This is a genomic window from Alteromonas lipotrueae (assembly GCF_019249215.1).
Lineage (GTDB): Bacteria > Pseudomonadota > Gammaproteobacteria > Enterobacterales > Alteromonadaceae > Alteromonas > Alteromonas lipotrueae.
The window spans coordinates 115,343-340,360 of the sequence record NZ_JAESDI010000005.1 but is presented as its reverse complement, the minus strand read 5'-3'; the positions used below and the strand labels follow the sequence as shown (position 1 = coordinate 340,360).

The 225,018-nt window shown below is 43.7% G+C and carries 184 protein-coding genes and 1 other RNA gene (1 of these 185 running past the window's edge); 86 read left to right on the top strand and 99 right to left on the bottom strand.

From position 1 onward, the window contains the following. Window positions 1–71 precede the first annotated feature (71 nt). The 4 genes from JKP82_RS07845 to JKP82_RS07830 form a co-directional block, all read right to left on the bottom strand. Window positions 72–947, bottom strand: a complete 876-nt coding sequence (locus JKP82_RS07845) for a 23S rRNA (adenine(2030)-N(6))-methyltransferase RlmJ (protein WP_220099875.1) — start codon at window positions 945–947, stop codon at window positions 72–74. A gap of 254 nt (window positions 948–1,201) precedes the next feature. Further along, window positions 1,202–2,575, bottom strand: coding sequence for a 2-oxo acid dehydrogenase subunit E2 (locus JKP82_RS07840; protein ID WP_218396528.1), 1,374 nt, complete (start codon window positions 2,573–2,575; stop codon window positions 1,202–1,204). A 15-nt stretch (window positions 2,576–2,590) separates the two neighbouring features. Beyond that, window positions 2,591–3,568 (bottom strand): alpha-ketoacid dehydrogenase subunit beta, encoded by a 978-nt coding sequence (locus tag JKP82_RS07835; protein WP_159530253.1) that lies wholly within the window; start codon window positions 3,566–3,568, stop codon window positions 2,591–2,593. Beyond that, window positions 3,568–4,755, bottom strand: coding sequence for a thiamine pyrophosphate-dependent dehydrogenase E1 component subunit alpha (locus tag JKP82_RS07830; protein WP_159530251.1), 1,188 nt, complete (start codon window positions 4,753–4,755; stop codon window positions 3,568–3,570). Before JKP82_RS07830 ends, JKP82_RS07835 begins: the two co-directional genes overlap by 1 nt. A gap of 514 nt (window positions 4,756–5,269) precedes the next feature. On the opposite strand from JKP82_RS07830, the gene JKP82_RS21010 reads away from it, so the two are divergent. After that, window positions 5,270–10,153 (top strand): S8 family serine peptidase, encoded by a 4,884-nt coding sequence (locus tag JKP82_RS21010; protein ID WP_218396526.1) that lies wholly within the window; start codon window positions 5,270–5,272, stop codon window positions 10,151–10,153. 120 nt (window positions 10,154–10,273) lie between these two features. Here JKP82_RS21010 and rmuC read toward each other — a convergent pair whose 3' ends face one another. Then, window positions 10,274–11,665: a DNA recombination protein RmuC gene (gene rmuC, locus JKP82_RS07820; RefSeq protein ID WP_218396524.1), complete on the bottom strand. Its 1,392-nt coding sequence runs from the start codon at window positions 11,663–11,665 to the stop codon at window positions 10,274–10,276. An 84-nt stretch (window positions 11,666–11,749) separates the two neighbouring features. After that, window positions 11,750–13,279, bottom strand: coding sequence for a fumarate hydratase (locus JKP82_RS07815; RefSeq protein WP_218396523.1), 1,530 nt, complete (start codon window positions 13,277–13,279; stop codon window positions 11,750–11,752). 263 nt (window positions 13,280–13,542) lie between these two features. Between JKP82_RS07815 and pabB the strand changes: the two genes are divergently transcribed. From pabB to JKP82_RS07800, 3 genes are all read left to right on the top strand, one after another. Further along, window positions 13,543–15,069, top strand: a complete 1,527-nt coding sequence (gene pabB, locus JKP82_RS07810; RefSeq protein WP_218396521.1) for an aminodeoxychorismate synthase component I — start codon at window positions 13,543–13,545, stop codon at window positions 15,067–15,069. Continuing rightward, window positions 15,056–15,628 carry a CoA pyrophosphatase gene (locus JKP82_RS07805; protein ID WP_159530241.1) on the top strand — a complete coding sequence of 191 codons (573 nt, stop codon included), beginning with the start codon at window positions 15,056–15,058 and terminating at the stop codon, window positions 15,626–15,628. Before pabB ends, JKP82_RS07805 begins: the two co-directional genes overlap by 14 nt. Before the next feature lie 172 nt (window positions 15,629–15,800). Then, window positions 15,801–17,174: an L-serine ammonia-lyase gene (locus JKP82_RS07800; protein WP_159530239.1), complete on the top strand. Its 1,374-nt coding sequence runs from the start codon at window positions 15,801–15,803 to the stop codon at window positions 17,172–17,174. A gap of 189 nt (window positions 17,175–17,363) precedes the next feature. On the opposite strand, the gene cysB is transcribed toward JKP82_RS07800, so the two are convergent. Then, window positions 17,364–18,338 carry an HTH-type transcriptional regulator CysB gene (gene cysB, locus JKP82_RS07795; RefSeq protein ID WP_013784052.1) on the bottom strand — a complete coding sequence of 325 codons (975 nt, stop codon included), beginning with the start codon at window positions 18,336–18,338 and terminating at the stop codon, window positions 17,364–17,366. A gap of 245 nt (window positions 18,339–18,583) precedes the next feature. Between cysB and JKP82_RS07790 the strand changes: the two genes are divergently transcribed. Together JKP82_RS07790 and JKP82_RS07785 are read left to right on the top strand one after the other, a co-directional pair. After that, window positions 18,584–19,285 carry a sensor histidine kinase gene (locus tag JKP82_RS07790; RefSeq protein ID WP_159530237.1) on the top strand — a complete coding sequence of 234 codons (702 nt, stop codon included), beginning with the start codon at window positions 18,584–18,586 and terminating at the stop codon, window positions 19,283–19,285. A 72-nt stretch (window positions 19,286–19,357) separates the two neighbouring features. Continuing rightward, window positions 19,358–20,113, top strand: a complete 756-nt coding sequence (locus tag JKP82_RS07785; protein WP_159530235.1) for a hypothetical protein — start codon at window positions 19,358–19,360, stop codon at window positions 20,111–20,113. Between the two features lie 27 nt (window positions 20,114–20,140). On the opposite strand, the gene JKP82_RS07780 is transcribed toward JKP82_RS07785, so the two are convergent. Next, complete coding sequence (locus tag JKP82_RS07780; RefSeq protein WP_159530233.1) at window positions 20,141–21,028, bottom strand: LysR family transcriptional regulator; 888 nt, start codon at window positions 21,026–21,028, stop codon at window positions 20,141–20,143. Window positions 21,029–21,218: 190 nt separating this feature from the next. On the opposite strand from JKP82_RS07780, the gene JKP82_RS07775 reads away from it, so the two are divergent. From JKP82_RS07775 to JKP82_RS07760, 4 genes are all read left to right on the top strand, one after another. Continuing rightward, window positions 21,219–21,950, top strand: coding sequence for a CoA transferase subunit A (locus JKP82_RS07775; protein WP_159530231.1), 732 nt, complete (start codon window positions 21,219–21,221; stop codon window positions 21,948–21,950). Next, a complete protein-coding gene (locus JKP82_RS07770; protein ID WP_159530229.1) occupies window positions 21,950–22,606 on the top strand; it encodes a CoA transferase subunit B in 657 nt (218 codons plus the stop codon). The genes JKP82_RS07775 and JKP82_RS07770 overlap by 1 nt, the downstream gene beginning before the upstream one ends. A 92-nt stretch (window positions 22,607–22,698) precedes the next feature. Continuing rightward, window positions 22,699–24,096, top strand: a complete 1,398-nt coding sequence (locus JKP82_RS07765) for a DEAD/DEAH box helicase (RefSeq protein ID WP_218396519.1) — start codon at window positions 22,699–22,701, stop codon at window positions 24,094–24,096. Window positions 24,097–24,901: 805 nt separating this feature from the next. After that, on the top strand, window positions 24,902–25,069 hold the full coding sequence (locus JKP82_RS07760; RefSeq protein WP_445079968.1) for a hypothetical protein: 168 nt from the start codon (window positions 24,902–24,904) through the stop codon (window positions 25,067–25,069). A gap of 34 nt (window positions 25,070–25,103) precedes the next feature. On the opposite strand, the gene JKP82_RS07755 is transcribed toward JKP82_RS07760, so the two are convergent. Continuing rightward, window positions 25,104–26,108, bottom strand: a complete 1,005-nt coding sequence (locus JKP82_RS07755; RefSeq protein ID WP_159530225.1) for an AraC family transcriptional regulator — start codon at window positions 26,106–26,108, stop codon at window positions 25,104–25,106. A 189-nt stretch (window positions 26,109–26,297) separates the two neighbouring features. Here JKP82_RS07755 and JKP82_RS07750 point away from each other — a divergent pair, with 189 nt between their 5' ends. From JKP82_RS07750 to JKP82_RS07690, 13 genes are all read left to right on the top strand, one after another. Next, window positions 26,298–27,749 (top strand): FAD-binding oxidoreductase, encoded by a 1,452-nt coding sequence (locus JKP82_RS07750; RefSeq protein WP_159530224.1) that lies wholly within the window; start codon window positions 26,298–26,300, stop codon window positions 27,747–27,749. A 44-nt stretch (window positions 27,750–27,793) separates the two neighbouring features. Continuing rightward, on the top strand, window positions 27,794–29,080 hold the full coding sequence (locus JKP82_RS07745) for a (Fe-S)-binding protein (protein WP_013796881.1): 1,287 nt from the start codon (window positions 27,794–27,796) through the stop codon (window positions 29,078–29,080). After that, the gene (locus JKP82_RS07740) at window positions 29,080–30,756 is read left to right on the top strand and encodes an FAD-binding oxidoreductase (RefSeq protein WP_159530223.1); all 1,677 of its coding nucleotides are present in this window, start codon (window positions 29,080–29,082) and stop codon (window positions 30,754–30,756) included. The genes JKP82_RS07745 and JKP82_RS07740 overlap by 1 nt, the downstream gene beginning before the upstream one ends. A 62-nt stretch (window positions 30,757–30,818) precedes the next feature. Further along, window positions 30,819–32,339, top strand: a complete 1,521-nt coding sequence (locus JKP82_RS07735) for a class I adenylate-forming enzyme family protein (RefSeq protein WP_159530222.1) — start codon at window positions 30,819–30,821, stop codon at window positions 32,337–32,339. 35 nt (window positions 32,340–32,374) lie between these two features. Continuing rightward, the gene (locus JKP82_RS07730; protein ID WP_159530221.1) at window positions 32,375–33,805 is read left to right on the top strand and encodes an aldehyde dehydrogenase family protein; all 1,431 of its coding nucleotides are present in this window, start codon (window positions 32,375–32,377) and stop codon (window positions 33,803–33,805) included. Between the two features lie 138 nt (window positions 33,806–33,943). After that, a complete protein-coding gene (locus JKP82_RS07725; RefSeq protein ID WP_159530220.1) occupies window positions 33,944–34,876 on the top strand; it encodes an NmrA family NAD(P)-binding protein in 933 nt (310 codons plus the stop codon). 366 nt (window positions 34,877–35,242) lie between these two features. Next, window positions 35,243–36,214, top strand: coding sequence for a fumarylacetoacetate hydrolase family protein (locus JKP82_RS07720; RefSeq protein WP_159530219.1), 972 nt, complete (start codon window positions 35,243–35,245; stop codon window positions 36,212–36,214). Between the two features lie 2 nt (window positions 36,215–36,216). Further along, window positions 36,217–36,729 carry a cupin domain-containing protein gene (locus JKP82_RS07715; RefSeq protein ID WP_218396517.1) on the top strand — a complete coding sequence of 171 codons (513 nt, stop codon included), beginning with the start codon at window positions 36,217–36,219 and terminating at the stop codon, window positions 36,727–36,729. 113 nt (window positions 36,730–36,842) lie between these two features. Continuing rightward, on the top strand, window positions 36,843–37,778 hold the full coding sequence (locus tag JKP82_RS07710) for an NAD-dependent epimerase/dehydratase family protein (protein WP_218396515.1): 936 nt from the start codon (window positions 36,843–36,845) through the stop codon (window positions 37,776–37,778). Between the two features lie 22 nt (window positions 37,779–37,800). Next, window positions 37,801–39,408: a carboxyl transferase domain-containing protein gene (locus tag JKP82_RS07705; RefSeq protein WP_218396513.1), complete on the top strand. Its 1,608-nt coding sequence runs from the start codon at window positions 37,801–37,803 to the stop codon at window positions 39,406–39,408. A gap of 95 nt (window positions 39,409–39,503) precedes the next feature. Beyond that, window positions 39,504–40,295 carry an enoyl-CoA hydratase/isomerase family protein gene (locus JKP82_RS07700; protein ID WP_218396511.1) on the top strand — a complete coding sequence of 264 codons (792 nt, stop codon included), beginning with the start codon at window positions 39,504–39,506 and terminating at the stop codon, window positions 40,293–40,295. Window positions 40,296–40,300: 5 nt separating this feature from the next. After that, window positions 40,301–42,322 (top strand): acetyl-CoA carboxylase biotin carboxylase subunit, encoded by a 2,022-nt coding sequence (locus tag JKP82_RS07695; protein ID WP_218396509.1) that lies wholly within the window; start codon window positions 40,301–40,303, stop codon window positions 42,320–42,322. Beyond that, a complete protein-coding gene (locus JKP82_RS07690; protein ID WP_218396507.1) occupies window positions 42,319–43,218 on the top strand; it encodes a hydroxymethylglutaryl-CoA lyase in 900 nt (299 codons plus the stop codon). Before JKP82_RS07695 ends, JKP82_RS07690 begins: the two co-directional genes overlap by 4 nt. Before the next feature lie 29 nt (window positions 43,219–43,247). Here the strand turns inward: JKP82_RS07690 and JKP82_RS07685 are convergent, their stop codons facing one another. After that, window positions 43,248–44,159 (bottom strand): LysR family transcriptional regulator, encoded by a 912-nt coding sequence (locus JKP82_RS07685; protein WP_159530212.1) that lies wholly within the window; start codon window positions 44,157–44,159, stop codon window positions 43,248–43,250. A gap of 147 nt (window positions 44,160–44,306) precedes the next feature. Here JKP82_RS07685 and JKP82_RS07680 point away from each other — a divergent pair, with 147 nt between their 5' ends. From JKP82_RS07680 to JKP82_RS07635, 10 genes are all read left to right on the top strand, one after another. Next, window positions 44,307–45,902 (top strand): DUF1302 domain-containing protein, encoded by a 1,596-nt coding sequence (locus JKP82_RS07680; RefSeq protein WP_159530211.1) that lies wholly within the window; start codon window positions 44,307–44,309, stop codon window positions 45,900–45,902. Between the two features lie 15 nt (window positions 45,903–45,917). Next, entirely contained in the window at window positions 45,918–47,279 is a 1,362-nt protein-coding gene (locus JKP82_RS07675) for a DUF1329 domain-containing protein (protein WP_159530210.1), read from the top strand. 327 nt (window positions 47,280–47,606) lie between these two features. Further along, window positions 47,607–48,764 carry an alpha/beta hydrolase family protein gene (locus tag JKP82_RS07670; RefSeq protein ID WP_159530209.1) on the top strand — a complete coding sequence of 386 codons (1,158 nt, stop codon included), beginning with the start codon at window positions 47,607–47,609 and terminating at the stop codon, window positions 48,762–48,764. 22 nt (window positions 48,765–48,786) lie between these two features. Beyond that, on the top strand, window positions 48,787–49,740 hold the full coding sequence (locus tag JKP82_RS07665; protein ID WP_159530207.1) for a VOC family protein: 954 nt from the start codon (window positions 48,787–48,789) through the stop codon (window positions 49,738–49,740). A gap of 241 nt (window positions 49,741–49,981) precedes the next feature. Further along, window positions 49,982–51,148 carry an MFS transporter gene (locus JKP82_RS07660; protein ID WP_159530205.1) on the top strand — a complete coding sequence of 389 codons (1,167 nt, stop codon included), beginning with the start codon at window positions 49,982–49,984 and terminating at the stop codon, window positions 51,146–51,148. Further along, on the top strand, window positions 51,145–52,206 hold the full coding sequence (locus JKP82_RS07655; protein ID WP_159530203.1) for a WD40/YVTN/BNR-like repeat-containing protein: 1,062 nt from the start codon (window positions 51,145–51,147) through the stop codon (window positions 52,204–52,206). The genes JKP82_RS07660 and JKP82_RS07655 overlap by 4 nt, the downstream gene beginning before the upstream one ends. Next, window positions 52,203–54,713, top strand: a complete 2,511-nt coding sequence (locus JKP82_RS07650; RefSeq protein ID WP_218396505.1) for an efflux RND transporter permease subunit — start codon at window positions 52,203–52,205, stop codon at window positions 54,711–54,713. The genes JKP82_RS07655 and JKP82_RS07650 overlap by 4 nt, the downstream gene beginning before the upstream one ends. Continuing rightward, complete coding sequence (locus JKP82_RS07645) at window positions 54,710–55,069, top strand: Rieske (2Fe-2S) protein (protein ID WP_159530199.1); 360 nt, start codon at window positions 54,710–54,712, stop codon at window positions 55,067–55,069. Before JKP82_RS07650 ends, JKP82_RS07645 begins: the two co-directional genes overlap by 4 nt. 1 nt (window position 55,070) lies before the next feature. Beyond that, window positions 55,071–56,201 carry an FAD-dependent oxidoreductase gene (locus JKP82_RS07640; RefSeq protein WP_159530197.1) on the top strand — a complete coding sequence of 377 codons (1,131 nt, stop codon included), beginning with the start codon at window positions 55,071–55,073 and terminating at the stop codon, window positions 56,199–56,201. A gap of 45 nt (window positions 56,202–56,246) precedes the next feature. Then, window positions 56,247–56,831 carry a cupin domain-containing protein gene (locus JKP82_RS07635; protein ID WP_159530195.1) on the top strand — a complete coding sequence of 195 codons (585 nt, stop codon included), beginning with the start codon at window positions 56,247–56,249 and terminating at the stop codon, window positions 56,829–56,831. Window positions 56,832–57,031: 200 nt separating this feature from the next. Here the strand turns inward: JKP82_RS07635 and JKP82_RS07630 are convergent, their stop codons facing one another. Then, the gene (locus tag JKP82_RS07630; protein WP_013661371.1) at window positions 57,032–57,271 is read right to left on the bottom strand and encodes a hypothetical protein; all 240 of its coding nucleotides are present in this window, start codon (window positions 57,269–57,271) and stop codon (window positions 57,032–57,034) included. Then, complete coding sequence (locus JKP82_RS07625; RefSeq protein ID WP_218396503.1) at window positions 57,268–58,854, bottom strand: phytoene desaturase family protein; 1,587 nt, start codon at window positions 58,852–58,854, stop codon at window positions 57,268–57,270. Before JKP82_RS07625 ends, JKP82_RS07630 begins: the two co-directional genes overlap by 4 nt. A 116-nt stretch (window positions 58,855–58,970) precedes the next feature. On the opposite strand from JKP82_RS07625, the gene JKP82_RS07620 reads away from it, so the two are divergent. Further along, window positions 58,971–59,918, top strand: coding sequence for an AraC family transcriptional regulator (locus JKP82_RS07620; RefSeq protein WP_159530191.1), 948 nt, complete (start codon window positions 58,971–58,973; stop codon window positions 59,916–59,918). Window positions 59,919–59,981: 63 nt separating this feature from the next. On the opposite strand, the gene JKP82_RS07615 is transcribed toward JKP82_RS07620, so the two are convergent. Further along, window positions 59,982–60,320 carry a hypothetical protein gene (locus tag JKP82_RS07615; protein ID WP_159530189.1) on the bottom strand — a complete coding sequence of 113 codons (339 nt, stop codon included), beginning with the start codon at window positions 60,318–60,320 and terminating at the stop codon, window positions 59,982–59,984. Between the two features lie 124 nt (window positions 60,321–60,444). Here JKP82_RS07615 and JKP82_RS07610 point away from each other — a divergent pair, with 124 nt between their 5' ends. After that, complete coding sequence (locus JKP82_RS07610) at window positions 60,445–60,801, top strand: hypothetical protein (protein ID WP_159530187.1); 357 nt, start codon at window positions 60,445–60,447, stop codon at window positions 60,799–60,801. Between the two features lie 184 nt (window positions 60,802–60,985). Here the strand turns inward: JKP82_RS07610 and rluF are convergent, their stop codons facing one another. The 4 genes from rluF to JKP82_RS07590 all read right to left on the bottom strand — a co-directional run bounded on the left by rluF (window position 60,986) and on the right by JKP82_RS07590 (window position 63,731). Beyond that, window positions 60,986–61,726 carry a 23S rRNA pseudouridine(2604) synthase RluF gene (gene rluF / locus JKP82_RS07605; RefSeq protein ID WP_159530185.1) on the bottom strand — a complete coding sequence of 247 codons (741 nt, stop codon included), beginning with the start codon at window positions 61,724–61,726 and terminating at the stop codon, window positions 60,986–60,988. A 134-nt stretch (window positions 61,727–61,860) separates the two neighbouring features. Beyond that, complete coding sequence (locus JKP82_RS07600; protein ID WP_013784036.1) at window positions 61,861–62,103, bottom strand: EF-hand domain-containing protein; 243 nt, start codon at window positions 62,101–62,103, stop codon at window positions 61,861–61,863. A 62-nt stretch (window positions 62,104–62,165) separates the two neighbouring features. After that, the gene (gene trhO / locus JKP82_RS07595; protein ID WP_126872299.1) at window positions 62,166–63,161 is read right to left on the bottom strand and encodes an oxygen-dependent tRNA uridine(34) hydroxylase TrhO; all 996 of its coding nucleotides are present in this window, start codon (window positions 63,159–63,161) and stop codon (window positions 62,166–62,168) included. Window positions 63,162–63,245: 84 nt separating this feature from the next. Further along, entirely contained in the window at window positions 63,246–63,731 is a 486-nt protein-coding gene (locus JKP82_RS07590) for a VC2046/SO_2500 family protein (protein WP_159530183.1), read from the bottom strand. 192 nt (window positions 63,732–63,923) lie between these two features. On the opposite strand from JKP82_RS07590, the gene JKP82_RS07585 reads away from it, so the two are divergent. The 3 genes from JKP82_RS07585 (at window position 63,924) to JKP82_RS07575 (ending at window position 67,077) form a co-directional block, all read left to right on the top strand. Next, complete coding sequence (locus JKP82_RS07585; protein WP_218396501.1) at window positions 63,924–65,567, top strand: response regulator; 1,644 nt, start codon at window positions 63,924–63,926, stop codon at window positions 65,565–65,567. Then, window positions 65,567–65,896 (top strand): hypothetical protein, encoded by a 330-nt coding sequence (locus tag JKP82_RS07580; RefSeq protein WP_159530179.1) that lies wholly within the window; start codon window positions 65,567–65,569, stop codon window positions 65,894–65,896. The genes JKP82_RS07585 and JKP82_RS07580 overlap by 1 nt, the downstream gene beginning before the upstream one ends. A gap of 185 nt (window positions 65,897–66,081) precedes the next feature. Continuing rightward, a complete protein-coding gene (locus JKP82_RS07575) occupies window positions 66,082–67,077 on the top strand; it encodes an ATP-dependent 6-phosphofructokinase (protein WP_159530177.1) in 996 nt (331 codons plus the stop codon). A 178-nt stretch (window positions 67,078–67,255) separates the two neighbouring features. On the opposite strand, the gene JKP82_RS07570 is transcribed toward JKP82_RS07575, so the two are convergent. The 4 genes from JKP82_RS07570 to JKP82_RS07555 all read right to left on the bottom strand — a co-directional run bounded on the left by JKP82_RS07570 (window position 67,256) and on the right by JKP82_RS07555 (window position 70,562). Then, on the bottom strand, window positions 67,256–68,083 hold the full coding sequence (locus JKP82_RS07570) for a LytR/AlgR family response regulator transcription factor (RefSeq protein WP_013784030.1): 828 nt from the start codon (window positions 68,081–68,083) through the stop codon (window positions 67,256–67,258). Continuing rightward, window positions 68,080–69,159, bottom strand: coding sequence for a sensor histidine kinase (locus JKP82_RS07565; RefSeq protein ID WP_159534487.1), 1,080 nt, complete (start codon window positions 69,157–69,159; stop codon window positions 68,080–68,082). Before JKP82_RS07565 ends, JKP82_RS07570 begins: the two co-directional genes overlap by 4 nt. A 119-nt stretch (window positions 69,160–69,278) precedes the next feature. Further along, window positions 69,279–69,740: an Mpo1 family 2-hydroxy fatty acid dioxygenase gene (locus JKP82_RS07560; RefSeq protein ID WP_013784028.1), complete on the bottom strand. Its 462-nt coding sequence runs from the start codon at window positions 69,738–69,740 to the stop codon at window positions 69,279–69,281. A 57-nt stretch (window positions 69,741–69,797) separates the two neighbouring features. Further along, window positions 69,798–70,562 carry a PilZ domain-containing protein gene (locus JKP82_RS07555; RefSeq protein ID WP_258544358.1) on the bottom strand — a complete coding sequence of 255 codons (765 nt, stop codon included), beginning with the start codon at window positions 70,560–70,562 and terminating at the stop codon, window positions 69,798–69,800. 49 nt (window positions 70,563–70,611) lie between these two features. Between JKP82_RS07555 and JKP82_RS07550 the strand changes: the two genes are divergently transcribed. Further along, on the top strand, window positions 70,612–72,396 hold the full coding sequence (locus JKP82_RS07550; RefSeq protein ID WP_218396500.1) for a M61 family metallopeptidase: 1,785 nt from the start codon (window positions 70,612–70,614) through the stop codon (window positions 72,394–72,396). 174 nt (window positions 72,397–72,570) lie between these two features. On the opposite strand, the gene JKP82_RS07545 is transcribed toward JKP82_RS07550, so the two are convergent. The 3 genes from JKP82_RS07545 to yejK all read right to left on the bottom strand — a co-directional run bounded on the left by JKP82_RS07545 (window position 72,571) and on the right by yejK (window position 75,584). Next, window positions 72,571–73,458, bottom strand: coding sequence for a M23 family metallopeptidase (locus tag JKP82_RS07545; RefSeq protein WP_218396498.1), 888 nt, complete (start codon window positions 73,456–73,458; stop codon window positions 72,571–72,573). A gap of 120 nt (window positions 73,459–73,578) precedes the next feature. Next, a complete protein-coding gene (locus JKP82_RS07540) occupies window positions 73,579–74,454 on the bottom strand; it encodes a 6-pyruvoyl trahydropterin synthase family protein (RefSeq protein WP_159530173.1) in 876 nt (291 codons plus the stop codon). A 65-nt stretch (window positions 74,455–74,519) separates the two neighbouring features. Beyond that, window positions 74,520–75,584, bottom strand: coding sequence for a nucleoid-associated protein YejK (gene yejK, locus JKP82_RS07535; protein WP_218396496.1), 1,065 nt, complete (start codon window positions 75,582–75,584; stop codon window positions 74,520–74,522). Window positions 75,585–75,743: 159 nt separating this feature from the next. Here yejK and JKP82_RS07530 point away from each other — a divergent pair, with 159 nt between their 5' ends. Both JKP82_RS07530 and JKP82_RS07525 read left to right on the top strand, forming a co-directional pair. After that, entirely contained in the window at window positions 75,744–75,959 is a 216-nt protein-coding gene (locus JKP82_RS07530) for a YejL family protein (protein WP_218396494.1), read from the top strand. A gap of 12 nt (window positions 75,960–75,971) precedes the next feature. Further along, window positions 75,972–77,489, top strand: coding sequence for a DUF3413 domain-containing protein (locus JKP82_RS07525; protein WP_218396493.1), 1,518 nt, complete (start codon window positions 75,972–75,974; stop codon window positions 77,487–77,489). A gap of 172 nt (window positions 77,490–77,661) precedes the next feature. Here JKP82_RS07525 and JKP82_RS07520 read toward each other — a convergent pair whose 3' ends face one another. The 4 genes from JKP82_RS07520 to JKP82_RS07505 form a co-directional block, all read right to left on the bottom strand. Beyond that, window positions 77,662–78,219, bottom strand: coding sequence for a D-glycero-alpha-D-manno-heptose-1,7-bisphosphate 7-phosphatase (locus tag JKP82_RS07520; RefSeq protein WP_218396491.1), 558 nt, complete (start codon window positions 78,217–78,219; stop codon window positions 77,662–77,664). 14 nt (window positions 78,220–78,233) lie between these two features. Beyond that, complete coding sequence (locus JKP82_RS07515; protein ID WP_159530165.1) at window positions 78,234–79,097, bottom strand: putative RNA methyltransferase; 864 nt, start codon at window positions 79,095–79,097, stop codon at window positions 78,234–78,236. Window positions 79,098–79,236: 139 nt separating this feature from the next. Further along, a complete protein-coding gene (locus JKP82_RS07510) occupies window positions 79,237–80,367 on the bottom strand; it encodes an enoyl-CoA hydratase/isomerase family protein (RefSeq protein ID WP_159530163.1) in 1,131 nt (376 codons plus the stop codon). 46 nt (window positions 80,368–80,413) lie between these two features. Further along, a complete protein-coding gene (locus JKP82_RS07505; protein WP_159530161.1) occupies window positions 80,414–81,568 on the bottom strand; it encodes an acyl-CoA dehydrogenase family protein in 1,155 nt (384 codons plus the stop codon). Between the two features lie 314 nt (window positions 81,569–81,882). Here JKP82_RS07505 and JKP82_RS07500 point away from each other — a divergent pair, with 314 nt between their 5' ends. After that, a complete protein-coding gene (locus tag JKP82_RS07500; protein ID WP_220099873.1) occupies window positions 81,883–83,526 on the top strand; it encodes a response regulator in 1,644 nt (547 codons plus the stop codon). A 44-nt stretch (window positions 83,527–83,570) separates the two neighbouring features. Here JKP82_RS07500 and JKP82_RS07495 read toward each other — a convergent pair whose 3' ends face one another. After that, the gene (locus tag JKP82_RS07495) at window positions 83,571–84,482 is read right to left on the bottom strand and encodes an NAD(P)-dependent oxidoreductase (RefSeq protein ID WP_218396489.1); all 912 of its coding nucleotides are present in this window, start codon (window positions 84,480–84,482) and stop codon (window positions 83,571–83,573) included. Between the two features lie 96 nt (window positions 84,483–84,578). Between JKP82_RS07495 and JKP82_RS07490 the strand changes: the two genes are divergently transcribed. Both JKP82_RS07490 and JKP82_RS07485 read left to right on the top strand, forming a co-directional pair. Beyond that, window positions 84,579–85,061, top strand: coding sequence for a glutathione peroxidase (locus JKP82_RS07490; RefSeq protein WP_218396487.1), 483 nt, complete (start codon window positions 84,579–84,581; stop codon window positions 85,059–85,061). Window positions 85,062–85,096: 35 nt separating this feature from the next. Then, the gene (locus tag JKP82_RS07485) at window positions 85,097–86,164 is read left to right on the top strand and encodes a 2-hydroxyacid dehydrogenase (protein ID WP_218396485.1); all 1,068 of its coding nucleotides are present in this window, start codon (window positions 85,097–85,099) and stop codon (window positions 86,162–86,164) included. Between the two features lie 56 nt (window positions 86,165–86,220). On the opposite strand, the gene JKP82_RS07480 is transcribed toward JKP82_RS07485, so the two are convergent. From JKP82_RS07480 to JKP82_RS07440, 9 genes are all read right to left on the bottom strand, one after another. Continuing rightward, window positions 86,221–86,982, bottom strand: coding sequence for a methyltransferase (locus tag JKP82_RS07480; protein ID WP_159530153.1), 762 nt, complete (start codon window positions 86,980–86,982; stop codon window positions 86,221–86,223). Further along, on the bottom strand, window positions 86,979–87,740 hold the full coding sequence (locus JKP82_RS07475; protein WP_218396483.1) for a Nif3-like dinuclear metal center hexameric protein: 762 nt from the start codon (window positions 87,738–87,740) through the stop codon (window positions 86,979–86,981). The genes JKP82_RS07480 and JKP82_RS07475 overlap by 4 nt, the downstream gene beginning before the upstream one ends. A 118-nt stretch (window positions 87,741–87,858) precedes the next feature. After that, window positions 87,859–88,950 (bottom strand): serine hydrolase domain-containing protein, encoded by a 1,092-nt coding sequence (locus tag JKP82_RS07470; RefSeq protein ID WP_218396481.1) that lies wholly within the window; start codon window positions 88,948–88,950, stop codon window positions 87,859–87,861. 100 nt (window positions 88,951–89,050) lie between these two features. Then, the gene (locus tag JKP82_RS07465; RefSeq protein ID WP_013784008.1) at window positions 89,051–89,434 is read right to left on the bottom strand and encodes a hypothetical protein; all 384 of its coding nucleotides are present in this window, start codon (window positions 89,432–89,434) and stop codon (window positions 89,051–89,053) included. A 110-nt stretch (window positions 89,435–89,544) separates the two neighbouring features. Continuing rightward, complete coding sequence (locus tag JKP82_RS07460; protein WP_218396479.1) at window positions 89,545–89,958, bottom strand: GFA family protein; 414 nt, start codon at window positions 89,956–89,958, stop codon at window positions 89,545–89,547. Window positions 89,959–90,036: 78 nt separating this feature from the next. Beyond that, window positions 90,037–90,675 (bottom strand): TetR/AcrR family transcriptional regulator, encoded by a 639-nt coding sequence (locus JKP82_RS07455; RefSeq protein WP_208804776.1) that lies wholly within the window; start codon window positions 90,673–90,675, stop codon window positions 90,037–90,039. 129 nt (window positions 90,676–90,804) lie between these two features. Then, the gene (sohB, locus tag JKP82_RS07450) at window positions 90,805–91,833 is read right to left on the bottom strand and encodes a protease SohB (RefSeq protein ID WP_159530137.1); all 1,029 of its coding nucleotides are present in this window, start codon (window positions 91,831–91,833) and stop codon (window positions 90,805–90,807) included. A gap of 117 nt (window positions 91,834–91,950) precedes the next feature. Then, window positions 91,951–94,539 carry an acylase gene (locus tag JKP82_RS07445; RefSeq protein ID WP_218396477.1) on the bottom strand — a complete coding sequence of 863 codons (2,589 nt, stop codon included), beginning with the start codon at window positions 94,537–94,539 and terminating at the stop codon, window positions 91,951–91,953. 194 nt (window positions 94,540–94,733) lie between these two features. After that, entirely contained in the window at window positions 94,734–97,337 is a 2,604-nt protein-coding gene (locus JKP82_RS07440) for a VolA/Pla-1 family phospholipase (protein ID WP_159530133.1), read from the bottom strand. Window positions 97,338–97,653: 316 nt separating this feature from the next. Here JKP82_RS07440 and JKP82_RS07435 point away from each other — a divergent pair, with 316 nt between their 5' ends. Beyond that, window positions 97,654–98,400 (top strand): YciK family oxidoreductase, encoded by a 747-nt coding sequence (locus JKP82_RS07435; protein ID WP_218396475.1) that lies wholly within the window; start codon window positions 97,654–97,656, stop codon window positions 98,398–98,400. An 87-nt stretch (window positions 98,401–98,487) separates the two neighbouring features. On the opposite strand, the gene glnS is transcribed toward JKP82_RS07435, so the two are convergent. Then, window positions 98,488–100,155 (bottom strand): glutamine--tRNA ligase, encoded by a 1,668-nt coding sequence (gene glnS / locus JKP82_RS07430; RefSeq protein WP_218396473.1) that lies wholly within the window; start codon window positions 100,153–100,155, stop codon window positions 98,488–98,490. Between the two features lie 279 nt (window positions 100,156–100,434). On the opposite strand from glnS, the gene JKP82_RS07425 reads away from it, so the two are divergent. Continuing rightward, window positions 100,435–101,475, top strand: a complete 1,041-nt coding sequence (locus JKP82_RS07425) for a LacI family DNA-binding transcriptional regulator (protein WP_218396471.1) — start codon at window positions 100,435–100,437, stop codon at window positions 101,473–101,475. Between the two features lie 237 nt (window positions 101,476–101,712). Here JKP82_RS07425 and JKP82_RS07420 read toward each other — a convergent pair whose 3' ends face one another. The 19 genes from JKP82_RS07420 to sdhC form a co-directional block, all read right to left on the bottom strand. After that, window positions 101,713–103,350, bottom strand: coding sequence for an alpha-amylase family glycosyl hydrolase (locus JKP82_RS07420; protein ID WP_232370723.1), 1,638 nt, complete (start codon window positions 103,348–103,350; stop codon window positions 101,713–101,715). A 134-nt stretch (window positions 103,351–103,484) separates the two neighbouring features. Beyond that, window positions 103,485–104,975: an MFS transporter gene (locus JKP82_RS07415; protein ID WP_218396469.1), complete on the bottom strand. Its 1,491-nt coding sequence runs from the start codon at window positions 104,973–104,975 to the stop codon at window positions 103,485–103,487. A 38-nt stretch (window positions 104,976–105,013) separates the two neighbouring features. Then, window positions 105,014–106,909 (bottom strand): glycoside hydrolase family 13 protein, encoded by a 1,896-nt coding sequence (locus JKP82_RS07410; protein ID WP_218396467.1) that lies wholly within the window; start codon window positions 106,907–106,909, stop codon window positions 105,014–105,016. A 245-nt stretch (window positions 106,910–107,154) separates the two neighbouring features. Continuing rightward, entirely contained in the window at window positions 107,155–108,969 is a 1,815-nt protein-coding gene (locus tag JKP82_RS07405; protein WP_258544357.1) for an alpha-amylase family protein, read from the bottom strand. Window positions 108,970–109,340: 371 nt separating this feature from the next. Next, window positions 109,341–110,129, bottom strand: a complete 789-nt coding sequence (locus JKP82_RS07400; protein ID WP_218396465.1) for a PEP-CTERM/exosortase system-associated acyltransferase — start codon at window positions 110,127–110,129, stop codon at window positions 109,341–109,343. Between the two features lie 208 nt (window positions 110,130–110,337). Next, a complete protein-coding gene (locus tag JKP82_RS07395; protein WP_057791637.1) occupies window positions 110,338–110,853 on the bottom strand; it encodes an RNA methyltransferase in 516 nt (171 codons plus the stop codon). Between the two features lie 136 nt (window positions 110,854–110,989). Further along, the gene (locus tag JKP82_RS07390) at window positions 110,990–111,856 is read right to left on the bottom strand and encodes a patatin-like phospholipase family protein (protein WP_218396463.1); all 867 of its coding nucleotides are present in this window, start codon (window positions 111,854–111,856) and stop codon (window positions 110,990–110,992) included. Between the two features lie 370 nt (window positions 111,857–112,226). Then, window positions 112,227–116,579, bottom strand: coding sequence for an alpha-1,6-glucosidase domain-containing protein (locus JKP82_RS07385; protein ID WP_373996589.1), 4,353 nt, complete (start codon window positions 116,577–116,579; stop codon window positions 112,227–112,229). Between the two features lie 86 nt (window positions 116,580–116,665). After that, on the bottom strand, window positions 116,666–119,782 hold the full coding sequence (locus JKP82_RS07380) for a TonB-dependent receptor (RefSeq protein WP_218396461.1): 3,117 nt from the start codon (window positions 119,780–119,782) through the stop codon (window positions 116,666–116,668). Window positions 119,783–120,124: 342 nt separating this feature from the next. Next, complete coding sequence (locus tag JKP82_RS07375; RefSeq protein WP_159530117.1) at window positions 120,125–121,711, bottom strand: tryptophan halogenase family protein; 1,587 nt, start codon at window positions 121,709–121,711, stop codon at window positions 120,125–120,127. Between the two features lie 156 nt (window positions 121,712–121,867). Further along, on the bottom strand, window positions 121,868–124,672 hold the full coding sequence (locus JKP82_RS07370) for a TonB-dependent receptor (RefSeq protein WP_218396459.1): 2,805 nt from the start codon (window positions 124,670–124,672) through the stop codon (window positions 121,868–121,870). Between the two features lie 411 nt (window positions 124,673–125,083). Beyond that, entirely contained in the window at window positions 125,084–125,956 is an 873-nt protein-coding gene (gene sucD, locus JKP82_RS07365; protein WP_013783986.1) for a succinate--CoA ligase subunit alpha, read from the bottom strand. Continuing rightward, window positions 125,956–127,122, bottom strand: a complete 1,167-nt coding sequence (sucC, locus tag JKP82_RS07360; protein ID WP_159530111.1) for an ADP-forming succinate--CoA ligase subunit beta — start codon at window positions 127,120–127,122, stop codon at window positions 125,956–125,958. Before sucC ends, sucD begins: the two co-directional genes overlap by 1 nt. Before the next feature lie 152 nt (window positions 127,123–127,274). Continuing rightward, window positions 127,275–128,771 (bottom strand): 2-oxoglutarate dehydrogenase complex dihydrolipoyllysine-residue succinyltransferase, encoded by a 1,497-nt coding sequence (gene odhB, locus JKP82_RS07355; protein ID WP_159530109.1) that lies wholly within the window; start codon window positions 128,769–128,771, stop codon window positions 127,275–127,277. A 9-nt stretch (window positions 128,772–128,780) separates the two neighbouring features. Next, window positions 128,781–131,600 carry a 2-oxoglutarate dehydrogenase E1 component gene (gene sucA, locus JKP82_RS07350; RefSeq protein ID WP_159530107.1) on the bottom strand — a complete coding sequence of 940 codons (2,820 nt, stop codon included), beginning with the start codon at window positions 131,598–131,600 and terminating at the stop codon, window positions 128,781–128,783. 174 nt (window positions 131,601–131,774) lie between these two features. Beyond that, the gene (locus tag JKP82_RS07345; protein WP_057791623.1) at window positions 131,775–132,485 is read right to left on the bottom strand and encodes a succinate dehydrogenase iron-sulfur subunit; all 711 of its coding nucleotides are present in this window, start codon (window positions 132,483–132,485) and stop codon (window positions 131,775–131,777) included. Between the two features lie 14 nt (window positions 132,486–132,499). Beyond that, window positions 132,500–134,272 (bottom strand): succinate dehydrogenase flavoprotein subunit, encoded by a 1,773-nt coding sequence (sdhA, locus tag JKP82_RS07340; RefSeq protein ID WP_159530105.1) that lies wholly within the window; start codon window positions 134,270–134,272, stop codon window positions 132,500–132,502. A gap of 1 nt (window position 134,273) precedes the next feature. Beyond that, complete coding sequence (gene sdhD / locus JKP82_RS07335) at window positions 134,274–134,621, bottom strand: succinate dehydrogenase, hydrophobic membrane anchor protein (protein ID WP_126872334.1); 348 nt, start codon at window positions 134,619–134,621, stop codon at window positions 134,274–134,276. Beyond that, complete coding sequence (sdhC, locus tag JKP82_RS07330; protein WP_013783979.1) at window positions 134,615–134,989, bottom strand: succinate dehydrogenase, cytochrome b556 subunit; 375 nt, start codon at window positions 134,987–134,989, stop codon at window positions 134,615–134,617. Before sdhC ends, sdhD begins: the two co-directional genes overlap by 7 nt. Before the next feature lie 701 nt (window positions 134,990–135,690). Between sdhC and JKP82_RS07325 the strand changes: the two genes are divergently transcribed. Both JKP82_RS07325 and JKP82_RS07320 read left to right on the top strand, forming a co-directional pair. Next, on the top strand, window positions 135,691–136,968 hold the full coding sequence (locus JKP82_RS07325; RefSeq protein ID WP_057791619.1) for a citrate synthase: 1,278 nt from the start codon (window positions 135,691–135,693) through the stop codon (window positions 136,966–136,968). Window positions 136,969–137,093: 125 nt separating this feature from the next. Beyond that, window positions 137,094–137,516, top strand: coding sequence for a DUF3429 domain-containing protein (locus JKP82_RS07320; RefSeq protein WP_159530103.1), 423 nt, complete (start codon window positions 137,094–137,096; stop codon window positions 137,514–137,516). Between the two features lie 192 nt (window positions 137,517–137,708). On the opposite strand, the gene JKP82_RS07315 is transcribed toward JKP82_RS07320, so the two are convergent. The 3 genes from JKP82_RS07315 to lhgD all read right to left on the bottom strand — a co-directional run bounded on the left by JKP82_RS07315 (window position 137,709) and on the right by lhgD (window position 141,599). Continuing rightward, window positions 137,709–139,169, bottom strand: coding sequence for a phosphohexomutase domain-containing protein (locus JKP82_RS07315; protein WP_218396457.1), 1,461 nt, complete (start codon window positions 139,167–139,169; stop codon window positions 137,709–137,711). Window positions 139,170–139,310: 141 nt separating this feature from the next. Further along, window positions 139,311–140,273 (bottom strand): glutathione S-transferase family protein, encoded by a 963-nt coding sequence (locus JKP82_RS07310; protein WP_159530099.1) that lies wholly within the window; start codon window positions 140,271–140,273, stop codon window positions 139,311–139,313. 117 nt (window positions 140,274–140,390) lie between these two features. After that, complete coding sequence (gene lhgD, locus JKP82_RS07305) at window positions 140,391–141,599, bottom strand: L-2-hydroxyglutarate dehydrogenase (protein WP_218396455.1); 1,209 nt, start codon at window positions 141,597–141,599, stop codon at window positions 140,391–140,393. 192 nt (window positions 141,600–141,791) lie between these two features. On the opposite strand from lhgD, the gene tcdA reads away from it, so the two are divergent. Next, complete coding sequence (tcdA, locus tag JKP82_RS07300; protein ID WP_373996588.1) at window positions 141,792–142,574, top strand: tRNA cyclic N6-threonylcarbamoyladenosine(37) synthase TcdA; 783 nt, start codon at window positions 141,792–141,794, stop codon at window positions 142,572–142,574. Between the two features lie 101 nt (window positions 142,575–142,675). Further along, complete coding sequence (locus JKP82_RS07295) at window positions 142,676–143,083, top strand: hypothetical protein (RefSeq protein ID WP_218396453.1); 408 nt, start codon at window positions 142,676–142,678, stop codon at window positions 143,081–143,083. A 149-nt stretch (window positions 143,084–143,232) separates the two neighbouring features. On the opposite strand, the gene JKP82_RS07290 is transcribed toward JKP82_RS07295, so the two are convergent. Continuing rightward, a complete protein-coding gene (locus JKP82_RS07290; RefSeq protein WP_218396451.1) occupies window positions 143,233–143,706 on the bottom strand; it encodes a DUF2919 family protein in 474 nt (157 codons plus the stop codon). A gap of 107 nt (window positions 143,707–143,813) precedes the next feature. Next, window positions 143,814–145,448 (bottom strand): esterase/lipase family protein, encoded by a 1,635-nt coding sequence (locus tag JKP82_RS07285; RefSeq protein ID WP_218396449.1) that lies wholly within the window; start codon window positions 145,446–145,448, stop codon window positions 143,814–143,816. Window positions 145,449–145,641: 193 nt separating this feature from the next. Between JKP82_RS07285 and rimO the strand changes: the two genes are divergently transcribed. Further along, the gene (gene rimO, locus JKP82_RS07280; protein WP_218396447.1) at window positions 145,642–147,072 is read left to right on the top strand and encodes a 30S ribosomal protein S12 methylthiotransferase RimO; all 1,431 of its coding nucleotides are present in this window, start codon (window positions 145,642–145,644) and stop codon (window positions 147,070–147,072) included. 158 nt (window positions 147,073–147,230) lie between these two features. Here the strand turns inward: rimO and JKP82_RS07275 are convergent, their stop codons facing one another. The 6 genes from JKP82_RS07275 to JKP82_RS07250 all read right to left on the bottom strand — a co-directional run bounded on the left by JKP82_RS07275 (window position 147,231) and on the right by JKP82_RS07250 (window position 154,525). After that, the gene (locus JKP82_RS07275) at window positions 147,231–147,890 is read right to left on the bottom strand and encodes an SDR family oxidoreductase (protein ID WP_218396446.1); all 660 of its coding nucleotides are present in this window, start codon (window positions 147,888–147,890) and stop codon (window positions 147,231–147,233) included. Between the two features lie 235 nt (window positions 147,891–148,125). Continuing rightward, on the bottom strand, window positions 148,126–148,875 hold the full coding sequence (gene kdsB, locus JKP82_RS07270) for a 3-deoxy-manno-octulosonate cytidylyltransferase (RefSeq protein WP_218396444.1): 750 nt from the start codon (window positions 148,873–148,875) through the stop codon (window positions 148,126–148,128). Window positions 148,876–148,882: 7 nt separating this feature from the next. Beyond that, window positions 148,883–149,077, bottom strand: coding sequence for a Trm112 family protein (locus JKP82_RS07265; protein ID WP_218396441.1), 195 nt, complete (start codon window positions 149,075–149,077; stop codon window positions 148,883–148,885). Window positions 149,078–149,093: 16 nt separating this feature from the next. After that, window positions 149,094–150,095: a tetraacyldisaccharide 4'-kinase gene (gene lpxK, locus JKP82_RS07260; protein WP_218396439.1), complete on the bottom strand. Its 1,002-nt coding sequence runs from the start codon at window positions 150,093–150,095 to the stop codon at window positions 149,094–149,096. A 9-nt stretch (window positions 150,096–150,104) separates the two neighbouring features. After that, complete coding sequence (msbA, locus tag JKP82_RS07255) at window positions 150,105–151,850, bottom strand: lipid A export permease/ATP-binding protein MsbA (protein ID WP_218396437.1); 1,746 nt, start codon at window positions 151,848–151,850, stop codon at window positions 150,105–150,107. 92 nt (window positions 151,851–151,942) lie between these two features. Beyond that, the gene (locus tag JKP82_RS07250) at window positions 151,943–154,525 is read right to left on the bottom strand and encodes a DNA internalization-related competence protein ComEC/Rec2 (protein WP_218396435.1); all 2,583 of its coding nucleotides are present in this window, start codon (window positions 154,523–154,525) and stop codon (window positions 151,943–151,945) included. Window positions 154,526–154,594: 69 nt separating this feature from the next. On the opposite strand from JKP82_RS07250, the gene JKP82_RS07245 reads away from it, so the two are divergent. Further along, window positions 154,595–155,131 carry a DUF2062 domain-containing protein gene (locus JKP82_RS07245; protein WP_159530079.1) on the top strand — a complete coding sequence of 179 codons (537 nt, stop codon included), beginning with the start codon at window positions 154,595–154,597 and terminating at the stop codon, window positions 155,129–155,131. 136 nt (window positions 155,132–155,267) lie between these two features. Here JKP82_RS07245 and ligA read toward each other — a convergent pair whose 3' ends face one another. The 3 genes from ligA to smc form a co-directional block, all read right to left on the bottom strand. Beyond that, window positions 155,268–157,301 (bottom strand): NAD-dependent DNA ligase LigA, encoded by a 2,034-nt coding sequence (ligA, locus tag JKP82_RS07240; RefSeq protein ID WP_218396433.1) that lies wholly within the window; start codon window positions 157,299–157,301, stop codon window positions 155,268–155,270. 193 nt (window positions 157,302–157,494) lie between these two features. Continuing rightward, window positions 157,495–159,066 (bottom strand): cell division protein ZipA, encoded by a 1,572-nt coding sequence (gene zipA / locus JKP82_RS07235; protein WP_218396431.1) that lies wholly within the window; start codon window positions 159,064–159,066, stop codon window positions 157,495–157,497. Window positions 159,067–159,085: 19 nt separating this feature from the next. Continuing rightward, a complete protein-coding gene (gene smc / locus JKP82_RS07230; RefSeq protein WP_218396429.1) occupies window positions 159,086–162,553 on the bottom strand; it encodes a chromosome segregation protein SMC in 3,468 nt (1,155 codons plus the stop codon). 269 nt (window positions 162,554–162,822) lie between these two features. Between smc and cysZ the strand changes: the two genes are divergently transcribed. Next, the gene (gene cysZ, locus JKP82_RS07225; RefSeq protein ID WP_126872387.1) at window positions 162,823–163,572 is read left to right on the top strand and encodes a sulfate transporter CysZ; all 750 of its coding nucleotides are present in this window, start codon (window positions 162,823–162,825) and stop codon (window positions 163,570–163,572) included. Window positions 163,573–163,576: 4 nt separating this feature from the next. Here cysZ and JKP82_RS07220 read toward each other — a convergent pair whose 3' ends face one another. Both JKP82_RS07220 and nlpI read right to left on the bottom strand, forming a co-directional pair. Further along, on the bottom strand, window positions 163,577–165,337 hold the full coding sequence (locus JKP82_RS07220; protein ID WP_246604331.1) for a tetratricopeptide repeat protein: 1,761 nt from the start codon (window positions 165,335–165,337) through the stop codon (window positions 163,577–163,579). A gap of 13 nt (window positions 165,338–165,350) precedes the next feature. Continuing rightward, window positions 165,351–166,244: a lipoprotein NlpI gene (gene nlpI / locus JKP82_RS07215; protein WP_159530071.1), complete on the bottom strand. Its 894-nt coding sequence runs from the start codon at window positions 166,242–166,244 to the stop codon at window positions 165,351–165,353. A gap of 129 nt (window positions 166,245–166,373) precedes the next feature. On the opposite strand from nlpI, the gene cdd reads away from it, so the two are divergent. After that, on the top strand, window positions 166,374–166,781 hold the full coding sequence (cdd, locus tag JKP82_RS07210) for a cytidine deaminase (protein ID WP_159530069.1): 408 nt from the start codon (window positions 166,374–166,376) through the stop codon (window positions 166,779–166,781). 178 nt (window positions 166,782–166,959) lie between these two features. Here the strand turns inward: cdd and JKP82_RS07205 are convergent, their stop codons facing one another. The 3 genes from JKP82_RS07205 to JKP82_RS07195 are packed head-to-tail and all read right to left on the bottom strand — an operon-like array spanning window position 166,960 to window position 168,840. Next, window positions 166,960–167,574: a hypothetical protein gene (locus tag JKP82_RS07205; RefSeq protein ID WP_218396428.1), complete on the bottom strand. Its 615-nt coding sequence runs from the start codon at window positions 167,572–167,574 to the stop codon at window positions 166,960–166,962. Continuing rightward, the gene (locus JKP82_RS07200) at window positions 167,571–168,137 is read right to left on the bottom strand and encodes a sigma-70 family RNA polymerase sigma factor (RefSeq protein ID WP_232370602.1); all 567 of its coding nucleotides are present in this window, start codon (window positions 168,135–168,137) and stop codon (window positions 167,571–167,573) included. The genes JKP82_RS07205 and JKP82_RS07200 overlap by 4 nt, the downstream gene beginning before the upstream one ends. 52 nt (window positions 168,138–168,189) lie before the next feature. Beyond that, window positions 168,190–168,840, bottom strand: a complete 651-nt coding sequence (locus JKP82_RS07195; protein ID WP_218396425.1) for an energy transducer TonB — start codon at window positions 168,838–168,840, stop codon at window positions 168,190–168,192. 334 nt (window positions 168,841–169,174) lie between these two features. On the opposite strand from JKP82_RS07195, the gene JKP82_RS07190 reads away from it, so the two are divergent. Together JKP82_RS07190 and JKP82_RS07185 are read left to right on the top strand one after the other, a co-directional pair. Beyond that, a complete protein-coding gene (locus JKP82_RS07190) occupies window positions 169,175–170,278 on the top strand; it encodes an NADH:flavin oxidoreductase (protein ID WP_218396424.1) in 1,104 nt (367 codons plus the stop codon). 240 nt (window positions 170,279–170,518) lie between these two features. Beyond that, a complete protein-coding gene (locus JKP82_RS07185) occupies window positions 170,519–171,712 on the top strand; it encodes an MFS transporter (protein ID WP_218396422.1) in 1,194 nt (397 codons plus the stop codon). 128 nt (window positions 171,713–171,840) lie between these two features. Here the strand turns inward: JKP82_RS07185 and JKP82_RS07180 are convergent, their stop codons facing one another. The 4 genes from JKP82_RS07180 to JKP82_RS07165 form a co-directional block, all read right to left on the bottom strand. Next, a complete protein-coding gene (locus JKP82_RS07180; RefSeq protein WP_218396420.1) occupies window positions 171,841–172,125 on the bottom strand; it encodes a hypothetical protein in 285 nt (94 codons plus the stop codon). A gap of 117 nt (window positions 172,126–172,242) precedes the next feature. Further along, window positions 172,243–172,545, bottom strand: a complete 303-nt coding sequence (locus JKP82_RS07175; protein ID WP_013783896.1) for a hypothetical protein — start codon at window positions 172,543–172,545, stop codon at window positions 172,243–172,245. A 272-nt stretch (window positions 172,546–172,817) separates the two neighbouring features. After that, entirely contained in the window at window positions 172,818–173,027 is a 210-nt protein-coding gene (locus tag JKP82_RS07170; RefSeq protein ID WP_218396418.1) for a hypothetical protein, read from the bottom strand. 135 nt (window positions 173,028–173,162) lie between these two features. Next, window positions 173,163–173,435 (bottom strand): YceK/YidQ family lipoprotein, encoded by a 273-nt coding sequence (locus tag JKP82_RS07165; protein ID WP_309475322.1) that lies wholly within the window; start codon window positions 173,433–173,435, stop codon window positions 173,163–173,165. 463 nt (window positions 173,436–173,898) lie between these two features. Here JKP82_RS07165 and atpD point away from each other — a divergent pair, with 463 nt between their 5' ends. From atpD to JKP82_RS07120, 9 genes are read left to right on the top strand one after another with little or no spacing between them, the layout of a single operon-like run. Continuing rightward, entirely contained in the window at window positions 173,899–175,308 is a 1,410-nt protein-coding gene (gene atpD / locus JKP82_RS07160) for a F0F1 ATP synthase subunit beta (protein WP_159534469.1), read from the top strand. Beyond that, a complete protein-coding gene (locus JKP82_RS07155; protein WP_159530055.1) occupies window positions 175,298–175,687 on the top strand; it encodes a F0F1 ATP synthase subunit epsilon in 390 nt (129 codons plus the stop codon). The genes atpD and JKP82_RS07155 overlap by 11 nt, the downstream gene beginning before the upstream one ends. Window positions 175,688–175,691: 4 nt before the next feature. Further along, window positions 175,692–176,102 (top strand): AtpZ/AtpI family protein, encoded by a 411-nt coding sequence (locus tag JKP82_RS07150; RefSeq protein WP_159530053.1) that lies wholly within the window; start codon window positions 175,692–175,694, stop codon window positions 176,100–176,102. 14 nt (window positions 176,103–176,116) lie between these two features. After that, window positions 176,117–176,443, top strand: coding sequence for an ATP synthase subunit I (locus JKP82_RS07145; protein ID WP_218396414.1), 327 nt, complete (start codon window positions 176,117–176,119; stop codon window positions 176,441–176,443). Beyond that, window positions 176,433–177,143, top strand: coding sequence for a F0F1 ATP synthase subunit A (locus tag JKP82_RS07140; RefSeq protein WP_218396412.1), 711 nt, complete (start codon window positions 176,433–176,435; stop codon window positions 177,141–177,143). Before JKP82_RS07145 ends, JKP82_RS07140 begins: the two co-directional genes overlap by 11 nt. After that, window positions 177,143–177,421, top strand: coding sequence for a F0F1 ATP synthase subunit C (locus tag JKP82_RS07135; protein ID WP_013783888.1), 279 nt, complete (start codon window positions 177,143–177,145; stop codon window positions 177,419–177,421). The genes JKP82_RS07140 and JKP82_RS07135 overlap by 1 nt, the downstream gene beginning before the upstream one ends. A gap of 3 nt (window positions 177,422–177,424) precedes the next feature. Beyond that, complete coding sequence (locus tag JKP82_RS07130; protein ID WP_218396409.1) at window positions 177,425–178,291, top strand: F0F1 ATP synthase subunit B family protein; 867 nt, start codon at window positions 177,425–177,427, stop codon at window positions 178,289–178,291. A gap of 9 nt (window positions 178,292–178,300) precedes the next feature. Further along, the gene (locus JKP82_RS07125) at window positions 178,301–179,869 is read left to right on the top strand and encodes an alternate F1F0 ATPase, F1 subunit alpha (protein WP_218396407.1); all 1,569 of its coding nucleotides are present in this window, start codon (window positions 178,301–178,303) and stop codon (window positions 179,867–179,869) included. Window positions 179,870–179,884: 15 nt separating this feature from the next. Then, complete coding sequence (locus JKP82_RS07120) at window positions 179,885–180,799, top strand: F0F1 ATP synthase subunit gamma (protein WP_159530043.1); 915 nt, start codon at window positions 179,885–179,887, stop codon at window positions 180,797–180,799. Between the two features lie 29 nt (window positions 180,800–180,828). Here JKP82_RS07120 and JKP82_RS07115 read toward each other — a convergent pair whose 3' ends face one another. The 3 genes from JKP82_RS07115 to JKP82_RS07105 all read right to left on the bottom strand — a co-directional run bounded on the left by JKP82_RS07115 (window position 180,829) and on the right by JKP82_RS07105 (window position 186,178). After that, window positions 180,829–181,371, bottom strand: a complete 543-nt coding sequence (locus JKP82_RS07115) for a DinB family protein (protein ID WP_159530041.1) — start codon at window positions 181,369–181,371, stop codon at window positions 180,829–180,831. An 8-nt stretch (window positions 181,372–181,379) separates the two neighbouring features. Next, window positions 181,380–183,350 (bottom strand): tetratricopeptide repeat-containing sulfotransferase family protein, encoded by a 1,971-nt coding sequence (locus tag JKP82_RS07110; protein ID WP_218396406.1) that lies wholly within the window; start codon window positions 183,348–183,350, stop codon window positions 181,380–181,382. Window positions 183,351–183,469: 119 nt separating this feature from the next. Then, window positions 183,470–186,178, bottom strand: a complete 2,709-nt coding sequence (locus tag JKP82_RS07105) for a TonB-dependent receptor (RefSeq protein ID WP_159530037.1) — start codon at window positions 186,176–186,178, stop codon at window positions 183,470–183,472. A gap of 297 nt (window positions 186,179–186,475) precedes the next feature. Here JKP82_RS07105 and JKP82_RS07100 point away from each other — a divergent pair, with 297 nt between their 5' ends. Both JKP82_RS07100 and JKP82_RS07095 read left to right on the top strand, forming a co-directional pair. Further along, on the top strand, window positions 186,476–188,446 hold the full coding sequence (locus JKP82_RS07100) for a BCCT family transporter (protein ID WP_159530035.1): 1,971 nt from the start codon (window positions 186,476–186,478) through the stop codon (window positions 188,444–188,446). Between the two features lie 34 nt (window positions 188,447–188,480). Further along, on the top strand, window positions 188,481–188,960 hold the full coding sequence (locus JKP82_RS07095) for a MarR family winged helix-turn-helix transcriptional regulator (RefSeq protein WP_159530033.1): 480 nt from the start codon (window positions 188,481–188,483) through the stop codon (window positions 188,958–188,960). 154 nt (window positions 188,961–189,114) lie between these two features. Here JKP82_RS07095 and JKP82_RS07090 read toward each other — a convergent pair whose 3' ends face one another. Then, on the bottom strand, window positions 189,115–189,486 hold the full coding sequence (locus JKP82_RS07090; RefSeq protein ID WP_218396404.1) for an RnfH family protein: 372 nt from the start codon (window positions 189,484–189,486) through the stop codon (window positions 189,115–189,117). Next, on the bottom strand, window positions 189,483–189,914 hold the full coding sequence (locus JKP82_RS07085; protein WP_013783879.1) for a type II toxin-antitoxin system RatA family toxin: 432 nt from the start codon (window positions 189,912–189,914) through the stop codon (window positions 189,483–189,485). The genes JKP82_RS07090 and JKP82_RS07085 overlap by 4 nt, the downstream gene beginning before the upstream one ends. A gap of 213 nt (window positions 189,915–190,127) precedes the next feature. On the opposite strand from JKP82_RS07085, the gene smpB reads away from it, so the two are divergent. Next, window positions 190,128–190,607: an SsrA-binding protein SmpB gene (gene smpB / locus JKP82_RS07080; protein WP_013783878.1), complete on the top strand. Its 480-nt coding sequence runs from the start codon at window positions 190,128–190,130 to the stop codon at window positions 190,605–190,607. A gap of 26 nt (window positions 190,608–190,633) precedes the next feature. On the opposite strand, the gene JKP82_RS07075 is transcribed toward smpB, so the two are convergent. Continuing rightward, window positions 190,634–191,995: an NADH:flavin oxidoreductase/NADH oxidase family protein gene (locus tag JKP82_RS07075; RefSeq protein WP_258544356.1), complete on the bottom strand. Its 1,362-nt coding sequence runs from the start codon at window positions 191,993–191,995 to the stop codon at window positions 190,634–190,636. A gap of 130 nt (window positions 191,996–192,125) precedes the next feature. Between JKP82_RS07075 and ssrA the strand changes: the two genes are divergently transcribed. Beyond that, window positions 192,126–192,483: a transfer-messenger RNA gene (ssrA, locus tag JKP82_RS07070) on the top strand. 245 nt (window positions 192,484–192,728) lie between these two features. Here ssrA and JKP82_RS07065 read toward each other — a convergent pair. After that, window positions 192,729–193,715, bottom strand: a complete 987-nt coding sequence (locus JKP82_RS07065) for an AraC family transcriptional regulator (RefSeq protein ID WP_159530005.1) — start codon at window positions 193,713–193,715, stop codon at window positions 192,729–192,731. A 143-nt stretch (window positions 193,716–193,858) separates the two neighbouring features. Here JKP82_RS07065 and JKP82_RS07060 point away from each other — a divergent pair, with 143 nt between their 5' ends. From JKP82_RS07060 to JKP82_RS07035, 6 genes are all read left to right on the top strand, one after another. Further along, a complete protein-coding gene (locus JKP82_RS07060) occupies window positions 193,859–195,154 on the top strand; it encodes a flavin-containing monooxygenase (RefSeq protein WP_159530003.1) in 1,296 nt (431 codons plus the stop codon). Next, window positions 195,155–196,069 (top strand): bile acid:sodium symporter family protein, encoded by a 915-nt coding sequence (locus tag JKP82_RS07055; RefSeq protein ID WP_218396400.1) that lies wholly within the window; start codon window positions 195,155–195,157, stop codon window positions 196,067–196,069. Next, the gene (locus JKP82_RS07050) at window positions 196,059–197,000 is read left to right on the top strand and encodes an SDR family oxidoreductase (protein ID WP_218396398.1); all 942 of its coding nucleotides are present in this window, start codon (window positions 196,059–196,061) and stop codon (window positions 196,998–197,000) included. The genes JKP82_RS07055 and JKP82_RS07050 overlap by 11 nt, the downstream gene beginning before the upstream one ends. Beyond that, entirely contained in the window at window positions 196,997–197,797 is an 801-nt protein-coding gene (locus JKP82_RS07045) for an SDR family NAD(P)-dependent oxidoreductase (protein ID WP_258544355.1), read from the top strand. The genes JKP82_RS07050 and JKP82_RS07045 overlap by 4 nt, the downstream gene beginning before the upstream one ends. Next, complete coding sequence (locus JKP82_RS07040; RefSeq protein ID WP_159529994.1) at window positions 197,794–198,522, top strand: TSUP family transporter; 729 nt, start codon at window positions 197,794–197,796, stop codon at window positions 198,520–198,522. The genes JKP82_RS07045 and JKP82_RS07040 overlap by 4 nt, the downstream gene beginning before the upstream one ends. Before the next feature lie 483 nt (window positions 198,523–199,005). Continuing rightward, the gene (locus JKP82_RS07035) at window positions 199,006–200,199 is read left to right on the top strand and encodes an MFS transporter (RefSeq protein WP_159529992.1); all 1,194 of its coding nucleotides are present in this window, start codon (window positions 199,006–199,008) and stop codon (window positions 200,197–200,199) included. Between the two features lie 500 nt (window positions 200,200–200,699). Here JKP82_RS07035 and JKP82_RS07030 read toward each other — a convergent pair whose 3' ends face one another. The 3 genes from JKP82_RS07030 to JKP82_RS07020 form a co-directional block, all read right to left on the bottom strand. Then, window positions 200,700–201,704 (bottom strand): 3-keto-disaccharide hydrolase, encoded by a 1,005-nt coding sequence (locus JKP82_RS07030; RefSeq protein ID WP_218396396.1) that lies wholly within the window; start codon window positions 201,702–201,704, stop codon window positions 200,700–200,702. A 42-nt stretch (window positions 201,705–201,746) separates the two neighbouring features. Beyond that, on the bottom strand, window positions 201,747–202,727 hold the full coding sequence (locus JKP82_RS07025) for a Gfo/Idh/MocA family protein (RefSeq protein WP_159529990.1): 981 nt from the start codon (window positions 202,725–202,727) through the stop codon (window positions 201,747–201,749). A gap of 142 nt (window positions 202,728–202,869) precedes the next feature. Next, window positions 202,870–203,292, bottom strand: coding sequence for an Rrf2 family transcriptional regulator (locus tag JKP82_RS07020; RefSeq protein ID WP_159529988.1), 423 nt, complete (start codon window positions 203,290–203,292; stop codon window positions 202,870–202,872). A gap of 113 nt (window positions 203,293–203,405) precedes the next feature. Here JKP82_RS07020 and JKP82_RS07015 point away from each other — a divergent pair, with 113 nt between their 5' ends. Both JKP82_RS07015 and JKP82_RS07010 read left to right on the top strand, forming a co-directional pair. Next, window positions 203,406–204,155: an SDR family NAD(P)-dependent oxidoreductase gene (locus JKP82_RS07015; protein ID WP_218396394.1), complete on the top strand. Its 750-nt coding sequence runs from the start codon at window positions 203,406–203,408 to the stop codon at window positions 204,153–204,155. Window positions 204,156–204,365: 210 nt separating this feature from the next. After that, a complete protein-coding gene (locus JKP82_RS07010) occupies window positions 204,366–204,986 on the top strand; it encodes an SDR family NAD(P)-dependent oxidoreductase (RefSeq protein ID WP_218396392.1) in 621 nt (206 codons plus the stop codon). A gap of 516 nt (window positions 204,987–205,502) precedes the next feature. On the opposite strand, the gene JKP82_RS07005 is transcribed toward JKP82_RS07010, so the two are convergent. After that, window positions 205,503–205,844: a winged helix-turn-helix transcriptional regulator gene (locus JKP82_RS07005; RefSeq protein ID WP_159529982.1), complete on the bottom strand. Its 342-nt coding sequence runs from the start codon at window positions 205,842–205,844 to the stop codon at window positions 205,503–205,505. Window positions 205,845–206,036: 192 nt separating this feature from the next. On the opposite strand from JKP82_RS07005, the gene JKP82_RS07000 reads away from it, so the two are divergent. From JKP82_RS07000 to JKP82_RS06990, 3 genes are all read left to right on the top strand, one after another. After that, window positions 206,037–206,666, top strand: coding sequence for an NADPH-dependent F420 reductase (locus tag JKP82_RS07000; RefSeq protein ID WP_218396390.1), 630 nt, complete (start codon window positions 206,037–206,039; stop codon window positions 206,664–206,666). A 450-nt stretch (window positions 206,667–207,116) separates the two neighbouring features. Then, window positions 207,117–208,139: an SDR family oxidoreductase gene (locus JKP82_RS06995; protein WP_218396388.1), complete on the top strand. Its 1,023-nt coding sequence runs from the start codon at window positions 207,117–207,119 to the stop codon at window positions 208,137–208,139. 221 nt (window positions 208,140–208,360) lie between these two features. Beyond that, entirely contained in the window at window positions 208,361–208,936 is a 576-nt protein-coding gene (locus JKP82_RS06990) for a TetR/AcrR family transcriptional regulator (RefSeq protein WP_218396386.1), read from the top strand. A gap of 268 nt (window positions 208,937–209,204) precedes the next feature. On the opposite strand, the gene JKP82_RS06985 is transcribed toward JKP82_RS06990, so the two are convergent. Next, the gene (locus tag JKP82_RS06985) at window positions 209,205–209,561 is read right to left on the bottom strand and encodes an SDR family NAD(P)-dependent oxidoreductase (protein ID WP_258544360.1); all 357 of its coding nucleotides are present in this window, start codon (window positions 209,559–209,561) and stop codon (window positions 209,205–209,207) included. Window positions 209,562–209,633: 72 nt separating this feature from the next. Beyond that, window positions 209,634–209,828 carry a hypothetical protein gene (locus JKP82_RS06980; protein ID WP_218396382.1) on the bottom strand — a complete coding sequence of 65 codons (195 nt, stop codon included), beginning with the start codon at window positions 209,826–209,828 and terminating at the stop codon, window positions 209,634–209,636. A gap of 246 nt (window positions 209,829–210,074) precedes the next feature. Between JKP82_RS06980 and JKP82_RS06975 the strand changes: the two genes are divergently transcribed. From JKP82_RS06975 to JKP82_RS06955, 5 genes are all read left to right on the top strand, one after another. Continuing rightward, window positions 210,075–210,824 (top strand): SDR family NAD(P)-dependent oxidoreductase, encoded by a 750-nt coding sequence (locus JKP82_RS06975; protein ID WP_159529970.1) that lies wholly within the window; start codon window positions 210,075–210,077, stop codon window positions 210,822–210,824. Between the two features lie 28 nt (window positions 210,825–210,852). Then, window positions 210,853–211,485, top strand: a complete 633-nt coding sequence (locus JKP82_RS06970) for a glutathione S-transferase family protein (RefSeq protein WP_159529968.1) — start codon at window positions 210,853–210,855, stop codon at window positions 211,483–211,485. A 33-nt stretch (window positions 211,486–211,518) separates the two neighbouring features. Next, window positions 211,519–212,118, top strand: coding sequence for an NAD(P)H:quinone oxidoreductase (wrbA, locus tag JKP82_RS06965; RefSeq protein WP_159529966.1), 600 nt, complete (start codon window positions 211,519–211,521; stop codon window positions 212,116–212,118). 203 nt (window positions 212,119–212,321) lie between these two features. After that, entirely contained in the window at window positions 212,322–212,744 is a 423-nt protein-coding gene (locus JKP82_RS06960; RefSeq protein ID WP_159529964.1) for an organic hydroperoxide resistance protein, read from the top strand. Between the two features lie 18 nt (window positions 212,745–212,762). Continuing rightward, window positions 212,763–213,779 carry an alpha/beta hydrolase fold domain-containing protein gene (locus JKP82_RS06955; protein WP_218396380.1) on the top strand — a complete coding sequence of 339 codons (1,017 nt, stop codon included), beginning with the start codon at window positions 212,763–212,765 and terminating at the stop codon, window positions 213,777–213,779. A 284-nt stretch (window positions 213,780–214,063) separates the two neighbouring features. Here JKP82_RS06955 and JKP82_RS06950 read toward each other — a convergent pair whose 3' ends face one another. Further along, complete coding sequence (locus tag JKP82_RS06950; RefSeq protein WP_218396378.1) at window positions 214,064–216,922, bottom strand: ATP-binding protein; 2,859 nt, start codon at window positions 216,920–216,922, stop codon at window positions 214,064–214,066. A 260-nt stretch (window positions 216,923–217,182) separates the two neighbouring features. Between JKP82_RS06950 and JKP82_RS21050 the strand changes: the two genes are divergently transcribed. Beyond that, on the top strand, window positions 217,183–217,359 hold the full coding sequence (locus tag JKP82_RS21050) for a MerR family DNA-binding transcriptional regulator (protein ID WP_159529960.1): 177 nt from the start codon (window positions 217,183–217,185) through the stop codon (window positions 217,357–217,359). A gap of 382 nt (window positions 217,360–217,741) precedes the next feature. Here the strand turns inward: JKP82_RS21050 and JKP82_RS06940 are convergent, their stop codons facing one another. From JKP82_RS06940 to betA, 4 genes are all read right to left on the bottom strand, one after another. Further along, entirely contained in the window at window positions 217,742–220,051 is a 2,310-nt protein-coding gene (locus tag JKP82_RS06940) for a CehA/McbA family metallohydrolase (protein WP_218396377.1), read from the bottom strand. A 184-nt stretch (window positions 220,052–220,235) separates the two neighbouring features. Further along, window positions 220,236–222,593 (bottom strand): TonB-dependent receptor, encoded by a 2,358-nt coding sequence (locus JKP82_RS06935; protein ID WP_218396375.1) that lies wholly within the window; start codon window positions 222,591–222,593, stop codon window positions 220,236–220,238. A gap of 72 nt (window positions 222,594–222,665) precedes the next feature. After that, window positions 222,666–223,883 carry a BCCT family transporter gene (locus JKP82_RS06930; protein WP_159529954.1) on the bottom strand — a complete coding sequence of 406 codons (1,218 nt, stop codon included), beginning with the start codon at window positions 223,881–223,883 and terminating at the stop codon, window positions 222,666–222,668. A 103-nt stretch (window positions 223,884–223,986) separates the two neighbouring features. After that, window positions 223,987–225,018, bottom strand: the 3' portion of a protein-coding gene (gene betA / locus JKP82_RS06925; protein ID WP_218396373.1) for a choline dehydrogenase. The gene runs 639 nt beyond the window's last position; only the last 1,032 of its 1,671 coding nucleotides appear in the window; the start codon falls outside the window, past its right edge; the stop codon is at window positions 223,987–223,989.

Sequence of the window (225,018 nt, the reverse complement as noted above, 5' to 3'; positions counted from 1 at the left end):
CTCTTCTTGTTTACACTTATGTGCTTAGAAACACTTTTTAGCTTTTTGTTTATACCTTCTAGCTAAAGGTATTAATCTTCGGTAGTTAACCATGTCAACGTATAGGCGGCATTGCTTCCTAACAGCGGCGTAATCTCATCAAGGGCTTCACGCATATTGACATCAAGTTGCCAAGGTGGATTGATGACACATAAGCCAGAACCATACATGCCCGCATCGGCGGTATTTTCTTCAACGGTAAGTTCAATAGTGAAACAAGGCTTACCCAGTGCCGATAACGACTGGCACATCTGCTGGCTAGCCCCACTTTTAGCCCCTGCTCGCGCTGATAGTAACGGATACCACACTACCATTTGTGCTTGCTGCCAACGTGCTAATACTTTTTTCACAGCGCTAATGACATCTTGATATTCAGAAACCTTCTCGTAAGGCGGATCGATTAATACCGCGCCACGATTAGGAGATGGTGGCGTGAGTGCAATTAAGCCTTCATACCCATCCCTGTGATGGACATGGCTTTGGCTATCGCCAATTTGCCACATGGCATCATCTAGTTTTTCGTGTTCAGCAGGATGTAACTCCATAAGGTGCAGCACATCGATATCACGTTTAAGTTTGGCGCTAATAGCCGGTGAACCTGGGTAACATCTATCACTTAAAAACGCGTTACATAGCGACAAATAGGATTGCAACAAAGGCGAATTTGCCGATATGTTTGCCAGTTTGTCTACACCAGACTCATACTCTTTATTTTTAGATGCTAAGGCATCATCGAGTTGATAAAGCCCAGCCCCACTATGCGTATCATAAAGGGTGAAAGGCTTATTTTTTTTCTTTAGATGGCTTATTACGCCCATCCAACAAAGGTGTTTAATAACGTCGGCGTGGTTGCCGGCATGAAATGCATGTTGATAGCTAAGCACGATATACCATAAGTTGACGCGCATACTGCGCATGAAAATGTAGTTTAGTAGCTAATAATAACGCTTGGGTTAACATCCACACAAGCCCGACAGCCCGTTCCCTGTTAAATAAATGCCCTATAAATAAGCTCTCCGTGAATAAGAACTATTAAAAGTGCCCAGTGAATAAAACACGGTAATTAGCAAAATTTCTATTTATGAACATATTTTACCGTACTTATATTTACGTACTGCCTTTCATCAGGCTGTGGGCCTGCGGCCCACATAAAAACCTATCACTATTTCAAATGCATTAGCATGGTTTCTGGCGCTTCAATGAAGCCAGACCACAGATTATTGAAGCGAACCATAGTGGCCCCATCAATAATGCGGTGGTCGCCAGACCAATTCACCATCATAATGTTATGTGCTTCAACACTTCCGTCAGCGGCGAAGCGAGGAAGCTTTTGTGTCTTACCTAGCGCGACAATAGCAGCTTCAGGCTTATTGATAACCGGTGTAGCCGTAATACCACCAATAGCGCCAATATTTGAAATGCTGATAGTGCCACCTTTAAGTGCATCCCCGCTTAATTTACCTTCGCGAGCTTGCTCGATAGTGGTATGCATTTGCTGGGCTATGTCGAACAATGACAGATGTTCTACGCCTTTAATGTTGGGCACCAAAAGGCCAATTTTAGCGTCAACGGCAAAACCGATATTATGATGATTAAAATAAGTAAGCTCAGTGCCGTCTTCGTTTAATTGGCTGTTAATGATTGGAAACTCATTTAACGCCAACGACAATGCTTTTACAAAAAATGGCATAAAGCTGAGCTTCACGCCTTTTGCTTCAAACATGGGCTTCAGAGACTGTCGCAAGGCAATTAGCTTGTCCATTCTAACTTCATCGCTCACCGTAAAATGAGGAATGGTATTTACCGATGCTACCATTTGTTTTGCCATAGCCGCACGAATGCCTCGCACTTTTTCGGTATAGCTTGATTCGCTCGCTGCGTTATTCATTTCAGAGCGCAACACATTATTTGCCTTACCTATGGCATTAGATGTTGTGGAACTTTCAATACTATTTGTGCTTAGGCTGGTCGCGCTAACGTTGCTGACATCATGTTTTAAAATACGTCCTTTTTTACCTGTGCCAGCAACGGCAAGTAAATCAATCTCGTGCTCTCTGGCAATGCGACGTACTGCAGGGCTTGCCAGAACCTTTCCAGGGATAGAAATAGGAGGCTCAAAATCCCCATCTTGCCATTTTTCATTAATGGCTGCGTTCGGTTGCCCATTTGCACTACTTTTTAAAGGCGTTGCGGTATGGTGTGAATTATCGTTTACCTTTTCTGCATTTCCTTCTTGTTCATCTGTAGCATCATCCGTTGCGTCATCGGCGCTGTTTTGATGGCCTTCACTAGCGTTTTCATCAGTATCAAGTGCAAATAGTGGGCTATGCACTTCTGCAATATCACCTTGTTTATAATAAAGCTTATGTACCGTGCCTGAATGCTTAGCAGGAATTTCTACCACAGCTTTATCTGTCATCACTTCAACCACACTTTGGTCTTCAGCAATAACATCCCCTTCTTTAACGTTCCACTTGACGATTTCACACTCAACAATACCTTCGCCAATATCAGGTAAAATAAAATCTATATTCATATTATTGGCTCCCTTTTAATAATGTAACGAGCGCTTGATCGCTTCGTAGGTTTTAGTTTCATCAGGCATATATTCAGTTTCATGGGCAAGTGGATAAGGTGTATCTAAACCACAAACACGAGTAATAGGCGCTTCTAGATACAAAAAGCATTTTTCTTGGATAGTGGCGGCAATTTCGCTCGCGAAGCCGCCAGTGAGCGGCGCTTCATGATTTATAAGAAGTCGACCGGTTTTCATCACAGAATTGATTACCGCTTCGGCATCCCACGGTAAGATTGAGCGCAAATCGATAATTTCACACGACACGCCATCATCTAGCGCCATTTCAGCTGCTTTCTGCAAAATCTCAATTTGTGCCCCCCACCCTAATAGGGTGATATCTGTGCCCTCTTGTACTAAATCGGCTTTACCGAGAGGCAGTTCATAATCTTCTTCAGGTACATCGGCAATAGACGCGCGATATAAACGTTTTGGCTCAAGAAACAGCACCGGGTTTTTATCACGAATAGACGCTAGAAGCAGACCTTTAGCCTGATATGGATCTCGTGGAATAACCACTTTTAAACCTGCGCAGTGGGCGAAAAATGCCTCTGGCGATTGGCTGTGATAATGACCACCCGATATTCCACCACCATAAGGCGTGCGAATGGTAAGTCCACCCACATCAAATTGCCCGCCTGAACGGTAACGCCACTTAGCTGTTTCGTTTACAATTTGATCAAAGGCCGGAAAGATGTAATCTCCGAACTGAATTTCAGCAACTGGGTAAGCGCCTTGTGATGCAAGGCCGTTTGCGAATCCAATAATGCCCTGTTCGGTAAGCGGCGTATTAAAACACCTGCCTTTGCCAAATTTCTCTTGCAGATGACTGGTAGCTCTAAAGACACCACCAAAATGGCCCACGTCTTCACCAAACACCATTACTTTTTCTTCGGCTGTCATGGCAGTAATCAGCGCGTTATTAATTGCCTGTAGTAAGTTCATTTTAGCCATTAGCGAACACTCCCAGACGTTTTAGGATATTTTTTAGGGTACTGTTTAATATGAGCTTTTAGCGAAGTAAGCTGATCTTGTAAATGCCAAGGCACACTGTCATAAACATCTTCAACTATTTCCTCTATGCCGCAAATAGGTATGGTCTCACTGACTTTCAATGCCGCAAGTACGTCTTGACGCGCTTGATCTACCTTGGCTTTGTTTTGCTTTTCATCAAACCAACCTTTATGAGTAAGCCAATTTGCCATTCGGGCGATTGGATCTTTTGCACGCCATTTATCTTCTTCATCTCTAGAACGATAGCCCGTAGGATCATCAGACGTGGAGTGAGCGGCAAGTCGGTAGGTCATGGCTTCAATTAATACTGGGCACATTTCAGCTAACGCTATACGGCGTGCTTCCTGCGTCGCAGCGAATACCGCTAAGGGGTCATTACCATCTACACGAATCGTTTTTACCCCATAGCCAATTCCTCGTGATGCAATGCCATCACCAGCAAACTGTTCCTCTGAAGGCGTTGAAATGGCATACCCATTGTTACGACAGAAAAAGATAACCGGGCAATTGAGTACTGCGGCCATATTTACGCCCGCATGGAAATCCCCTTCCGAGGCTGCGCCTTCGCCAAAGTAACAAATAGTGATGGCTTCGTTGCCTGCCATTTTCTGCCCATAGGCATAACCTGATGCTTGTGGTATTTGGGTACCTAAGGGAGAAGATATGGTCATAAAATTAAGCGCTTTATCACCATAATGGATAGGCATCTGCCTACCTTTATTAGGGTCGGCTTTGTTGCTGAACATTTGATTCATGAATTGATCAGTTGTATAGCCTCTAAAGGCAAGCGCCCCCTGTTCACGGTATTGACTCATGATCATGTCGTTGGGTGATAATGCTGCAGCGCTAGCAACGGCTGCGGCTTCTTCCCCAGTACTTGCTAAATAAAAACTAATTCTACCTTGGCGCTGCGCCGCCACCATTCTCTCATCAAGTATTCTGATGTATTCCATGGTGTCGTGAATTTTTAACGCCAGTGTTTTATCAAGCTCTGGAAGTTGTGCACTTTCATGCTCACTTCCATCTGGTTTTAGCAATTGCAGCATGGGAATATCAATTAACCCATTACCGATAACTTCAACCCTGTTTGTTGTTTTAATTTTTCCGAGATGATTTCTATCTTCCACAATAATCTCCCTGCAATTTGAAGGATTCGAAAGCGAGATTGCTATGTTCACTATGCTAGTAGAAGAATGTTGGTGGCGTTGTGCTATTTCAGTAGCGCTTTATCGACTAAATATGATGAAAATTCTCAATATCTAATTTTACTAGTACTAATATCCTAATAATCGCCATGCATGTTAAATCAATGCTAATAAAAGGATAAAAAGAAGGTATTTGTTTGTAAATTATGGTGTAAAGGTCTTAGATAGAAGACAGGGTTTTATTACTGAATTGGCTGCTGTATAGCCGATTTCCTCCCCTTTTTTTTAACTAATATCAAATTAAAAAGTATGACCAAATGTAACAACATGTGTAATTCACATTAATGTTTAATATTCATTACAAAGTGAAAAAAATTGTGCTAGAAATATTATTGTCATTGCTATGACAAAGAAAATTGGATCAACAAAGCCAATAAAAATAAAAAATTTCATCCATCCAGGGAAAATCCCAAAAACAGGCCGACGGAGGTTACCTGTGAATAATAAAGTGACGTTAGCTGTATCTGCTGCACTAATGTCGATGTCAATGCATTCAGCTGCAGAGCTATCATCTGCAAACGAATCGTTTTCTGTAACTGCTGATCAACTCAAAGCAGTTAAAGCGACATCGATAAATAAGTACAAGAACACTAAATCAGTTTCCACACCAAAAACACTCTACACCGCTGAGAAAGGACTCGAAAATAAAGATTACATTTACTTTGTACATCTTTCTGACGATGCAGTTGCGAGCTACGATGGTGGTGTTGAAGGTTTAGAAGCTACTAACCCCCAACTTAAGAAACAAGTTTCTGTAACACGATCTAAATCGTCTGCTAGCAAACGCTTAGACGCCTCGCTTCCAGAAGTAAAGGCATATGCTTCTTACCTAGAGAAGAAACAAGCAGAAGTTATTGCTAAAGCTGAGTCTACTGTAGGTTCTTTAGAGACAATAGCAGAATATAAATATGCACTGAATGCAATTGCGATAAAAGTATCACCCGCTGAGGCAGAAGCCATCGCTCGTTTGCCTGGCGTTAAGAATGTTGAACGTGATGAAGTGTATCAACTTGATACTGACACGGGCCCTATCTTAATTGGCGCACCTGCAGTATGGGACGGCACGGCTAACGAAAGTGGTGTAGGTCGACAGGGTGAAGGCGTAGTTGTTGCGGTACTTGATACAGGTATCAACAGTGACCACCCTTCTTTCGCTGACGTAGGTGGTGATGGTTACGATCACACAAACCCCCTTGGCGCCGATGTTTACTTAGGTGAATGTGCAGTTGAAGCTGAAGTTCGTTGTAACGATAAGCTAATTGGTATTTATAGCTACCCGTCTATCTCTGACGTATACGCAGATGACACTATCTTCCCTCAAGACGGCACTATGCGTTTTGGTGAAGATTACAACGGTCACGGTTCACATACTGCGAGTACTGCCGCCGGTAACGTTCTTGTGGATGTCGGTGAAGTTACCGCTGAATTTGATGTGAATGCCAGTGATGGTATTGCGACTGGTTTCACCTTTGGTCAAATTTCAGGTGTAGCCCCTCACTCAAACATTATTTCTTATCAAGTATGTCAACCTGGTAACACTGGTGATACCTATGCAGGTTGTACTGGTGCGGCTATGGCTGCAGCGGTAGACGATGCGGTTGAATCAGGTATTGTTGATGTAATCAACTTCTCAATTTCAGGTGGTGGCTACCCTTGGAGTGGTTCGCTTAACGCAGCATGGTTGAATGCACGCAACGCGGGCATTTTTATTGCTCAATCTGCGGGCAATAGCGGCCCTGATCCAGAAACAACTGAGAAACACGCTCCGTGGATTACCGTTGTTGGTGCTTCTACGCACGGTCGAAGTGTAGAGTATGATAAAGAAATCTCTTTCACTGGTGGTGCAACTGAGTTAGGTGCTATCGCTGGTAAGAGTAACTCTGGCGCGATATCGGGTACAATTGTTTATGCAGGTGATTACACCAATGCAAACGATCCTGATGGCGATCCAGCTCAGTGTTTAGAGCCTTTCCCTGAAGATACGTTCGCGGGTGAAATTGTTGTTTGTGACCGTGGTGCTATTGCTCGTGTAGCTAAAGCATCTAACGTTGCAAGTGGTGGCGCTGCGGGTTTTGTTCTAGCAAACCTTGCAGATGGCGCAACATCAGTTAATAACGATGCGTATGTTATCCCGGGTATCCATGTTGATGCCTCGAACGGTGATATGCTGCGTTCATGGTTGGCAGAAGGTGAAGGCCATACTGCGTCAATCACTGCATCTGAAGGCATATTAACAGTGGACGACGACGCGGCTGATGTTATGGCTGACTTCTCTTCACGTGGTCCTAATACATCAATCAGCACACTAACACCGTCGGTAACTGCGCCGGGCGTTAGCATTTACGCTGCTTATTCTGATGAACAATACGGTCAGGATTCTACAGGTTCTGCACCAGCTGATTATGCCTACCTTCAAGGTACTTCTATGTCAGGCCCTCATGTTGCTGGCGCTGCTGCACTAGTACGTCATGAGAAACCATCGTGGACACCAGATCAAGTACGTTCTGCTCTTATGATGACGGCTACCACCGATGTTCTTAAAGAAGACGGCGAAACCGCAGCAGATTGGTTTGATATGGGTGCAGGTCGTATTGAAGTAGACCTAGCGGTTCAATCTGGCTTAGTTATGGATGAAACAGACGCAAATTACGCTTCTGCTGACCCTGCACTAGGTGGTGAGCCTCGTACACTTAACTTACCTTCTGTTACCGACGACAACTGTGTAGGTTCTTGCACATGGACTCGTACCGTAACGGCAACTAAAGACGGCTCTTGGTCTGTAGACGGTGTCGGAATTTCTGATGGTATAGAAATTACTGTTACACCTGCTACCTTTGACTTAACTGCTGGACAATCTCAAGAGTTAACGATTGAGATTGACGCATTCCGCGCAGAAAGTGATGTTTGGTCATTTGGTCAAATCAACTTAGTTTCTGGCTCGTCGCCAGATTTACACCTTCCTGTTTCAATTGTTGCATCTAACGGTAACTTACCTGATGAAATCGACTTTGAAGCACATCGTAATCAAGACTCGTACTTGCTTGAAGATGTAATGGCAGTTGAGATTACTGACCTTCAAGTGACGTCTTACGGCCTAACCAAAGCAACGAAAGTTGAAGGTATGGTTGCACAAGACTCAGACAACAGCGACTACCTAGATGACTTAGAAGATGGCTTGCATATTACACAAATCGAAGTACCTGAAGGTACCCTTCGTTTAGTAGCTGCAACTATAGATACGACGTCGCCAGATCTAGATTTACGCGTTGTGTTTGATGCAAATGCCGACGGTATACCTCAAGAAGATGAAGAAGTAGGTATTAGCGCAACGGCTTCATCTGAAGAGTACGTAAGCGTTGAAATGCCTGCAGCGGGTAGCTACTGGGTTATTGTACAAAACTGGGCCGCATCGTCTGATGAAGAAGGTTTTGAAGATAGCTTTGTATTAGCACATGCCATGGTTGATAACCAGGCAGGTGAAGGGTTAACTATTGACGCTCCTTCAGCTATTCCTCAGCTAACCGAGTTCGACGTACGCTTTACATGGGATTTAACCGACGCGGTTGAAGGCGATATCTACGTTGGTGCTGTTTCAATGGGTACTGATGCTGATAACGTTGATAACCTTGGCGTTATTCCTGTTGATATTGTTCGTGCTGAAGATGATGTTTATGTCACTGCGGAATCTGAAGAGCGCGTTCTACCGGGTGAAGAAGCAACTTTCTATGTAAACGTACTTCCAAACTTTACAACGGAAGACCGCGACTATGAAATTTCACTAACGCTGCCTGATAACGTTACGTTAGTTGAAGGTTCATTGTCTCATGATGGTGTCGCTACTGAAAATACGCTTTCTTGGTCTATTACCCAAGAATCGCTGCTTGGTGCTACTCCATCTTATGAAATTACCACTAATGCCACTGACGCATTCTGTGCTAACCCTGACTTTGGCCAAGGCGGTGGATATATCGACCTAGCCGCTTTTGGTGTTGGTATGGATGATACATTGGATGGGGACACAGTAGACGGAACTTATTCACTTCCTGCTTACTTCCTTGGTTCCATGTACAGTGCCGTGACGGTAACTGATGATGGTTTTGTAACATTAGGTACTGCTATCTCGTCGCCTTGGGTTAACCAAGACCTTCCAGATGTTGCAGATCCAAATGGTGTCATTGCTCCGCTATGGCGCGATCAAGAATTTGACGTTGCTAATGGCACAGGTGTTTCTGTCGCTTCTGCAGGCGCTGCGTATACCATCATTGAATGGGATAACATGAGATTCTGGGGTCTTAGCGAAGATTTTGCTGATATTGCAGATTACCAAATTGTTTTCTTCAATGAGCCAACTGAAGGTCAGCCAAACATCGTATTCTCATACGATAACGTGACACATGACCTTGGTAGTATCTTGCCTGTGACCATTGGTTACGAAGATATTGATGGCGCTACGGGTCAAGCACCTTACTACACGCCTTACAGTCAAGACTTCTTTGACGCGAATTTTGATGCTGAAATTGTATCTGGTACGCAAATCTGTATGTATCTTGATGACGTTGATAGCAGCCCTACTCAGTTAGCTTACACCGTTATGGTAAATGCTGATGACGAAGGTGGTGCGATTCAAATGATGGCGATGTCAGAAGTGACTAACATCCCTGGTGCAGCATCTGCAGTATCTGAAACTTATGAAGGTTTACAAGTTGAAGGTCCTCCAGCTGTAACTATCGACGGCATGACAGTGGCCACACTGGAAATTGTTGAATTAATGGAGTTGAACTTACCAGGTCTAGTAGAAGAGCCTAACGGCGATGCTGTTGACATTACTTGGAAGCAAGTTGAAGGACCAGCGGCTATTATTGCAGGTGCAGGTATACAAGAAGCTATCCTAGTTGCTCCAGAAGTAACTGAAGATACGCTAATTGTACTTGAGCTTACTGCTACTGATAGTAACGGTAACACTTCAATGGCAACAGCTAATGTAACGGTGAAAGATAACTTACCACCTGTTATCAACATCTCTGCTCCGTTTACTGTTGAAGAAGGTGAGTCAATCACTGTTTCTGCTACAGCAACAGATCCAGAAGGTGATGACGTTACATTCACCATCAATGACATCCCAGGCTCAAGTCTAACGACTACAGCGCCTAAAACGAATAGCACTACTACTGTTCAGTTTGAAGTGGTTGCATTTGATGGTTTAAATACAACAACAGAAACAGTAACCGTCAGTGTTACTGATAAGAGCGGTGGTTCAATGGGTTGGTTAACATTGCTACTTGTTCCAGTTATGTATTTACGTAGACGTAAAATGAAATAAGCGATATCACCTAGATATTACTTAAACGCAAAAGGCCGCTGTTAAGCGGCCTTTTTTATACCTGAAACTTTAATAATTATTGGTAGTTAACGTTACATCTATACCAACTACACCCTTTCATTATTCTTCATCCGATAATCTCGATAATGTATTGTCTAGACGTTTGTTGGGTTGAACCCCCATCTCTCTAAATTTCTCGACTTGTCGCACTAAATTTCCACGCCCACTTGAAAGCTTATTCATTGCCGCTTCATAGCTGCCATGCGCGGTGTCTAGTGCTTTACCAATCTTTTCAATATCAGAAACAAAGCCTACAAATTTGTCGTAAAGCTTTCCTGCTTGCTCTGCAATGAGCTGTGCGTTTTGATTCTGGTACTCGTATTGCCAAATGTTATTAATGGTTCTAAGTGCCACAAGCAAATTTGTGGGGCTAACTAACATAATATTATGATTAAGCGCGAGTGAAACAAGATCAGGCTCTTCTTCGATGGCTAACAAGAACGCAGGTTCGATAGGAATGAACAGTAACACATAATCCAGCGCGCGAAGCCCTTTAAGGGACTGATATTCTTTGGCACCTAACCCTTTAATATGCCCTTTTATCGAGGCGACGTGTGCACTTAGATACTGTTTGCGGCTAGTATCATCATCACAGTTAAAGTATTGCTCATAGGCCGCTAAACTTACTTTAGAATCGATAATCACGTCTTTGTCGTTAGGTAGGTGCACGACTACATCAGGTTGCAATCGCCTACCCTGTTCAGATTGTGCCGACACTTGGGTTTCAAATTCATGGCCTTCTCGAAGCCCAGATTCTTTGAGTATGCGCTCTAGAATAACTTCGCCCCAATTGCCTTGTTTTTTGTTATCGCCTTTAAGGGCATTGGTTAACGCTGATGCCTCTTCGGTTATGCGCTGGTTTAACGCTTTTAGACTTAAAATTTCCGTTTTTAGCGACGCGCGTTCTTGCCCCTCACGAATATGTTGCTCGGAAATTTGTTGCTTAAACCCATCTAATTGTGATTTGAACGGAGCCAATACCGCTTCAATATTATGCTTACTTTGACTTTGATAGGTTGCACTTTTCTCATCAAAGATTTTGTTTGCTAAGTTTTCAAACTGGATTTGTAAGCGTTGTTCCGACGAATGCATTAACGCAAGCTTTTCTTCATGATTCTGCATAAGCGCATCAAGCCTAGCCTTTTGCGCCTCGTGTTGCGCCTGCAACTTACTGTACTCTTTTTGCAGCACGCCTGATGCTTCACTAAGTTGGTGTTTCTCAGCTAAAACCTGCTCATACTGACGTGACTTTTCAACCAGCATGCCCATACGTTCTTGGGTTTCATTGTAGCTCTGCTGCTGCGCGAGTAACGCATCACTTTTCTCTGCCACTTGTAAGCGAGCCTGACTCAACGTCCTGCGGGTCGCTAATAGCAAGATAAGAAAAATTAACGCCAGTAGTAAAAGGCCAGCATTCAAATATTGGGGGGGCAAATCAGATAAGGAATACATATTAAATACACGCACTGTTAATTTATACAGCACTATAAACAAAAACAGGTGCCATTGGCACCTGTTTTAATCACAAAGGCATGATTACTTAGATAATGCGTTATCTAAATCTTCAATTTTTGCTTTCCAAATAGCCGGTCCAGTTTCGTGGGCGTTAGCACCCGTGCTGTCTACCGCTACAGTAACTGGCATGTCTTCAACGTCAAATTCGTAAATGGCTTCCATCCCTAAATCTTCAAACGCCACTACACGTGACTTCTTGATAGCTTTAGAAACCAAATACGCCGCACCACCTACAGCCATTAAATAAACTGACTGATGCTTCGCAATAGATTTCACCGTTGCAGGGCCACGCTCTGCTTTACCTATCATACCGATAAGGCCTGTTTTCTCTAACATCATGTCAGTGAATTTATCCATACGGGTGGCAGTAGTTGGACCGGCTGGGCCTACTACTTCATCGCCAACCGCATCAACAGGGCCTACGTAATAAATAAAGCGGTTGGTTAGATCTACGCCTTCGGGCAAACCTTCACCGTTATCTAGCATGGTTTGAATACGCTTGTGCGCCGCATCACGGCCAGTCAACATTTTTCCAGAAAGTAGTACAGTTTCACCCACTTTCCAGTCTTGAATGTCTTCTTTGGTCACATCATTAAGGTTAACGCGACGGGTGTTTTCACCCACTTCCCACGTTACCTCTGGCCAATCTTCTAATTTAGGCGGCGTAAGTTCAGCAGGACCTGAGCCATCTAAATGAAAATGTGCATGCCGGGTTGCTGCACAGTTAGGGATCATCGCCACAGGCTTAGACGCCGCATGGGTAGGCAAAGACATAATTTTAACGTCTACTACGGTCGTTAAGCCACCTAGGCCCTGAGCACCAATACCCAATTGATTCACGCGTTCGAAAATTTCAACACGTAGCTTTTCATCTGTGGTTTCTGGGCCACGAGCAATCAGCTCTTGAATATCAACCGGATCCATTAAGCTTTCTTTAGCGAGTACAGCCGCTTTTTCTGCTGTACCACCAATGCCTATGCCTAACATTCCAGGTGGACACCAGCCAGCGCCCATGGTTGGCAACGTTTTCACTACCCAGTCAGCAATATTATCGCTAGGGTTTAACATTACCATTTTAGATTTGTTTTCTGAGCCACCACCTTTTGCCGCAATCATCACCTCAACTTTTTCACCTGGCACCATATCAATGTGAACAACTGACGGTGTGTTGTCTTTGGTGTTGATTCGTGCGCCCGCGGGGTCGGCAACGATAGAAGCGCGTAATGGATTATCTGGGTTTAGATAAGCACGGCGTGTACCTTCATCAACCATCTGTTGAACAGTCATGTCGGTTTTATCCCATGTCACACCCATACCTACTTTAACAAAGCAGGTAACAATACCGGTGTCTTGACATAAAGGACGCTTGCCTTCAGCTGACATTCTAGAGTTGATAAGGATTTGTGCCATCGCATCTTTAGCTGCTTGGCTTTCTTCTCTGTTATACGCTGCTTCTACGGCTTTAACGTAGTCGAGCGGGTGATAGTAAGAGATAAACTGTAGGGAATCTTCAATGCTATCAATGAAGTCCTGTTGGCGGATAACGGTCATGACATCCTCTTTTTTTATTTTGCTTTCGTGGTCTTAGCCTGCTAAAAAAGCGTATACTAGCGCATCTGTTAGCACCGTACCATGTAAAATATGGGTGAGGCTTTGCGATAAAACAAACTTGTACTGTTAAATTTAACACTCTTGACCAACGTTATCTGTTTGATGTCGTGCTAATACTGTTAAATTAACCATTCAAAGCCAATTTAACGCTGCTTTATTGCCAACAATATTCTTCTTAACCTGATGTATAGAGTTAGTTTTTCATGCCCGTAACATCGCTAGTTACCATTACGCCAATCAGTATATCCCCTTCCCTTATAGATATTTTTGAGCAGGTTGCTCATAAGGCCGGTGCCATTTTGCTTGATACCTGTGGCTCCACTAAAAGTAATGGACGCTACAATGTTATGGTGTGGGAACCCAGTGCGACCGTAACGGCCAAGCATGGCGAAACAGCGCTCGTGCAGTTAGCGGGCGATGACGCATTCACAACCGACCTTCTGCCTTTTGAAGCCGTTACGCACTATCTTCATGGTTCGGTGGCTAACCTTGAGGTAGATGTGGCTAGCGAATCGTTAGCCAAACAACTTCCTTTTATTGTAGGCGTAGCAGGTTTTGCAGGATACGATACAGGGCGTTATTACGAGAAACTTCCAGCAAATGCGGCGCAAACCTATACCACCCCCGATTTTTCCGTAGGACTTTATCTATCTTCATTGATTGAGGATACGGTAACAGGCACCTTATACTTTTGCTCGGCGAAAGGTGAGGTCACACCACCTGACTTTGTCTTTCAACCTAATTTTGCTGCTGATGTTAAAGAGAGTGCTGATGCTGTCTATTTATGCGATGAAAACGAGCATAAAGGCCGTGTCTCTTTAGCCTCCAACAATGATGAGAAAACGCAAGGTGATGATATCGCCAAAATGCCGTTTTCATTAACCAGTGATTGGGGATCTAACCTAACAAAAGAAGCCTATATTGGCTGTATTGAACGAATTCATGACTATTTAAAAGCGGGCGATTGTTATCAAGTGAACATGGCTCAGCGGTTCTCAGCCACATACACTGGCGATTGCTGGCAAGCCTATCGCGCCTTACGTGAAAGTAACCAAGCGCCCTTTTCTGCATTCATTCAATTAAAAAACAGCACTATTTTGAGTATATCTCCCGAACGCTTTATAAGTGTAAAGCAGGGCGTGGTGGAAACTAAACCCATTAAAGGTACTCGGCCACGGTTTAGTGATAAAGCTAAAGATGCACAAAGTGCCCAGTCTTTGCTAACTGCATCGAAAGATCGTGCGGAAAACCTTATGATTGTTGATTTACTGCGAAATGATCTTTCAAAACACTGTAAGCCTCATTCAGTGAAAGTGCCTGAGTTATTTGCACTAGAGAGCTATGAAGCCGTGCATCATTTGGTAAGTACCGTTGTTGGTGAACTTAGCGACGACGCTACCCCATTAGATTTGCTCGCCTCCTCATTTCCTGGTGGTTCTATTACAGGCGCACCTAAAATAAGGGCGATGGAGATTATCGACGAACTGGAAGTGCATAGACGTAATATCTATTGTGGCAGCATTTTTTATATGGGCTTTCGTGAAGATATGGATTCAAGTATTTGTATTCGAACGCTGCTTGCCGAGAATAACCAGCTGCATTGCTGGGCTGGTGGTGGTATTGTTTTAGATTCAGTGGCTAATGACGAGTACAAAGAAACCTTGGATAAAGTGTCTAAAATTCTGCCCGTGCTAACCTCTCACTTTGGAGTGGGCCGTGAACAGAGCTGATTTTCTCCGCCAATTTCATCATTTGCGCCAAACGCACAGAGAGCCTGATTTTCCACTAAAGTCTAGAGGCAGACCAGCGGCGGTATTAATTCCGCTTATGGACTATGGACATGAACTAACGGTGTTACTTACAGAGCGTGCACATCATTTACGCCATCATCCAGGGCAAATTAGTTTCCCTGGTGGCGCGGTGGATGAAGTCGATAATAGCGTTTTCGATGCCGCCCTTCGTGAAGCCCACGAAGAAATAGGCATGCCTTCTGAAAACGTTGAGATTATAGGTGTCTTGCCCAATTACAGGACAGTAAGCGGTTATCAGATAGCCCCGGTTGTGGGTTTTGTGGAGCCTAGTTTTACGCCTGTTATCGACCCTAACGAAGTAGAAAGTGCTTTTGAAGTTCCGTTAGCCCATGTACTGAACCGCAAAAATCATCTTATCCATACCGCTCGCAAAGGTAAGCGTTCATCGCCTATCTACTTTATTCCGTGGAACGAACACATGATTTGGGGCGCTACGGCTGCCATTTTGCGAAACCTGTCTCACCATATTCACCCATAAGCTTGCTTACACTTAAGCTGGCCTGCCTTTGCGAGCTGCCACTTGCTTGCCGTTAAATATTTCTTTACACCACATTAGCAATTCTAATCAATTGATTAGCTTTTCTGTATTGTAGTTAAGCCCGTCTACATGCATGATCTGTTTATTCGAAAATTAGAACGGTGTAGATTTTATGATTAGTGTTTTTGATATGTTTAGCGTGGGTATTGGCCCTTCAAGCTCGCATACCGTTGGCCCCATGCGGGCGGGTGCTGAATTTGCTAAAACACTTGCAACAGACACCGCGTTATTTTCAAAAATCACCACGGTTAGAGTGGAACTATTCGGTTCTTTGGGTCAAACCGGTATTGGCCACGGAACAGGTAAAGCTGTGATCCTTGGGTTATCTGGGGAAATGCCTGAAAGCATTGACGTGAATAAAATAGAGCCTCTACTAGAAGATGTGCGAAGCCAAGAGTCTTTGTATCTAAATGGTGAGAAGCCCATTTTATTTCCAAATAAAAACGCGATTGTCTTTCACCGCCGCAAAACGCTTCCTAAGCATGCAAATGCACTTACCTTTTACGTATACGAAAACGACACTTTACTGTGCGAACAAACGTACTACAGCATTGGTGGCGGCTTCATAGTAAAAGAAGAAGATTTCGATGCCACTAAGGCACACGCTGGAGCCGTTCAAGCGACTGTGCCTTTCCCTTTTAAGTCTGGCGCCGCGTTGTTAGAACAATGCAAGAATAACGGGTTAAGTATTAGCGCCCTTATGCTTAAAAATGAAACCACGTTTCAACCTGCTCACGCCGTAAAACAAAAGCTGTTTGAAATATGGTTAGTGATGAAAGCCTGTGTTCAACGTGGCATCGACAGTGAAGGCATATTGCCAGGTGGTCTCAAAGTGGTGCGCCGTGCACCTGCGCTTTATCGTCGCCTGCAAACGGAGCATACCACCGACCCCATGCAAACCATGGACTGGGTGAACTTATTTGCCTTAGCCGTAAATGAAGAAAATGCCGCAGGGGGAAGAGTGGTTACTGCACCTACCAATGGCGCGGCGGGTATTATTCCAGCGGTTTTACATTATGTAGACAAATTTATTCGTCCAGTGGATGAAGAGGTGGCAAGCCGCTTCTTACTGACCGCAGGAGCGATTGGTATCTTGTACAAAGAAAATGCCTCAATTTCAGGTGCTGAAGTGGGCTGTCAGGGTGAAGTGGGTGTGGCATGTTCTATGGCTGCAGGTGCGCTGGCAGAGATTATGGGCGGTACTGTACCGGCAGTAGAAAATGCCGCTGAAATTGGTATGGAACATAACTTAGGGTTAACTTGCGACCCTGTAGGCGGCTTAGTACAGGTACCTTGTATTGAACGTAATGCAATGGGTGCAATTAAAGCGATAAACGCTTCTCGGTTAGCACTGAGAGGAAGCGGCGAGCACAAGGTATCATTAGATAAAGTCATTAAAACCATGCGTGATACCGGTAACGATATGAAAACCAAGTACAAAGAAACAGCCCGTGGCGGTCTGGCGGTTAATATTATCGAATGCTAGCCGTTAAATTAAATCACTAGACGTGATAAACCTGTAGAGACAAAAAAGGCGATTGGCGGTTTAGTAAGAACCCCGCAAATCGCCTTTTTTATGCCGTTACTTAAGTGCGTACTCAAACAGGCAATTCAAATGACCCGATTGTGAATTAAGCACTAAGCTAACCTGTTTAGATGAGCTTGACTCGTTAGCTTATTTAACGGGTAAGGTAACCCCTTTAAACATCTTTTCTACTTCGTCATTATTTTTTAGCATCATGGCTTTTTCAACTTTATCTTTCGTTAAGTGCGGAGCAAAGCGCTCGATAAAGTCGTACATATAGCTTCGTAAAAAAGACCCTTTTCTAAAGCCAATTTTGGTCGTGCTGTAATCGAACAAATGACTTGCATCAATTTTCACTAAATCGGAATCGAGTTCATCACTAACGGCCATGGAAGCAATAACCCCAATACCCACACCTAATCGAACATAAGTTTTAATAACATCGGCGTCGGTGGCGGTAAAGACAATTTTAGGCGTAAGACCCGCACGCTCAAACGCTTGATCGAGTTCTGAACGGCCGGTAAAACCAAATACATAGGTTACTAAGGGGTATTTGGCGATATCGCTAATATCAATAGAGCCCTTCTTCGACAAAGGGTGGTCTTTATTTACAATCACACTTCGATTCCAGTGATAACAAGGCAACATCACTAAATCATTGTATAAATGCAGAGCTTCAGTAGCGATAGCAAAGTCGGCTTCGCCCTTAGCGGCCAAATCACTGATTTGCGATGGCGTACCTTGGTGCATGTGTAAAGACACCTTCGGATACTTGCTCATAAAACCTTGGATTACATCCGGTAGCGCGTAACGTGCTTGGGTATGCGTAGTAGCAATATTTAGCTTACCTTGGTCTGGTAACGTATGCTCTCTAGCCACCGCTTTAATACTTTCTACTTTCGCCAGAATTTCGCGGGATATATTAATGACATCGTTTCCGGCATCTGTAACATGGGTAAGATGCTTACCGCTACGCCCAAAAATCTGTACACCCAACTCATCCTCTAGCATTCTCACCTGCTTACTAATGCCCGGCTGAGAGGTATATAAACTTTCTGCCGTGGCAGATACATTCAGATTATTGTTAAGTACTTCTACTATGTAACGTAGCTGTTGTAATTTCATGTAAAACATCGCTCCTTGTAACCAGTTGTGTACTATAACCTTATCGTTATAACCAAAACTACTAATAATTACGATAAGCTATTACAAAAGTGACAGATTAACCTAGAAAATAGTAGGTAATTTTGCGCTAAATAAGTAATACTGAAAATGGGCCATCTACTGAATAATTGTTTTCCTTTATCTTTACAGATGTTTTAATCGGTTCAACACCTTCTATTTTAAGGAAAATAACGGGTTTTATTCATATGAGCGAAAAAAAGCAACTTACCTCACCTATCGACTTTTCGTCGGTGCTAGCAGCTGCAGTGCACGATATGAAAAATTCGCTGTTTCTTCTTATTCAGTCAATTGAAAATCTGTCTAATGATTTAGCCCCTGAAAACAGTAAAGCACGAGAGCAAGTGGCTAATGTGCATTATGAAGCATCGCGGCTCAATACCAACCTAGTGCAAATTTTATCACTTTATCGTGCAGAATTAGAAAGTCTGCCGATAACAGTAGATGAATGTTTTGTCAGTGACTTAATAGACGATGTAGTTGGCTCTAATAATATTTACATTGATCAAAAAGAAATTGTGGTTAATGCAAATGTCGACCTTGATTTAAGTTGGTATTTAGATAGAGAGCTCATATACCTATTAATAAACGACGTGTTGGTGAATGCCCTTCGGTATGGCACCTCTCAAATTTGTATTTCAGCACAGGTTGAAGATGAATGCTTACATATTTGTGTGGAAGATGATGGCACTGGCTATCCGACGTCTATGCTTGAAAAGAGCCACGAAGACTTAGCCGATTTTCAGCTCAGTCAAGGCAGAACAGGATTAGGGCTTTTCTTTGCTAGACTCATTGCATCAGCTCACTCACAAGGCCAACTACAAGGTGAGATTTCTTTAAGTAATGGTGGTTCTCTTGGCGGAAGTGTATTTAAGGTAAAAATACCGTAACATTAACGCATAATAGTTTGGCAGTGAAAGCCAACATATAATTCGAATTAAGTAATAAACGGAAATACGCGCATGTACATGATAATAATAATTCTGATTGTTGTATTACTTATAGCGGCAATCTTTATAAATGCTATGCAACAACATCGCGCTAAGGCTGACTCGGAGCGTCGAGCAGATCTGGCTAAACAACGTGCTGTTATTGATGAAACAGAGAATGTTATTCTAGCGTGTTCGAACATGCCTATTTCAGGCCGCATGTTACAAATCTTGGATAATCGTGTGTTAGGCGCGCTTAAAACCGTCAACGAGCTTGGTGGTACGCCAGAAACAAAACAAAAACTTGCCAATGCAGAGCAAAAATCGGCTTCAATAAACCCTGATTCGGTCAGCGCTAACGAATTCGTTTTACCCGATAATGACAAACTTATTATTCAGTACATTCAGGCTGTTAAAAAGCTCCGCATTATACTTCGTTCAGAACACAGTAAAGGCAAAGTTGAAAGCAAAGTGTTTTTTGACGAAGACAAACAGTTAGAACGCTTACAAATTAAGGTTAATGTTGAAACGCTTATTAAACGCGGCAGAGCTGCACAGCAGTCGAATATGTTAGGTTCAGCTCGTCAGTATTACGAAAAAGCAAAAACCGCGCTAGAAAATCAAAATCATCAAGATGAATACACACAGTCTCGTTTGGCCACATTGCATGAATGGTTGTCAGAAATTCAAAACAACCTTAAAAGCGTTAACGCACAAGATAGAGCGAAGAAACAAGAAGAAGAGCGTGATGAATTGGATGAGTTATTTGCGCCTAAGAAGAAATGGTAACGCGTTAGTTCACATGCACTTGATACGTTACCTATGGTAGTGGTTTAACACTTCGCTCCACAGCGCTTGGCCAGCCACAGACATATCTCGTTTGGCATTTTTCACCATGCCTACCCTTTTTACCAAGGGGTCGTCTTTCATTTTAAGCACGGTTAGCCCGATGCTTTCCATCGAGTCAATACACAGCGATGGCATAATAGCGATGCCTAACCCCTGCTTAATTAGCTGACCAAGAGTACCCAACTGCCCAGTTTCGGCAACAATCACTGCTTCACCCACGGTACTTATCTTTTGCTGAGTCCACATTCTTACTGCTGACCCTCTATTCATCATTACCATAGGGTATTCGATACACGCTTCCCAGCTAACCGTTTTCGTTTTTGCTAATTCGTGCTTGGGGTTTACCACCACCACAAAACAATCGTCGAAAAGCGGCGTAAAAATAAGCCCTTCATTTTGCTGTGGTTCGAAGGTGAAGCCCATCTCAGCCCTTCCCTCTGATACTTCGTAAATCACGTTTTCCATGACCACATCTAAAATGCGCAGGTTAATATTAGGCGCAATTTGATGATACTTTTTAAGCAAATGAGGCAGATGTGACTCAGCAAAGGATGGCATAGCCGCAATGGTTAACCGCCCCTTGGCCATGGCGAAAAGGTTCTGAATATCGCCAAAGGTATCGTCCCAGTCCCGTAATATTCTAATGGCGTTAGGTAACAAGGCTTCGCCTTCTTTGGTTAACGCCACATGCCTGGTGCTACGACTAAACAACTTCCCTCCCAGCTGCTCTTCCATTTTCTTTATGGCAGAAGAAAGTGCCGGCTGAGTAAGATGAAGCTTAATAGCGGCCTCAGCAAACGTGCTTGAACGTGCTACGTGAATAAAAGCCTGCAAGTTTCTGTATGAAATATTCATTAAAATAATAACCTCGCCCTTGATTTGAAATACTGGCAAGGAAGGCCAATAAATTCAGTTACCCATGCCACGACCAATTAATAACTAAAGTTTATTAATTGAGTGATTAATTCAATTTTACATAACTGAAAACATTGTTGATACTTTTAATTAACATAAATTCAAAGCGATTAATTTAAGGGGAAGTACCATGTCTGGATTTGACAAAGTCGTCGCCACCTATCAAGAAGCCATGGATGGGCTAGCAGATGGTATGACGGTTATTGCTGGTGGTTTTGGCTTATGCGGCATACCAGAAGGACTCATCGCACAAATTAAAACTTTGGGCATAAAAGAGCTCACTGTAGTTTCTAATAACTGTGGCGTAGATGGTTTCGGGCTAGGGATCTTGCTGGAAGACAAACAGATTAAGAGAATGGTGTCTTCTTATGTGGGTGAAAACGCATTGTTTGAAAAACAATTACTAAATGGCGAGCTTGAAGTTGAACTTACGCCGCAAGGCACACTCGCCGAGAAGATGCGTGCAGGTGGTGCCGGCATTCCTGCTTTTTATACGGCTACTGGCTATGGCACGCCTGTAGGCGAAGGTAAGGAAGTGAAAACGTTTAATGGCCGACCTTATATTTTAGAAGAAGCTATTACTGGCGAATTTTCCATTGTGAAAGCGTGGAAAGCCGACCGATATGGAAATTGTATATATCGTCATACTGCACAGAACTTCAATCCTATGGCAGCCAGCGCTGGCACAATTACCGTCGTTGAAGCAGAAGAGATTGTTGAACCAGGTGAATTAAACCCTAGTGAAATTCATACTCCCGGCATTTATGTTAATCGAGTCATAAAAGGGGAATTTGAAAAACGCATAGAGCGTAAGGTTGTTTCTAAAACTGTACATAACACCACAGCAAAGGAGTCACAATAATGGCATTATCACGAGATCAAATAGCAATGCGTGTGGCTCAAGAATTCAAAGATGGTGATTATGTCAATTTAGGAATAGGTATTCCTACCTTAGCCGCCAGTTTTGTGCCTGAGGGCATTAGCGTGATGCTTCAATCTGAAAATGGTTTATTAGGTATGGGCCCCTACCCTCATGAAGATGAGCTAGACGCAGATATGATTAACGCAGGAAAAGAAACCGTTACCGCGATAACAGGTGCTTCAATTTTTAATTCTGCGGAAAGCTTTGCCATGATCCGTGGCGGCCACGTTGATTTTACTGTACTCGGCGCGTTTGAAGTAGACGTAAGCGGAAACATTGCGTCGTGGATGATCCCTGGAAAGCTTGTTAAAGGTATGGGCGGCGCTATGGACTTAGTGGCAGGTGCTAAAAATATTATTGTAACCATGACTCATACCGATAAACATGGCAACCCAAAACTACTCCGTGAATGTACCCTGCCGCTAACCGGTGTAAATTGCATAACCCGAATTATTACCGATCTTGCGGTATTAGAAGTGGTTGATGGTGCCTTTTTACTTAAAGAACGTGCCCCTGGAGTAACGGTTGAAGATATACAAGCAAAAACCGGCGGCAAGTTAGTTGTATCGGAAAATGTGACCGAAATGCGAGTATAACCGCATTTTCGCCAAGGTAAACGCATAGCAAGCTTTCATAATATCGGCCTTTAAGGGATAATACGCGATGATATTATTCATGAGGCCGAATCTTGCTAGTTACTGACTTACCCGTTCATCACAAAATCATTACCAAACTCGAAAGTAGAAACTTTACCGAGCTCACTGAAATTCAGGAAAAAAGCATGCTTCCTGCTATTCAGGGTAAAGATATTATTGCCTCATCTAAAACGGGATCGGGTAAGACACTCGCATTTTTAATTCCAGCCATTAATCGTTTGATGTCGCAAAAGGCGTTAAGTCGACAAGACCCACGCGCCCTTATTCTTGCACCTACTCGCGAATTAGCTAAGCAAGTTTTCATAGAAGCCAAAACCATGTGTACGGGATTGAACCTATCTTGCACTTTGGTTGTGGGCGGTGAAAACTACAACGACCAGGTAAAAGCCTTACGCCGTAACCCACATATTATTGTGGGTACTGCTGGCCGGGTGGCCGACCATTTGAAAGATAAAAGCATATTTTTAAATGGCCTAGAACTGCTTATTTTTGATGAAGCCGATCGCATGCTTGATTTAGGCTTTTCAGAACAGCTAAACATGATTAATGAATTTGCGAACCACCGTAAACGCCAAACGATGCTATTTTCAGCTACGCTAGATAGCATTGAGCTTAATTACATGACTGCGCGTTTAACAAAAGCTGCGGTGCGTGTATCGGTAGGTGATTCAACGGCGCACCATGGCGATATTCAACAACAGTGTTTCTTTGCCGATAATATCGAGCATAAAGACACCCTGCTTCATCATGAAATTTCAAACCGTACCTATAATCAAGCTATTGTATTTACCGCAACTCGTGAAGATACCGACCGTTTAACCACCATGTTAAACAAAGATAAGCTTGAAGCCATCGCCCTACGAGGCGACTTACCACAAAATCAACGTGCTGCTATTATGAGTGAGTTCGCCCGAGGACAACACTCTGTATTGGTGACTACCGATGTGGCATCACGAGGTTTAGATTTGTCTAAAGTTGGTTTGGTTATTAATTTTGATTTGCCAAAAAATGCCGATGAATACATTCACCGCATTGGTAGGACGGGACGTGCTGGACAAAAAGGTGAAGCGGCTTCATTTGTTGGCCCTCGCGATTGGAAGAGCTTTATAGCGCTGAAGGCACATTTACAATATGACCTGGAGTGCGAGGCACACGAAGCACTACCTGCTAAATTTAAAGGGATTAAAGCCCCTACGCCTAAACAAGATACGCAGAAAAATAAAGCCAGTAAGCAAGATGGCGCAGAAGCAGCTGTTGCTAAGAAAGTACGCCGCGTAGACACCATGGCAGGTACAGAAATTGGTATGGCGCCAGTGAAACGCAAGCCAAGAAAAGTAGAGCTTGAACCTGAAGACGATACCGAATTTGAATCTGGCATTAACGTAGATAACAGTGTTGATGATTTAGATAATAGCGATAAGACTAACTAGGTATAGTGGAAACCGGAAAATTTTCGGGTTCCAGATTTATATTATTGCAAAGGAGCCTAAGGGCTCCTTTTTACTTTCTGATTGTAGTTAACCCATCAATATTTATTAAATCGCTTGCGCAGCATTTGAGCAAAGTCACCTTATCCCCCTTGATAATTTTAATTCATGAGCAAAAACACCACTAAGATTTGTTGTTTTATTTTCTGGTGTTTACGGTTAATCTGACAATATGAATAAAATTATAAACCCCAGTTTTTTGGGGGAAACAGGCCGCATTGGGGTCTAGTAAATTGTTATGCGCCTTTGAAGGCTTTATGTACATTTTAGGAAGTGATAAAGAAGTCATCGATCTAGAACTGGGGATGCTTCAGGAAGTTTTACAATTCCTGGATTCAAAACTCATTAGCGTAGAATCCGAAATAGAGGCATCCAATGATCCCTTTTCAGATGGGATTTTGGACCGTTGAGAGTACTTTATCGGTTTAGGTCTTGTCAGTATTTTACAATATTTAAACGATACTCTGACGTTTCAAAACTTAATAAAAGCGAAGCGTTAGCTTTAGGTAAAAAACATGAATCTGGAGTTAGCTTCATATCTGCAATAAGTGCAGCCGCTAATTGGGGTTTTGCGCCCATCCTCTCGAAATCGGCACTAGTTTAACGGCTCGAACAAAACTGCTCTTAGTCTATCCCTGTATGTTCTCGGGTGTTTAAGTAATATAACCTGAACTCGGTTTAAGAAATTGAACTGCTCTATATCCAGAAAACCAATGTAGGTACCGATTATGAAGAGTTTATCGACGGCATGGCGGTGGTCTCTGTGCCAGTTGTCGACAGTCATGGACGGCTGTTCGCTTGCCTATTCTGCAATGTTCCCGTTATTCGTAAGAACCTCGATAAGTTGCTGCATTTTATCCCTGAATTACGTGCGGCGGCAGTTGATATTGGTAACCTGGCTGAAGAAGTGGATTAGAACAGGTTACTGACGGTTTATTTTTAAACATTCATCATGACTTAGAAGCGTTGCTTTTTGAGTACTCTTTTGGACTTTGTCCGGTCATTTTCCGAAAGGCGGTCCGAAAAGCTGATTCTGACTGATACCCTAATTGCTGAGCCAATGTGGTGACGGTTGTCTCAGTGGTTTCCAATGCTAATCGGGCCAGATGCATACGCCATGCACAAACATAATCCATCGGAGACTCCCCCATGACGTCTGTAAAGCGTTTGGAAAAAACCGATCGAGACATTCCCGTTGCCTGCCCCAGCGTCTCAACACTCCATTTATAGCCCGGTTCTCGGTGAATACAGGTTAAGGCTTTGGCGATTCTGGGATCAGAAAAACCCTTTAACCAGCCTTCTCTATCACTGCCATAAGTCACAGCAAAGGTTCTAATGGCATGAATTAGAAATAATTGTGCGGTTTGTGCAACAAGTGAACCAAAACCCGATTGCTCAGGGTGCGCCTCTTTGAATAGAAAGCTCACCATAAGGTTTTGCAAGGTGGTACCTGCGTTTTCAGCATTAATCCTCATTAACTCAGGCAAGGTATCTATCAGAGGACCATAACATTGATCAAACCAATGAAAGGCAAACGAAAAAATGCGGACCATACTGCCGCCACCGCCCCAACTAATATGTTGAGGATAGGCCAAGTTAAATGGAATATGCTGGCCTTTATCAAACAGCTCATTCGCGGTGATCCAACTTTGCGGAAACTCTTCTGAAGACGAGATATAGTAAGGCTTACCACGCATGCCTTTCGGTAAAATAAAGGTATCCCCCGCTCGAAAACATTGCGTTATCCGGTTTTGATCACTCAACCACAGTTCACCTTCCACCACAGTACAGCTGATGGGAACTTCATACTCTATTTTGATGGCCCATGGCGAGGTAAATTCAAAAAATACCACAGCAGAATCGGCAACCAACAAAGAGGACAAAACGTCATCAAGAAAATCTCGCTCTGAGTTGGTTTCAATTGGTATATAAGGCGCACGTGTTGGAAGTTTCATGGGCAAATTATGTCAGGTTTAAAAAAAAAGTCATCGCTAATCTAGTTAAATTAGTCGTTATTTTCTAATTGAGACACAAAAATCAGGACGATTTAGACCATATGAGAGATTTATTCGGCGGTATAGTCTCTAATCAATCCCTATAGTAACTCTCGTAATCTAATAATAATAAATGATGAGAAGATGCTAATGATTAATGACGCGTTTCCGCTTCCAAAATTTGTCACCTTTGAAAACGCCACCATAGCGAAAGAATTTTTAGGTGTTTCTACCGAGAATTCACTCAAGGTTCAAGGTATTGCTAGGCCAGAAGACGAACAACAAGTCCAACAACTTGTTCAGTGGGCCAATGAACACGAAGTGACGCTTGTCCCTTTGAGTTCACCATCAGGAAATCGTCGACACGGACTCGCCGGCTTAAAAGATGCGCCTTTTGTCGTGCTTGATATGTCGAGAATGTCTCGGGTAATTCATGCTGATAGCGAAGATGCCATTGCCATTATCGAACCTGGGGTTACCTTTCCTGAGTTCGATGCTCAGATACAAAAACATAACCTACGATCGATCAAACCTTTCCTCCCCAGAGCAAGTAAGTCAGTACTAGCCTGTTACCTAGAACGTGAACCGACAACCTTACCCAATGAGCACTGGGATTCAACCGATCCATTAGCAAGCCTAAGCCTCACTATGGGCAGTGGAGAAAGTTTTCGAACCGGTGGTGCCGCACTGTACGAAGACCTTGATGAAGCTTTAAAAAATGGTGCTCGTCAAATGATGGCTTCCGGTCCAATCGGCACAGATTACACCCGTGTTATGTTAGGTTCTCAAGGCACATTAGGCGTTACTTCTTGGGCCTCCATTTATTGTCAGCGAATCCCCAGCATTGAACAGGGGTTCCTTTACGGTGCCGAAGACGTCACCACGCTTATCTCCATTGTACGTCATCTGGCGCTGCATCAGCTTGGCGCTCAGTATTTTATGCTTAGCCAAGTTCAGCTCGTCGCAGCATTAGCCAAGGGCAGCGCCCATTTTGCGGAGTTACACCAACTCTTTGGCAAAGATGCGATGCCCGCTTGGTACCTCTATGTCAACATTGCTTCACGTGACGTGTTACCCGAAGAAAGCATGCAGTGGCAGTTAGCAGACCTCTCTTCCTTAGTCGATACCTTGCCGGTAACCACCATATCGCAACAGTATCCCAACTACCTTGCTGAGCTGGAAGCTCGCCTAAGTACACCCTCTAAAGAATTTTATAAAGACGTGCCTTTTGGCACCCATACCGAGGTGTTCTGCATTACCCAAATGAGCAAGGTCGCCAACCTTGTATACCTTGCTCAAAACCTACTGGCGGACCTATCGGATGTCCAAGTGGGCTTCTATTTACAGCCGATGATTCAAGGCACGAATTGTCACCTCGACATTTCCCTATTCCATACAGATGAGCAAACAACACAACTGGCTGACATCGAAATGCAATTGGTAAAAGTATTAGCAGATAACGGAGGTTTCTTCAGCCGACCTTATGGCAATTGGTCCGAGGATGCGTTTGCTCGCAATGAAACCATTGTGCCTCACCTTCGCAGGGTAAAAGACATTTTTGACCCTGCTGGAATTTTAAGCCCTGGGAAACTGTGTTACTGAGTTTTTCGAGACCTATCTAATAACAATAACCTGGTAGAAAAATTATGTCCTTAGAAGATCGAATTCATAATATTGAGCAGTGTAACCGCTGCTCTCAGTGCAAATTTGTGCACATGCCTAAAAGTCAGGAATTTTCGAGTATTTGTCCCAGCAAATATCAGAGCCGCTTTCATGCCTCCTCGGCGGGAGGGCAAGTTATTTCAGCCTATGGCTATCACCACAAACTGATTGAAGCATCACCAAAGATGATCGACAGCGTTTTTGCATGCAGCATGTGTGGTGCCTGTGAAACCATGTGTAAAAGCCATATGGGTGACAATGTTGAACCCTTTGATACCATTTTAGAATTCCGTGCGCAGTTGGCTGAAGATGGCAAGGTTCCCGAAACCTTGAGCAACATGGTCAAACACCTAGAACAAGAAGGCGCACCTCATGGCAAACGTGATGAGCGTAGTCGCTGGGCGGAAGGGTTAGACATCAAAGATGCCCGTAAAGAAACCGTCGACGTACTCCTGCATATCGGCAGTGGCCAAGCTTATAGCGAAAAACAATGGGATAACCTTCGTTTTATCGTCAAATTGTTAAAAAGCGCAAAAGTCGACTTTGGTATTGCATATGATTCAGAAAGTGACAGTGGGGGTTTAGCGTACGAAATTGGCTACCGCTCTGTTGCCGACAAACTGGCTCAAGAATGGGCGGATTTAGTTCAAAAAAGTCAGGCAAAAACCCTGCTTGCCATCAGTGCTGAAGCCTATTCCGCATTTAAGAATGTCTACCCTCGTTTAAACAAAACACTCTCCTCAGTACGGGTTCTGCATACTACCGAGTATTTCGAAGAATTGCTTCAACAGGGCAAGTTATCACTGGGCATGAAAAACACCGGCAAGGTTGCCTACCATGATTCTTGTCGTCTTGGACGACGCAGTGAAGAGTACACACCTTGGAACGGCGAATACATTCGAGTTCTGAACACCATGGCGGTGACCGACACGCCTCGTAAAGTCAATTACGGTAACGATGGTAACTATGACGCGCCTCGCCAGTTGCTATCAAGAGTCGACGGATTAGACATGGTCGAGCTAGAACGCACTCGACAATATTCTTTTTGCTGCGGTGGCTGCACAGGTGTCAAAGAAACCTACCCAGAGATGGCCGACGGCGCAGCTCAAGAACTTTTACGCGAAGCTGAATCCGTGGGGGCTGAGGTATTAGTCAGTGGTTCTTCGTGCTGTCAAGCAAACATGGCGGCGGCGGCAAAACGCAGCAACTCCTCCGTCAAGGTCGCCTATCTTTTTGACTTGCTAGCTGACTCAATTCAGGAGGGCGCGTAATGAGTAATTTACCTCCACACATATTAAAAGCCTTTGAAGCCGTCGTTGGTGCAGACAATGTGTCTGACGAAGATTTTGTTGTTAACTGTCACGACTGGATGGGCTTAGGCGCAGACCCTTCTACCCGTACTTTATTAGGTAAAGCACCGGCCGCAGTGGTGATGCCGGGATCAACTGAAGAAGTGGCGGGGGTCGTCAAGGTATGTAATCAATATAAATTGAAGTTTAAAGCGCACAGTACAGGATACGGTAACTATTCTGGTGTCGGCACTAAGGGCTCCATTTCCATCGATTTATGCCGTATGAAAGGCCTAGAAATTGACCCAGAAAGTCGTATGGCGATCATCCAACCCTATACCACGGCAGGTGAATTGGTCTCTGAAGCCCATAAGCATCAATTAATGTGCCACATCATTGGTGCTGGCCCAATCCATTCCCCGCTCGCCTCTGCCACCTCATTTGTGGGGGTTGGGGTCGCAGGTAATCATACCAGTATCAACTCACGCAACATGTTGTCCTTAGAATGGGTCACACCAGAAGGTGAAATCGTACGTATTGGTAGTAGCGGTTCGGACGCAGGCTGGTTTACCGGAGAAGGCCCTGGGCCTGGATTCCGCGGCATGATACGTGGTCTTTATGGGGCCGCAGGTGGCTTAGGTGTGTTTACCAAAATAGGCATCAAACTTTATCCTTGGGCAGGTCCTAAAACCCTTGAATGGAGTGGTCCACATCCATACAGAGGCACACCACCGCCAGAAAATTTCGCCACCTACCAGCTGGATTGGGATAACTGGGAAGACGCAACGAAAGCCACCCAGATGATGAAAAACAGCAAGGCGGTAGCCTTCATCAATCGCATGCCACCCGCTGCCGTAGGACACTGTCTCACGGCGACCAATCGTGAGTATTATGATTTACAACGCACCGGCAAATTACCGGACATTGCCACGAAAGCCAATGCGATCGGCTGGTCTGTCACCACCATGGCATGGACTAAGGCGCAGTTTGACTGGAACGAAGCGGTACTGAATAAAATCCTCGCCGAAACCAATGGCCGTAAAATGGACATTTCCGAGCGCGAGCGAGATATCCTCACGGCAGCCGTACTGACCTCTCATTACGTCGCCCGTTTCAACCGTATGGGTGACTGCGCGGGAGTCAGTATGGGCGTTCTCGATTCCATCAATCTAATTCCAGAAGTTGTCAAACGAACCAACGACGATATTGGTGATAAAGAAACCAAAGCCGGTGGCAAGATGATGGAAGTCGACACCGAACAAAACTGGATGTGGTTATCAGAAGGCCGACACTTCTGGACAGAAAATAACCCTGCCAGTACCCGTAGTTTTGTGAAAAACATTGTCGCTTGTGTGGACTTTATCCTCAGTAGCTTTATTAGCAATGAGAAAAAACCACTGGGTGCCGCGCTCTTTGTTCATGGTGAAGCGAGTGATTTATTTGGCCCCAAACTTGGCCACCCCAATAAATGGATGCGCAAGGTAAAAAATACTTGGGATCCAAACAATCTCTCAGATTCAAAGCACTTTATTCAACCCGAAGCGGCAAAAGAGTCAAAAGCTTGGCCAATTGCTAAAAAGATATTTTTCCACCCTTGGGGCAAGCCTATCTTTCGGAAGATCCTGACCAAAGAGTTTGGTAAAGACGCTCCCAAGTAAAAAGCTACTGCGTTGCTGATCTCAAAATATAACCAATAAAAAGAAATTTAGAGGTGATTACAATGATAAAAAATTTAAGCGACGTCATCACCCTGTCGGCAGAAAAATTCGGTGATAAAACAGCCTTAATCTACAACCAGCAGTCTTTCACTTACCGTGAAATAAATCGTCTGGCCAACCGATTAGCCAGTGCACTTAAGAAAAAAAGCATTGGCCCTGGCGATAAAGTCACCCTTTACGGTGAAAACTCATGGCAATGGCTGGTCAGCTATTATGGCATTTTGAAAACCGGGGCTGTGGTCAACCCTGTTAACGTCATGTTAACCCCTAATGAAGTCGAATTTGTCGTCCAAGATTGTGATGCAAAAGTCATCATTGCCTCTCAATCTAAAGGCACGCCTCTTGTAGGAATTCAGCAAAAAACGGGGGTTGAATCCCTTATTTTGTATGGTGAGGATATCCCTGAAGGCGCGGAATCTTATGATCACTTTTTAGAACAAGGTCGTGATGACTTTACCAGCTTTGAAGTTAACACCAATAGCCTTTCGACAATTTGCTATACCTCCGGCACTACTGGCAATCCGAAAGGCGCCATGTTGTCCCATCGTTCGGTGATCAGCAACTTCTTGATGACGGCACAAATGCACGGTCGCTCAGAGAAAGACACGGTTGTTTCAGCCTTACCCTGTCCGCATGTTTACGGCAACATTGTCTTCAACAGTACCTTTTACAAAGGTGGCACCTTAGTTATGCATAGTCTGTTTAATGTGGAGGAGGTATTTACATCAATCAACCAATATCAAGCCACCATGTTTGAAGGAGTACCGACCATGTACCTATATATGCTGGATCACCCCAGCTTATCCAGTGTGGATTTTTCTCATATGCGGATCTGTACGGTAGGCGGACAAACCATGCCAACCAGCAAGATGGAAGCCGTTGAGGAAGCCATCGCCTGCCCACTCATCGAACTTTGGGGAATGACTGAAATCGGTGGGCTTGGCGCGACCTTCGCTCACGATGGCGAATACAAACATGGCTCTATCGGCGTGGCATTACCCTATACCGGAGCAAAAATTGTCGATGTCGACAACGCAGAAGTAGAGGTGGCACGTGGAGACGTCGGCGAACTAATGATCTCCGGTCCTTTGGTTATGCAAGGCTATTATGGCAATCCTCAAGCGACCCAAGAAGCCATCACTGCCGATGGCTGGCTGCATACCGGTGATCTAGCCAAAATGGACAAGGACAACTGCATTTTTGTCGTCGATAGAAAGAAAGACTTAATTATTACCGCAGGGTTCAACATCTACCCCGCCGAATTAGAACGGGTGATCGCCAATCACCCAGATGTCGCCATGGTGGCAGTGGGGCCTATTGCAGATGAAGCCAAAGGTGAACTCGCAAAAGCCTATATTGTTGCGAAACAAAATACCCCCCCCGACATCGACCAGATTATCGCTTATTGTCGTGAACATTTGGCCGCCTATAAGGTGCCTCGTGACATTCAATTTGTCGATGATTTACCCAAAACCTCCAGCGGTAAAGTGATGCGCCGCAAACTCCATACCTTAGATAAATAACAATAAAAACTGTCATTCAGTTAGGAGCGATACTCATGTTCGATGCACATAATCACTATCAAATGGTCATTAATGGCAAGCTCATTGCCACAGAAAAAAGCTTACCAGTGTATAACCCAGCAACCAAAGCAATCATTGCACAGGTGCCAGACTGTCCAAAAGAGTGCCTTGATACGGCGGTATACAGCGCTAAAATCGCCTTCAAAACTTGGTCAAAAACCAGTTTTGATCAGCGTAAGGCTGTACTTACTAAGCTTGCCGACGCATTAGAAGACAATGCCGAAGACTTCATGGCTCTATTAACTCGTGAACAAGGTAAACCTCGCTCCGGTACAGAATGGGAAGTATTTGGCTCGGTTGCTTGGTTACGTGCCATTGCCGAACAAAAACTGGAAGACGAAGTCGTTGATGAAAATGACGAACGCTCTGTTATCACTCGCTACACGCCACTGGGTGTGGTCGGCGCAATCGTGCCTTGGAACTTCCCTATTTTGCTATCGGTATGGAAAATCGCGCCCGCATTAATGGCTGGCTGCACTGTAGTCGTCAAACCCTCGCCCTATACGCCATTGTGTAATCTTAAATTTGCCGAAATGGCAAAAGACATTGTGCCACCAGGTGTGCTCAATTGTGTCAGTGGTGGCAATGAACAAGGTCAATGGCTAACAGAGCACCAAGACATCGCTAAGATTGCTTTTACCGGCTCAACGGCTACAGGTCGTAAGGTAATGAGTGCCTGCTCTGAAACCGTGAAACGGGTCACATTAGAACTGGGTGGCAATGATCCGGCCATCGTTCTGCCAGATGTCGATCCGAAAGAAGTTGCTCCAAAACTTTTCTGGGCTGCTTTTCAAAATAATGCACAATTTTGTAACGCCACCAAACGACTCTACATTCATGATGCTGTCTACGACCAAGTACGAGACGCCTTGGTGGATTATATTAACCATGAAGTCATTGTTGGCGATGGTGCCAAGGCCGATACCACACTCGGTCCGATTCAAAACAGCATGCAGTTTGAAAAGGTTAAAATGTACTTTCAAGACTGCATAGATCAAGGCCAAAAATTTGCAGTAGGCGGAGACATTGACGATAACGCCGACGGCTGGTTTGTGCCTGTGACACTGGTTGATAATCCATCAGACGATTCTCGTATTGTCACCGAAGAGCCGTTCGGTCCTATTCTGCCATTACTTCGCTGGTCCAATGAAGAAGACGTTATTGCCCGTGCTAATGACACGATTTATGGCCTAGGTGCCAGTATTTGGGGTAATGACGCCGCCGCAACCCAACGCATCGCGGAGCAAATCGAAGCCGGAACCGTATGGATTAATGAAGTGCATCAATACTCTCCGGTACAAGCTTTCGGGGGCCATAAACAATCCGGTCTTGGCTGTGAAAACTCGCTGCATGGCTTGATGGAATACACTAACTGGCAAACCATTACTCGTAATAAACAGGCTTAATACACGGTTTTTAAGAGGATCAAATAACTTATGAAGAGCACTGTTTGATCCTGTTCACCCATCTTATGGTCGTTAAAGGTTTACAACACATACTTAGTATTTGATTACTTAGTATTAAATAATTTTTAGGAAACATTTATGAGTTATATCAAAAAAAAAATCCCCAACAGCATTTTGATCTTTGGCGCGGGAAATCATATTGGCAAACCGATGGCCAAATTTATTGAGAAGAACGCGCCTCAAATTAAACTGCGCTTGGTTTCCAGCCGAGAAGAAGGCATTGAACCACTGCGTCAAGAATTCCCTAACGCTGAAATCGTACAAGCAAACTACCTCGACTTGCCTTCCATGGAGGCTGCCGTGGATGGCATGGAAGGGATTTATATGTCAGTCCCCAATCACCTGCCTTTCTTACCCGTTACAAACAACTTTGTCGCAGCGGTTAAAAAGAGCGGCACAGCCATTCACATTGTCCGTCAGGTGGCCATGGTACCAGGTTACAACTACCGCCTAATGCCAGAAGCGATGAAGAAAATGATGGGCGACGAATACCCTGATTTGGTCACCAAACGAATTTACGAAGAAAATGATTTACCGACGACCTTTTTGAACTTTGGTGCCAGTTTTATGGATAACTTTACCACTCGTGCAGGTAGAGCCATTAAAGAAGACAAGCTGTTGATTTGGCCACCAAGAAAAGTCCCTTACATAGATGCCAACGAGATCGCGGAAGTGGCGGCACAACTATTGCTGTCCGATAACCAAGGTCACATTGGTCAATTGCACACGTTAAACAATGGCCAAGACAACCTACGTGGTCACGAAGTCGCTGACATCATGTCAGACGTTCTAGGCACCAACATCGACTATGTCGGAAACAAAGAAGAGTTTGTTAAAGAATACACTCGTATCTTTGGCCCAGCCGCGCCGATGATTTGGGGATTTTTTGAGTTTGAAGCCACTTATGAAGAAGGTTGGGTACTGAGTGATTTTGTTGAAAGAATGATTGGCCGTAAGCCCAAATCACTCCGCACTTGGCTTGCAGAAAATCGTGATGCGTTAATGAGCTAACCTTTACAATTTAACACACTGACCTTGCCCCCAAAGCAAGGTTGGTTGATGAATTGATCATTCGATAAAGCTGAATGATCAATTCGATTTAAAGGGTTTTTCTGCAAAACCAAGGGTGCTCTATATTGATTGACATTGTTCTGAACAATAAAAATAAAACTTACTCGGTAGGAAGAACACGTGAAAAAAATCCCTATTTTCCTCTTAAAGATCGGCTTAATTTTTTCAGCTGTTATCTCTGTCAAGGCATCGACCAATATGTTTGATCAATCTGCGATTAAATCGATTTCAAATTAGACAAGCTAGTCGACTGTTAAGTTGTTTTTTCTGCCTAACCCTATCTATCTAAAATGAGAACCTATCAAGATGAAACTTGCGACATTCAATAATAATACTGCAGACGGTCAATTGGTCGTTATCTCCAACGATGGTGCACGTTTCGCGCCAGCAGGCACTAGTATGCAAGCCGCATTAGAAAATTGGGCGAGCTTTGAAGCATCATTAGAAGCCATTTCAACCGCACTGAATAACGGCACACTTGCAGGGCAAACCGTTCAAACCACAGAACTCTGTGCCCCACTCCCTCGTGCATGGCAATGGCTGGATGGCTCAGTATATAAAAGCCATGCCGACCTGATGGGCGCCGTTACGGGGATGGAAGTCAAAACACTCGAAGGCCGGCCATTAATGTACCAAGGATTGTCCGATACCTTTCTCAGTGCGACAGCGGATGTGCCGATGGCCAGCGAAGCCGATGGCATCGATTTTGAAGGCGAATTTGGCATCATTGTCGATGAGGTTCCAATGGGGGTTACCCCAGAACAAGCACGTCAACATATCAAATTAATCGTGCAAATAAACGACTGGTCATTACGGGCGTATTCCGGCCCTGAAATAAGCACAGGCTTTGGTTGGATTCACGCAAAGCCACCTTGTTCAGTAGCCCCCTTTGCCGTGACGCCTGAAGAACTTGGCGAGCACTGGGAAAATTGCCAAGTGCAACTTCGTCTTAATGTCGAGTGGAATGGCAAAAAATTTGGTCACGCGCACGGCGGTCACATGCAATACGGCTTTGATGAGCTGGTTGCCCACGCCGCTAGAACGCGCAGTTTGGTTGCTGGCACCGTCATTGGATCAGGAACCGTTTCCAATGACGAGTACCGAGAGGTGGGGTCATCATGCATTGCTGAACGCCGTGGCATTGAACTGCTTGATCAGGGCGAAGCAAAAACCGGCTTTATGCATTATGGCGATACGGTTCGCATGGAAGCAAGAACACCAGCCGACCAAGTTGTGTTTGGTGCCATTGAGCAAAAAGTGACGCAGCCTGGGAGCTAACGATGACAGTCTATAAACCCTTTCAACGTGTTGTCACCGGACATGATAAAAGCGGTCATGCCATTATCCGTTCAAATGAGAATATTGTTCCAACAGAAATGCCCGGTGCAGATGGCGCTGGCTTTGCGACAATTTGGTCCGCCCCTGAGCTCCCCGTGGATAACAACGATGAAACGGATGGCCGTGACCGCAACGCTGGCATTACGCTCCCTGGGGGCTCTGTGATACGCATGGTTGATACACCTCCAGGCTCGGAATCCCCTATGCACCGCACCAACTCCATTGATTACGGCATCGTGTTAGAAGGCGAAATCGAGCTTGAACTCGATAAAGGCGTCAAAACCATAGTCTCAACCGGAGGCGTTATTGTGCAGCGCGGAACCATACACGCATGGCGAAACGTCAGCGACACGCTGTGCCGTATTGTCTTTGTATTAACTGAAGCCAAGCCCTATTTGGTCAATGGCGTACCACTGGACGACCTTAAACCTGAGGATATGGACGGCTTTCATTGATGTAACTGAGTTTATATGGCGCCATTCGCTTAAACACCGATTCCTGTGAGTTCGATCACTTACGAATGCGGTATTCATATTATAAAAACGTTTTAAAGCACTGGAGAATACAGATGACAGTTTTAGTAACAGGCGCGGGCGGCTTCATTGGCTCCGGCGTTGTAGAAGCACTGTTAAAGGCTGGCAAGTCTGTCGTGGCGACAGATCGTGAATTAACGGCACTAACACAACATCAAGCCTTAACCCTTAAACAAGGTGACCTAGCCGATGCCAGTTTCCGTGCGTCACTATTTGATCAAACCATAGAATCAGTGGTTCACCTTGCAACCATTCCAGGCGGTGGCGCAGAAAGTGCTCCCGAGTTATCTTTCAAAATTAATGTAGAAGCGACCGTTGACCTTATTCAATTAGCCGGCGCAAGCACAGAAAAGTGTCGTTTCGTCTATGCCTCGGCCATTGCGGTATTCGGTGATGCCATTCCGCCTGAAGGTGTGAACGATGACACGCCGTTACAACCTAAACTGCATTATGCCATGCATAAGATGATGTCTGAGGTTGCGCTGGGAACCTTTACCCGTCGTGGCACAATTGATGGTGTCGGTGTTCGCTTACCCGGTATCGTGGCTCGACCACAAGGCGCTGAAGGGTTTAAATCAGCGTTTATGAACGATATTTTTCATGTCATGCTCGCTGGTAAAACGATGACGATGCCCGTCTCTAAAACGGCACAAGTTTGGTTAATGTCCCGCACTCAAACAGTCAGCAATCTCGTTCACGCGCTCGGTTTAGACAGTCAAACCATGCCAGAAGACAGAGTCGTCACCCTACCAGCTATTCACGTCGTAATGGGCGACCTTATTAATGCTCTTTCAAAGACGACAAGCACCTCAGTAGATAATATTCGTCACGACTCTGACCCTCAGTTAGAAGCCGCTTTTGGCGCTTACCCTCCCCTTACAACCTTGAATGCTGAAAAAGCCGGTTTTGTACATGATGGTAGCGTAGAACAGCTGATCAGCAACACATTAGCCGACATTCAGTCACGTTAATCAATGACGATAAGGCATATTTATGGCAATTTTAAATACCAAAGTGAATACGCGTAGTACCGAATTCACAGAAAATCAGGCCGCTATGCACACTCAAGTGGATGATCTTAAATGTAAAATAGCGGAGGTCAGTCAAGGCGGGGGGGATAAGTATCGCCAACGCCATGTTTCACAAGGCAAGTTGTTAGCCAGAGATCGAATTAATGCGTTGCTGGATAAGGGATCGCCATTTTTAGAGTTGTCTCAGTTAGCCGCCTATCAAGTGTATGATAGCCCCGTACCTTGTGCCGGGGTGGTAGCTGGCATTGGTATGGTTTCAGGCCAAGAATGCATGATTGTCGCTAATGACGCCACCGTAAAAGGCGGCAGCTACTTCCCGCTGACCGTTAAGAAGCATATTCGCGCACAAACCATTGCCGAAGAAAACAATCTACCCTGCATTTATATGGTGGATTCCGGCGGTGCAAATTTACCCAATCAAGACAACGTCTTCCCCGACCGAGAACACTTTGGTCGTATTTTTTTCAATCAAGCCAATATGTCCGCACAGGGGATCCCCCAAATTGCCGCTGTGATGGGGTCTTGTACTGCTGGTGGAGCCTATGTACCAGCAATGGCGGATGAATCCATTATCGTCAAACAACAAGGGACCATTTTTTTGGCGGGACCACCCTTGGTCAAAGCCGCGACGGGGGAAGTGGTCAGTGCTGAAGAACTCGGAGGCGCTGATACCCACTGTCGCACGTCCGGTGTCGCCGATCATTATGCTCAAAATGACCACCACGCGATTTCATTGATCCGTCAATCTGTATCTCGACTTAATCGAGTTAAGCCTAGCCAACTTGATACACAAGCCTCCCGTGAACCTTTGTATGACAGCCAAGAGATTTACGGCATAGTACCGAAAGATAAACGACAGCCATTTGATGTTCGCGAGATCATTGCTCGTATCGTCGATGCTTCAGAATTTGATGAGTTCAAAGCACTTTATGGCACCACCCTAGTCTGTGGTTTTGCTCGACTTTATGGTTACCCCATCGGCATAGTGGCCAACAATGGCATTATGTTTGGCGAGTCCGCTGAAAAAGGTGCGCACTTTATCGAGCTCTGTACTCAGCGAAAAATCCCGCTCATTTTCTTACAAAATGTCACCGGTTTCATGGTGGGTAAACAATATGAAGCGGGTGGTATCGCCAAACATGGCGCAAAAATGGTCAATGCCGTGGCGTGCGCAAAAGTGCCCAAACTGACGGTGTTAATCGGCAGCTCATACGGTGCAGGTAATTATGGTATGTGTGGCCGCAGTTACGATCCACGTTTCCTGTTTATGTGGCCAAATGCGCGCATCTCAGTCATGGGCGGTGAACAAGCCGCTGGCGTACTGGCGCAAGTTAAACAAGCGCAATATGAACGTGAGGGCAAGCGTTGGACAGACACCGAAGAAGCGGACTTTAAACAACCCATCTTAGACATGTATGAGCATCAAGGGCACCCATATTATGCCTCAGCAAGACTTTGGGATGATGGCGTTATTGACCCGGCAGACACCCGAAAAGTACTCGGTTTAAGCCTTTCTGCTGCATTGAATAAGCCTATTGAAGAAACGCGATTTGGTGTCTTCAGAATGTAACGAATGCTAATTATTGCGGATTCACTTGTTATACCTTGCGAGGTCTATTTCGTAATCCGTTGAATAAGTGAGTAAAACCATTAAAGAGAACACTTATGTCTGACTCAATTGTCCTTTATAGCCTGAATAAGTCGGGTGTCGCAACGGTGTGTTTAAACCGAGCGGAAAAGCATAACGCCTTTGATGACAAGGTCATTGTCGATTTGGAAATGGCGTTCCAACGTGCTGCTGACGACCCTAAGGTGAAGTTGGTGATATTGGCCGCAGAAGGAAAAAGCTTTTCCGCTGGCGCTGACCTGAATTGGATGAAGCGCATGGCGCAATATGATTATCAAGACAACCTTCGTGATGCTCAAGGCTTAGCAAGTATGTTGAAAACACTCAACTTTCTTGAAAAACCCACCATTGCCCGTGTTCAAGGCGCGGCCTTTGGTGGCGCGGTGGGTTTGGTATCCTGCTGTGATTTTGCGATTGCCAGTGAACAGGCTTCTTTTAGCCTCAGTGAAGTAAAACTCGGCTTAATTCCCGCCACCATCAGCCCTTATGTCATTGCCGCCATCGGTCAACGAGCCGCACGCCGTTACTTTCTGACTGGCGAGCGCTTTTCGGCCAAAGAAGCTGAACAGTTAGGACTGGTAACAAAAATAGCAAGTCACGATGAACTGGATTCAACCCTAGATCAGTTAGTTAATCAGCTACTTAACAACAGCCCTCAAGCACTCAAACAGGCCAAGCAATTGGTTTTTGATGTGGCCGACAAAAACATTGATGACGCTTTAATACAAGACACTTCTGAGCGCATTGCTGCCATACGTGTGTCGGATGAAGGACAAGAAGGATTAAGCGCCTTTTTCGACCAGCGCCCTGCCGCGTGGATAGGAGAATAACCAAGATGTTTGACAAAATACTCATTGCTAATCGAGGCGAAATCGCCTGCCGAGTGATAAAAACCGCTCGAAAAATGGGCATTCGTACTGTTGCTGTGTATTCTGATGCTGACCGTCACGCCCTCCATGTTGAGATGGCAGATGAAGCCGTACACATAGGTCATGCCCCTTCTCGCGAATCGTACCTCGTCATAGAAAAAGTCATTGCAGCGGCAAAACAAACCGGAGCTCAAGCCATTCATCCGGGTTATGGTTTCTTAAGTGAAAATGCCGATTTTTGTCGAGCTTGCCAAGACAACAACCTAGTCTTTATCGGCCCGCCTGTTGGTGCGATCGAAGCCATGGGGTCAAAATCGGCTGCCAAAGACATCATGGGAAAAGCCGATGTACCATTAGTACCGGGTTATCATGGCGCGGATCAAGACCCAGAGTTACTTAGAGCAAGTTCGGAACAAATGGGCTACCCCGTACTGCTAAAAGCCGCCGCCGGAGGTGGTGGTAAAGGCATGCGCCAAGTTTGGCAAGCCGAGGATTTTGATGAAGCTTTAGCGGCCGCTAAACGCGAGGCGATGAATGGTTTTGGTGACGACACCATGTTAGTGGAGAAATACTTGACCGAGCCTCGTCATGTGGAAATTCAAGTTTTTTGTGATCAACACCACAATGCCGTTTATTTATTTGAGCGCGATTGCTCATTACAGCGCCGTCACCAGAAAGTTATTGAAGAAGCTCCTGCTCCCGGCATGTCAGATTCTTTACGCCAACAAATGGGTGAAGCCGCAGTCAGAGCAGCCCAAGCGATTGATTATCAAGGCGCTGGTACAGTGGAATTCTTGCTTGATCATGATGGCCGCTTTTACTTTATGGAGATGAATACTCGCTTACAAGTGGAGCACCCTGTTACCGAAATGATTACGGGGCAAGATTTAGTAGAATGGCAACTGCGTGTCGCCGCGGGACAAACATTACCCTGCCGACAAGAGCAATTAACGATTCATGGGCATGCATTTGAAGCTCGGGTATACGCTGAAGACCCCGATAAGGATTTCTTACCCGTTACCGGTCAACTGCATTTGCTACGCCCCCCAGCCAGTAACGATAATGTTCGAGTGGATACCGGCGTTCGACAAGGCGATGAGGTCAGCGTTTACTATGACCCCATGATTGCCAAACTCATCGTTTGGGATGAAGACAGAGAAACGGCGTTACAACGCTTACGCCAGTCCCTACGTGACTACCAAATTGCAGGCATGAAAACCAACCTACCTTTTCTCTACAAGTTGGCCAGTGTCGATGCGTTTGCCCATGCTGATCTGGACACGCGATTCATCGAGCGCCATGAGCAGGAGATCTTCAAGCCCGATGAACATGACCAGACAAAGCATTTACTACTCGCCACATTATTTATGCTCCTGAAAGAAAGTCAGTACCATTCTGGCGACGCTCATTCTTCTGTCGATAACCGTTCACCTTGGTTGGAAACACATGACTGGCGCATGAATTTAGTTCATTGCCAACACATCACGCTATTGATCGATGACGAGCCTCATCATCTCAAAGTCCAAGCCACCACGCGAGATACACTTGATGGCTACAGGATTCAATATGACGGACAAGACTATTTTGTCGCTGGGGAACGGTTTGAACACGAGCTTATCGCTCACATTGAAGGACACCGACAAACAGCAACCGTGTCGCTCCAGGATAACAAAGGGATGCTATTTACTCAGCAAGGAAGGCTTGAATTCACCTTGCCGGAAGTCGATTTAGGCATGGAGGATGCCAGCCAGCCACAAGGCGCGCTAGCGGCACCCATGAACGGCACAGTGGTTGAACTGGCCGTCAAAGCCGGTGAGAAGGTTAGCAAAGACAGCCTATTACTCGTCATGGAAGCAATGAAAATGGAGCACAGTATTCGTGCGCCAGCCGACGGTTACGTAGAAGAATTCTATTTCACCGCTGGTGATTTGGTCGACGGTGGTGCGCAACTTATGTCCTTTAATACGGAGGCAGAGACCGCCCTATGAGCTTACCTAAAAGGGTCAAAATCGTTGAAGTCGGCCCAAGAGATGGTTTGCAAAATGAGTCGCAGATCATCTCAACTGAAACCAAGATTGCACTGGTTAAAAAGCTCGCTGAAAGTGGTTTAGGCTATATTGAAACAGGCAGCTTTGTTAACCCTAAGTGGATTCCCCAGATGGCCGACAGCGAACAAGTATTTAGCGGCATAGAACGGCTGCCCGATATTACCTATGCGGCCTTAACGCCCAATCTAAAAGGCTTCCAACGGGCAATGGACGTAAAGGCTTCTGAGGTAGCTATTTTTGCCGCTGCTTCAGAAGCTTTTTCTCAAAAAAACATTAATTGCTCGATAGCCGAAAGTTTACAGCGGTTTGAACCACTGATCGCCGCCGCCAACGAGCAAAAAGTAGCGGTGCGCGGTTATGTGTCCTGTGTTTTAGGCTGCCCCTATGAAGGCGATATTGCCCCCAGTAAGGTCGCAGACGTGACAGAACAATTACTCGCAATGGGCTGCTACGAAGTCTCCCTTGGCGACACCATAGGCGTGGGCACTCCAGCTGCCGTTGAACGCTTGTTGGATGAAGTTTTAATCAATACCCCAACAGACAAGCTGGCGATGCATATGCACGATACTTATGGGCAAGCGTTGGCCAATATCTATGCCGCCCTATTGCGTGGTATCTCCGTGGTCGATGCGTCCGTGGCTGGATTAGGCGGCTGTCCCTACGCCAAAGGTGCGTCTGGGAACGTGGCGACAGAAGACCTTCTCTATCTACTCAATGGTTTAGGTATTGAGCATAAGGTGAATCTAGGAAAACTGATCGAAGCGGGTCAATTTATCAGCTCTGCTCTTGGGCGGAACAATGCGTCTAAAGTAGCTCACGCCCTTTCTCAGCAATAACGATGCTTATAAGACTGACATAGCATCCTTTAGGATCCCATGTTTTGTGCCGCCTCTTGAAAGATATTTCGTAGCCAAATAAGCCCTTCGTCTTTGTGGCGATACTGGTGCCACTGGGCACATTGTTTTAAGACTGGAATATCAAATGGCAGAGGGTGAATTTTTATCGGCCATGCTTGGGCCATCTTATGCGCTAACCTAGCGTGGATCGTAGCAATATTGTCAGTGCCAATGACTAAAGCGGGCAAGGAGGCAAAACTGAAGGTAGTCGCCGCAATACGACGCTCTATATTGTGTTGGTTCGCAAAAGACAGTTCAAAAAAGCCTTTTTTCATACCACCTAGGCGCATCACTACATGACCTGCCTCAGCATATTTTTGCTTAGTCAATTCGCCTTTTGCCAGCTCACTATGCTGCCATACAACACAAGCAAACTCTTCTTCATACAAAACATCGTTGGGATGCTCCTTCGAAACAAAATCGGAAGGAATGATTAATAAGTCTGCTTCACCGCGTTCTAATTGCTCATGAGGGGAGTCGATTTGCGCTAAAAACTCAAAACGTGCTGTGCATTTGTGCTGCCCTACCACCTCAAGTAAGTAGGGAATAAAAACGGTTTGCGTATAGTCGGAACAAAAGATGCTAAAAATTCTATCTGTGTTCTGTGGCTCAAACGTAGGCTGAATCAGAATCGTGCTTTCTATGTTGTTCAAGGCATTGCGTACATGCACTTTTAAGTTCTCACCAAACGGTGTAATCAGCATTTTTCGACCCACTTGTGCCAGCAAGTCATCATTAAAATACTCTCTCAACCTAGATAAAGAATTGCTCAGTGCCGAGGGACTCATATTCAGTTTCTCTGCCCCTTTGGTAATGCTTTGCTCCGTCAGCAAGGTGTCTAATGCCACCAGCAAATTCAAATCAAGCTTTTTAAAACGCATGGGGATCTACCCTTCTTTATCATCTTAATCATTCGATAGTATCGAATCATCAATTCAATTTAAAGGGCTCTTGTGAATGATAGAGCTGGCTTATAGTGAACTTGTTCTTAACGATAAAAATAATGCCTTCAACAAGAGGAAGAACAAATGAGTAGATTTAACTCCGCGTCATTTCGGCTTACGTCTGTGGCTGTCGCCATTATTTCCAGTACGTCAACCGCCTATGGCTTCAAAATCGATACCGGCAGCTCTGATTTTAGGCTCAGCCTAGACAATACGGTTAAATACAGTACAGCGCTTCGCTTAGAAGACGCATCACCTGCCCTGACAAACAGCGCAAACCAAAACGACGGTAACAATAACTTTGATAAAGGGCTGGTTTCCAACCGGCTTGATTTGTTCAGTGAACTGGATGGCGCCTATAAAAACATTGGCTTTCGAGTGAGTGCTGCCGCTTGGTACGACGACGTCTATAACGGTTCTACCGACAACACCAGCAGTACCGCTAATAACACACCTGCCAGCGAATTTTCTGATAACACCCAAAAAATCATGGGTTATAATGCTGAAATACTGGATGCCTTTGTCTATGCTTATTTTCCCGTTATGAATGGGATGGAAGGAACCGTTCGTTTAGGTCGTCACTCCCTCTTATGGGGTGAGAGTTTATTCTTCGGATCTAATGGTATTGCAGGCGGACAAGCGCCTAATGACGTGGTTAAACTGCTATCTGTTCCCAACTCCACATTCAAAGAAACCGTTCGACCAACGGGCAAACTGTCGGTCGACATACCAATCAGTGATGAAGCAACCATTGGCGCCTATATCGGCTATGAATGGGAAGCGTCACGTATTCCACCTGTAGGTTCCTACTTGTCCAGTGGTGACGCCGTTGGTTCAGATGTCTTATTGGCTGGTACAAGCACCATTGAAAAAACCGAAGATGAGGAAGCCAGTGGTTCCGGGCAATATGGTCTGCAATTGCGTTGGACCGTTAATGATCTAGATGCAGATTTTGGCTTGTATGCCATTCGCTACAATGCTTATAGCGCCAGTAACCAGTATATGGTTGCACCTAGTGGTTTTCCTGAGCAATTCAAATTTGCCTACGCCGAAGGCATCGAAGCTTACGGTGCCAGTATGGCGAAAAGCGTTGGCGTTTGGGGTCTGGCAATGGAAGTATCTTATCGCCGTAATGCCCCTCTACAAAGTAAGGGGCAAATAATCACAGCAACGGGCGTGCAATACGACAACAATGATAATCCAGGTTATGCGGTCGGTGAAACAGCCCATGCTCAGTTCTCTTGGATGGCAAGTCTAGGGCCAAGTTTTATCTCTAAAGAAGCCAGTTTTATGGGCGAAATTGCTTGGAATACTCGAGTTAAAACCACCAAAAACGAAAGTATGCTAAACCCCAATGCTGAACGCTCTGCGGTCGGTTTGAGAATGGTGTATAGCCCAACTTACCGTCAAGCTTTTGATGGCCTTGATATATCTCCATCCGTTGGCTTTGGCCACACTTTGGGGAAATCATCTGCAGTAGGCGCCTTTGGGGTTGATGGGGGCGGTGATGTCAATGTCGGCATTAAAGCTGTCTATCTAGATCGGTGGAATATGTCCTTAAGCTACACCAAATTCTTAGGTGAAGAAGGCAACTTCCTCGATGACAACAATTATGCGCAATATAAGCAAACGTTGAAAGATCGAGACTTCCTTGCAGCTTCTATTAACACCACCTTTTAAGTTTTGGAGAACGAAATGTATAAAAACATAAAACATCGTTTGAACGTTCTTTTCGCCTTAGTACTGTTGGGCGGTTTTGCTTCACTAAGCTTGGCCGCGGTCAGCCCAGAAGAAGCGGCACGTTTAGGCCAGGATTTAACCCCTCTCGGCGGTGAAAAAGCAGGCAACAGTGCAGGCACGATTCCAGCTTGGACAGGAGGATTTAACAAACCTATCCCTGGGGAAATTCTAGGAGGAAAGCGATTAGATCCATTTAAAGATGAAATGCCTCTGTATTCCGTCACTGCACAAAATATGGCGCAATACAGTGAACATCTAACAGATGGCGTCAAGGCGATGCTTACTAAGTACCCGGATACCTATCGTTTAGATGTCTATCCTACGCACAGAACGGCGATAGCACCACAGTGGGTCTATGACTTTACGATGCAAAATGCACTCAAAGCAAAGTCTGAGGGGCATAAACTGATTGATGCTTATGGTGGCACCCCATTCCCTCTCGCTAAAAATGGTCTAGAAGCCATTAATAATCACAGATTATCTTGGCGTGGCGTTAGCTGGGAAGCCGCATTCAACCAATATCAAATTACGTCAAGTGGCAAGGTGGTACTGACTACCGATGGCTTTATAAAACGCCAAGTCCCCTATTATTTTAAAGATGGCTCAAGTGAAGACTTCAATGGCTACTTTGAGCAGATTTTGCTTGAAAATTATGGTCCGCCAATTCGAGCTGGGGCACTGATAGGTGGACAAACCAATCTCAATTCCTCGAAAACCAAGTCGTACGTTTACTTAGCTGGCCAACGCCGAGTAAGAAAACTCGCCAATCCTTGCTGTGATACACCAACGCCTGCTACCGCTGGCTTGATGTCCTTTGATGAAATCGGTGTATTTTCTGGACGTACCGAAACCTTTGATTGGAAGTTATTAGGTAAAAAAGAAATTTTCCTGCCTTATAACCAGAATCATTTTTTGCAATACCCAGACAAAGACATCTTTACTGGAAATCATTTAAATCCAGATGCGGTTCGCTGGGAGCTACACCGAGTATGGGTGGTTGAAGCAACTGTAGCGAAAGGTAAACGCCATCAAGCCGCACGTAGCCGATATTATCTTGATGAAGATACTTGGCAAGCCATGTTGGGCGATCGCTGGGATTCAAAAGGACAATTATGGAAAACACTTTGGGGTTTCAATTACATTATGCCGGAATTCCCAGGCACCATCCCTCAGACATTCGGCTTTTATAACCTACTGTCAGGGGAAGGTTACGCGGCTAACGTGATGAACGATAAAGCATTTCATTATCGTCCAAGAAAGCGTTTTCCTACCAGTACCTTTACAGGTCAAGGTATCGCGCGACAAGGTATGAGGTAACTAGAAGTAAATTGAGTTGAACGGTTTGCCTTGAGGAGTGAGTAGCCTTACTCCCCTTTAGGTTACCTTATTGACTTGGGGCAAACTGCATTTTATCTATCAAGTTATTAAGGAAAGTACGAACAAGTTCACTGGCTTCAGCGTGGTAATAACTCTCTTTTAGTCGAGGCAAGTTTCGCCGTCCAATATAAGTATATTGGCAACAAACTTAACAAACAATAAAGAGAGCTTAGCCTACGCCCTTCGTGTCTATCAGAAGACTTTTTCGCACCTTCCTTAAACAATTTAAACGTACTATTAAGCTGAAATAAAAAAATTGGAGAACTTATGTTTCGTTATTTTCCGAGCAATTATCCATGGGACCTTTCGATCAACCTGGCACTAGAAATGGGGGCTCGTATAGGGGAAATTGAAGAAATGTGCGCACCGCTAAAAGAAGCGGCTAAAGCTAAAGACGAAGCGGGTTCAATAGCCTTTAGAGAAAGCTGGGAACGCATGGCGGATAAGCTGTGTGATTTGGCAAAAGAAGACGAAGACAAGGGTCGATTGTTATCTGCTGGTGACAAATATGCTCGAGCAGCAACCTATTATGGCACAGCTGAACGCTTGCAAGGCCTTGGAAGCGAAAGTCGACTAACCCTTTACAAACACTTTTTAAAAGTCTTCGCTAAGGGAACGACCTTAGCGAAAGAAAACTGTGAACGCGTTGAGATTCCTTATGAGGGTAAACACATATCCGCCTTATATGTTCGCGCCGAAGGCGTCGAAGGCAAAGCGCCCATTCTCGTTCAAGTCAATGGCCTAGATTCTATTAAAGAGATGATCTATCGCGTAGGCGTGCCTCAATTATTAGCAAAACGTGGCATTTCCTCTCTCATTGTTGACCAACCAGGTACAGGCGAAGCCATACGCCTACAAGGATTTACTGCCCGCTATGACAGTGAACATTGGGCCAGTCGAATTGTCGACTGGTTAGAAACACGTGACGACATTGATGCCAAAAGAATTGGTTTACAAGGGGTTTCCCTCGGTGGTTATTACTGCCCAAGAGCCGTTGCTTTTGAACCTAGATTTGCCTGTGGCCTTGTATGGGGAGCTAACCATGATTGGCGTGATGTACAAAAACGTCGCTTAGAAAAAGAAGGTGACTTTCCCGTTCCGCACTATTGGGATCATGTACGTTGGGTGTGGGGTGCAAAAGACATGGACGAATTTATGCAAATCTCTGAAAACGTCCACCTTGATGGTGTACTCGATCAAATCAAGGTGCCATTCCTCGTCACCCATGGTGAAAAAGATTCTCAGATCCCTCTTAAATGGGCGCACCGAACCTATGAGCAGCTCGTCAATAGCCCTAAACGTGAACTTAAAATTTTCACTGTTCGAGAAGGTGGTGTACAGCACTCTAGCTTTGATAACTCAGCCAATGCAGGTGCCTACTTAGTCGACTGGGTGGCAGAAACGCTTGGTGGTCATACAGCCTAACCACTTACTAGAGGAAAGAGATATGAAAGTTGTAGGTTTAGAAACCATTATTTTTGGGGTAGACGATATCCCTTCTTGTGCCATCTTTTTAACCGATTATGGTCTCATTCCAGTCGATGTTACTGATGAGGGTGGGCGCTTTGAGGCGCTGGATGGCACGGGCGTTGTTCTGGCTAAAACAGAGGATCCGAGTCTGCCAGCCAGTGTTGGTAATGGCTGTATGATGCGAAAAACAGTCATGGGCGTCGCTGACCAACAAAGTCTTGACGACCTGTATGCTGAGCTCAGTAAAGACCGTGCAGTCGAAACTTTAGCAGATGGGTCTATCGAATCTCATGATGACTCAGGTTTCGCCATTGGCTTTCAAATCTCTAAGAAAAAGCAGATTAACCTAGTGGGCGAAATTTCAAACCTTCCAGGCTCGCCATTTCAAAGACCGGTTAACCAACTGGGCGTCGACGTCGATGCGGAACAAATTCGTCCGATAAGCCTGTCTCACATTGTGTATTTTGTGCCAGATGTTAAAAAAGCAGAAGCCTTTTATGTTGAACGACTGGGCTTTCGCTGTACCGATCGTTTTGAAGACATAGGACCGTTTTTACAACCGAGCGGCAGTTTAGAACATCATACTCATTTTTTAATTGGTGCACCGCCGTTCATGCAAGGTGTTGAGCATTTTACCTTCCATTTTAGTGGCCCGACTGAGTTGATACAAAATGGGGAGCGCTTTATCAAAAAAGGTTATCAAGCCTTTTGGGGACCAGGTCGTCATATTTTAGGTTCAAACTGGTTCTGGTATTTCAACAGCCCGTTTGCTTGCCATATTGAAATGGACGCCGACATGGATCTTCACGACAAAAATTGGACGCCTCGTGTTTCACCGATGGGAGCAGATGCTTCACAGGCTTTTTTGATGCGAAATCGAGAGAAATGGGCGCCTGGGGCAGACACACCCCACAACGGTGATTATGAATAAAGGATCGAGAGAAAAGGGTCGTTCTTCCCTAACAAAGCGTGGTACGAAGCACCATTCCCCCTTGTTTAATAACAAGGGGGTCGGCCTATAACAACGGCCTTTAGCCTTCGCGACCACAGAATAAAAATAAATAACGTGGGTGATAAAATATGTTGATACTAAGAATCACAAACCAGATACGCTTTGGCAATGTAAAAGCCAGAATTTGCCGACCTATTATTTTCCACTTAGGAGACGTGTTATGAGTCAGCGATTTGGTTTAAAAGGTAATGTCGCTATCATGGCGTCGAACTGCGCAGGCATGCTTGATTTGGTTGCGTTACCCCTCTGGATAGGCGTGTTAGTAGCGGCTTATCATTATGACGCTCAGCAAGCTGGCGCGTTAGTGACTCTCTTTCTTATCGGTGCTGTTTGCGCAAGCCTATCAATTGCACCGCGTTTCAAAAAAATGAATCACAAACTGGTGACTACGGTTGGTTATCTGTCCGCGGGGGTGTGTTTTTTTATTGCCTCACAGACTTCCGGCTTTTTGCATTTAGCCATACTGCACTTGATTGCCGGTGCTTGTGCAAGTTCAGCGCTTAGCATGACCCATGGCACCGTTGCACGGGCAGAAAACCCTCATAGATTATACGCTATGACTGGGTTCGCATCCGGCTTGTTAGGCTTGGCATTTATGGCCGTTACACCAAACATCATCCAGCTAAAAGGTGGCCATTCCTTGTTTATTATCTTTGCGGGAGTAATGGTCTTAGCCGCTTTAATCTGTGCCCTAGCCTTCCCTAGAGTCAATTTTGACAAGCAAGAGTTAGAGAAAAGCGAAACCGTAACTCATAAAAAAATCCCCACTAATGTTTGGTACGGCATGATAGGCATTAGCTTAATGGTGGTGACACAGGCCATGACCTTTAGCTTTATGGAACGTGTTGCCAATGAGAGAGGCTTCAGCGCACAAGAAATCACCTTCATTCTAGTGGCGCTTTCCCTATTTAACCTTTTTGCTACTGTCATGGCTGGTATCTCAGAAAAACGTATCTCGACTCGTTTAGTACTTTTCCTTGGCCCTGTCATACAGGTGATCTTAGCCAATATTATTATGAATTCGTCGTCATTAGTGTTATTCGGTGCCGCGTCTATCGTCTTTGTCTCACTCATCATGTTTACCCATACCTTTGTATTTGGTTTGTTAGCTAAATTGGATACTTCTGGACGTGCTTTAGCCGCCACACCTGCAGTACTAATGATAGGCGCCGCAATCGGCCCGGTTCTCGGCGGCACCATTGTCAAGCTTGCCGGCTATCATGGTATCGGTATTGCGGCACTGTGTTTTGGCAGTCTCTCTGTGTTTTGCTTTATGCGTGTTTTTCACCAAGCTCCTCTAATGGTTAAATCGGAGCCTACAGTATGAAGGGACAAGGTGGAAAATTAGGCTTCTATCCTATCGCACTACTGCTTTTACTTATTTTCTCTATCAGCAAAAGCCAAGCGGCAACAAAGGATGCAATGGAGCGCGCTGCGACCCAATCCGATTTAGGTGATCATTCTGTTCTATTAGGTGCCGCCTACGCGGGCGCTTCTCTTTTTACCGTGGGTGAAAGAGGCTTAATTCTCCGCTCTAACGATAATGGTGAAAGCTGGCAACAGGTCCCCTCTCCAGTGAGTGTGACCTTAACTGGCATAGCCTTCAGCGATAAGAATAACGGTTACGCGATTGGGCACAGCGGCATTGTCTTAGGAACAAGCAATGGTGGTGACAGTTGGCAAGTTAAGTTAGATGGCCAAGCCTTAGCAAAGCAGTTACTCACGGAAGCCATCGATGACGGCGATAAGCAAACGATTCAAGAGATGCAGCGTTTCGTGACAGATGGCCCAGACAAACCCTTTTTGGACCTTTTACAACTGGGTCCAAAACATTTGGTGGTCGTCGGTGCTTATGGCCTTGCCATTGAAACAAAAGACGCAGGAAAAACGTGGCAATCTTGGATGGGGCGCATCGAAAACTTTTTCGGTTACCACCTTTATGCCGTCAGAAAACAAGGCAATCAAGTATTAATCGCGGGGGAACAAGGCTTCATTGCATTATCCGTGGACAATGGACAAACCTTTAAGACACTAGAGTCGCCATATGAAGGCAGTTTTTTCACTGCTGAGTTACTCCCAAATAACGATTTGATTGTTGCAGGCCTTCGAGGCAATGCTTTTGTTTCTCATGACAAGGGTTCTTCTTGGGAAAAAATCAATGATCAGCTACCTGCGTCTATTACCGCCTCGCTGATCAGTAAAACTGGACAGCTGTTTATGTCAACTCAAGCCGGCATGATACTGTCATTAGCAAACGACCAGTTGCTTCCTATTAATCACAAACCACTTCCGCCACTAACTCATCTAATAGAAACCTCTAAAGGTAATCTGCTTGCTCTTAGTATCAAAGGTTCCATTCCAGTGCACATAGGAAACTCAAAATGAAGTATGAAGTCCCTGTTTCCGACACTAAAAAAGCGCCTTTCGACCCAAACTCTGGGCAACTGATTGAGAGAATACTGTTTAATCATAGATTGATTGTGTTGATGATTTTTACCGTTTTGTCGGTCATTCTTGTATGGCAATCGAGCAAACTGACCATTAATGCAAGCTTTGAAAAAACACTTCCGACAGAACAAAGCTATATCAAAAATTACCTTAATTATGAGACAGAACTGACCGGGCTAGGCAACGCGCTTAGAATTGCCGTCGCCAACCCTGGTGGCAGTATTTATGATGCCCACTATCTTCAACTCTTGCGTCAACTAAGCGATGAAGTCTTCCTTATGCCAGGCGTGGATCGTGTCCAAATGAAATCCCTTTGGACACCTTCTACTCGCTGGATCGGTATCACCGAAGAAGGCTTAGAAGGCGGCCCAGTTATTCCAGAAGGGTACGATGGTTCTCCTGAAAGCCTACAACAGCTTAAAGCGAATGTTGCTCGCTCTGGGCAAATAGGCCAACTCATCGCCTCAGACGAAGAATCGACTGTGATTTATATGCCGCTGTTAAATCAAGACGCAACAGGCAAGCCTCTTGATTATGCAAGCTACTCTGAAAAATTAGAGAAGCTACGTGCTAAGTATCAAGAAAAAGGATTAGACATTCACATAACGGGCTTCACAAAAGTGATGGGGGACCTCATTGCGGGAGTGCAAACCGTTATTTGGTTTTTCGTTGTTGCTGTGGTCATCGCAACATTAATGGTATTTTGGTACACCCGCTGCGTTCGCTCCACTGGCTTAGTGGTGTTTGCTTCTTTATTGGCTGTGGTATGGCAGTTGGGCATATTGCCAACGCTAGGTTATGACCTTAATCCCTATTCCATCCTAGTGCCTTTTTTAGTCTTTGCGATCGGTATGAGCCACGGGGCGCAGAAAATGAATGGCATTATGCAGGATGTAGGGCGAGGTTTTGACAAACTTGTCGCTGCTCGATTTACCTTTAGACGACTGTTTCTAGCGGGTCTTACCGCCTTACTTGCTGATGCGGTAGGTTTTGCAGTGCTATTAGTGATTGATATCAAAGTCATCCAAGAACTGGCCATCGCCGCTTCCATAGGTGTGGCGGTACTGATCTTCACCAATTTAATTCTACTTCCTATCCTGCTTTCCTATGTGGGTGTCAGCACTTCGGCGGCACAACGCAGTGTCGTTAACGATATAACGTCCGATGAAAGCAAAAAAGCGCCCATATTTTGGCGTCTTTTGGATAAATTTACTCAACGAAAATGGGCCACCGCGGCCTTAACTTGTGGATTTATATTAGCGGCAGGCGGCTATTATCACAGTACTTATTTAAAGATTGGGGATTTGGACCAAGGCGCACCAGAGTTACGTAAAGACAGTCGATACAATCAAGACGTTGCCTTCATGAATAAGCATTATGGCGCTTCAAGTGATGTATTAGCCATTATGGTCAAAACCCCGGATGGTCAATGTTCTCAGTATCAAACACTGAATAAAATTGATGCGCTAGAATGGCAGTTACGCCAATTACTGGGCGTAGAATCCACCAATTCACTCCCCTTATTGTCCCGCAGAGTGTTAGCTGGATTAAACGAAGGCAACCCAAAATGGTATGAATTTTTAAAAAACCAAAGAATGTTAAATTATATCACTGCTGGTGCGCCCCGAGGGCTGTACAACAACAGTTGTAATTTACTGACTATTTATACCTATCTTGAAGATCACAAGGCTGACACCTTAAGCCGGATTGTGTCCCACGTCGAACAATTCGCTGCGCAGAATAATACTGATGATGTCCAATTTCTATTAGCGGCAGGCAGTGCTGGTATTCAGGCAGCAACCAACATAACGGTTAAAGAAGCTTGGTATAACATGCTCTTCCTTGTTTATGGGGCGGTCATCATTCTCTCCTTTATTACCTTTCGCTCATGGCGCGCCGTCGTGGTGGCGGTGCTTCCGTTAATGCTGACCTCAGTGTTAGCTGAAGCGCTAATGGTTCAACTTGAGATGGGCGTAAAAGTCGCTACCTTGCCAGTTATCGCCCTTGGAGTAGGTATTGGCATCGATTACTCCTTGTATATTTTATCCATTACTCTGGTGGAGTTACGTCGAGGTTCAAGCCTATCAAAGGCTTACTTAAGAGCACTTAATTTCACTGGAAAAGTGGTCATGCTCACAGGCATAACCTTATCGATTGGTGTTATTACTTGGGTACTTAGTCCCATTAAATTCCAAGCCGATATGGGGTTATTGCTGGCCTTCATGTTCTTATGGAACATGTTAGGAGCGCTTATTTTGCTGCCTGCGTTAGCACACTTTTTATTAAAGCCCAGTTATGCCAATGCAAACCAGCAGGAGGTAAGTGAGGCTCGTGATCAAGATGTGACGCCACCTCAAACAACGAAAGCTGAATCGATAGCAGACGCGTCATCAGAAAAGACGCTGTCTGATACAAGCAACCGGCCCCTATCAACATCATTATGAATAAGTTCTCTCCTCTATGTCATGTTGATGACCTAGAGAATGACAGCACAAAAGGTTTTCTAGAAAACGAAAATGGGCAGGATGCCATTTTTATCGTGAAAAAAAACGGTGAGCTTTACGGTTGGAAAAATGCGTGTCCGCATGTACAGGGAGCGCCGATGGCATGGCGTAAGGATCAGTATCTGAATACTCAGAAAACGCACCTTACCTGCTTTGCTCACGGTGCATTGTTTGACCCTACCACAGGGCTTTGTACTCAAGGTCCCTGTCTTGCTAAGACATTAGAAAAAGTTGAACTCTTCGTCAGTTCTGAAGGCATTGTTTCATTTTTAGACCTAAACAATAAGGAGTCATGATATGTCAGCGGTAAATAAAGTTTTGGTGATCGGTGGTGGTTTCTCGGGAATGGCCGCGGCAATCAGGCTATCTTACAACGGAATCGATGTCGACTTGGTCGAGATTGACCCAGATTGGTGTGAACTGGGTGCTGGTATTACTATTAATGGTGTCTCCATGCGAGCTTTAGAGATCCTCGGTCTTTATGAGGAAGTCGTTAAGCAAGGGTGTGTAACCGATACCATCGGCATGTATTTAAGTAATGGTCAGCTGTTAACCAATCTACCAACGCCAAGCCCAGTCGGTTCGAGCGTAGGCGGTTGTGGTGGTATTTTTAGACCGACCTTGGCACGCATTATGTCCAATGCAACACTTGAAGCAGGCGTTAACGTGCGTTTGGGTTGTACCTATAACAGCATTACTCAGGCAGAAAATGGGGCGGAAGTGACGTTCACTGATGGTACGACAGGACAATATGATCTCGTCATCGGTGCGGACGGTATTCACTCAAAATTACGCCAAGAATTTTTCCCAGAGGTGCCAAATCCTGAATATGTCGGTCAAGGTGTATGGCGTGCCATTATGCCTCGCCCAGAAGAAATTGACCGTGTTCATATGTGGTTGGGTCAACACCTAAAACTGGGGGTTAATCCTGTTTCTGATTCGCTCATGTATATGTTCATCACAGAAGATCGTCCAAACAAAGAACACATTGATAAATCTACCTGGCCAACACTGTTTGCCGAGTTAATGTCGGAATTTTCCGATCCCATTGTTCAAGCCTTGATTCCTCGTGCTTATGATGAACGAGCCAGTATTGACTACCGCCCTCTGATGAATATCTTGGTCAAAATGCCTTGGAACCGTGGTCACCTTGTTTTAATCGGTGATACCGTCGCCGCCACCACTCCTCACCTAGCCTCAGGCGCTGGTATTGGCATTGAAAGTGCCATCGTTTTAGCAGATGAGTTAGCCGGAAATGAGGATCTAGACAGCGCGTTTGTAAGATTCCACGAACGTCGTTGGGAACGCTGCAGAATGGTTGTTGAAAACTCGGCTCGCCTCTGTGACATCGAGATTCATGGTGGTGATAAAGAAGAACATTCCGCCATTATGCGTGAATCTTTAATCGCTCTGTCTCAACCTATTTAATGAACCTTCTTTTTTTAACCTGCTGTACTATAGGAGTGAAGCCGTATGACTCTTCCAACAACTCATCGTGTTATAACGGGTCATGATGAAGAGGGTAATGCCATTATTGTCGAAAATGGCCCAATACCCACTACGATGGATTTCGACGCCATTCCAGGGACAAAATTTCATGAGATATGGAACACTACGGAAACACCAAGCGTCATTAATTTTGATGAGCAAGACCCAACTTTAGGGCCAGTTGTTTTATCGCCGCCAAAGAATGGGACACGTATTCGTTTTGTCGATATCCCGCCAGATACAGAAGAGTTTTTAACTCAGGGTAAAGACAAAATGGAGGGGGTCTTTTCGAGCATTGGTAGTAGTGAATTTTCAACGGTAAAAGAAAATTCACCACACCCCCTAATGCACAGGACAGAATCCATCGATTACGGCATCGTCATAGAAGGAGAGCTGACCCTCATTGTGGACGATGGAGAGGCACAGCTAAAGCCTGGCAGTGTGGTCATACAACGAGGGACAAATCATGCTTGGGCGAATAAATCCAACAAGATGTGCCGAATTGTCTTTATCTTGGTTGATGCTTGTTATGAGGCGGAATTAGACAAGGCTTTAACCGCTAACAATTAGCGAATAATCAAAGTCTAAAAAGCCATTCCGTTGGAATGGCTTTTTTGTTATTAAACAGGATAAGTATTTGCAGTGACATTCCTGAAAATAACGGATTCTCAGGAAAATTGAATAGATGGCGAGCATCCAAATTGAAACGTCCAACATTGAGAGTAGCAACATAAAACCATCGTTACTCTCACGACAGGACGTTTAATTGGTTACGATTTCGAACGACGAAATAAAATGGTCAGTACGAATAATATCGTTTTGAAATTAAGCAACTTAAGAGCAGCTCTGGCTTCTTCAGGCTTAAGTCGCGCTTTCATTGGCATCGATCCAAATATCTTTCCCGTTATGACCAGATCGTCACCATCTTGCTCCAGCGCTCGGATGGTCATCAGCTCCTTACCTTGACCATCGTATACCATCATCTGTTTTTTCTTGTCGGAACGGCTCATCGCACTTCCTCATTGAATACTTTATCGTAGTCAATACCAAGGTCGTCCATCATTTGAATGGCAGTTGCACGGCCTCCGCCTGTCACGCCACCACCTGGGTGCATAGCGGGGCCCACTAGATACAAGCTTTCTACTTCAGGGACTCGGAAATCGCCAAGGTCAGGGGTCGGTCTATGGCCCATACTTTGATAAAAGGGATTTGCCGCACCATGAATATCGCCATTCAGAAAGCTGTTCGGGCTATAACGTTGATGGTCCATTGGCGAACCAATATGACGCGCTATAATATTATCATCGTCAATGCCGTCATAAAACTTACGATATTGTGCTAAAGCTTCATCAGCAATGGCTTCTTTGCTCTCATCCCACCCTTCTAACCCGCCTTCATGCAGTTTGGCAGGCACTAGATGTACACCGTAAAACACACCGCTGCCCGCCGGCGCTCTGGATGGATCTGTGTGAGTAACATCAAACCCACCAATCAAACGAGATGACGGTACTCCGCGTCGAATTTTATCAAACTCCATGCACATGTCGCGAACCGTATAAAAGTCCATCAGTTCTACCGCATGTGAGTGATACTCTTTGCCGACCTTCAGGCTCGCTTGCTTTTTCAAATTTAGGTGAATCATATTGACCGATATTTCAGTGGTCGTAACGCGCTTTGCACGCTTAACAACAGGCTCTGGAACCCCCTCAACGAACTTATCCAAAACGTGCGGATGGATTGCGCCAATCACGCCGTCTTTCGCCATAAAGGTTTCTCCGTTTATTAGTTCAAGTCCTGTCGCTTTTCCAGAAGAGACGATGACGCGTGCCACTTCAGCATCACACCGCACTTCCCCACCATAATGCTCAATACATTTAACTAAGGATTCAGAAAGTTTTCCAGATCCACCTTTTGGGACACCACCACCATAGGTATGAAGCATGGCGTTAGACATGAAAGCCGCAATGCCTGTACCTAAATCGTCAGGATTAATCAAGGCTTCAGCGACGGCACGAAGCAAATGCAATTTAACCAGCTCATTTTCAAATGTTTCTTCGATTATGTCGCGAGCGCTACGCTGCATCATATCAAACATAAAACGTCCCTGATCGGATTGATCCATCATGGCGACAAACGCACCTAATGGCGTTGGCGGAATAGCAAGTCCTGTCATCATCATGGGCAAAACTTTCTGCCCCGCTTGAACAAACTGTCGATACATTTCGGCATCACGAGGAGAAACTTTCGCTAACTCTTCACAGGTCCGATCAAGATCTTTCCATGAAACGAGAACAGTGCCATCATCCCACACACTCACGACACTGCGATCCATGTAGTCATAACTCAAACCAAACTTAGACTGCAAACCCAGTTCGTCATTTTGTATTAAAGGGTTCGCTAAAATCATAACGTGCGTTGCAGAATGCTCGTCATTAAAATAACCAGGGGTCATCAACTCTCTTGTTGTGACACCACCACCGTAAAAAGGCTGCCGCTCCAAGACAATTACTTTTTTGCCGGCTTTCGCCATGTAGGCAGCAGCAACCAAACCATTGTGGCCGGCGCCCATTACAACAACGTCATAATGACTCATCTCACTCACTCCTATTATTTTTTTTTATAGATTGGGTTATAGTCTATCCTTTCTGAAAAACACCAATAAGTGCGAAATACACCTTTTTTAGATCAAATCGTACATAAGGAAGGACTATGGACCTCTTAAGCGAAACGTTACTTTCCCTAAAAATAAAAAATATGTTGATCGGAACCTATCACTTAAGCGCCCCTTGGGGGTTTAGCTCACAGGGTTTTGACTACGGCTTCAGCTTTAATGTGATTGAAAACAGTTGCTGGATAACACCAGAGGGAGAAGATCCAATTGAACTTCACGCAGGCGATTCTTTTATCTTTCCCCGTGGTGGGCCTATGTCACTCAGTTCTGATCACCAAGTAGAGATTCATCCTGTGGCTGACGTCTGGAACTCAGATGAGGAACGCTTTATTGGGTTTGAGCAACATCCACCTGGTGCCTATTACGAAACTCATTGGGGAGGCAGTGGTGAAAAAACTCGCTTGCTGAGTTTAGTGTTTGAAATCGAGGAACAAAGCCGAAGTAGTTTATTCAATGCCTTGCCACATTTTTTAGTATTACGTAAACATGAATGCCAAGAGTTTCATTTGATTCGTTCTGCCCTCTACGCCATTGCTCAAGAAAAAACCAATATGCAACCGGGAGAATATGCGATTAGAAACCATATCAGTGAAGCGCTTTTAGTCAGCCAGTTACGCGCCCATGTCGCTCAAACACACTATTCATCGGGATTACTGGCCGCCATTAAAGACCCCTATTTGCAACCGCTATTAATTGCGTTACATAAAACGCCACAAAAAAAGTGGAGTGTGGAATTGATGGCCAAAGAAGCAGGATTGTCGCGGACAGCGTTCGCCAAACGATTTAACAACATACTAGATAACACGCCGATGAATTACTTACATCAACATCGAATGGAGCTGGCCGCAACCAAACTAAAAGAGACTCAAGCTAATGTTGAAACCATTGCTCAGGATTTGGGGTATGCGAATAGTCAGCACTTTAGAAAACACTTTTTACGCACTTATCAACAATCACCAAGTGCATACAGAAACTCATCGTCTTAAGGTGTTTCGTTCTTTTTAGCTGAACCCTTTTGTGCGAGGCGAAATAACGATACATAATCGTATTTACAAGACACTTTGCTCTTTTTTAAAAGTAGTGTTTTGGGTGTTAACTAGGCCCCATGCTAGGCAAGAAGTTTTACAGGAAGATATAATTTTAGGCTTGATTTGCGCACTGTTTGCTTTAGCTATTTCATATTGGCCGATGTTTATCATAACCCCCGCATCAACTGAACCTGCCGCAAGTTCGGTAGGCTTAGTGTTTATTAATGTTCCTTTATTTGGGTATTCTGCCACTCTATTAATCCCATCGTCCTTAGCTTTAGTAAACGCTAATTCTAGGAGGGCAACCTTCTTCTTTGGTAAGTTTGGTACTGTGTATGGGGTATTAATAGCTTTTTTCATTAGCCTATTTACCTTTCGGATTATACTTTTATTACTTTAATAATGCTGTTGGTTATCGAAGTTAATCTCACGAAAAAATAGTAAAAGCCATTTACTCAAATAATGGCTAATAGGGAAAAAACCAATGAGACAGTTTCTTTTTAGTTTGTCTATATCAACCTTGTTAGGTGCTGCTATTTTGTTTTTTTCACCCTATATTACCGGTGAGATTGAACCTTGGGACACAGAGACTTTTTATTACACTGGCGCACTACTATTAGCAGGATTTTTAGTGCTATTAGATAGGCATGTTTCTTATGAAAGCATTTTTATAGGCATTATGCTTGGGCAAGCTATTTATATGTTTACTTTTATGCCTGTAGATTCATTGGTTGGTATTGCTTTGGTTATTATGGCCTTCAAGAGCTTGTTGTCTTGTGTAGGTCTATTGTTAAAGTCAGCAATTATTGACATTCTGTATTTGATTAAAGGGAATACCTAACATCCTGTTATATATGATTTCCCCTTACCTACTCGCTGTTTTAAAGATAAACGTAATCGCCTGTCGAAGTTTGTATTTCCAAGGATTACTAGGCACTTCACACGGCGGACAATTTGCTATCACAAAGCTAAGAAGGTGCCAGTAACTATTGTGTTTCTATACTGGCTCCCTCTATTAGCATCGCCTACCCTGCTGTTTTAGACGATTGTTGTACGGCGTTATTTAGCTGATTAAGCTCTTTTTCAGTAAGGTTTCGCCATTGGCCTGGCTTTAAGTTACCTAGCTCTAGATGCATAATGCGCGTGCGTTTCAACTTGGTAACTTCATAACCGAGGAACTCGCACATGCGACGGATTTGTCGGTTTAAGCCCTGGGTTAGAATTATTGAAAACTGAAACTTACCACGAGCATTTACCTTACACGGTTTAGTTAACGTTCCTAAAATGGGAACGCCTCTTGCCATTTTTTGTACAAAACGCTCACTGATGGGTTGGTTAACCGTAACTTCGTATTCTTTATCATGGGCATTTTCAGCGCGCAGAATTTTATTCACAATATCGCCATCACTGGTCAGAATAATCAGTCCTTCTGATGGCTTATCGAGTCTGCCTACTGGAAAGATTCTCTGTTTGTGCTTGATTGCATCGATGATATTGCCTTTCACATGACGCTCGGTAGTACAGGTAATGCCAATAGGCTTGTTGTATACCAAATAAATGCGGTCTGATTTATCTTCGGCTACCGCTTTAACAAGCTTTCCATCAACCTTCACTTTATCGCCTTGCGCAACTTTGGTGCCCAGCTCAGGCAGCTTATCGTTAATGGTAACTCGATTTTGCTCAATTAATTTATCAGCTTCACGTCGTGAGCACAGCCCTGTATCACTGATATATTTATTAAGACGTTTTGTTACCTCAGAGCTCATGCTAAAAGTCCTTACCCTTTTTTCTAAACGACAACGTGAGTAAACCGTGCCGGTTGTATTCTCAACTTTATTACCGTTAATTTTACTATAAAAAAAGCGAGCTAAAAGCTCGCTTTTTTAACATTCAGTTAGTATTAATATTCCCACCAACACTCTTGCCACCACTCAAGGAATTCCTCAAAGTCGATATAGCCGTCGTTATTGCTGTCTATTAATTTAAAACCTTCCTGCACATGGCTGGCTTTTGTTTTTGGCGAAATAACGGTTAATAACTCGATAAACTCCGTTAAATCAATTTGACCATTACCATCTTGGTCGAAGAAGGTAAAATCTTTCTTTATTTCTTCAATTTTTTCGTCTGAAAGTTGAGCGGTCACGCGCTTTCCCTTTTTTTAGCAACTACATAGAGGGTGAGTGTAACGCCGTTATTGAGTAGTGTCTATGCCTGATTTTCTCTTGCTTTTAACGCGCGTTCACGTTGCAAACGGGCTTTTTCTTCACGCTTTTGTTCCATGGTGATTCGCGCCTCTGTACCCACGTGTTCTTGCTGTCTCATCTTCGCAAGATTAACTTGTTTTTCACGTTCACGAAAACGAGAAAGTTGATCTTCTGTATGGGTACCAAAACAATGCGGGCAGCTTACGCCAGACTCATACTTCTCACTTTGCATGTCTTCATCTGTAATCGGTAAGCGACAGGCATAACATTGATGATAATCACTTTTTTCAAGGTCGTGATTCACAGCCACACGATTATCAAATACAAAACAATCGCCTTCCCACAATGATTCTTCTTTTGGTACATCTTCTAAATATTGAAGAATACCGCCTTCCAGATGGTATACCTCGTCAAACCCCTGCTCTTTTAAATAGGCCGTAGATTTTTCACAGCGAATACCGCCGGTGCAAAACATGGCTACTTTTTTGTTTTTCTCTGGGCTTAATGTTTTAGCGACATATTCTGGAAACTCGCGAAAAGTCTCCGTTTTTGGATCGATAGCGTGCTTGAAGGTGCCGATTTCGATTTCATAGCCGTTACGGGTATCTATCACGGTGACGTCGGGATCGCTAATTAACGCGTTCCAGTCACTAGGTTTCACGTACGTACCTACGGTTTTACGCGGGTCGATACCTTCAACACCCATGGTGACGATTTCTTTTTTAAGCTTGACCTTGGTGCGATAAAAAGGCTGTTCTTCGTGAAGTGACTCTTTACAAGAGATAGGATTAATTCTCTCGTCGGCGTTAAGATATTGGAGTAACCCATCAATACCTTCTCGCGTGCCTGAAACGGTGCCATTAATGCCTTCGCTGGCAAGTAAAAGCGTACCTTTAATGCCATTAGATTCCATGGCAGTTAATAGTGGTTGACGCATGGCCTCAAAGTTTTCAAGCGCAACGAATTTGTACATCGCGCAAACGATATATTTAGACATAGTAATTTACCTTTGCTAGTTGGAACGTAAAACCAGTGCAAAAATGCGGCGCGCACTATATCAAACCAGTTTTAAAATTTCCAGTTAAGCAGCAAGAAAGGATTCAGACTGCTCAATAATGTCACTAAGCATTGTGTTGTCTTCATCAATAGAGGTGGAATAAGTAGCGGCAATGCGCTTTTGAGTGGCTAACGAACAGTTCGTAATAATATCTTGGCTAATTTTCTTTGCGTCATTGGTTTGTGCAAGAGGTACTGGGTGCATTTCATTGTGAAGACGTACTTCGTCAAACTGCAGTGATGTGGGCTCTTGTAGTGCTACTTGATGCGCTATTGTTTGAGACAATCGATTCATGTGCAACCAGTCTGAGTCACTCGCAAAAAGTGGGGTTTTGCGATAGAAATTAAGTGCTTCTAGCCGTTGCGTAATGTCATTAGTGGCTTCGTTTTCGCTAAGACTTTCTATCGATATCGTGTCGGCAAGCGCACTTTGTTGCATTGCCAAATACAAAGCAAAAAGCGTGGCATTACCCGCTGCTTTTGACAGGGTGCCGTTCCATTCCCATGCCATGCTGGGGTCTATGGATTTTAATTGATTTATATCGTTATCAGACACAAAAATAGGAAGATTTAAAATTCATACCTATGGTGTCGGCAAGATAATGTTTTTCTTAAGCTTATTCTTGCTCTAATCGTTATTTTAAACAATCATGTATAGAACCTCTCAAGTAGTTAAAGTGTCATGGTTATCATTGGATGAAAAATGAACTTTTCGAATAAGCAGGTGCTTATTGTTGAAGATCAACGCCCTTTTCTCTTACTGCTACGTGGATTATTGCACTCCATGGGCGCAAGTGACGTTGTCACCAAATCTTCTGCGGAAAAGGCTTTGTCTCTTTGTAAAAAACAAAAATTTGATATTGTTGTTTGCGATCTTCATTTAGGGGTAGACAAAAAAAACGGTTTCGAGCTTATTGAAGAGCTTAGAATAAAGCGTTTAATTAAGCCCACCACCGTATTTATATTAATTAGCGCTGATAGTGCGCGTCCTATAGTACTTGGCTCTATTGAACGACGCCCTGATGATTATCTTATTAAGCCTTTTTCGCAGGTACAACTTAAAACACGTATTACCCGCGCCTGGCAAAAACGACAATTTTTAGGGACAGTCTTGCAAGAGGTGGCCAATGAAAATATCAACAATGCCATCGATTTGTGTGAAGATCTTATTAGTGCGCCATCGCCCTATAAAGGCACGTGTGAGCAGTTGTTAGTTGAACTGTATTTGCGCCTGGAACAAAACGACAAAGCGTTGGACGTCCTTACGCCCTATTTAGAAGGAAAACCAATAATTTGGGCCAAAGTTGCATTGGCAAAAACCTATCTCGCCTTAGGTAATTACGATAAAGCCATTGGTATTGCCGAGGATATCGTTAAACGCAATCGTTTCAATGCAGAAGCACATGATGTATTGGCTAAAGCCAATGATGCAAAGAACCAAGGTGAAACTGCAATTACTGCGATTAAGCAGGCTATAAAGCTTTCGCCCTTTTCACTTCCTAGGCATTTTAGTGCATGTTCAATTGCCCGTAACCATAACGATTACATTTTAGCCTCTACTTCTAGTTTAGCCATTTGGGATCTATCTAAAAGAACCGTGCATCAAAACAGCCTGCATTGGTGTGGTTTTATTCGAAGCTTGCTTGATGTCGCTGAATATACCGACGACAAACGCACACGAAACCGCTATCAACAAGAGGCTTTACTTGCCCTACAACGAGGTAAGTTTGATGAAAATATATTACGTATAGACGAGGATTTTGATGTCAGTATTTTTGGCAGCATCATTAACGCACGTGTTAATGCTATTGATGGGAAAATGCTGGATGCCAAAAAGAACTTGGCGCAATCACAAGCTGCTATAGACGAAAAGTACACCACGCCACCAATCGCATTTATACCCGATAGCCTTAAAGTCATGTACGACCTTGGTGAATTTGAAGATGCACTGCAACTTCAAGACATTATTAAACAGCAGAATTTAGAATTCGATTCCAACAGTAACTTTTTATTACATTCAGAGTCTGCTAAAGCCCAACAAAATCTTACAAACTATCAGCAGTTTAACCGTGAAGGCATTCAGCTTTACCAACAAGGGCAATATGAAAAAGCAAAAGACTCCTTTGCCCTTGCACAAGGTTTTTCGCCAGTAAATACCGGTGTAGCCCTTAATCTATTGCAATGCTTATTACAGATATTGAGTAAAAACCAAAAGCCAGACCCTGATTTATTCAGAGAATGCCGACGACTTTATAAACTTATTGATGACATGCCACTAAAGGCCCAACACGAAGAAAAATACACCACGCTTCGCAACGACTTAGACACCTTTATGGGGACAACATAATGACAATAACCCAATCAAAAAACATCTGTGCTCTTGCTAGCCTACTTTCAGCTTTAGCACTCAACGGATGCAGCCAAACACCACCTTGTGAAGACATTGTAGAAGTAAATCGCCAATTGCATGTATGCAAAAGTTTGTCGAAAATTATGAATGACAACCGCTACCCGCAGCAAGCTATGTCAGCGAAAAAACGTTATGAAAGTGAATGCGAGAACTTCAGATACTATCGCGATGATTACGACACTATTTGTAAAGGAGACCAACAAGCCATTGGAAAAAATACGAAAGCGGTGGTTAACAAGGAAAGTTTGCCCCCTAAAGATCACTAAGTAGATGGGTCTTTTTTAATACCCAGCTTTATTATGGAATGCCGTGCCTGCACCTTACAAACACGACTAGGTTTTATTGGCGGTGTGGTTTTGATTTAGCCATGTTACGGTATGGTGTAGCGCTTTGTTCGTAGTATCATCTATTTAATGAGGCGTTATCAAGTAGACGAGAAAAGGATATAAACATGTCGAAACGCGTTGCAGTGCTAACTTCAGGTGGTGATGCACCAGGAATGAATGCTTGTATTCGAGCTATTGTTATAGCCTGTGAGAGACAAGGGTTCACTCTGTTTGGTTATCAGCATGGATATAATGGCTTACTTGAGCAAGAGTACGAAATACTTGCGCCTCAAGCAACGCACAACCTCATACAACAAGGAGGTACCGTGCTGCACAGCGCCCGCTGTGAACCGTTCAAAACCGACGAAGGTGCAAAAACTGCGGCGACTAACCTTACTAAACTAGAGATTGATACCCTAATTGTGATTGGCGGCGACGGGTCTTTTAGAGGCGCTGATCACTTAGCAGATTTTTGGCACGGTCAAATTATTGGTATTCCCGGCACAATAGATAATGATGTTGCTGGCACTGATGCCACCATTGGTTATTACACCGCTATCGATACCGTTGTCTCATCAGTCGATAAAGTGAGAGACACCGCAGACGCTTTTGAACGCATTTTCATTGTAGAAGTGATGGGCAGACACGCCGGCTTTCTTGCATTAAATTCAGCCCTCGCCTCGGCAGCCGACTATGTTATTTTACCAGAAACGTTTAATCAATGTGACTTAGAACTAGACAAAATTACTGAGCAAATTGAGAAGAGAAGACAACGCAAAGGCGCAATTAGTTTTATCATAGTGGTAGCTGAAAATGTCTGGCCTGGTGGACTTAACGATTTGGCCGACAAACTGGTATATAAAACCCAGTCTGAAGTTCGCCCTGTTACGCTAGGCCATGTACAGCGAGGGGGGTCACCGGTAAGTCAAGACAGGTTACTTGCCACTAAGTTAGGCACTTATGCGGTGAGTTTAGTGGGCAGTGACACCAATGGTATTATGGTAGGTGAACTCAATGGTACGCCTAGTGAAATTGCCTTAACGGAAACATGGGAGAAGGATAAACCCTTAAATCCTTCGAGCATGGAAACTATGCTTTCTATCATGAATGAACGATATTAAAAACGTTCATTACATGATAATAGGCGGCAAAAAAGTTACGCATAACCAAATTTAATTCGTTAAATTAGTAAGTTAGCTATATTCCTTTACGCACATAAAAATGCCCGATTTCTCGGGCATTTTTAATCAGCTTTTTTTCACTACCAGCTGAAAGCTAACGCGCTCACGGCTTTTAGCTCTACATTTTCATAGCGGCTTTTACTTTGTCTCTATGACTTCGACTTACTTTTAGTTCGGTGTCATTTTGCAAAATAAGGTGATATTCACCACTAATATGACTTACCAACTTTTTCACGAAACGAATATTGGCGATAGCTGAACGGTGCACTCTAACAAACCATTGAGGGTTAAGCTCTTGCTCAAGCTCCTTCATGGTTTTACGCATAATGTGCATACCATCTAATGCGTGAACACACATATAATCACCCGCGGCATCTATCCACTGTATGTCTTGTACATTCACTCTGGTGACTTCAGAACCATCTTTGATGGCTAAAACATCTGGGTAAGGGTTGGTTTCTACCGGTTCACCATTAGCAAGCTTACGTAAAATTTCTTCACAATCGTCGCCAGTAAGTTCAGCCACTAAATTCACTAAGCGTTTAGACTGCTCATCTTGATGCTGTGTGGCGAAGTATTCTCTCACTTTCACTAAGGCATCTTTAAGGCGTTCGTCATCAGCTGGCTTTAATAAATAATCTAATGCATGTACATCGAATGCTTTAATCGCATAACTGTCATAAGCGGTGACAAACACGACCATTGGAATAGGCTGATTGAGCTCTCGCAGCTTATGAATAACCTGAAAACCATTTAGCCCAGGCATTTGAATATCAAGAAATACTAAATCAGGCCGAAGTTGTGAAATGCTACTTACCGCTTCTAGCCCATTTTGACACTCAGCAAGTACCTGAATGTCGTCATGACGTTCTAGCCTAGCGCGAAGTCCACGGCGGGCGAGTGGTTCATCGTCTACCACTAAGGTTTTAATTACTTGCTTTGTCATGCGCATACATCCTTTACTTCATAGGGAATACGAATTCGAACCCGTACGCCCGACGGCTGATTATCTTCAATAGAAAATGCGAAATTGCGTTGATACAGTGAATGCAATCTCTCTTTAATATTTGCCAGTCCAACACCATTTTCACGGCTTAACTGACCATCTATAATGTCGGCACCGGGCCCATTATCAGCCACATCCATTAGCAAATCGTTTCCAAACGCTCGGGCTGTTATAGCAATTTGACCGCCGTTCTCCATTTTAGAGATGGCGTGCTTAACCGAATTTTCAATAATAGGCTGTAATATCATGCTAGGAACAAGTGCGTTTTCACATTCTTCATCGATATTCCAAACCACTTCTAGTCTGTCATCAAATCGCACTTTTTCAATCTCAAGATATAATCGCAAGGCTTTTATTTCTTGGCCTAAAGGTACTCGCTTAATGGGGTCGTTATCCAAAGAATAGCGTAAAAAGTCGCTCAAGCGAGAGACCATCGCTTCTGCAGTATCGTTTTCTTTTAGTAACACCAAGGTAGAAATAGCGTTTAACGTGTTGAACAAAAAGTGAGGATTGAGCTGATAGCGCAGCATCTTAATATGTGCCTGATGAGCCATGGTGCTGGCTTTAAGCGCATTTTGCTTTTCTTTTTGTAACATCTGGAAGTTTTTAATGCCGAAGTAAACGCCACTCCAACAGCCCACCATGATGAGCGAATTAATAGTATTGGTAAAATACATATACCACGCATCGGGCCGATATCCGTGCTTGTAAATTTCCCAATAGTTTATGTTTTTAACCACAGCCCACAATAACGCTATCAAGTAACAGGACGCTATCACTGTCAACAGCATGTTTAACGGCGACTGTTTTCTTGCCCAGCGATAAACGTATCGCAATGGAATAGTTAGCAACCAGCCAGCGTACGCATTGAGTAATATTATAAATACCCAAATTGGTCGTACATCGTGAAGAAACGAGCCAATATAATAAATGATGGCAAAACCTGCCCAGCCTGCGCTGTGCAAAGTCCAAAATAACCTTTCGTTACTTTCAATAACGCGCTGAAAGCGGCTCACATGTTTACCAGTGGTTGAATTGATTGATAGATTATACGCAAGGTAAGCCCCTTGCGGAGCATCTTGGTCGTACTTCATATGCGACTTGTCGCACGCTTTGCTAAGATTAGTGACTGCAACTAATAACTAATATTCAATCTCTTAAGCCAATGCATCCACCACCATGCAGGACCCACAAGTAAAAATTGAAGATCTTCTAAAAATGAGGGCTTTTTACCTTCAATTTTATGACCTATAAATTGCAGTATCCACATTACAATAAACAGTGATAGACAGAACAGCCAAACACTTACGCCATAGTAGGCAATCAAATTAATACCACCGAAACAAGCTATGGTAAGCAGTGTCATGGCAGCGCCAATTGGCCCAGACAATTTGAAATAATAAAATAGGATTGGAATGGCGATAATATGCGCCCACGTCACATTGAAATCGGCAATGAAATCGGGCACCGGTACGGCCCAAATAAGTCCTAAAGTGACAAAATAGATGCTGGGCACCGCAATGGCATGAATAAGCACATTGGTTTTATTTTGATGGCTTTCGTTATATTGCAGTAATAGCTTTTCAATCGTTCTCATAGCAAATTCCACTTATTGTTATAATAATTGTTTTATTTTTTTGTTGTGAACATCGTATTAACTAATTAGCGTATGGCCTGCTAACAGCGCATTGACGGCATCGTCGTCGCTATCGAATTTCAAGCCATAATAAACAAAGTCTGATTCTAGCTGGTTATTTTTAACAGTGGCATTCAACGTGGCCTCTTTACCATCAGTTGAATAAACTAATGCAATTTTAGTTTCATCAATCATGATTGGCCATTCAGGCTTAAGAGGTAAGGCTATGCGGCAGCCATCGTTAGAAATATCCACTATAATACCGGTCACATGTTCAGACTCAGGAAAAGCTTCACAGGAGACTTTAACCGCAATACCAGGCTGCGCTCGCTTATTGGCACGAAGGCCTATCGATTCGATTCGACGAGGAAAGCTGGTAATCAACAACCCTGAGGGCTTAGCCAGTAATTTGAGTACTTTTACTCTAAACGCTATGACCTGCCCGGCGTCACCTTCCAGTACAAAGCGTACAACAACGTCATTGCCCACCGTCAGTAAGTCTCTAACAACCATCCATTTTGCAGCAGTGGGGATCTGGAATATCATGCAAGTAGCCAGTTCCATTCCTACATAGGCGGTTTTTACCCGCTTGGGCGCCGTTGGCGTCGTAATTTGTAAATCTACCACTGTACCAGGCGGCAACGCACACAAATTATCGACGTCTTCTCGGTTAAGTTGGCTACTTACTGCATTATCTGTCATGTATTTAAGAACGTTCTTATTATACTTAATGTAAATGTAACCAATTTTGTGTCGGCTGACAAAACCTTCTCTATCAGGCATGATGTCGCCATATTCTTAAGATACAAATAATTTCTCTATAAAGGCCACTATGAATAGTCCTTCACTTCACTACCAACTGTCAATTTACTCATGGCAACAACATTTGTTTGATGTAACGCTAACTGTGCCACCTCACGATTCACAAACTTTATCATTAACGTTACCGTCTTGGATCCCAGGTAGCTACATGGTGAGAGACTTTGCCAAAAATATAGTGTCGTTAACAGCTATAAATACTGCCTCGGGAGAACCGATTGCATGCACTAAGTTAGATAAACAAACCTGGCAAGCCGATACCCGTGGTGACGAAGTCACTATTACTTATCGAGTACATGCCAACGACTTGTCAGTACGTTCGGCGTTTATTAACGACGAATATGCGTTTATTAATGGCACCAGTGCATTCCTAAGCGTTGAAGGCTTTGAACAACAACCATGTAAACTACAAATCATTAAACCTGCTGTGGCTAATTGGCGTGCCTATACCAGCATGCCAATGACTGAAGATATGCCTGATAGCTGGGAATATGAAGTTAAAGACTATGCTGAATTTATCGACCACCCTCTTTATATTGGGGTATGTAACTTCCATAGTTTTGAAGTGCAAGGCGTTACCTTCGAGTTGTTATTCTCCGGCAGAAATAACCTAGACATCGAGCGGATCGCAAATGATTTGACCCCAATCTGTAAGCACCATATGCAGTTATTTGGCGACCCGCAACCTATTAAACGTTATTTGTTTATGACCTTGTTGGCAGATACTGGCTTTGGTGGTTTAGAGCACCGTGATTCCACCGCCCTACTCTTTCCTCGTTTCGACCTTCCCATGGTGGGCGAAAGCGATACCAAAACCGACGGTTACATTACGTTTTTAAGTTTGTGCAGCCATGAACTTTTCCATACATGGCATGTTAAGCGAATTAAACCAGAGGTAATGGTTAAACCTGATTTGCAAAAAGAAACTTACACCAATCAACTTTGGATTTATGAAGGCTTTACCAGCTTTTATGACGACGTAACCTTAGCTCGCGCAGGCACTATCGGGCCACAAAAATATTTAGATATTGTGTCACAGAACATAACTCGTCTGCTTCAAAATACGGGTAGGTTTAAACAATCGGTAGCAGAAAGTAGCTTTGATGCATGGACAAAATTTTATAAGCAAGATGCCAGTGCTACCAACGCTATTGTCAGTTACTACACCAAGGGTGGCATTATTGCGTTCGGACTAGATTTGTTACTACGTGAAAAATCAAATAATGAAATTAACTTAGATTTGCTAATGCGTCATTTATGGGATCAGTACGGCCGAGACGAAAAAGGTACTCCCGACAATGTTATTGCCACGCTGTGTAAGCAAGATTTTAACATTGATATTTCTGACTATCTAGCCGATGTAGTATACGGTACGCAAGATGTGCCGTTAGAGAATTGGCTGTCGAACATTGGCGTTGAATTACTCACCCGTAGCAAAGTATCTGCTGACGATAAAGGTGGAAAAACAAGCGCCGAAGGCATGAAAAGACAATTAGGTGCTAACTGTAAGCCAGCCCCGCTAGGGTTAACGGTTACTCAAGTCTTTGAAGGTTTAGCTGCTGCCGACGCAGGTATCATGGTTAACGATATCATTATTGCCGTAAATGGTTTTGTAGTTAACCAAGCGAAATTACAGCGTATATTAGATGCGACAAATACTGGCCAAGTTAGCCTTTCGCTTATTCGAGATGGCCGATTGATTACAGGCCATCTTGATATAAGAAACGCACGAGAAGATGTGTGCAACCTTTCAATTGTGGATGAGAGCAAATTTTCTGCATGGTTGGGGCTTAACTAACCATTTTTGATTATTCTTTGCTTATGTAGATTTACGCCCTTGTAGATTGGCACCTTTGCAGAATTGCATATACGTTGGGTATACTAGTAGATATAAAAAAGGGCTACCGTATGGGTAGCCCTTTTAATTTTTAGGAGATGGCGGGAGCCGTTAGCCTTTTCAGGCGTTCTCGCTCTATTCTGGCGTTCCCGACACTACCGTCTGTGGATCGAGGCGCATTTTGCCCAAGTTGATTCGCCAATCTAGGTGTGGACCCGTTGCTCTACCCGTAGCGCCAATGGTGCCAATCTGCTCGCCTTGCGCAACCGTATCGCCAACTTTCACAGTGATAGAGTCTAAGTGAAGGAAAGTAGAAAAAACACCCATTCCATGATCAAGAATTAACGTGTTACCTGAATAATATAAATCTTCTGCCAAGGTTACTGTGCCTTCAACGGGCGCGGTAACCGGCGCGCCTGTTGGCCCACCTACATCAACGCCAAAGTGTGGCCACTTTGGCACACCATTCAATACACGCTGGCTTCCGTATACGCCGGTTATCGGCCCTTTTGCGGGCCACTCAAACCGCGTAAACAATGCGTCGGCATCGGTCACTTTACTTCGTGCAATAGATACATTGATGTTGTCTTGCCTAATTCTTTCAAGCACTGCTTTTGGCGGTGTCACCATCTTAGAATCAAGCCCGTCTATACGTTGAATGTTGTATTCACGTTTAGTAAGGGTAATATCCCGTGCTAATGTGGTGCCATCGGTAAGTTCAACTTTAAGCGTGTGAGAAAGGCTTGCATCACGGGGGAAACCAAACACGAATTTGCCTTCGCTATTTAGCGCTAATGTTTCTCCATCAAGGGTAACGTTAGCATCAGGGGCAACTTGCCCTCTTATCAAACTCCCTTGTGTTAGGGTGCCATTTAGCGTAATCCCGTCTTGCTGCGCGTGAATAGCAGTCAAGCTACTACCAATTAAGAGTAAGGCTGACAAGCCAGCGGAACGCGCTGCTATTTTAAGTGAGTTAAATACACTAGATTGGATAGGCTTTACACCCATAACCCTAGAACTCATTACCACTCCTTTTCGCACTTTCATCGCATTTATTTCGTATTTATACCGTTCTTGTATCGTGTGTCAGCCAATAGCCTATACCCGATTTTGCTTACCATACTGAAACAAAAAACGAGGTAATTAGTCAGACACCATAGCGCCTTTACCCACACCTTCATAAGCCACTACTTGGCAATGATTGTTGGGAGTACGTTTCTTTTGTTCAACTAACAGATACTGGGCTAAACATTCCACCGTCGAATCTGTGGTAATCACTTCACAATCGGCCTTAGGAATAAGTAACTCAAAGTAGCCTTGTGATGATTCGTAAGCGAATGAGAAGTAGTCGCTAGGTGAAGCGACTGATCCGGTTATTTTGCGGTCTTCGTAGGCTATTTCATCTTCGGTAGTCGCGATGTAGATATCGTCCCAGCGGTTTGCCCAATAAGCTTGTTCTTGTTCGCTAATTTTACCATCAAGGTAAATATCGATGCGTGAACGATGGCCATGCGCTATGCGCTGACAGTTTCCATCATGCTTTTTTAACCCGTGGGTATAATGATAATACGGCGACGCTATCACTTCGGTGCGAAGCTTTAATGTAATATTATCAACGTTTTCTGGTAAGTGGGTGGCAAGCACCTCTTTTAGGTAAACGCTCACCGATTCCATGGTCACCACATCTGAATACAAAAAGGCATAGGCTTCTGCTGGGCAGCGAAGCATGATTTCTCGGCCGTCTTCACAGGTAAAGCGCACTTCAACCTGTTCATTCACGTCATCATGGATAACTGTCGCGCCCGCATATTCTGCAGGCACAAGCAATTTATGATCGACATATTCATCAATCAGTCGTTTCAGGTCTTTCTTAACAATACCAAAATCCTGAACCATACTCTCTTCGTTGAGTTCACCGGTTAGGATTACATCGACAATCCAGCTTTCACCTACCATGCCGCGTTTGGGGCAAAGGTAAGAAAAGTCCATTACTGTCAAATCGTTTACAAATAGTTGCATGACACCCTTGTATCGTGTTCGTTTTCTGTTGTTAGTATACGTTTTTTACGTGTTAAACGCAGTGATTAGTCCATAGAAGATTGGCGATTAAGCTGATCTTTTAAATTGGGTGGTATACCACGAATAGTTAAGGTATCGGTGGCAGGGTCGTAAAATACCCGATCGCCCATCAGTTTGCGCTCAAAGCTTACCGATACGCCGCCGCCCTGCCCCGTAAATTTCGCAAGTTGTTTTAGTGCAGCGGGATCGGGCTGAATTTCTTTTTCAAGCGGTACTTCCATAGACTGGGTAAATGAAGAAAAGTTGCTGCTGGTTTCTTCGTTTGACGGCAGCCTGTTTGCTAACTCCTCTACCGATAAGCTTTCGCCTGCGTCTATTTTTTCTTTGAAATACGTTTTCACTTCTTCACGGTGCTGGTGTTGCTCTTGCGGATCTAACGACTCACTGGCCAAATAGGCATCTACAGAAGAAATCAGCTGCTTATTTTGCTGCTTCACATCAACCAGTTCTTCACAGCCAACAAATTGCATAAAGAAGTCAGACACTTTACGGCCCATACGGCCTTTAATAAAGCTAACATAACGCTGCTGTTCAGGTTGGATATCCCATTGGGTTAAGTCGATGCGAACCGCAAGTTGCATACGCGCCAAATCTAGATGCTCTCGTGCAGACAAATCCAGTGAATTGGTTACTTCAACGTGAGAACGTGTATTTAGCAATGCAATCATCAAATATTGGGTAGCCAAAAACTCATACTGGCAAAAAATAAGAAAACCTGTTTCTACTGTGCCCGTATCTATTAACGTTTTCACTAATCGCTTAGTGGCTGATAACGAAAAGCTATGAAATTCTTCTTCTAAATTGTCGCCGCCCGCTTTTTTCTGGGCTAGGTAGTTTTTTAGACCTTCTGAAAATTCTGCTACGTCATCAGTGTTTTCTTCATTGCTTTGCGAAACAAAGTGACCAACCCCTTTGCCTGGCTTGGCATTAAAGCTGTGGTTAATCTGATGTGCGAGAAGCTCAATTTCTGGCGTTACGGCCAAACAATTGTCACGAGGGATAGCTTCTATTTTATCCTCGTTATTAACGACTAAACGGTGTACAACAAAGTGATGAATCAGTGCACTCATAGCGATTAGGGTGTCCTGTTGCTTAAAAAATGTCAGAAAAACTAACGGAATTGCGGGATTTTAGAATGAATGATTGTTATCACTCAAACAACGATTATAATCATTTTACGAGTAAAACCATTCTTTTTATCAAAGAAATCATGAAAAAGAGGCGTAACAGTGCCCCAGAACAGTCGTTATACCAATGCTGAATTTGAAACCTTAATGAATAAAGTCATTCTAACCCTCGAAGAAAACGATGCGGGAAGAGACTTATCGCTAATGGTATTAGGTAATGTGATTACCCATATTTTACAGACTCAGGTTAATCCTGACAAACGCGAAGCCATGGCAGATCAGTTTGCTAATGTGCTCAAGAAGAGTGTTCAAGGTTAAATAGGCTTTTTTATGATTTTAGCCGAATCTCCTCGCCGCCAGCGAGTGACGAAATTAGTTAATTGGGGCCATTGGTTCGCGCTAGCGAATATCATAATAGCCATTGTTATAGCTTCTATTTTTGTGTTTTCTTCACCTATGCCAGGCACGGGTGTGGGTACACTCTATTTGCTTACCAATTGGTTAGGCCATATTGGCTTTATGACCTTTTTTGGTTTTGTTATTTTTATTCTACCGCTTTGTTATTTGGCAACGAACCCAAGGGCCATTAAAGCCAGTGCATCTATTATAGCTGCGGTTGGACTTGCGCTATTGGCATTTGATGCTTTGTTATTTAACCGCACCGGCTTTCATATCAGTTTTCACGCTGCCGATTTACTTAAAACAGAAGCTCAAACGCAAATAAGTGAATTCTACTGGCAACAGTGGGCTTATTTATTCATGCTTTTTTTAGTGTGGTTGGGTTTCCAGCTTATGCTAGCCAATGCTATTTGGAAAAGAGTCGAGCGTTTTTCACAGCATAAAATCGGTGTGCCGGTAGCTAGCTTTTTCGTGGTCTGTTTTGTCACCAGCCATGCAGTGCATGTTTGGGCCGATGCCGAACTGTATCAACCCATCATCAAGCAAGATAATATGTTCCCGCTGTCGTACCCTGCTACCGCTAAAACAACCATGTCTCGTTATGGGTTGCTCGATTTAGCCGCTTATGAAGAGCGAAAGCAACTGCAATTTAATACCGACATTCACAATATTAGCTACCCTGCAGAGCCTGTTTATTGTTCTATCGATTCCGGTAAAAACATGACAGTGATAGTGCAGATTGATGATGCCTCAATTTCTGGTATCGACACGCTAGGGCTCAATGCGTTAGAAAACTATCATTCTACCGCCAGTAGTTTACAGGGATTAATAACCACCACCTTGTTTGGTGTGCCAGAGATTTATCAAGACTCACTGAGTAGAAAGCGCCCTGTGCTGCTAGCCTTACCGGTAGGCCTAGGAATGCCTGTATCCATTCATTTTGATGAAAGTTTACCTGACGATTTGTTCGAAAGTTATCGCCAGCCTCTTTCAAACAATCATAATGGCTTACACTTAGCGTTTTTACCTGCATCTGCGATTGAGGGATACGTAACGCAAGGTATGCTGCAAACCAATAAGGTGATGATTGCTACCGGCTACGGCAATGAAAGTTCACAAGGCATGCTTTACAGTAACATGTCGCTAAGTGCCGATATTGCCAGCACTGAAGATCTTGCGCCAACGATTATGAACGCCCTTGGATGTGCGGCACCAACAACCTTCTACTCTACCGGTCAAGACTTATTGAACCCAAGCCGTAAGTGGTTAGTAAGTACCTCTGGTGAGCGTATCGTGGTGTTCCATAATGGTAAACGAACTGATGTGTTGAGTAATGGTAGTTACGAAATTACTGAGGTTGCAACGGGCAAGCGCAGCAATGCCCCGCTGAATGTCGATTTATTAAGCCAAGCTATCAAGCACTTATCTCGGTTTTCTAACCAAAACTAAAACGTAAAAGGCGCCAAATTAGGCGCCTTTTTTGTATCTATTCAATTTCATTTTATTACACATCCAGCGAAAATGCTTTGAGCGAACGGCTTTGTTTTCTCTTCATACTGGCTACCCGTCACTATGGACGCTTCATGCGTTAGCCATTAGCGAGCATGTATCAAAAAGTGGGTTATACGCTATTGGGAACAGGTATATCGTTCAAAGAGGTGACTTGAGTAACATTTTCTAACGCCGCAGTGGTCGGCGGGGCTTTGCGGGAAACATAATAACAGTGAGATAAACTAACGTCTTGCCCTGCTTGTATATCTCGCCAACTATCGCCAACCATGATGCTTAAAGGTAGTGAAATAGAATGGTCTTCTGCAGCCTGTTTTAGCATACCTGGACTAGGTTTTCGGCACGCACACTGTTTTTTGTACGCGCCAATACCATGCTCTGGATGATGAGGGCAAAAATACACAGAAACCTCACCAATACCAGCTCGGTGAAAGTCTTGCTGAACTTCGCTCATCAAAGCATTAAAATCGTCTTCAGAATACAAACCTCGTGCAATACCCGACTGATTAGTCACGATGATAATTTTATAGCCCGCATCCTCAAAGCGCTTTATTAGCGGGAAAATGCCGTCTACATAGTCAAAATCTTCGTACCGTCCCACATAACCATGGTCGACATTAACAATGCCATCACGGTCTAAAAATAAGGCTTTAACAGTGTGTGAACCCATTTTATGTTATCTCTTCAAATACATTCAGACGGTTTCAGCCAAGCTTGAACACGAAAATCAACAGTAACTTGGCTTAGTTTTTCAACAATGTCGGCCAATCTATCCGGTGGTAAACGCCAGTAATACGGCGTCATTTTTATCAACGCGATTTTTTGTTCATTGTTGTCGAAATGCAAAGGATAATTTACTGTTTCATCCATAGATTGTACGAAACCCACCCGTTCTTCTTTTTCTACAGCATGTTTTGCAGGGTTGTCATATACCAGCGACTTTAATTCGAACAAATGCATGGGTGCAGGATCCACGGTAAGCAAGAGCCCACCTGCTTTCAACACCCGTGCATACTCTTCACTGCTTCCGGGGGCAAAAACCTGAATAACTACATCTTGAGTATTCGATTCAATGGGCAAATCAAAGCTACTGGCGACAACAAACTGCTGTGATTTATAAGCCTTAGCCGCTAATTCCACAGCAATTTTCGCGATATCACTACCACTGCCAGTAGTGTGAATATCTTTAGCTTCTAAACCTGTTACTAGGGCGTTTAGGTAACTCCCTTCCCCACACCCTGCATCGTAGATCGCAAGCTCTGGGTTTGTATTCACACTGGTATTTTCACTATTGCGGTTATCGTTATGATATTGCGCCACTATATCGGTCATGCGTTGCTTCAACGGTCCATAACCATTGAGATCGTGGAACTCTCTTCGAGCGCGAACCATACTTTTGTCGTCACCAGGTGACTTCGAGTTTTTAAACTGTACAGGAAGAAGGTTAACGTAGCCGGCTTTCGCTTTGTCAAAACTATGGTTATTGCTGCATTGAATGACCGAGGCACTAATATCGATTGGGCTTCGGCAAAGTGGGCATTGCCACATAAAAAGAGTCCACTGTAAAACTGTCTAATACTGGCGGCGAGTTTACCAAACTTCACCGCCGGTGTCGTGACTGCTTCAGCGTTGCTACTAAGTTGTGAAAGAGCTTAACGCGAAGTTCCCCTCACACTATGAAACATGGCTACAAATCAGCCAATGGGTGAGCTTCATTGGTCCAGGGTGAGTCAAAGAAAGATGCAACCACCTCTTCTGGTACATCTTCTACTTTTTTGTACTTCCATTTTGGCGATAAGTCTTTTTCTATCAGTAGTGCGCGTACGCCTTCCTGAAACTCCCCGTATTGACCACAGCGACAAGACATAATTGCTTCCATACGAAAGCAGTCAGCTAAAGATAATTGTGCACCACGCTTGCACTCTTCAAACACTAAATGCGCGGTTATGGCCGACCCTTTAGCCAATGTAGATTGCGCACGGCTTAACCACTTATCTCCGCTAACATCTGCTGATAATAGGTTATTAACCACATCAGTAACGTTGTCTGGTTCACACCACTTCTCAATAATCGCTCGGTGAGATTCTACATTTGCAGGAAGCTGACTTTCTGGTGTGTTAAGGCCGTTTAAAATGGCGGTGACTTGCCCATTGAGTGGGGTTGATTCGTCATTGAGTTTCCACGAGTAATTCTGAAGCGCGTCAAACATAGCGGGTTGTTGGTCGGACGCTACCAACACGTCAGCTAATTCTACGTAACACGCGTCTGCTCCATTCATTTGAACACCGGTAAGCCCCAAGAAAAGACCAGTGTTTCCTGGTAAGCGTGGCAGAAAATAGCTGCCTCCTACGTCAGGGTACAATCCAATGGTAATTTCGGGCATTGCTAGGCGGGACGTTTCGGTAACCACACGGTGACTCGCACCACAGATTAACCCCATTCCACCGCCCATGACGATTCCAGAACCCCACACAATAATGGGTTTGGCGTAATGATGAATGTTATAATCTAGGGTATACTCTGTACGGAAAAAAGAGGCAAGAAAATCAGGGATTTCGCCATTTGATTCCAGCATTGCGTTGTACATGGATACAATATCACCACCGGCACAAAATGCTTTTTCTCCTGCGGCTTTTAACACTACGCAGACAAGATCGTTTCTATTTTCCCACGCTTGTAATGCGTTTAATAACAAACTCGCCATTTCTAAATCAAGCGCATTTAGGGCTTTGGGCTTATTCAGTGTAAGCACGCCAATAATATGTCCTGAGTGCGTTGCGATTTCTTCAACAACCACCACTGATTCTGTATGTTCCACTTTGTACTCCTTGTTGCATCACCGATTTTTGCCACCGCGCCTTATATCACAGAACGCTGGTTTCATCGCTTAGCAAGCGCCTACCAATGATGACTCGCATGATTTCGTTTGTGCCTTCCAATATTTGATGTACCCGCACATCTCTTACGTGGCGTTCTAACGGATACTCTTTGATATAGCCGTATCCACCATGTAACTGTAACGCGTCGTTACACACCTTAAAACCCACATCTGTCGCAAATCTTTTCGCCATTGCGCAATAAGTACTGCTATCGGCATGTTTGCTATCAAGCTTACTGGCTGCCATTCTCACCATTTGACGGGCAGCGACCAATTCAGTTGCCATGTCAGCTAGTTTGAATTGCAACGCTTGGAAAGTAGCAATGGGTTTTCCAAACTGCTCACGCTCAGTGAGATACTGTCTGGCGACATTAAGCGCTTGTTGCGCAGTTCCTATTGAGCATGTTGCTATATTAATTCGCCCACCGTCTAACCCTTGCATGGCCATTTTAAAGCCTTGCCCTTCATCACCTAAACGACACGACGCATCAATTTTTACGTTGTCGAAAGTGATCATTCTGGTTGGCTGTGCATTCCAGCCCATTTTCTCTTCCGCTTTACCGTAAATAATACCTTCGGCATCAGCGGGAACGGCAAAGGCGCTTATACCTTTTGCCCCGTCTCCCCCCGTACGAGCCATTACCACAAGTACATCGGTACTTCCTGCACCAGAAATAAACACTTTTGCGCCGCTAAGCACATAGCCATTTCCTACTGGCGTAGCTTTGGTTTTTAATGACGCAGCGTCTGAGCCAGCACCAGGTTCGGTTAAGCAGTAAGAAGCAAGTTTCTCCCCCGACACAAGTACCTCACACCATTGCTTTTTAACGGCTTCTTGGCCCCAAGTCGCAATCATCCACGTGGCCATGTTGTGAATTGTCAGCATGGCGGTAGTGGTGGTGCAACCCATGGAAAGCTGCTCAAAAATGATTGAAGCATCAAGGCGTGACAAGCCCAGCCCGCCTTCTGATTCAGGGGTATATAACCCACAAAAACCGAGTTCCCCCGCCTTTTTAAGTGCCTCAACGGGAAAGTGATGGTCTCGGTCCCATTGTGCAGCATTCGGTGCAAACTCCTGCATCGCGAACTGGCGAGCAGTTTCTTCAAAGGCGAGTTGATCATCTGAAAGGTCGAAATTCATGTTACTTGCCCTTCTGGGTAATAAAATTGGTAATTATTCACGGTTGATTTAAGTAAAATTCAACCATTGAGTATTTAGTCGTAATAACAGTATCTAACAACTTACCTTCACGTAAACGTAAACATCAAAAATAATTAAAGTTAATGTAAAATATTTGTGACAAATATGCAGGGGTTTTACCCTATTTTCTAACTTCACTAACGCAAAAATAATAAATAAAGACATACAGTTAGAAAGTTAAACTTACGGCTAATGCACTTTACGCCCAGCGCTGATAAGCTATGTTTATTAAAACACTACTAAACTGACATCTCTTGGATTATCGGATTGCTATCGTTGAAGATAACGCAACTGCGCGCACTACGTTGCGAGGTCATCTACTACCCATTGCAAAATTAAACGTTAGCAGTTTTGGATCAGGTGTTGAGCTTAAATCGGTGCTACGTAAGCAGCATTTCGAACTCATTATTATGGACTACCACCTAGGTCAAGGAAGAACTGGGGTTGAGTGGATACAGGGCCTTAAAGAGTCGGGATTTATTCGTCCTGGAACAGGCCTCATTTTTCTTACCTCAGATCGTTCGCCCCAAACCATTGGCCGTATAATGGATTTGCAACCTGATGCGCTAATTATAAAACCTTACACCATTGCGTCATTGTCCCGACAAATTAAGCACTATTTAAGCTATCGCCAATATATTGAGCCCGTGTTACGAGAAGTGGATAATAAACAGCGACCTTCTGCCATTACATTATTGCGTAAGAAATTGCGGGAGGGCGTTCCTCTCAGGCTTGTTTCAGATGTGGGTAAACTTTACGCCAAGCTCTTATTTGAAAACGAAGATATTTTGCCTGCAATGCGTGTGTATGAAGATGTACTCACTCGCTCAGATAAAGTGCTTTGGGCTCAATGGGGCAAAATTAAGTGCCAGTATGCGGCGGGTCTTTGGCCCGACTGCCAAGACGAACTCAGTGGCATGGTAACGTCAAGTCTAGCGCGTGACAGCGCATTTGAATGGCTGGCTTCTTTATCTTTTGAGCAAAAATCTTACGAACAAGTAGAAACCTATTTAGGTCAGATAAAATTCAGTGAACTTAGCTTACCTGCTACTAGGTTAAAAACTATCGCGTATCAAAAACAGGACAAAGTGGTAGAAGCCATTGACCTGTTACAAAAAAAGCGCGCTATGCATCGCAGTGCCAAAGACAGGTTTAACGATTTCACTTTCGAATTAGCGGAATTTTATTTACTACTTGCAGAAGAAGCGCCTAGTACGAATAGAGAAGAAAGCTTAAGCCAAGCTCGTAAGTTAGTTGGCTTGGCAGGTCGCAGTCAGAGTGATCGCCAACTATTACAAAAAAGAGATTATCTACTGGCCTTTTCAGCCATTTTAGACGGCGAAGATCATAAAGCTACTCACTTACTAGAAAGTGACTACATGGATGATTACCTTCGTACCGAGCCTTCAATGCTGGTTATTGCCGCTAAAGTACATCATGGCTTAGGCGAAGAAGGAAAAGCGAGCCAATTGCTTGCCCTTGCAAAGCAGAAGAATTCTGAGCTGCAGATCATATCGGAGCAGGTTGCTAACGACGACCTTATTTTTAGTGGTGGGGAGCGTCTGAGCCTTAATCATGACCAAGCAGTCATGCTAAATGAAACCGGTACCCAGCTGTTTATGGATAAACACTACTTACCCGCTATGAAGCATTTCTATGATGCATTGAATTTATCGCCAGAAACGGCAGCATTCGGGCTTAATTTACTGCAGTGTATGATTGAATCAGACACCGCCGTTTATCGTAAATACGGAATTCCTAAACTACTTCGCATTATTGCTGATATGGCACTTTCAGATAGTAATCATCATAGGCTCACCCAATTAAACCTAACGGCCCAAGCTAATGCAGAAAAGCTTATGGCCCCTGCTATCAACGAAGACAACAAGCACCATTAGACGTTAGGTATAAACTGACCGAGTGTGCTCATACTAATGGTATGTTATTTCAACCGCATTAGTAGGCTGGATGTATCCCAGCGATGGCCACCCATTTTTTGAACGTCACCATAATATTGGTCGACCAGGGCCGTTAGCGCTAATGTCGAGCCATTTCGACGCGCCTCATCAAGGGCAATAGATAAATCTTTTCGCATCCAATCAACCGCAAAACCATAGTCATAATGGTTTTCGAGCATAGTAGCCGCACGATTTTCCATTTGCCAAGATTGCGCAGCCCCCTTACTGATAACATCGATGACTGCATTACAGTCTAACCCTGCTTTTTGACCAAAATGAAGCGCCTCTGCTAGCCCTTGAACAATGCCGGCAATGCAAATTTGATTCATCATTTTTGCTAACTGACCACTTCCACTTTCACCTAACAATTGACTGTGTTTAGCATAGGCAGAAAATACAGCTTCAGCACGGTCATAAGCCTTTTGTTCCCCCCCCACCATGACTGTGAGTAAACCATTTTCAGCACCGGCCTGGCCACCTGACACTGGCGCATCTAAAAATGCGATGGACTGCTTTTGACATAGCGAAAACATTTCACGCGCTACTTCTGCCGACGCGGTAGTGTGATCTATCAGCAATGTACCCGGCCCCATCGTACCTAGGGCTTGGCTTGCAACGTCTTTAACATCATTGTCGTTACCTACGCACATCAACACTATATCAGCATCTTTTGCGGCTTCTGCTGGGGTTAGGGCAAGGGTGCCTTGACACTCTTTTACCCACTTTTCGGATTTCGCTTTTGTACGATTATACACAGTAACATTGAAGCCTGATTTTGCCAGATGCCCCGCCATGGGATAGCCCATCACACCGAGCCCTAGAAAACTGACGTTAATCGAAGCGTTATCGATAAGTGAACCTGCAGTTGAAGACGTTGTAATTGTATTATTTGGCATGGTGTAACTCTCTTCATAACTGATTATACTGAAGCGAAGTGTAACAAACTTTCTGATTACTAAAACACATCAATAACTAAAATAAAGAGAAGCGCTATGAGCATATACAGTCACCAAGTGATTAAAAATAACGGCGAAGCTATTGCCATGTCAGACTTCAAAGGCAAAGTGTTACTTATCGTCAATACCGCCAGTAAATGTGGCTTTACTAATCAATATGAAGGATTGGAAAAACTTTATAATGAATATAGCGCGAAAGGCTTCGAAATATTGGCGTTCCCATGCGATCAATTTGGCCACCAAGAGCCGGGGTCTGATGATGACATTGCGCAATTTTGTAGCCTGAACTTTGGCGTTTCTTTCCCATTATTTAAAAAAACGGAAGTTAACGGCTCTCAAACCCATCCGCTCTACGTTGAATTAAAATCACAAGCACCTGGCTTACTAGGGTCAAAACGCATAAAGTGGAATTTCACTAAATTTCTAGTCGATGGGAATGGAAACGTGGTTAAGCGGTATGCCCCAACCACGAAGCCGAGTGAAATAAGTAGCGATATTAGTGGACTGTTAAAAGCCTAAATTTTTATCGTTTTTTGGATAGGGAGTGCATTGTAATGAAAGTCGCCTTTTTTAGCGCCAAACCTTATGAAGAAATTGTTTTTAAGGCAGCAGCCACAAGCTTAGAAAAAGCCTTGAGCCTAGAAGGGACTGAACGAGAAGACGGCCTTCCCCCTACTTTCTCCCCTATTTCTTTTACTTATTTCCCTCATCAACTCACCGCTGAGACTGCCTTGCTGTGTCAAGGCTACGATGGTGTCTGTGTTTTCGTCAATGATGAACTTAATGCGAAAACTTTATATATCTTGCATGAGGCTGGTATTAAACATATTGCGTTACGCTGTGCTGGCTTTAACAATGTCGACATCGCCACCGCAAATGAATTGAGCATCAGTGTGTCGAGAGTGCCCGCCTACAGCCCTGAAACGGTGGCAGAGCACACGCTAGCACTCATTCTTACGTTAAATCGCAAAACACACAAAGCCTATAACAGAGTAAAAGAAGGCAACTTTGAATTGGGCGGTTTACTGGGTTTTACTCTACACAATAAAACAGTAGGTGTGATAGGTACAGGACGCATTGGCCAAGCGGTTATTCGGATTTTAAAAGGTTTTGGTTGCAATATCTTATGCTACGATCCCTACCCCAATAAGCAACTCAAACAAGAAGGCGTAGTTTATACGTCACTAGAATCGCTTTTTAGCCAAAGCCACATTGTTACCCTTCACTGCCCACTTACCGAGCAAAGCTATCACCTTATCAATGAAGCGAGTATTGCCCTAATGCCCAAAGGCGCCATGCTTATAAACACATCACGGGGAGGATTAATTGATGATAAGTCGGTAATCAATGCGCTAAAAAATGGGCATTTGGGTTATGTAGGTTTGGATGTGTATGAGCGAGAGTCAGAGCTATTTTTTAGCGACCATTCTCAAGACATTATTCAAGATGACGTGTTTCAGCGTTTACTAACGTTTCCCAATGTATTGGTAACCGGGCATCAAGGCTTTTTCACTAAAGAAGCTTTGAGTGAGATTGCCGCCATAACCCTAGATAACTTGTGTTTTATCGCCGGTGACACACGACGAAACGTTCAAGACAATATGGTTAAGCACATAAGTTAACGGGCTTAAGGTAATGAGAATAGCTTAAAGGAAATAGTAGGAAAGTAGCCATTTCGCTACTTTTCCAAGACAAGATGAAAATACTTACCTAGCCACATAAACGGCTCTGTTTGGTTGTAGGTTCGTTCTAAGCTTAACAACCCTTCAAACTGGGTGGTTTGATGTTCTGGGTTCTTCAAGTAATCATGAAAACATCGTATGCCGGTTTTCGCTTTTACCTTAAAACCAATAGACTCACAAAAATCGCTGGCTTGTTTAGCCGGTAACGGATTTTTAGGGTTAAGGCGAACTTGGTTCCTGACTTTCATACCTTGCGCAATGTAATCAAAATTACCATAAATAGCGTTGGTCATTAAGTTTGCATCACGGTTAAAAAAGCTCAGGCTTAATATTGCTCCTTCACGCATGTTGTCGTATAAAAACTGAATAGCTTGGTAGGGCTCATTCAACCATTCCAAAACAGCGTGGCAAACTACAAGGTCATAGTGTTCCATATTTTGAATATCTAACAAATATTGATGTTGAATATTCACGTTTGGAAACGTTTTTAAATTGTCTTTGGCATGAACCAATACATCTTCTGACCCATCAGTTAGGAACACACTATGCCCAAACGATGCCAAGTGAGCGGCCATCACACCTGTGCCGCCGCCCACTTCTAGCACCTTTTTAGGCAGTGCACTTTCTGTTACTTCAACGAAAGGGGCTAAGGCTTCACAAAGCATAATTTGCCTAAGTTTGCCTTTTGTAGTGCCATAGATGTTATCGGCAAACTTTGCGGCTATACCGTCAAAAATATGATCTAATTTTTGTGTCATGCTGGATTTGGAATATCGATAAAAGATACGTCGAGGTTAAACTCGATTTGAATGTGCTCACCTAATGCCTTCACGCCGTAGCGTTCAGTGGCATGATGACCCGCCGCAAAAAAGCTAATACCCATTTCACGCGCCGTATGAATAGTTTGTTCAGACACTTCACCGGTAATAAACGCATCTACCCCTGCCGCAACAGCTTGTTCGATAAAGCCTTGACCGCCGCCTGTACACCAGGCAACGGTTTTAATAGCTTTATTATCATCACCTTCCGCTAATACAGCTCGTCCTAACTTATCAGCTAATAGCTGCTGTAGGTCATGCTGAGACATTGGGCTTTCGAACTCCCCTTGCATAACCACACCCGTAGGTTTTACGCCGCTTAGGGCTTGCACATTGTCAATATTAAGCAGTGTCGCAAGCTGTCGGTTATTCCCAAACTCGGGGTGAACATCTAACGGTAGATGGTATGCGTATAAATTAATATCGTGTTCAAGTAATGCCTGAATGCGCTTTTTCTTCATGCCGGTAATTGCTTGCGACTCGCCTTTCCAAAAATAGCCATGATGCACCACGATGGCATCGGCATTTTCTGCAATGGCGGCATCAATCAAGGCTTGTGAGGCCGTAACCCCTGTTACTACACGTTGAATTTCTGGCTTGCCTTCAACTTGCAGACCATTAGGGCAATAGTCGCTAATCTCATGGGCTCTAAGTGTGCCATCTAGATAGCGTTTAAGTTCAAGGTTACTTACTGACACAAACACTCCGGTTAACTGTTATACAATCAGTTCAACAATCATGTTGAACCTATAGAATTGTTAAGCATTATACTAATTTTGAACGACTACTGCCGTCCTTTCTTTTTACACACGCCAGCTACCACTCACCGTTCTTATTTAAAATATCCGTAATGGACTTTGCAATTTCCCAGCGCGGTGTATCACTTGAGTTACTCAGTATAATTATTGCGTTTTTACTGTCTGGATATGTAAGCACTAGCGATTTGTACCCACGAATACTACCTGGATGCCTAGCGACTTTCCCATATTCATTCTCATAAACCTGCCAACCTAGTGCCATGTATATTTCACCCCACGTGGTTTTTACTTGTGGCACTAACATCGCATCGAAGGAATGATTATCTAAAATGACAGGATTGTTGTTAAGCGTGAGCGTAAGCCATTGGCTTAAATCGTATACGTTAGCAATGAGGCCTTCACTGGGGTTAAAAGCTAAGTCATAGGGTCGCTGCTCAAGCTTGTCTATTAACTTTCCCCTGTAGGTTGGATGCGTTTCAGCTAAATTTTCATCTGAGCCATCATAAAAATGACTTTTTCTGATTTTTGCTGGCTTAAAAATATTGTCATAGATGAAAGCGTCATAGCGCTGACCACTAACTGAGAGAATGATCTCACCCAACAGATTATAATTAGTGTCACTATACACAAAGCTGTGACTTTCAGACTCTTCGGGGACAGCGCCTCCCACCAATTCTAAATAACGCTTCAGCGATCTACCTTGTTTAGCACTCGCAGGCCTAATAACGTCCGTTAAGCCTGAAGAATGGGTGAGTAATTGCTTTATAGTGATTTGAGACTTTTCAAGCTGTGGTATGTATAAACCCACTTCGTCATCGAGGCTTAATTTTCTTCGCTCTACTAATTTCATTATGGCTTGCGCAGTGAAAAGTTTAGAAATTGACGCAGCCCTGAATAGCGTTTTATCCGTTGTGGGCTTGGTTAACTTCTCATCTAGGTAGCCGAAACCTTCAATATAACTGACTTTGCCGGCAGTAATGATAGCTACTGCCATTGCGGGAATAGTAAACTCACCTCGAACTTCATCCAAGTACTGAGTCAGTTCCTTATGACCGCCTTGTTCGGCGGAAATAGCATTTACTGAAAAAATGAATAGTGTTGAAATAGTAAATTTACGGCATATATACCCAAACGCGTATTCAGTATTCACAAAGGGTTTCCCTTCTCATAGCCAAAATTAAAAATAACTTCGGCTATGCCGTTTTAAAATGAAAGTAGCGGTTGATTCACGATGAAGGTAAAGGACGTAGTTACCAGAATTTTAATACGTTTGCTGCCAGATAACCTACACCTATACCAAAGCACATCATAGAAATTGTTCTAATGAACTTCAAAACCTTTGAAGCATCGTATATTTGTTTACCTTTGAGTAATGAATCAATTATATGATCCTGCCCCGTAATCGACAAAATAATGGAAGCCACGAAAAAACCGAGGGATACATAAAGATCTTTATCTGCTTCTATGGCTTTCAATTGAACAAGAACGACGATTGCACCAATAGCAGCGGAAGATAACCACGCATATTGTTTTAGTAATTCAAAATGTAATTCTGTGGTAAGGGTCTCATTTTTGATTTTATTCTGTTGGGCTGAATCTAGTTCCGGTTTTTCTTCTAATTCCAATGAATCCATTATAAACATCCAATTTTAATGTAGATCTACACTCATTGATGAGGCTAATAATACTTTTGCAATTTTCTTACAGGAGATGAACCAACAGCGTCTCATTAGTTGAGTTCAATTTACCGACTTTGTCTAGCAGGTTCAAACGTATCATATCTTGGCAGCGCAGCATCTAAGTTGTCCCAGTTTGCTTTTGACGTAACAAAGTTGTGAGAGATGGGTCTTTCTGAAATATCTGAATCTACAATACCAAGCCGAATTCTCAGTTTTTCAGGATTAGCTGCATTTGAACTATAAATGGGCGATGCACAGGTAGAGCAAAAATGTCTATTTTTACCTGGTTTAAATTCGTAAGTAGCAAGTTTCTTCTGTGGGTCTATTAGGCGGAATTCGTTAGCATTGATAAAGCCATTGGTGGCATAGGCAGTACCACTATTCTTTCTACAAAGTGAGCAATGACAATGAATGATGCCATCTATCGAGCCTAAAATCTCGACGCTTATTTCGCCGCACAGACAGGTTCCGTAATACATATATACTTCCTTTTACTTAATCCCCATCTAGAATGCATGTTATCCAACCTCGGTAACTTGACACTCTGACCCCATTTTTTAGTTATTTTGTGAGATGTTACCAGCAACACCTTGTGCTACAAACGGTACTAGGTGACTGATCACCTCTTCAATATTCACATGCTTGTGAAAATCTGACTCAGCGATTTCTGTCAACGCTCGACTTGAAGCCATTGAGAAGACAAAACTACCCATTGCAAAGTGCAAGCGCCAGAAAAGCGCTTCTTCAGGTAGGTCGGGTAAGCACTGTTGAATAGCGTCAACTAAGGCTCTAATTGTTTCGCCATAATCGTTCATAATGAAACGGCGCAAATGACCTTGGGTTTCGTTATACCCTCGACCCAATAGCTGAACAAAAATGGCTGTGCCCGACGGTCTTAGCACATTGAGTTTCAACATAGGAGGAATAAGTGCATACAATAAGGTAGCAACACCTTCGCTACCGGAAGATACTTTATTGTTGGCAAGGCAGGTATTCACTTCAGGCATCAAAACATCGAAATACCTTTTTAGCACTGCCTGAATAAGGTTCTTCTTACTACCAAAGTGATAATTGACTGACGCTAGATTAACCTCGGCTCGAGTCGTAATCTCGCGCATCGATGTCTGCGTGAACCCTTGCTCTGAAAAGAGCAGTTCAGCAGCATCTAAAATATCAGCTTTAGTTTGCTTCGCCATTTTTTATTTTTCTTTAACCTAAGTCTCATCACGCCCGTTCCTTCATGTAAAAACGACTCGGAACGGGGCAAAAAGGTTACACATAACCACAAGAGAATGCTGTAACCTATTATTTTATATTAATTATTATTAAAACCAGTGCCTTGCTTTGTTCCAAGTCTGCATGACTACCCGTTCTGCAACAGCTGCAACCGACAGCCCTAGTTTTTCTGCCACATTCTTTTTCAACGAGTACTTAACCTTAAATATTTCGCGCTCTGGGAAGTGCGATAAAATGTAATCGTCTGAGGTTGAAAGCGCATCTACCAAACCTAGTTCTTTTGCTTTAACACCAGGCCAATATTCACCCGTTGCCACTTTCTCAATGTTCATTTCAGGGCGCTGACTATGAACGAAGTCTTTAAACAACGTGTGAATTTCTTCAATTTCTTCTTTAAATTTTGCACGTCCTTCGTCATTATTTTCGCCAAACACGGTAAGCGTTCGCTTGTATTCACCTGCCGTATGTTGCTCAAATTCCACATCGTTCTTCTTCAATAATTTATTGAAGTTTGGCAATTGCGCTAACACACCAATTGAACCAATGTACGCAAATTGAGACGCTAACAATTTATCTGCCACACAAGCCATCATGTAACCGCCACTTGCCGCTACTTTGTCTACCGCGATGGTTAATGTAAGGCCTTTTTCTTTGATGCGTTGTAACTGGGAAGCCGCTAATCCGTAACCATGTACCACGCCACCGCCACTTTCTAAGCGAACAAGTACTTCATCTTTTTTGTTGGCTACACATAAAATAGCGGTAATCTCTTCACGTAAGTGCTCAACCTCATTAGCATCCATAGAGCCTTTAAAATCAATCACAAATAACCGAGATTTTTCTTCTTCATCGCTAGCTTTTTTACTTTTGCTTTTGGCCTTATCTTCTTTCTTCTGCTTTTTAGCTAGTTGCTTCAATGCTGCTTTGTCGAGCAACACTTGCTTCGCATAATGGGTAATGTCCTTTAGTTGCTCTGACAGTGAGATTATTTCTAACTGACCTTTACCTTGTTTCTGCTTACTTGCAACGCCAACGATGGTCGATACCACGATAATAAACGCGATAACCAAGGTAACGGCCTTAGCCACAAATAAACCGTATTCGTACAAAAACTCCAAACCTATCTCCTAGTACAAAATAAAAGGGTCTGTTCTCAGACCCTTCATAACGACCTTATTGTCCGAATTAGAACTAACATTAAGGCGACTTTATATAATGGCGCCTATAATAGCAGTCTAATTTTCCTCTGACGATAGGGTTAATGTACTGATTGTATTTGCAGATATTTCTTCGTCGGTAAAATACAAATCACGTAACGTGGGTTGAGACGAATAAAGTTCAGTTTGATCAGTTGAATGTTCACTGCCATAAGCCCTAGATTGAGAGTATGAAAGAAGTCCCCTTCCTTTTGGCCCGTCTTCAGTAAAGTTAATGACCATCATCCAACTGCTACCATAATTTATATGATAGCCCTCTGCTTCTGCGCTCATAATGGTATTGCTGTTAAGCGGTGCATAGGTATGTCTTGGCAGTAAAGTTCCATTGTTGTTAGGCACAATACTAAAGACATTAAAACCACCTTCGATGTTATGTGCACCAGCCCATGGAAGTTTTACACCCGATGCCGTGCCATTTGGCAGGCTTCGCTCTACAAATTGTACTTCACCTAAGGTTGCATCAAGCGCTACACCGGCTTGGTTAACAACCTGAACTGCTGCAGCAAATTGATTAATTGTGGTGTCATTCTGCAATAAACCACTTGGCGTGGTAACAGGGTTATCAACAGAAAACGGTGTTTCCCACTGGGGATCCCTGTCAAATTGAAACGCAAACTCTCTAAATACGTGCGCCCCAACACTGTCTTTGTTCATGGTGCCATCCCACGAGGCCAATGCTGCACAGCCAGCGGAGATATCCACGTTTTCACCATTTACCGTAACAGGATCACTACCTTGGGCTGTACAAGCTTGAAGTAAGCTAGGCAACACCATATCGGCCAGCATGCTTCGGTTGTTAAGTAGCAAGGTTTCCACTTCGTCAGGCGTAAATGTGTTGTCACTACCTGCTTCAGATTCTATAAATTGCTGAGCTAAGCGTGATCGCAGACTTTGTTGATTTTCCACATTGCCATAAAGTGGCGAAACTCCCGTGATAGGTGACGATAAATTTGTTAACCAAAAGCTGTTGTTTGAGTTTTGAACTGAATCTGTTCCCTCATATTTTGGTGCTTCCTCGTAAGGTACAGGTCCATCGAAATCAAACGCAGAGGCAAAACCGGGTAGAACAGTAAAACCCGCTGCTATTTTAGTTTGTACTAAAACAGGATTAGTGGTTAATTCTGAAATGGCGGTTTCAGTTAAGTTAGGGACGGTAGAATCGTCAATATAAAATACCTGACCGTCCGCTGAAGCAGACATGGTATTGTTAAAAATAACACCATCATAGTCTTTGAAGGCTTGTTTGAACTCCTCCATAGAGCCCGCCATATTCATCGCTAGCCAGTGATCAACAACATCCAAATTCGGCAAATTTGCATCTTTAATGGCAAACGCATTAGTGTCCGTCCACTCAAAATTACCCGGCACTTCAATCATAGGCCCGTAATTTGTGTAATAGGCTGTTTTGTTGAGCATGATGGTTTGGCCTGGTGCCACCGCTACCTCAATCTGCATTGGCTTCTCGTAAATGGTCCGTTTACTACCATCAACCCTATGAGTAAGGCCCGTATCATCATCTTCATCTAACGTTAATTGATAAACGACAAAGTGCTCAGCTGTAGAAAAGGTGTGTGTCCACGCAACGTTTTCGTTGAAGCCTATATTCACCGCACCTGGTAACCCCGTCAAAGAGCCACCTATTACGTTTAAATAACCTGGTATTTGCGTATGGAACTGCCAAAAACGTAAATTCCCTGTGTGAGGAAAATGGGGGTTCCCTAAAACCATTCCCATACCGTTAGTGGTTTTATCGCTCCCTAGTCCCCAGCCATTTGACCCCATGTCTTGTGGATTTTTTTCCGGCAGTACTACGGTAGGGTTAATGTTAAACGGCACAGCGTTTACTTGCGTATTGGCCGCCATGGCAGTAGGTGATGCCGCTGCCTTTTGTGAAACGGTGCTCGTGCTTGCCGCAGGTGTAGGTAAGTAACTTTCCCCTTCAGGCGCAGCTAAAAACATTGGGCCTAAAAAGTTAGCAGCACCTGGTAATAACGCAACACCCAGTGAGTACGTTAATAAATCAGTACTGTCGATATCATTTACCCAAGGCTGCCCAGCACACGACTGATCTTGGTCAGCCACAGGCGTGTCCGCTAAGTAACGATTGTAACCTGCAGTATAACCTTGAAACATGGCTCTTGAGTTTGCTGACATGCGCGCCAAATTCTCTTCAGCCAACGCACGAATACCCAATGTTAAAAAGCCGAAATCATTAATAAGGTGCTCTGAATCACCACTGCCCGGTTGGTTGTCAGGACCGAAGTATTTCGAGCGCTCAGAATTATATTTAATAATTTGATCTGCCAAAATACATAAATTATCTTTAGCAAACGCATAACCCACCCCGTAGGCCATACTTTCTAGATTATCCGCTTTAACGTGAGGCACACCGTAAGTTGTCCACGTTATGTCAGCCGTTAATACACCATCTGTATCAAAAGCGGGTACCGGTGCTGGTGTAGGTTCAACGGGAGTTGGCTCAGGAGTGGTTGGCGTTTGCACGTTATCAAAATTATTATCGTTCCCTCCACAACCTATTAGTGTGGCAGCAATAGAGGCTGCGAGAAGTGTACGATATGGCAATATACGTTTCTTTGGTATGTTCACAAACTGTCCCTTATTGTTGTAATACTCGAAATCAAGATCCTGTATCCTTCTTTCTTCAACAGATCCGACCAATTAACACTACATTAACAATAAGAAACATTCAAACAACATTTTGATTTTTAGCTTAAATAAGCAAAAAAAAGACCGACATAAGTCGGCCTTTTCATGTTTATGAATCAACTAGTTACATATCACTAATTTGATACAACAGTCTCATCAGTAATGGGTAAAACCGTAGCGTCAGAAGAGATATAACCTGCTACTTCTCGTTGCATTTCAGCCGTAACTGCCGTGCTCGCTGCTGGGCTTAAACTTGATGCATGCGCACCACTGTTAAATAAAACCAAGCCGCTTAATGCATCGGTACCCGATTGGGTAGTCGTCACCTGATTTAAACCAATGGTATTGGCAAGCGCTAACTGACCAGACAATGGCAAAGATGTACTTACTGGTATGACTTGGTCTGGTAAGTTTTCTTCCCCGCCGTCACCTACCACTGTCATCATGTGTACTGGTGTAGTTTCACCAAGCGTAGTGGCATAGTTAGTTGGGTCACCAGCGTCCATAACCGTTTGTGCAGCAAATGCGAATTCAGCAAATACCGCATTAACTTCTGCAGCTTGTTCATCGCTTAAGGCATCCATAAATGCGCTTACCGCACCCACTAACTGTGCTTCTGAAACATCAGTTGTGCCATAAAGCTGAGTTAACAAGGCAACAAAATCTTCAGACGACTGAGATAACAGCAATCCTTTGATAAGCGGACCAAAGGTAGCAGACTCAAGTAAGAACTGAGCTGCACCGCCTCCAGGAGACTCTAACGAGGCTTGTTTAACAGCATACATGCCGTCTAACGCGCCTAATGTCTCTCCCATGCTGGTGTTAGCCACTGCGGCAAAGTTACCGCCCGTAATAGCGCCTAATGATACACCCATGATAGATACACGAGACATATCAAATGACACGTTTTGGGTTGCAGTAGCATCAACTACCGCGTTCAAACCTAAACGTAGGCCCAATAAATCAGACACGCTTTGACGCAGGTTATCACGCGCAGTTGGCAAGCTTGCCAAGTTCATGTAATGAGTAGCGCTTACGGTTGTAGCATTGATGTCATCAGTGCCGTCGCCGTCTAAATCATAACCACGAGTACCGTGAAGTGGTTGGTCGATAGCCACTGAAGCAATACCTGCCAACGACAAAGTCCCCGTAATGGCTAGCATATCTTCTTTCTTACTCGTAATACCATGCGCTAAAATCACTACAGGCCAACCCGCTTCTGGCATACTGACAGAGAAGCCAAGTGCACCAGCAATCGCTGGGTCTGGAATTGTCACCTGCACATCTAACGTCTCTTCACCCATGTTTCCGCCAGTCATCTGAGGAAATGGGTTAAACTTAGTGATATTACGGGCGTTATCTAGCATTTCGCCATTAACACGTAAATCAGATAAGCCTAAACTTGAACACGTTTCGAAGTTTGGACCAGGTGTGGCACTAGCGAGTACTTCATCAGAAGCCGTTGCTAACACAATACCGCTGTCGCAGGCTGCTTGCCAAAATTCATTAACTGGCGCTGTTGGGTTTTCTGCGCTTGGAACACCTAGGAAATAAGGAAGCGACACGCTACCCTCATAGCGTTGTGCTGCACAAAACGGACCCGCTTCGGCAAGTATGCCAGTAGACACAGCCACAGCGAAATCGTTAACCGCACCCCATTGGGCAGATAACTGACCAGACACGGTACCCGCTAACCCAGCACACGTTTCAAGGGCACTGAAGTCAGTGGCTTCAATAACAGGTACTAAGGCTGCTGCCTCTGCTGGTAAGTTATCTATTCCGACTGAGACCGCACCAGCGACTACTTCTTCGGTGACTAAATTTAATGCTTCCATAGCCGTAGGTGCACTATCAACGTCTCCTACTACAATAACAGGAAGTGCTTCACCCGCGGTTGGGTCTCCAGCAGCAGCGCGTGCTGCAAACTCACCTACCATTACTTTTTTGATGGTATCGAGTGAATTCGCAATTGATTGTGTGGTGAATGCAGAAACATAGGTGATATCTTCACGCTCATAACCTGCACCAATCACTGGGTTTACCAGTGAGTTCACAATGCCTTGAAGCAATAATTGATCATCACTTGATAATGGCAGTGTATTGATATCTTGTCGTGTTGAATCCCACGATGTAGAGCCTTGTACAGACTTACCAGACGAATCTTTCAACGCGGTGGTCATTACCAACATGTGACCTTGAGCCGGCTTCAGTGGCTTTAATGGCACAAAGGTAATTGTTGATTCATCAGCAAGAGAAAGCACATAATCTTCGCCGTAAACCAACTGATCGCCAAGCTTACAACCCGCAGAAGGCGTCGTGATTTGCGCGCAATCTGGATCGTTTAAATCCAACCCTAGGGTTGCTTCAAACATCAACACGCCAGCCGCCAAGGTAGACGCGTCAAGTGAAACACCTGCCGGCGTCTCTACCGATATAGCAAATGGATGCTGTGTTGACCATCCGTCTAGTACATTAAGTGCGTTTTGTGGGTCAGCAAAGTTAGTTGGATCGTCTACCGGAATGTTAAGGGTATAATCGAAAAAGCCGTCATCCCCTGGTAGCATTAGAAGATCATTAGGTATATTTAAATCGCCACTAGCGGGATCAAACACGATACGTGAAAATGGTGTTTGGACCTCTGTCTCGGCCTGAATATCGGACAGGGTATCATCGGAGCCGCCACAGCCTGTTAGACCCAGCGCAAGGGCCACACTGGAACTTAATATGAGTTTTCTCATTCTTACTCCCTACAAGCATTGTTGTTATTCTGTGTATCTAAAACTCGCATTGCTTGTAAGCTGGCACCTTTAACGCCTTGTTCTTACTGCAAACTCACCGAGCTTCAAACATGTTAGACCAGTTGTATCTCCCTCAATCTTATTAACTTTGTTGCAACTTTGCAAAGTTTTGTTAACGCTAAACGTTATTTTTTTTTACGTTTGGTGTTTTTATACTTCGAAAGTTTTACTTATTGCGTAGTGTGAGTATCATCTGCACCTATATAATTTGAACCTATTGCGCAGATAACTATATGCGAATTTATTAAGGATACTGATGAACGATTATCAAGCCCCTGCCGATTTATTAAAGGGTAAAGTCATTCTTATCACAGGTGCTGGCGATGGCATCGGTGCTCAAGCAGCGCGGACTTACGCAAAACATGGTGCCACCTGTATTTTATTAGGCAGAACCGTCTCTAAGCTAGAAGCCGTTTACGACGAAATCGTAAATGCTGGGAGTGCTGAACCTGCAATAGTACCGCTAGATATAAAAGGCGCAACACCGTCACACTATCAACAAATGACGCAAACCATTATAGACCAATTCGGTAAGTTAGATGGTGTGTTACACAACGCTTCTGTGCTTGGGCATTTAAGTTCTTTTAAAGATATTGAGCAACAAGAATGGCTTGATGTGATGCAAACCAACGTAAATGGTACGGTTTTCTTAACGCAGGCGCTAATCCCTGCCCTAGAAAAAGCTGACAATGCATCGGTTATTTTTACTACCTCTAGCGTTGGGCGAAAAGGTCGCGCGTTTTGGGGGACTTATGCGGTATCGAAGTTCGCTACAGAAGGTGTCATGCAGACGTTATCTGACGAGTATCAAAATAAGTCGCTACGCTTTAACTGTATTAACCCAGGTGGCACACGCACCAATATGCGCGCGCAGGCTTTTCCTGCTGAAAACCCTGATACATTGAAAACACCTGCTGACATCATGCCTATGTATCTTTACCTCATGGGTAACGACAGTATTGATGTGAATGGTCAATCTCTTGATTGCCAACCTAAGCGCTAAAAGTGACTACCAACACATAGCCATAGAAAAAGCCGCGTAAACGCGGCTTTATAATAGTGATACTTTATGTTTTCTTGATGGCGTGGCTTAGTCGCCTATTTTAGCCCACGTATCACGTAACCCTACCGTGCGGTTAAATACAGGCTTATCGTCTGTACTGTCTGCATCTAAACAAAAATAACCAGTACGCTCAAACTGCCATGCACCTGCTTCAGGCGCACGACTGGCAAGCCCAGCTTCAGCCCAGCCAGTCAGAACCGTTAATGACTCTGGGTTTATCACATCAGTAAAGTTCTCTTCAGCGGCGGGGTTAGGCACGTTGAACAAACGATCGTACAACCTAAACTCAGCTTGCTGCGCTGTTCCTGCGTCAACCCAATGGATAACGCCTTTAACCTTGCGGCCATCAGCCGGGTCTTTACCTAGCGTGTCAGCATCATAGGTACAGTAAACCGTGGTTACGTTACCTTCTGCGTCTTTTTCAACACGGTTAGCTTTAACCACATACGCATTACGTAAGCGCACTTCTTTATCTAGCACTAAACGCTTGAACTTTTTGTTTGCTGACTCGCGAAAATCTTCTGCTTCAATCCAAATTTCACGACCGAAACTAATTTCGCGTGTGCCCATAGCCTCATCACTAGGATGATTTGGCGCTATTAAAATTTCACTGTCGTTTTCTGGGTAATTTTCAATCACTAATTTAATAGGATCGAGAACTGCCATCGCACGAGGTGCGTTCACGTTTAAGTCTTCACGAACACACGCTTCTAGCATGGACATTTCTACCATGTTGTCCATTTTAGTCACGCCAATACGCTTGCAAAATTCACGTACTGAACCCGCGGTATAACCACGACGACGTAAGCCTGCCACAGTCGGCATGCGAGGGTCGTCCCACCCGCTCACGTGATTTTCTTCAACCAGCTGAATTAATCGACGTTTGCTCAATACGGTGTATTCAAGGTTAAGACGTGAAAACTCATACTGACGTGGTGTGCTGTCAATAGTAATATTTTCAATCACCCAATCATACAAACGGCGGTTGTCTTGGAACTCCAAAGTACACAAGGAATGGGTAATACCTTCAATCGCATCCGAAATACAGTGCGTAAAGTCGTACATGGGGTACACACACCATTTGTCACCCGTTTGATGATGGTGGGCGTGTTTAACACGGTAAATTACCGGGTCACGCATGCACATAAAAGGTGAAGCCATATCTATTTTGGCGCGAAGGCTACACTCACCCTCTTTATATTCGCCCGCTGTCATCTTAGCGAATTCACGCTGATTGGTTTCAACGTCGGTATCACGGTATGGGCTGTTCTTACCTGGCGCAGTCAATGTGCCACGTAGTTCGCGCATCACGTCTTGAGTAGAAAAGTCGACATAAGCTAGGCCTTTGTCGATTAATTCATTCGCAAAACCATGAAGCTGATCGAAATAATTTGAAGAGTAACGCTCTTCACCATCCCACTCAAAACCCAACCATTTAACGTCTTCTTTGATAGAGTTAACGAAAGTAATGTCTTCTTTTGCTGGATTTGTGTCGTCGAAGCGCAGATTACAAGAACCTGAGTAATCTTGAGCAACACCAAAATTTAGGCAAATAGACTTTGCATGACCAATATGCAAAAAGCCATTTGGCTCCGGCGGGAACCGAGTTTTAATACTCTCGTGCACACCATTGGCAAGGTCTTTGTCGATGATCTGACGGATAAAGTTGGTCGGACGGTGCTCAGTCTCGGCCATTCGCGTGTTCCCCTTAGCGTTTGAATTAACGTTTAAAAATAATCTTAACGTTTAAAATTAATTAATATTGTGGATTAGTATAACACTGACCTAAAACTGACAACCACGTTTTATTACACCTAGCCTTACAAGTGATTAGTTTTAACGCGATGAAACGTTTTTTTACTGTTTCTTGTATTAAAAAAAGGCGTGTGACTAGCAAATAAAGCGTGGTTAGAGGAAAGTATGGTATCTTTCTTCTTGTCGACAACTCGGTCGTAGCAGACAAACATGGTGCCCATGAAAGAAAAAGCAACCTCTTTTGATATTGCACATTTGGCAGGCGTTTCTCAATCAACAGTATCAAGAGCACTGAATAACAGCCCCTTGGTAAATCAAGAAACCCGTGATCGGGTTCAGCGCATTGCTCGCGAACTTAATTATAAAGTTGATAAGAATGCCAGTAATCTACGCAAGCAAAAAAGTAGCACCATTGCACTTTTGTTGTTTGAAGATCCCACCTCAGATGATTCAATGATTAACCCTTTCTTCCTCGCCATGTTAGGAAGTATTACCCGTGCCTGTGCGGCTGCGGGTTACGACTTGCTGGTGTCGTTCCAAAACTTGGAAGATGACTGGCATGCAGAATATGAAGACTCAAATAAAGCAGATGGCATAATTTTATTGGGTTACGGTGATTACACCGATTATCGCAGTAAAGTGGCACAACTTGAGTCACAAGGCACACATTTCGTTCGTTGGGGCGCACCCGATGCCGCTCATCCAGGTGTGAGTGTTGGCTGTGATAATTTTCAAGGTGGTTACAGCATTACCGAACACTTAATCGCCCTGGGTAGAACTCGGTTTGCGTTTATCGGCGATTCAGGCAATGAAGCCCCTGAGTTTATGGCTCGTTTTCAAGGTTATACAGAGGCGCTAACAAGCCATAATTTATACGAAAGTTCGTTGCAAAGTGATGCGGTTTCTACCGAAGAAGCTGGCTTTGATGCTATTCAAGGTATGTTGAACGATGCTAAAACTAACGAAGCAGGCTTACCTGACGCTATTGTTTGCGCATCTGATCTTATTGCTATGGGCGTTTTGAGAGCGTTAAGGCAAACAGCGCTTAAAGTGCCTGACGATATTGCAGTGGTAGGTTACGATAATATTGCTGTATCGGCCTTCACGACCCCTGCGTTAACTACCGTTCAGCAAAACACAAAGCTAGCCGGTGAATTATTGGTCAGTACGTTAATTAAAGCTATTTCAAATGAAAAGGTGGAAGATTTTCTCATGCCAGCGGAAGTCATAATTAGGCATTCATGTGGGGCAAAAACCTAGGCAGCCTAAGTCTTGGCAGCCTAAGTCTTGGCAGCCTAAGTCTTGGCTGCCTAAGTCTTGGTTGCCTAATTTAATAAGCCTGGCTAACTCGCTAGGCTAACTATCTTAGGTTAGCTATCTTGAGCTGCTTAGTTATAGAATATGCCCCGCTAAAACATGATTTACAAATAATGAAAAGGCGCTTGTTGTTATTAGTATTAAACGAGCAACAAGCGCTTTTTTATTGCGAGGTAAAATTTACTGCGCCGACATTTCCTTAATAAGCGCCGCTTCTAGGGCATCTGAATCTAACGCCCCTTCCCTAACCCATACTTGAACGCCGTTGGCGGGCACTGAGGTTGTTAACGCGTCACCGGTAACCAATTCACGTGTTTCGCCAGACAACTGCTCAGTCCATGTGCCAGCTTGCATATATTCATCAACACTGAAATCGGCAGGTTTATCGGCCTTATTGAGCAGTACCAATGCGGTTTGTTGTGCACTATCACTTTGTAAAACACGGTAAAATGTGGCTTCATGCCCGGCTAATTCAAGATTGAACTGCAAACCTCGTTGAAGTGCTGGTGTGTTTTTACGCACATTTGCAATTTTAGCCAATTCGGTGGCAATAGGATGAGACTTTGCGTTGTCTATATTATCTTGGCCAAAGTAATTGCGGTTACCTTGGTGTTCAGACGTACCACGCATAAAGCCAATTTCTGACCCTTGATACACCACAGGAATACCACGAACCGTAAACAACCAGTTATGGGCATTAATAAAACCATTGTCGGTAGCGTTAATACGCGCCATGTCATGGTTGTCATAAAAGGTAGTTAAATCATAAGGGTTATTATAAGGCCCATGGGTTAAATACAAGGTGTCGGCTAAGGTAGCGAAGTCACTTTCAAGTGGCTTTTCGAACACCTTTACCATGGCTTCTTGCATCGGGAAGTCGAGCACACTTACCGCTCCATTTTTTGGAAGTGTGTGCTGCGCAATAAAGTTCGCATCATATTGGAAGCTTTCGCCGAACATAAAGAAGTCGGGATGCTCTGCCCTCACCCGGTCAGACATTTCTCGCCAAAAGTCATGAGGTACGTGTCGAATGGTGTCGATACGAAACGCATCCGCGCCTTGTGAAATCCAGTAAAGGTAACTATTGATAAGATAATCTCTTACCTTGGGGTTTTGATCATCAAGGTTAGAGAGTTTTACCAAATCTGGGTAATCATGAAAAAATTCATGCAAGGGATTATTTTTGGGGTCTAAGTCTTCAGGGGCTAGATTCTGGTGATCAGCAACTAATTCGCCTTCTGCATTATAAATTTCACCGTATCCAGGTTGGTCAGAGGGCATGGTAAAGCTTGGCGTACCGTGGTTTGCCACAATATCAAATACCGATTTTAAACCAAAGTTTTCACGCATTTGTGTGGTGTATTGCTTCACACTTAAGTCGCTACTTATCAAATGCTCATCAGCTTTATAAAAATTAGTCGCCCAATAACCGTGGTAGCCCGTTTTGCCGCCGTCTTTAAAAGCGCCGCCATAGGTGATTTGTTCATCTCCACTAAATGATTGGTTTGGATTTTCTAGCACGGGTGTCATCCATACCGCCGTAAAACCCATATCACGAATATAGTCGCCATTGTTTAGCACCCCTTTGAGGTCGCCGCCCATATAGCCGACATAGGCTTTTTCACCGTCAGAACTTTCCATAGGTAGCTGCCAAGTCGGAAACTCCCCGCCTTGTTCTTCATGGTTATTACTGGGGTCGCCATCAACGAATCTGTCAGTCATTACAAAATAAATTGCTTCGCTGGCAAACGGTGTGGTGGTGCCTAAAACTGTGACTTGTGTATTAGCTTTATTAGTAGAAGCTGCTGAAGCTGACATGGCAGATTTAGCTTCTGCCTTGAGCTGTGGCGAATCCGTAGAAATAGACGCAGACGAATTAGCACAACCTGTTATCGTGCCTACTCCCAAAGCAAGTGTAACGGCAACGGTAAGGTTTTTTACTTTATGAATCATTATGCTAGTTCCTTATCAGCGACTTCAGCTTCTACTACGTCGTGTTCTTTTACGAAAAATACAGCGATGGCCCCCAATAACATGGACGCTCCGGCGACAACAATAATGTATTTAGCTTCGTTATCGAACACACTACTTAAAATCCAGCCTGCGGTTAAGCCAGACACTATCTGTGGTGCGGCTACCGTGAAGTTAAATATGCCCATATAAACGCCGGTTTTGTTGGCCGGTAACGCGCCCGCTAGCATGGCATAAGGCATCGCTAAAATAGCGGCCCATGCAATCCCTACCCCAATCATTGGGATAAGAAGCTTCACTGCCCCAAGGGGCACGGTAACTTCAGTAATCAATAAGTTTACATTCACCATGGTGAGGTCTTGGAAGAACAGAAAACTAACGTAGCTTAAGCCACCTAAAATTAACGCCCCAGCGTAAATAGTTTTTCTGCCAAACTTGTCGGCGAGTCGAGCGAGAAATACTGAGAAGACGGCTGCGAATACCGAATAAGCAGCAAACAATATACCCACCCAGTCACCGGCTGCGCCTTTAGCGGCTACAATAGCGTCGGGTACTTGAGCAACTGAGGCAATGTGCGCTGGATCCCACCATATTTTGTCCACTCCCCAAATGTGCTGGGTAATTGCAGGTGTGGTGTATACCCACATAATAAATAGCGCAAACCATGAGAAAAATTGCACTACGGCAAGTTGCTTCATGGTTTTAGGCATATGAACAACCAAGGAAAAAAATGCTTTCATACGCTCGATAAATGGTGCTTTTGGCGTAATTTCTGGCTTAACGTCATTTTCAGTGCTTAGGCCTTTGTATCTATTGTACTCTTCGGGCGAGTATTCCTTGGTGCGAAAAACAGTCCAGATAACCGTACCAAGCAATACCGTAGCCCCAATATAGAAAGCCCAAATAACAGACGGTGCGACTTCTCCCATTTGCGCAGTATTTTCAAGGCCAACCACGTTAGTTAACACAAAGGGCAAAATTGAACCTATTACTGCACCAATATTGATTAGCAACGATTGTATGGAATAACCAATGTTACGCTGCGACGGTGGCACCATATCCGACACTAAAGAGCGGAAAGGCTGAAAGCACACATTAAACGATGCATCCATTAGCGCGACCATCAGCGCCCCCATTAGCATCGGCGCTAGAAAGGCCACAAATAAAGGCGCATTAGGTAATAAAATCATACCTAGTACTGCAGCTACAGCACCTGCAAGAATAAAAGGTCGTCTTCGACCTAAACGGTTCCAGGTTCTGTCAGACGCTGAGCCAACAATAGGTTGTACAATTAACCCCATAATTGGCGCTACTAGCCAGAAAAGTGATAATGAATGTAGGTCTGCCCCTAGGTCGGAAAGGATTCGGCTCACATTGGCATTTTGCAGCGCAAAGCCAAATTGTACGCCAAGAAAGCCAAAACTGACGTTCCATATTTGCCAGAAAGAAAGGCGTGGTTGAGTTGCTTGCATATTTTGCTCTATTTATTGTTTTACTTAGATAATTCGCATTAATGCGCAATAAAAACGGTTGCGGACATAGCAGGTAAAGATATGGTATCAGTGGTTTTGTATGACTTACCATCGCTTACACGCGTTAACGTTTTGTGTGAAGACAGCATTTCGTCATAGGTAGTCATCGGTAAATCCACAGTCTCTTTATTTAAGATAACCATAATTTTGTCACCTTGCGTTTCATTTGGCGTTAGTGCGCTAATCTTACTATTTTTCTTGCCCTCGGGTGTTGAAATAGGTTCACGGAAAAACGTATAAACACCATCAGTTGGGGCGTAATGTTTAAGAGAGCCTTCAAATTGTAAAGGGTGTGTTTTTCGCAGTTGAAGAAGTTGTTTGATCCGTTGCTGAGCCCAACGTTCATCGGTAGTTAATCCTTTGCCAGTAAATGCATTTTTCTTACTATCAGAAGGCCAACCGCCTGGAAAGTCAGAACGAATAATGCCGTGGTCCTCACTGCCCTCGTTTTGCATGAGTATTTCGGTGCCGTAAAACACCTGAGGTATCCCACGAGTCGTAAGCAGTAACGACATCGCCATATTCCACTTTTCTACATCATGACCAAGTTGTGTATAAATTCGACTCATGTCATGGTTGTCAGGAAATATAACCAAGTTGTTCGGATCGCCGTAAAGAAAATCAGTGGCGAGTGTCTCATATATACTGATAAACCCCGAATTCCAACTTTCTTCGTTAGTCAGCGCCTTAATGACTGCTGCTTGTAGTGGAAAATCCATGACGGAAGGCAACGCGCTATCGTAGTCATCATGTCTCTTACTCCCTGCTTGCCAATAAGCTGTTATAGCAGGGTTAACTGACCATTCTTCTCCTACTATATTGAGCTTCGGGTACTCGCTGATTAGACGGTTCGTCCAATCGCTTAAAAAAGCTTTATCGGGGTACGAATACGTATCTACTCGAATCCCACTTAAATTAGCACTTTCAACCCACCAAATGGCATTTTGGATAAGATAGTTTGCAAGATGAGGATTGCGTTGATTTAAATCTGGCATGGTAGGTACAAACCAACCATCGCTAAACCCTTTGATATCACTTTTTATCGCATGAGGGTCGTGAAGTGACTCACGTTTATGCGTAGTACCAATAAACTTACTATCATTGTTTATCCAGTCACTTGAAGGGGTATCTTCCATCCATTTGTGATTGCTACCTATATGGTTGAGAACCATATCCATGATAACACCAATACCCCGTTTATTTGCTGCGTGACTTAACATCAAGAAGTCTTCGTTAGTACCATAGCGAGGGTCAATTTGGTAATAGTCTGTAGTCGAATAACCATGATAGCTATATGTATCCATAGCGTTTTCAAGAAGCGGCATGGACCACAGTTGGGTAAAACCTAACGCTTCTATGTAATCAAGATGCTGAATAATACCTTCAATGTCACCGCCATGCCGACCGCCTTTTAACGAGCGATCCGCCTTGTCGATAAATCCCTCAATATCGTCGTTGTCTTTGTCGCCATTAACAAACCTGTCTGGAGCAATCAAGTAGATAGCATCTCGCGGACCAAAACCTTTTCGTAACGCAGAACCATTCCTTCTCTTTTGCAACGAATAACTAATGTCGCGTGTAGAGCCATCAGTATCGACAAATCGGAGTTTGACATCTCCAGCTTTTGCTTTTGAAGTATCTAATGTAACGAACAAGTAGTTCGCGCTTTCAAGTGCATGCTTTTCTCGAAGCACAACGTCGCTATTAACAATTGTAACCGTATCATCAGCTATATCGTCGCCATAGATCATCAGTTCAACATTACTATCATGCATACCTACCCACCAGTTAGGTGGGTAAACGTCTAAACTACTTTCTTGTGATGAATAACAGTTAAATACGGGAAGTATTAATGCAGATGTAAAAAGTGCCATTAGAACACTTTTTCGCTTTGGAATGCCTATTGGACGAACGGCCTTATTTACGCGGTTTAAATTGAACACATCAACCCCATGTTAAAATTACGTTAAGTGAAAGACAGAATTCAGATACTAACCTGCGCTTTGATTTGAACCAATGTTATGCATACGTATTCACGAATCGGCAAGTAAAAATCCATGCGAATTAACATAAATAGAAGGTTTTGATTCTGCAATCGAAGCAAAATTCACACAAGTAGTTAAAATTCGAATACTCTTGTTTCTAATCCGTTTAATGAAAGTGTCGCTGTGTAATTCGAACCACTGAGATTAAATGTTATTCCTTTATGAGAAAGTAAAGGCTCAAGAGTGAGTTCAGTGGTATTTTTTTGTAGTGTAGAAATAGGAATGGTTAACGTTATAGTGCCAGAAGATTCTGTACTAAAGTTAGCAATAACAACTATACCATGCTCATTTTTTTTTCTCACAAAAGCAAATTGCATTTCCGTGTATGCTGTGCTGTCTGCGGCGAGATTCAATGCATGTAGGCTTTCATATTTTCCGGTTACAGCAGGATTAGTAGCTACAATACCCATAGTCTCTTTATAGAAATTGTGTAATGCTTTTTCTTCGCTTGAAGACTGGCCTGCGTCAAACTTGCCACCATTCATAAACCGCTGATGTGCGGGCACACCAATATAGTCAAAAATTGAAGTACGACTAGGGTCGCCAAACCCCGCTTCTTCACTACCGTCCTCACCTAAATCCTGACCAAAATACAAGAGGGTTGGTGAAGCACTTATCAGTGCGCTAACGGCGAGCGCAGGTTTACCTTTTTCTGCACTTCCAGCAAATTCCGGACTAGCGATACGTTGTTCGTCGTGGTTCTCGAGAAAGTGCAGCATATGAGTCGCAATATCGCTAACTTCATCGTGCACACTAACCAACTCACTTACCTTACCCTCTCCTTTCATTATCGTTTTCAAGGTGTCATAAAAGCCCACTTTATCGTAGAGATAATCCATCTTTCCTAGCTGAATGTAGTCTCTGTATCTATCGGGTTGATAAACTTCCGCTAGCAAAAACGCATCCGGGTTTCTGTGTTTAATGGCGCTGTTTAAAAATGACCAGAATTCTACGGGCACCATTTCAGCCATGTCGAACCGAAAACCATCAACGCCTTTATCTAGCCAGTAAATGGCGATGTCTCTGAATTTGTACCACGAATCAGGTAACGATTTATCAGCCCAAAAAGCGGCATGCTCTTCTACAGGCATATTCCGATAGGCTTCTGGTAACTTAGGAAAGTCGTAGCTTCCGTCTGGTTTTACGCCGTAATTAATCTTAACGGTTTCATACCAGTCGTTAATATCGGGCTGTGGTGCTCGACTGCCGTTGCCCGTCCATTTAGCCGGAAATTCATCAAACTTTCCGTCAACCAAATGATGCTGATTTTTTTCAGTAGCTTTGCCGCCTAAAACGCTATCTGCAACGCCCTCTGGCAATACAAAAGGTGTTTTGGGTATGTAATAGAAATTATTGTCTCGAGAATACCCTTGCGATGTATCATCGTTAGCACCGAAGTTATCATGGCGTGGCGAAAAAGATTGATAACGGCGTGCAACATGATTAGGCACTATATCGATAACCACTTTCATACCGTGCTGATGAGTGCGCTGGATAAGCGCTTCAAATTCATGTAACCGATTTGCGGGGTTATCTGCTAAATCAGGGTTAACGTTGTAATAATCTTTAACTGCATAAGGTGAACCGGCACGCCCTTTAATAACATCAGGATCATCGTCAGTAATACCAAAATTAAGGTAGCTGGTAGCAAGGGCATGATGTGGTACACCGGTATACCAAATATGAGTGGTACCTAAGGCTTTAATACTTTGAAGCGCTTGTGGTGTGAAATCACTAAATTTCCCCACACCATTTTCTTCGATTGTGCCCCAAGGTTTATTGGTTGTATTGGTATTCCCGAACAATCGAGTAAAGACCTGATATACCACGGGCTTGCCAGAATTAGAGGGAATTTCTGTCACTGAGTTATTCGCGTTCTCATTTTCCATGAGATCGGCTCCTGACTGTGGGTAAGCGATACAGGATAATAGGCCTAGAGATAAAACCGCTACCGTTAATTTCTTAAACTTTGAGCTTTTGTCAGCGCTTATTAGAGGAGTTTGTGCCGCGTTTTTTGCCACACTTTTGAGCACGTGGAGGTGATTTGTATTTTTGATATCTAACACTACAAGCATACCTTTGTATTGGATTGCCAATAGCATACTCGTTAAGGGAATGTTAAAACAATTCCATACGTATTCAGTAATAAATTAATACGATGTGATTGCTTTGTTCCGTTTCCCTTGTTCTTCGATTTGTCCCTCAATCTGGAATATTTTAGTCGTCTATAGAGAAAAAAGTGCTCAAAATTATACAGATACTATGCCGCTTTACTGGCAGTAAATTCTTCTTCTGCTTTCATGGTGGCACCAAACATATTTTCAGTTAAGCTGCCGGTAAGATCATTTTTAATTCGCAATAAAAAGCTACGCAGCGCCGGTGTTAATTCACTCTCGATAGATTTTGGCTTAATGCGATACACGGCACGCAAGCCGTTGTAGTCAATTGGGTCGCCCAAACGTTCAAAATTAAACCCAAACATTTTTAATCGGCGTGCCAATTTAGGCTCCATCAATACGTAGGCATATTCCATTTCCTGTTCAACGCAAATGCTTAGGGCGATGAAGTAGAGCGCCAAAGACAAATAAGGTATGTGTTCCAGCAGCACGCTTTCCGCTTTACTCACTTTCTGTTTACCAGAAGGCTTGAATGGCGCTTTAGCTTTAAGTTGTCTGACTCTAAACGACTTCGGAATAGCTAAACGAGAAATTTCACAGATTGAAGTTCTACCAAGCTGAGCGGGCACTAACGCTTTGTCTTCAATAGCGTGAATACACTTTTCCTCTAGCGGTAAGGCTTGGTTGCGAAGAGCAGGCATAATGATACGAATCGTTCCTGCACAATCCCCTGTTGGTAAGTGTTTGATGTAACAATTGACAGAATAGTCATCATATCTATCAATTTCCAAGCCCGTAGAGCGCTCTTTTTCGAAGTTCATTTCTTCACAATAAACTTCGTGCCTTGTGCTGAAACATGTCTCTCGGTCTTCGTTGTTTTGTGCTACCACAAGTGAGTAACGACTAAAGAAAAAATTTGATAGCTCATCCATCTGTTTTTTCTTTCTTTTGTTTCTCAATTTCTTCAAGTTAGAAGAAATATGGTTATGAATTGTTTTTAATTTATTTAGCGAAGTAGCGACACGTTTTTTCAATTTTTGGTCCTCTATAGATTTAGCAGGCCCAGTTTGAAAAGCATGACAAAAGCTCACCTTGTGCTCACACACAATTTCACTCTCGAATACAACGATTCAAACCGATTTATAGTTTTGATTGATTATTATTATCCCGGCTCTCACGTATGAGGCTATTACCTGAGATATACTCTGATTTTGCTAAACGATCGTAAAGAACAACGTTAGCGGTAGCAGCTAGATTCATACACGAATAGGTGGGTATGTAGACAACATGGTCACACCACTCAAGTACGCTTTTATCTAAACTGCCATCTTCTGGTCCGAAAATGTACATTGCATTTTCGGGGTGTTTAAATTCTGGTAAAGGTAACGCGCCTTCTACTAGCTCTATGGCTACTACACTTGCATTTTCTGGCACGACCTCTTTTAAGTCATCAACGCCAATAGTAGGGATCTTTTTATGGAAAGCCTTCGTATCAGCATTAAAGTTCTTTGCAATCCGGTATCTGTATCCGGTGTAAAACACACTTGATACTCCGTAACAACCTGCAGCTCGTAAAATTGAGGCAACATTAACGGGGTTTTTCGGGTTCACTAACCCGATACTTACTGTTTGCTTTGAAAGCGAAAGGGAACTCACACGACCTCTTTTTATTATTCTGTTATTTTATTGCGCAATAGTTTTTTGATACTGCCACTTTGGGTACTGCTATGTCACGCCATTCTAATTTATTAGTTAGCTCGGTATCGCTTAATATTGTTATACTTTAGTTTATTTACGCGACGGTTTTATTACTGTGTGTAATCTGCGATTCTACTTTCGAGTTCGATATAACTCGTCTTGCCATCCGTCTTCCCTGCCCATAGCCACGCAGTAATTTCTTTTTATCCATTGTTAAGCGCCTAACGCAAAATGCTTCATCAGGCGCTATGACCGTAATCGTGCAGTCAGACGGCGGATTTAAAAGAAAATTCAATGTTTCGTTATAAATATTTGATCTTTTCCTCATCTTATCTAGTAAGGCAGGTTGACCGCCATACATTTTTTCTAACAGCCACGCTGTTTTCACTGTAGGTTTTGTAAAGCCCTTAGGTTGAGAGAGCACCACAGTAATCTCACGGGCACCCATCTCATAAGCTTTTCTTACCGGTATAGCATCAGCTACACCGCCATCAACATAGCGTTTGCCCTCTATGATGGGCTGCTCTCTGAACGCTGTTGGAATGGCACAGGATGCCACCATCAATGCATCAACATTTGCTTCCGTTGCTTGAATGTATTCACATTCACCCGACTCGACGTTGGTGATCCCTACATACAATGGCATGGCTGCTTTTTCACCTGGCGCTGGTATACCTAGTGACTTCTTAGAATGGTGCCATAACCAATGTACATCAGTCATATGCCCACCCTTTATAAATCTCATTGGGCTAAAAAATTCTCGTTTAGTGGCGTATTGCGTAATAATGGTTTTGCTAAGACCGGGCATTCTAGCCACGTAAGTGGAAAGGTTAGTTGCTCCCGCTGAAACTCCTATAGCGAAATCGAACGGATAGTAGTTTTGTTCCATGAACTTATCCAATACGCCAGCTGCAAAAACTCCGCGCATCGCACCACCTTCTACCACTAAAGCTGATTTCATTGTTTCAATCTCCGTAAACGCAATATGTCGACCTTACTGCTTAATTAAATCCATCTACTGTAGCGCCCCTAGCCATGTGAAGCCCAGGGATGACAATGTCACTCAAACAGACCTTTCGACGCGCATACCTTTCGTTAATGCGCAGCTGTGCATAATCATGCACTTTTACTATGTTGCAATGACATGTGGTGACCGCCTATAGCGTAGGTTAAATAAAGCAAACTATGTTCCAATAGCGCAAACTTTTATTTTGCCGGAATCGGATGAGAAAGATGTAAAAGAAAAGCTGATTTGCTTGATGGAAAAATGGTTTAACAAATGAAAAAGCCGTGGAAAACCACGGCTTTAGTTTTTAACTAAATTTTGAGGATTATTTAGCGTTTACGGTAAGTGTAGGCGACTGACCATTAGGGCCAGATACTTTAAATTCGTATAGCCCTGCATCACTGACTTCAATAACGAGATTATTGTTGCTAAATGACAACACTTTTGGCTGCCCTGGGGTCACAAGGTTAGATGTCGCATCATTTGGATTACCCAAGTTAACGGTATTCCAATCTTCTGATGCCACTTTAAACTCTGCACTTCCTACGCTGAGTTCAATGTCTACCGTGTATTCACCATCACCTTGATAGGTAAATAGGTCAGTGGTTCCCCACCCGTTCATCCCACCACGAACGTATACTTCCGTGTCACCGAAATAGGCCTCTTTATACACACCTATAGTAGGGTTATTCTCGTCATTCACATCAAAAACAAACACATAACGGTCAGCTTCTTCAATGGTCAGAAGCAGATTATCGTTTGTTCTTGCCAAGGCAGTCGTTTGGCCAACGTTTACATTTTTATCCGCGTCATCAGCACTTAATGCACCAAAGTTAACCGTATCCCAATCTTCAGAAGCGACTTTGAATTCATAACTACCAGGGTCTATGTCCATTGTCACCATATAGATACGCCCCCCTTGATACAGAAGTTCGTCACTGGTGCCCCAATCGTTTACTGCACCTCGAATAAACACAGGTGTTCCAACATAGGGCTCTTCGTTAATCACCGTTAGCACCGGTGATTCAGATTCAGAGGCATTAATGGTAAATAAATACGTGGCGTTTATTGCTGGCGTGAATGCTAAATTATTGTTGGTCCGCGCTAACACTTTAGGCTCATTTTCTATCAGCGCAGCATCATCACCTTCTGCAGCACCAAAGTTAACCGTTTCCCAATCTTCTGAAGCAAACTTAAAGCCGTAAGTGGTTCCACCCTCAAGGGCAACGGCAACTTCGTATACGCCATCACCTTTATAAATGAATGGGTTATCAGTCGTCCAACCGTTCATATCGCCGCGAAGGTAAGGGGTAGTCTCGCCATAAGGCACAACATCCGGCGCACCAGAAGTTGCATAGGCCGATAACCCATAACCTTGTGCGCCTGATTGTGGTTTCACAAATACAGCAATAGTCAGTGCTGGAACGGTGAAAATACCATTCCCGTCTTCTGCTTCGTTAAACGTTGCCCCTCGAACCGCTTCATCACTTGAGTTCATTTGCAGTGCATGTAATGAAAACCCAGTTGCGGTATTAATACTAATGGATTTCGTTTCGTACCCCGTATTCACAAGCACAACAATGGCATCATTTTGCGTATCAAGATCGGCGCGGGCTTCTCCGTCAGTGTCAGCGTCAGAAGCAACACCGTCATCAATGCTCATGGCTATCAAACCTTTTTGCTGGTTTGAACCAATATTATGAAAGCCAATACGGTCGATGATGTCGTCAGCGGAGGTTAAACGAAATAACGGACTTTCCATACGAATGGCAAGCAACTCGTTAAATACCTCTGACGCAAATATGATGTCGGCCATAGATGCATCACGTTCTGGGCTATAAATAAACTCCCCCATTTCTTCCCAACGAACTTCATTGTCTTCAGCTAACGGTAAACCCACGTTCCAGTTATTGGTTTCATAGGTAAAATCAACGAAATTGAACCAATCACCTGCGTCATAGGTGTTTCTGTCCATAGACTTAGATCGCAGTAAATCACCGCCCATCTGTAAGAATGGAATACCTTGCGACACAAGCGGAATACCGATAGCTACGTTTTGTGCACGTACGCGCTCACTCAACGAAATGTCCATTGGTAATGTATAGTTCAGCTGATCCCATAAGGTTTCATTATCATGTTTAGATACATAATTAATAATGTCGGCTGGGTCTAATGCGTAACCACCTAGGTTACTGGTATTGCTAGCTACGCCTGCCGAGGTTTCAAGCACATAGTCTTGCAGTGTGCCTATCATGCTCATTTTCACTTTGTCTTGGTCGCTTAACAGCGCGTCAGACTCAGGTGAAAAGATATTACCTTGGCGAATAGCTTCACGAATTCTATCGTTGTACGTGCCTATTTGCGTACCGGCCATATTCAGCTGGTTCGCTTGTTCGTAGCCTCTGTCGATGCGCGTCCAGCCCTCACCGTAGAAGTAATTATCTTCATCTAATGCTTGTACGCTGTTGCGCAATTGCAACATCGTCTCTTTAGAAGCTTGGCTCATGATGTCAAAGCGAAAAGCATCGTATTTGTAATGCTCGGTCCACAGGAGTAATGAATCCAGCATTAATTTTTTCATCATTACGTTACGCGGTTCAGTATCATCACAGCAGGTTTCACGAACAATATCACCGGTGTCGGTTTCATAACGATGGAAATACCCAGGTACAACTTTGTCCAGTATAGATTTCGCAAACACGCCAGAAGCATTGGTATGGTTGTATACCACATCTAATGCAACACGAAGTCCCATCTCATGCAGGGCTTGAATCATTGCCCGCATTTCGACAATTCGTTCTACACCTTCTGCATTTGATGCATAGCTACCTTCTGGTGCGTTGAAATGATGTGGATCGTACCCCCAGTTGAAACCATCAATAGCACGCATATCACTTGTGAGCTGCTGTGCTTTCGCTGCTTCAGCGAGAGGGTCGTAGCTGTTATATACATCAATAAGTAATATGGCACTGTTTTCTTCCTCACAAACCACGGCATCCGCATTAAGGCGACATAAGTCTGCTACCGTGTCGAATAAACCAACGGTCTTTGTTGGGTCTTCATCAATGGTGGCAATATCGTTTGCGGGCAGCACATGGAAGTAGTTTAAGCCTGCCTCAACCAATTTTTGTAGATGTAAAACAGGGGCCGTGTTTTGCTCTGTAAATGCTAAATACTTACCACGATTTGCTTCGCTTGTAGACATATCGCGAATACTGAAATCACGAACATGGCCCTCATAAATAACCGCATCTTCAGGGTTTTCTAATGTAGGAATGTTCTGAGTATCCCACCCGTCTGGTTTTAAATCATCATCTGATAAGTTCACAAAGCGAGAGAAGCGGCCATTGGTGCTAAGGCTTACCGAATAAGGGTCTGTAACTTCAAGTACTTCTACCGCCCCCGTTTGCGGATGAAAAACCGTGACTTCATAGCGATAAAGTTGTCTATCTAACGACATATCGCCTTCAAATTGCCAGATACCTGTATTAGTGTCGCGCGTCATCGTATAGCGACTCGCCAGGGTTTTATTGTCGTTGTAAGTTAGCAAATCTACATTTTGCGCTGTGGGGGCCCATACCGATACAGCAATACCCGTGTCAGAATAAACAGCACCTAAACTTGCTTCGTTTGCATCTTCATCACCCGCGGTATAGATAGCATCTATAGCCTTTGCGTTTTGTAAGCCTGTTGCTGCTATTAGAACCCCGTCACTGTCATACCCCCCTACTACGGCCTGAGTGGTTAAGACAGTTTTAGCGTCCTCTAGGCTCCAGTCTCCTTCCCAAGCCTGAAGTGCCGCTAGGTTTTCAGCTTCAGCAGTTTGGTTTTCATCTAACGTGGCAGGCATTAACGCTATTGAGGTGCCGTTGATACCATCTTCCAGTGAACTCTCTAAGTCAGCATTCGCCGAATAGTGAAGCTTCACGGTAGATACGGTATCAGCCACATCCCACAATATCGTATTAGCATCTAACCAATGTGCACCAAAACCTTCTATATCTACAGGCTGTGGTCCAAGAGACATAATGGGGTATTCAAACAACGTGGGCTCCCCTGACAACGTAAAGTTCATACGCACGTACGTTTCATCATCTTGAACTAGCGAAGCTTGAAAGTCTGAACCGCCCAGCTCTTTACCGGCATCGTCAGTGCCTAAGTGAATGATAAAATTGTGGCAGTTATCAAAATTGTCTTTTAAATCTAATACCCAATACGCACCATAATTAGGATCGATACCCGTATGTTGACGTCCGTTTGCCCAGTCAGTATCTGCATCGGCATAAGCGTCGCATTCATCATTGTTCCATGTATGTAAACGCCAGCCTTCGTACGCGGGGTCGTTTGTGGAATTATCAGCATCAACAGCCGCGCGGTTGTAGTATAAAACTGCTTGATTATCGGCAGGGAAAAATACCGGTAGTGGCAAACTCGGATCGGCGCCAACTACACACGCATCATTAGTTTCATTAGGTACCGTGGGTGCATCACATTGAATAGGCGGCGGCGCGACGCACGCTGTGCCGTCTGCATTAGGTACGTTTGGTACATTACAAGTCAGTAAATTGTTCGAGCCAGACTCAACACCTGAGCCTCCACAACCTACTATAAAGAGCGCCGTTAGGATAAGCACTGCAATGCGCCACATCTTCAGCATTGATATTGGTTTTGTTAACATGGATAACTCCAAATTTTTCTTTTTCATAAACGCAGTATTGGCAGCGATAGCCTTTGGTTTCAGCTTCTGGGAGATAGGTAAAATGCTCATAATTGATATGTCATCCCCAAGTAATACTGCGTTCCGAAAAACTGAATGGTGCCGGTTTGTTCAGAAGAGGTGAAATAGCTTTTGGTAGGTTCGTCGGTAACGTTGTTAACTTGAAACAATACGCTCCAATTGTCGTTAATTTCATAGGATGCTTGGTAATCAACAACCAGTTCAGAATCAAAATTCACGGTTTGATCGTTTACTGCCACTTGCTCAGACACAAAGAAATCGCGATAACGCCCAGATAAGCGAGTTTCAAACCCTTCGTATTCCCAAAATAGCGTTACCGTGGCCACATTTTCAGATAAGCCAGGCAAGCTATCCGAATACACCGAACTACTCAACGTACGTTGAATTTCACTTTCCGTGTATGAGTAACTAGCGGTTACCCCTAAACCAGACCAGAAGCTTGGCAACATGCTATAAATTTCAGTGTAGGCAATTTCAACACCGCGAATATAGCCACCTTCAGCGTTATTCACTGCAGTGCTATAGCTGCCATTTTCTGTAGGAACCGTAACAAAAATAGGGTTGCCATCAGCATCCCGTGACAACTCAGCCTCTTGCCCTACAAATTCAGGCTCAAGATACACAGGAACCTGAACCGACGCTGGCACCACAATGCCGTTGCCACTAAAATCATAAGGTTCTATGTTAATTTCTTCGATGAAAGATTCTATGTCTTTGTAGAATGCCGCCAGTATTAACGCCCCTTCGGTATCATCAAAATAGTATTCCCATGAAATATCGTATTGGGTGGCATAAAAAGGTTCTAGGTACGGGCTATTTGTCGCGTTCCCGTTTACCTTGGCGGTAGGTTGCGACAAGGTCACTTCCCCGGAATCTCTATCTTGCACTGCGGTTACCGTTTCAACGGTGGTAGAAGCGTTTGCCGCAAATCTATTGATAGGCGCACGGCCCATCACTTTAGCTGCGGCTACTCTTAGTTGCGTATTATCCGTAAGCGCAAAATTTAGGTTGATAGACGGCAACACATCGTCGTATTCGTGAGTAAGCGTTGTGAAGCGATAAAAGTTGTTAATAAGGCCGGCATCGTCGGTAATGTTTTGCGCGCCAGCGGTGGGATCACTGACTTCAACTGTGACACCGGTTTCTGGATCGGTAATTAACGATGTGGCACGCTGGTAAGTGGTAGAGCTTTGTTTTGTTTTTACGTAACGAACACCCACATTTCCGGTTACAGGCATACCCGCAATCTCAGTACTGAGTCCCGCCATCAAATAAGCGGAGTTTACAGTTTCAAAGACCTGTCCACTTTCTTGCATAGTCCAAGATGTAGACGGCCCCGTACCTGGACCATTAATCACGCCAGCAGCCCCTGGCCCCCAGGTTTGAACTGGTTGAGGATAGCCACTTGGAAACCATGCATTAAGTGCACTGTTTAAATCTACCGACAAATAGCTTGGGAAATAACTAAAATCGCCAGCCCAATCAACTTGCTCTACCATGTCATCCGTTAAACGCAGCGGTGGCTCACTTGCAGAAAACGCACTGTCGTTTCCGTATTCAAATACCGAACGATCGTTACTGTACTCTCTATCGGAATAGCGATAGCCAAACTCCAACCCAGTCACGATGGGCATATCGACAAAATATTGGAAATCTACCTTATAAGCATCAAGCTCGTCTTTGTTAACAAATGGATAAATGCCGTATTTACTGACCATCACCCTATCGATATCGGAAAATGCATCTGCTTGATTAAATGCTAAATCAGGAAGGTTGTTGCCATTCAACAAATACGAGATTTGAACGTTCTCATCAAACACTGGGCTGACAGCGTTAGCATCTTCACTGACTAAAGACCATAACAAGCCATTACGGAAATCACTTTTCGCGGTGGAACGAGACACATCAAATTGCACCGATAAGTCAGCACTAATTTCCCAATCTGCGTTAATACCAAAGTTTTCAACGCTATCGAAATCTTGGTTGTCGTCGTTAACTAACTCAACTCGAGTAAAGCTACTGTCTGTTCGTGAGAAAGTGCCACCAATCACACTATTGTTTACAATAACAGGGTTCGTGATGCCTGCCGTTATCCCCCCTAGCTTGACTCGATACCCACGGGCAAATTCTTCTGAATCGAACTTAGAGATAAACGCATCGGCTTTTAAGGTGAAGTTTTCTAATGGCGCCCACTCTATGGCTGCAACGTAACCGTCGCGAGTTTGCTCGCCACCCTTGTGTTGAATCTCAAAGCCTTCAGAAATAAGCTCACATTCTGGGCAGTCGGTGCCAGCTCTGTCGTTGTCACCTTCAATACCATCTACATCAACAGCCCCGTTATACGCTAAACCCACAAACTGAGTAGAAACACTGGGTTGGAATAAGCGTGCATAACCTAGGGATAAACCGACGGTGTCGTCCATGAACTTTCCTTGATAGGAAAAGCTCAATCGATGACCAAATTCGCTCGCATCCGATATCTCACTGGCTCGGTCGTTATACATGCCACGCATATTGGCACTGAACTTATGCTGCTCCTCCATGGCTAACGGGCTTGCTGTCTTCAGCTCTACCGTTCCAGCGATCCCCCCTTCAATCAGTGATGCTTTAGGCGATTTATATACACTCGCTTCGGTGATTAACTCTGAGGGGTACTGGTCGAACTCAATGGCTCTGCTTCCACTGGTAGACACTTGCTCACGTCCATTTAATGTAGAGAACACAAAGTCACCCGCTAAACCACGAATGTTAATCTCGGCCGCTTGGCCCCCTGTACGAACTGCAGATATACCTGGCAATCGGGTAAGCGCATCTGCCATAGATACATCAGGCAAACCGCCCAAATCATCAGCAGAAATTTGTTCTGACACCGTGTCAGAAAAACGCTTTTGGTTGAGTGATTGTATGAGGCTAGTACTAAACCCCCTCACCTCTATGCGTTCGAGCGTTTCCTCGGATATATTGTCGACCGGTATATCTTCACCTGTTAATTGGCTACTCGATTGATTGTTACTATTTATCGCAGATTCGCTGACTTCATCAATGGTGTCTTCTTGCGTTTGTTGAGCGTATGCTGGCAAAGTAAATGCCAACCCGCTGCTGACCAACGCCACCATGATGGGCTTAAGTTTGAATGTTCTCATTGGTGCCCCGTTCCTTATTTTTTATCAACGGTTTGGGAATACCACACCCAAACCCGTCACTTATGGTTCTGCCATAAATAGTATCGGGTTGTATAAAAAGAGAGCAACACTATGCATACGTATTCATTTACATTAAATTTACACAAAATTAAATATTAGCAGCGGCTAACTTAATTAGGATAAGTAAGATATTGAATTGCAATGAGGAAGGTCCCCCTCAAGAATAACTTAAGGGGGAAATGGAGTCGTTGACGGCTTCGGAATGTTAAATAACGAGGCGCGATTTATGGTGATTTACAGCAAGACACAGTAACTTGCATCACAGCACACAGGCCAATTAAATTAAAAGCTTACAGACGTTTTATTTGCACTATCAATCATTGATTGAATGTATGCGTCATGAGTGGGTAGCGATGCTATTGGTTCACGCTTAATGTTATACAACGACGATAGCATGGCTTGCGTTTTCTCATCTGAAAAGCTATTCGCTAACCCATGATAGTCTTCAGGGACTAGCCCTTGCCCATACATAACTTGCAGCCAAGAGCTCTCTAAAAATAAGTCATTTTGTTCACGCACTAAATTGCCATTTTGTTTGAACAACGCCATTTTGTGAGTTAACGAATCTGGCAGGGTTAAATGGCGCATATCGCGCCAAAAATCACTGTCTTCGCGTTCATTTAAACAATAATGTAATACTAGAAAATCTCGTATTTGTTCAAATTCTACTTTTGATTGTGCGTTGTATTCTTTAACCGCACTATCTGAGATACCTTGGTGCGGGAAAAGCTTAATTAACCTCACGATAGCTGATTGAATAAGGTGAATACTGGTAGACTCCAAAGGCTCTAAGAAGCCAGAAGAAAGCCCTACCGCGACCACATTTTTATACCATTGTTGTCTACGACGGCCAGTAGTAAATTTAATGAGTTTAGGATCGCCCAGTGGTTTAGTGTCAAGGTTAGCCATCAAGGTGTCGTGGGCTTGGCTATCACTCATATAGCGTGAACTATATACGTGACCATTGCCATTACGATGTTGTAAAGGAATTCGCCACTGCCAACCAGCACTGTGCGCGATAGAACGGGTGAAGGGTGCGGTATTTTCATGGCGTTCAGAAGGTACAGCAATGGCGGAGTCACAAGGCAATAAATGAGACCAGTCATCATAGCCTGCCCCCAGCGTTTCATTAATTAACAGCCCTCGAAAACCTGTACAGTCAATAAACAAGTCCCCTTCAATGGCATGGCCATTTTCGAGATGTAATGCTTTTACATTCCCACTGTGTTTGTGTCTTGATACGTAGCTGATTTTACCTTCAACACGTTTAACGCCCAGCCCCTCGCTAAGTTTACGCAGGTATTTAGCATACAATGAAGCGTCAAAATGATAAGCAAAAGGAAGCTCTAAAACCGGGTCTTTCGCGTTAATACGTGCAAATTTACCTGCCTCAGCCGCTAAATAGTTAAGGTCATATTCCCACAAATCATGTTTTAAACCCTGCTGACGTGCTTTTAGCCAGAAGTGATGGAAATGACAGAACGCCATGCTTTTGCCTGGCGCACCAAACGTGTGGTAGTACTGTTGCCCCTGTTGCTTCCAGTTTTCAAAGCGAATTGCCAGCTTAATGGTGGCCTTGGTATCGCGAAGAAAAGTGGCCTCGTCAATACCCAGCACTTGATTAACTAGTCTAATGGGCGGGATGGTGGCCTCGCCTACGCCTACTGTGCCAATAGCCTCAGATTCGACCAGGGTAATATTCACTGCGTCGCCAATGACTTTTTTGAGCAATGCCGCTGTTAGCCACCCTGCTGTGCCGCCGCCTGCAACTACAACACGTTTTACCGGCGTTTGCTTAGCTTCTTGGTGATCCCTTGAATGTTGATCGGTTGCCTGTTGGTTCGCTGCTGTTTTATTTGCTACTGCCATACTCAGCCCTTACTACTTACTTCACCACACTGTAGATGGTTTACTTGTGCTTTTACAATAAAAAACCACCTTTTGCTTCGCCGCCAAAATGCATATTCGAGCGCTGAAACAACAAGGTGGCTTGTATTTATTCTAATGTTAGCTTTCGCTCAACCATTAGAAGGTATAGTTAAAGCCCAACAAGTAGTTAGTACCGTAAGATTGATATTGCGTAATTTGACGAGAATCCGCCTGAGACGCTTGAATATCATCTTCATCAGTTAGGTTTTGCGCTTGGAAAGTAACACGTAGGCCTTCCAGAGACTCAATACCAGACTCACTAAAGTCGTATCCGATTTGGGCATCAACCAAGGTACCGCCTTGCTTAGTAGCATCTACCAATGCCAAGCTAGTACCACGTTCTTCCGTTAAGTAGTCATCACGCTTGGTTGCTGCAACACGGAACTCGAAACCATTGCTTTCATAGAAGAACGTCATACTGTATGACTCTTCAGACAAGCCTGGAATACGGGTTTCTGTTTGCGTTGGTGCTGCGTCTACTTCACCTTCCATGAAGGTTGCACTTGCGAACAAGCCAAAGCCTTCTAGTGACTCATGAAGCAATTCACCTGGCAATGAACCTTGTAGTTCATAACCGCGCACATAACCTTCGAAACCATCTAGTACACTGCCTACAGAACCTAGGAAAGTAGCAGGCGTTTGCCCTTCTGAACCTTGGTGTAAATCAGGAATGTAAACATCAGAGAAATCCGTAAGTACGCTAGTATCGCGATGCCAGTTTTTAATATCTTTATAGAAGAATGATGCCGCTACATAACCCGTATCCGAGAAGTAGTTTTCATAAGCGATATCTAACTGGTTAGCTTCAAGGGGCTTAAGTTCAGGGTTACCTGAGCTACCACTCCAAGGGCCATTTTCAGGATCGGTACTGGTAATTTGGTTATCATTAAACGCGAAAGACGCTTGCGTATTTGGACGCATATCGTCCATACGTGGTCTTGAAATGACTTTACCTAATGCGAAACGTACAAATTGACCTTCGGCAACTTCTGCTGAAAGGTTAAGCGTTGGTAGTACATCAGTGTAATCAGCGCCGCCCGAAACCGGTACCGCTACTGTCATACCATCAGCATCTGACGTGGTTGAAAAACCCGTAGATTGCTGGTCAGCATTAACCACTTGTACACCCACGTTACCGCGAATATAGATATCACCTACTTCCATTTCTAAATCAAATTTAGTGTAGAAAGTCAGCAACTCTTCATCAACCGTATAGCTATCACCTAAACGATCGTTTTGCACCAGTTTAGCATCGGTAGCAATGTAATAACCGCTTTGATACAAACCTAGAGAATCATAAGCGAGAATTCCGTCTATACCAATGAAGTCCAGGGGTACTACACCCAGTACATCTGGAATAGCGGCATCACCAGGATAGCTTGGTGCGGTTAGATATGCGCCATCATTTTCTTTGGTTTTGCTACGATCTGAGTAAATAACACCCGCAGACATGCCAGTTACTACGCCCCATTCAACGTACCCTTTAGCATCGAAACGATAGGTATCAAGGTCTTCTTCATAATGCGGTTGGTTCACGAAACCGTCTTGTGCGTCGGCACCAATAATAGGTGCGCCCCAGGCTTGTGGACCTGCAAGACGAATTAAGCTTTCATCAGTAAGGTCGACAGGTGCAATGCTTGGGTGATCAGAATATACCGCGCCGGTAGACGTCATTTCCCAGCTACGAGCAGTAATAGGACGTCCATCAATTCCTGCACGGCCTACACCTGAATAACTTTCCACATCGATAATGTCTTTTTCAACTTTACCGGTAGAGTAGTCGAACTCTAAGGTCCAGTTATCATTTAAGATGTATTCTGCATTCACGCCTACCGTCGTTAAATCGGCTTCTTGAGTACGAGCATCGTTACGAATCACTGAATAGAAGCCATCGTAGTAACCTGAGGTTACTAAGCTATCTTCAACACCAGTAATGGTATATTCGCCAGTACCCCATTCAGCACCGCCTTCTTCAAGACCACGACGAACGTCATCTTCTACGAAGTCGATATAAAGCGCATCTACTTGAACATTTAGTTTATCTGTAGGCGCCCATTCAACTACACCGGCGATAGAGTCACGCTCTAACATTGCTGAACGTGCAAATGAGTCATGCCCACCTAAAATGGTAGTACCTTCTGTAACGTCAACACCGTCAGCGGCATTATCCGCGTTTGCACCTGCATAACCCCAACCACGGAAATGTTGTTCTTGACGCGGTGATTCCATGCTAGCAACAGTTAGTGCAAGACCAATAGTATCGTCAGCAAATTGGTCAACGTAGTTTACTGAAATACGATGTCCATTATTGTCGAAGTCTGGGTTTGGTGCATCTTCAGCATTCTTTTCGTAGGTGCCGTTGATAGCGAATGTACTTTTAGCTGCAAGCGGACTAATGGTTTGAAGGTCAATTGAACCACCAATATTCTGGGTGGTCATGCCAGCTTCTGCTGTTTTATAAACAACAATGCTAGAAATGATTTCAGTTGGGTAGAGGTCGAATTCAACGCCGCGGTTGTCGCCCATACCTAATAATTCACGACCGTTTAGTGATGTACCTACGTAGTTTTCGTTGAAACCACGTACTGAAATACCACTTGTACGACCGTTTCTACGCTCACCGGCTAAGCCAGGCAAACGTGAAATAGATTCTGCAATACTTGTATCTGGTAATTTACCGATGTCTTCTGCGGATAACGCTTCAACAATAGAGGTGCTATCCATTTTAATCGCTTGAGCGCGTTGCAAGCTGCCACGTATACCGCTAACTTGAATAACTTCAACATTAGCTTCATCAGCTGCTTCAGAATTTGTTTCTTGTGCAAATGTAGGCGAACAACCAAAAGCTACGCCACCAGTGATCAGCGCAACCTTGATGAGATTTGGTTTAAATTGATTCATAAAACAGGTGTCCCATTCAGTTATATTTGTTGTCTTTTTGTTATTTTTATGACAATCGAATGACAATGTATCCAGTCGCTGATAATCCTATAGAGCACACGGGCTTTGCACAATTGCTTGCATACGTATTCATAGAAAATATTCAACACCTCATTAACATTAACTCTCATGAAATTATTGAAATTTAACAACAAAATTACGCAACATCGCCGCTAAACTGACCTTTTGTTGTAATTTTGTTACGGCACTTAGCCATTTTAAGACGGGTTATGCAAGGTTTTAAATATAGATGACGAATGCCAAATTAGGGATATTACTAGTAAGGAATTTTCTGTTGACCATCAATAATCAGGCACAAAAAAGCCCGCTAATTAGCGGGCTTCACTTAAACACTTGCGTGCGCTTTGCTAACTACCAACCCGTAGTTTCGCGAAGTGCCTTACCGATTTCAGCAAGAGAGCGAACGGTTTTAACGCCCGCGTCTTCTAGTGCTTTAAATTTCTCATCAGCTGTACCTTTACCGCCAGCAATGATTGCACCAGCGTGACCCATGCGCTTACCTTCAGGTGCAGTAACACCCGCAATGTAAGAAACAACAGGCTTAGTGACGTTAGCTTTGATGAATTCAGCAGCTTCTTCTTCTGCTGTACCACCAATTTCACCAATCATAACGATAGCTTCTGTTTGAGGATCATCTTGGAATAACTGTAGGATGTCGATGAAGTTAGAACCCGGAATTGGGTCTCCACCGATACCAACACAGCTAGACTGGCCGAAACCTTCGTCAGTAGTTTGCTTAACCGCTTCATACGTAAGTGTACCAGAGCGAGAAACAATACCTACTTTACCAGGCTTATGGATATGACCAGGCATGATACCAATCTTACACTCTCCAGGAGTAATAACACCTGGGCAGTTAGGACCAATCATGCGAACGCCTTTAGCATTTACGTATTCTTTAACGTAAAGCATATCAAGCGTTGGAATACCTTCAGTAATACAAACGATAAGCTCGATGCCAGCATCAGCAGCTTCAACGATTGAATCTTTACAGAATGCAGCAGGTACATAGATAACAGTCGCAGTTGCGCCTGTTGCTTCTACCGCTTCACGTACTGTATTGAATACTGGAAGACCTAGGTGCTCAGTGCCGCCTTTGCCTGGTGTTACACCACCAACCATTTGCGTACCGTAAGCAATGGCTTGCTCAGAGTGAAAAGTACCTTGACCACCAGTGAAACCTTGACAGATTACTTTGGTATCTTTGTTAATTAATACAGACATTATTTGCCCTCCGCAGCAGCAACAACTTTCTGTGCTGCATCAGTTAGCGACTCAGCAGCAATGATATCTAGACCAGAGTTCGCTAGAACTTCACGGCCAAGCTCTGCGTTTGTACCTTCAAGACGTACAACAACAGGAACACTAACGCCAACTTCTTTAACCGCGCCAATGATACCTTCAGCAATCATGTCACAACGAACGATACCGCCAAAGATGTTAACTAAAACAGCTGAAACGTTGTCGTCAGATAAGATGATTTTGAATGCTTCTGCAACACGTTCTTTAGTCGCGCCGCCACCAACATCTAGGAAGTTAGCTGGCTTGCCACCGTGTAGGTTTACGATGTCCATTGTACCCATTGCTAGGCCGGCACCGTTAACCATACAACCTACGTTACCGTCTAGCGCAACATAGTTAAGTTCGAACTCAGCAGCATGCGCTTCACGTGCATCTTCTTGAGTAGGATCTTGCATAGCTTTAACTTTAGGCTGGCGATATAACGCGTTGCCGTCTATAGCTAGCTTAGCGTCAAGACAGTGAAGGTCACCATCTTCTTTAATTACAAGCGGATTAATTTCAATCAATGCAACATCAAGATCTTCAAACATCTTAGCTAGGCCAAGGAAAATCTTAGTGAATTGTTTGATTTGAACGCCAGAAAGACCAAGTTTAAACGCCATTTCGCGCGCTTGGTAAGGCTGAGCGCCAACAATTGGGTCGATTTCAGCTTTAAGAATTTTCTCTGGTGTTTCTTCAGCAACAGTTTCAATCTCAACGCCACCTTCAGTAGAAGCCATAAACACAACACGACGGGTTGTGCGGTCAACTACTGCACCAAGGTACAATTCGTTAGCGATATCTGTGCAAGTTTCAACAAGGATTTTGCTCACAGGCTGACCATTTTCGTCAGTCTGGAAAGTCACCAAATTTTTGCCAAGCCAGTTTTCTGCGAAAGCTTTAATTGCGTCAGTATCTTTAACTAACTTAACGCCACCTGCTTTACCGCGACCACCTGCGTGGACCTGACATTTAACTACCCACTCACTCCCGCCAATGCGGTTAGCGGCCTCTACAGCACTTTCTGGAGTGTCTGCTGCGTATCCTTCAGAAACAGGTAGACCGTATTCTTTGAATAGCTGCTTACCTTGGTATTCATGCAAATTCATGGTGTTTCTATCCGATTTTTAGTAAGACAAAAGCCGCTTTCGCGACTTGATTAATTAGACTGATATTATAGGGCGAATATCAGCGTTGTGGCAGCAACGCGACTTACATTAATAAGAAACGCAGCTGCACACAAGACTAAGAGAGGAAAGCCTTACACGTCTAATAGAAGGCGTGTTGGATCTTCAAGCATCTCTTTGATTGTTACCAAGAAGCCTACTGACTCTTTACCATCAACAATACGATGGTCATAAGACAGGGCGAGGTACATCATTGGCAGAATTTCCACCTTACCGTTAACAGCCATTGGACGATCTTGGATTTTATGCATACCCAAAATAGCGCTCTGTGGCGGGTTAATGATAGGCGTAGACATCAATGAACCAAACACACCACCGTTAGTGATAGTAAAGTTACCGCCTTGAAGGTCTGCCATCGACAATTTGCCATCACGGCCTTTAATTGCCAATTCTTTAATTCCTTTCTCAACACCAGCCATACCTAGTGTATCCGTATCTTTTAAGATAGGCGTAACTAGACCGCGAGGTGTTGATACCGCGATAGAGATATCGAAGTAGTTGTGATAAACAATGTCATCACCGTCAATCGATGCATTCACATCTGGGAAACGTTTAAGTGCTTCAGTTACCGCTTTCACGTAGAAAGACATGAAACCTAAACGAATACCGTGACGTTTCTCAAAGCTCTCTTGATACTGCTTACGAAGTTCCATAATTGGCTTCATGTTAACTTCGTTAAACGTAGTTAGCATAGCAGTAGAGTTTTTAGCTTCAAGTAAACGGGTTGCAATCGTTTTACGAAGACGTGTCATAGGTACACGTTTTTCTGTGCGATTACCCGTAGGTAATTCAGCTGTTTCAGCTGCAGCTGATGGCGCTGAAGCCGCTGGTGCACTGCCACCCTTAAGGTGTTTTTCTACGTCTTCTTTAGTGATACGGCCATTTTTACCCGTACCTTTAACTTTCGCTGCATCTACGCCTTTTTCTGCCAATAAGCGGCGAACCGAAGGACTCAGTGCATCGCTGCTGTCATCTGAATCATCAGATGTAGCGTCAGACGACTCAGATGCTGCTGCACCTGACGTTGCGCCTTCAACAAATTTAGCAATCACTTCTTCAGCTGTCACTGTTGCGCCTTCTTCGGCAACAATTTCAGATAGTGAGCCATCAGCTGGCGCTACCACTTCTAGAACGACTTTATCAGTTTCGATATCAACCAAGTTTTGGTCACGGCTTACCGCTTCGCCTACTGCAACATGCCATGTGGCGATGGTTGCATCAGCTACCGACTCTGGTAATACAGGTACTTTAACTTCTGACGTTTTACCGCTAGCTGCAGGTGCTGCTTCTTTTTTAGATTCAGCTTTCGATTCAGATTTAGCTGGCGCAGCGCCACCCTCTTCTAATTTAGCAATAACTTGCTCGCCTAGTACCGTTGCACCCTCTTCATTAAGAAGCTCACCGATAGTTCCGTCGGCTGGTGCTACAACTTCCAGCACAACTTTATCAGTTTCAATGTCAACCAGGTTCTGGTCACGCTTTACCGCGTCGCCGGCCTTTACGTGCCAAGTTGCAATGGTGGCATCGGCAACTGACTCTGGTAGGACCGGAACTTTTATCTCAATTGTCATCATTGTTCCTTATTTAATAGTGAGTGCGTCTTCAACCAGCGCTTTTTGTTGCTGATTGTGAACGGAAACATAACCTACTGCAGGTGAGGAAGATGCTTCACGACCTGCATATGTTAATTTGGCGCCATCTGGAATTGCTTGCCAGAAGTGGTGTTGACTGCAATACCAAGCTCCTTGGTTTTGCGGTTCTTCCTGACACCAAACCCAATCTGTAACGTGGCTGTATTGTGCCACAACTTTAGCGCATTCTTCTTGTGGGAATGGATAAAGTTGCTCCAATCTTACGATTGCAACGTCTGTTTGTTCATTTTTACGGCGCTGGTCAAGCAAATCGTAGTAAACCTTGCCTGAACACATCACCACACGCTTAACGTCTTTCGGATTAATATCGTCAATTTCGCTAATTACGTTGTGGAATTTGCCTTCTGCTAACTCTTCAAGAGAAGAAGTCGCAAGCGGGTGACGCAATAAGGATTTAGGCGACATAACGATAAGCGGTTTACGCATAGGCCGAACCACTTGACGACGAAGCATGTTAAATACTTGCGCAGGTGTTGAAGGTACACATACTTGCCAGTTGTGATCAGCACACATTTGCAAGAATCGCTCAAGACGAGCCGAGCTATGCTCAGGACCTTGACCTTCGTAACCGTGTGGAAGCAACATAGTTAGACCACATAAACGGCCCCACTTTGCTTCACCTGAACTCAAGAATTGGTCAAATACAACTTGTGCGCCGTTTGCGAAGTCACCAAACTGAGCTTCCCATATAGTTAAGCACTCAGGTTCTGCAGTCGCATAACCATATTCAAACGCCATGACCGCTTCTTCTGATAGCACAGAGTCGTAAATCTCAATCTTCCCTTGGCCATCACGAATGTTTTGCAGTGGCATGTAGGTCGAGCCATCAGCTTGATTATGCAATACCGCATGACGGTGGAAGAAAGTACCACGGCCAGAGTCCTGACCTGTCATACGAATATCTTCACCTAAATCAACTAAAGATGCATAAGCCAGATTCTCTGCCATTCCCCAATCAAGTTTCTTCTCACCGTTCACCATGGCCTTGCGGTCTTGGTATAGCTTGTTTACACGAGATTGAAGTTTATGACCTTCAGGGAAACTTGTTAGCGCTTCGCCAAGTTCCTGAAGTTTTTCAACACTGATAGCGCCGTCATATGGGGTATCCCAATCATGACCTAGGTATGGAGACCAGTCTACACTGTGCTCTGTCATCGGACGCCATTCTTCAACGACACATGCACCATGATCAAGTGCAGCGCGATATTCTTCTAAATAGCGGTCAGCATCACGCTGCTCAATAACACCTTCAGCAATGAGCTGATCGGCATAAATAGCGCGAGGTACAGGATGCTTCTTCACTTTCTGGTACATAAGCGGCTGAGTTGCATTTGGCTCGTCAGCCTCGTTATGACCATGACGGCGATAACACACTAAATCGATAACCACATCACGCTTGAATTTATTGCGGTATTCAAGTGCGAGCTGTGTCACAAAAGCAACCGCTTCTGGGTCATCAGAGTTAACGTGGAAGATAGGAGCCTGAACCATTTTCGCAATGTCAGTACAGTATTGCGTAGAACGGGTATCTTCTGTTTTTGACGTTGTAAAACCAACTTGGTTGTTCACCACAATACGCACCGTACCACCCACGGCGAAACCGCGAGTTTGTGACATATTGAAGGTTTCTTGAACTACGCCCTGCCCAGCAATCGCTGAGTCACCGTGGATGGTGATAGGAAGTACGGTGTTAGTATCGTCGTTACGACGTTCAAGACGCGCACGAACCGAGCCCATTACTACCGGATTTACAATTTCAAGGTGAGACGGGTTAAATGCAAGCGCTAAGTGAACATTGCCACCTGGCGTAGCAAAATCTGATGAGAATCCAGCGTGGTATTTAACATCACCTGCGCCTAATGAATCATCATGCTTACCGGCGAATTCATCAAACAATACTGATGGGTTTTTACCCAACACGTTGACTAGTACGTTCAGACGACCACGGTGAGCCATACCAATAACCACTTCTTTAGTGCCTGCAGCACCTGCATTAGTGATTAGGTTTTTAAGCATAGGAACCAATGCATCGCCACCTTCCAGTGAGAAGCGCTTGGCACCTGGGAATTTAGACCCGAGGTACTTTTCCATGCCGTCAGCAGCCGTTAGCCCTTTTAGCAGGGTTAGTTTTTCATCTTTAGAAAACTCTGGCTTTGCTTGCACTGACTCAATTTTTTGCTGTAACCAGCGTTTTTGGTCTGTATCGGTAATGTGCATATACTCAGCACCGATAGAACCACAGTATGTTCGGTTAAGTGATTTAAATAACTCACCTAATGACAGCGAATCTTTACCAATGGCAAAAGACCCTACGTTGAACACACTGTCAAAATCTTTATCAGAAAGATTATGGTGAGACAGTTCTAAATCACGAACGCGCTCTTGTTTCCATAACCCTAGCGGATCGAGGTTGGCATGCTGGTGACCTCGGAAGCGAAAGGCGTTGATAAGCTGTAACACTTTAACTTGCCTGTCATCCGAGACCGGAGTGCCTTCAACTGGTGCGCTCGACATTCGTGCTGTCGGGCCTAGAGCAGCTAGCTTCCTAAACTGATCTTTAACACTAGTATGGTTGGTTTCAAGTTCAACGCCTTCGACCTTGGGGAGGCTATCAAAGATTTGACGCCAAGTATCGGAAACGCTCTGCGGGTCTTCCAAATACGATTCGTACAATTCTTCAACATAGGCAGCGTTGGCACCTGCCATATGCGAGGAATCCCACCACGCTTTCATCACGCTTTCTTGCATTTAATTTGCCTTGCTACGTTTTGTAAATTCTATTAACCATCGGTTTGTATTATAAGGTTATTCGTGACATAACCAAGCGTTATACCGATGAATACAAAAAAAAATAGCCATCACATCCGGATGGCTATTTAGAGCATTGCTTTCTGTTACTCAGAAGTAGACAGAATATAGTACTTAAACAGCCCGTTGTAAAAGCATAGACTTAATGTGTCCAATTGCCTTTGTCGGGTTTAATCCTTTCGGACATACACTTACACAGTTCATAATACCGTGACAGCGGAATACGCTAAATGCGTCATCTAGGTCGTTCAAACGTTCATCGGTTGCAGTATCACGGCTATCAATAAGGAAACGATAAGCGTGAAGCAAACCAGCAGGCCCGATAAATTTATCAGGGTTCCACCAGAACGATGGGCACGACGTAGAACAACATGCACATAGAATACATTCATACAGTCCATCAAGCTTAGCACGTTCTTCAGGAGACTGAAGGTGTTCTCTTGCAGGAGGCTGTTTATCATCGTTGATTAAGAATGGCTTAATCTTTTCATATTGGGTGTAAAACTGTGTCATATCCACCACAAGGTCGCGTACTACTGGCAGACCTGGAAGTGGACGAACAACAACTTTACCTTTACCTAATGCAGACAATGGCGTAATACAGGCAAGACCATTCTTACCATTCATATTCACACCGTCTGAACCACACACACCTTCACGGCACGAGCGGCGGAATGATAACGTTGGATCCTGCTCTTTAAGAGCAATAAGTGCATCCAACACCATCATGTCACGACCTTCCTCTACTTCTAGAGTGTAGTCTTGCATGCGTGGCTTGTTATCAACATCAGGGTTGTAACGATATATCGAAAATTGTAATTGCATGATCGTTGCCTCTCTTAATATGAACGCACTTTAGGCGGGAAAGCTTCCCGAAGCTTAGGCGCCATATTGACATCACGTTTAAGCATTTTTTCAGTATTCGGATCGTAAACGCTGTGGCATAACCAGTTCTCATCGTCACGGTCCGGGAAATCGAAGCGGCTATGCGCGCCACGGCTTTCCGTTCTGAAGTTCGCTGCTACTGCTGTGCTGTACGCGGTTTCCATAAGGTTATCAAGCTCAAGACATTCAATACGCTGAGTATTGAAATCGGCACTCTTATCATCAAGGCGAGCATTCTGAAGACGTTCACGAATTTCACCAAGTTGCTTAAGGCCGTCTGCCATGGCTTCACCTTCACGGAATACTGAGAAGTTAAGCTGCATGCATTCTTGCATATCTTTTTTGATTTGAACCGGATCTTCGCCCTTACCTTTCTCTGAGTTTTCCCAGCGATTGAAGCGAGACATAGCCAGTTCAAGGTCAGACTCTGATGCTTCGCGGAATGGCGATACATCAGAAAGGGTTTTACCTAAGTGTAGACCAGTCGCACGACCGAATACTACAAGGTCAAGTAGTGAGTTACCGCCAAGGCGGTTAGCACCGTGTACAGATACACATGCAATTTCACCACAAGCGAATAAACCGTTTACTACTTTATCGTTACCGTCTGCATCAACAGTTAGACATTGACCGTCTACGGTAGTGGGAATACCACCCATCATATAATGACACGTCGGTATTACAGGAATCGGTTCTTTCACTGGATCAACATGAGCGAACGTACGAGAAAGCTCAAGGATACCTGGCAGACGTGACTCAAGTACGTCTTTACCAAGGTGATCAAGTTTAAGTTTACAGTGAGGACCCCAAGGGCCGTCAAATCCGCGACCTTCACGAATTTCAGTCATCATTGAACGTGCAACAACGTCACGACCAGCAAGGTCTTTTGCGTTAGGCGCATAACGTTCCATGAAGCGTTCACCGTCTTTATTAAGCAGGTAACCACCTTCACCACGGCAACCTTCCGTTACTAGCGTACCAGCACCGGCAATACCCGTAGGGTGGAACTGCCACATTTCCATATCTTGTAGTGCGACACCAGCACGAATTGCCATACCAACACCGTCACCGGTATTGATATGTGCGTTAGTGGTAGAAGCGAAAATACGCCCTGCTCCACCCGTTGCTAATACGACTGCTTTAGACTTGAAGTAAACTACTTCGCCTGTCTCGATATCAATAGCAGTACAACCAACAACATCACCGTCTTGGTTTTTAACTAGGTCGAGTGCATACCACTCAGAAAAGACCTTTGTTTTATTCTTTACGTTTTGCTGATAAAGCAAATGCAGCAAAGCGTGACCAGTACGGTCAGCGGCGGCTGCGGTTCGAGCTGCTTGCTCGCCACCAAAATTTCTTGATTGACCACCGAAAGGACGTTGGTAAACCTTACCATTCTCAAAACGTGAGAAAGGCAAACCCATGTTCTCCATCTCAATGATGGCTTCTGGGCCGGTTTTACACATGTATTCAATAGCGTCTTGGTCACCAATGTAGTCCGACCCTTTTACGGTGTCGTACATGTGCCATTCCCAGTTATCTTCATGGGAATTACCTAGCGCAACAGTAATACCACCTTGCGCTGATACCGTATGTGAACGGGTAGGAAATACTTTAGACAGTAGTGCACATGACTTTCCAGATTCTGAAATCTGTAGTGCTGCACGCATACCAGCGCCGCCAGCGCCAATAACTACTGCGTCAAACTCGTGAACGGGTAAACTCATCTTACACTCCCCACAATACAAACAGACCAACAGCGACGTAACCAAAAGCAATGATGTTTAGAACATACTGAATGATTGCACGCAAACCAGACGCCTTCACATAATCGGTAAGTACTTGCCAAAGGCCAATACGAACGTGGATCATGATGGCGATAAGTGCTGCCAATGTGAACACTTTCATCGCTAGCCCAGAAAATAATCCGCGCCACTCAATGAAAGTAATATTATCAGTGGATATAAAAAACCACGCCATGAATACCGTATAAGCAAAAATAATTGCAGCGGTAGTACGTAGTGAAACGTAATCTTGAATACCATTACGCTTTAAGCTTGCTTGGTTGCCTAGCATAGTGCTACTCCCAATACTACTGTCAGCACAATCCAAAGAGCGATAGCTATTTTGGCGCTGAGGTTTCCTGACTCCAACTCTTCCCAGTGACCTAAATCCATAACTACATGTCTTAGGCCGCCTAAAATGTGGTAAGTCAGCGCTGATAAAGTGCCTATTGCGATCACTTTTCCAATGATACCGTCCATCATCGCTTGTACGTTCGCAAACCCTTCAGGCGAGGAAACAGATACTGCCCATGCCCAAATAACAAAGAGTAATGCGAAGAACATTGCGACACCGGTAACACGGTGGAGAATTGACGAAATAGCGGCAGGCGGAAATTTAATAGTATTGAGTTCTAAATTTACTGGTCTTTGCTTTTTCACAATGTATGCCTGTTTAATCCGTAGGGATAATGAATTACTCACCGTTATTATGTCCTGTGCGAGTTAATTCGTTTATTACCTGTTAATTACCTCATCCAATGAGTTGTTAACAATTTGTGAATTATTCTTTAATACATTTAACAGAATAATTATTCTGTTTTAATGCACCGCTGAGTATATCCAGCACAGTATATAATTACAATTTTTTGTGCTGTAGTAAGACTTTAGTCTTTTTTGACAAATCTTCCTGATAAACACAAAGAAAAGTAGTCACAAATACTAACAACAAGCATGGAATGCTTAATAAACAAGGCACTAAAGTGTATCAGCACTAAACTAGAATAACACTATTTTCACTAGCAAAATTAAGGTCTTTTAATGAAAACGACCAATTCTCAATCGACAAAAGGTTAATTTTTCGGCTAAGCTGTTAATAAATTTGGTAAACGGTGGTTTACCTTTTGCCAAAAGACATTGATAATTACCCCGAAACGGGTTTAGTGCGATTACCAACATGTTAACGATAGAGATTCCGGCTGAGCATTATAAATCTCAGTAATTCGGAATATTTATTGTGCATAAATGCAATTAAATTGACTTATTGGTACATAATAAAGTACAAATACGCCACTTTTCCCCAACGAAACGAGCATTTTCGCCCGTTTTCGCTGCAAACAGAACCATTCTGAGGAGAGCATTTTATGGCAGATCAGAAAGCCATTCTTAAAGCCGGCGGTAAGGAAATCGAGCTTCCTATCTTGTCTGGCACCGAAGGACAAGACGTAATCGACGTTCGTTCACTTGGTCAACACGGTTACTTCACCTACGACCCTGGTTTTATGGCGACAGGATCTTGCGAGTCAGCTATTACTTACATTGACGGTGCTGCTGGTGTGTTACTACACCGTGGTTTCCCCATTGAAGAACTAGCGCGCGATGCAGACTACCTTGAAGTTTGTCATATGCTTCTACACGGTGATGCGCCGTCTAAAGAAGAATATGAAGAATTCAAATCGACAATTACACGCCACACCATGGTACATGAGCAAATTAACATGTTCTTCCATGGCTTCCGTAACGATGCCCACCCTATGGCAATGTTATGCGGAACTGTTGGTGGTATGTCATCTTTCTATCACAGCGACTTAGACGTTTCTAACGATGAAGAGCGTAAACGTAGTGCACATCGCTTAATCGCGAAAATGCCTACCTTAGTAGCCATGTGTTACAAATACAACATTGGTCAACCGTTCGTTTATCCACGTAACGATTTGAGCTATGCAGCTAACTTCTTGAACATGATGTTCTCAGTTCCTGCTGAAGAATTTGAGATTAGCCCTGCGGTAGAACGTGCAATGGATCGTATCTTTACGCTTCATGCTGACCACGAGCAAAACGCATCTACCTCTACGGTTCGTCTAGCTGGTTCATCTGGTGCCAACCCTTACGCATGTATTGCGGCTGGTGTTGCTTCACTTTGGGGCCCTGCCCACGGTGGTGCGAACGAAGCATGCCTAAATATGCTTGAGGAAATTGGAACTGTTGATCGCATTCCTGAGTTTATTGCACGTGCTAAAGATAAGGCTGACCCGTTCCGTCTTATGGGCTTTGGTCACCGTGTTTACAAAAACCACGATCCTCGCGCAACAGTAATGCGTGAAAGCTGTCACGAAGTACTTAGCGAACTTAATGTTAAAGATCCACTACTTGAAGTAGCAATGGAACTTGAAAAAATTGCATTAAGCGACCCGTACTTCGCAGAGAAGAAGTTGTTCCCTAACGTAGATTTCTACTCAGGTATCGTACTTAAAGCTATTGGTATTCCTACCAACATGTTTACATGTATCTTCGCCCTGTCTCGTACAGTAGGTTGGATTTCACACTGGCATGAAATGATGAGCGATCCAAAACAAAAAATTGGTCGTCCTCGTCAGCTTTACACTGGTCACAACCAGCGTAAATACACGCCATTAAAATAAGCATGAACAAGTAAGTTTTTGTTCATAAAATAGCGCCTTACGGCGCTATTTTTTTAGCCTCGTTTTAATAAAATAACTCTTTGTACATTTATTTTATTGAAATGACGTCAGAAGGATTGTGTTATATGCCCTACTCTATTGTGTTGCTTGGCGTGGCTGGGCTCATCCCTTTTTTAGCTATGCCAATAGCCTACTCTCTTAATCTTTTGTCATTAACCCAAAGCGCTGTTTATTTTATGCAGTATTCTGCGGTTTTACTGTCATTTTTTGGTGGTATTCATTGGTGGGATTCCATCAGCAACCAGCGTTATGGTAATCAAATGTATGCCGCGATGTTACCCAGTATCATCGGTTGGCTTTGTTTGGTATTTAGCCACGACCCGAAAACCCTAGGGGTACTTTCGCTTAGCTACGTCGCAATATTAGTTTACGATAAATTCACCTTAAGTTTGCCTAAAGGCCAAATAGTGAGCTACATCAGTTTGCGTATAGCTCTCACCTCTGTTGTGGTGATCAGCCATGCTTGGATGATTTACCTTATTACCTAATTTTCACAGTAGATATAAAGCACTTATTGTTGGGTAATATCACTAGTGGACGCCAATTACTAAAACGGCACTTGCCGGTAACACAAAAAAAAGCGCAGTCATTATTAACATGACTGCGCTTTTTTATGTTCCGGGCTTTTTTATTTCAGTGCTTGCTCGGTGTGTTCAACAACTTAAAAGCAAACAGAGATATTATTCGTCACGTATAACCGAAAGCAACTCAGCAGTTTTCTCTTCCATCAACGCTATATCGCCTCGGCTTTCTACATTTAAGCGAATCACCGGTTCGGTGTTCGACTTACGCAAATTAAAGCGCCATGTGTCGAATTCCAACCCGAGGCCGTCGGTAGTATCGATAACCGATGCATGCGGTTTATATTTAGACGTCGCGCGCTCAAGCGCGGCATCCGCGTCTTTAAGCTTGCTGTTAATCTCTCCTGACGATGGAAACGCTTCAATACGCGCTTTAACCATGCTCGACAACGATTGTTTTTTAACACACACAAGTTCGGCAATTAACAACCAAGGGATCATGCCAGAATCGCAGTAAGCAAAATCTCTGAAATAATGGTGCGCACTCATTTCACCGCCATACACCGCGTCTTCTTTACGCATACGCTCTTTAATAAACGCATGACCTGTTTTCGACTTAATGGGTGTACCGCCAGCATTCGCTACTATATCTTCGGTATTCCAAAATACCCGTGGGTCATAAATAATTTTACTGTCTTGGTTCTTCTCAATGAACGCTGCTGCAAGCAAGCCAACAATATAATAGCCTTCAATGAAGTTGCCGTCGGCATCGAACAAGAAACAACGATCGAAGTCGCCATCCCACGCTACACCAAAGTCCGCGTTATGTTTAATAACAGCATCGGCGGTATCAGCTCTGTTCTCAGGTAACAACGGATTGGGAATACCATGAGGAAACGTGCCATCTGCTTCGTGGTGCACTTTAACGAAGCTAATTGGAACTTGTCTGCTCGCTAACTCAGCTTCAATAGCATCTAGCGCTGAACCTGCTGCTCCATTGCCTGCATTAACAACTATTTTAAGTGGTGTGAACGAATCAAGATTCACGTAAGACAACATGTGGTCTACGTAGGCTGACATACAGCTGTCTTCTACATAGCTTCCTGTATCAGTTAAATGTGAAACCTTAATGTGTGCATGACCATTATAGAAAGCATCAGCGTCAATCGCCTCGCCTTGGGTATAGTAGGCAAGGCGCTGTGAAACGGCTTCATCGCTTAGCTGTTCAGCACGCTCTTTAATTGCATTTAAGCCAGTGTCGCCACTAATGGGTACAGAATCAGCTTTAACCAACTTCATGCCATTGTAGTTAATGGGGTTGTGACTAGCGGTCACTTCTATTCCGCCATCAACACCTAAGTGTTTAGTCGCGAAATATATCTCTTCCGTTCCTGCCATACCAATATCGGTAACGTTTGCACCAGCATCAATTAGCCCTGCGCTCAAGGCAAGTTTTAAAGGGGTAGATGTTAAACGAACATCACTGCCTACCACTACCGTTTTCGCTTTTAACTCTTCAGCAAAGGCATAACCAATGCGGTAAGCCGTTGCTTCATCAAGTTGGCTGTTAAGCTCACCGCGTATGTCATATGCTTTAAAGCATGTAATTGGTTTAGTCATGTATTAGAGTCTCTGTTCCCTGTTAAAGCTATCATTGGTCACTAATGTTACAAGAAAAGTAACGAATATCATTATAAAGTAGATGGTATAAAACCCCTCACCTTCGCGCAATGCGCTTTTGAAATTACTAAGCAATTAAGCTCACTTTATTTCTTCTCTGTTGTGGGGAGCCATCAAATCTTGTTTTGGGCCTACAGGAATAACTTGAGTAGGGTTTACCATGGTGTGACTGTAATAATAATGACGTTTGATATGATCAAAATTCACCGTATCCGCCACACCCGGATATTGATACAACTCTTTCATGTAAGCATACAAGTTCGGGTAATCCGCTATTTGACGAATATTGCATTTGAAGTGCCCATGATACACCGCATCAAAACGAATTAAGGTGGTGAACAAGCGCCAATCCGCTTCGGTAATTTGATGGCCCACTAAATAACGCTGCGTAGACAATCGTGTTTCTAACGTATCTAACGCTTCAAATAAAGTATTAACGGCGTCTTCATAGGCACTTTGCGTGGTAGCAAAACCCGCCTTGTACACGCCGTTATTAACAGCGTGATACACCAACTTATTAATATCGTCTATTTCTTCGCGTAGTGGCGAGGGATAAAAATCTTGTGTATCACCCGTAAGCGTATTGAAGTCACTGTTGAAAATACGAATAATATCTGCAGATTCATTATTCACTATGGATTGGGTTTGTTTATCCCATAAAACAGGAACCGTTACCCGCGTGGTAACATCATGTTTTGCTTTGGTGTATAGCTGATGCAGATAATCATAATGATATAGCTTATCACCGGTGCTACCTGGGTATTCAGTAAAACGCCACCCGTCACCTAGCATATCAGGGTTTACCACTGAAACATCAATATGTTCAGTGAGCCCCTTTAGCTGCCTTAAAATTAGCGCACGATGGGCCCACGGACAGGCATAAGCGACATAAAGATGGTATCGACCAGACTCTGGTGGGTGTTGGGCTCCTGCCTCACTGCCTATCGCACCTCTAAATTTCGACTCTTGGCGCTCAAACTTACCGCCGTTCTCACGCGTGTCGTACCATTTGTCTTGCCATAGTCCATCTACAAGCAATCCCATTTATTTCTCCAAGCATTCGTTTTAAAACGTGTTATTCAAACATGTATAGCTTTGAACGTAATGTCGGTATTTTTGGATTTAACTTCCTAGTTTTTAGAACGAATGGGTATAGCAAGTCTACGTAGTGTCCATTTTATCGATGATGGCTCTGGCAATGGGCATGGCGCTAGTAGCCGCAGGAGAAGGTGCATTACCAACGTGTAATACCCTATCAGTTGATAAGAATTCAAAGTCCCCCATCATTTTACCCGTTTTAGACACCGCTTGCGCCCTGATCCCTGGCCGATAGTAGTGTAAATCCTCTTCATTAATCGAGGGGCAATATTTTTGCACTAAACTTGCGTAATAAGATTTGCTTACGCTACTTTTGATTTCTGATATTACACTGGATTTAAACTGCCAGAGCAGTCGCCATAACCCTTTGTATGATAAGGTTCTGAAAATTTCGCTGTAGGAAGGAAGCGAGTGATAGGCTTCTCGACCAGGCGCTAACACCGCATTTGGCCCCACCGTCGTATAACCGCCTATCATTTTCGTTAAGTGAACGCCCAAAAATGGCATATCGGGGTTGGGTACAGGATATATTAATCTTTTGCTAACGTTATCGTACTTAGAAGATAAGCGATAATACTCCCCCTTAAATGGCACTATTTTGAAATCCGGGGTTATTCCTTGCTTTCTAATTAAGTCGTCTGCATACACACCCGCGCAGCAAATAACCCTATCAGCTTCTGTGCGTCGTTTTACACCATTCACTTCGGTTAACAGCGATACGCAGTTGTCATGTTCGTCGATGGCATGAACCCGTGTATTGAAGTGTGCTGTCACGTTTGAATTTTCGATTGCGACTGCCATTAGGGATTTTGTGATAGCCGTAAAGTCGGTAATGCCTGTAGAATTAACCAATACCGCTTCTTTACCCGTAATATTAGGCTCCATCGAGTGTAGTCTAGATTGAGTAATACGTTCAGGGCTTAAATCGTTTATTTCGCAGTTTTTGAAAAGGTTATCAAGCTTTTGCACTTCATCATTGTTGGTCGCCACTATGAGCTTACCGCATTGCTCAAAAGGTAAATGATGGTCTCTACACCACGCAATGGTATCTTGTAACCCTTGCCTACAATACGTAGACTTTAAGGAACTAGGCGAGTAATACACGCCAGCGTGGATCACACCCGAATTTCTTCCGGTTTGATGAAAAGCAGCAACAGGCTCTTTTTCAATTAACTGAACCTTGTGCTGTGGATTGCGCTTTTGATACTCATAAAGTACCGCAGCACCCACTATCCCAGCCCCTATAATGACAATATCGTACCGTTTTGACATGTCTTACTTACTGTTTAAAGAAGAACCCTTGCAATATTACGCTTTTTTGCGATCATGCGCCCCTTAAGTAAAAGCTTTTAATTTTTGTTTCAACTGCTGTGTTATTTTGCCCCCGTCAGGTGTTGGCGGAGCAGTTTTGACAGCGCGGTTTAGACAAAGCGACTATTGGCTTAGCAAGAACTGGAATACATAGTGAGTATATTGGAAAATCAAAGGTTTGGCGGCATCGTGCGCCTATACGGCGAAGAAGCCGCAGAAAAACTTTCAATGAGCCATGTGTGCGTTGTGGGGATTGGAGGCGTTGGTAGCTGGAGTGCAGAAGCACTTGCGCGTTCTGGTATCGGTAAAATCACCCTGATTGATTTAGATGACATATGTGTAACCAACACTAACCGGCAAATTCACGCTATGGCCGATACTATAGGCGAAGCAAAGGTCGATGCTATTGCACAGCGTATTAAACGCATAAACCCAAATTGCGAAGTGGTATGCATTGAAGACTTCGTCACACCAGAAAACACGGCAGAACTGTTAACCCAAGCTATGCATGCCGTTATCGACGCAACTGACAGCATAAGGGCGAAAGCTGCCATGGTAGCCCACTGCAAGCGCGCTAAAATACCCATTGTGACTGTGGGTGGTGCCGGTGGGCAAATTGACCCTACCCAAGTAACTCGGGGCGATTTATCGAAAACCACCCAAGATCCTCTTGCGGCCAAATTGCGCAGTGAACTGCGACGCAATTACAATTTCAGTAAAAATCCTAAACGCCGCTTCGGGGTTGAATGCATCTATTCAACCGAGCAGTTGCGTTATCCCCAACCTGATGGCAGCGTGTGTTATAACAAATCGGCAATGGAAGGCGGAACGCGACTTGATTGTGCAGGCGGTTTTGGCGCGGTTGTAACGGTAACAGCCACCTTTGGTATGTTCGCATCAGCCAGTGTAATCAATCGCTTAACGGGTCATAAATAGACAAACGGGAATAACTACCGCACAATGTTATTAGCAGGTTTAAAAATGACGATAGCTAACATCATAGTATCGCGTAAAGGTTAAAAGAGAAGGATAATAAAATGTCACCTATAGAGCTCGAACAATTAATGAAGGACTGCGCTGAAGATGCGGTTGCTGCAGCGCAAGAAGAGTTCAATTTAACCTTAGATTACTCTGCTGAAAGTGTTTCGCTTGTCGATGATATTTTACTTAGTTTTTTAGACAAATATCATGACAGCGCGTTAGAAGATGAAGCAGTTTTCACCATATGTAATATCTTTGGCGCCTATTTGGGAGAAACGTTCCAGCGTTTTGTGGGTGGAACATGGCTTTATGACCAATCGAACCCTAGTGCACCCTACGTTTTATTAGTGGTCGGTGAGAACTCTTATGCCTTTGCAGGTATTTGCTACGAGCGACTAGTAAACGACAGCCAGGTCAGCGTTAAAGCTTATTTTGATCAATCTGTAAGTAATCACCGCCAGTAACCGGTCTTTTTTGCACTTTTTTCGTGTGAGGCTTATACCTTTTTGCCTCACACGCCAGTCGCTTTTTTGGGTTTCTTCACCTAAAATTAATTCTTAATCCCCAGAAAATAACACCTCAAACAAATGCTTTTTTCTGATTTATTCGGGTTTTACTCGTAATGAGGCTTTTTCCAATCTTGTATCATCCAGCGCAAATGCCGACTTCGACTAATACAATATAAGCTGATAATAGACACCACCACCTTAATGGCAGTTATCATTTCAAACCCCCAATGTACTGACACAATATGATAAAACTGCACACTCAACGACGCTATCACGCCCACTAAAATAAGTGGCAACAATGCGCGAGACCACCCTGTTATCCCCTTTTTCCATAGCCTTTCACGTTGCGATATAAGCACAAGCCCTAACACTATCGGTACACTGCTTAGTAATGCCAAGCCTAAACTTTCACTTTGCGGATAAAACAGCTTAAGTAACGCTTCAGTTTGCGAGCGCGAGGCCAGCGAAAAAATAAACGCAATCCAGTCCAAACTAAATAGCGCCAGTATGACGTACAGCCATTTTGGCGGTAAAATTCGGCCAGATTCATCGTAATATTTTAATGGCAGTTTAAGCATGAAAAACAAATAGCCTTGCTTCAAAGAATAATTAATAACCCAGTTACTATTGGGCTAATAATGCAAACTTAAAGCGCTAAAAGAAAATATCAGGCAATTTGGCATATTTATAAATGTTTTAATATAAACGACACGGTTTCAGGTGATTTAAACGAATTGTGCTTAGACACAACAATGAGTCTTTCTAAGGCCTCTGGTATATCGGCACTTTCGTAGGTCACCACGCCATCAGTGAGTAATAAACACACTTCCCTTCTTTCACATTCGGTTTCTTTTTTCGACCCAATAATGGAATAGGCTTTTCCTTGAATAGGCATAGGATACAAGGTGTTCATCAAGGGGTGACCTGGCTTTAATGAGTCGAGGCTTTTAAATTTAGTGTCGGTTAAATAGCTTTGCATGTCTGACTGAACAATCTCGACCCCATTTTCATCGAGTAAATCAACAAACATACTTTTGAGTTCATAGGGTATTTGTACCAACGATGAACCAATATACCCGATTGCCGACGCCGCTAACGCCGACCCCTTATGGGGCGTATCTAAGTAAAAAACGGTGTTCGTTGTAAACCTAGGTTCAAAGAAAAAGGTGTCCCGAATATCTTCGGACATCGCCTCTTCAAGCTGCTCAGGAGGTACAGCAAAGGTGGTATTCCAAAAGGCGTCGCCAGGCGATACCGTAAGTAACTTGGTTATAAGCCCTCCTAAACTGTGCCCAATAAATACCGCTTCGCGAGTGATGAGTGGGTTATCAATAGTGGCCAGTAGCGCATCAAGCTCTCTTCGAATTTTCATGGCGCTATACAGTGGCGGCTGACCTGAGGGGTAAAGCACATGCCAAACTTGATAGCGTTCGTTCAACCATTCGTCATTCATTACTGCCATAGTCAAATAACGCCAAATCAAAGGGTCGGAATTAAGTCCATGGATCATAATAAGGGGAATTTTGGTGTCAGACATTTCCCCAATAACGTAAATTCCTCTAAGGGCTTTTGCTTGCTTAGTACCCACAAAGCCTTTCCAGCGAAGCCCTCCGACTATCGAATCATTGAGTAAGGCTAAATAGCTGGCACTTGGAGAGTACCGAGCCATATAGGCGTTATTACCCACACGTACCGTGGTTCGGCTATGAATTTTCTGAGCATCTAACGTTATGTGCACCTCGTTACCGTCTAGCTTAATGTCCTGAAACATCAATGTGTAACTGCTGTACGTACCTTCTTGAGGGTAATAGGTCTGTTCAGTTTCTGTGGCTGCTTGTTCTCTTACTACCACGGCAACGCCGTATTCTCCTAGAATGTTGGGTTGCAGCGCATCTTCTGAAGGAAGCATTCTAGAAGCGAAAATTATGGGATGATCTAAATTTAAATGGGTGTGAAAATGGGCTTCATCTTCTTTTCCCGACATCCGCAATGTCAGCAAACTCATTAGCGCATCTCGATGACGTTTTAGTGCAAATTGGCGCTCGTCAGCACTAACATCATCCCGCCCAAGTAGCGCTTGTGTACACAACAAGCTATTAATTAAGTCTTCTGACGAATGAGGCAATATGGTCACGCAACCCCAATAAAGTTCACGGGTGGTGTGCTCAAGAAAATCAAGGGTGTATTCTGGCGCATCAGACAAGCGCAAGGTAAGTGATGGTCGCTCAGGTTTATAATAGTCGGAAGAACATGATGCTAAACCAAGCATAACCAAGCTAAATAAGATGGGTAACGCATTGGTGCACTTATAACAGCCCATGAAGCCCTGCCGTAAATCCTAAATGAGAAGAGCAAAAGAGTATGATGAATTTTTGTTCAGTATTCCACTAATAAGCAGTATTGTTCTTAGTTGAAAAAGTTTTACCTCAAAGAGCTGCGAACCCGCCATACTTACTGTATAATCCGCGGCCATTTTAGGCACAAGTAGCGTCGTTTACCGGGTGATATTTTAGATGACTGTAGAAACCTTTAATCCAAGTAAAGCAGCAAACAAAACCACTACTTTAGAAACACCAGTCAAAACACTGACTGAAAATCGTAGTACAGGTGCAAGCAACGGCGCCCGCATTGGGTTTGTCAGCTTAGGCTGCCCAAAAAACTTGGTAGACTCCGAACGCATTCTTACGCAGTTACGTACCGAGGGCTACGATGTTGTTCCTACATACAACGATGCTGATTTGGTTATTGTTAATACCTGCGGCTTTATTGATGCGGCGGTAGAAGAGTCACTTGATACCATTGGTGAAGCGCTCAAAGAAAACGGCAAAGTCATTGTAACTGGCTGTTTGGGCATTAAAGAAGATGAAATCCGTGAAGTACACCCTAATGTACTGGCTATTACCGGCCCTCACGCTTATGAGTCGGTAGTTGAGCAAGTTCACGAACATTTACCTAAGCCTCAACATAATCCGTTTGAACATTTAGTGCCCGATCACGGTGTTAAACTTACGCCTCGTCATTACGCGTATTTAAAAATCTCAGAAGGTTGTAACCACAGGTGTACTTTCTGCATCATTCCATCGATGCGTGGCGACCTTGTAAGCCGCCCTGTGGGCAGTGTTTTAGACGAAGCAAAGCGTCTCAAAGCCGCTGGTGTTAAAGAGCTATTGGTTATTTCACAAGACACCAGTGCATACGGTGTTGATGTGAAGCACAGAACAGGCTTCTGGGATGGCATGCCCGTTAAAACTCACATGCAACAGTTGTGTGAAAAACTGGGTGAAATGGGCACTTGGGTGCGTCTTCACTATGTTTATCCCTACCCACATGTCGACGACCTTATTCCACTCATGAATGAAGGTAAAATTCTACCTTACCTTGATATCCCGTTTCAGCATGCCAATAAGCGTATCTTACGTTTAATGAAACGCCCTGGTAGTGCAGATCGCACCCTAGAGCGCGTTAAGAAATGGCGTGAAGCCTGCCCTTCATTGGTTATCCGTTCAACCTTTATCGTAGGTTTTCCGGGTGAAACCGAAGAAGAGTTTGAAGAGTTACTCGACTTTATTCGTGAAGCACAGTTAGATCGCGTAGGTGCATTTGCTTACTCACCGGTTGAAGGTGCTCGCGCCAACGACTTACCTGATCCTGTGCCTGAAGACGTTAAACAAGAACGTTTAGCACGCTTCATGGAAGTTCAGGGTGAAATTAGTGCACAGCGTTTACAAGCGCGCATTGGTAATGAATACCAAGTGGTTATCGACAGCGTAGACAGCGAAGGCGCTGTAGGCCGAACTTATGCCGATGCGCCTGAAGTTGATGGGCTAGTTCACCTTAATGGCGTATATGACGTGAAACCTGGTCAACGGGTGTGGGCTGAAGTCATTCATGCTAACGAACACGATGTGTGGGCGGTACTGTCTGAAGATCAAGACGAAGACTAAAGCCAAGATTAATCATAGAAATGGCCACTAGGTTTTCAACAAGTCGTTCAAAATAATGACAATATAATAAACAAAAAACCGGTAGTTCCTAAGGAGCTACCGGTTTTTTTTAGTTAATTGTATGCCGAAAGCGCAATCAGACAGAAGTTACTGCGCACTTACCAAGGCAGTTCATCACCATTTGAATGTATAAAACGCCCTGCACTATCAAGGGTCATTTCGTCGATGCGAGCGACCAATCTTTCAGCAGAGGTACCTGCATCAATATCACCACTTCCATTCACCATTTCAGTTTGCACAAACCCTGGGTGAAATAAACCTACCGCGATCCCTTGTGGCTTGAGATCGTTTGCTAATGACACACCAGCAGCATTTAGCGCCGCTTTCGACATTCTATACCCGTAGTAACCGCCAGAGGTGTTATCGGTCATAGAGCCCATTCTGCTGGTGATCATGGCTATCTTACTGTTGTCGGCCATTGATGGAAGAAGAGTTTGTGTGACAAGCAGAGGCCCCATCGCATTCACTCTAAACTGATAATCTATGGTGTGAGGTTCCCAGTCATCTAAGGTTTCTTTGCCTAACACGCCAGCGTTATTAATAAGCAAATCAATCTTAACGTCTGCTAGCTCCGCTAAACTATCAGCCAGCGTATCTGGCTGCGATACATCAACACCCGTGATCACTTTAACGCCAGATGAATTAAGCTCATCACAACTATTGCGACAGGTGGCGTACACCGTCGCGCCTTTCGCTTTATATTGCTTAACCAGGGCTAGACCAATACCGCGGTTGCCCCCTGTAATGACTACGTTCATTTTAACGCTCCCTATTTATATGCTGCACGCTACAAATATAAATACAAATGCTATGCCGAAAAAGTCGATGACATGTATTCACAATGAATGCCAGTGTTAACCAGTTATTGGCAACGCTTAATTAGCCTTTCAGCAGGCTAATCATTTTTGCATTTGAATACCGGAATATCTTTTGGCTTTTTTTGATGATTACTCGTTTTTTTCAGCCGCTAAAAAAGCGAATAAAAAGCGCGGCTTACCCTAACGATGCCAGCAAACGCGCAAGATCCTCAGGCGTGTCTATGCCAACGGGTGGTTTAGCATCTGCTACGTCGCAATGGATTTTGTCGCCATACCACAATGCCCTAAGCTGCTCGAGAGATTCAATTTGCTCAAGGGCACTAGGCTGATAACTAACATACTGCTGCACGTATTGTGCACGGTACGCATAAATGCCTATATGTCTAAAATACAATTTAGGATCAGCACTTTGACGGTTTTCCATCATACGATCACGTTCAAATGGGATAGCGGAACGAGAAAAATACATCGCCTCTTTATGTGCATTTACCAGTACTTTAACCATATTAGGGTTAAATACATCGTCGCTTTCTAAAATAGGCGTAGACAAGGTAGCCATCACACATTGAGGTGCATTCGATAAATTACTCGCCACTTGCTTAATGTTTGCAGCAGGAATGAAAGGTTCATCGCCTTGTACATTAACCACAATACTATCGGCAGCTATATTTTCTTTCTCAATTACCTCGGCAATACGTTCGGTGCCTGACTGGTGTGTAACGGCCGTCATACAAACATGAGCAAATTGGTTAGCGGCATCGGCAATACGCATATCGTCAGTGGCGACTATTATTCGCTCAGCCCCCGCCTCAGTGGCTCGCTCCACCACATGCTGAATCATGGGTTTACCGTTAATATCAGCCAGAGGTTTACCTGGAAAACGGCTAGAGCCATATCGTGCGGGAATAACTACTGTAAATGCCATCACACACCTATCGCGTTGCGTCTACTTCATCGAGTGTCATTACCGTTGCTTTGCTTTCGATAAGCACCGGAATACCGTCTTTAATGTCGTAAGCCAAACGGTCAAAGCGGCAGATTAGCTTATCTTTTTCATCATTAAGCACCAACTTCCCTTTGCACACTGGGCATGCCAGTACTTCTAATAATTTGTTATCAAATACCATTGTATTTCCTTGCTTGCTAAGGCGTCATTGTTAAGCCGGCATTAACCAGCTTGTTATCTATTTGTGTGAAAAACTTCTGATCGATATTTGCTGAAACGGGCAAATACCAACAATCGTTGTGGGCGATATCACTTACCTTCACCGCATCTTTTTCGGTCATTAGCACAGTACCTGATGGGATTTCATCTGCTGTAAATTGGTGATGGTCAGGGAAAGGTAACGTGCTTGACAGCGTTAGCCCCATACTCTTTAACTGCGAGAAAAAGCGTTCAGGCGCACCAATACCCGCCATGGCAGTAATAGTCTTACCGGATAAGCTAGTAAGCTCAGTCTGCTCAGTGGGCTTTGTTACAGAGCACACTTCTGAAGCCTCTAGGTGCATAAGGTACTGAGGTGTTTGGCCTGCTTTAAGGTTTGGTATCTTATTGTCAGCACGGTTATGCACGATGGCATCTACGGTTGCCAGCCGCCAGTGAGCTTCCCTAAGCGGCCCCATAGGTATTAAAAAGCCACTGCCGGTTAACCGTTCGTCCATTACCACCACTTCAACATCTCTTGCTAACGCATAATGTTGAAGACCATCATCACAGATAATGAGGTCGCAATTAAGATCATTTGAAAGATAATCTGCGCCTCGGCTACGTATGGGGTCAATCACCACCGGTACTTGACTGCGAATAGTCAGTAATCGAGGTTCATCCCCTACTTCACTGGCATCATCATTACCGGTGACTTGACGAGGGTAATAGCTAGACTTACCGCCATACCCTCTACTTAAAATACCAACTCGAATACCTTTTTCGCGATAATACTGCGCGAGTGCAAGAACTACGGGGGTTTTACCGTTACCGCCAACCGAAATATTGCCTACTACAATAACCTTAGCACGGCCGCGATACACTTTTTTCAGGCCTGTAGAGAACAAAAATCTACGAAAAGCTGATATCAGCCAGAAAAGTATCGCGAGTGGCGATAACAGCCACACTAGCGGGTGACCAGCGTACCAGCGCTTCACCATACGGTTCACTTAGTTATCACCAAACTGTAGCGCGTGAAGCTGCGCATAATGCCCACCTTTCGCTAGTAACTCGTGATGCTTACCACTTTCAATAATACGACCTTGCTCAACCACCATGATAGTGTCGGCATTTTCAATCGTCGATAACCTGTGTGCTACCACAATACTGGTACAACGTTTTTGCAATGTTTCTAATGCATCTTGAATGAGTCTTTCCGATTCCGTATCTAGCGCCGAGGTCGCTTCGTCTAAAATCAGAATAGGCGCATCGGCTAAAATAGCGCGGGCAATAGCAATACGTTGGCGTTGACCGCCAGATAACATAAGACCATTTTCCCCAATAACGGTATCGATACCTTCAGGCAAATTGCCTAAAAACTCATCCACATGCGCCATTTTACAGGCTTGCTCAATTTTGGCCTGCGACACGGTTTCTTTTGCACCATAAGCAATGTTATTGGCAATAGAGTCGTTAAACAATGTTACGTTTTGCGACACTACTGCAAACTGCGCCCGTAGCGATTTCAAAGCAATACTGTCTAAAGGGTTGTCATCCAACCTGACTTGCCCACTTTGTGGTGAATAAAATCGGGTAAGCAGCGACGAAATGGTCGACTTTCCGCTTCCAGAACGCCCTACCAAAGCAACAGAGTGGCCAGGTTCTGCGGTAAACGACACGTTCGTTAACGCAGGCGAATGCTTGCCTGGGTAAGTAAAGGTCACATCATCGAATTCAATTTTTCCAACTGCACGCTCTACTTTTATGTCGCCTGAATCGGCTTCGTTTTCCCTATCTAATATTTCAAATACGCTTACGCAGGCAGTCATGCCTTTTTGAAACTCATTATTAATCGTCGTCAGTTGCTTCAAAGGTTTTAGTAGCATCACCATACAAAACACCACGTTGATAAATACACCCGCAGAGAGCTTTTCAACCATGCCCGGCGTACTGGCAATATAAAGCACTACGGCTAACGCAACAGACGCAATAACCTGAATAGACGACACACTTAAAATTTGGGTAACCGCAAGCTTCATGGTTTGTTGGCGGTTATTATTATTTTTCTGCTCGAAGCGTTTTTGTTCGATGGTTTGCCCACCAAACATAATGACCACTTTATGGCCTTTTACCGCCTGCTCTACCGCAGAGGTTAAATTGCCCATCGCTTGTTGAATGTTTCGACTCACCACTCTAAACCGCTTACTCACGAATGAGACAATAACGGCAACTAAAGGGCCAATTAACAAGAAGATAATAGATAACTGCCATGAGTAATAAAACATTACCGCGAGTAGTCCAATAACAAGCGCCCCTTCCCGAACCAAGGTTAACAAGGCTTTACCAGAAGCATTGGCAACTTGTTCGGTGTCGTAGGTCACTTTACTAATTAACGCCCCCACTGCTTGGGTATCGTGGAATGACACCGGTAAATGGATATATTTATCGAACAACTGTTGTCGCATACGCATGACGACCTGGGAACCAATCCACGTTAATGTATAGGTACCAAGAAAGTTAAATAGTCCCCTTAATAAAAACAACGGGACTATCGCATACGCAGCTAATCGTAAGTACGCCTGATCATTTTTCCCTAGTGACTCGTCAATCATGGGCTGCAATTGTGCAAATACGAAAGTATCTACTGCGGAGTAGCCCACCATGCCAATAACGGCAACGAAGAAAGGGAGTTTAAATTCACGCAGATAGCGTAAAAAGCGTTTAACCTGGAAGGCCGACGGATCGGTTTGTTGCATCAAAGTGTTTTAACCTGTTCGTTATTCATTACTTTCACCCTAGCTATTGTACTAGTACTTGAGTAATTTCCCTAATCAACCCCATGCTTTGCTTAGAAATTGTCCTCATTTTTCAATTCAGATTCTGAAGAAACAAGGTGCCTAGGCGTGTAACTTGGCAAATACCATCGGTTTTGGGTGTCCTTTCGTTCTGAACTAACTATATAGTCACCTTCTGCGAACTCAAGTCGAATGAAACCAAATTCGCTAGTGGTAAACTGGCGAACGCCATAATGCTGGTAGCGAGAAAAAACAGATTTGCTTGGAAATTTCCATCTATTTTCATACCCTTGGGTATAAATAACCACATCAGGGGAAACACTTTGGATCCATATATCGGTGGATGAGGTTTTACTGCCATGATGTGGTGCAATTAACACATCAGCACGTACTGTCATTTTTTTGTAGTTACTTTTATCATCTTGAAAGCCGTTTTTTCTCGCATCAACTCCCACTGCCATTCGCCTTTTTTCTGCATGCAGTATGGCATACTCACTTGCTCGTTCAATATCACCAGGAAGCAGAATACTGTGGTGTCCATCATCAATTTTAATCACGCAAGACATGGCATTACTGTCTTCTTGATTCCCTTTTACAGGCCATAAAAAGGTAAGTGTTAACCCTTGCCAGTTTATTACCCTACCGCGCTCACATCCCTCTATCGGGCTTATCCATGTTGGTTGAATACCTTTGTTGTCTAACCAGGCTTTGAATGGTTTTTCCCCCCCTGCGTGATCAGTATCGCCATGACTATGAATAACCATATCTACTTGTTCACTGTTATTTCGCTTGAGGAATGCAGGTATAACCTTACTCGCTAATGGCGCTTCACCGTTATACATAGGCCCTGTATCAATAATGATGGCTTGGGGCCCCTTTGTTAGCGCAATTGCCGTTCCCTGCCCAGCATCAAACACATTTACAAACCAGCGAGTTGGAGAAGAATGAATAAAGGAGAAGGTAACGGGGAGTATTAGCAATAACACACAGGCCCATTTGTATCGCCACCTGGGTAATATTGTTAATAACATGGCGATAAGCAGGCAAATCACTGTGCCTGTGGTGGGATAAAAGTGAATAGCGCTTATTGGCCAAGATGCCGCTTCGCTCAAACACGCTAAAAGCCAGCCTAATACCCTATCTATTTTGAGTAACACCCAAATAGCAAAACCTAAACTGGCAGGAATATAATACCCCGCCATCACGGCAAGCAATGCAACAGGAAGAATAAGTGTAATGATAGGCAATACAAAGAGGTTAACGAAAATCCCTATAGTACTAGCCGTACCAAACCATAATAGGGTGATAGGCGCCATCGCAATACTAACCCCTAACTGCATGCAGCATAATGCCTTATACCAAGGCATTGCTTGAAACCGAAATCGCCAATTAAGCAGCCAAATACTCATCACCGCGCCAATACTTAAGTAAAAGCTGGCTTGCAGCAACGACAAAGGAAACAACACAATACAAGTGAACAGCATGAAAACGCCCATATGAAATGGCCGTAACACACTATTGAATACAGCAAAGCCTATACCCACTAACAATAAAACAAAGGCCCTTACCACAGGCAGCGCCATACCGCTTAACATGACATAGAGGGCCGCACTAATAATCAAGGTTGTTAATACGTAGCCCCTTAGGTTTATAAAAGCATACTTCCCATTCGCCATGCTGCTGGCGAAAAGAATCACCGCACTACAGGCATAAAATGCCGTCATGGCGATAATGGATAAGTGCATTCCCGATATACTGAATATATGTGCGGTACCCGTTTGCCCAATGGTTTGCCAGTCTTCTTTGGTCAACAGACTACGTTCCCCAATCAATAACGCCTGAAACCAGCGCATTTGAATAAGGGGCAGTGTAGATAAAAAACTCGACATATTGTGACGAGTGCTATGGTTGTGAACCACGGTTTCACTGTGTAACTGTTTGATATAACCCGTAGCAACAATTTCTTGGCTGGCAAGGTATTGTTGCCGATTGAAGCCTACTGGGTTGAGGGTTCCGTAGGCAGGTTTTAATTTCGCTATGGCAGTAAATTTGTCGCCGTTGTGTAAGCATATGCCCGTCACGCGATGGCTCAATGTCATTTTTCGAGTGAATTTCAGTGCTATATCGTCTATGGCTTTGACGTTGACGACATACGCCATAAATCGCTGTTTATCTTTTTCATACCCTGCGCTTTGGGAAGGTTTAGATATTCCTACGTTTGCTACACTTTCGATTTTTTCCGAGGTTTGTGTATTTACTCTATTTTCTTGGCTACCCACGGCGCTTTTTTGACCACTGAGACAGCCGCCATGGTCAACTACCGCATTAATTGTGACATCTTGTTGAATTTTGCTCTGTGGTAGTTGCCAAGATAGGTGCCAATACCCTAAACTCGCCAACCATGTAGCACCTATTAACGCGCCACTAACTACAATAAGGCCAAATTTCATCCAACGAGTTTGCTCGTTACCACTTATTGTTTGTATGTGAAAATTACGCATTGAAAGGAACAGCAGTACACCACCACCTATGGCCAGCGTCATCACTACGTTTAGCGATGGCAACGTGGGCCATAAAGCTGCGGTTGTTGCGCTAACACAAAAACTGCCACACCAAATTGTGATACGATTTACCATTGTTTTACGTAGCAATAAATATAGTTGGCTGAATGTAGCCCACAAGTTGATAGTTAACGAACGAGTGTTATGCCAAAGAAATTTATTAGACGTTTCCTGCCCGAACCGCAGGCTGTAAAGAACAACAAAATTCTGCGCGTATTTGGCAGCGTTTTGCACGAACCTAATTTATGGCATTTAAACAGACGTTCAGCGGCAGGCGGGTTTTGTATTGGGCTGTTTTTTGCTTTTTGGCCTGTGCCCTTTCAAATGTGGCTTTCTGCGGGTGTCGCCATTCCTTTTCGTGCGAATTTGCCGCTATCGGTAGCCACAGTGTGGGTAACCAACCCCTTCACCATTCCGCCCATATTTTATGCTGCATATAAAATTGGTTCTACTGTACTTGGGACCAAGCCTGAACACTTTGAATTCCAATTCAGTTGGCAGTGGGTAGTGGAAAGTATCAGCACCATTGGCCCCGCATTTTTGGTTGGCTGCGCAATTTGTTCCATTATCGCCAGCGCTGTGGGGTACTTTACACTTAATTGGATTTGGCGCTTTCAGGTAAAGAAAGCATGGGAGCGCAGAAGATTGGCTCGTGCAAAAGCGAAATTGCAAGCCCAGTAGCGTGCTCACCCTGCCGACACCCAGGCAGACAAACACGTAAATAAACACGAAAAAGGCGCTTTTAAGCGCCTTTTTTACATTTGAATGGTTCACGTTCTGTTAATGCTGGCTGCTCATGCTGTACTAATTATAAAGGCTAGTCATGCTCTGCTAAAAAGGCGAGTAACCTAGCTTCATCCCACACGTCAACATCTAGCTCTTGTGCTTTGGTCAACTTAGAGCCCGCTTTTTCACCCGCGACCAAAAATGAGGTATTTTTCGATACCGAGCCTGCCACTTTGGCTCCCAACAATTGCAGTTTCGCTTTTACATCAGAGCGGCCCATTTCGCTTAGTGTCCCTGTTACTACGCAGGTTTTTCCATCCAGGGGTAACGCACTTTGTGGTTTTTTCTCAATTGCAGGCCAATTAATACCCGCCTCTAGTAAGGCGTCGATAACATCGGTGTTGTGCGGTTCGTTGAAGAAGTTATGCAAATGCGCCGCAACAATAGCGCCTACATCTTGCACTTCAATGAGTTCGTCTTCGCTCGCATTACGAACTGCATCAAGGGTTTCAAAGTGCATAGCAAGATTAGCCGCAGTAGCCTCACCGACTTCCCTAATGCCTAACGCATATAAAAACTTAGCAAGCGTTGTGGCTTTAGATGCCTCAAGAGAAAGCAACAATTTCGCAGCAGACTTCTCAGCCATTCGCTCAAGGCCTACCACATCGCCCAATTTAAGCTGAAAGAAATCTGCAGGGCTATGTACTAAATCGGCATCCACGAGTTGGTCGACCAACTTATCGCCTAAACCATCGATATCAAAAGCTTTTCGAGAGGCAAAGTGCTTTAACGCTTGCTTGCGCTGCGCCGCACATATTAAACCACCGGTACAGCGAGCAACCGCTTCATCTTCTAATTTTTCAACATTTGAGCCACAAACTGGACAGGATGTAGGAAAGGCAATGTCTCTCACACTGTCATCCCTTTTAGCTTGTACAACAGAAACCACTTGGGGAATAACATCGCCTGCACGTCGAATAATAACGTAGTCGCCTACTTTCACCCCTAGTCGGTCAATTTCATCTTGGTTATGTAGTGTGGCGTTTGACACAGTAACACCGCCAACAAACACGGGCTCTAATCTTGCCACTGGCGTTATTGCACCGGTACGTCCTACTTGAAACTCAACATCTAACAGTTTGGTTATTTCTTCTTGAGCAGGGAATTTCTGCGCAATGGCCCAGCGCGGCGCGCGTGCCACAAAGCCTAATGTTTGTTGTACGCTAATATCATCAACTTTAAACACTACGCCATCAATATCGTAAGGTAAGTCGTCACGAAGGGTCAATATACGCTGATAATACGCTAAGCAGCCTTTGCCTCCCTCTGCGGTGTCGATATCAGGGCATAAGGGTATACCCCACTCACCTAACTGCGCTAATCGCGCACTATGATGATGTGGAAGCTCAAAATCCTCAGGCGTAACCACACCCAAAGAATAGGCGTAAAACATTAACGGGCGTTTCGCTGTTACTTTTGAATCAAGCTGTCTAAGGCTTCCAGCGGCAGCATTACGCGGATTAGCGAAAACTTTACCGTCGTTAGCACGCTGATAATCATTAAGCGCTTCAAAGCCCTTTTTAGGCATAAATACTTCGCCGCGAACTTCCAATCGAGATGGGTAGTTTTCGCCGCGTAATTTAAGAGGAACGTTAGCAATGGTGCGAACATTGGTAGTAATGTTCTCGCCAACTTGGCCATCACCCCGAGTCGCTGCACGTACCATTTCGCCATTTTCATAAAGAATACTAACCGCCAACCCATCAAGCTTTGGTTCGCAACTAAAACCGAGTTTTTTATTGTCTTTCAGGCGATCGTAAATACGTTTTTCAAACGCCAATAGCGACACATCATCAAACGCGTTATCAAGTGATAACATAGGCACTTCATGGGTAACTTGCTCGAAAGCAGAAAGCGCAGAGCCCCCCACTTTTTGACTTGGCGAACTTACACTCTGCAATTCAGGGAATTGCTTTTCGATGCTAATGAGTTCCTGCATATCTCTATCATATTGCGCATCGGGCACTGTAGGGGCATCGAGTACATAGTATTGATAGTTGTATTCATTTATCTGCCCACGAAGTGATTCGGCGCGGGCTTTTGCTTGTTCTAACGTGTCTGACATGATGATACTTGCGTGTAATTTTTTAAAAGAAATGGCGGTTTCACTCTGCTAACTAAAACAAAAAGCAGCACGCTCACTCAATGCTAATTGAGTGACTGTACTTAACGCCAAATAATTGCCCTAATGGTAGCATGAGAAAACAAAAAAGGGCCGCTAAAAAGACAGGCCCTTTATGCAAATTTATAGGAATTGACTACTGGCGGGTAATCATACGTTTGCGTTCAAACTCACGTATTTTTTCCATGTATTGCTGTAAACCTTGTTTAGTTAGCACACTACGACGTCCATCAAGCACTTGAGCACCGAACTCATCCGCCAACTTACGTGCGGCATTGTGCATCATATTGAACACTTGATGAGGGTCGCCCTCAATGGGCAGGATCATAAACAAAGAAACACCCTGCGTGTTAAACGTTTCGAGACTATCAATATCGAAAATTCCAGGCTTAAACATATTAGCCAAGCTAAATAATACCGGCCCTTTACCATTTGAATTGACATGACGATGAAAAATATCCTGGTCGCCAAACTTAAAGCCAAGCGTTAATAGCATTGGCAACAAGGCAGCGCCAGCTATTGGGTCGTCCTCGGGGGCTTTCACGTTGAGTACGAGTACTTCTTGCTCAACTTGCTCAGAAGCGCCGTCATTTTGGGTGCGACTGCCTGAAGCAGTTTGCATACTGTTATCTTGGCTGTCTGTACTGGCACTTTCTGCGCTTCCTGCATTGGCTGCACTATCGTCAAAATCGATACGCATTTGATCATCGCCAAATTTAGGCTCTTGGCGCTTGCGAGAAATAGGTTTGCTGCGCTTTCCTTTCATAAAGCGCTTAGCTTGTTCACCTAGGCCGCTGGCACTAACGACTTCAGCACCTTCGCTTGCCTGATTTTGGGTCTCTTTGTGGCCTGTTTGCGCAGTATTACCCGACACAGATTGTGTTGCCGGTGAGTCCAAACTGAAATCATCAATTTCTGGTGAGTTGTGTTCAGGCGTTGGTTGGCTATTGCCCGCATCAGGAGACACTGGTGTACTGTCTATAGCACTATAAGTCGCAGAAGGCTGGTTGGTAGCGGCAGTTTCAACTTCGCTAGCAGGTTCATCTTCGCCTTCTCGTAATAGAAAACCTGGCGGTTCTGGGAATGCATCTGAACTAAATCCATCATCTTTACTGGCAGGGGCGGAAGTGCTTTGAAGGTGTGGCTTTGGATTAGACACCACCGAACCATAAAGCTTAGGTTTATCGGCTACCTTTTCTTTCGGTGTATTAGTGTCGGACGCGGAATCTTCAGCGCTCGATCCAGTACTAGAGAAATTAGCTTCTTTCTGCGTAGAATCAGCTAAAGGATCACCCGTTTCATTGTAAGGCGATGTTTTATCCGATACGTTATTAACATCACGCTCAACATTAGCATCGCTATCATCGCTACCATAAAAACTTTTTGCTTTGGAGGTACTCGCCGCAGTGTGATTGTCATGGCTAGATGCATCATCTACGTTTTGCTCATCGCTTGTATGAAAGCTGTCTTGTGAATTTCCTTCAGCACTGCCGGCGCTAACCACGCGAACTTGGCCAATACCTAACTCGTCAAAACCTTTTGATTGCGAACTCTCTTCCTCGCCAGTATCTGCCCACTGACGAGGTTCAACCCGAGGTTTACTGCTCGGCTTACCGTTTTTGCGAATTTTCCAAATACCGTGCGCAAGCACTGCAATTATAAAGCAGGTACCTGCAAACAATAGTGATAGACGTAATTCATCTTCCATTTAGCTTCGTCGCCCTTTGTTATGCTTCTGCGAAAGCCATTGCTTGTTCAACATCAACCGCTACCATCCTAGACACACCAGGCTCTGCCATGGTAACACCGGTTAAATGACTTGCCATTTCCATCGCAATTTTATTGTGGGTGATATAAATAAACTGTACCGTTTGCGACATTTCTGAAACCAAGTTACAAAAACGCCCAACGTTAGCATCATCCAATGGTGCATCAACTTCATCCAGCAAACAAAATGGTGCTGGATTAAGCCTAAATATCGCAAATACCAATGATAAAGCGGTTAACGCTTTTTCTCCACCGCTTAAAAGGTGAATTGTACTATTTTTCTTACCAGGAGGGCGCGCCATGATAGTCACCCCAGTTTCTAGCAAGTCATCGTCGGTTAACGCTAAATAAGCAGAGCCTCCTCCAAACACTTTTGGAAACAGGGTTTTCAAATCTTGGTTCACTTGCTCAAACGTAGTAGAAAAACGGGTACGGGTTTCTTTATCTATTTTACGTATTGCGCTCTGCAATGTGTCTAACGCATCGGTTAAGTCATGATATTGAGTATCAAGGTGTAACTTTCGTTCCGATTGGGTATCAAATTCTTCTACTGCTGCTAGGTTCACCGCCCCTAACCGTGACAAACTGCCCTGCGTGCTTTCAAGTTCCTTCTGACACTTTGTTTCATCTGCCGCGTCAGGCAGTGTTTCAAGTATAGATTTGAGCGACTGCTTGCTGTCTTCTAGCTGTTCCAAAATAGCGGAAGCACGCACTTTAAAGCCCTCAATCTCAATATTGAGCTTTTCAATGCTACTCGTGCGCTCTTGAATGTCTTTGGCTAACGCCTGTTGACCTTTTTCTGACTCACGCAGCATTTGTTCTATTTCATCATGCTTAGATTGGTACTCGGAACGCTTGTTTTCAAGTTCACTTTTTTGTGTAAGCAGTTCTTGTAGTTGGACTTTTTGAACCGCTTGTGGCGCCGACAAATCTGTAAGCTCTTTGCTTAGCGTATCTCGTCTTGATTGATAGTCGGTTAGCTGTTGTTGGTTACGCGTTACCTGTTGGGCGTATAAGTTCTGATGACTTTCCAATTGCTGTACTTTTAATGCCATTTCATGAGCCTGATGTGTTAACGACTCTACCTTACTACGAAGTTGCGCCACCTTATTATCAAATTGTTCTCGGTTATTTTGCGCTTCGCTAACGCGCTCTTCGTATTCCGATAACTGCGCTTCATGAATTTCAAGCTGTTCAGATAATGTTATAAGCTGCGCATCTTCTTTACTCAACATGACGTTTTGCTTGCTTAATTCGTCTTTAAGTTTTGCGCTTCGCGCCGCTAACTGCTCGTTTTGCATCACCAAGACAGACATGGCATTGGTATGCTGAACTAGGGTATTTTTAAGGTTCTCATAAGTGAGTTTGGCATGGTCACTTTGCTCAGTATTACGACTAACCAGCACAGTGGCCTCTTCTACTTTTGTCAGGGCTGATAATTTATCGTTTTCAATACGGTTAAGCTTTTCACTTAATTCAGCCAGCTTTGATGCTCTATGTAACACGCTGTTTTCAACTTCACCGCCCCGCACTACCCAATCTTTAGCACACCACAGACCTTCTTCTGAAAGTACGGACATTGTGTTTTGAAGGGTGCTGACCATATGCACTGCATCAGCGTTGGTTTCACACAATAGAATATGATTGAACGCTTCTGGCACCCGTTCGTTTGGTAAAGCGGCAGCCAAGGTGTTGGGTTGTTTTACATCGGTGAAAGCTGATTGGGCAAACACCCGCCCCCCCATGGGCAAAAGCGGTATATGATTAACTAAGTCGTTTATTTCAAGAGAACCGGCAATATAAGGTTGATGCCAATAGCGCAATACGGTTTCCACACAGTCATTCAAATGTTCTGGCACATTCAGCTGCTGCCACAACAATTGTAAGTCGCTATGAATGTCTGAATTACTGGTAGCTGCATCGTCTTGTAGTGCAGACAGTGCCGCAATTGTAGATTGTACAGATTGTCGTTCGCCGTCTCGCTGTCTATGCAATGTGTCAGCTTGTGCTAAGGCTTGTTGACTGCTTTTAAGGGCTTCTTTGGTGTCGTTGTATTGTTCCAACGCCTCGCTTACCTGAACTTCGGCTTCATCAATTTGCGCGGACAACATGGCAATGCGATCGGCAATATCATCGGTATCAAGCTGGCTAAGCTCATCGTTCAGTTCACTGATACGCTGCGAAGTACGAAGCTGCATGTTCATTGTCGACTGAATTTGACTATGACAGGTTTGCACTTCTTGCTTTAAACGATGATAAATTTGTTCGTGCTCGCGACTTTGTGCACTGAAATCACGGCGTTCTTGCTCGGCATTTTCAAACATGTCTTTGGCTTGCGCCAAGGCTTCGTCATTTAACTCTTGCTGGGGCACCAAGTTGTCTAAACCCGATTTAGACGTGGCCAATGCTTGGTTAGCTTCATCTAACCCAGTGACTAACAAGTTTGTTTGCTCATTCAACGTGACAAGTTCGGCCTCAATTTGCTGTTTGCGCTGCTGACTATGCAATTCGGTTTGTTCAATGCGAGTAATAGCGTTACTGGTGGTAAATAGCTGCTGCTGTACATCATCGGCAGCTTGTTTGTTTTGCGCCAGTTGCTCTTTGTAGGTGAGCATGCCCGCTTCATCGCCATGTTGCCGTAACACTAATGCATCAAGTGCTTGCTGGTGACCTTGCAGCGCCTGCTTTAAGTTTTCAGTTTGTTCGCTATTTTTTAAAAAGCGAATACCCGCTAATTGCCCCTTCAGTTCACGCACTTTCTCACGCAACATTTTATAACGGGTTGCAGTCGCGGCTTGGCGCTGAAGCTTTTCAAGTTGTTGACCAAGTTCATCACGCACATCATTTAACCGCGCTAGATTATCTTGGGTGTGGCGAATACGATTTTCAGTTTCCCGCCTTCTTTCTTTGTACTTGGAAATACCGGCCGCTTCTTCGATGAAAATTCGCAGCTCTTGCGGCTTAGATTCTATTAGCCGAGAAATCATACCTTGTTCAATAATGGCGTAAGAGCGAGGCCCTAACCCTGTGCCCAAAAACAAATCGGTCACATCACGTCGACGACATTTAGTGCCGTTTAGAAAATAGGTAGATTGGGCATCGCGGGTAACTAATCGTTTTACCGACAATTCACTGTAGGTCGCATATTCGCCGCCAATTCGCCCTGCACTGTTATCAAAAAATAACTCAACACTGCACTGCCCCACAGGTTTGCGTGCGGTAGAGCCGTTGAAGATAACGTCGGTCATGGCATCGCCACGTAAATTCTTAGCAGAACTTTCCCCTAACACCCATCGTACGGCATCGATTACATTCGACTTTCCGCACCCATTTGGGCCGACAACAGCGGTCATTTCACTAGGAAAAGGAATTGTGGTTGGGTCTACAAAGGACTTAAAGCCCGCTAGTTTGATCTTTTTTAAACGCACAACAATACCTTACGCACTAAAGCTACGTAACAAGATGCGCCCCGTTGATATGGGTTAAATGTTATAAAAGAAATATTTAGCGTATTGGCTAAGTGCATTAGGAAGCACATTTTTATGGTTTTTATTATGCTTGGACTTTACCAAATCTAACAGCTTGTAACAATTACCATTTCGTTTGCGTTAGGGTGTTACGTATAATGTGTAAATAACTATGTTTTAGTAAAAGCTTTAGTAAAACCGTCTTAGTAAAACCGAGCACTGGAGTAATGATGAGTTCGCGAAGTGGTATACATTATTTTTTTGAAGGGTTTTCATTAATCAAAACTAAAGGCTTAAAACGCTTTGTTTTTGTTCCTTTGGCTATCAACATTCTGCTTTTTTCCGCCGCATTCTATTTTCTATTTGGTCAAATTGAATACGGCATAAGCTATGTGATCAACCTAGTGCCTGAATGGCTGGGCTGGATTAAAACAGCAGTGAATTTCTTTTTATGGCCGTTAGCGGTGTTAAGTGTACTGCTTATATTTGCCCTGATATTTGGCACACTTGCAAACTGGATTGCTGCGCCTTTTAATGGTGTATTATCAGAAAAAGTTGAGCGCCACTTAACTGGGCAAGCGATGGGTGACGATGGATTACTCGACCTTGTAAAAGACATTCCTCGCACCTTGGGCCGAGAATTCACAAAACTCTTTTGGTATATCCCTCGTGCTATAGGCTTCTTAATACTGTTTATATTTGTGCCTGTGTTCGGACAAATTCTGTGGTTCTTATTTTCAGCCTGGATGATGGCAATTCAATACTGCGATTACCCTTACGATAACCACAAAATTGATTTCAAGCGCATGCAAAATCATCTATCGCAGCATAAAGGCAAATCGATGTCCTTTGGCATTATGGTGAATATCTTTTCACTTATTCCCGTGGTGAACTTTATTGTAATGCCAGTCGCCATCTGCGGTGCTACATCAATGTGGGTCAGTGAACTACGTGATGAAGCATTAAGAAATCGGGTTTAACACTCTATTCTTCGGTATTGGTTTTAGCGTCTGTATTCGCATTGGTAGTGGTAGCAGCATCGGCTGCTGCCTCCCCCGCATTCATTTCACCACTCGCCTTGTGGCTTTCGTAGGCTGCAAGCCATTGCCCGGCCTCTTGGGGTTGTCCGCTTTTATGAAAAGCCTGAAATAAGTTCATTGAAATAGGCCGCTGCGCCGCAGGGTTTGCCAATTGCCCTTGCCACAACGACAAATACAAATCGGGTATGACACCACTATCATGGTGCTCCATAAATGTGATCACACGGCTAGGCTTGTAACTAGTGACATTAATTGCACCACAGGTTTTAGCGGTACCTACCCGTAAAGGTAAAAATTTTTCTTTGGCTTTTGTTTCCCAGCGATTCACCGTGTTTTGAGGATAATAAGCAATGGCGCCGTCCATGGTAAGATTAGGCGGTGCAAACGTGTTTAACCCTTCTTTGGTGCAGTAACGCCTTGCGGCGTTGCGTGACAACGCATATTCATCAATAAAACCAGCGAAGTGCGCCAGTTCGTGTACCATCACCGAGTAAGCATCGCTTATATCTAAGTACATCACCCCATTTTGAACATTGGCTTTGCCCTGCTCCGATACCACGATGGCATGGGTAACATCCCGAGCCTTAACAATTGGCGCCAGTGGCTTCACGTTGCAGGCAAGATTACCTTGCCCTTGAAAATTAGCGTTACAATCAAGCACATTATTTTCAAGCCATAAAGGCGGCGCGATACATAGTGGCAGTTCACTCAACCGTTCATCGTTCACATAGTCTTTATATAACTTATCAGCACGAGCAATTGTGGCCAAAGAAGTGGCCACAAGTTGTATTCGCTGGTGACACGCCGTATTCGTTTGCCATAAATATTGAGGTACATTTGAAGGTGTTGTTGGACTATAGCGCTTGATGACAGACGCCATCTGCTGCGCTAATTTATGACCTTCCTTAGCGGCGCGCTGAATAAATACCTTTGCGTCGTCACGATTATTTTCATCCCACAATAACCTGCCGTACTTAAAAGCACTTTGCATATCATCCATGGCCGTTTTTTGAAGCCAAGGTTTTGCCAATTCTGGTTGAGCGTGTAACAGATACCAATCAGCGAGTGCAGCTTGAGCAGGCATATAGCCTTGTTCAGCCGCTCTAATTAACCATTTCTCTCGTTTTTCTGGGTTCTCAGTCGCCATGGCAAAGGCGAGTTGCGCTTCGGCGACATTACCAAGGGCAGCTAAACGAACCAGCCGATCTGAAGCGGCCTCCTCACCTAGTAATTGGTATAACGCCCATGCTGCGTCAGCATTATTAATTGAGGCTAACTGCTCAAGCCAATATTGGGCATTATTTTTAGTTGCTACATTGATAAGAAGGTGTTGTGCTTCTTCGCTGGCATTGTCGTTGCCCTGACTTGTACCAGATTGTTCATGATTTTGCGCCGCAAGCCATAGCAGCGCGTAAACGCTTTGCTTTAACGGCCGAGCTTTATTTGATGAAAGTGAGTTACTCGCGGGAGCGCTAGCAGTTGAATCAGCGCTGGCTGAATTAGAGCTAAGTGGATCAGAACCGGCTTGTTCGGGTGCCAATGCATCAGATAACTTAGGCTCGGTTGTAATAGGTTCGGCTAAGAGAAATTGCTTATCATAAGCGTGTATTGCCGAGGTAGCATTACGCACTAACTGCTGCGTGTAACGGCCGCTGTCGCCCGCTATCAGCAACAGCGCTATTATCGCTAATGTTAATCCACGCATTGTCTAGACGCTGTTACTCTTCAGCGTCTGACGAACGTTGACGAAGACGGTTAAGCTCCATTCGAGCGTAACGATGTTCAACATAATCAAAGACGTTGGTGCTCAGCGCCAACTTAAAATAGTTAGAAGCGATACCATTGTTGCCATCTTGGCTATGGTACTTACCTAAATAAAAGTACGCTTCACACAGCCTATCAGTTAATGCTTTTTGACTCTTTACACCGTCGAGTAGCGAATTAAGCACTGCGTTTTCATCAACCACGCCTAAAAATAAATCGGTTAGTGTGGTGGCCCAATGTTCATTATTTAATTCTGGGCGAATAGCCGCTAAATAAGCCTGACCTTCTTCTGGCGATAAATCGTAATGGGCAAAATACGCCCACAAGGCACGAAACGGGTCAGAATTATCCTTTTGTAAAAACCGGCCTAAGTCTTCTATAGCCAATTCCGATCTACCGCCGTAATACAAGGCAATGCCACGGTTCAAAAAAGCGAAATCATATTCAGGGTTAATTTCTAGCGTAGAATCGAAAGAATCGTAGGCTTGTATAAAGTCACTTTGCTGAATGTAGTGAATGCCCATAGAGTTATAGGCTTCTGCAAAATCGGGCTTAAGGTTGATAGCCTGACTGTAATCAAACTGTGCTAACCCACCTAACCCAACGCTGTCGTATAGCATTCCGCGTTGTAGGTGAAGTTCTGCTTTGTCTTCATCAGACAAGGCGCTGCTACCCAAAATTTGATTGTAACGGGCAATAGCCATTTCAGAGCGAGGATTAACTGGCGCTGGCTCTGCTAACAGTAAATTACCCATTTGTGGCTGGCGAGAAACTTCTGGAGTTTGTGCACAACCGCCTAAAATACCAACAAGTATGAAAAAAAAGATGAGACTAACGTTTCGACGCATGGTAAAAAAGCATTCTTAAGTAAGAAAAAACATCCCGCGTTACAGATGCGTAAGCGGCTTTATATGCCGCCAACCTTCTCGCATTTAGTGTAAAAAGTAAAGTTATAAGTCGGGAGAATGTAGGTAGTTATGGATAATAAAAAGATAAAAAAACTAATAGAACAAGCACAAGAAGTACAACAACACTCGCACTCCCCCTATTCTAATTTCAAAGTGGGTGCAGCTGTACTTACTGAGTCGGGTGATATTTTTGCAGGCTGCAACGTAGAAAGTGCCGCTTACCCTCTTGGGCAATGTGCTGAGGCTAGCGCCATTGGAAATATGGTTAGCCACGGCCACAAACGCATTCAATCTATTGTTGTGGCAAGTCAGAACGATGAATTTTGCTTTCCTTGTGGAGGCTGTCGACAAAAAATTGCAGAATTTGCCCCAGACGATACCCCTGTGGTGATGGTCACTAAATCGGGTAAAACCCACGAAACCACCATTGGTGAACTACTGCCTAATGCGTTTAGAGCGCACGATTTAGGCAAGTAGTTAGGTTTAGGCTTGATATTTAGGTATAAGGTCTTACGCGGTTATTTTAAATTTTATAAAGCCGCGTAATGCTTACGCTTTTCACCCGTGATATTCTATGTTTCATCCCCCCCCTTTTATTTTTATGCATTGCTTAATTCACGCTCAACCCAAGTGCTTTTTTAATGACTAGATCTTGTCAGCACATTTTCGGCGCAGCAGAACGAGTAATATTTAAGATCAATCCATTTTGATTGAACGCTAATGCTACTTGGTCACCAATTTCAATGCCTGTGGCAATACGCTGATGCGCTCTCATACTCGCGACAAGATTATCAGATAGGGTTATTTGCTTTGACGAGCAATCTACTAACGTCCATTGATTATTGATGTTCGTAAGTGTCGCTACGCTTGTTCTTACCGCATTCAATGTGGCTAGCTGTTGTTCGTAAGCTCTGCTGTAAGCCTTATATTTTCTGTTGTAATCGTTACTATCTACATCGGCTATTTCATCGCTAAAACCGTGTATTTCAAGTGCAACATCTATAGTGGCGATATCTGCAGTATTGCTTACCTGGCTGTTAAAATCGTAAATGCCTACCAATATCACCAAAACAAAAGCAGCCGCACCAAATGCAAACCAGTCCTTATGCCAACTTCCTACAAGTTGCCAAAAGCGTGAACCTTGCCCAAAACGTGAGTATTCATGGTGTTTTGCATTATTTATTAACTTACGTTTAATGCGACCTGGCACTTTGCGTTGGTTTTTACTGTGCTGATATGCCTGACGGAAGTGTTCATTTTCGTCGTTCATGATTGTGACTCCAATGCTTTTTTAAGCTTTTCCCTTGCATAACGAAGACGTGTTTTCACTGTCTCATGAGGGACACAACAAATTGTACTTATCTCGTGTACGCTAAACCCTTCTTGCTGTAAGGAAAATGCTTCTTTCTGCTCGAAGGGTAACCGCTTTAACAGTTGGTGAAAGTCAGGTACCTCATCTAACGGATTACTATCAGACACCAAGCTTTCAACCTGATTACAATGGTTACTTTGTTGATATTGCTTTCTACGTTCATCTAGCAGGGTGTTGCGGCCAAGGGTGAAAAGCCAGCCCAGAAATTTTCCTTCCTGGCGATACAAGTGCTTTTTTTCTATTACCTTTAGCCACGTTTTTTGAGTTATATCTGCCGCCATATCTGCGTTACTCAACACCAGCAAATAGTAATACAATGCATTGCTATGTTGATCGTATAAACGAGATAACGCTTTAGGTTCCCCCGTACGCGCATATCGTTCCATTAAGCTTTCATCGCTTAAGGGTGCACTGAACCAATCTTTTACCGATATCAGCAGCCCTGCTCTGGCATAACTCATACGCGCTCCCTTATTCACCTTGAAGAACTAAGTAAAAACCAATCAAAACATGCTATTGACGAGCGGATTCAAAACGAAAATCTAATACAACAAACATATCATGTTGAGCCACTGGCACACCATTTTCTATTTTTGGTTTATATTTCCATTTTGACAAGGCTCTGCGGGCTGCACGGTCGAACACACGCTTGGGCTCGGCGCTAATAATATGAATATCTTGTACCGTACCATTTGACGCGACCGTAAAACCTAATTTCACCCATCCTTCTATACCATCTCGCAACGCCTCTTGGGGAAAAGAGGGATCTACTCGAAATTGCGGTGAAGCTTGCATATCCTTTTGTCCACTTTGAAAATTAGGATTTATATTCACCGTATTGTTGGTAAATTGAGGGGTAAACTTAAACGTTGTATCAGTATCATTGGGCGTAGGATCTGCTTTAGGTATTTCCATAGGCGGCTGAGCTACAGGCTTCTCCATGGGTTTTATAGGCGTACGTACAATCACTTTAGGATCGTCCAACGTCAGTACAATCGGCCCAACAGTCTGATATTCCGTAACTTTACCCCCAACCTGTTCGTTCTCTATCAATTTAGCCATAACGGCAAACAAAGCAAAGGTGATAACTACACTCATTGCTATGTAAATAAGTGGCTTAACGCTGAAGGGGCGAAGTACATCATGTTCTGTAAATGCGTTCATATTGCTCTCCTGTTTTCTTACATAACGAAACAAAATGGCAATAGGGGTGATTTATTTTTACGGCTAGAGTAAAACTGCATGCGGGCAACCACTGGTATGACCATTCAGATTGATAAATTGACTCTTCGTCATCTGCTAATACTATATTCAGTCTCGTAGACCGGTGAAACCTAAGCAGCGTACGCTTATTAATGAACGCTTATCAATAAGCTACGAATGCGCTAAAGCGGCTTGCTGACGTTTCCCAAATAAATTTTGCTGCGTTGATTGTTCGTTTAAAAACCTATCGAGTTTTTAAACACATTTTGCGCACTACTATGGAATATAACTGCCCATGACCACTAACACTCAAGCGTTATTTACCCCTTTTAAACTTAAAGGGCTATCGGTAGACAACAGAATTGTAATGGCACCGATGACTCGCGAATTTTCTCCTGAAGGGATTCCTACCACAGAAGTTGCTGATTACTATCGCCGCCGCGCTGAAGGTGGAACAGGATTAATTATCACCGAAGGCACTACGGTAAACGATCCGGTAGCCAATATGAGCCATCGGATTCCGGTCTTTCATGGTGACAAGGCGCTTGCCGGTTGGGAAGAAACCGTAAAGGCGGTACATGATGTTGGTGGTAAAATTATGCCTCAGCTTTGGCACGTAGGAATGGCTCGTGTTGCTGAAAAAGCCCCTTTCCCAGAACTGCCTAGCGCAGGCCCTTCTGGCTTATTTAAGCCTGGTAAGCAAGGCGCAGAGCCAATGACTCAACAACATATTGAGTCTGTAATCGGTGCTTTCGCAACCGCTGCGGCAGATGCTAAACGCATTGGTTTTGATGGTATTGAAATTCACGGCGCACACGGCTATTTGATTGACCAGTTTTTCTGGAGCGGCACTAACGAGCGCACCGATGAATGGGGTGGCAGCATGGCGAACCGTGGTCGCTTTGCGGTAGAAATTATTAAAGCGATCCGCGCCGCAACCTCACCTGATTTTCCCATTGTGCTTCGTTATTCACAATGGAAACAACAAGATTACACAGCACGCCTAGCAGAAACACCGCAATTACTTGAAGAATTTTTAGCGCCGCTTAGCGATGCAGGAGTAGATGTTTTCCATTGTTCACAGCGCCGTTACTGGGAAAATGAATTCGAAGGTAGTGATTTAAACCTAGCAGGATGGACCAAAAAGCTTACCGGTAAGCCAACGATTACCGTAGGTTCAGTGGGTCTTAACGATGATTTCTTTGGTGCGTTTACGGGTAAAGGTTCTAACACGCGTGCTATCGATGATTTGATTGAACGTTTAGAAAAAGGCGAGTTTGATTTGGTAGCAGTGGGCCGCGCCCTACTACAAGATGCAAATTGGGCTAATAAAATTAAGCACAATCAACTTGATGAGCTAGAAGAGTTTTCGGGTAAAGCCCTCGCTTCGCTTACATAAGCATTAATATAAGCACGTACATATGCGGTTCCATAAGCACTTATATCAGCGCTTTTTTAACATTTATATTAACGCTTATGGAACCTTTGCACGTCCACTCAAAAAATTCGCTAAGGTTCTTGCTGACTTGCTTGCTAACTTACTTACAAACGCCCACGGGATTTTTTGAGTGGTAACTCCCACAATCGCTAATTATTCTACGTTCATCATTGACCGTTCAACCAAGCAGTAATCTTCACTATGACACAACCCATGCCGTATAATAAGTTAGCTAAAAATACACTGCTATTAGCCGCAGCTGCCATTGGATTTGCTCAAACCGTTCTGTTTGCAATTTTAGCACCGCTGGGTAGAGAAATTGGCCTAATAGAAGTGCAAATTGGCGCTATTATATCCTGCTCTTCTCTCACGTTATTTTTAATCAGCCCTTTGTGGGGGCGTGCTAGCGATCGCTGGGGTAGACGGAAAGTACTCTTAATAGGATTGTTTGGTTATTCTGCGGGTACTTTGGTTTTCGCGGGTGTATTCCAAGCTGCACTATTAGGCCTTCTAGCTCCTTTAGCAGCGCTTGTCTTACTTATCATTACGCGAGTGGGCAATGCCACGGTAATGGCTGCTGTATCGCCTTCAGCAAGTGCCTACATGGCAGATATCACTACGGTAGAAGAGCGAGTAAAGGGGATGGGCGCGCTAGGTGCTGCAACCAATATTGGCTCAATTTTGGGGCCTGCCATTGGTGGGTTGTTGGCCAGTATAAGTTTACTTACGCCGCTTTACTTTTCTGTGGGTGTAACCGTTGCCGTCGCGGTATTAGCCATGTTCTCTTTGCCCGTATTGCCTAAGCCTACACATACTTCAGCACCCAAGAAGCTTAAATACACTGATCCTAGAATATTTCCATTAATAGTAGCAGGTGTATTGTTGTTTATGGGCTTTGCCATCGTTCAGCAAACTATAGCGTTTCGGTTTCAAGACACCTTCGCATTAAATAGCACCGATACCGCTAAAATTGTAGGGTTTAGTTTAATGGTTTCGGCTGCATCAGCTCTCTTGGTACAAATGCTTTTTATTCCTCGCATAAGACTTCGCCCTTTCACGTTGTTACGACTTTCAATGCCCATCATGATGATAGCGTTTGCTATCTTAGCCTCAGGTGAAACAAAATTTCAGTTTATGTCAGCCATGTGTGTTTTGGGTGTGGGGCTAGGCATAGCGGGGCCAGGGTTTATGGCTGGGGTATCGGTAGCAGTATCATCTGATGAACAAGGTGCGGTAGCAGGCATCGCTGGCGCCTGCCCACCTTTGGGGTTCGCAGTAGGCCCGCTTTTAGGCTCATATCTTTACACTATAGATGCCTCGCTGCCCTACTGGTTTTCGTTCAGCTGTTATTTGTTGGTGTTTTTCTTCACGCTAAAATTTAAAACACGCCATTAAAACAGGCTATGGCATTAACTGGGCTCACTACTTTCTACTGGTCACTTCTAGTGGTAACTTTCTACTTAAATCGTTTTACTAACGTCCATGTGAGGCTCTTGATGAACAACAGCGCTGCTAAACATGCGCTATTTTCTGACCACAATCTCTTCGGCTTCTGTTACCGTTTTTGCGTCGGCCCGTTCAATAACTTTAAGTAATGTAGTTTGAATAGTTTCATCGGTTCTTGCGTCAGTCTTGCTGGCAAACATCTGCTCTTGTGGCGCAACGCCTTCTTCGGCAATAAATCCCATCACTACTTCGTTTGCACAATCAGGCGTTTCGCCATAATACGTTAAAGTAATTTGTGGGTAGCCTTGAAATCCTTTCTTTACCCTTTTAGCAATGCGTTTTGTCGATTTATCTAAATTCATAATAGCTCTGGTAGGTCATTGTTCTAATGTTCAAAGCATTACATGTAACCTTTTCAATGTCGCAGGTTATTTACTAATAAATACCTAATTCACGGTAACTGGCATAACTGTTGGCTATTAAAAGTGGGTTATTATGAACAAGAAAGCTGATACAACGACGGCAAGACCCACCAATGCACACCATGCATTACTGTGCTGATTACTACTACGGCCACCAAAATTTCGGCCTTCACTTTCCCGTCCGTTCTCACTTTCTGAGCGCCGTAGATTATTTTGTTTTGGGTATCCGCCAAACGTGACCGCTTTGCAAATAGGCCAACCTACCCAATAGCAAACTGTCCAAAAAAACAATTCAATAATTAGGTAACCAGCTGCCCTGAAGAGACCTTTGGCTACTTCCCCTACAATAACTTCTTCCATCATCATTCCCACGTGTATGTGACGCAGTTTGAGCCGCTTATAGATGCTTCTAGGTGAATTGAAAGCGACACGCCCGCTGCATTTAGCTTAAGAGCAGCATAAGCAATAACTGCTTTGCTGACAAAGAGTGAGGTGTAACGAGATATGTTGCGTGTCTTTCTAGGTGTAGTCTTTCTAGGCGTAACCTAGAAGCTCAGAAATGAACGTATAAGTTGATGCTACAAAAATGCGCTAAACGAAAGCTTTAGCGGGCATGCTTCGTTAATCCAAGGTTATGTTTTTGACGTTTGCACATCGTTTTTTAGTACCAGTACGATTAGCAATATAATTGCTAACGGCGGCACGAGTGCAGCAAAGAAAGCTACGACAGCGGTAAGAATAGGCGATTGGGTTTTTCGTTTTCCTAAGTAATAGCCAAGCGCAGCCATGAGTAAAGCAAAGGCAACAATAACTTGCCCTAACAATGTCACATTAATATTCATAACAAGCGTTCCATTTTATCATCTTAGTAAAATCAACCTTAGCGGAGGCGATGGTCGTCTTACCATCGCCTTTACGTAAAGTTGAGTATTTTTACACGAGGAGCTAAATGATAAAGAAGCGAGTGAAAGTGTAGTTTAGTTAACGTTAATGCTGCCTTTGTCTATCTGTTGTACTGCGGTGTATGGAATAACAATAGTGTCAGCCACAATAGAAAACGCGGCATCAATAACAAAGAAAGGGACATTCCCAAACGTAGAACCGATATTTTCACGTCGGCTTGGTTCACCGTTTAACAAACATACATTGTATGAAAAACCGCTATATACACGAGGTATTTCTTCGCAGTAACTTTTCTTACCTTGATGTTCAATTTGAACATGGTTGTTGTCAGGAGAAATTGTTTTCACAGTGGCACAAGAGCAACATGCTAAAGTTAAGATGGCGAGAGGTAAAACTTTCATATAGTACTAATTCCATTTATTAAGTAAGCATTATCAAACTAATGCTGATTTCATCAAACGTTCCATTAATCACCGGCACCATTAATCACCGGTCACCTTAGCGAACGGCAATGAGGGGTATCATTGCCCGGCCCAATACCCGATTAAGATACCTGATTAAGATACCCGACTAAAATTCACGACAAAGGCATGAGTCATATTCATTTTTTAATGTTATCACTGCCTGGAGTTCATATTCAAATCCGATGCAGTTTAATCATTAAACTGTTATGTATTTAAATCAAACATTCAAAATGTTTGATAAAGGTCAAATTGTTCAATAAATAAACGGCGTATTCTATTGGTGTGATAGCATCTTTTATTGAGCGAGCATCAAGTGACACATTCAACCAAAGAACAAATAGATGCGATGCATGTTGGCGTTATTGTGGCGGTAAGAGGGAGTATTGTTGATATCCGTTTTACTAATCAACTGCCAGACATCCACACCATCATTTACGCTAATGACGGTAAAATAACGTTAGAAGTGGTTTCTCAACTCTCGGCAGAAAAGGTACGCACTATTGCGCTAACGCCTACCCAGGGCTTAGCTCGCGGTATGTTAGTAAAAAGTTCACAAGGCCCGCTAAAAGTGCCCGTTGGTCCTTCAATACTCACCAGAATGTTCAATGTGTTTGGTGAAGCTATTGATGGCAAACCCTTTATTAATAACACAGAGCGGCGCAGCGTTCATCAATCCCCTCCTCCCCTTGTTAGTATTTCCAGCCAGCTACAGATATTTGAAACCGGCATAAAAATCGTTGATGTTCTGTGTCCGCTTGAGCGAGGCGGAAAAGCGGGCCTATTTGGTGGCGCTGGCGTGGGCAAAACCGTTTTGCTCACCGAAATGATCCACAACATGGTAAGCCACCAACAAGGCGTAAGTATATTTTGCGGTATAGGCGAACGCTGCAGAGAAGGTGAAGAGCTTTATCGCGAGATGAAACAGGCTGGAGTGTTAGACAACATGGTTATGCTATTCGGGCAAATGAACGAACCTCCTGGAAGCCGCTTTAGAATAGGTCACAGCGCGCTAACCATGGCTGAGTACTTTCGTGATGACGAAAAGAAAGATGTGCTATTACTCATCGACAACATATTTCGATTTATTCAAGCGGGTTCTGAAGTGTCTGGCCTAATGGGCCAAATGCCATCACGAATGGGTTACCAACCCACCCTCGGCACTGAATTATCAAGTTTAGAAGAACGTATCGCCAATACACAAAACGGTGCCATTACGTCTATTCAAGCAGTCTATGTACCTGCTGATGACTTTACCGATCCAGCAGCGGTGCATACTTTTTCTCACCTATCAGCAACCTTAGTACTATCACGCAAACGCGCTAGTGAAGGCTTTTATCCTGCCGTCGATCCGTTGCAGTCAAGTTCAAAACTAGCTACGCCTAATGTGGTTGGTGATAGACATTATCAAATAGCACAACAGGTTCGTCATATTCTTGCCCAATACAATGAATTAAAAGACATCATTGCCATGTTGGGGTTAGAACAGTTATCTAAAAGAGATCGAAATGTTGTGGCAAGAGCCCGTCGATTAGAGCGCTTTTTTACTCAACCATTTTTCACTACCGAGCAATTTACTGGCATGAAAGGAAAGTTCGTGACTATCGAACAAGCATTAGAAGGTTGCGAACGCATTTTAAGCGGTGAATTTGACGAGCATCCCGAAAGCGCGTTGTACATGATTGGCGATATTAATGACGCGATTAGCGGTCATAAAGCACCTAAAACAGCATCAGATGAGGCACATCATGCAGGTTAATATTCTTTTACCCAATCAAATATTTGCCCAGCTTTCAGGCATCAGCAATCTGATTGTTGAAACCCCTTCAGGAAGTTTTGGCATTCTGCCTCACCGTTTAGATTGTATCACCCCCTTGGTACCAGGAATTTTAACTTATCAATGTAATAACCAATCCCCGCAGTTTATTGCTATTGACCAAGGGGTGTTAGTGAAAACGGGAAAGCAAGTCTCTATTTCCGTTAGAAGAGCAATAAGTGGGAAATCCCTTGAAACCTTGCAACAAGCGGTTACCCAAGAATTTATTCATCTGGATGAAGAGCAACAAGCCCTGCGGGCTGTGTTAGCTAAGTTGGAAACCGGGTTTCTCAAACAATTTTCATCACTGTCTCAGCAGTAGCTTTATGGATAAACCACCCATTAAAGCTAAAAACAATAAAACGCCACGCTCACAGAACATGTCTCATCAAGTAGAAAAGAAAGTGGCATTAAAGTTATATGCTAAGCGCCATAAACACCCAGGCGTGTGGTTTGGATTAGGGTTAATGGGTATTGTGGGTTGGTCTGTAGCACTTCCCACACTTTTGGGTATTGCATTAGGCATTTGGCTTGACGCCAGTATTAGTGATTCTCGCGCTTATACGCTTATATTTTTGCTGGCAGGGTTAACGTTGGGCTGTTTTATTGCGTGGAATTGGGTTAGCAAAGAGTATGCAGCAATGCATAGCCCTACCGTCACCATGAAGGCCAACACTAAGGCTCCCACTAAGGCAAACACTGTGCCCAAAACGAAAACAAGTAAAGAAAACGAATAAGGAGCTACTTAGCAATGATACCCATCGAAAATTTAAGTTTAACCTCACTTATTTTGCCTTTTCTAATAGGCACAATGCTAGGTTGCTGTTTTTTCTATGCCCTGTGGTTTACCGTGAAAAAAGGCATGAATGCCACGCAGCCAGCGCTATGGTTCTTAAGTAGCTTATTGCTACGCATGGGGACGGCAATCAGTGTTTTTTACTGGGTGGGTAATAATGATATTTGGCGTCTATCAGCCTGCTTGGCAGGTTTTGTGATAGGCAGAATATTAATGACTACAATCACTAATAACGCCAATCCTACCGGCGCAGAAAAAGGAGCGCTACATCATGCACCTTAGCCCGGATGAAATTGTGTATTGGCAATATGGCGTAATTAAACTGAGCGCTACGCTTGTTTTTACTTGGGTCATTTTGGCGATACTGGTGGTTAGCGCCTATTTTATCACTCGTAACCTCAATAAAAAGAATCACCGCTCACGCTGGCAAAATGCCTTAGAAATAATAGTCATCACCATCAATGACCAAATTTCAGATGCAGGCTTAGATAAGCCGCGACGCTACATGGGGTTTCTGGGTACATTGTTTTTGTTCATTGCAATGGCAAATCTATTGACTATTTTCCCTGGATTTGAGCCGCCTAGTAGCTCCCTATCCACCACCCTTGCGCTGGCTTTTTGTGTATTTGTATCTGTGCCTTTTTACGGAATAAAAAACAAAGGGGTGAAACAGTATCTACTTTCTTACACGGAACCCACGTATTTCATGTTGCCCTTCAATATTGTAGGCGAGTTGTCACGCACCCTAGCCCTTGCCGTACGCTTGTTTGGAAACATGATGAGTGGCGCCATGATCTTAGCCATTCTACTGGTTATTTCGCCGCTAATTTTTCCTGTTGTTATGTCACTGCTTGGCCTGCTGACCGGTATGGTTCAAGCCTATATCTTTTTTGTATTGGCATCGGTTTACATTGCCGCTGCCAGCACGGTTAGTGCGAAAGCCTCCCTTACCCTAACGCCACCACAACAAAAGGCAGAATAATGGACAGTCTTACGTTAATAGCAATTTGCTCAATTATCACCGCAGGTCTTACCATAGGTATTGGTGTGCTGGGGCCATCGCTTGCAGAAGGAAAAGCAGTTGCCAGTGCGCTAAACGCGCTTGCCCAACAGCCCGATGCGTCGCCCACCATTACCCGTACTTTATTTGTAGGGCTCGCCATGATTGAGTCAACTGCTATCTATTGCTTTGTAGTCTCAATGATTGTGTTATTCAGTAACCCGTTTTGGAATTATTTTATTGCCCAAAATGGAGGCTAAACCATGCCTATCGATTGGTTTACTGTTATTGCACAAATTATCAATTTTTTGATATTAGTGTGGCTGCTTAAGCGCTTTTTATACCAGCCTATTCTTGATGGCATTGATGCCCGTGAACATAAAATTGCTAGTGTTCTATCTAATGCCGAGACCCAAAAGAAACACGCAGAGAACCTTGAAGCTCAATATAAAGAAAAACTAACCAATATAGATGCTGAACGTTCAACCATTATTGAATTAGCCAAAGCAGAAGCACACAAAGCAACCTTAGCCGCCTTACAAGATGCAAAAGCACAAGCAGATGCGTTATCAATAAAACGCACCAATGCGCTGAATACTGAAATTCAAATGTTACAAAACGAAGTGATTGATAAAAGCGTGAAAGAAGTGTTTGCCCTTAGTCGTAAGGTAATAAGCGAACTCGCAGACCAACAACTTCAAGATAAAATGTTCGACAAACTTTTATCGCACCTTAAGGCCCTTAGCGAAGTGCAACACCATGAGTTATGCCTAGCTATCAAAAAAAACCAAGGGCATGCCACAGTACGTAGTATTGCCCCTTTATCACAACCACAATGTGAGCACCTAAAAGCATGTTTAGAAGACATACTAACTGACCACCCCTCCCAACGGGCTACTGAACAGGCTGGCGGCGATAGCCTGACTATAACCCTCAACTTAGTGGTAGACCCTCAGTTAATTGCGGGTTTAGCACTTAGCTTTGGCGGTTGGAAACTCAGTTGGAGCGCTAATGAAATGTTGAGTGCATTGCAGCACGAGGTAGAGCTGTCTATTGATGCTCAGTATGAAGAAAATGTCGCAAATATGCCCGCCGACAACGAACACCATTCGTTAAGCGCTAACCGTTAAGGTCATAACATGAACGACGCTAACAACAATGCCTTAAAAAAACGCTATCAATATGTGTTCAATCAACTTGAGTATATTCGAGAATCGCATATTCCGGATGTCAGCTTACAAGAGATGGGCACCGTTGAAAGCGTATCAGCGGGAATTGCTATTGTGTCAGGCTTATTCGGGGCTGGTTTTGAAGAATTACTGCTTTTTCCGAACGATATTTACGGTATAGCATTTAATATTGATGAGCATGAGATTGGCGTCATTATGCTAGGTGACTACACAGCGCTGCATGCGGGTGATGAAGTAAAACGCACCGGCCGCGTGATGGATATAGCCGTGGGCAATGAGTTGATAGGCAGAGTTATCGATCCATTAGGCAATGCGCTAGACGCTAAAGGTAATATTGTTACCCGCGAACGGCTCCCCATTGAACGACCTGCGCCAGACATTATGTCACGTTCCCCTGTTACAGAGCCTCTACAAACCGGTGTAAAAGCATTGGATGCGTTGTTACCCATTGGTCGTGGCCAGCGAGAATTAATACTGGGCGACCGTCAAACGGGCAAAACAGCGATAGCTATCGACACTATTTTAAATCAAAAAGACGAAAACGTACTTTGCATTTATTGCGCCATAGGGCAAAAATCGGCGTCTGTGGCCAAAACCATCACCACATTACAACGCAATCAGGCATTAGAATACACAGTGGTTATGGTAACAGAAGGAAATGATCCCCCCGGGCTCGATTACATTGCACCTTACGCGGCAACCAGCATTGCCGAGTATTTCATGCAACAAGGTCACGATGTTCTTATTGTTTACGATGACTTAACGCAGCATGCGCGCTCTTATCGTGAACTATCATTACTCCTTCGCAGACCACCTGGACGCGAAGCATTTCCAGGCGATATTTTTTATCTGCATTCACGGCTGTTAGAGCGTGCCACACACCTAAACGAAGCACTAGGTGGCGGCTCACTCACCGCCCTGCCTATCATTGAAACTGAAGAGCAAAATATGTCGGCTTATATACCGACTAATTTAATCTCTATTACTGATGGGCAAATATACTTATCGCCTACTTTATTTTCTCTTGGTGTGCTACCCGCAATAGATGTAGGGAAATCGGTATCTCGTGTTGGCGGCAAAGCACAGAAACCAGCGTTTAGAAAGGTTTCAGGTGCCCTAAAGTTAGCGTATGCCCAATTTGAAGAACTAGAAACCTTTGCACGCTTTGGTGCACGACTAGACTCCGATAGTCTTTTGGCTATTGAACACGGCCTACGCATTCGAGCTTGTATGAAACAAGCGGAATCTCATCCCTTTTCAGTAGCCGCACAAATTGCCATTTTACTTGCTCTTACTAAAGGGCTGCTCGATACCGTTTCACTCAGGTTAATTGATAGCGCACAAGGTTCAATCATTGATGGGCTTGGTACGCTCGCCCCAGTATTGTATGAAAAATTAGCAACAGCACAGCCATTATCCGATGAAGAAAGCGACACTGTAATAACGATGATAAAGACAAAACTGGCAAGTGTGGCATCAACTTCGGATGTTAAAACGCTATCTGTCAACGAGCGCTAACATGGGAGAGCTAACATGGGAGAGTTAAGCAGCGGCTTACAGCGCAAAATTAATAGTGCCAATGACTTAAAGTCGGTGGTGAGAACTATGAAGGCAATGGCAGCAGCGAATATTAGCCAGTATGAAATGGCGGTTGCAGCACTTGATGATTATTACAAAACTGTACAGCTCGGGTTAGTTGCTTATTTTCATAGTAATCAAATAAATAGCAAAGCAGTAAACTATTCAACAGTGAACAAAACAACGTCTTTAGGCAAGGTAGGGTTCATCGCCATTGGTTCTGATCAGGGACTAGTCGGTAAATTCAACGACGCCTTGGTTTCCCATCTGCTTAACACTATGAACACGCTGCCAGGCGAAAAGCGGGTGTGGGCTATTGGTGAACGTATTCAAACTCACTTAAGTAGTTTGAATATACCTCTTGAGCAGCCTTTTGCGCTCCCTAGTTCAATTAATGCAGTAACAGGGCTGGTCACTTCATTGCTGCAAGAAATAGAAGCACTGCAGCAATCAAATGAACTATCTGCACTACACATTGTATTTAATCGTAGTTTACCCAACGCAAAATACGAGGCATGTAGTCAGAAGGTATTGCCGCTTGATAGCGAATGGCATCAAAAGCTAATCGTAACGCGTTGGCCTTCCCGCTGTTTACCTCAGTTGCTTACTGATACAAAGAGAACGTTTAGTGCATTAATTGGCGAGTATTTATTTTCTACCTTGTATAGGGCATGCACTGAATCATTGGCCAGTGAAAACGCAAGTAGATTAACTGCTATGCAACGTGCCGAAAAAAATATAGAAGAAATTCAAACCGAGCTTTCCCGACAATTTCACCGCCAACGGCAGCAAGGCATTGATGAAGAGCTTTCCGACTTAGTGAGTGGGTTTGAGGCCCTGTCTGAAAATTATAGAGATGCCAATTTTTGAAAAGCAAAATGAGTTGTTTGTTTAACAACTTAGGTGTTTTTAATCTCAGGGATTAGCTCCAGTAAATCGGTCGCCCCTACATCTAAACCGCGCTGCGATAGTAAGGTAGTAATTTGCCCACGGTGATGTGTTTGATGGTTGAATAAGTGCTGTATAAGCTGACCGAAGTTTTTTGTATATGGTGAGCCCGTAGTATCTCGAAATGACAAGTCAGTCGTTAGCACTTCGCTTGATAATGCATTGGCGAAGGCCACAATAGACTCATCCACTTTTGCTCTTACGGTACGAAGTGCTGTTAAATCCTCAAAAAGCATTTCATCTAGCGTTTTAGGAAGTGGCATTGCCACTACGCAGTCTAACTCGTTGAACTTATCAGGATGCTGTGCAAATCGCTGAAGCCAAATAATATCGGCAACCAATATGTGGTTAAGCGTGCCTAAGATAGATCCAAAAAAAGCCCCCACATCTTCACTCAATGCGGCTGGGCTCAATTGCGATGCAGCTGAATATACAGACTCGTTCATCCACTGATTGTATTGAGCCATCAATGTGAAGCTATTTTTTAAAGACATAAACGTTCCTAAGACATGTTGCTTCGTTTAGTTAACGCCAATTTAAGTTCATCTAAGTACCCTTCAAACGGTTTCCACTGCTGCATACCCGTTTTGTATATTGGCTGGCGTACTTGTTCTGAACTTGGGGTTTTAATCACTCGTTTGGTTTCATAGAAAGACAAACAAGCAGGTTCAAATGGCAAGCCACAAAAATCAAGAATACGATGTACTTGTCCTTCCAAATCTTCAAGCACATCTTCGTGCTGTACAGTAAGAATGTGATCGGGCAATACCTTATGCCAGTGGTTCATTAGCTTTTCATAAGCGCAATAATAACGGCCAATATCATCTAACGAATAGCTGAACTCCTGCCCTTCCCCGAATAACTGCTTAAAGCCACTGAAACAACAATCCATGGGGTCGCGTCTAGCATCAATAATTTTCGCGTTCGGTAAAATGCGCTTTATAAGCCCAATATGTACAAAGTTATTCGGCATTTTATCAATAAAGAAAGGCGCTGCTTGGCGATACGCTTGAGTTTGCGCCATGTATTTTTCGCCAAGGGCAATGCACGCTTCATCAGATAAATCGGCAAGATTATACGGGTACGCTTTCTTTTGATTACTTAAGCTAGAGGCAATGCCTAAAATATCATGTAGCTCCATGGTGCCATCTACCATAGAGTGAGACGCCAAAATTTGCTCTAGCAACGTAGAGCCCGCCCTTGGCAAGCCAACAATAAAAATAGGATCTGGTGCATCACAACCACTAAATTCACTCATTAATTCGGCATCGCAGGCCAATGCTTGCGCTTCAAGTGCCGCTTCTGTGCGGGTAATGTCGAATCGATGCGTGCGCTTTTTAAGGCTGTTACCTTTAGCATAATAATCAAACGCTTTGTCGGCCTGCTTGGCATCTTCAAAGCCTTTCCCTAGTGCAAAGCAAAGGTGAATTCTGTCGTCTAGCTTTGTCGTTTCTAACGCTTCTTGAAGTTGCATAACCGCCAAGGCGTTATCATCAAATCGATAAGTTTTCGTGTTAGCTAGGCTCCAATACGCATCGCCAAAATCAGGTGCGAAGTCGGCGGCTTTTTCATAAGAAGCAATGGCCTCTTTCACGTCTCCCTTTGCTTTTAACGAATGCCCGAGGGCAACCCACAGTGCGGGGCGGTCTTGTTTATCGGCCAGTAAGCTATGATAAATACCAATCGCTTCTTCTAACTCACCTACACCCACGAGAGCATGGGCTAAACTTACCTTTATAGAAAAGCTATTTGACTGTTGTGCTAAGCGCGCTCGTGCAACCTTTGCGGCTTGCGGAAATTTGCCCAGTTTTGCCAGTAGCCCCTGATAAGCCGCTTGGGCTTTATCGTTTTCAGGGTAAAGTGCAACACAGCTTTCTAGTAAAAACTCAGCATCGTGATACACCTTTAGCTGTACGCCTAATTCTGCCAGTAGCATCATTGCTTCAGGGTGATGTTTGTTTTTGGCTAAAAACTGACGGCAGACCTGCTCTGCTTTATGCAATTGACCTTCGTGCATAAGGTCGTGTGCGCCAAGCAAGGGTTTGGGCAAGCTTTGCAGGAAACTGATGTGCTGCTGCGTTAATAGAAGGGCTTGGGGTTGATTGTCACGCTGATATACCGCTTCAAGTTGCTGCCACGCAGCTAATAACGCTGGATTAAAACGGGTTGCTTGATAAAAAGCATTGGCAGCTTCGCTGTGGGCATTGTCGCGAGCATAGCAGTAGCCCAACTCTTGAAAGCCTCTACCATAATCAGGGAACAAACCGACTAACTGTGAAAGCGTAGTAATAGCATTTTTGATATTCCCGGATAGTCGGTACGCCACTGCCATGACATACATGGCTTCGCGGGTTGCATCTTCGCTGGGTTTAGCATCAAGAAACTGCTTACTCTGCGCAATAACATGCTGATGATTAGACTGCATCAAACTTTGTTTTAACGCAGAAAGGGTTTGTTGTTCTTGTGAATTCATAAATACAGCATGCCTAAAAACATAAAAAAACGGCATACCCTAAGGAATGCCGTTTTAGGTAGGTGTAACATGTTACATCAAACTCAAATTACACCAAAGTCAGATTACACCCAATGGGCTTAGTAGTAATCGTAAGAGAAACGAACACCAATAGTGCGTGGACGATTCGTTACTACCTTAGGTGTAAACTGCTGAGTATCAATATTTAATATCGCGCTTTCATCAAACACGTTATCAACATAAAGCTCGGCTTTCCAGACATCGTTAGTCACACCAACGGCTAGGTTAGCTAGCATGTAAGATTCTTGTACGTAACGGCCACCTTCAAATACGTCACCGTTAGAGTCGGTGTAGGTTACCCCTTCGTAAACATCAGCATGCTTCTCAATTTTAAGGCCAGAACCTGTGCCGTAAATAAGTTGCGTCGCATCTTCCATTACGTAAGCGTCCATTACCATGCCAGCATAACGGTCACCCGTGTAGCTTACAGAGCCATTCACATAACCACGCTTGTCACCTTCTAGTTCGAAGAAATAACGCGCGTTGATGTTACCCGAGAAGCCTGCAGAATAAGGAAGCTCAGAGCCTACACCCGCGGCAATGCCTTCTAGTTCAGAATTTACGCTGGTTAGTTCAGTATTTAATAAACTAAATGCTGCGTTAATCACTAAGTCGTCTGTGGCTAACCAAGTAATGTCAGCATCCAAACCTTGAATCTCTGCATCACCAACGTTGTCGGTAAATACTAAGAAAGAAATGTTAGTTGGGTCGAAACGTGACGTTTGTAAGTCAGAAATTTCAGAGTAATACGCTGTAGCGTTTACACGTAGAATACCGTCTAAGAAGTCACCCTTCACACCTAACTCGTAATTATCGAGGGTATCTGTGGTTGAGTACACTGGAATCCGGAAGTTTTCAAATGCACCGTTTTGGTTTTTCGCCAAACCACCACCAACACGGTTGGTTACTGGCGGACGGAAACCTTCTGAATAGTTAGCAAACAATAGAACATCATCGTTAACTTTCCAATCTAGTGAGAATTTGAAGATAGTATCGTCAACGGTAAGTACACCATCGCTACCAAGCAAATCTGTTTCTAGCTGACCACTAGCAATAGCAGCATTTACTGCATCTGGGTCTAGGCCTACCGCAGCTAGCTCATCTGGGTCAAGTGAACCAAATGCTTTAACACGACGTGTTACGTCAACGGTAGAGGTTGAACCTGTGTAGATATCATCTATTTGATACCAACGGGCACCAACACTCGCGGTTAGTGAATCGGTAATATCGTATTCAAACTGACCAAATACAGCAATTTGCTCAACGGTATGGGTAATATCGTTGATAAAGCTAATTTCGGATGGGAACGGGCCTCCATCGCTGTTTATACCATCAGTACCTACTAGGGTTTTTTGTAGGTTGTTGAAGCCGTATTGTGTAAGCTCGCCGTCAGTATTAGCAATTTTGAACTGCCCTACTGTTGCCACTTCCTGGTCATCATAGAACAAACCAGCCGTTACGCGCCAAGGTGTATCCATGGTAGTCACAAAACGAAGCTCGTGAGTTGAACGGGTTGTGGTTGTATCTTCTCTAAAATACTTGGTTGGATCTAGACAACGCTGATCTTCAGCTTCAACGCCAGACTCATAGTGGTTACACACATAATACGCTGCGAAAGCACCGCCATTGGTGTAGCCCGTGTAATCAGCTAAGGTATCGATTTCACGATCTAAATAACCACCTGTGTACACAAGGTCTAGTTTTTCTAAACGACCTTCTAATGTCCAAGTCGTTAATCCGAACTCATCTTTGTTTTCTTCTTGAGCAAAACGAATTGCTGAGCTTTCGCCTTCAAGGGTTGGGTCGTAAGCAAATACACCTTCAGTATCTAACGTTTGTTGGGTGTGCTGAACTAGCAAATCCCAATCATCATTAAATTCATACAACAGACCAAAACGAGCACCTGTGTACAAAGCATCGTTGAAATCATCTTCAACTAACGCATCGTTCTGAGGTGATACTACAGAGGCTTCTTCGTTTGAATTGATAGCAGGGTTAGTTACGCGGTTTTGATCCATAGCAACCGGATCAGCAAGTGGGCCGCCAGAGATACGGTCGATAACTACCGCGCTTCCAATGTAACCACCTTCGCCTGGAACGTTCATCACGTTATCAATCCAGCCGCCTTGCTTATCGTTGTAAGCCGCAACGCGGAAACCTAACTTGTCGGTAAGTGGCATATTGAAGTAAGCCGTTACCGAGTTACTCATTTCACCGCCTTTGGTGAAACCAATATTGGTATCAAAACCAGCACCAAAACTGTTTAGGTCGGGTTTATTCGTGATCAAACGAATTGTACCTGCCTGAGAGCTTGCACCGAACAAAGTACCTTGTGGCCCAGGTAAGACTTCAACACGCGCAACGTCAGTAGCGTACACGTCTAGGTTACGACCAGCCATTGATACAGGCTGTTCATCTACATAGAAAGCAACGGAGGGTTGTAATGCTTGAACTGAAGATAACATGATATTTGATTGGGTAGTTGCCGCGCCACGAATATAAATTTCGTTTTGGCCCGGGCCTGTGCCCTGAAACACTACGTTTGGAAGGAATTCAACGTAGTCTTGAAAATTATCAATGCCTAAATTTTCGAGTGCTTTACCATTAAGTGCAGTAACGGCGACAGGTACATCTTGGATAGATTCGGCGCGTTTAGTGGCTGTAACTTCTATAGTTTCAAGTTTCGCTGGCGCTTCAGATTCTTGAGCGAGCAACGGTGAAGATGCCAATGCAGCAACAATTGCACAGCTAAGCTGAGTTTTACGCATAATGTGTGTTTTCCCTATTAGGTGATTTTTTATTCTTTGAACAGTGTTTACTTAAAACACTTATCAATAATAACATTTCTATTAACCCACAAACCAAGATTAATTTCTACTCTAACGATTATTTATTCACTTATACTTTAGTTTTTACCCGTTCTATAACGTGAATTTATAAAAGTGCTATTCATTTAAAGAATCAGCTCTAATAATTACAATCAAAGTTTATAAAAGTTGTTCCATACTGTATATTTCTGCGTAATAACTCTAAGTCGACAGAAAAGAGAAAGGACGAGTATTAGCGTGAGCGAAACTGAGAACACATCACCTTTAAACAAACCCGTGTTTTACACATCTTCCATAATTATTGCCTGCCTGCTCATTTTTGCGGCAGCTTTGCCTGAAACTGCAGATTCACTTTTCAAAACTATACAATCAGTCATTGTGACTAATGGCAGCTGGTTTTATGTACTTACGGTAGCAATTGTATTGTTATTTGTAGTTTATCTGGGCATGTCTCGCTATGGTGAAATTAAGCTGGGCCCCGACCACGCATTACCAGAATTCAAGTTCACTACGTGGCTATCTATGCTATTCGCTGCCGGTATGGGTATAGGACTTATGTTTTTTGGTGTCGCCGAGCCCCTGATGCACTTTTTAGCACCACCGACGGCGCAAGCTGAAAGTATTGATGCTGTGCGCGAAGCAATGAAAACGACCTTTTTCCATTGGGGTGTGCATGCTTGGGCAATTTATGCTGTGGTGGCGCTGATATTGGCCTACTTTGCATACCGACAGAATTTACCGCTAACCTTACGTTCTGCCCTATACCCGTTAATCGGTGACAGAATTTACGGATGGCCAGGCCATGTTGTCGATATTTTTGCCGTTACCTCTACCGTGTTTGGTGTTTCAACATCACTAGGGTTAGGCGCATCTCAAGTTAATGCGGGCTTTAATTACTTATTCGGCTTACCTTCAAATACCACTGTTCAAATAATAATTATGGCAGCGGTTATCGGCTTAGCCGTCATCTCTGTAGCAACAGGACTAGATAAAGGTATTCGTATTCTATCTGAGACCAACATGGTTTTAGCCATTTTACTGCTTCTTATCGTTCTAGTATTAGGCCCAACAGTATTTTTACTACAAGCCTATATGCAAAATACGGGGGCGTACTTATCTGACTTAGTTAGAAACACCTTCAATTTATTTGCCTATGACAAAACTGATTGGATTGGTGGCTGGACCATCTTCTATTGGGGCTGGTGGTTAGCCTGGGCACCTTTCGTAGGCTTGTTCATTGCGCGTATTTCATACGGTCGTACTATTCGTGAATTTATCTTAGGTGTGTTACTTATCCCATCTGCCTTTACGCTTTTCTGGATGACTGTATTTGGTAATGGTGCTATCGACCAAGTACTCGTGCATGGTAAGGATATATTAGCCACCATGGTCAACGAGGATAGTGCTGTCGCGCTATTCGTGTTCTTAGAGCAATTCCCGTTCTCGTCGGTATTAAGCTTTATTGCCGTAATAATGGTAATCGTGTTCTTTGTAACATCGTGCGATTCTGGGGCAATGGTAGTAGACATGCTATGTTCGCATGGTAGAAACGACACGCCACTGTGGCAGCGAATTTACTGGGCTGTTGGTGTAGGTGTGGTAAGTGCGGTTCTGCTCTATGCGGGTGGTTTGGGGGCACTTCAAACCATGACAATTGCATCGGCACTGCCCTTCGCAATAGTGTTACTCATAGCGATAGTGGGGCTGTTGAAGGCGCTACGGGTAGAAGCCTATAAGCGTGAAAGCTTACAAGTGCTTGCCGGAACGCCGCAGCATAATGACGGTGATAAAAACTGGAAAGATAGGTTAGAGAACATAGTAACCTTTCCCGATGAAGCCGTAGTTAGGCGCTATTTACAGAAAATTGTGAAACCCGCCATGACAGAAGTTGGGAAAGAGTTCGAAACACAGCAATTTGAAATTGTGATTGATGAAACCGAAGAGGCGTTGATGTTAACCGTCACTATGGGAAGCGATCCTGATTTTGTATACGCAGTGTACCCTTCGGTTACTCATCAGCCAGAATTTGGCCCGAGTGACATGCCAGAGGTAGACGAAGGCGAAAAGCCCACGTACTATCGCGCAGAAGTTCACTTAAGTGAAGGTGGTCAAAACTACGACATTATGGGATGGTCTAAGATCTCAGTCATTAATGACGTTATTGATCAATTTCAAAAGCATCAACACTTTATCCATTTGCTTAAGTAGTTTGGGTTAGGGTTGCAGATTTATTAGGAATAAAATGCGAAAAGAAGAAGAATTGTTGGTTGCTCTACGGCGCGTGATCCGCGCCGTCGATTTACGCAGCAAGCAGTTGAGTAAGCATGTTGGGCTAACAGGCCCACAATTATTGGTAATGCAAAATATTCAAGAGAAGCCAGGTATTATGGTGCGAGAAATTGCTGAGAACATAAACCTGAGCCCTGCGACCATTACTAATATTCTTGATCGCCTTGAAGGCAGAGATTTAGCAACCCGTATTCGAAGTACACAGGATAAGCGCAAAGTTGGCGTATTCCTTACTGAGAAAGGAAAGGTAGCAGTTGTGAACGCGCCTCGCCCACTTCAAGAACACTTCGTGGAGCGTTTTTCGCAGCTAAAAGAATGGGAGCAAAGCCAAATGGTTGCTACTGTTCAGCGAATTGCGAGCATGATGGATGCAGAAGATATTGACGCATCACCGTTTCTTGAGCTTGGTAGTATTTCAGAAAAACTTAACTAGCGCTTAGTGCAGATTGTTTGAGTTAATTAGCTCGGGCAGTGCTTACGATAAACTGAAACAAAACAGCCAGCATATGCTGGCTGTTTTTATTTGTACTCATAAAAACTTATTTCTACGGGTAGAAAATCTCTATTTAACGGGCTTAACCAAAGCTTCAATCAGTTTGCTTGCCAGTTTGTCTATCAGTGGCCTTCAAAGGGTTAACCCTGCCGCCAGTCACTTTATCGGCGCGGCCTTCTTCTTTGGCTTTTTCAGCGCGGCGTTTTCTAATTTCTTTAGGGTCGGCAATAAGTGGGCGGTAAATTTCTATTCTGTCGCCATCCTTAACAGTATCGCGCAATTTAACCACGCGGCTCCAAATGCCGACTTTGGTGCTCGATAAATCAATATCTGGGTATTCATTTAACAGGTTCGAAGCATGGATTACCTCTTCCACTGTTGCGCCTTCCTTTATCGACACATCAACCAAAGATTGCTTAGTAGGAAGTGCATAGGCCACTTCAATATGCATTAAGCCTTCACTCACGCGTAAACACTCCTAGCACGTTCGGTGAACGCTACAACCATATTGGCCGCCAAATTGTTGAAGATTTTGCCAAACGCCATTTCTACTAACTTATTGGTAAATTCAAACTCAAGGTTTAACTCTATTTTACAGGCTTCGTCAGATAACGCTGAAAACGTCCAACCGCCGGTTAAATAGCGAAACGGACCATCGACAAGCTGCATATCTATACGCTTACCTGGTTCAAGTTCGTTATGGGTAGTGAACCACTGCTTAATGCCTGCTTTTGCCACTAACAATGAGGCTTTCATGTTTTCACCAGATGCTTCTAAAACCTTGCTGTCTCGACAACCTGGTAAGAACTGCGGGTAAGCCGCAACATCGTTTACCAAGTCGAACATAGCCTGGGCGCTGTGTGCTACCAATGCACTGCGTTGTATACTCGCCATGTACTTCACTATATAAATACCGAAAGGCGCATTATATCATAGAAAAAATACCACAGAAAAAACCCTTCTCTCATCTTCGCTTTTTCCGTTTCGCCCCCACATCGTTATGTAAGGCCACAATACCTTTTTGCACTAAAAAATATTAGTAAATGAACTAATAAATATTGCTATAGGTATACAGACATTCTTACGACAATCAGTATAATAGCGAGCATGAAAAAGAATAAAGCCAACAAAAACACCACAGGTACCATCGCGCAAAACAAAAAAGCGCGCCACGACTATTTCCTAGAGGACAAATTTGAAGCAGGTATTCAGCTTCAAGGCTGGGAAATTAAAAGTATTCGCTCAGGTAAAGTTAACATTTCCGATTGCTATGTGATTATTCAAAATGCCGAAGCTTATTTAGTAGGTTGTCGCATAAGCCCGTTAAACCAAGCCTCTACTCACGTTGTGTGTGAACCTGAACGTGCGCGTAAATTGTTATTGAAAAAGCGCGAACTAGACCGACTTATGGGTGCAAGAGACCGACAAGGTTACTCTATTGTAGCCACCGCCATGTATTGGAAGAAATGCTGGGTTAAGTTAGAAATCAATCTTGCCAAAGGTAAGCATGAACGAGACAAACGAGACTCATTGAAAGATCAAGACTGGCAACGTCAGAAAGAAAGAATGATGAAACACAGCGTTTAACGCTGTGTTTTACTTTTAGCTGCTCATTATTTATTGGGCTGATGCGCCTTAATATCACTTGTACTTGCACTAACTGAACTAGCACTTACTTTACTCGTATTATCAGCGCTAACGTTTTTGCCACTGCTATTTTCTTGGCTAGCAAGCTGGACACTACCATTTTTAGCAATAACATCACGCTTAGTCATAGACTTGCGGTGCAACATATCAAGCACTAAGCTCCACAATGGCGATGGCGAACGCAAGGTTGTTAAATTATTACCTAAACGCCTTAGCTGACGGCGAACCATTGCCATGTTTGCTAAACTTGCTAACGATTTATCTTTCCACGTACAGTGTGGAATAACACCAGAATAACGCCATTCTTGCTGCCATTTCTTGGCTAAATCAGGGGTAATGGCCAACGCACTGGCTAAACCCACCAGTGAACAACCTTGCTGAATCACTTCTTCAGCAACCTCAGCCCGCTTGATCCCCCCCGTTGTCATTAACGGAATATCGGTTTTAGTTTCAAGGGTGTGCGCAAATTCTAAGAAGTAAGCTTCACGTGCAAGCGTGGTATCGTCTCGAGTTTGCCCTTGCATGGCCGGCGCTTCATAACTACCGCCTGACAATTCCACTACATCAACACCTAATGCTTCTAAACGGCGTACTACTTCACAGGCATCATCAAAACTAAACCCATTGCGCTGAAAATCAGCAGAATTAAGTTTCACCATAACAATAAAGCCACTTGGGCATACCGCGCGAATTTGGCTAACAATATTAATCAGTAAACGCGCACGATTGATAATAGAACCGCCCCACTCGTCTTGTCGCTGATTGGTTAGTGGCGATAAAAATTGGGTGAGTAGATAACCATGGGCCGCGTGAATTTCAACGCCATCAAAACCCGCTTTTTGCGCTTGCACTGCGGTTTCGACAAAGCGTTTGCACACATCGTGAATGTCTTGGCAGGTCATTTCTTTTGGAACGGCAAACAGTTTTGAGTGTTTACCCATCTTAAGAGGTACAGCCGAGGGCGCGATGGCTTTGCCTTGCATAGCCTTAAATACCTGACGACCAGGGTGATTAATTTGCATCACCGCCAGCGCGCCATTTGACTTAATAATTTTAGCCCAGCGCTCGAACGGTTCTAAGGGGGAGTTTTTATCTAGCACAACACCGCCCGGGCCTGTCATCGACTCGCGATCGACCATCACGTTGCCCGTAATAACCATGCCCAAGTTTCCATGCGCCCAGTACCGGTAAAGCGTATACAGCGCACTACCAGGAAGACAGCCCGCACTCGACATGTTCTCTTCCATCGCCGCTTTTACAAGGCGATTACGTACCACTACCCCGCAAGGTAAGGTATAAGGCGTATATATTATTGAGTCTGAAGGCATTGGCACATCAATTGTAATTTTAAGCCGGTACACTTTAATGGTTATTGACGATAAATGCATCTTTTGAAAGCAAAATATAAAGAAATCATTTAACCGCAAGCAAGTTATGTTATACTTCGCTTTCACACTCGGGGCTGATTAGGATTCGACAGGATCTTGGAAGCCGGAGGTGCATGCAGAGGTGCGGCTGGCCTCTTAAAAAAGCCGCATACAAATAGTCGCAAACGACGAAAACTACGCACTAGCCGCTTAATAACCGGTATAGGCCCTTCCACCACAGCTTTGTTTGCTAGCGTGGATTCGGAAGGTCATCCAAGCAAACTAGCGAGGGAAACTCTCCTGAGGTTGAACCGCGAAATAGTATCGGGACAGCTACCAAGAACCCTGTTTGTCGGGGTCTAAAGTAGTTAAAGAAAAGACAAACTAAGCATGTAGTACCAAAGGTAGACATTTTCTGGACGCGGGTTCAAATCCCGCCAGCTCCACCAATTCTACATTTAAAGACGTCCTAGGGCGTCTTTTTTTGTGTCCGTACCAACGTAAAATCAATAAGTTAGCATATTTTAACGTTCAATAGCTTCCCTTAGCTTCTTTGATCTTTAGGTACACGATTGGGTACACTATGTACAAAGGCAACCTACTACCAATCATCCAATCAGATAGGTTTACATTTACTAATAACCACAAGCAAAGCCGCATGCAACTTTTCTAATTTTAAATATGTCTGTCTTATTTAAAGCTCTGCCTTGTTTACCTGCTCTCGATAGGCTCGAAAACCTAACCCAGTCCATCTTTTAAATGCTTTCGCAAAGGCGCTGGCATCGTTGTATCCTAAGTATCGAGCAAGGCTTTCCTGTGTCACGTCTGGCCTTTGTATTTGACTTAGCGCATGTTGCTTGCGTATGGCCTGCGCCATAGTTAAGTAATTGGTTTCAGTCTCTTGAAGCCTACGTAAAAGCGTTCTTTCACTCACCGCTAAGCTAGCCGCTATTTGGCTACGAGTTAGCCAGGGCTGATTGAGCAACAGAGCTTCTACCTTTTCTAAGAAAGAGTGTGCAGTCAGTTGATTAAGTTGCTGACTTGCCAGTTCCAGCATTTGCGCTTGAATAGCGGGGTTCACTTCTCGTTGCTTAAAGTGCCAATCATTATCGCTGTATATAATGGCGTTTTGAGATTGATTAAAACTGACTTCCGCTTCACCAAAAACCTCATTATACAATGCTGTTGGTGCCTGCTGGTCGTGTTTAAAACAAACCGCTACTGGTGTGATATTTTTACCTGCTACCCATCTGGCACCTGTGGCAATACCCGCCATGATTGCTTCTATACGAACATCTACTGCAGCAGTAAACTTAGGTTCGTAGCGCACGCCCCACCCCAGCTTGTCACGAGACTTGGCAAATTGGCCTCCTTCTCCAATTAACGGTGAGTAACTAATAAGGCTGTCTACAGCCACACTTAGTGAGGGACTGCTTAACAACAAAAAGCCCAAGGTGTCGAAGTTTTGTGGTTGCATGGCTAAACCAATGTGCATGCCAATGCCTTTGCTACCGTGTCGTTCGACCTCTAACCACAGTTTATCCTGAAGCATCAAAGGCAAGCGCTCTTCACCTTCGTGCTGTTGAATATTAGCCAGAAGCTTGCCTTCCATACGAATACCCAATTGTGCCAATTGGTTAAGAATTGCTTGCGTAAAGCTTTGAGTAACACTAGCTGCCATTATCTGCCCGAGTTTCCAAACTATTTTATAAATAGCATACTCAAGCTGTCCCAAATTAACTAGTTAATTGTCCTGTGTTAGCAAGGCAACCAAATCAACATCCTGTTAACCTTATTGTCATGTAGTTAACAGAGACATTCATCATGAATCCTTATGTGGTTATTGGAGCCGGGCCAATGGGCCTATGTACAGTGCGCCGATTAGTTGAAAAAGGCATTGATGTGCTGGGGTTGGAAGCGCACAGTGATGTGGGTGGGTTGTGGGACATCGATAGCCCCACCAGCACTATGTATCAATCTGCGCATCTTATTTCGTCAAAACGAATGACAGAATTTGACGACTTTCCTATGCGTGATGATGTGGCCACCTACCCAAAGCATGACCAGCTAAAAGACTACTTTCAGGCGTATGCGACGCATTTTGATCTTTATCGTCATTTCCAATTTAACTGTTGGGTAGAGTCGGTGGAGCCGCTCAATGGTCAGTGGCGAGTTAGTTATCGGCAAAATGATGCGCTACACCATATCATTGCCGCAGGTGTTTTACTTGCCAACGGTACGTTGCATCACCCGAATATCATAGACTTTCCCGGCAACTTTGAGGGTGAGCAAATACACAGTGCTCACTATAAAAATGCGGATAGTTTTGCTAATAAACGCGTGCTGATCGTAGGTTGTGGGAACAGCGGCTGTGATATAGCGGTGGACGCAGTTCATAGGGCGAAACATGTCGACATGGCAGTACGCCGAGGCTATTACTTTTTACCTAAGTTTGTCGCCGGCATGCCCACCGACACATTAGGCGGAAAAATTCGCTTACCCAACTGGTTAAAGCAACGTGTAGATGGCACCTTAGTGCGCTTAATTTCAGGTAAACCTAGCCATTTCGGGCTGCCAGATCCCGACTATAAAATGTATGAATCACACCCTGTGGTTAACTCGTTATTTTTACATCATATTGGCCATGGTGACATCACAGTTCGTCCTAATGTCGAGCGCTTAAGCGAAAATGGAGCGTATTTTACTGATGGTAGTTATGCACAATACGACCTTATTTTACAGGCGACCGGCTATAAGCTGAATTACCCCTTTATTGATAAACAGTATCTCAATTGGGTAGGCGATGCGCCGCAACTCTATTTAAATGTGTTTAACCCTCTACACCCCAATTTATACGTCATGGGTATGGTAGAAGCGGCCGGATTAGGCTGGCAGGGGCGCGATGAACAAGCCAAATTGGTGGCCAATGTCATAGATTTACAACGAAATCAAAATCATGCTGCAGAGACATTTTTTGATAAAGTGAAGCTACAAGCAAGCCAGCGAGTAGACGGCGGTATGCGGTATTTACCGCTAGAGCGCATGGCGTACTACGTGCATAAGGCTGATTATTTGGCGGCGTTATCAAGCGAAATGCAACAGTTGGGACAGGGAGTCTAAATGTCGTCAACTAGCCTCTTTGCTTTAAATTCTGTACTAGCCATGATGATGTTTGGCATTGCATTAAGCCTCACAACCGATGATTTCCGCCGAATTGCAAGACAGCCTGTAGGACCGGTGGTGGGAATGACTGCACAATTTGCTTTATTGCCTGCTTTAACATGCCTGCTCACTTGGTTACTTCCTATGCCAAGCGAAATAGCGTTAGGCCTACTTCTGGTAAGTTGCTGTCCTGGTGGCAGCTTTTCAAATTTAATGACCTATTTGTCAAATGGAAATACCGCAATGTCGGTCAGTATGACCGGTGTGGCTAGCTTACTTGCCTGTGTACTCACACCACTAAACTTCATGTTTTACGCGGCTCTGAACCCGCGTACACAACACTTGCTAAATAGTATCTCGGTATCAACCACTGATATGCTGTCGGCGATTGCCTTTGTTTTAGCCTTTCCATTAGCACTTGGCATAACCTGCGCCCGAATTTGGCCGTTATTTGCAAGAAAAAGCGAGCCATTTTTTCGGTTTGTTTCTTTGTTGACTTTATTTGGGTTTGTGGCGATTGCGCTTTTCATGAATTGGGACAAGTTTATCGCCGGTGCTAGCCTCTTTTTGCTTGCCGTAGTAGCACACAATGCGCTTGCTCTTTTCATCGGTTGGTCTGCAGCTCGTATATTGCATTTGCCCCCTGCTGATACCCGAGCTATCACCCTAGAGGTCGGCTTACAAAATTCCGGCTTGGGTCTGGGCATCATTTTCACCTTTTTCGCTGACTTAGAGGCCATGGCGGTTATTGCCGCTACCTGGGGTATCTGGCACCTTATCTCCGGCTTGAGCCTAAGCACCTTTTGGCAATTAACGGATAGAAAAAAAGCCCTTCAAGACACGTCTGAAAAGAAGTATTTCTATGGCTCTTAATATTTTAATTACTGGCAGCGAAGGCTATATAGGTCAACGTCTCATTAGCGCACTTGCTAGCAACCACAACACGGTGGGCGTAGATATACGACCATCTTCAAAACAAGCCTACCCTTATCATGAGTTGGACATCAGAGATCCACATCTAAGCGATATCATCGCTCAACACAACATTACTCATGTCGTCCATTTAGCCAGTGTGATGCAAGCGAGTGACGATCGCGTAAAAGATTATGATATTGATGTAAATGGTACGGCTAACGTACTAGCAAGTTGCATTAATAATCAGGTGAAGCATATTACGGTGTCTAGCAGTGGCGCCGCTTACGGCTATCACGCCGACAACCCTGACTGGCTGAATGAGCAAGAGCCTCTGCGCGGTAATGACCATTTTGCCTACAGTCAGCACAAGCGTTTAATTGAAGAGATGTTGGCAGAATTTCGAGTCGCACACCCTGCGCTCAAACAACTGGTTCTGCGCCCCGGTACGATACTAGGGAAGCATACCAATAATCAAATTACTCATTTGTTTACTAAATCAAAAATACTTGGAATTAAAGGGTCGCCCTCGCCTTTTGTCTTTATATGGGACGAAGATGTGGTGAATATTATTACGAACGGGGTAACGGAAAGCCTTACCGGACAGTTCAATTTAGCCGGCGATGGCGCTATGCCGATGTCTGAAATTGCCCAAGTCCTCAACAAACCTCTTGTACAACTACCGGCAACAGTTGTTGCTGCTCTACTTAGAGTCGGCCACGCTCTACGTCTTACCCAATATAGTGCCGAGCAAGTTGACTTTTTACGCTATCGCCCGGTATTGGACAATAATGCACTAAAGACAGGTTTTGGTTACGTGCCGAAAAAAACATCACGGGAAGTGTTTGATTACTATGTTGCGCATAATCCCCACGTAAGGAACGATAAATGAAGCTAAGCACACCAATGCGACCATGGGCGCTAGTAACCGGTGCAGCGTCAGGGTTAGGTTTAGATTTAGCTAAACAACTGGCAACGGACTACCAACTAGTTCTGGTAGACTTGCAAATTGATGCTCTGACTCGCGTAGCCAAGTCGCTTCAATGCCATCATCATTTCGTTTGTGACCTAGCCGATCCAGCTGCTATCGTCGCGTTGGCCGAGTCAATTGCACAACAACACATTACCCTTAGCGTGCTAATAAATAACGCGGGTATTACCCATCGTTCGCTCGCATCACTTACCCAGACATCTGTTATAGAAAAAGTAATGCGTGTAAATTATTTTGCGCCTGTTCAGCTTACCCAGATGCTTACGCCCCATTTAAGCCGAGACGCCAACATAGTGAATATCAGCTCTATGGCGGGTTGGATGCCGGTGTTGGGACGCGCTGGATATTGTGCCTCTAAAGCAGCCCTTCACCAGTACTTTGAAACCCTACGTGCTGAGTGGCAAGGTAATGGAAAGCACATTCTTATGGTGTACCCTAGTTTTTTAGATACGCCCATTGAACACAACGCTTTAAACGGGCTTGGTAGCAAAGCGACGCATAAGAGAACTATGGTTGGGGCCATGGGCAGTAGCAAAGACATGGCATCACAAATTATTTCAGCTATGAATAAAGGTCAACAGCGGTTAATGCCAGACTGGTTTACCCGTGTTTCCGCTTTGCTTTATCGCTTAACGCCTAACGTTTACTTGTACCTTATGCGCCGCCGCTTAAGTCGTGAATTGAGTTCACCACAATGAGCTTTGTTATCGTCGCTATTGGTGTATTTATTGCCTTTGCTGTGGAAGCTATGACAGGGTTTGGCAGCATCGTTATCGCCTTATCAATTGGTGCCTTAGTGATGGATATCACCCAATTGATGCAATGGTTGGTACCCTTAAACATAATGATGACAGGCCCACTGGTATACCAACATCGACATCATATTGATCATGACCTCCTGTTTAAACAAATTTTACCATTTATGGGAACAGGTACTTTAACCGGGTTGCTTGTAATAGATTACATACCCGCTGAATACAGCAAAGGGCTTTTCGCTTTAATAATTTGTTGGTTTGCTATTCGCTCGCTTGCCCAACTAAACGCCCCCGCCCACAACCATCTTGCCCGCAGGTCGTTAATATTCTCTGCCGGTATTACCCATGGCTTGTTTGCATCAGGTGGCCCGCTTCTGGTGTACGCCTGTGCAAGAACACCAATGGCCAAAGAAAGATTTCGCGCCACCCTATTAAGTGTGTGGCTCACTTTGAATACTGGCCTTTGTGTGTGGTTTTTGTTGTTTGAAGGACTAGCATCACAGACGAAATCCATCATGTGGTTGGTGCCTTGTGTTATAGCAGGTGCATTTTTGGGTAATGCTTGGCACAAAAAAGTGAGTCAGGCGTTCTTTTCTCGGTTGGTTTTCGTGATGTTATTGTTAGTGGGAGTACTCCTGTTAGTTAAAACTCTCAGTCAATTTCTTTAACGTTTAACTCTTTGAAACCTATCACTGCCTTTCAGAGCAACGCAGCTGCGCTTTCTATCAAGCAGATACTGATTTGTAGTATAGCTAAGACAGTCATAAAACGTATAACTAACAACATAAACCTGCTTATCTTGTTTAGTTTATTAAGCCCCAATGTAGGGGCTTTTTGCATTTAATGGGCAAACATAAAGTGAAACAATCATTTGAGCGATAAATCTAGACTTTCTGTGGCGCTAGCGATAGAAATATGATGCGTTAGTAGCGTATAATCGCTGCATAATAAAAAGCCACTATTCAATGTTGCTGCCTGAATATGTTTTGTTCACTAGGCTCACTTTGATTCAAAATATTCCTACTACACCAAGTTGCTGTATCGAACGTTAACGTAAATACGTTAACTGCTTTCTATTGCACAAGTTCTTACAACGTATTTGTGATTGATGAGGCATACATTATTCCTCACCATCAAATTTTAAGGTATTTATGTCTGCATCACCTTCAAACCAAAGCGCCGTGATTTGGCCTATTTTCGTTATGGCTCTGGGCACATTTGTTTTAGGGCTGACAGAGTTTTCATCTATGTCGATGTTGCCTCTCATCGCCGAATCTTTCGCTGTCACGCCATCAATGGCCGGTAATGTAATAAGCGGCTATGCCATTGGTGTAGTCATAGGTGCGCCGTCGTTTATGTTACTTACCAACAAGACGAATAGACGCACTTCCCTTATTATCTTTGCGGCAATGATGTGTGTGGCTAATGGCTTAAGTGCTATCGCCTCTAGCTTGCCAGAGCTGGTGTTTTATCGCGTATTGTCTGGGTTACCCCACGGCGCTTATTTTGGAACCGCACTATTAATTGCCGCTAATATGGCACCAGCTGGTAAACGGGCCAGCTATATGTCGATGGTGTTTGCTGGTTTAACTATCGCCACTATTGTCGGTGTGCCTATGGCAACCTTGATAGGGCAAAATATGAGTTGGAGAGTGTGTATGGCGCTAGTCGCAGCCCTTGCACTCGTTACCATTGCACTTATTTATATGTTCGTGCCTAGCAGCCCAGTCACCACGCCAACGAACTTACGAGAAGAGTTTGGCGTGCTTAAGAACAAACTCGTCTGGTCTATTTCGGGCATCATATTTGTAGGCTTTGGTGGCGTTTTTTGTATTTATACCTACCTTGCCGATACCATAATAAACGTGACTAAATCTCCGGAGGTAACCATTTCGGTTGCCATGATGATGTTCGGTATTGGTACCACCATCGGTAATTGGTTTATTAGTAAACTCGCTGATAAATCTCCTCTTCGCACCACAGGTATTGCGTTGCTATGCAGTATTGGTGTGTCTGTTATATATGTGTTTGCGGCGAGTAATATTTGGTGGCTTTACCTTACTGTATTTCTACTTGGCGCCAGTGTAGGCTTAGCCGCCGTTATTCAGTCTATGTTGTTAGATATTTCACCCACTGGGCACGCAATGATAGGTGCTCTGGTGCAGTGCGCATTTAATACGGCAAATGCAATTGGCCCAATGTTAGGCGGCGCACTGTTGGCATCGGGTGCTAGTTTCAATGAAACAGGCTACGGATCGGCTATGTTGTTCTTCGGAGGTTTTATATTGTGGGCGCTTAGTTATCTACAGCTGCGTAATCGCAATCCTGCCCTTGCCACTAGCTAAAAATAAAGGTAGCAGAGTACACTTGTTTTATTAATGTACTCTGCTACCACTTCTACTATGCTTCTATCAACTTTGTAGTACACAAAGTCCATAATCTACAAATCAACATATCCTCACCCCAAAGTTTTTTTATTTTCAGCTAGATTCATTTTTACAACCTTAAATTGAGTTGAACTAAAAGTTATTTTTAACAATCCAATCAAAATCTTAAAAATAAAGATCTGTAAAAAACAAAAAAGTCGCATCAGCCAAGTCAACGCTGGTGTTATATGCTAGCGTGATTCCGCAAGCATAAGCAATGCGCAAGCCCAGTGTCTATACAAGCAAAGTTACTTAAACATAACATCGCTGTTCCGGACGATATGTCTGCGATAGAGGCCGTAGTAGTTCAGGCGCGGTCAAAGAAGTCAGGTCGTTTCAAGTGTCCGGTGCAATTAAAGCTGAACAAGTCGTTCCAAAATGAGTTTTCCTATAAAAAATAAATCATGTTCGGCTAATATTTAAAATAGGTGTCTATATTTTGCAGGTAATTCATTTATTTTTCGAACAAAAATATCTTTGTAAAATATTTCAGCAGCCTCGCTCTGCAATTGAATTTGTCCCTCTCGTAAAGGAGTGATCATTCCTCGATCATCAACTGTACGAGAATTTTTCAGTACCATTACCACTTTTCCGTTGACTATGTGTAAACTTTTTCCTTCAAAACAAACCAATTCAATTTCATTCCATTCACCCTCAGGTTCCTCAAAATTCTCTTTGCGCAAAACAAAACCAGAGATATCTTGCCCTGAACCAACTGATATAAATTGTTGAGACTCATCTGCTATTGGATTCATTATGTGTTCTGGAATGTATGCGCGAACATCAATTGCTGAATTTCCCTGATTCCAGTAATCACCTACATGCCCTAGCATAATTTGGAACTCCTGAGAAACCTTCCAAGTTCGCCAGTAATCCTTGCCGTGCTCCCCAATTGCATGATAGAGGATACCGCTGTCTTTGAGTAGTTTTTCTCTAGGAGGGTAGACTTTCCTTCCCCATTTATACTTCAAGCGAAACTGGTAATTTCTATAGGACTTTTTTGTCGTCAACCCCCCATAAATCTCCCCACTTACCTTTAGTATCGGAGTATCTCCTTCTAATACAACATATATTCCGTGGTCATTTGGCGAGTCCAATAGACCAATCGGCTCTAAATTATTGCCATTGTGATCTTTTGGTATTGCTCCGTTATAGTTAATTTGGTGTTTATAACTAAGGAAAGCCTCCCAATCGCTTAATTCCGGATCAAGTAATGATTTCCAATTCAACTCTTGAGTATTATTTGACAATGCCAACGCTGAATAAAGAGAAAAAATTAAGATTGTCGCTATTTTTAGCATTAGATACCCCAAATTAATAATAGTCCCCATGAAATTGATCAAGCAAATTAAGGAAGAAGAAAATTTAAATACTTCACTACTATACTTTTTGTTTGCACGTATGATTTCGCTTGGTGGTCTCACGCGAATTCAATTCCCCAGTCCCCCAATACAGATAAAATATTGTCAGCTAGAAATAGCTTTTTGACGAATAGTTTCTATGTCTTTAAGGAAATTAAGTGAGTCTTTCCAAGTTACAACATCAGATTGTGTTTCGCCCTGTCTGATGCGTTTACAAGCGTGGTCAATTTGAAATTCAAAGCCGCTTCCTTTGCGATTATCTTGAAACCTTTCCTCTATCTTATCGTCTCTCATCAAAGAGCACTCTATGCTACGAAAAAAGTCAGGGATGCAAATTGTACCTTCGGTTCCAATTAAATGGCCGCTATTGGGTAGACGTGCTCTGAAAGACGTGTGCAAGCTTGAAATGCTATTCTCGTATTTAAGTTGCCAAATCACATCGTCATCTACCCCATTAGGTGCCCTGTGTATATTTCCTTGCATTTCTTTTGGAGCAGATGCATTGAATAGTCTATTGAAAGCGATTGGGTAGATTCCCATATCGAACAAGCAGCCCCCAGCGAGTTTTGGATCATATTCTCTGCCTGATTCACAGTAGGGAACGTGGTAGCCAAAATCACACTTTAGATGAATCAATTCGCCTATTTTTCCGCTTCTGTACCAATCTCTCGCTTTTTTTATTGCAGGAAGAAACCATGTCCACATGGCTTCCATCAAGAATACTTTTTCTTCTGTGGCAACACTCATTAGCTCTAATAACTTGCTTTCACTGGTTGTAATGGGTTTTTCACAGAGGATGTGTTTACCTGCACGCATTGCCGCAACAGCATGCTCGAAATGAAAAGTATGAGGAGAACCTATATATACTGCATCAACGTTCTCGTCATTGAATAAAGCTTGGTAGTTGTCATAAGTGGTTTCTACTGAGTGCTCCAATTGAAACCGACGTGCTTTCTCATCATCTCGGCTTGCGACAGCGGCTATCTCGGTGTTTACACAATGTTTAATATCACGAGCAAATGTATGTGTGATCCGACCAGCAGTAACCACTCCCCACTTTATTACTTTTTCTTTTTTAGCAGCCATGTATTTATCCCTAACCTATTTCAATAATATGTCTGGTCGATTCAAAATCCTCAAATGTCTCTTTAATGAATCCGGTAGCAATTGATTTTATGCTTTCAAGCTTGCAAGAATTCAAAAACAATGAAGTCCAGACTAAACGTACTTATTTGATGAACGTTTCTAATAATTCCGCTAAATTTTTATCATTCAAGTGGCTCATCAAAACGTCTTCCATTTGCCCCATGACATGGTCGAATACACAATGAATGTTAGAGCCTACTGGGCAGTTTTCGTTTCCAACACCTCTACTTGACATGAGCTTTGAATTGAAAGACGCCTCATATATTTGTTTCAACGATACTTCTTTTGCATCTTTCGCAAGAGCAACGCCACCCTTCTTACCTCTGTAAGTCTTAATCAAGCCAGCTTCATTCAAAGGAACCAGTAACTGGCGAATTAGTGTAGGGTTGCTCTTAGTGCTACTAGCCAGTTCACTGGATGACACTAGCCTCTCCGAGTCTCGTCGAAACATGTAAGCCAACGCCAACATAATGTGAAGCGAAGTTGAGAATCTGTAGTCAACCATATCGCACTATAACCATATTTCATATAATTGTTAATTTAAGAATAGCATTTAAACAAAAATAGTACTATTCTAATTTTAAATGCTATTCCTAAACTAACATTAAGGGTGAAAAAATGAAGAATCTAACTGGAAAAGTTGCATTAGTTACAGGTGGCTCTAGAGGCCTAGGCGTTGCTATTGCATTAGAGCTAGCAGAAGCTGGAGCAGATGTCGTAATCACTTACAGTCAATCTGCTCAAAAAGCAAAAGATGTAGTCAGTAAAATTGAGGCCCTTGGTCAACGTGGTCTGGCTATTCAGAGTGATCAGGGAGACATAACCGCTTCTGCCCCTCTCGTTGAGCAAGTTGTCAAAGAATTCGGCAGTCTGGACATTCTCGTAAACAACGCAGCACTGGCTAATCAAGGCAGCAAAATTGATGACCCGAACGCTGACACTCAAGCCTGGGATCGCATGTGGCAAGTTAATGTCTTAGGTGTTATTTCTACAATTCGAGCTGCGTCGAAAGTAATGAACAATGGCGGCCGCATAATTTCTATTGGTACTGGGTTAGCTACCCATATAGGTGTACCCGGTGTAACAGAATATGCAGCTACAAAAGCAGCTATCGTCGGTTATTCAAAAGGAGCAGCCAGAGATCTCGGTGCAAGAAAAATCACTGTAAACGTTATTCAACCAGGGATCATGCTGACTGATATGCAAGCGGGAATAGAGGATGTGCCGGACTTCCTTCTGAACATGAAAGCTATTCCAGAGGCTGTTGAAATTGAAGATGTTGCTGCGGCAGTTAGTTTTTTGTCTGGCCCTAATGCAAACAATATCACTGGTGCTGTCCTTGATATCAACGGGGGTTGGACTGCCTAATCAGTTTAATGAGTCAAAGATGCCAGCAGCGCATTGCCTTAGGGAAGTGTAATGCTGGTCATATTGATTAATCAATGTCGTACCACAGATAGTGAATTTCTGGTTTTAGTCAGCTCAATAACAATTCTTCCAAACTAGCTCGATTTTAGAACAACTTGTGTGGATTCAATCATAGCGTCAAAAGACGTCTTAGAAGACAAGAGGTTCAGAATGAAAACCGTTTTGATTAGAGGGTGTAATCGAACATTTGGTAGAGATATAGCACAATTTTTTCTCAACCAAAATTGGAGAGTAGTTGCTACGATGCGGGTTCCAGATGAAAGTCTGTTACCTCGGTCGACTAGACTCACCCTACTTTCGTTAGATGTTACAGATCAAAAGAGTATAAACAGAGTTCTAAGTAAATCTCCCCCAATAGATTTACTAGTGAACAACATGTTTTTTAACCTCACCGACTCATTCATACATGATAGGATTAGAAATCTTAACGATATTTATGAATCGAAATTTGCTGGAAGCTATATCATGTCCTTATCGCTTTTACCTCACTTTCGTAATCAAAAAAAAGGGGAAATCGTAAATATTATACCTTCTTGCAAGATGGGTAATAATCTTACAGACATAGGTATAATGATTAGAATTAAAGGCATTTATAATTTCACACATGCACTATCCGTTCTTCTGAAAAATGACAATATTAAAGTACACTTAGCTACGGAAGAAAACTTTTGTCTCGTTAAAAAATCTAGAGCTAACTTTCATCGAAATGGTGAAGCGGACTTTATTCATAACGTTCGCAATCTGGTAAATAAGAGTGAAATGGTTGTTTGATTAAATTTTCAACCAGCAAATTTTCAAAAACAGAGTTAAATATTGAGACTTAAATAGACTTACTATGAATTAAGTGACTATGTAGTCAAATCCAGTTCTGTTCCTGAAGTATCCCTTCAAATAACATCGAGAAATTAATAAGGTAAAATAGATGAGGAACATTCATGACGTTTGGTGATCAGATATTTCGCCCAAAAAGTGAAGGTTAAACGCCATGAATGTGCTGTCTATTGTGAACAAACTCGTATCGCTTTTCCGCTTTAAAATGCATGAAACAACGCAAAAATCGGTTACTGCGAATCGATCAGACTTCTCTAGCTGCTATACTGCTTGGTATGGTGTTCGTTACCTCTAATAAATACCCGTAGCATCCAAGCAAACACTGAGATGAAAAGAGTGTAATTTCTCCCTACCTAGGGCTCAGGGCTATCGCCTGTCGGGTACAGTTTATTACCGACAATAGAAAGCTGCACTCAAGTGGGTACAACATAACCCGATAAATATCATAAGAGTCTCTTAGCGAAGAACTAACTTTGACTTTATAGTTTCTTCATTGTCTTCCCCCCACTTACAAAGTGGCCTTAACGTTTCTACCAAACTTTTTCCTAGTGGCGTCAATGAGTAGTCAACTCGTGGCGGTATTTCCTTATAATCAGTTCTAGTGATTACACCATTCGCCTCCAACTCTTTTAACTGTTGTATTAAAACTTTATCGCTAATCCCATTTACAGAGCGCTTTAGCTCGCCATATCTACACGCACTTTTTTGCAAAAAGTAAAGTATTAGAGGCTTCCACTTCCCACCAATCAGTCGCAACGCGGCATCCAAACCACACAAAAATGGAGAATTTGTATTCATTTAATTCAAACCTTATTTACCTGTCGCCAAATACCTGCTGACGATATGTTAATCATAAAAATTTATTCCCTATTTTTGAATGAAAAACAGGGCTGCCTCCCTACACACAAAAAGGTAAGTACTTGACTAAAAGTTATCATAAAATGAGAATGACTCCATAACATTTACTTAGCCTAATGGTGGGAGATTTATATGAAGATCGGTTTATTGGGTGCAGGAACAGTAGCGCAAGCGTTTGCTCGACATGCCATTGCTTCTGGCCATGAAGTTGTTTTCAGTAATAGTCGAGGTCCTGACACTTTAAAAAGCCTTGTCCAAAAATTTGGTGAAAAGGCATCAGCAGGAACAATGAAAGAAGTTGTTGAATTGGAAGTGGTTTTACTCGCTGTACCGTGGAAACATGTGCAGAGTGTCTTGCAGAGTCTCGGGGAATGGAAAAACCAAATTCTCATCGACCCTACTAATCCAATTGATGAAAATGGCGTTGTAAACCTAAGTGGTGAAAATACTTCTCAATTAATAGCAAGTTATGCTCCAGGCGCTCGTTTAGTTAAAGCAATGAACGCTAACTTCATGGAAAATTTTGAACAGGACCCACGCCAAGGTCAATTCAGAAGAGTTATTTTTGTGTCTGGTGACTACAAAGGCGCAGTGGAAGTTGTAGCTGACTTATTTGAAAGTTTTGGCTTGGCTCCAATTCTGCTGGGTTCCCTCGAAAGTGGTGGCCGCATGCAACAAGTTGGAAATACACTAGCCGGTCACGACTTTTTTATTCCCTGGCCAGCTCCTCGTAGCTTCCCTCAATTCAATGGCGAGCAATAAAGGCTATGTAATGGCAATACAAACATGAAGGGGAAGCCGACTTGATCATTATCGTTATGGTGAGCCATCTTCCGTGTTGAGTGTTGAGTGTTGAGTGTTGAGTGTTGAAAATATTAGCTCACACTATGAATTGTTGCCTGCAGAAGTAAAAGCTCGTATCACAAAGAGCATTATTCACCCAGAAGATCTTTAACTTATTGTAGCAAGATATGCCGCCCCATCTTTACCGTTCTTGCCCTTGATCTTTTACTTTGCTTATCACTTAAAATCGCTCATAGAATTACTACATTTTTCCTTAACTGTTAACAGAGCAGCCAAAGTCAATAACCTATCATATCGGAGACAATGGCAATGAGACACGATACTCCCCCCCCAACAAAAAACTTTACTATTTTTACCAATTAGGTAATGCTGGTTAAGTGATAGATATAAGAACATAGGTAGACATGCATGAAGACAGTATTGGTTACTGGTGGCTCAGGTTTTGTTGGTAGTCATTGTTTAGCGGCAGCTCTAAAAGGTGGCTTTATTGTAAAAACAACTATTCGCTCAAAGGAAAAAATCGCTATTGTGAAGGAGATGCTCTCACATGCAGGCATAGATGATTTAACCAATGTGTCATTCCATATTGCAGATCTTAAGTACGATGATGGCTGGGAAGAAGCGATGAAAGATGTCGACTATGTCTTACACGTTGCCTCACCATTCCCTTCTAAGTCACCAACAGACGAAGAAAAGGTAACAAAACCATCTATCGAAGGAACGTTAAGAGTACTGAAACTGGCTTCAGATTTTGATGTTAAAAGAGTTGTGCTGACATCCTCTTTCGGAGCAATTGGCTACGGACACCCAAGATCCAAGAAATTTTTCACAGAGAACGACTGGTCTCCGTCTGATTCAAAAGATATCAGTAGCTATATAAAGTCTAAAATCGAAGCGGAAAAGATCGCGTGGCAATTTATCAAGGAAAGTGAGTCTAACCTGCAACTTACGGTAATCAATCCAGTAGGCATTTTCGGACCTATATTAGGCAAAAACCTATCCAGCTCCATACAGCTTATTCAAGGTATGTTGCAAGGGAAAATCCCTGCAACACCTAAGGTAAATTTTGGCGTAGTCGATGTCCGAGACTTAGCGCAACTCCATATAAAGGCAATGCTTGCACCTAACGCTCAAGGACAGCGAATAATTGCCTCGGCGACTGATTGCCTACCAATGATTGTTACCGCCAAGACGCTTCGCCAGTGTTTAGGTGCGCAAGCCGACAAAGTTCCGAAAAAACAGCTACCAGATTGGTTTGTAAAGTTGCTTTCCCTCGTAAATCAGCAAATGAAAGAACTTGTGCCAGAACTCGGCAGGGAAAAGCACTTGGATAGAAAAAAAGCCGTTGAGTTGCTTGACTGGCATCCCCGGCCTATTGAGGAAACTCTGTATGACACTGCTAAGAGTTTGTTCAATTTCGGTTTAGTTTGACAGAGAAACAAAGATGAATAATTTTAGAGTAACGACGATTGTTCTAGCCCTCTTGCTCTCTTTTTATGGTTTGCCATAGTTTTAGACCAAAAATACGGAGTCTGAATAAAGTACGCTAACATTCCAGAATCTACTGTACGAGGCGTAAATATTGGTAACCCATTAGTGCTAATAGCGATTCATTATAAATAAAAACCTGCAATAAACGGAAAAAACAAATCATGACGGAGCATTCACCGCATAATAAGACGCAAACCAGGACGGACATCAAGATTTTAAGTGCCGCGCTAACAGTTTTCGGGCATTACGGCTATAAGAAAACTTCAATGGAGCAATTAGCAAGAGCAGCAGATCTCTCTAAACCTAGTTTGTATCTGCATTTTTCCGGTAAGGAAGATATTTTTATCGAATCCATGAGGTTTTATCTCAGTGACGGATTGGGGAAAGTTGAATATTACTTAAAGGACAAAAGTGTTTCTTTTAACGAGCGAATAGTAAACGCCCTAGACCATTGGTTTGGCAGAAATATCGACCTGTTCCATATCGACCCGCACGAAGTCATCACCGTCGGAAATAGAATTGCATACTCCGAAGTTAACGAAGTGAAAATGAAGTTTATTGATACCATTGCAACTGCAATTTCAGAAAACAGCAACGTTAACGGGATCAAGTTAACAACATCCGCCTTGGAATTGGCCAATGTAATCTTCTTGTTTGGGACGTGCTGGAAAGAAAATAAGCAAACACGGCCAGAATTCAGGAAGCACCTTGAGCTATTTGTAAAAGCACTCTTTTAACTGAAAGCTGTTAATTTTGAAACTTATAACCCGCTTGCTGATAAAAAGCGTTGCTGGAGATTCTCAACAACGCTTGGTAATGTAACAGATAGTTACTTTGTATTAGACCCTTTGGGACCGCTCACCCAAAACATAAAGCCTGTAAAGACGCTACTCCCCCCGATTAGACGAGAAAAGGCCCAGGACAGATAACGTTAATCAACGCCTGAGAGTTTTCATTGACTGGCTAACTGAGAAAATTCTACCATCAGCCCCCCTGCGCTAGACTCTATTGAAGCTCATGAGACAGCTCATCCTCAGAGCAACATCCTCCTTCTTTGGCATCTGTTACCAATATGTGCAAGTGGCCAGCCACATGCTTTACATGCGACATAACAATATCCAATTCCGCCAGGTTTGATGAGTCAGCTTGGAGGCCTACAACATCGTTGCCAATTATGTTGGTCGCATTGTCGACTTCTCTCTGAGAGCGACCAGTAACAAAAACCTTAGCTCCTTGGATAGAGAATTCTTTGGCTGCAGCGAGGCGAATACCTTTAGTACCTTTAGTACCTTTAGTACCTTTAGTACCTTCAAGTACCTTCAAGTACCAATGCAATTTTACCATTCTTCTCAATAGTTTCATCAAGTACTTTAATGCCCCTGGGCCCCGTTTATCTGATACTAGTAATTTAGCTAGAGTGGTTGCTGCACGTAACTACCATCCCAAAACTCTTTGCTCATGCGCTATCGTTAGTGCATTAAGGAATTCTTGTTCAACCTGCTCACCAGATTCTCCACTCGCCTGCAATATCATTCTTCGGACACGACAAATTTCAGCAAATTGGTATTTAACGGGCCGACGGCCACCATCATTTTCGGTCGTTACAAATTGCTCTTTGTCAGACGCCATTATCTTCTCTGCCATAAGTTTTGAACGGATGATCTCGTTAAAAACATAACAAATATAAGTTTGTTGCCACATCGTAATTGCAAGAGCTTAAACCATGTTCTTTACAGTAACTTTCAAGTTTTTACGTGAAGCTTCATTCCATCCACCTATATTCTTGGTCTGAGGTAAAAGGTTCATGGCCGTGTATCAAGAGATGCCAGTAGCCGATTCCTGATTGCAGAATCCTCAACCATTTTGGAGCAAAGCATGAGTTACAGACTTATTAATAAAGTGATATTGATTACAGGTGGCACCAGCGGTATTGGTCTAGCCTCAGCCAAAGAATTTACTTCACAAGGGGCGATAGTGTTTATCACCGGACGCCGTAAAAGTTCCCTAGATGACGCCGTTGCAACTTGTGGACCTCGTGCAATAGGAATTCAAGCAGATGTCTCTAATTTGGTCGACTTAGACTCTGTGATGAACACAATCATTCAGCAAGCAGGTCACATTGATGTTGTTTTTGCGAACGCCGGTGGTGGTGACATGTTGCCGCTGGGTACGGTTACAGAAGAGCACTTCGATAGTATTTTCGATACAAATGTAAAAGGCTTACTTTTTACAGTTCAAAAAGCCTTACCTCTGATGAAGGATGGTGGCTCCATCATTCTGACGTCCTCCACAACAGGAAGCAAAGGCACTGAGAACTTCAGTGTTTATAGTGCCAGTAAAGCGGCGGTTCGAAACTTTGCACGTAGTTGGTTGTTGGAACTTAAACCACAATCGATACGTGTCAACGTTATCAGCCCTGGCCCTATTCGAACGCCAGGTTTAGGTGGGTTGGCGCCAGAAGGTCAACAAGAAGGCTTATTTGATTTCTTGGCTACACAGGTACCTATCGGTCGCTTAGGTCGACCAGAAGAAATCGCAAAAGCTGCACTCTTCCTGGCTTCAGATGACAGCAGCTTTGTAAATGGCATCGAATTATTTGTTGATGGTGGCGCAGCGCAAGTTTAAGGGGGCTCGTTGCTAATTGGAGATGAAGATGATTAATTTATACACGTGGTCAACACCGAATGGGCGTAAGGTATCGATAATGCTCGAAGAGCTTCAGGTTCCTTACCAAGTACATGCCATTAACTTGTCGAAAAGTGAGCAATTTACCCCAGAGTTTCTGCGCATTTCCCCCAACAACAAAATTCCCGCAATTGTCGACGAAAACCCAATTGGTAAACCTATTACCGTATTTGAGAGTGGAGCCATTCTGACTTATCTAGCAGAAACGTATGGGAAGTTTCTAGCGCCATCTGGCGAAGAACGCTACAAAGCAATTGAATGGCTTCATTGGCAAATGGGTGGTCTAGGCCCAATGATGGGACAGCTCGGATTTTTTGAGAAGTTTTCAAAAGAGAAATCACCTTTGGCCAGCGCCCGGTTTTTAGTTGAAGTAGACCGCTTACTTAAAGTGATGGATAAACGATTAAGCGATACCACCTATCTTGCGGGAGAGAGTTTCACTATCACTGACATAGCTTGTTACCCATGGATTTACAGTGCAACGACCTTCTTAGGAGATCTGCTTGCAGCAAGCCTTAAAGATAAAGAATCACTAAGACGTTGGCTAAAAGCTGTTGGTAATCGATCGGGTGTCCAACGCGGAATGACTGTGCCGTCTTAATTTTTAATTACAAATTTTCTAAGGAGAATCAAAATGACGAATATTTTAGTCCTTTATTATTCAAGTTATGGTCACGTAGAAACTATGGCCAATGCAGTTTCAGCAGGTGCGTCATCTGTTGAAGGCGTTACAGTTACAACTAAGCGCGTTCCTGAGTTAGTGCCGGAAGACGCAGCCATGCAGGCAGGAATTAAGTTAGAACAAGAGGCTGATATCGCCTCTCCCGAAGAACTTGCTGACTATGATGCCATCATATTTGGAACGCCTACGCGATTCGGAAATATGGCGGCGCAGATGCGGAACTTCCTAGATCAAACAGGCGGTCTTTGGTTTGGGGGCAAGCTAATCGGAAAAGTCGGTAGTGTTTTTACCTCTACCGGAACTGGAGGCGGTAATGAAACAACAATCCAATCTTTCCATACTACGCTTTTCCATCATGGAATGGTTCTAGTTGGCCTGCCTTACGCGGCTCAGGAACTTACCGATATTTCTGAAGTGAAAGGAGGATCGCCACTAGGTGCCGCTTGCATAGCTGGGTCGGATGGAAGCCGCCAGCCATCTGAGAAAGAATTAGCTCTGGCAAAATTTCAAGGCCAACACGTGGCTAATATCGCAACCAAGCTAAATTCTTAGAACCGTAAAATAAGGAAGCGTATTTCAGCTCTACACTTTCGTTTACCTCTAGTAAATAAATACCAATTAACTTTCAAGTCGATTTGAAATTTAACTAAGGGCATAGATGAAAATTTACATTTAGCGCAAATTACACACAATAATTATGGTAATAACTTTACCCGCCTTTTAGAGGCGAAATGAACGTCCTGGAGGACAAACCTATGAACGCTATTTATACCGCAACAGCTACTTCTACCGGTGGTCGTGATGGCCGCTCAATCTCTTCCGACAATAAACTTGACGTTGCCCTTAGTACACCCAAAGAGCTTGGTGGCCTTGGTGGTGATGGTACAAACCCAGAGCAACTGTTTGCCGCTGGCTACTCTGCTTGTTTTATTGGCGCGATGAAGTTTGTCGCTGCGCAGCAGAAACTGCAACTACCAGATGACCTTTCCGTTACAGCAAAAATAGGCATCGGTGAAAATACTCGCGGTACCGGTTTTGCTATCAACGCTAATCTGAATGTTGTATTGCCTAGCTTAGACAACGATGTTGCTGAAAAACTCGTTGCAGATGCACATCACATTTGTCCATATTCTAATGCAACGCGTGGCAACATTGACATGACCACAACCATTGCTTAATGAAAGAGGAGTATCAAAGTGAAAAAGCTACTTTTATCAGCGATGGTCGCCAGTACTTTTTTGGCATCTAGCGTTTCTTTTGCCGCCGGTTCACCTGGCACCGAAAAAAATACGCAAGCATTCTTGGAAATGTTAGAGCAAAGCGGTGGAACACCACTTGAATTGCTCTCTCCAAAAGATGCGCGAGCTGTCCTGACAGGCGCTCAAAAGGGAGCCACTCTGCGTGCTGCCGATGTTATGCACAAAACCATAAACGTTGATGGAGAGGCCATCGACTTGGTGATTGTTAAACCAGAAAACGCTCATGGCTCGCTACCTGTTTTTATGTATTTTCATGGCGGTGGGTGGGTTCTAGGTGATTACCCTACACATGAGCGATTGATTCGAGATCTGGTTGTTAATTCTGGTGCTGCGGCGGTTTACGTTGACTATACACCGTCACCAGAAGCAAAGTATCCAACGGCAATTAATCAGGCCTACGCTGCTACCAAATGGGTATCTGAAAACGGCCGTAAAATTGGTGTGGATGGTTCAAGGTTGGCTGTTGCCGGTAACAGTGTAGGTGGCAATATGGCTACCGTAGTTGCTCTAAAAGCCAAAGAAGCTGGTACGCCTAATATTGAATTCCAGTTGCTATTGTGGCCAGTGACTGATGCAAGCTTTTATAATGCATCATACTCAGAGTTTGCCAATGATCACTTCTTGACTAAAGGAATGATGGAATGGTTCTGGGACAATTACACAACTGATCAAATCGAACGCAATGAGATCTATGCCTCGCCATTACGAGCAACTACTGAGCAATTGGCTGGCTTACCTCCAGTGCTGATTCAAACGGCGGAAAAAGACGTACTGCGTGACGAAGCGGAAGCATATGGTCGGAAGTTAAATGATGCGGGTGTAACGGTAACCGTGACTCGTTATAACGGCATGATCCATGACTTCGGCATGTTGAACGTTCTGGCAGATGTACCTACTGTTCAAGATTCATTACTTCAAGCCGGACAAGCATTAAAATCACACCTAGAAAAATAATTATTAATTGAGGAGGTGGCTCCATTTTACTCAACAACTTCCCCTCCTCATTCCGTGAAGTTGGGCACGGAATGAGGAGAAGGCTCTATAGAAATTCAACAACTTAATTGTGTGCACTAACCTGCCTTAATCACTAAAAAAAGTCATAAATTGCACCTTAAACAACCAACGAGTCATTGACAAAAAACACGCGGAAAGAGCCAATAAACCCTTCGTGATAGGTCGCAAAAACTGGTTGTTTGAATTTAGGTTAGAAAGTGTTGTGAATAAGAGTGGCTTTCGCTCTAAATTGACTTTTTTAATTCTAGTGCAACTTTCATATCAAGCGTTCCAACTTCTCTACCAAATTTATTAATTGTTTGTTCAAGTATTTCACTTGCCTCTCTTTTTCTTTTTTCTAATATTAGTAATTTAGCTAACGACGTAGCTGCTCGTAGTTCCCATCCTAAAACTCTTTGCTCCTGCGCTATCGTTAGTGCATTACGGTATTCTTGCTCAACTTGCTCAATAGGCTCTCCATTTGCCTGATATATCATTCCTCGGACACGACAAACTTCAGCAAACTGGTACTGTTCGCCTTGGGTTCGTGAAAATTGGTGAGCTTCTTCTAATATCGACAAGGCTTCATCGCCTAGATTGACCGTACTCAAAGCACGGGCAAGAACGAGCAAGAACTCAGTGGAGAGAACTCTATGTTGCTCTTTTGAAAGCGTATTCAGTCCTGCTCGAAGATCTTCAATGCCGACACGCGGATCCCCCTTTAACACTGCCAAGTATCCTCGCATACTGACACCAACAGCCAGATAGGGTTCCAAAGAAAATTCTTTGGCGTTTTTTATCAACCGAGTAATACGAATGGTGGCAGTGGATATATCTCCAGACCATAAAGAAACAGTCGCTGTGGACATTAACGCGATACATAAAGCAACACCGTAGTCCCTAGATTCAGCCACACGAATTGCCTCTTCACAGACCTGCTCAGCTTTAGACGGCCTCCCCCGTAGCCAAAGCACACGAGCCAAGACAATTAACCCTCGGCTAAGGTGATCAAACCCAAAAGCGTCTAAATAGAATGTTTCGGTAGTTGACCTTCTCATTGCTTTTTCACAATACTCATGAGCAAGCGTCTGATCGCCACACAAATGTATGGCGACACCCATCATCCATTCCGCCATCGCAGTAAAATAATCGCTATGAATTTTATCTGAAACGCGTATCGCTTGTTCTGAAATCCCCATTAACTCTTGAAACTCGCCGGTACGAGATTTATAGATGTGTAAGCCAGCGAGAAGTCTAAGCTCAGCCTCAAAGCTGTCTAGCTCACGTGCCAGTTCAATACCCTTGTTAATTGATTCCAGTGTTTGCTGTGAGTTCCCCTTGGTAAACATCACTGAAACCGCCAGTCCCTCCCAAAGGGCTAGCTCGACTTCTGTGTTTCGTTCATCAGCTGCCAGGCAATTTAAGGCTTGTTGAGTCCAATTTAGGCATTCCTTTAGCATTGACCTTCTTAGCAGCACTGGGGTTGTCAAAGCAACAAGTTTGGATACATACGCTTTGTTAGCATTGTCTTGCAAGCTACTCTCAATAGATGCACTAATATTACCAAGTACATCCGCTAGATCATTGTTCGCCACAAAACTGCGCTCATACCCATCATTTTTCGACCTAGCTAAAACAGCAATGAGGTACTGACGATGCTTTATTTCTATGGTTTGCATTTCGCCACTCTCACTCAGCTTTTCAGATACATAGCGCAATGTGGTAATAAGTAGCCGATACCCCCCCTCTATAACGCCATTGGATCTTGAGATTAACGACTTGTCACACAGACTTGCAATTGATAGTTCAACATCATCTTCACTCAACAGGTCATCGCAAATTACTTTTTTCGCCGCGTTAAGAGTAAATGCTCCGACGAATATAGACAGCCTTACTATTACCATTCGATCTCGGCGTTCTAGCAGTAAAAAACTCCACTCAACCATTGCCTTAAGCGACTGATGTCTGTTGATAGCGTCTCGTCGACCTGGTAACTGAATATTTTTTTTGCTGTTAATTAAGATAGATGTTCCGTCAATACCATGTTGCCCTACCCGACTACCAGCCAATTCAATTGCGAGTGCATTTCCATCTACACTTTCGCAGATTTTTGCGACTAACTTAGCGTCGTCATCGCTGAGTTCTCGACGATAACCACTCGAAATCGCTCGCTCCATGAAAAGCTGAACTGCTGGCCACTTCGTTATTTCTTTTGCTGTTAGATCTGATTCTTGTGGTGGCACTTTCAAAGAGCCTAAAGTAAAAACTTCCTCTCCTTCAACCTTTATTGCTTCCCTACTGGTGGTAAGGAGAAATAGCTGAGGTACTTCTCTAAACAGTTTTCTGAGAATAAAAGACACGTCATCAATCACATGTTCACAATTGTCTAGCAATATTAGCGTTTGTTTCTCTTTTAAGTGCGAAACCATTGATGCAACGGCATTCCGGCCTCTTAAAGAAATTCCTAAAGACGACACTAATGCCGTTTCAATGAAATCTCCACGGGTCACAAGTGCCAGCTCCACGAAACAAACATTCCCATAGATTTTTTCGTCGAGCGATTTTGCAATGTTCAACGCCAAACTAGTTTTACCCACGCCACCTGGACCAGTAATACTCACAAACCGTTTCTTCAATAGCAGCTCTTGCACTGATGAAATTTCACTTTCTCGCCCAATTAGTTTGGACAGAAGCTTTGGTAGATTCGACATAGTTGGGGTCAACAGTGACGCTTGATTGATGATTTCTACCGGCTCGGTAAATAAATAACCTCTCCTTTGTACGGTTTTAATGTATTCAGTGTCAGCACCATTTTCGCGAAATAATTTTCTCAAAGACGCGATATTGACTCTAAGGTTTGCCTCTTCAACGAAAAGTTTTGGCCATGCCCTAGATATTAATATTTCTTGTGATACAACTTGACCAGAGCGCTCCAAGAGCGCGACTAAAATGTCAAATGCTCGTCCCCCGACCTCCAATTGTTGACCGTTATAACTTACATTTTGACCGTTGAGATCAACCAAAAACCCATCAAATTGGTATTTAACGGGCCTAAGCCCTCTATGTTTCTCGATTGTAGCGAACTGGTCGGTGTCAGAAGTCATTGTCTTCTCTGCCATAAGTTTTGAACGGATGGTCACGTTAAAAATATAACAAATATAAATTTGCTGCTACCTCGAAGTTGCAAGAGTATAAACAATGTTCTTTACAGTATATTTCAAGCTTTACATGAAGCTGGGAAGTCCAAACGTCATTTCTTCTACATATACTCTGAGGGAGATGGCCTTAGAGGCGACACCACCGACCCACATGCGTAAATGAAGTAACGTAATCTATAGGGTAAACCCACAGTCAAGAGGATTAATTGAGGATACTCACAGGAGAGTTAGCAAAGTTATCAGGATTGTCAAAAGACGGCGTTAGGCACTATGAAAAATTAGGAATAATCATGTCATGTCCGTTGCAAGCAGGTAGTCGTATTTACAAAAATTACCGTACAACTTGCCTGAAACGAATTGAACAAGCTAAACAAGCGCAATGAATTGGATTATCACGTAAAGACAATGGGCCCGATTTTAGACATACATGAAATTGAAGGATTAACAGAATCAGATACGGTAGCTTTTCTAAAGGACCGGCCACAGGGAGAATGATGAAGTGAGCAGCCCTTTGTGAAAGGAGCTATTTCGCTATTACCTCAACCCCATTCAAGCTCTCCCCAAAAGGACTGATAAACACTAATCAAATGTAGGAAGTGCGACACCAGTTCGAGCATTATTTGCACCCAAGTTCCTTTCAGCACTGGCCACATCAGGACGATACTTTAGATAATTCACGGATTGCGCAATCGGCAGTGGCTCACCGATACTCGGCAAGCTAGGATTATGACTCAGTTGTACTCTGACACCCTTTGTTATTTTTAACTAAAACTGGCTCTCATCAACCAACTCAAGCCATATAGGGTTGGTATAGGCTTTACGGCCTTCATTATCTTCTACGACCAACGCTACCCAGCCCGAAGCTTGTGGAACTTCAAAGCTAACGGCATCACGCTCACCGGTAAGCGTTTTATCTTCAAGTACTACGCTGCTAGCAGCACTTTGCTTATTCATTGCTTTACTATCACTACCAATCAACTGTACCGACTTAAGTCCATTTACAGCAACCAAATCAAAACTTATTGTTTGCGGTTGTGCCTTTGCAATCTTCAACGTATCGCCAAACATTACGTTTTCAGGGTAAATCACAGGGCCAAAAGATACGTAAGAATGACCGTCTTTTGCTGCTTGTGCGAAGGCCTTTGCCGTCGGTTTGCTGCCGGTATATACAAACAACCGATTTAAACCACTGATTTGGTTTAACACATCGTGGGTGTCTGATCCTGCGGTGAAATAATACGGTACCCCTTCATTCCAAAACTGGTGCGCTTTATTAATTGTTGGCTCGTTATTCACCACGGCATTTAGCTCAAATAAATCTATGCTAGGGTTAAAGCCCCCTGGCGCAGTGCCTTTATCTAAACTGCTTAAATAGCCATAAGGTATGTAAGGGTGATTTGACGCAATAACAGTAGCGCCCATGCGCCGCACATCTTCAATAATACTGTGTATGTCATCTACACCTGGATCGACCGTTAATTGCGCCCCACTATCGATAGGAAATGCGTTGAAATGCCCCCAAGACGGTGACACTTCAATAGACGGTATAAAGGGCACATTGCGTGCATCGGCCAGGTTTTGAATGGTGTCGTTATTTTTAGTGGAATCATGATCACTTACAAATAATACGTTTAACCCAGCAGCTAATTGAGAACGTACCAAATTTGTAGGGTTTGTTGACCCTTCCAACACATCGGCATGATGGTGCAGGTCGCCGGCGTACCAACCATGCATCGTAGGATACGCCTTCACATCAACTGCAGTTGCTACAGTCGTTATTTTATTTGCATTAACGCTTGTCGCGATCATCGTACTTTTGGCGTTAAAGCCCGCACCATGTGAAACGCTTAATTCGTATTCCCCTGGTGCCAAACCAAATACGGCGTTGCCAATATTATCGAGGTCGGTGAAGAAGGTTCGTGCCCCTAAATATTCGATGAGTGGCTGATTGCCCTGCTCTATTGTAATTTTTGCATCTATGGGCTTCTGACTTTTCGCATCGGTTATATTAAGGCTTATTGCACCTGGGGCGCGAAGTGCATCGAATGAGAGTTTCTGAGTCACATTCTCTTCAACGGTAATCAGGCGCGTTTTACTGTCTGAATGTTGTTTGCCCGTAGCGTAAACTTCGTAGTCGCCTACCGGCAGCGTGAAATTTACATTCTTGCCGTTACCCATGGCCCACATATAAGGCACACCATTTTGCGACACTACAATGGCGGCTTGCTCAACGGTTTGCCCTTCCTGTGTACTTACGTGCGCTTCTATTGTTCCACTTTTAAGTGCTTTTCGCTTTATTTCGGCACTCACAACGGGCGCTAAGTTACCACGTGGCAACACCTGATAGTCACCCGAGAAAGTCACACTTTGTGAAGGGCCAAGGGTATGTGCCGCGTATAAATCACGTGACTGATTTTTAGTTTCGCGCATATAAGGTGCGTGCAATGCAATCGCCCATTCTTCGTCATAACCCACGAAGCGGTCTGATAACCATAAATTCTCAGATGATTTTTCGATAGTGTGTCTACGAGGAACAGCGAATTTGTATCCGGAATCTGGCCATAAGGTGTAGCCTGAAAGCGCTTCGATATCGCTATCACCTTTATTGGTCATTGTGGTTTCAACATGAATAAGATCTGCGCCCTCAGAAAGGCTGTAGGTTGTACTTATTTCAGCTTCGCCAAAGTCTCTTTTAATGTTAACAACCGCTTCTTGAGCACTGTCTTTAAGAATATCAATTTTGGTGTAAGTATTAGGCCAGCTTGACCAATTATTTGGGATGAAATCGGCAAAAGCAACGCGATCGTTGCTAAGTGCTCCATCCTCTTTCACATTAGCAATGTCGACTATACAGCCTCTTGCTACGCCCCACGGCGGCGCTGAATCTACTGCAATAGCGAATGCTAGTTTATCGTTTTGAATGGTTAAATCTTCGTTGGAAATAGCATTCCCATGTGGAATGGCCGTTTTCCCTTTTGTGATACTAACCGAGGCATGACTTACATGGGATAAAAGACTCCCCGATACCAATAATGAAATACCCAATAATGCAGGACTTAGCGTCGAAAGCTTCATAAAAACACCTTATGTGGTAATACAAGTCGTTTGAGTGAATGGCGCATGAAAAAGACAACAATAGCGCGTTAGTATGTAAACCGTGTGATAACATTTAAGAATAAAGCCGCCGCCAGTACGTCTGGTTGCGGCCTTATTATTTCGATTGTAAAGCGCTATGAATAACGCTTTTACACCTCTTTAATTACATAGCAACGCGTACGTTGAAAGAAGCGATGCGAGGGGCACCAATCCATCCGGCGTTTGCAGCAATGGAACCAAGGTAATCTTCATCGAACACATTGTTTACGGTAAAGCTTAGCTCCACGCTATCAATGCTGCCGCCAATGTCGTAAGCCGTTTTACCTACATACAGGTCACTTACAATGTAAGAGTCAGTTTCTTGTGTATTAGCTTGGTCTAGGAAACGCTCACCTACATATTTTGTGCTAAAGCCAGCGTAGAAATCACCTTTGGTGTAATCAAAACTAACTACGGCCATGTCTTCTGGTGAACCGATTACGGTGTTACCGCTAACGCCTTCGTCAGTGTAAGTCGAGTCGTTTTTAGTATATGAAACATAGATGCCTAATGAATCAGTAATGTTGTAATCAATAGATGCTTCTATACCATCTGATTCAATACCACCGTCATTGATGTAGCCGCCTGCAGCAGATTCTAAGAAGTCGATACCATTTACGTCTTCGTTACTTACAAAGGTAATGCGGTTTTCAAATTCAATCGTGTAATACGTTAAACTTGCATTAAATCCTGGCGTTGAATAACGCAAACCGAAATCGATATTGTCTGCGGTTTCTGGCTCTACCGTACTGATATCAGTGTCGTCACGCTCTAATACCGCATCTTTAACCGCTGCAAAGTTCTCTGCATATCCACCGAAAAGCTCTAAACCGTTAACCGGTAATGGTGCAACGAAACCAGCTGAAATAAGTACATCAGAATCAGAGGATATGTTTAAGTTATTTTCAGGGGTAAATTGGTCTTCTTTAGACACATCAACGTTAAACTGCTTTGCCCCTAAACGAATTTTCGCAAACCCTGCATCAAGTTCGTTTTCAACATAGTACATAAGCGTTTCAACCGGAAACTCTCGATCGTACTGAATCCAATAAGGGGTGTTTTCGTAGCGAGCGCTTGTTGAAGCATCAATGGTTTTGTGCCAATCGCGGTATTCGTCACGCTGATAATCTTCATACCAAAAACCACCACGAACTACGTTGTCCATATCAGCAATGGTTGTGTTCCATACGAAATCGCCGTTAATACCGTAGCGCTTCTTATTATAATGAGTGTGACGATTAGAGCTTACTGCAATAGCGCCTTGCTCATAGCAATTTGGATCAACTTCAGCGCCACCACCACCGTAAGGTGAACTGATTGAACTGACACAGTTATCAATAGGTGAAAGGGCTTCGCCAGCACTATTAACAAAGTAGATTAGGCCTAAGGTGCTGCCGCCGTTTACGGTGCTTGACGTATTTAATTCAGAATTTGCATTTCCTGCGCCGTCATCAGTTACATCGGCAATATAGTATGGGTTCCACTTACCTGCACCTTCGTTTTCGTGATAATAAACGTTAGTACTAAAATCAACACTTCCCACTGTGAAATCGGCTTTTAGATAGGTAAAGAAATTCTCGCGCTCGGTAACCCACCCTTCGCGAAAAACCTGATCTTGATAAGGAATACCAGACCACGTATCAGTTAGTCCATCCCATTCCGGGTTTTGAGCATACTGGGCTAACCCATAAACACGTTGATAAGTGTATTCTTGTGCATCGTCGTAACTCACGAAGCCCGTAAGGTCTACTTCACCTATTGTGCTGATGATTTTACCTTCTAAATGGTCACGGGTATTAGTCACTGACCCATCCATGTAATCATCATTTTGCTGAGTAGACAACGAAAGCCATGCAAACGTATCTGGGGCAATCTCGCCTGTATCGTAACGAACATAAACTTTACTGGCGTTGTATTCTGCAAATGTGGTGCTTACTGTTAATTGCTCGTCCAGCGCAGGTCTAATGGTAGTAAAATCCATTGTTCCGCCAAGGGCTTCATTCGAACGAGAGCTAATATCAGCGGTCCCCTGAGAAACTACCGTGCCACGTAAGTTTTCAGTATCAATATATCGGCTGGCTTTAGTACCACCACCGTAGTTAGAGTTACCGTTAGCAATGCCATCAACGGTCATCCCAATTTGCTGAGAGTCAAGGTTAACCTGAAAACCACGAATTGAAATCGTAGTAGACCATTCATCAGAACCAAACGGGTCGCCTTCAGTTACCAATACACCTGGCAAATTGTCGATAAGTGCCAATGCGCTAGTCATCGGGGTCTGTTGCTTTTTCATTTCTGTTGAAGTTGCACTGTTAGCGTATGAAACATTACGCCCAGTCACTAATATTGATTCAACGTCTTTGTCTTCTTCAGCTGCTTGCGCTTCAGCTTCTTGAGCTAACGCATGCATTGACGTTAATGACGTCGCTGCAAGTACAGATAAAGCGATTAAGCTTCGCTTTTTTGGCACATAAGTGTTCATAAAACTCCCGTTGTGTGTTTTTTATTTTATTTTGTGTTTTTAGATAGATAGTGATGTTTTTATTTGAGGCTTTTACGAGCCTGAATCTATTTTTGTAAAATCTATTTCGTTGTCTTTAGGAGAACTATCGATATTTTTTACGGTTTTTGGTTTTCGGTAAAACATGAAAAATGCGCAGCTGAAAAATAGGCCGATGACTAATGCACCTACCCACTGAATTTGTAAAAACTCTAATTTAAACAGCAGAGTTAGTAAGGAAAGCATGGCTACATTCATAGCAATGTACTTAACCCTTCCGAAGCGTTTTACGGTTAAATTTAAGTTGTCTGTATACAAGCGAATAAGCGAATCTAATGAGTTAATGACAAACACAACCCCTACGAAGGCCATCGCAAAGTTCTTCAAGCCTGTGGTGGGTATGCCAGCTTCGTGATATTGATAAATAACGCTAAACCACACCGCAATAGGTATTGAAGGAAATATCAGCATGGCACCTAGCACTTGATAGGTGCGTAAACCTCCTACAAAACGCGAGGTAAACTGCCCAATCATGATGCTCCATGCGAACCACCAAAATAAGTAAAACTCATGGTATTCGTTTAGCGGCAATACAAAATGTTCAATGTTTCCAAAGTAACTGCCTATCAGCTCTAAATTATGTGTAAATGCGGCAATTTGGCTGTCATTTCCCAAGAAGGCGCCCGCCCACATGAAGCCGATTAACGCGATAAACAACCATGTTGTAGAGATACTTAATAACCGTACATATTTAATGTCGGTGCTGGAGTAAACCGCAAAGCAGATAGCCGCGAACACGATGAAATAGAAAGTAGGTATGATGGACTCACCATCGCCGATAGCAGGTAAATACCAGGGTAAATTCGACAACAGTAAAAACGCGGTAAAGGCGCAGGTACCAATAATGACCACGTTATTAATGAATTTAACCAGTGGTATTTCGAAGAACTTAACCTTGGGCTCTACCACGCAAAAATAAAAACAGGTAAGAAAGTAAAAGCCCCATATTAGAAAGCCCCAATAGCCAAACTCAATGGCAATAGGGTTAGTAAAGGCGTATTCAGGGTTCGCTGCTATATTTGCATAGCCACCGAACTCGGTAAGCGGAAACATGATCAAGCCAACGTCTAGGCCCGAGGTAAATAGAATGGCGATAAAAGTGAAAAGCCTAACCGGCGTGACACCGATACACTTCACATTTCCCCATTTAACAAGAATAACCACAATGGCCAATAGGGTGAAAATGATCCCAGCATTAAGCCATAAGGTCATTACTACCTCCCCAAAACAAACGATAATGCTCCATCTTTCTTCCTGTTGTTATATTTTTCATACGTACCAAAAATGCCTTTTTGGTACGTGTAGGCCGCTCAGATTAAATCGTTGAATGACGCTGAAACGTTTCCCAGTTTGTTGATGTAGCAACGCTAACCGGTGAATGTGCTAGCGCTGGCTTGCCCAGTATTAAGTCAGCCGCTTTTTCTGCCACCATAATAGTGGGCGCGTTTAAGTTGCCGTTAGGTACAGTTGGGAAAATTGAAGAATCCACCACCCGTAGCCTCTCAATACCGTGCACTTGCGTATTGGAGTTCACTACGGCCATGGCATCTTCACCCATTTTGCACGAGCATGACGGGTGATAGGCGCTTTCAACCGATTGGCGCACAAAGGCGTCAATTTCTTCATCGGTTTGAATATGCTTACCTGGTTGAATTTCATCTTCTCGGTAGTCGTCAAACGCGCTTTGTTCAATGATTTCACGCGTTAAACGCACGCAGGCACGAAAGCCTTCAATGTCGTCTTGATGCTGCAAGTAGTTAAATTGAATTTTGGGTGCGTCGGTAGGATTAGCCGTTTTAATAGTAACGGCACCACGGCTTTTAGGCTTATTGTGACCAACATGCACTTGAAAACCATGGCCATCAAAGGCACTACGTCCGTCGTAACGCATGGCCGCTGGTAAGAAGTGATATTGAATATCTGGCCATTCAACACCAGGTTTCGAGCGAATAAACGCGCAAGACTCAAAATGGTTGGTGGCACCTAACCCTTTGCGGGTAAACATCCAACGTGCACCAATTAAGCCTTTTGAAATCAGCCCTATTTTACCGTTAAGCGTAATAGGCTGTTTGCACTTGTATTGAAAGTAAAACTCCAAGTGATCTTGTAGGTTCTGCCCTACCCCAGGCAAATGGTGCTTAACGTCAACGCCTGCTGCTTTAAGCGTTTCGCTGTCGCCAATGCCAGAAAGTTGTAAAAGGTGTGGCGAGCCAATAGAACCGGCGCTTAACACCACTTCTTTATTGGCTTTTGCGGTAACACGTTTACCGTTTACGCTGTACTGCACACCCACCGCTTTTTTGCCTTCAAGTATAACTTTTTCAGCCAGTGCACCGGTAACAAGCGT

Bases quoted from the DNA above. Each gene is read 5' to 3' on its own strand.
- JKP82_RS07845 (WP_220099875.1), bottom strand. From the start codon at position 947: ATGCGCGTCAACTTATGGTATATCGTGCTTAGCTATCAACATGCATTT.
- JKP82_RS07840 (WP_218396528.1), bottom strand. From the start codon at position 2,575: ATGAATATAGATTTTATTTTACCTGATATTGGCGAAGGTATTGTTGAG.
- JKP82_RS07835 (WP_159530253.1), bottom strand. From the start codon at position 3,568: ATGGCTAAAATGAACTTACTACAGGCAATTAATAACGCGCTGATTACT.
- rmuC (WP_218396524.1), bottom strand. From the start codon at position 11,665: ATGTATTCCTTATCTGATTTGCCCCCCCAATATTTGAATGCTGGCCTT.
- JKP82_RS07815 (WP_218396523.1), bottom strand. From the start codon at position 13,279: ATGACCGTTATCCGCCAACAGGACTTCATTGATAGCATTGAAGATTCC.
- pabB (WP_218396521.1), top strand. From the start codon at position 13,543: ATGCCCGTAACATCGCTAGTTACCATTACGCCAATCAGTATATCCCCT.
- JKP82_RS07800 (WP_159530239.1), top strand. From the start codon at position 15,801: ATGATTAGTGTTTTTGATATGTTTAGCGTGGGTATTGGCCCTTCAAGC.
- cysB (WP_013784052.1), bottom strand. From the start codon at position 18,338: ATGAAATTACAACAGCTACGTTACATAGTAGAAGTACTTAACAATAAT.
- JKP82_RS07790 (WP_159530237.1), top strand. From the start codon at position 18,584: ATGAGCGAAAAAAAGCAACTTACCTCACCTATCGACTTTTCGTCGGTG.
- JKP82_RS07785 (WP_159530235.1), top strand. From the start codon at position 19,358: ATGTACATGATAATAATAATTCTGATTGTTGTATTACTTATAGCGGCA.
- JKP82_RS07780 (WP_159530233.1), bottom strand. From the start codon at position 21,028: ATGAATATTTCATACAGAAACTTGCAGGCTTTTATTCACGTAGCACGT.
- JKP82_RS07775 (WP_159530231.1), top strand. From the start codon at position 21,219: ATGTCTGGATTTGACAAAGTCGTCGCCACCTATCAAGAAGCCATGGAT.
- JKP82_RS07770 (WP_159530229.1), top strand. From the start codon at position 21,950: ATGGCATTATCACGAGATCAAATAGCAATGCGTGTGGCTCAAGAATTC.
- JKP82_RS07760 (WP_445079968.1), top strand. From the start codon at position 24,902: ATGGCGGTGGTCTCTGTGCCAGTTGTCGACAGTCATGGACGGCTGTTC.
- JKP82_RS07755 (WP_159530225.1), bottom strand. From the start codon at position 26,108: ATGAAACTTCCAACACGTGCGCCTTATATACCAATTGAAACCAACTCA.
- JKP82_RS07750 (WP_159530224.1), top strand. From the start codon at position 26,298: ATGATTAATGACGCGTTTCCGCTTCCAAAATTTGTCACCTTTGAAAAC.
- JKP82_RS07745 (WP_013796881.1), top strand. From the start codon at position 27,794: ATGTCCTTAGAAGATCGAATTCATAATATTGAGCAGTGTAACCGCTGC.
- JKP82_RS07740 (WP_159530223.1), top strand. From the start codon at position 29,080: ATGAGTAATTTACCTCCACACATATTAAAAGCCTTTGAAGCCGTCGTT.
- JKP82_RS07735 (WP_159530222.1), top strand. From the start codon at position 30,819: ATGATAAAAAATTTAAGCGACGTCATCACCCTGTCGGCAGAAAAATTC.
- JKP82_RS07730 (WP_159530221.1), top strand. From the start codon at position 32,375: ATGTTCGATGCACATAATCACTATCAAATGGTCATTAATGGCAAGCTC.
- JKP82_RS07725 (WP_159530220.1), top strand. From the start codon at position 33,944: ATGAGTTATATCAAAAAAAAAATCCCCAACAGCATTTTGATCTTTGGC.
- JKP82_RS07720 (WP_159530219.1), top strand. From the start codon at position 35,243: ATGAAACTTGCGACATTCAATAATAATACTGCAGACGGTCAATTGGTC.
- JKP82_RS07715 (WP_218396517.1), top strand. From the start codon at position 36,217: ATGACAGTCTATAAACCCTTTCAACGTGTTGTCACCGGACATGATAAA.
- JKP82_RS07710 (WP_218396515.1), top strand. From the start codon at position 36,843: ATGACAGTTTTAGTAACAGGCGCGGGCGGCTTCATTGGCTCCGGCGTT.
- JKP82_RS07705 (WP_218396513.1), top strand. From the start codon at position 37,801: ATGGCAATTTTAAATACCAAAGTGAATACGCGTAGTACCGAATTCACA.
- JKP82_RS07700 (WP_218396511.1), top strand. From the start codon at position 39,504: ATGTCTGACTCAATTGTCCTTTATAGCCTGAATAAGTCGGGTGTCGCA.
- JKP82_RS07695 (WP_218396509.1), top strand. From the start codon at position 40,301: ATGTTTGACAAAATACTCATTGCTAATCGAGGCGAAATCGCCTGCCGA.
- JKP82_RS07690 (WP_218396507.1), top strand. From the start codon at position 42,319: ATGAGCTTACCTAAAAGGGTCAAAATCGTTGAAGTCGGCCCAAGAGAT.
- JKP82_RS07685 (WP_159530212.1), bottom strand. From the start codon at position 44,159: ATGCGTTTTAAAAAGCTTGATTTGAATTTGCTGGTGGCATTAGACACC.
- JKP82_RS07680 (WP_159530211.1), top strand. From the start codon at position 44,307: ATGAGTAGATTTAACTCCGCGTCATTTCGGCTTACGTCTGTGGCTGTC.
- JKP82_RS07675 (WP_159530210.1), top strand. From the start codon at position 45,918: ATGTATAAAAACATAAAACATCGTTTGAACGTTCTTTTCGCCTTAGTA.
- JKP82_RS07670 (WP_159530209.1), top strand. From the start codon at position 47,607: ATGTTTCGTTATTTTCCGAGCAATTATCCATGGGACCTTTCGATCAAC.
- JKP82_RS07665 (WP_159530207.1), top strand. From the start codon at position 48,787: ATGAAAGTTGTAGGTTTAGAAACCATTATTTTTGGGGTAGACGATATC.
- JKP82_RS07660 (WP_159530205.1), top strand. From the start codon at position 49,982: ATGAGTCAGCGATTTGGTTTAAAAGGTAATGTCGCTATCATGGCGTCG.
- JKP82_RS07655 (WP_159530203.1), top strand. From the start codon at position 51,145: ATGAAGGGACAAGGTGGAAAATTAGGCTTCTATCCTATCGCACTACTG.
- JKP82_RS07650 (WP_218396505.1), top strand. From the start codon at position 52,203: ATGAAGTATGAAGTCCCTGTTTCCGACACTAAAAAAGCGCCTTTCGAC.
- JKP82_RS07645 (WP_159530199.1), top strand. From the start codon at position 54,710: ATGAATAAGTTCTCTCCTCTATGTCATGTTGATGACCTAGAGAATGAC.
- JKP82_RS07640 (WP_159530197.1), top strand. From the start codon at position 55,071: ATGTCAGCGGTAAATAAAGTTTTGGTGATCGGTGGTGGTTTCTCGGGA.
- JKP82_RS07635 (WP_159530195.1), top strand. From the start codon at position 56,247: ATGACTCTTCCAACAACTCATCGTGTTATAACGGGTCATGATGAAGAG.
- JKP82_RS07630 (WP_013661371.1), bottom strand. From the start codon at position 57,271: ATGAGCCGTTCCGACAAGAAAAAACAGATGATGGTATACGATGGTCAA.
- JKP82_RS07625 (WP_218396503.1), bottom strand. From the start codon at position 58,854: ATGAGTCATTATGACGTTGTTGTAATGGGCGCCGGCCACAATGGTTTG.
- JKP82_RS07620 (WP_159530191.1), top strand. From the start codon at position 58,971: ATGGACCTCTTAAGCGAAACGTTACTTTCCCTAAAAATAAAAAATATG.
- JKP82_RS07615 (WP_159530189.1), bottom strand. From the start codon at position 60,320: ATGAAAAAAGCTATTAATACCCCATACACAGTACCAAACTTACCAAAG.
- JKP82_RS07610 (WP_159530187.1), top strand. From the start codon at position 60,445: ATGAGACAGTTTCTTTTTAGTTTGTCTATATCAACCTTGTTAGGTGCT.
- rluF (WP_159530185.1), bottom strand. From the start codon at position 61,726: ATGAGCTCTGAGGTAACAAAACGTCTTAATAAATATATCAGTGATACA.
- trhO (WP_126872299.1), bottom strand. From the start codon at position 63,161: ATGTCTAAATATATCGTTTGCGCGATGTACAAATTCGTTGCGCTTGAA.
- JKP82_RS07590 (WP_159530183.1), bottom strand. From the start codon at position 63,731: ATGGCATGGGAATGGAACGGCACCCTGTCAAAAGCAGCGGGTAATGCC.
- JKP82_RS07585 (WP_218396501.1), top strand. From the start codon at position 63,924: ATGAACTTTTCGAATAAGCAGGTGCTTATTGTTGAAGATCAACGCCCT.
- JKP82_RS07580 (WP_159530179.1), top strand. From the start codon at position 65,567: ATGACAATAACCCAATCAAAAAACATCTGTGCTCTTGCTAGCCTACTT.
- JKP82_RS07575 (WP_159530177.1), top strand. From the start codon at position 66,082: ATGTCGAAACGCGTTGCAGTGCTAACTTCAGGTGGTGATGCACCAGGA.
- JKP82_RS07570 (WP_013784030.1), bottom strand. From the start codon at position 68,083: ATGACAAAGCAAGTAATTAAAACCTTAGTGGTAGACGATGAACCACTC.
- JKP82_RS07560 (WP_013784028.1), bottom strand. From the start codon at position 69,740: ATGAGAACGATTGAAAAGCTATTACTGCAATATAACGAAAGCCATCAA.
- JKP82_RS07555 (WP_258544358.1), bottom strand. From the start codon at position 70,562: ATGCCTGATAGAGAAGGTTTTGTCAGCCGACACAAAATTGGTTACATT.
- JKP82_RS07550 (WP_218396500.1), top strand. From the start codon at position 70,612: ATGAATAGTCCTTCACTTCACTACCAACTGTCAATTTACTCATGGCAA.
- JKP82_RS07545 (WP_218396498.1), bottom strand. From the start codon at position 73,458: ATGAGTTCTAGGGTTATGGGTGTAAAGCCTATCCAATCTAGTGTATTT.
- JKP82_RS07540 (WP_159530173.1), bottom strand. From the start codon at position 74,454: ATGCAACTATTTGTAAACGATTTGACAGTAATGGACTTTTCTTACCTT.
- yejK (WP_218396496.1), bottom strand. From the start codon at position 75,584: ATGAGTGCACTGATTCATCACTTTGTTGTACACCGTTTAGTCGTTAAT.
- JKP82_RS07525 (WP_218396493.1), top strand. From the start codon at position 75,972: ATGATTTTAGCCGAATCTCCTCGCCGCCAGCGAGTGACGAAATTAGTT.
- JKP82_RS07520 (WP_218396491.1), bottom strand. From the start codon at position 78,219: ATGGGTTCACACACTGTTAAAGCCTTATTTTTAGACCGTGATGGCATT.
- JKP82_RS07515 (WP_159530165.1), bottom strand. From the start codon at position 79,097: ATGTGGCAATGCCCACTTTGCCGAAGCCCAATCGATATTAGTGCCTCG.
- JKP82_RS07505 (WP_159530161.1), bottom strand. From the start codon at position 81,568: ATGAATTTCGACCTTTCAGATGATCAACTCGCCTTTGAAGAAACTGCT.
- JKP82_RS07495 (WP_218396489.1), bottom strand. From the start codon at position 84,482: ATGCCAAATAATACAATTACAACGTCTTCAACTGCAGGTTCACTTATC.
- JKP82_RS07490 (WP_218396487.1), top strand. From the start codon at position 84,579: ATGAGCATATACAGTCACCAAGTGATTAAAAATAACGGCGAAGCTATT.
- JKP82_RS07485 (WP_218396485.1), top strand. From the start codon at position 85,097: ATGAAAGTCGCCTTTTTTAGCGCCAAACCTTATGAAGAAATTGTTTTT.
- JKP82_RS07480 (WP_159530153.1), bottom strand. From the start codon at position 86,982: ATGACACAAAAATTAGATCATATTTTTGACGGTATAGCCGCAAAGTTT.
- JKP82_RS07465 (WP_013784008.1), bottom strand. From the start codon at position 89,434: ATGGATTCATTGGAATTAGAAGAAAAACCGGAACTAGATTCAGCCCAA.
- JKP82_RS07460 (WP_218396479.1), bottom strand. From the start codon at position 89,958: ATGTATTACGGAACCTGTCTGTGCGGCGAAATAAGCGTCGAGATTTTA.
- JKP82_RS07455 (WP_208804776.1), bottom strand. From the start codon at position 90,675: ATGGCGAAGCAAACTAAAGCTGATATTTTAGATGCTGCTGAACTGCTC.
- JKP82_RS07440 (WP_159530133.1), bottom strand. From the start codon at position 97,337: ATGAGAAAACTCATATTAAGTTCCAGTGTGGCCCTTGCGCTGGGTCTA.
- JKP82_RS07435 (WP_218396475.1), top strand. From the start codon at position 97,654: ATGAACGATTATCAAGCCCCTGCCGATTTATTAAAGGGTAAAGTCATT.
- glnS (WP_218396473.1), bottom strand. From the start codon at position 100,155: ATGGCCGAGACTGAGCACCGTCCGACCAACTTTATCCGTCAGATCATC.
- JKP82_RS07425 (WP_218396471.1), top strand. From the start codon at position 100,435: ATGAAAGAAAAAGCAACCTCTTTTGATATTGCACATTTGGCAGGCGTT.
- JKP82_RS07420 (WP_232370723.1), bottom strand. From the start codon at position 103,350: ATGTCAGCTTCAGCAGCTTCTACTAATAAAGCTAATACACAAGTCACA.
- JKP82_RS07415 (WP_218396469.1), bottom strand. From the start codon at position 104,975: ATGCAAGCAACTCAACCACGCCTTTCTTTCTGGCAAATATGGAACGTC.
- JKP82_RS07410 (WP_218396467.1), bottom strand. From the start codon at position 106,909: ATGGCACTTTTTACATCTGCATTAATACTTCCCGTATTTAACTGTTAT.
- JKP82_RS07405 (WP_258544357.1), bottom strand. From the start codon at position 108,969: ATGGAAAATGAGAACGCGAATAACTCAGTGACAGAAATTCCCTCTAAT.
- JKP82_RS07400 (WP_218396465.1), bottom strand. From the start codon at position 110,129: ATGGATGAGCTATCAAATTTTTTCTTTAGTCGTTACTCACTTGTGGTA.
- JKP82_RS07390 (WP_218396463.1), bottom strand. From the start codon at position 111,856: ATGAAATCAGCTTTAGTGGTAGAAGGTGGTGCGATGCGCGGAGTTTTT.
- JKP82_RS07385 (WP_373996589.1), bottom strand. From the start codon at position 116,579: ATGTTAACAAAACCAATATCAATGCTGAAGATGTGGCGCATTGCAGTG.
- JKP82_RS07380 (WP_218396461.1), bottom strand. From the start codon at position 119,782: ATGAGAACATTCAAACTTAAGCCCATCATGGTGGCGTTGGTCAGCAGC.
- JKP82_RS07375 (WP_159530117.1), bottom strand. From the start codon at position 121,711: ATGGCAGTAGCAAATAAAACAGCAGCGAACCAACAGGCAACCGATCAA.
- JKP82_RS07370 (WP_218396459.1), bottom strand. From the start codon at position 124,672: ATGAATCAATTTAAACCAAATCTCATCAAGGTTGCGCTGATCACTGGT.
- sucD (WP_013783986.1), bottom strand. From the start codon at position 125,956: ATGTCTGTATTAATTAACAAAGATACCAAAGTAATCTGTCAAGGTTTC.
- sucC (WP_159530111.1), bottom strand. From the start codon at position 127,122: ATGAATTTGCATGAATACCAAGGTAAGCAGCTATTCAAAGAATACGGT.
- odhB (WP_159530109.1), bottom strand. From the start codon at position 128,771: ATGACAATTGAGATAAAAGTTCCGGTCCTACCAGAGTCAGTTGCCGAT.
- sucA (WP_159530107.1), bottom strand. From the start codon at position 131,600: ATGCAAGAAAGCGTGATGAAAGCGTGGTGGGATTCCTCGCATATGGCA.
- JKP82_RS07345 (WP_057791623.1), bottom strand. From the start codon at position 132,485: ATGCAATTACAATTTTCGATATATCGTTACAACCCTGATGTTGATAAC.
- sdhA (WP_159530105.1), bottom strand. From the start codon at position 134,272: ATGAGTTTACCCGTTCACGAGTTTGACGCAGTAGTTATTGGCGCTGGC.
- sdhD (WP_126872334.1), bottom strand. From the start codon at position 134,621: ATGCTAGGCAACCAAGCAAGCTTAAAGCGTAATGGTATTCAAGATTAC.
- JKP82_RS07325 (WP_057791619.1), top strand. From the start codon at position 135,691: ATGGCAGATCAGAAAGCCATTCTTAAAGCCGGCGGTAAGGAAATCGAG.
- JKP82_RS07320 (WP_159530103.1), top strand. From the start codon at position 137,094: ATGCCCTACTCTATTGTGTTGCTTGGCGTGGCTGGGCTCATCCCTTTT.
- JKP82_RS07315 (WP_218396457.1), bottom strand. From the start codon at position 139,169: ATGACTAAACCAATTACATGCTTTAAAGCATATGACATACGCGGTGAG.
- JKP82_RS07310 (WP_159530099.1), bottom strand. From the start codon at position 140,273: ATGGGATTGCTTGTAGATGGACTATGGCAAGACAAATGGTACGACACG.
- lhgD (WP_218396455.1), bottom strand. From the start codon at position 141,599: ATGTCAAAACGGTACGATATTGTCATTATAGGGGCTGGGATAGTGGGT.
- JKP82_RS07295 (WP_218396453.1), top strand. From the start codon at position 142,676: ATGTCACCTATAGAGCTCGAACAATTAATGAAGGACTGCGCTGAAGAT.
- JKP82_RS07290 (WP_218396451.1), bottom strand. From the start codon at position 143,706: ATGCTTAAACTGCCATTAAAATATTACGATGAATCTGGCCGAATTTTA.
- JKP82_RS07285 (WP_218396449.1), bottom strand. From the start codon at position 145,448: ATGGGCTGTTATAAGTGCACCAATGCGTTACCCATCTTATTTAGCTTG.
- rimO (WP_218396447.1), top strand. From the start codon at position 145,642: ATGACTGTAGAAACCTTTAATCCAAGTAAAGCAGCAAACAAAACCACT.
- JKP82_RS07275 (WP_218396446.1), bottom strand. From the start codon at position 147,890: ATGAACGTAGTCATTACAGGGGGCAACCGCGGTATTGGTCTAGCCCTG.
- kdsB (WP_218396444.1), bottom strand. From the start codon at position 148,875: ATGGCATTTACAGTAGTTATTCCCGCACGATATGGCTCTAGCCGTTTT.
- JKP82_RS07265 (WP_218396441.1), bottom strand. From the start codon at position 149,077: ATGGTATTTGATAACAAATTATTAGAAGTACTGGCATGCCCAGTGTGC.
- lpxK (WP_218396439.1), bottom strand. From the start codon at position 150,095: ATGGTGAAGCGCTGGTACGCTGGTCACCCGCTAGTGTGGCTGTTATCG.
- msbA (WP_218396437.1), bottom strand. From the start codon at position 151,850: ATGCAACAAACCGATCCGTCGGCCTTCCAGGTTAAACGCTTTTTACGC.
- JKP82_RS07250 (WP_218396435.1), bottom strand. From the start codon at position 154,525: ATGGTAAATCGTATCACAATTTGGTGTGGCAGTTTTTGTGTTAGCGCA.
- JKP82_RS07245 (WP_159530079.1), top strand. From the start codon at position 154,595: ATGCCAAAGAAATTTATTAGACGTTTCCTGCCCGAACCGCAGGCTGTA.
- ligA (WP_218396433.1), bottom strand. From the start codon at position 157,301: ATGTCAGACACGTTAGAACAAGCAAAAGCCCGCGCCGAATCACTTCGT.
- zipA (WP_218396431.1), bottom strand. From the start codon at position 159,066: ATGGAAGATGAATTACGTCTATCACTATTGTTTGCAGGTACCTGCTTT.
- cysZ (WP_126872387.1), top strand. From the start codon at position 162,823: ATGAGTTCGCGAAGTGGTATACATTATTTTTTTGAAGGGTTTTCATTA.
- JKP82_RS07220 (WP_246604331.1), bottom strand. From the start codon at position 165,337: ATGCGTGGATTAACATTAGCGATAATAGCGCTGTTGCTGATAGCGGGC.
- nlpI (WP_159530071.1), bottom strand. From the start codon at position 166,244: ATGCGTCGAAACGTTAGTCTCATCTTTTTTTTCATACTTGTTGGTATT.
- cdd (WP_159530069.1), top strand. From the start codon at position 166,374: ATGGATAATAAAAAGATAAAAAAACTAATAGAACAAGCACAAGAAGTA.
- JKP82_RS07205 (WP_218396428.1), bottom strand. From the start codon at position 167,574: ATGAACGACGAAAATGAACACTTCCGTCAGGCATATCAGCACAGTAAA.
- JKP82_RS07200 (WP_232370602.1), bottom strand. From the start codon at position 168,137: ATGAGTTATGCCAGAGCAGGGCTGCTGATATCGGTAAAAGATTGGTTC.
- JKP82_RS07195 (WP_218396425.1), bottom strand. From the start codon at position 168,840: ATGAACGCATTTACAGAACATGATGTACTTCGCCCCTTCAGCGTTAAG.
- JKP82_RS07190 (WP_218396424.1), top strand. From the start codon at position 169,175: ATGACCACTAACACTCAAGCGTTATTTACCCCTTTTAAACTTAAAGGG.
- JKP82_RS07185 (WP_218396422.1), top strand. From the start codon at position 170,519: ATGACACAACCCATGCCGTATAATAAGTTAGCTAAAAATACACTGCTA.
- JKP82_RS07180 (WP_218396420.1), bottom strand. From the start codon at position 172,125: ATGAATTTAGATAAATCGACAAAACGCATTGCTAAAAGGGTAAAGAAA.
- JKP82_RS07175 (WP_013783896.1), bottom strand. From the start codon at position 172,545: ATGGAAGAAGTTATTGTAGGGGAAGTAGCCAAAGGTCTCTTCAGGGCA.
- JKP82_RS07170 (WP_218396418.1), bottom strand. From the start codon at position 173,027: ATGAATATTAATGTGACATTGTTAGGGCAAGTTATTGTTGCCTTTGCT.
- atpD (WP_159534469.1), top strand. From the start codon at position 173,899: ATGCATGTTGGCGTTATTGTGGCGGTAAGAGGGAGTATTGTTGATATC.
- JKP82_RS07155 (WP_159530055.1), top strand. From the start codon at position 175,298: ATGCAGGTTAATATTCTTTTACCCAATCAAATATTTGCCCAGCTTTCA.
- JKP82_RS07150 (WP_159530053.1), top strand. From the start codon at position 175,692: ATGGATAAACCACCCATTAAAGCTAAAAACAATAAAACGCCACGCTCA.
- JKP82_RS07145 (WP_218396414.1), top strand. From the start codon at position 176,117: ATGATACCCATCGAAAATTTAAGTTTAACCTCACTTATTTTGCCTTTT.
- JKP82_RS07140 (WP_218396412.1), top strand. From the start codon at position 176,433: ATGCACCTTAGCCCGGATGAAATTGTGTATTGGCAATATGGCGTAATT.
- JKP82_RS07135 (WP_013783888.1), top strand. From the start codon at position 177,143: ATGGACAGTCTTACGTTAATAGCAATTTGCTCAATTATCACCGCAGGT.
- JKP82_RS07130 (WP_218396409.1), top strand. From the start codon at position 177,425: ATGCCTATCGATTGGTTTACTGTTATTGCACAAATTATCAATTTTTTG.
- JKP82_RS07125 (WP_218396407.1), top strand. From the start codon at position 178,301: ATGAACGACGCTAACAACAATGCCTTAAAAAAACGCTATCAATATGTG.
- JKP82_RS07120 (WP_159530043.1), top strand. From the start codon at position 179,885: ATGGGAGAGTTAAGCAGCGGCTTACAGCGCAAAATTAATAGTGCCAAT.
- JKP82_RS07115 (WP_159530041.1), bottom strand. From the start codon at position 181,371: ATGTCTTTAAAAAATAGCTTCACATTGATGGCTCAATACAATCAGTGG.
- JKP82_RS07110 (WP_218396406.1), bottom strand. From the start codon at position 183,350: ATGAATTCACAAGAACAACAAACCCTTTCTGCGTTAAAACAAAGTTTG.
- JKP82_RS07105 (WP_159530037.1), bottom strand. From the start codon at position 186,178: ATGCGTAAAACTCAGCTTAGCTGTGCAATTGTTGCTGCATTGGCATCT.
- JKP82_RS07095 (WP_159530033.1), top strand. From the start codon at position 188,481: ATGCGAAAAGAAGAAGAATTGTTGGTTGCTCTACGGCGCGTGATCCGC.
- JKP82_RS07085 (WP_013783879.1), bottom strand. From the start codon at position 189,914: ATGGCGAGTATACAACGCAGTGCATTGGTAGCACACAGCGCCCAGGCT.
- smpB (WP_013783878.1), top strand. From the start codon at position 190,128: ATGAAAAAGAATAAAGCCAACAAAAACACCACAGGTACCATCGCGCAA.
- JKP82_RS07075 (WP_258544356.1), bottom strand. From the start codon at position 191,995: ATGCCTTCAGACTCAATAATATATACGCCTTATACCTTACCTTGCGGG.
- JKP82_RS07065 (WP_159530005.1), bottom strand. From the start codon at position 193,715: ATGGCAGCTAGTGTTACTCAAAGCTTTACGCAAGCAATTCTTAACCAA.
- JKP82_RS07060 (WP_159530003.1), top strand. From the start codon at position 193,859: ATGAATCCTTATGTGGTTATTGGAGCCGGGCCAATGGGCCTATGTACA.
- JKP82_RS07055 (WP_218396400.1), top strand. From the start codon at position 195,155: ATGTCGTCAACTAGCCTCTTTGCTTTAAATTCTGTACTAGCCATGATG.
- JKP82_RS07050 (WP_218396398.1), top strand. From the start codon at position 196,059: ATGGCTCTTAATATTTTAATTACTGGCAGCGAAGGCTATATAGGTCAA.
- JKP82_RS07045 (WP_258544355.1), top strand. From the start codon at position 196,997: ATGAAGCTAAGCACACCAATGCGACCATGGGCGCTAGTAACCGGTGCA.
- JKP82_RS07040 (WP_159529994.1), top strand. From the start codon at position 197,794: ATGAGCTTTGTTATCGTCGCTATTGGTGTATTTATTGCCTTTGCTGTG.
- JKP82_RS07035 (WP_159529992.1), top strand. From the start codon at position 199,006: ATGTCTGCATCACCTTCAAACCAAAGCGCCGTGATTTGGCCTATTTTC.
- JKP82_RS07025 (WP_159529990.1), bottom strand. From the start codon at position 202,727: ATGGCTGCTAAAAAAGAAAAAGTAATAAAGTGGGGAGTGGTTACTGCT.
- JKP82_RS07020 (WP_159529988.1), bottom strand. From the start codon at position 203,292: ATGGTTGACTACAGATTCTCAACTTCGCTTCACATTATGTTGGCGTTG.
- JKP82_RS07015 (WP_218396394.1), top strand. From the start codon at position 203,406: ATGAAGAATCTAACTGGAAAAGTTGCATTAGTTACAGGTGGCTCTAGA.
- JKP82_RS07010 (WP_218396392.1), top strand. From the start codon at position 204,366: ATGAAAACCGTTTTGATTAGAGGGTGTAATCGAACATTTGGTAGAGAT.
- JKP82_RS07005 (WP_159529982.1), bottom strand. From the start codon at position 205,844: ATGAATACAAATTCTCCATTTTTGTGTGGTTTGGATGCCGCGTTGCGA.
- JKP82_RS07000 (WP_218396390.1), top strand. From the start codon at position 206,037: ATGAAGATCGGTTTATTGGGTGCAGGAACAGTAGCGCAAGCGTTTGCT.
- JKP82_RS06995 (WP_218396388.1), top strand. From the start codon at position 207,117: ATGAAGACAGTATTGGTTACTGGTGGCTCAGGTTTTGTTGGTAGTCAT.
- JKP82_RS06990 (WP_218396386.1), top strand. From the start codon at position 208,361: ATGACGGAGCATTCACCGCATAATAAGACGCAAACCAGGACGGACATC.
- JKP82_RS06985 (WP_258544360.1), bottom strand. From the start codon at position 209,561: ATGAAACTATTGAGAAGAATGGTAAAATTGCATTGGTACTTGAAGGTA.
- JKP82_RS06980 (WP_218396382.1), bottom strand. From the start codon at position 209,828: ATGGCGTCTGACAAAGAGCAATTTGTAACGACCGAAAATGATGGTGGC.
- JKP82_RS06975 (WP_159529970.1), top strand. From the start codon at position 210,075: ATGAGTTACAGACTTATTAATAAAGTGATATTGATTACAGGTGGCACC.
- JKP82_RS06970 (WP_159529968.1), top strand. From the start codon at position 210,853: ATGATTAATTTATACACGTGGTCAACACCGAATGGGCGTAAGGTATCG.
- wrbA (WP_159529966.1), top strand. From the start codon at position 211,519: ATGACGAATATTTTAGTCCTTTATTATTCAAGTTATGGTCACGTAGAA.
- JKP82_RS06960 (WP_159529964.1), top strand. From the start codon at position 212,322: ATGAACGCTATTTATACCGCAACAGCTACTTCTACCGGTGGTCGTGAT.
- JKP82_RS06950 (WP_218396378.1), bottom strand. From the start codon at position 216,922: ATGACTTCTGACACCGACCAGTTCGCTACAATCGAGAAACATAGAGGG.
- JKP82_RS06940 (WP_218396377.1), bottom strand. From the start codon at position 220,051: ATGAAGCTTTCGACGCTAAGTCCTGCATTATTGGGTATTTCATTATTG.
- JKP82_RS06935 (WP_218396375.1), bottom strand. From the start codon at position 222,593: ATGAACACTTATGTGCCAAAAAAGCGAAGCTTAATCGCTTTATCTGTA.
- JKP82_RS06930 (WP_159529954.1), bottom strand. From the start codon at position 223,883: ATGACCTTATGGCTTAATGCTGGGATCATTTTCACCCTATTGGCCATT.